Origin of the sequence: Eilatimonas milleporae (assembly GCF_003688555.1) — a bacterium.
GTDB classification, from domain to species: domain Bacteria; phylum Pseudomonadota; class Alphaproteobacteria; order Sphingomonadales; family Kordiimonadaceae; genus Eilatimonas; species Eilatimonas milleporae.
Window position 1 is genome coordinate 344560 of the sequence record NZ_REFR01000010.1, and the last position, 230686, is coordinate 575245.

At 61.4% G+C, this 230686-nt stretch carries 188 protein-coding genes, 7 tRNA genes and 1 riboswitch (2 of these 196 running past the window's edge); of the genes, 76 read left to right on the top strand and 119 right to left on the bottom strand.

Annotated elements, in window-relative coordinates; all coding sequences use genetic code 11:
- Nucleotides 1-205: the 3' end of a MarR family winged helix-turn-helix transcriptional regulator gene (locus BXY39_RS06380; protein ID WP_121938013.1), read on the top strand. Its footprint begins 242 nt before the window's first position; the window shows 205 of its 447 coding nt (coding positions 243-447); its start codon lies off the left edge, out of view; the stop codon is at nucleotides 203-205.
- A 126-nt stretch (nucleotides 206-331) separates the two neighbouring features.
- Entirely contained in the window at nucleotides 332-1129 is a 798-nt protein-coding gene (locus BXY39_RS06385) for a hypothetical protein (protein WP_121938014.1), read from the top strand.
- Nucleotides 1130-1156: 27 nt separating this feature from the next.
- Here the strand turns inward: BXY39_RS06385 and BXY39_RS06390 are convergent, their stop codons facing one another.
- The 4 genes from BXY39_RS06390 to BXY39_RS06405 all read right to left on the bottom strand — a co-directional run bounded on the left by BXY39_RS06390 (nucleotide 1157) and on the right by BXY39_RS06405 (nucleotide 4152).
- The gene (locus tag BXY39_RS06390; RefSeq protein ID WP_121938015.1) at nucleotides 1157-1438 is read right to left on the bottom strand and encodes an alpha/beta hydrolase family protein; all 282 of its coding nucleotides are present in this window, start codon (nucleotides 1436-1438) and stop codon (nucleotides 1157-1159) included.
- 145 nt (nucleotides 1439-1583) lie between these two features.
- Entirely contained in the window at nucleotides 1584-2030 is a 447-nt protein-coding gene (locus tag BXY39_RS06395) for a VOC family protein (RefSeq protein ID WP_121938384.1), read from the bottom strand.
- Between the two features lie 176 nt (nucleotides 2031-2206).
- Entirely contained in the window at nucleotides 2207-3475 is a 1269-nt protein-coding gene (locus BXY39_RS06400; RefSeq protein ID WP_121938016.1) for a sensor histidine kinase, read from the bottom strand.
- Nucleotides 3472-4152 carry a response regulator transcription factor gene (locus tag BXY39_RS06405; protein WP_121938017.1) on the bottom strand — a complete coding sequence of 227 codons (681 nt, stop codon included), beginning with the start codon at nucleotides 4150-4152 and terminating at the stop codon, nucleotides 3472-3474. Before BXY39_RS06405 ends, BXY39_RS06400 begins: the two co-directional genes overlap by 4 nt.
- 259 nt (nucleotides 4153-4411) lie before the next feature.
- On the opposite strand from BXY39_RS06405, the gene BXY39_RS06410 reads away from it, so the two are divergent.
- Both BXY39_RS06410 and BXY39_RS06415 read left to right on the top strand, forming a co-directional pair.
- Nucleotides 4412-5071: an ABC transporter ATP-binding protein gene (locus BXY39_RS06410; RefSeq protein WP_121938018.1), complete on the top strand. Its 660-nt coding sequence runs from the start codon at nucleotides 4412-4414 to the stop codon at nucleotides 5069-5071.
- Nucleotides 5068-7578 carry an ABC transporter permease gene (locus BXY39_RS06415; RefSeq protein ID WP_170163667.1) on the top strand — a complete coding sequence of 837 codons (2511 nt, stop codon included), beginning with the start codon at nucleotides 5068-5070 and terminating at the stop codon, nucleotides 7576-7578. The genes BXY39_RS06410 and BXY39_RS06415 overlap by 4 nt, the downstream gene beginning before the upstream one ends.
- On the opposite strand, the gene BXY39_RS06420 is transcribed toward BXY39_RS06415, so the two are convergent.
- Nucleotides 7544-8191: a MarR family transcriptional regulator gene (locus BXY39_RS06420; protein WP_170163668.1), complete on the bottom strand. Its 648-nt coding sequence runs from the start codon at nucleotides 8189-8191 to the stop codon at nucleotides 7544-7546. The two genes, BXY39_RS06415 and BXY39_RS06420, sit on opposite strands and share 35 nt — an antisense overlap.
- 621 nt (nucleotides 8192-8812) lie before the next feature.
- Between BXY39_RS06420 and BXY39_RS06425 the strand changes: the two genes are divergently transcribed.
- Nucleotides 8813-9868 carry a hypothetical protein gene (locus tag BXY39_RS06425; RefSeq protein WP_121938021.1) on the top strand — a complete coding sequence of 352 codons (1056 nt, stop codon included), beginning with the start codon at nucleotides 8813-8815 and terminating at the stop codon, nucleotides 9866-9868.
- A 149-nt stretch (nucleotides 9869-10017) separates the two neighbouring features.
- Here the strand turns inward: BXY39_RS06425 and BXY39_RS06430 are convergent, their stop codons facing one another.
- Together BXY39_RS06430 and BXY39_RS06435 are read right to left on the bottom strand one after the other, a co-directional pair.
- Nucleotides 10018-10350, bottom strand: coding sequence for an AzlD domain-containing protein (locus tag BXY39_RS06430; protein ID WP_147453490.1), 333 nt, complete (start codon nucleotides 10348-10350; stop codon nucleotides 10018-10020).
- Nucleotides 10340-11008: an AzlC family ABC transporter permease gene (locus BXY39_RS06435; protein ID WP_170163670.1), complete on the bottom strand. Its 669-nt coding sequence runs from the start codon at nucleotides 11006-11008 to the stop codon at nucleotides 10340-10342. The genes BXY39_RS06430 and BXY39_RS06435 overlap by 11 nt, the downstream gene beginning before the upstream one ends.
- Before the next feature lie 118 nt (nucleotides 11009-11126).
- Between BXY39_RS06435 and BXY39_RS06440 the strand changes: the two genes are divergently transcribed.
- The 5 genes from BXY39_RS06440 to BXY39_RS06460 all read left to right on the top strand — a co-directional run bounded on the left by BXY39_RS06440 (nucleotide 11127) and on the right by BXY39_RS06460 (nucleotide 16608).
- Entirely contained in the window at nucleotides 11127-11666 is a 540-nt protein-coding gene (locus BXY39_RS06440) for a CGNR zinc finger domain-containing protein (protein ID WP_121938024.1), read from the top strand.
- 19 nt (nucleotides 11667-11685) lie between these two features.
- Nucleotides 11686-11808 (top strand): VOC family protein, encoded by a 123-nt coding sequence (locus BXY39_RS19900; protein ID WP_281269998.1) that lies wholly within the window; start codon nucleotides 11686-11688, stop codon nucleotides 11806-11808.
- A gap of 138 nt (nucleotides 11809-11946) precedes the next feature.
- Nucleotides 11947-13104 carry an AraC family transcriptional regulator gene (locus BXY39_RS06450; RefSeq protein WP_121938025.1) on the top strand — a complete coding sequence of 386 codons (1158 nt, stop codon included), beginning with the start codon at nucleotides 11947-11949 and terminating at the stop codon, nucleotides 13102-13104.
- Nucleotides 13105-13346: 242 nt separating this feature from the next.
- Nucleotides 13347-16223, top strand: coding sequence for a beta strand repeat-containing protein (locus BXY39_RS06455; protein ID WP_121938026.1), 2877 nt, complete (start codon nucleotides 13347-13349; stop codon nucleotides 16221-16223).
- Between the two features lie 160 nt (nucleotides 16224-16383).
- Nucleotides 16384-16608, top strand: coding sequence for a hypothetical protein (locus BXY39_RS06460; RefSeq protein WP_121938027.1), 225 nt, complete (start codon nucleotides 16384-16386; stop codon nucleotides 16606-16608).
- Between the two features lie 126 nt (nucleotides 16609-16734).
- Here the strand turns inward: BXY39_RS06460 and BXY39_RS06465 are convergent, their stop codons facing one another.
- The gene (locus tag BXY39_RS06465) at nucleotides 16735-17397 is read right to left on the bottom strand and encodes a TetR/AcrR family transcriptional regulator (protein WP_170163671.1); all 663 of its coding nucleotides are present in this window, start codon (nucleotides 17395-17397) and stop codon (nucleotides 16735-16737) included.
- Between the two features lie 123 nt (nucleotides 17398-17520).
- Here BXY39_RS06465 and BXY39_RS06470 point away from each other — a divergent pair, with 123 nt between their 5' ends.
- The 3 genes from BXY39_RS06470 (at nucleotide 17521) to BXY39_RS06480 (ending at nucleotide 22390) form a co-directional block, all read left to right on the top strand.
- The gene (locus tag BXY39_RS06470) at nucleotides 17521-18624 is read left to right on the top strand and encodes an efflux RND transporter periplasmic adaptor subunit (protein WP_170163672.1); all 1104 of its coding nucleotides are present in this window, start codon (nucleotides 17521-17523) and stop codon (nucleotides 18622-18624) included.
- A gap of 4 nt (nucleotides 18625-18628) precedes the next feature.
- Nucleotides 18629-21649 carry an efflux RND transporter permease subunit gene (locus BXY39_RS06475; RefSeq protein WP_121938385.1) on the top strand — a complete coding sequence of 1007 codons (3021 nt, stop codon included), beginning with the start codon at nucleotides 18629-18631 and terminating at the stop codon, nucleotides 21647-21649.
- Nucleotides 21650-21919: 270 nt separating this feature from the next.
- On the top strand, nucleotides 21920-22390 hold the full coding sequence (locus tag BXY39_RS06480) for a GyrI-like domain-containing protein (RefSeq protein ID WP_121938030.1): 471 nt from the start codon (nucleotides 21920-21922) through the stop codon (nucleotides 22388-22390).
- On the opposite strand, the gene BXY39_RS19990 is transcribed toward BXY39_RS06480, so the two are convergent.
- On the bottom strand, nucleotides 22321-22797 hold the full coding sequence (locus BXY39_RS19990; protein ID WP_342779428.1) for a GIY-YIG nuclease family protein: 477 nt from the start codon (nucleotides 22795-22797) through the stop codon (nucleotides 22321-22323). The two genes, BXY39_RS06480 and BXY39_RS19990, sit on opposite strands and share 70 nt — an antisense overlap.
- 161 nt (nucleotides 22798-22958) lie before the next feature.
- Nucleotides 22959-23048 (bottom strand) — tRNA-Ser (locus BXY39_RS06490).
- A 334-nt stretch (nucleotides 23049-23382) separates the two neighbouring features.
- Here BXY39_RS06490 and gyrA point away from each other — a divergent pair.
- A complete protein-coding gene (gene gyrA / locus BXY39_RS06495; RefSeq protein ID WP_121938032.1) occupies nucleotides 23383-26148 on the top strand; it encodes a DNA gyrase subunit A in 2766 nt (921 codons plus the stop codon).
- Between the two features lie 48 nt (nucleotides 26149-26196).
- On the opposite strand, the gene BXY39_RS06500 is transcribed toward gyrA, so the two are convergent.
- Complete coding sequence (locus tag BXY39_RS06500) at nucleotides 26197-26832, bottom strand: LysE family translocator (protein WP_170163673.1); 636 nt, start codon at nucleotides 26830-26832, stop codon at nucleotides 26197-26199.
- 248 nt (nucleotides 26833-27080) lie between these two features.
- On the opposite strand from BXY39_RS06500, the gene coaD reads away from it, so the two are divergent.
- A complete protein-coding gene (coaD, locus tag BXY39_RS06505) occupies nucleotides 27081-27623 on the top strand; it encodes a pantetheine-phosphate adenylyltransferase (RefSeq protein WP_121938034.1) in 543 nt (180 codons plus the stop codon).
- A 69-nt stretch (nucleotides 27624-27692) separates the two neighbouring features.
- The gene (locus tag BXY39_RS06510) at nucleotides 27693-28253 is read left to right on the top strand and encodes a peptidylprolyl isomerase (RefSeq protein ID WP_245998986.1); all 561 of its coding nucleotides are present in this window, start codon (nucleotides 27693-27695) and stop codon (nucleotides 28251-28253) included.
- 155 nt (nucleotides 28254-28408) lie between these two features.
- Here BXY39_RS06510 and BXY39_RS06515 read toward each other — a convergent pair whose 3' ends face one another.
- Entirely contained in the window at nucleotides 28409-28795 is a 387-nt protein-coding gene (locus BXY39_RS06515) for a PaaI family thioesterase (protein WP_211332117.1), read from the bottom strand.
- Nucleotides 28796-28929: 134 nt separating this feature from the next.
- On the opposite strand from BXY39_RS06515, the gene BXY39_RS06520 reads away from it, so the two are divergent.
- The 3 genes from BXY39_RS06520 (at nucleotide 28930) to tgt (ending at nucleotide 32015) form a co-directional block, all read left to right on the top strand.
- Entirely contained in the window at nucleotides 28930-29691 is a 762-nt protein-coding gene (locus BXY39_RS06520) for a helix-turn-helix domain-containing protein (protein WP_170163675.1), read from the top strand.
- 93 nt (nucleotides 29692-29784) lie between these two features.
- Entirely contained in the window at nucleotides 29785-30873 is a 1089-nt protein-coding gene (gene queA, locus BXY39_RS06525; RefSeq protein ID WP_121938036.1) for a tRNA preQ1(34) S-adenosylmethionine ribosyltransferase-isomerase QueA, read from the top strand.
- Nucleotides 30870-32015, top strand: a complete 1146-nt coding sequence (gene tgt, locus BXY39_RS06530) for a tRNA guanosine(34) transglycosylase Tgt (protein ID WP_121938037.1) — start codon at nucleotides 30870-30872, stop codon at nucleotides 32013-32015. Before queA ends, tgt begins: the two co-directional genes overlap by 4 nt.
- Before the next feature lie 28 nt (nucleotides 32016-32043).
- Here the strand turns inward: tgt and BXY39_RS06535 are convergent, their stop codons facing one another.
- Nucleotides 32044-33624: an alpha/beta fold hydrolase gene (locus BXY39_RS06535; protein WP_121938038.1), complete on the bottom strand. Its 1581-nt coding sequence runs from the start codon at nucleotides 33622-33624 to the stop codon at nucleotides 32044-32046.
- 219 nt (nucleotides 33625-33843) lie between these two features.
- On the opposite strand from BXY39_RS06535, the gene BXY39_RS06540 reads away from it, so the two are divergent.
- From BXY39_RS06540 to BXY39_RS06640, 20 genes are all read left to right on the top strand, one after another.
- Nucleotides 33844-33919, top strand: a tRNA-Lys gene (locus BXY39_RS06540).
- 258 nt (nucleotides 33920-34177) lie between these two features.
- Nucleotides 34178-35269, top strand: coding sequence for a lytic murein transglycosylase (locus BXY39_RS06545; protein WP_245998987.1), 1092 nt, complete (start codon nucleotides 34178-34180; stop codon nucleotides 35267-35269).
- A 29-nt stretch (nucleotides 35270-35298) separates the two neighbouring features.
- Nucleotides 35299-36147, top strand: coding sequence for a septal ring lytic transglycosylase RlpA family protein (locus tag BXY39_RS06550; RefSeq protein WP_170163676.1), 849 nt, complete (start codon nucleotides 35299-35301; stop codon nucleotides 36145-36147).
- A 97-nt stretch (nucleotides 36148-36244) separates the two neighbouring features.
- Nucleotides 36245-37435 carry a D-alanyl-D-alanine carboxypeptidase family protein gene (locus tag BXY39_RS06555; protein WP_121938040.1) on the top strand — a complete coding sequence of 397 codons (1191 nt, stop codon included), beginning with the start codon at nucleotides 36245-36247 and terminating at the stop codon, nucleotides 37433-37435.
- A 59-nt stretch (nucleotides 37436-37494) separates the two neighbouring features.
- On the top strand, nucleotides 37495-38163 hold the full coding sequence (tmk, locus tag BXY39_RS06560) for a dTMP kinase (RefSeq protein WP_121938041.1): 669 nt from the start codon (nucleotides 37495-37497) through the stop codon (nucleotides 38161-38163).
- Complete coding sequence (locus BXY39_RS06565; protein WP_121938042.1) at nucleotides 38153-39247, top strand: DNA polymerase III subunit delta'; 1095 nt, start codon at nucleotides 38153-38155, stop codon at nucleotides 39245-39247. Before tmk ends, BXY39_RS06565 begins: the two co-directional genes overlap by 11 nt.
- 113 nt (nucleotides 39248-39360) lie before the next feature.
- Nucleotides 39361-40926 (top strand): methionine--tRNA ligase, encoded by a 1566-nt coding sequence (metG, locus tag BXY39_RS06570; RefSeq protein ID WP_121938043.1) that lies wholly within the window; start codon nucleotides 39361-39363, stop codon nucleotides 40924-40926.
- Nucleotides 40923-41777 (top strand): TatD family hydrolase, encoded by an 855-nt coding sequence (locus tag BXY39_RS06575; protein WP_121938044.1) that lies wholly within the window; start codon nucleotides 40923-40925, stop codon nucleotides 41775-41777. The genes metG and BXY39_RS06575 overlap by 4 nt, the downstream gene beginning before the upstream one ends.
- Nucleotides 41774-42526 carry an MBL fold metallo-hydrolase gene (locus tag BXY39_RS06580; protein WP_121938045.1) on the top strand — a complete coding sequence of 251 codons (753 nt, stop codon included), beginning with the start codon at nucleotides 41774-41776 and terminating at the stop codon, nucleotides 42524-42526. Before BXY39_RS06575 ends, BXY39_RS06580 begins: the two co-directional genes overlap by 4 nt.
- 98 nt (nucleotides 42527-42624) lie before the next feature.
- The gene (locus tag BXY39_RS06585) at nucleotides 42625-43398 is read left to right on the top strand and encodes a retropepsin-like aspartic protease family protein (RefSeq protein ID WP_121938046.1); all 774 of its coding nucleotides are present in this window, start codon (nucleotides 42625-42627) and stop codon (nucleotides 43396-43398) included.
- Nucleotides 43399-43960: 562 nt separating this feature from the next.
- On the top strand, nucleotides 43961-45946 hold the full coding sequence (locus BXY39_RS06595) for an alpha/beta hydrolase family protein (protein WP_121938048.1): 1986 nt from the start codon (nucleotides 43961-43963) through the stop codon (nucleotides 45944-45946).
- 10 nt (nucleotides 45947-45956) lie between these two features.
- Nucleotides 45957-47993 carry an alpha/beta hydrolase family protein gene (locus BXY39_RS06600; protein WP_170163677.1) on the top strand — a complete coding sequence of 679 codons (2037 nt, stop codon included), beginning with the start codon at nucleotides 45957-45959 and terminating at the stop codon, nucleotides 47991-47993.
- A 260-nt stretch (nucleotides 47994-48253) separates the two neighbouring features.
- Nucleotides 48254-48958: an ABC transporter ATP-binding protein gene (locus BXY39_RS06605; RefSeq protein WP_121938050.1), complete on the top strand. Its 705-nt coding sequence runs from the start codon at nucleotides 48254-48256 to the stop codon at nucleotides 48956-48958.
- 50 nt (nucleotides 48959-49008) lie between these two features.
- On the top strand, nucleotides 49009-51384 hold the full coding sequence (locus BXY39_RS06610; protein WP_121938051.1) for an ABC transporter permease: 2376 nt from the start codon (nucleotides 49009-49011) through the stop codon (nucleotides 51382-51384).
- Nucleotides 51385-51403: 19 nt separating this feature from the next.
- Nucleotides 51404-52597: an efflux RND transporter periplasmic adaptor subunit gene (locus BXY39_RS06615; RefSeq protein WP_170163678.1), complete on the top strand. Its 1194-nt coding sequence runs from the start codon at nucleotides 51404-51406 to the stop codon at nucleotides 52595-52597.
- Between the two features lie 118 nt (nucleotides 52598-52715).
- Nucleotides 52716-53504 (top strand): hypothetical protein, encoded by a 789-nt coding sequence (locus BXY39_RS06620; protein ID WP_121938053.1) that lies wholly within the window; start codon nucleotides 52716-52718, stop codon nucleotides 53502-53504.
- A gap of 302 nt (nucleotides 53505-53806) precedes the next feature.
- Nucleotides 53807-54277, top strand: a complete 471-nt coding sequence (locus tag BXY39_RS06625; protein WP_121938054.1) for a hypothetical protein — start codon at nucleotides 53807-53809, stop codon at nucleotides 54275-54277.
- 111 nt (nucleotides 54278-54388) lie between these two features.
- Nucleotides 54389-55522, top strand: a complete 1134-nt coding sequence (locus BXY39_RS06630) for a PepSY-associated TM helix domain-containing protein (protein WP_147453491.1) — start codon at nucleotides 54389-54391, stop codon at nucleotides 55520-55522.
- A complete protein-coding gene (locus BXY39_RS06635; RefSeq protein WP_147453492.1) occupies nucleotides 55519-55980 on the top strand; it encodes a hypothetical protein in 462 nt (153 codons plus the stop codon). The genes BXY39_RS06630 and BXY39_RS06635 overlap by 4 nt, the downstream gene beginning before the upstream one ends.
- Nucleotides 55981-56115: 135 nt before the next feature.
- The gene (locus BXY39_RS06640; protein ID WP_170163679.1) at nucleotides 56116-58368 is read left to right on the top strand and encodes a TonB-dependent siderophore receptor; all 2253 of its coding nucleotides are present in this window, start codon (nucleotides 56116-56118) and stop codon (nucleotides 58366-58368) included.
- 116 nt (nucleotides 58369-58484) lie between these two features.
- On the opposite strand, the gene BXY39_RS06645 is transcribed toward BXY39_RS06640, so the two are convergent.
- From BXY39_RS06645 to BXY39_RS06655, 3 genes are all read right to left on the bottom strand, one after another.
- A complete protein-coding gene (locus BXY39_RS06645) occupies nucleotides 58485-58856 on the bottom strand; it encodes a helix-turn-helix domain-containing protein (RefSeq protein ID WP_121938058.1) in 372 nt (123 codons plus the stop codon).
- Nucleotides 58857-58929: 73 nt separating this feature from the next.
- The gene (locus BXY39_RS06650) at nucleotides 58930-59898 is read right to left on the bottom strand and encodes a DUF2336 domain-containing protein (RefSeq protein WP_121938059.1); all 969 of its coding nucleotides are present in this window, start codon (nucleotides 59896-59898) and stop codon (nucleotides 58930-58932) included.
- 490 nt (nucleotides 59899-60388) lie between these two features.
- Complete coding sequence (locus BXY39_RS06655) at nucleotides 60389-61018, bottom strand: histidine phosphatase family protein (RefSeq protein ID WP_121938060.1); 630 nt, start codon at nucleotides 61016-61018, stop codon at nucleotides 60389-60391.
- 83 nt (nucleotides 61019-61101) lie between these two features.
- Between BXY39_RS06655 and cobU the strand changes: the two genes are divergently transcribed.
- The 3 genes from cobU to cobS are packed head-to-tail and all read left to right on the top strand — an operon-like array spanning nucleotide 61102 to nucleotide 63445.
- Nucleotides 61102-61617, top strand: a complete 516-nt coding sequence (cobU, locus tag BXY39_RS06660) for a bifunctional adenosylcobinamide kinase/adenosylcobinamide-phosphate guanylyltransferase (RefSeq protein WP_121938061.1) — start codon at nucleotides 61102-61104, stop codon at nucleotides 61615-61617.
- Nucleotides 61614-62669 (top strand): nicotinate-nucleotide--dimethylbenzimidazole phosphoribosyltransferase, encoded by a 1056-nt coding sequence (gene cobT / locus BXY39_RS06665; protein ID WP_121938062.1) that lies wholly within the window; start codon nucleotides 61614-61616, stop codon nucleotides 62667-62669. Before cobU ends, cobT begins: the two co-directional genes overlap by 4 nt.
- Nucleotides 62666-63445, top strand: a complete 780-nt coding sequence (cobS, locus tag BXY39_RS06670) for an adenosylcobinamide-GDP ribazoletransferase (RefSeq protein WP_211332118.1) — start codon at nucleotides 62666-62668, stop codon at nucleotides 63443-63445. Before cobT ends, cobS begins: the two co-directional genes overlap by 4 nt.
- On the opposite strand, the gene cbiB is transcribed toward cobS, so the two are convergent.
- The 8 genes from cbiB to cobD all read right to left on the bottom strand — a co-directional run bounded on the left by cbiB (nucleotide 63442) and on the right by cobD (nucleotide 72891).
- A complete protein-coding gene (gene cbiB, locus BXY39_RS06675) occupies nucleotides 63442-64413 on the bottom strand; it encodes an adenosylcobinamide-phosphate synthase CbiB (RefSeq protein ID WP_211332119.1) in 972 nt (323 codons plus the stop codon). The genes cobS and cbiB overlap by 4 nt on opposite strands.
- 4 nt (nucleotides 64414-64417) lie before the next feature.
- Nucleotides 64418-65968 carry a cobyric acid synthase gene (locus tag BXY39_RS06680; RefSeq protein WP_121938064.1) on the bottom strand — a complete coding sequence of 517 codons (1551 nt, stop codon included), beginning with the start codon at nucleotides 65966-65968 and terminating at the stop codon, nucleotides 64418-64420.
- The gene (locus BXY39_RS06685; protein ID WP_121938065.1) at nucleotides 65965-66828 is read right to left on the bottom strand and encodes an ABC transporter ATP-binding protein; all 864 of its coding nucleotides are present in this window, start codon (nucleotides 66826-66828) and stop codon (nucleotides 65965-65967) included. The genes BXY39_RS06680 and BXY39_RS06685 overlap by 4 nt, the downstream gene beginning before the upstream one ends.
- Nucleotides 66825-67832, bottom strand: a complete 1008-nt coding sequence (locus tag BXY39_RS06690; protein ID WP_121938066.1) for a FecCD family ABC transporter permease — start codon at nucleotides 67830-67832, stop codon at nucleotides 66825-66827. Before BXY39_RS06690 ends, BXY39_RS06685 begins: the two co-directional genes overlap by 4 nt.
- 102 nt (nucleotides 67833-67934) lie before the next feature.
- Entirely contained in the window at nucleotides 67935-68771 is an 837-nt protein-coding gene (locus tag BXY39_RS06695; protein ID WP_170163680.1) for an ABC transporter substrate-binding protein, read from the bottom strand.
- A gap of 117 nt (nucleotides 68772-68888) precedes the next feature.
- Complete coding sequence (locus BXY39_RS06700) at nucleotides 68889-70748, bottom strand: TonB-dependent receptor plug domain-containing protein (RefSeq protein ID WP_121938068.1); 1860 nt, start codon at nucleotides 70746-70748, stop codon at nucleotides 68889-68891.
- 148 nt (nucleotides 70749-70896) lie between these two features.
- Nucleotides 70897-71105: riboswitch (cobalamin riboswitch) on the bottom strand.
- 99 nt (nucleotides 71106-71204) lie between these two features.
- Nucleotides 71205-71816 carry a cob(I)yrinic acid a,c-diamide adenosyltransferase gene (gene cobO / locus BXY39_RS06705; RefSeq protein WP_121938069.1) on the bottom strand — a complete coding sequence of 204 codons (612 nt, stop codon included), beginning with the start codon at nucleotides 71814-71816 and terminating at the stop codon, nucleotides 71205-71207.
- Entirely contained in the window at nucleotides 71803-72891 is a 1089-nt protein-coding gene (gene cobD / locus BXY39_RS06710; RefSeq protein ID WP_121938070.1) for a threonine-phosphate decarboxylase CobD, read from the bottom strand. Before cobD ends, cobO begins: the two co-directional genes overlap by 14 nt.
- A 278-nt stretch (nucleotides 72892-73169) precedes the next feature.
- On the opposite strand from cobD, the gene BXY39_RS06715 reads away from it, so the two are divergent.
- Nucleotides 73170-74129 (top strand): GlxA family transcriptional regulator, encoded by a 960-nt coding sequence (locus BXY39_RS06715; RefSeq protein WP_121938071.1) that lies wholly within the window; start codon nucleotides 73170-73172, stop codon nucleotides 74127-74129.
- 17 nt (nucleotides 74130-74146) lie between these two features.
- On the top strand, nucleotides 74147-75118 hold the full coding sequence (locus BXY39_RS06720; protein WP_170163681.1) for an alpha/beta hydrolase family protein: 972 nt from the start codon (nucleotides 74147-74149) through the stop codon (nucleotides 75116-75118).
- Nucleotides 75119-75522: 404 nt separating this feature from the next.
- Here BXY39_RS06720 and BXY39_RS06725 read toward each other — a convergent pair whose 3' ends face one another.
- From BXY39_RS06725 to BXY39_RS06735, 3 genes are all read right to left on the bottom strand, one after another.
- A complete protein-coding gene (locus tag BXY39_RS06725) occupies nucleotides 75523-76290 on the bottom strand; it encodes a class I SAM-dependent methyltransferase (protein ID WP_121938073.1) in 768 nt (255 codons plus the stop codon).
- On the bottom strand, nucleotides 76271-76756 hold the full coding sequence (locus tag BXY39_RS06730) for a MarR family winged helix-turn-helix transcriptional regulator (protein WP_121938390.1): 486 nt from the start codon (nucleotides 76754-76756) through the stop codon (nucleotides 76271-76273). The genes BXY39_RS06725 and BXY39_RS06730 overlap by 20 nt, the downstream gene beginning before the upstream one ends.
- Nucleotides 76757-76965: 209 nt before the next feature.
- Entirely contained in the window at nucleotides 76966-77814 is an 849-nt protein-coding gene (locus BXY39_RS06735) for a helix-turn-helix domain-containing protein (protein WP_170163682.1), read from the bottom strand.
- A gap of 93 nt (nucleotides 77815-77907) precedes the next feature.
- Here BXY39_RS06735 and BXY39_RS06740 point away from each other — a divergent pair, with 93 nt between their 5' ends.
- Together BXY39_RS06740 and BXY39_RS06745 are read left to right on the top strand one after the other, a co-directional pair.
- Nucleotides 77908-79047 (top strand): alpha/beta hydrolase, encoded by a 1140-nt coding sequence (locus tag BXY39_RS06740; protein WP_121938075.1) that lies wholly within the window; start codon nucleotides 77908-77910, stop codon nucleotides 79045-79047.
- Nucleotides 79048-79122: 75 nt separating this feature from the next.
- On the top strand, nucleotides 79123-79494 hold the full coding sequence (locus BXY39_RS06745; protein ID WP_121938076.1) for a hypothetical protein: 372 nt from the start codon (nucleotides 79123-79125) through the stop codon (nucleotides 79492-79494).
- Nucleotides 79495-79752: 258 nt separating this feature from the next.
- Here the strand turns inward: BXY39_RS06745 and BXY39_RS06750 are convergent, their stop codons facing one another.
- Nucleotides 79753-81951: a S46 family peptidase gene (locus BXY39_RS06750; RefSeq protein WP_121938077.1), complete on the bottom strand. Its 2199-nt coding sequence runs from the start codon at nucleotides 81949-81951 to the stop codon at nucleotides 79753-79755.
- A gap of 327 nt (nucleotides 81952-82278) precedes the next feature.
- Between BXY39_RS06750 and BXY39_RS06760 the strand changes: the two genes are divergently transcribed.
- Together BXY39_RS06760 and BXY39_RS06765 are read left to right on the top strand one after the other, a co-directional pair.
- Nucleotides 82279-83643 (top strand): alkaline phosphatase PhoX, encoded by a 1365-nt coding sequence (locus tag BXY39_RS06760; RefSeq protein WP_121938079.1) that lies wholly within the window; start codon nucleotides 82279-82281, stop codon nucleotides 83641-83643.
- Nucleotides 83640-84113, top strand: coding sequence for a MerC domain-containing protein (locus tag BXY39_RS06765; protein WP_121938080.1), 474 nt, complete (start codon nucleotides 83640-83642; stop codon nucleotides 84111-84113). Before BXY39_RS06760 ends, BXY39_RS06765 begins: the two co-directional genes overlap by 4 nt.
- A 102-nt stretch (nucleotides 84114-84215) precedes the next feature.
- Here BXY39_RS06765 and BXY39_RS06770 read toward each other — a convergent pair whose 3' ends face one another.
- On the bottom strand, nucleotides 84216-85391 hold the full coding sequence (locus BXY39_RS06770) for an acyltransferase family protein (protein ID WP_121938081.1): 1176 nt from the start codon (nucleotides 85389-85391) through the stop codon (nucleotides 84216-84218).
- Between the two features lie 195 nt (nucleotides 85392-85586).
- Between BXY39_RS06770 and BXY39_RS06775 the strand changes: the two genes are divergently transcribed.
- Nucleotides 85587-86486 (top strand): LytR/AlgR family response regulator transcription factor, encoded by a 900-nt coding sequence (locus BXY39_RS06775; protein ID WP_121938082.1) that lies wholly within the window; start codon nucleotides 85587-85589, stop codon nucleotides 86484-86486.
- Between the two features lie 54 nt (nucleotides 86487-86540).
- Here BXY39_RS06775 and BXY39_RS06780 read toward each other — a convergent pair whose 3' ends face one another.
- The 11 genes from BXY39_RS06780 to BXY39_RS06830 form a co-directional block, all read right to left on the bottom strand.
- Nucleotides 86541-87503 (bottom strand): DMT family transporter, encoded by a 963-nt coding sequence (locus BXY39_RS06780; RefSeq protein ID WP_121938083.1) that lies wholly within the window; start codon nucleotides 87501-87503, stop codon nucleotides 86541-86543.
- A gap of 143 nt (nucleotides 87504-87646) precedes the next feature.
- A complete protein-coding gene (locus BXY39_RS06785; protein ID WP_121938084.1) occupies nucleotides 87647-87865 on the bottom strand; it encodes a hypothetical protein in 219 nt (72 codons plus the stop codon).
- Nucleotides 87862-88992 (bottom strand): PepSY-associated TM helix domain-containing protein, encoded by a 1131-nt coding sequence (locus tag BXY39_RS06790; RefSeq protein ID WP_121938085.1) that lies wholly within the window; start codon nucleotides 88990-88992, stop codon nucleotides 87862-87864. The genes BXY39_RS06785 and BXY39_RS06790 overlap by 4 nt, the downstream gene beginning before the upstream one ends.
- A gap of 11 nt (nucleotides 88993-89003) precedes the next feature.
- Nucleotides 89004-91208 (bottom strand): TonB-dependent receptor, encoded by a 2205-nt coding sequence (locus BXY39_RS06795; protein ID WP_121938086.1) that lies wholly within the window; start codon nucleotides 91206-91208, stop codon nucleotides 89004-89006.
- Nucleotides 91209-91371: 163 nt separating this feature from the next.
- Nucleotides 91372-92442: a tetratricopeptide repeat protein gene (locus tag BXY39_RS06800; RefSeq protein ID WP_121938087.1), complete on the bottom strand. Its 1071-nt coding sequence runs from the start codon at nucleotides 92440-92442 to the stop codon at nucleotides 91372-91374.
- Between the two features lie 160 nt (nucleotides 92443-92602).
- Nucleotides 92603-93664, bottom strand: coding sequence for a dipeptide epimerase (locus BXY39_RS06805; protein WP_245998988.1), 1062 nt, complete (start codon nucleotides 93662-93664; stop codon nucleotides 92603-92605).
- Complete coding sequence (locus tag BXY39_RS06810; protein ID WP_121938088.1) at nucleotides 93661-94710, bottom strand: N-acetyltransferase DgcN family protein; 1050 nt, start codon at nucleotides 94708-94710, stop codon at nucleotides 93661-93663. Before BXY39_RS06810 ends, BXY39_RS06805 begins: the two co-directional genes overlap by 4 nt.
- A 493-nt stretch (nucleotides 94711-95203) precedes the next feature.
- The gene (locus BXY39_RS06815) at nucleotides 95204-95893 is read right to left on the bottom strand and encodes a GntR family transcriptional regulator (RefSeq protein WP_121938392.1); all 690 of its coding nucleotides are present in this window, start codon (nucleotides 95891-95893) and stop codon (nucleotides 95204-95206) included.
- Between the two features lie 164 nt (nucleotides 95894-96057).
- Nucleotides 96058-97212 carry an exonuclease/endonuclease/phosphatase family protein gene (locus BXY39_RS06820; protein WP_147453493.1) on the bottom strand — a complete coding sequence of 385 codons (1155 nt, stop codon included), beginning with the start codon at nucleotides 97210-97212 and terminating at the stop codon, nucleotides 96058-96060.
- Nucleotides 97213-97225: 13 nt separating this feature from the next.
- Nucleotides 97226-100378 (bottom strand): efflux RND transporter permease subunit, encoded by a 3153-nt coding sequence (locus BXY39_RS06825; protein WP_121938090.1) that lies wholly within the window; start codon nucleotides 100376-100378, stop codon nucleotides 97226-97228.
- 52 nt (nucleotides 100379-100430) lie between these two features.
- The gene (locus BXY39_RS06830) at nucleotides 100431-101630 is read right to left on the bottom strand and encodes an efflux RND transporter periplasmic adaptor subunit (protein WP_121938091.1); all 1200 of its coding nucleotides are present in this window, start codon (nucleotides 101628-101630) and stop codon (nucleotides 100431-100433) included.
- Between the two features lie 243 nt (nucleotides 101631-101873).
- On the opposite strand from BXY39_RS06830, the gene yghU reads away from it, so the two are divergent.
- Nucleotides 101874-102731 (top strand): glutathione-dependent disulfide-bond oxidoreductase, encoded by an 858-nt coding sequence (gene yghU / locus BXY39_RS06835; RefSeq protein ID WP_121938092.1) that lies wholly within the window; start codon nucleotides 101874-101876, stop codon nucleotides 102729-102731.
- 65 nt (nucleotides 102732-102796) lie between these two features.
- Here yghU and BXY39_RS06840 read toward each other — a convergent pair whose 3' ends face one another.
- From BXY39_RS06840 to BXY39_RS06860, 5 genes are all read right to left on the bottom strand, one after another.
- A complete protein-coding gene (locus BXY39_RS06840) occupies nucleotides 102797-103912 on the bottom strand; it encodes an ROK family protein (RefSeq protein WP_121938093.1) in 1116 nt (371 codons plus the stop codon).
- Nucleotides 103913-104184: 272 nt separating this feature from the next.
- Nucleotides 104185-105243 carry a LacI family DNA-binding transcriptional regulator gene (locus tag BXY39_RS06845; RefSeq protein WP_121938094.1) on the bottom strand — a complete coding sequence of 353 codons (1059 nt, stop codon included), beginning with the start codon at nucleotides 105241-105243 and terminating at the stop codon, nucleotides 104185-104187.
- Between the two features lie 237 nt (nucleotides 105244-105480).
- Nucleotides 105481-114741: a two-partner secretion domain-containing protein gene (locus tag BXY39_RS06850; RefSeq protein WP_121938095.1), complete on the bottom strand. Its 9261-nt coding sequence runs from the start codon at nucleotides 114739-114741 to the stop codon at nucleotides 105481-105483.
- A gap of 138 nt (nucleotides 114742-114879) precedes the next feature.
- Nucleotides 114880-116526, bottom strand: coding sequence for a ShlB/FhaC/HecB family hemolysin secretion/activation protein (locus BXY39_RS06855; RefSeq protein ID WP_245999019.1), 1647 nt, complete (start codon nucleotides 116524-116526; stop codon nucleotides 114880-114882).
- Nucleotides 116527-117312: 786 nt separating this feature from the next.
- Entirely contained in the window at nucleotides 117313-118371 is a 1059-nt protein-coding gene (locus tag BXY39_RS06860; RefSeq protein ID WP_121938097.1) for a glycerophosphodiester phosphodiesterase family protein, read from the bottom strand.
- Nucleotides 118372-118546: 175 nt separating this feature from the next.
- Here BXY39_RS06860 and mazG point away from each other — a divergent pair, with 175 nt between their 5' ends.
- The gene (gene mazG, locus BXY39_RS06865) at nucleotides 118547-119380 is read left to right on the top strand and encodes a nucleoside triphosphate pyrophosphohydrolase (protein WP_121938098.1); all 834 of its coding nucleotides are present in this window, start codon (nucleotides 118547-118549) and stop codon (nucleotides 119378-119380) included.
- On the opposite strand, the gene hflX is transcribed toward mazG, so the two are convergent.
- The 9 genes from hflX to dusB form a co-directional block, all read right to left on the bottom strand.
- Entirely contained in the window at nucleotides 119377-120756 is a 1380-nt protein-coding gene (gene hflX, locus BXY39_RS06870) for a GTPase HflX (RefSeq protein ID WP_245998989.1), read from the bottom strand. The two genes, mazG and hflX, sit on opposite strands and share 4 nt — an antisense overlap.
- A gap of 294 nt (nucleotides 120757-121050) precedes the next feature.
- Nucleotides 121051-121299, bottom strand: coding sequence for an RNA chaperone Hfq (gene hfq, locus BXY39_RS06875; RefSeq protein WP_121938100.1), 249 nt, complete (start codon nucleotides 121297-121299; stop codon nucleotides 121051-121053).
- A gap of 179 nt (nucleotides 121300-121478) precedes the next feature.
- On the bottom strand, nucleotides 121479-122921 hold the full coding sequence (locus tag BXY39_RS06880; RefSeq protein WP_147453494.1) for a potassium transporter TrkG: 1443 nt from the start codon (nucleotides 122919-122921) through the stop codon (nucleotides 121479-121481).
- 85 nt (nucleotides 122922-123006) lie between these two features.
- Nucleotides 123007-124383: a Trk system potassium transporter TrkA gene (gene trkA, locus BXY39_RS06885; RefSeq protein WP_121938102.1), complete on the bottom strand. Its 1377-nt coding sequence runs from the start codon at nucleotides 124381-124383 to the stop codon at nucleotides 123007-123009.
- Between the two features lie 33 nt (nucleotides 124384-124416).
- Nucleotides 124417-125826, bottom strand: a complete 1410-nt coding sequence (gene ntrX, locus BXY39_RS06890; protein ID WP_121938103.1) for a nitrogen assimilation response regulator NtrX — start codon at nucleotides 125824-125826, stop codon at nucleotides 124417-124419.
- 629 nt (nucleotides 125827-126455) lie between these two features.
- The gene (locus BXY39_RS06900) at nucleotides 126456-128909 is read right to left on the bottom strand and encodes a sensor histidine kinase NtrY-like (RefSeq protein ID WP_121938105.1); all 2454 of its coding nucleotides are present in this window, start codon (nucleotides 128907-128909) and stop codon (nucleotides 126456-126458) included.
- Between the two features lie 254 nt (nucleotides 128910-129163).
- A complete protein-coding gene (locus BXY39_RS06905; protein ID WP_245998990.1) occupies nucleotides 129164-130765 on the bottom strand; it encodes a sigma 54-interacting transcriptional regulator in 1602 nt (533 codons plus the stop codon).
- Nucleotides 130762-131967 carry a two-component system sensor histidine kinase NtrB gene (locus tag BXY39_RS06910; protein ID WP_121938106.1) on the bottom strand — a complete coding sequence of 402 codons (1206 nt, stop codon included), beginning with the start codon at nucleotides 131965-131967 and terminating at the stop codon, nucleotides 130762-130764. The genes BXY39_RS06905 and BXY39_RS06910 overlap by 4 nt, the downstream gene beginning before the upstream one ends.
- A 22-nt stretch (nucleotides 131968-131989) precedes the next feature.
- Nucleotides 131990-132976, bottom strand: a complete 987-nt coding sequence (gene dusB, locus BXY39_RS06915; RefSeq protein ID WP_121938107.1) for a tRNA dihydrouridine synthase DusB — start codon at nucleotides 132974-132976, stop codon at nucleotides 131990-131992.
- A gap of 67 nt (nucleotides 132977-133043) precedes the next feature.
- Here dusB and BXY39_RS06920 point away from each other — a divergent pair, with 67 nt between their 5' ends.
- The 7 genes from BXY39_RS06920 (at nucleotide 133044) to BXY39_RS19905 (ending at nucleotide 139258) form a co-directional block, all read left to right on the top strand.
- Complete coding sequence (locus BXY39_RS06920) at nucleotides 133044-134321, top strand: bifunctional 2-C-methyl-D-erythritol 4-phosphate cytidylyltransferase/2-C-methyl-D-erythritol 2,4-cyclodiphosphate synthase (RefSeq protein ID WP_121938108.1); 1278 nt, start codon at nucleotides 133044-133046, stop codon at nucleotides 134319-134321.
- Nucleotides 134318-134842, top strand: coding sequence for a phosphatidylglycerophosphatase A family protein (locus BXY39_RS06925; RefSeq protein ID WP_121938109.1), 525 nt, complete (start codon nucleotides 134318-134320; stop codon nucleotides 134840-134842). Before BXY39_RS06920 ends, BXY39_RS06925 begins: the two co-directional genes overlap by 4 nt.
- Complete coding sequence (locus tag BXY39_RS06930) at nucleotides 134839-135345, top strand: CinA family protein (RefSeq protein ID WP_245998991.1); 507 nt, start codon at nucleotides 134839-134841, stop codon at nucleotides 135343-135345. Before BXY39_RS06925 ends, BXY39_RS06930 begins: the two co-directional genes overlap by 4 nt.
- 256 nt (nucleotides 135346-135601) lie before the next feature.
- Entirely contained in the window at nucleotides 135602-136432 is an 831-nt protein-coding gene (locus BXY39_RS06935; protein ID WP_121938111.1) for a helix-turn-helix transcriptional regulator, read from the top strand.
- 23 nt (nucleotides 136433-136455) lie between these two features.
- The gene (locus BXY39_RS06940) at nucleotides 136456-136767 is read left to right on the top strand and encodes a hypothetical protein (RefSeq protein ID WP_121938112.1); all 312 of its coding nucleotides are present in this window, start codon (nucleotides 136456-136458) and stop codon (nucleotides 136765-136767) included.
- Nucleotides 136764-136976, top strand: coding sequence for a cytochrome P450 (locus BXY39_RS06945; RefSeq protein ID WP_245998992.1), 213 nt, complete (start codon nucleotides 136764-136766; stop codon nucleotides 136974-136976). The genes BXY39_RS06940 and BXY39_RS06945 overlap by 4 nt, the downstream gene beginning before the upstream one ends.
- Before the next feature lie 56 nt (nucleotides 136977-137032).
- Nucleotides 137033-139258 (top strand): TonB-dependent receptor, encoded by a 2226-nt coding sequence (locus tag BXY39_RS19905; protein WP_170163683.1) that lies wholly within the window; start codon nucleotides 137033-137035, stop codon nucleotides 139256-139258.
- A 161-nt stretch (nucleotides 139259-139419) separates the two neighbouring features.
- Here BXY39_RS19905 and BXY39_RS06955 read toward each other — a convergent pair whose 3' ends face one another.
- From BXY39_RS06955 to eno, 9 genes are all read right to left on the bottom strand, one after another.
- The gene (locus tag BXY39_RS06955) at nucleotides 139420-139701 is read right to left on the bottom strand and encodes a hypothetical protein (protein ID WP_121938114.1); all 282 of its coding nucleotides are present in this window, start codon (nucleotides 139699-139701) and stop codon (nucleotides 139420-139422) included.
- A 135-nt stretch (nucleotides 139702-139836) separates the two neighbouring features.
- Nucleotides 139837-140280 (bottom strand): type II toxin-antitoxin system RatA family toxin, encoded by a 444-nt coding sequence (locus BXY39_RS06960; RefSeq protein ID WP_121938115.1) that lies wholly within the window; start codon nucleotides 140278-140280, stop codon nucleotides 139837-139839.
- Nucleotides 140281-140290: 10 nt separating this feature from the next.
- Nucleotides 140291-141244, bottom strand: a complete 954-nt coding sequence (gene lipA, locus BXY39_RS06965) for a lipoyl synthase (protein WP_121938116.1) — start codon at nucleotides 141242-141244, stop codon at nucleotides 140291-140293.
- A 225-nt stretch (nucleotides 141245-141469) separates the two neighbouring features.
- The gene (lpdA, locus tag BXY39_RS06970; protein ID WP_121938117.1) at nucleotides 141470-142867 is read right to left on the bottom strand and encodes a dihydrolipoyl dehydrogenase; all 1398 of its coding nucleotides are present in this window, start codon (nucleotides 142865-142867) and stop codon (nucleotides 141470-141472) included.
- A gap of 11 nt (nucleotides 142868-142878) precedes the next feature.
- Nucleotides 142879-144252, bottom strand: a complete 1374-nt coding sequence (locus tag BXY39_RS06975; protein WP_121938118.1) for a pyruvate dehydrogenase complex dihydrolipoamide acetyltransferase — start codon at nucleotides 144250-144252, stop codon at nucleotides 142879-142881.
- A 26-nt stretch (nucleotides 144253-144278) separates the two neighbouring features.
- Nucleotides 144279-145706 (bottom strand): pyruvate dehydrogenase complex E1 component subunit beta, encoded by a 1428-nt coding sequence (locus BXY39_RS06980; protein WP_121938119.1) that lies wholly within the window; start codon nucleotides 145704-145706, stop codon nucleotides 144279-144281.
- 35 nt (nucleotides 145707-145741) lie between these two features.
- Complete coding sequence (pdhA, locus tag BXY39_RS06985; protein ID WP_121938120.1) at nucleotides 145742-146803, bottom strand: pyruvate dehydrogenase (acetyl-transferring) E1 component subunit alpha; 1062 nt, start codon at nucleotides 146801-146803, stop codon at nucleotides 145742-145744.
- A 214-nt stretch (nucleotides 146804-147017) separates the two neighbouring features.
- Nucleotides 147018-147344 (bottom strand): FtsB family cell division protein, encoded by a 327-nt coding sequence (locus BXY39_RS06990; RefSeq protein ID WP_170163684.1) that lies wholly within the window; start codon nucleotides 147342-147344, stop codon nucleotides 147018-147020.
- Between the two features lie 117 nt (nucleotides 147345-147461).
- Nucleotides 147462-148736 carry a phosphopyruvate hydratase gene (gene eno, locus BXY39_RS06995; RefSeq protein ID WP_121938122.1) on the bottom strand — a complete coding sequence of 425 codons (1275 nt, stop codon included), beginning with the start codon at nucleotides 148734-148736 and terminating at the stop codon, nucleotides 147462-147464.
- A gap of 219 nt (nucleotides 148737-148955) precedes the next feature.
- Between eno and BXY39_RS07000 the strand changes: the two genes are divergently transcribed.
- The gene (locus BXY39_RS07000) at nucleotides 148956-150599 is read left to right on the top strand and encodes a M20/M25/M40 family metallo-hydrolase (RefSeq protein WP_121938394.1); all 1644 of its coding nucleotides are present in this window, start codon (nucleotides 148956-148958) and stop codon (nucleotides 150597-150599) included.
- A 21-nt stretch (nucleotides 150600-150620) separates the two neighbouring features.
- Here BXY39_RS07000 and BXY39_RS07005 read toward each other — a convergent pair whose 3' ends face one another.
- The 4 genes from BXY39_RS07005 to tpiA form a co-directional block, all read right to left on the bottom strand.
- Nucleotides 150621-151427 carry a hypothetical protein gene (locus BXY39_RS07005; RefSeq protein WP_147453495.1) on the bottom strand — a complete coding sequence of 269 codons (807 nt, stop codon included), beginning with the start codon at nucleotides 151425-151427 and terminating at the stop codon, nucleotides 150621-150623.
- 113 nt (nucleotides 151428-151540) lie between these two features.
- Entirely contained in the window at nucleotides 151541-153172 is a 1632-nt protein-coding gene (locus tag BXY39_RS07010) for a CTP synthase (protein WP_121938124.1), read from the bottom strand.
- A 210-nt stretch (nucleotides 153173-153382) separates the two neighbouring features.
- Nucleotides 153383-153709 (bottom strand): preprotein translocase subunit SecG, encoded by a 327-nt coding sequence (gene secG / locus BXY39_RS07015; RefSeq protein WP_121938125.1) that lies wholly within the window; start codon nucleotides 153707-153709, stop codon nucleotides 153383-153385.
- A gap of 140 nt (nucleotides 153710-153849) precedes the next feature.
- A complete protein-coding gene (tpiA, locus tag BXY39_RS07020) occupies nucleotides 153850-154602 on the bottom strand; it encodes a triose-phosphate isomerase (protein WP_121938126.1) in 753 nt (250 codons plus the stop codon).
- A gap of 268 nt (nucleotides 154603-154870) precedes the next feature.
- Between tpiA and BXY39_RS07025 the strand changes: the two genes are divergently transcribed.
- On the top strand, nucleotides 154871-156799 hold the full coding sequence (locus tag BXY39_RS07025) for a SurA N-terminal domain-containing protein (RefSeq protein WP_170163685.1): 1929 nt from the start codon (nucleotides 154871-154873) through the stop codon (nucleotides 156797-156799).
- Nucleotides 156789-158306 carry an anthranilate synthase component I gene (trpE, locus tag BXY39_RS07030; protein ID WP_121938128.1) on the top strand — a complete coding sequence of 506 codons (1518 nt, stop codon included), beginning with the start codon at nucleotides 156789-156791 and terminating at the stop codon, nucleotides 158304-158306. Before BXY39_RS07025 ends, trpE begins: the two co-directional genes overlap by 11 nt.
- Before the next feature lie 43 nt (nucleotides 158307-158349).
- Here trpE and BXY39_RS07035 read toward each other — a convergent pair whose 3' ends face one another.
- A complete protein-coding gene (locus BXY39_RS07035) occupies nucleotides 158350-159468 on the bottom strand; it encodes a divergent polysaccharide deacetylase family protein (protein ID WP_121938129.1) in 1119 nt (372 codons plus the stop codon).
- Nucleotides 159469-159705: 237 nt separating this feature from the next.
- Here BXY39_RS07035 and BXY39_RS07040 point away from each other — a divergent pair, with 237 nt between their 5' ends.
- From BXY39_RS07040 to lexA, 6 genes are all read left to right on the top strand, one after another.
- A complete protein-coding gene (locus BXY39_RS07040; protein ID WP_121938130.1) occupies nucleotides 159706-160293 on the top strand; it encodes an anthranilate synthase component II in 588 nt (195 codons plus the stop codon).
- The gene (gene trpD, locus BXY39_RS07045) at nucleotides 160290-161339 is read left to right on the top strand and encodes an anthranilate phosphoribosyltransferase (protein ID WP_121938131.1); all 1050 of its coding nucleotides are present in this window, start codon (nucleotides 160290-160292) and stop codon (nucleotides 161337-161339) included. The genes BXY39_RS07040 and trpD overlap by 4 nt, the downstream gene beginning before the upstream one ends.
- The gene (gene trpC, locus BXY39_RS07050) at nucleotides 161336-162145 is read left to right on the top strand and encodes an indole-3-glycerol phosphate synthase TrpC (protein WP_121938132.1); all 810 of its coding nucleotides are present in this window, start codon (nucleotides 161336-161338) and stop codon (nucleotides 162143-162145) included. The genes trpD and trpC overlap by 4 nt, the downstream gene beginning before the upstream one ends.
- Nucleotides 162142-162684, top strand: a complete 543-nt coding sequence (moaC, locus tag BXY39_RS07055; RefSeq protein ID WP_121938133.1) for a cyclic pyranopterin monophosphate synthase MoaC — start codon at nucleotides 162142-162144, stop codon at nucleotides 162682-162684. Before trpC ends, moaC begins: the two co-directional genes overlap by 4 nt.
- 25 nt (nucleotides 162685-162709) lie before the next feature.
- Entirely contained in the window at nucleotides 162710-163927 is a 1218-nt protein-coding gene (locus BXY39_RS07060) for a molybdopterin molybdotransferase MoeA (RefSeq protein ID WP_211332120.1), read from the top strand.
- A 74-nt stretch (nucleotides 163928-164001) separates the two neighbouring features.
- Nucleotides 164002-164766, top strand: a complete 765-nt coding sequence (lexA, locus tag BXY39_RS07065) for a transcriptional repressor LexA (protein ID WP_121938135.1) — start codon at nucleotides 164002-164004, stop codon at nucleotides 164764-164766.
- 58 nt (nucleotides 164767-164824) lie between these two features.
- On the opposite strand, the gene BXY39_RS07070 is transcribed toward lexA, so the two are convergent.
- Nucleotides 164825-167035 (bottom strand): ComEC/Rec2 family competence protein, encoded by a 2211-nt coding sequence (locus tag BXY39_RS07070; RefSeq protein ID WP_170163686.1) that lies wholly within the window; start codon nucleotides 167033-167035, stop codon nucleotides 164825-164827.
- A 327-nt stretch (nucleotides 167036-167362) separates the two neighbouring features.
- On the opposite strand from BXY39_RS07070, the gene gltX reads away from it, so the two are divergent.
- The 3 genes from gltX (at nucleotide 167363) to BXY39_RS07085 (ending at nucleotide 171182) form a co-directional block, all read left to right on the top strand.
- Nucleotides 167363-168769, top strand: a complete 1407-nt coding sequence (gene gltX / locus BXY39_RS07075) for a glutamate--tRNA ligase (protein ID WP_245998993.1) — start codon at nucleotides 167363-167365, stop codon at nucleotides 168767-168769.
- A gap of 45 nt (nucleotides 168770-168814) precedes the next feature.
- Nucleotides 168815-170104 carry a citrate synthase gene (locus BXY39_RS07080; protein WP_121938137.1) on the top strand — a complete coding sequence of 430 codons (1290 nt, stop codon included), beginning with the start codon at nucleotides 168815-168817 and terminating at the stop codon, nucleotides 170102-170104.
- 238 nt (nucleotides 170105-170342) lie between these two features.
- Nucleotides 170343-171182 carry a class I SAM-dependent methyltransferase gene (locus BXY39_RS07085; RefSeq protein WP_170163687.1) on the top strand — a complete coding sequence of 280 codons (840 nt, stop codon included), beginning with the start codon at nucleotides 170343-170345 and terminating at the stop codon, nucleotides 171180-171182.
- Between the two features lie 198 nt (nucleotides 171183-171380).
- Here BXY39_RS07085 and BXY39_RS07090 read toward each other — a convergent pair whose 3' ends face one another.
- The 12 genes from BXY39_RS07090 to rpsB all read right to left on the bottom strand — a co-directional run bounded on the left by BXY39_RS07090 (nucleotide 171381) and on the right by rpsB (nucleotide 183515).
- On the bottom strand, nucleotides 171381-171977 hold the full coding sequence (locus tag BXY39_RS07090; protein WP_121938139.1) for a calcium-binding protein: 597 nt from the start codon (nucleotides 171975-171977) through the stop codon (nucleotides 171381-171383).
- A 174-nt stretch (nucleotides 171978-172151) separates the two neighbouring features.
- A complete protein-coding gene (gene fabZ, locus BXY39_RS07095; protein ID WP_121938140.1) occupies nucleotides 172152-172592 on the bottom strand; it encodes a 3-hydroxyacyl-ACP dehydratase FabZ in 441 nt (146 codons plus the stop codon).
- A 42-nt stretch (nucleotides 172593-172634) separates the two neighbouring features.
- On the bottom strand, nucleotides 172635-173234 hold the full coding sequence (locus BXY39_RS07100; protein ID WP_121938141.1) for an OmpH/Skp family outer membrane protein: 600 nt from the start codon (nucleotides 173232-173234) through the stop codon (nucleotides 172635-172637).
- Between the two features lie 43 nt (nucleotides 173235-173277).
- Entirely contained in the window at nucleotides 173278-175830 is a 2553-nt protein-coding gene (gene bamA / locus BXY39_RS07105; RefSeq protein WP_170163688.1) for an outer membrane protein assembly factor BamA, read from the bottom strand.
- 122 nt (nucleotides 175831-175952) lie between these two features.
- Nucleotides 175953-177059, bottom strand: coding sequence for an RIP metalloprotease RseP (rseP, locus tag BXY39_RS07110; protein ID WP_211332122.1), 1107 nt, complete (start codon nucleotides 177057-177059; stop codon nucleotides 175953-175955).
- 79 nt (nucleotides 177060-177138) lie between these two features.
- Entirely contained in the window at nucleotides 177139-178320 is a 1182-nt protein-coding gene (locus BXY39_RS07115) for a 1-deoxy-D-xylulose-5-phosphate reductoisomerase (protein ID WP_121938143.1), read from the bottom strand.
- A 22-nt stretch (nucleotides 178321-178342) separates the two neighbouring features.
- On the bottom strand, nucleotides 178343-179194 hold the full coding sequence (locus BXY39_RS07120) for a phosphatidate cytidylyltransferase (protein ID WP_121938144.1): 852 nt from the start codon (nucleotides 179192-179194) through the stop codon (nucleotides 178343-178345).
- Between the two features lie 55 nt (nucleotides 179195-179249).
- Nucleotides 179250-180008, bottom strand: coding sequence for an isoprenyl transferase (locus tag BXY39_RS07125; protein WP_245998994.1), 759 nt, complete (start codon nucleotides 180006-180008; stop codon nucleotides 179250-179252).
- A gap of 23 nt (nucleotides 180009-180031) precedes the next feature.
- A complete protein-coding gene (frr, locus tag BXY39_RS07130; RefSeq protein WP_121938145.1) occupies nucleotides 180032-180595 on the bottom strand; it encodes a ribosome recycling factor in 564 nt (187 codons plus the stop codon).
- The gene (pyrH, locus tag BXY39_RS07135; protein ID WP_121938146.1) at nucleotides 180592-181323 is read right to left on the bottom strand and encodes a UMP kinase; all 732 of its coding nucleotides are present in this window, start codon (nucleotides 181321-181323) and stop codon (nucleotides 180592-180594) included. The genes frr and pyrH overlap by 4 nt, the downstream gene beginning before the upstream one ends.
- Before the next feature lie 218 nt (nucleotides 181324-181541).
- Nucleotides 181542-182468, bottom strand: coding sequence for a translation elongation factor Ts (tsf, locus tag BXY39_RS07140; RefSeq protein ID WP_121938147.1), 927 nt, complete (start codon nucleotides 182466-182468; stop codon nucleotides 181542-181544).
- Between the two features lie 132 nt (nucleotides 182469-182600).
- Nucleotides 182601-183515 (bottom strand): 30S ribosomal protein S2, encoded by a 915-nt coding sequence (gene rpsB, locus BXY39_RS07145; RefSeq protein ID WP_121938148.1) that lies wholly within the window; start codon nucleotides 183513-183515, stop codon nucleotides 182601-182603.
- 274 nt (nucleotides 183516-183789) lie between these two features.
- On the opposite strand from rpsB, the gene BXY39_RS07150 reads away from it, so the two are divergent.
- Nucleotides 183790-184299: a hypothetical protein gene (locus BXY39_RS07150; RefSeq protein WP_147453499.1), complete on the top strand. Its 510-nt coding sequence runs from the start codon at nucleotides 183790-183792 to the stop codon at nucleotides 184297-184299.
- A 47-nt stretch (nucleotides 184300-184346) separates the two neighbouring features.
- Here BXY39_RS07150 and BXY39_RS07155 read toward each other — a convergent pair whose 3' ends face one another.
- The 37 genes from BXY39_RS07155 to BXY39_RS07335 all read right to left on the bottom strand — a co-directional run bounded on the left by BXY39_RS07155 (nucleotide 184347) and on the right by BXY39_RS07335 (nucleotide 223918).
- Nucleotides 184347-185201 carry an NUDIX hydrolase gene (locus BXY39_RS07155; RefSeq protein WP_121938150.1) on the bottom strand — a complete coding sequence of 285 codons (855 nt, stop codon included), beginning with the start codon at nucleotides 185199-185201 and terminating at the stop codon, nucleotides 184347-184349.
- A gap of 3 nt (nucleotides 185202-185204) precedes the next feature.
- Nucleotides 185205-188762, bottom strand: coding sequence for a DNA polymerase III subunit alpha (gene dnaE / locus BXY39_RS07160; protein ID WP_121938151.1), 3558 nt, complete (start codon nucleotides 188760-188762; stop codon nucleotides 185205-185207).
- Between the two features lie 82 nt (nucleotides 188763-188844).
- Nucleotides 188845-189264, bottom strand: coding sequence for a DUF1761 domain-containing protein (locus BXY39_RS07165; RefSeq protein ID WP_121938152.1), 420 nt, complete (start codon nucleotides 189262-189264; stop codon nucleotides 188845-188847).
- A 43-nt stretch (nucleotides 189265-189307) separates the two neighbouring features.
- A complete protein-coding gene (locus BXY39_RS07170) occupies nucleotides 189308-190018 on the bottom strand; it encodes an ABC transporter ATP-binding protein (protein WP_121938153.1) in 711 nt (236 codons plus the stop codon).
- The gene (locus BXY39_RS07175) at nucleotides 190015-191268 is read right to left on the bottom strand and encodes a lipoprotein-releasing ABC transporter permease subunit (protein WP_170163689.1); all 1254 of its coding nucleotides are present in this window, start codon (nucleotides 191266-191268) and stop codon (nucleotides 190015-190017) included. Before BXY39_RS07175 ends, BXY39_RS07170 begins: the two co-directional genes overlap by 4 nt.
- Nucleotides 191269-191273: 5 nt before the next feature.
- Nucleotides 191274-192587 (bottom strand): proline--tRNA ligase, encoded by a 1314-nt coding sequence (gene proS, locus BXY39_RS07180; RefSeq protein WP_121938155.1) that lies wholly within the window; start codon nucleotides 192585-192587, stop codon nucleotides 191274-191276.
- 470 nt (nucleotides 192588-193057) lie between these two features.
- Nucleotides 193058-193891, bottom strand: a complete 834-nt coding sequence (locus BXY39_RS07185) for a hypothetical protein (protein ID WP_147453500.1) — start codon at nucleotides 193889-193891, stop codon at nucleotides 193058-193060.
- 377 nt (nucleotides 193892-194268) lie between these two features.
- Nucleotides 194269-194523 carry a DUF1467 family protein gene (locus tag BXY39_RS07190; protein WP_121938157.1) on the bottom strand — a complete coding sequence of 85 codons (255 nt, stop codon included), beginning with the start codon at nucleotides 194521-194523 and terminating at the stop codon, nucleotides 194269-194271.
- Nucleotides 194520-194930, bottom strand: a complete 411-nt coding sequence (gene mce, locus BXY39_RS07195; RefSeq protein ID WP_121938158.1) for a methylmalonyl-CoA epimerase — start codon at nucleotides 194928-194930, stop codon at nucleotides 194520-194522. Before mce ends, BXY39_RS07190 begins: the two co-directional genes overlap by 4 nt.
- A 69-nt stretch (nucleotides 194931-194999) precedes the next feature.
- Entirely contained in the window at nucleotides 195000-196679 is a 1680-nt protein-coding gene (locus tag BXY39_RS07200) for a ribonuclease J (protein ID WP_121938159.1), read from the bottom strand.
- A 114-nt stretch (nucleotides 196680-196793) separates the two neighbouring features.
- A complete protein-coding gene (locus BXY39_RS07205; protein WP_121938160.1) occupies nucleotides 196794-197564 on the bottom strand; it encodes a type III pantothenate kinase in 771 nt (256 codons plus the stop codon).
- Between the two features lie 51 nt (nucleotides 197565-197615).
- Nucleotides 197616-198434: a biotin--[acetyl-CoA-carboxylase] ligase gene (locus tag BXY39_RS07210; protein ID WP_147453501.1), complete on the bottom strand. Its 819-nt coding sequence runs from the start codon at nucleotides 198432-198434 to the stop codon at nucleotides 197616-197618.
- 10 nt (nucleotides 198435-198444) lie between these two features.
- Nucleotides 198445-199902, bottom strand: coding sequence for an NADH-quinone oxidoreductase subunit NuoN (gene nuoN / locus BXY39_RS07215; protein ID WP_425458906.1), 1458 nt, complete (start codon nucleotides 199900-199902; stop codon nucleotides 198445-198447).
- Between the two features lie 22 nt (nucleotides 199903-199924).
- Nucleotides 199925-201451: an NADH-quinone oxidoreductase subunit M gene (locus BXY39_RS07220; protein ID WP_121938163.1), complete on the bottom strand. Its 1527-nt coding sequence runs from the start codon at nucleotides 201449-201451 to the stop codon at nucleotides 199925-199927.
- Nucleotides 201452-201516: 65 nt separating this feature from the next.
- Nucleotides 201517-203448 (bottom strand): NADH-quinone oxidoreductase subunit L, encoded by a 1932-nt coding sequence (nuoL, locus tag BXY39_RS07225; RefSeq protein WP_121938164.1) that lies wholly within the window; start codon nucleotides 203446-203448, stop codon nucleotides 201517-201519.
- Between the two features lie 6 nt (nucleotides 203449-203454).
- Complete coding sequence (gene nuoK / locus BXY39_RS07230; RefSeq protein ID WP_121938165.1) at nucleotides 203455-203763, bottom strand: NADH-quinone oxidoreductase subunit NuoK; 309 nt, start codon at nucleotides 203761-203763, stop codon at nucleotides 203455-203457.
- 3 nt (nucleotides 203764-203766) lie between these two features.
- Nucleotides 203767-204432 carry an NADH-quinone oxidoreductase subunit J gene (locus BXY39_RS07235; protein ID WP_121938166.1) on the bottom strand — a complete coding sequence of 222 codons (666 nt, stop codon included), beginning with the start codon at nucleotides 204430-204432 and terminating at the stop codon, nucleotides 203767-203769.
- Between the two features lie 79 nt (nucleotides 204433-204511).
- Nucleotides 204512-205000: an NADH-quinone oxidoreductase subunit NuoI gene (nuoI, locus tag BXY39_RS07240; protein WP_121938167.1), complete on the bottom strand. Its 489-nt coding sequence runs from the start codon at nucleotides 204998-205000 to the stop codon at nucleotides 204512-204514.
- A 15-nt stretch (nucleotides 205001-205015) separates the two neighbouring features.
- The gene (gene nuoH, locus BXY39_RS07245; protein WP_121938168.1) at nucleotides 205016-206047 is read right to left on the bottom strand and encodes an NADH-quinone oxidoreductase subunit NuoH; all 1032 of its coding nucleotides are present in this window, start codon (nucleotides 206045-206047) and stop codon (nucleotides 205016-205018) included.
- Nucleotides 206040-208097 (bottom strand): NADH-quinone oxidoreductase subunit NuoG, encoded by a 2058-nt coding sequence (gene nuoG / locus BXY39_RS07250; RefSeq protein ID WP_121938169.1) that lies wholly within the window; start codon nucleotides 208095-208097, stop codon nucleotides 206040-206042. The genes nuoH and nuoG overlap by 8 nt, the downstream gene beginning before the upstream one ends.
- Before the next feature lie 28 nt (nucleotides 208098-208125).
- Entirely contained in the window at nucleotides 208126-209409 is a 1284-nt protein-coding gene (nuoF, locus tag BXY39_RS07255; protein WP_121938170.1) for an NADH-quinone oxidoreductase subunit NuoF, read from the bottom strand.
- A gap of 12 nt (nucleotides 209410-209421) precedes the next feature.
- On the bottom strand, nucleotides 209422-210045 hold the full coding sequence (gene nuoE / locus BXY39_RS07260; RefSeq protein WP_121938171.1) for an NADH-quinone oxidoreductase subunit NuoE: 624 nt from the start codon (nucleotides 210043-210045) through the stop codon (nucleotides 209422-209424).
- Nucleotides 210042-211220: an NADH-quinone oxidoreductase subunit D gene (locus BXY39_RS07265; RefSeq protein ID WP_121938172.1), complete on the bottom strand. Its 1179-nt coding sequence runs from the start codon at nucleotides 211218-211220 to the stop codon at nucleotides 210042-210044. Before BXY39_RS07265 ends, nuoE begins: the two co-directional genes overlap by 4 nt.
- Nucleotides 211220-211852 carry an NADH-quinone oxidoreductase subunit C gene (locus BXY39_RS07270; protein WP_121938173.1) on the bottom strand — a complete coding sequence of 211 codons (633 nt, stop codon included), beginning with the start codon at nucleotides 211850-211852 and terminating at the stop codon, nucleotides 211220-211222. The genes BXY39_RS07265 and BXY39_RS07270 overlap by 1 nt, the downstream gene beginning before the upstream one ends.
- A gap of 139 nt (nucleotides 211853-211991) precedes the next feature.
- On the bottom strand, nucleotides 211992-212546 hold the full coding sequence (locus BXY39_RS07275) for a NuoB/complex I 20 kDa subunit family protein (protein ID WP_121938174.1): 555 nt from the start codon (nucleotides 212544-212546) through the stop codon (nucleotides 211992-211994).
- Nucleotides 212537-212902, bottom strand: a complete 366-nt coding sequence (locus tag BXY39_RS07280; RefSeq protein WP_121938175.1) for an NADH-quinone oxidoreductase subunit A — start codon at nucleotides 212900-212902, stop codon at nucleotides 212537-212539. Before BXY39_RS07280 ends, BXY39_RS07275 begins: the two co-directional genes overlap by 10 nt.
- A 324-nt stretch (nucleotides 212903-213226) precedes the next feature.
- Nucleotides 213227-213303 (bottom strand) — tRNA-Asp (locus BXY39_RS07285).
- A 237-nt stretch (nucleotides 213304-213540) separates the two neighbouring features.
- A tRNA-Val gene (locus BXY39_RS07290) sits at nucleotides 213541-213616 on the bottom strand.
- 74 nt (nucleotides 213617-213690) lie between these two features.
- Nucleotides 213691-213766, bottom strand: a tRNA-Val gene (locus BXY39_RS07295).
- Nucleotides 213767-214077: 311 nt separating this feature from the next.
- Nucleotides 214078-214377 (bottom strand): HU family DNA-binding protein, encoded by a 300-nt coding sequence (locus BXY39_RS07300; RefSeq protein WP_281269999.1) that lies wholly within the window; start codon nucleotides 214375-214377, stop codon nucleotides 214078-214080.
- Nucleotides 214378-214519: 142 nt separating this feature from the next.
- A complete protein-coding gene (gene lon / locus BXY39_RS07305; protein WP_121938177.1) occupies nucleotides 214520-216934 on the bottom strand; it encodes an endopeptidase La in 2415 nt (804 codons plus the stop codon).
- Nucleotides 216935-217206: 272 nt separating this feature from the next.
- Nucleotides 217207-218475, bottom strand: coding sequence for an ATP-dependent Clp protease ATP-binding subunit ClpX (gene clpX, locus BXY39_RS07310; protein ID WP_121938398.1), 1269 nt, complete (start codon nucleotides 218473-218475; stop codon nucleotides 217207-217209).
- Nucleotides 218476-218660: 185 nt separating this feature from the next.
- On the bottom strand, nucleotides 218661-219290 hold the full coding sequence (gene clpP / locus BXY39_RS07315; protein ID WP_121938399.1) for an ATP-dependent Clp endopeptidase proteolytic subunit ClpP: 630 nt from the start codon (nucleotides 219288-219290) through the stop codon (nucleotides 218661-218663).
- Between the two features lie 396 nt (nucleotides 219291-219686).
- Complete coding sequence (gene tig, locus BXY39_RS07320; protein WP_121938400.1) at nucleotides 219687-221261, bottom strand: trigger factor; 1575 nt, start codon at nucleotides 221259-221261, stop codon at nucleotides 219687-219689.
- A gap of 69 nt (nucleotides 221262-221330) precedes the next feature.
- Nucleotides 221331-221415, bottom strand: a tRNA-Leu gene (locus tag BXY39_RS07325).
- Between the two features lie 658 nt (nucleotides 221416-222073).
- Complete coding sequence (locus tag BXY39_RS07330; protein ID WP_121938178.1) at nucleotides 222074-223573, bottom strand: NAD(P)H-hydrate dehydratase; 1500 nt, start codon at nucleotides 223571-223573, stop codon at nucleotides 222074-222076.
- A 268-nt stretch (nucleotides 223574-223841) separates the two neighbouring features.
- A tRNA-His gene (locus BXY39_RS07335) sits at nucleotides 223842-223918 on the bottom strand.
- Between the two features lie 465 nt (nucleotides 223919-224383).
- On the opposite strand from BXY39_RS07335, the gene BXY39_RS07340 reads away from it, so the two are divergent.
- From BXY39_RS07340 to BXY39_RS07350, 3 genes are all read left to right on the top strand, one after another.
- On the top strand, nucleotides 224384-224722 hold the full coding sequence (locus BXY39_RS07340; protein WP_121938401.1) for a P-II family nitrogen regulator: 339 nt from the start codon (nucleotides 224384-224386) through the stop codon (nucleotides 224720-224722).
- A gap of 153 nt (nucleotides 224723-224875) precedes the next feature.
- Nucleotides 224876-226300 (top strand): type I glutamate--ammonia ligase, encoded by a 1425-nt coding sequence (gene glnA, locus BXY39_RS07345; RefSeq protein ID WP_121938179.1) that lies wholly within the window; start codon nucleotides 224876-224878, stop codon nucleotides 226298-226300.
- Between the two features lie 250 nt (nucleotides 226301-226550).
- Entirely contained in the window at nucleotides 226551-227075 is a 525-nt protein-coding gene (locus BXY39_RS07350; protein ID WP_121938180.1) for a hypothetical protein, read from the top strand.
- A 77-nt stretch (nucleotides 227076-227152) separates the two neighbouring features.
- On the opposite strand, the gene BXY39_RS19140 is transcribed toward BXY39_RS07350, so the two are convergent.
- A complete protein-coding gene (locus BXY39_RS19140; RefSeq protein ID WP_147453502.1) occupies nucleotides 227153-227626 on the bottom strand; it encodes a hypothetical protein in 474 nt (157 codons plus the stop codon).
- Between BXY39_RS19140 and parE the strand changes: the two genes are divergently transcribed.
- Both parE and BXY39_RS07365 read left to right on the top strand, forming a co-directional pair.
- Nucleotides 227625-229643, top strand: coding sequence for a DNA topoisomerase IV subunit B (gene parE / locus BXY39_RS07360; protein WP_121938182.1), 2019 nt, complete (start codon nucleotides 227625-227627; stop codon nucleotides 229641-229643). The genes BXY39_RS19140 and parE overlap by 2 nt on opposite strands.
- A 265-nt stretch (nucleotides 229644-229908) precedes the next feature.
- A protein-coding gene (locus tag BXY39_RS07365; RefSeq protein WP_121938183.1) for a DEAD/DEAH box helicase crosses the window boundary here: on the top strand, nucleotides 229909-230686 show its 5' portion. 554 nt of this gene lie beyond the right edge of the window; 778 of the gene's 1332 nt are visible here — the first part of the coding sequence; its start codon is at nucleotides 229909-229911; the stop codon falls past the right edge of the window.

Genomic DNA, 230686 nt, shown 5'->3' on the forward strand with positions numbered 1-230686 from the left:
CAACCGTGCGGACCACGACAAGCGGCAGTGGCAGCTGACGCTGACGCCGGCCGGCGAAAGGGCGAAGGCAGAGGCGAGGGCCGCGTTCGCGGCCGTGAACGCGGCAATGGACGCTGTCATGGACGGGGATACGGCCGCCTGTCTGGCCACCACACTCGACGCCATTTTCCAAAAAGTGGAGACGCGCACGGCCGGCCCTGACTGACCGCGGTCATGGGGGCAGGGGACAGACTGCGCATCCCTTCGTCATCCACTTGCCGCCCGTACTCGTATCCCTTTCCATGTGTGTTAATACAATTAACATTTATCGCAATGGGGGGCGAGCACAGCCATGATCTCCGATTTTCTCTCGAGGGAGCCGGTGTTTGCGTGGTCGGCGGTGATCCTGGCCCTGGCCATCCTGCCGCTTGGTGCCCTGTATGGGATGGACGGCCGGCTGGTGGATGGCATCCCCGTCTGGTTGAAACCGCTGAAATTCGCCCTGTCCCTGTCGCTTTATTGTGCCACGCTGGCATGGTTTGCCGGCTGGCTGCCTGACGGGATACGCTCAAGCGGCTGGTATGGCCCTTATGTGACCGCTGTTGCCGCCGCCATTTTTATCGAAATGGCATGGCTGTGCGCCGCGTCCGCACTCGGCGTGCGCTCCCATTTCAATATGGATCATCCCGTGCTCGCAGCCCTGTATCCGGTCATGGGGCTTCTGGCCGTTTTTCTGACGTCCGCCGCGCTGGTCTACGGGCTGTCCATCTGGGCGGACGGGGCGAGTGTGCTGTCGCCTGCTTTCCGTCTGGCCGTGGCCCTGGGACTGATCCTGACCTTTGTCCTGACGGTGGCCGCCGCCGGGGCGCTGGCCACCACCGATGGACGGTTCGGCGGCACGCCGAACGGGCCGGGCGGGCCGCTGTTCGGCTGGCGTCTCGATGGCGGTGACCTGCGCGCGGCGCATTTTTTCGCCACCCACGCCCTGCATATCCTGCCGCTGGCCGGCTGGCTGATCGCCCGACTGTTCCCGGTCTCTGTCGCCGTGCCGCTCGTCTGGGCGGCAGCGGCGCTGTTTACCGCCGGTGTCGTCTCTCTGATGGTCCGGGCGTTCGCAGACAAGCCCTTTCCGCCGCCGCTCGGCTTCTGATCGGGCGTGCGCAGGTGAAACCGCGCTTTACCGGTCCACAAGATCAAGATCGGGCGTTTTCCTGTCACCAAACAGATGGGTGTCGAACCAGCGGATATTCTGCTGCATCGCCGCCCGCCGTTCCTTCGGCCGTGAGATCACATGGCCTGTATTTTCGATAACCACCAGTTCCGTCTGGACCCCGGCATCCTTCAGGCCCCGGTACAGTTCCATCCCGTTGGCGAACGGGACCGCGCAAGCCGCAAGGCGGATTTGTCCTGTGCCGCAGGAGGCCGTGTGCGGGTTCGCGAATATGTATGCATCATACATATTTTGCCGCCCTTGTCCGCGTGTCACGGGAACATGGCTTTCTTACACACGCGGACGCCCCTGATAGCGTGTACCTCAGGCGGCGTATGCCCCAGAAGGTGCGTATCTCGGCCGCCTATGATGTTGGGCAAGGCGGATATTTCCCTTATGCGCCGGTTTCCGCCTCGGCGGGCAATGTGATGCCGCCCTCGGGGGCCAGCGTCCAGAACGGGTTCATCGCCACTTCCCACACATGGCCGTCGGGGTCGGCATAATAGCCCGAATACCCGCCCCAGAACACGTCCTGCGGTTTTTTCAGCGGCGTCGCCCCCGCATCCACCGCTTGGGCAAAGGCGGCATCGACTGCCTGATTGGTGGGAAAATTCTGTGCCAGTGTCATGGCACCGGTGCCAAGCGTCGCGCCGGGCCGGCCCTGGTCGTCGGCCAGCGCCTCCAGTCCGAACAGGCCCAGCACCATGCCGCTCAGCTGGAAAAACACGATGCTGTCCATGGAACTGGGATGCGGCTGCCAGCCGAGCGCTTCGTAAAATGCGCGCGACCGGTTCAGGTCAGCCGTACCAAGGGTAATCACGTTAACGCGTTGTGGCGTCATCATTATCCTCCGGAATCCGAGTGAAAAGGGGCGGACCCGTTCCGCCGGCCGCCACTAAAGCGCATCCACCTGCTGACATGCAACCGACAGCGTGCGGCCTGCCATCACCGCCGCTGCGGATCGCTCATGTCGGTCTGGACAGTCCGTACCGAACCCTTCAAGTCAGACAGGCCAGATCAGACGACAGGCCAGGTCAGACAGGCCAGCGTGCCCTGCCGCGTGTCCGCTGTCACATCGAAGCCGATATCGAAATGTGTGCACAGACGGCGCACCAGCGACAGGCCGACGCCGAAGCCCTGGCGCCCTTTCTCCGCCTTGCCGAACCCGACGCCGGTGTCGCTGACGCTCACGCATCCGGGCCGGACCTGAATGCGGATATCCCCCCGGTCCGTATACGCCAGGGCATTGCGCAGGATATTGCCCACCAGCACATGGGCGACCGCCTCCGGGACCGGCATCGTCACGCTTTCCGGCCCGTCCAGATGCACGCTCACTTCGCGCCCGTCGGCAAGGTGGCCGTAGGCGGCCGTACAGTCCCGGCATACAGTGGCGACATCGCAGTCCGTTGCCCGTGCCGCTTCCCGTCCGAGCCACAGGATCCCCTCCGTCAACAGATGCATATCCCTCAGCGCCGTTTTCAATCTGGAAAACGCTTTGCCCTCAATGCCGGAAGCTTCCATGACCTCGGCCGCGCCGGTGGCAACGGCGAGCGGGGTGCGCAATTCATGGCTGGCATCCCTGTTGAACGCCCGTTCGCGGTCCAGAAAGGCGCCGATGCGCCTGTCCCGCTCTTCAATCGCGCGGGCCAGGGCCTGCAATTCCGCCGGGGCGCCGGGCGTCAGGTCGAACCGGGCGGACGCCGTATCGTCCGATCCCAGCGCGGCGGCCATATCCTCCAGCGGGCGGGAGACTTTTCGTGTCATCCGGTGGATGAAAAACAGTGAAATCAGCAAAAATATCCCGGCCATGACACCGACGATCACCAGATAGGATTTGATCTGCGGTGTCGACCGGATATAGGGCCGTGCGTTCAAAACCACATACAGCGTCCGCCCGTCGTCAAGCGGGCGCACCGCCACATGAAAATGTCCCTTTTCCTCGGCGAAAATCTCATCCGTGCCGTCGGGCTGGCTGTCGTCAAGGCTGGCGGCAAGCCAGTCGGGCATGGCCTGCCGGCCGATGAAATACTGCATGTCAAGGGACCGCACCGTGCCGGCGGCCGCAAGCGCCCCGATGTCCCCGCCGGCCAGCCGGTCAGCCGTCTGCCGCACCTGAAAATCGAAAATCTCGTCCTCAAGGTCGAAGCCGAAGATGACGATCATCATCGTGAACAGACCGAAACTGGCAAGCGCGGCGCCCATATAGTTTCGCAGCACAAGGCCGCGGACCCTGGCCGGCCTGTTCTTGGAAGCCAACCTGTTTCTCGTAACCGTCCGGTTTTTCATGGCCCGCTGTCCTGTTCGCGCAGGGCATACCCCTTGCCCCGCAGGGTTTTGAGCAGATGGGCGCGGCCAAGCGCCTTCAGCGATTGTCTCAGATTGTAGATATGCGTTCTCAGCACGCCGGATTCAGGCGGTTCGTCGCCCCACAGGGCGTAACTGATCGTATCCGTGGCAACGGTGTCGGGGGCCGCCTCCATCAACAGGGCAAGCAGGGTGCATTCCTTGTCATTCAGGGTGCGGGACCGTCCCTCCGCGCTGATCTCGGCCGTGCCCCGGTCCAGGCTCAGACCGCGATAGTGCAGGGCCTGTTTCATCCGCGCCTTCGGCCTGCGGGCCAGTGCCCGGATGCGGATTTTCAGCTCGCGCAGGGAAAAGGGTTTGACCAGATAGTCGTCCGCCCCGGCGGTAAAGCCGGTTTCCTTGTCGTCGATCGTGTCCCGTGCCGTCAGCATGATGATCGGCGCCTGCAAGCCGGCCTTGCGCTTGTAGGTATGGCAGACGTCGATCCCGTCCCGTCCCGGCAGGCTCAGGTCAAGAACGATGACGTCATAATCATGGGCCAGCGCCAGCTCCAGGCCTTGGTCGCCGCGATAGGCGAAATCCAGATCAAACTCACGCTCCAGATAGTCGGCGATGTTGGCCTGGATATCCAGATTGTCCTCGATGATCAGTACCCGCATGCTCCATCCTTTTCCGCCGCAAGCAAAGCAGCATGGCCGCTTTATTGTCAAACCGGCGTCAAACGCGCTGGAACGGCCGCCATCGCCCATCCTGCCACATCACGGCCCCACATCCTCTGACCCCATATCCTCTGACCCCATATCCTCTGACTCCCCGTCCGCCGGTTCGGCCCTTGTGCACCTGTTTCACCTTCATTTGACATGCGCTGCCATAGGGTGCGCCGGTGCAAAACCAGTCCGCTCCAGGAAGGGAAAACCCATGCAGGATCAAATTGAATTGAAACAGGTCGGCCATTATTTCGAGACCGCTTCCCAGCGGATCGATCTGTTCCGCGATCTGTCGCAAACCATTGTCCCCGGCGGCATACAGGCCATTGTCGGGCCGTCCGGTGCCGGCAAGTCCAGCCTGTTGTCCATTGCCGCCGGGCTGGAGGCGCCGCGCACCGGCGCAGTGTCGATCACCATCGGCGGCAGGCCCGTGGACGCCCGCGCGCTGCGCGCCCGGTCCGGTTTCATTTTCCAGCAATTCCATCTGATGCCGGAACTGGATGCCATCGGAAATCTGGCCCTGCCGCTGCGCCTGAAAGGGGACCGCCACGCCTTTGACGTCGCGGCCCGGTGGCTGGAAAAGATCGGGCTGGAAAAACGCGCCCGGCACCGCCCCGACCAGCTCAGCGGCGGTGAACAGCAGCGCATTGCCATTGCCCGCGCCTTTGTCGGCAACCCGCGCTTTGTTTTTGCCGATGAACCGACCGGCAATCTGGATGAACGCACGGCAGCGGCGGTGACGGACCTGATGGTCGGATTCGCCCGGGACAGCGGGTGCGCGATGGTGATCGTCACCCACAGCCGGCGCCTGGCGGCATGCGCCGACACCCGTCTGCGCCTGACCGCCGGCCGTCTGGAGGCACTGCAATGACAAAACTGCCCACTGTCTTGTCCATTGTCCGTGACAATACGCTCAATGACCTGAAAGGGCATGACGGGCGTCTGGTTTTTTTCACCCAGACTGTCCTGATCCTTTTTCTGCTGACGCTGACGCTGTCCGCTGCGTCGATCCAGGCATATCTGCAAACCAATCTGGACGGCCTGCTCGGCGCCGATCTGGTGCTGGAAAGTCATGAGCCCCTGCCGCGAACCGCTGAAGACGTCCTGTTCGCCGAGGCAGACGGGGTATCGAAAACCGAACTCATATCCATCACCATGACCCACGGCGAGACATGGCAGCGGGTCCAGTTGAAACTGGTCGACAATGCGTATCCGCTTCAGGGCGCCTTGACGGTCGGGGTGAGCCCGGCGTCCCAATCGCGGACGGTTGAGCGCGGGCCTGTAGCGGGCGAAATCTGGCTGGGGCCGCGTCTGGCGGTGAAACTGGGGGCCGGGGTCGGCGATATCCTCACACTCGGCACAGCGGACTTGCGGGTGTCCGCGATCCTGTTCCATGAACCCGACCGCCTGATGGAAGGTCACAGCGTGGCCCTGCGTGCCATGGTGCATGCCGGCAGTCTGGACACCGCCGGTGTTGACGGTGGAGACCGCCGGTTGCGCTACCTCATCACCGCCGACGAGGCGGCCGAAGGCAGGATGGAAAGCTGGGCCGGTGAAACGCTGCCGGCTGCCCGGCTGGTTAAAAAACGCGGCGGTTCCCACCCCCTTGCCCTGTTCTGGAAACGGACCGAGAATTTTCTGGGGATTGCCTCCATCATTCTGGTGTTCATGGCGGCGGTCGCCATCGACATGACCAATCGCAGATGGCTGGCCCGGATACGCTACCGCCTCGCGCTCTATGCCAGTTTTGGTGTCGGGTTGGCCACCGGGGTGCGCATGGCCGGGCTGCAATGGCTGATCGGCTTCGCGGTTGCCTTTTGTGTCGGTGCCGTGGGGGCGCTGGCAGCCCATGCCCTGATCGTTCAGGCGCTGCAGGTGCATTTTCCCGGTCTGGCCTTCGGCTGGCACATGGGCGCGGTCCTGAAAACGGCCGCGCTGGTCTTCTGCCTGTTGCTGCTGTTCCAGACGCCCGCCTTCGTGCAGTTGCGGCATGCCTCCATCCTGGCGCTTGTCCGGGCCGGCCAGATACCGCCTGATCAGATGTCATCCCGCCAGCGCCTGTGGTTCAGGCTGGTCTCGGGTCTGGCCGGCCTTGGGCTTGTCGCTGCCGTCTATTCCGACAACTGGTTGTTGACGGGGCTTGTTCTCGGCGCGTTCGCGGCGGCTATTGCGGTCATGATGGCCGTGACCTGGGGCGTCCTCAATCTCGGCGATGTGTGGGGACGGCGGCGGGCTGGGTTTTTGCCTTTTGCCTTTTTCATCATGAAACAGCGCATCTTCGGCAAATCGGCGCAAATTCTCGGCCTTGGCCTGTGTGTTCTGATGCTGCTGTTCACGCTGATGCTGATGCGGGATCTTGGCGCCACCATGCAGGCCTACAGCCGCACCCATGACGGCAATCTGCTGATCGCCGATGTGCGCGCCGATCAGATGGATGCCGTCAGGGACTGGGCGGCCCGGACCGGCAGCGCTGTCCGTCAGCTCCGCCCGTTTGTCGGTGCACAGCTCGTCGCGGTCAATGACACGGCGCTCGCGGACCATATGCGCAAGCCCAGCGACACCCTGTCCGCCTTGCAGGACCCTGTCCGGTTAAGCTGGACGGACACCATGCCCGACAACAATCAATTGGCCGGCGGCACCTGGTGGCCACAGGCAACGCCCCGCTGGCAACGGATTTCCGCCGAGGCCGAGGTCATGACCGACCTTGGCCTGTCTTACGGCGACAGGCTGACCTTCCGCATCGGGGGACAGTCCTATCGGTTCGAGCTGGCCGCTACGCACCGATACAGGCCCGGTCACGGGTCGATCACTTTCTGGTTTCAGGTGCCGGCATCCGCGCGGGCGCACATATCCGCCGACACCCGGTATATGGGCAGCATGGAACTTCCCGCGACCGCCTGGCCCGCCCTGGCGGGGCTTTGGCGGCGCTATCCCACCCTGTCCCTTGTGCCCCTGCGGGACCTGACCGAGCGTTTCGACCGGACGCTCGCCATGGTCACGCGGCTGACGACGGGCTTTGCCGGCATGGTTCTGGTTCTGGCCGTGATCGTGCTCGCCGCCTCCATCAGCGGGTTCGAGGCCGACGACCGCCGGAAAAACGGCCTTTTGATGAGCATGGGCCTCACCCCTGGACAGTGTTTGAAACTCAATCTGTATGATTGGGCCGTCACCGCGCTGATTGCCGCTCTCGGGGGCGTGGCCGGCACCTGGATCGCCGGTGTGCTGATCTACCGGTCCCAGTTCGGTCTTGTGTACAAACCGGATGTGGCCTGGACGCTGGGCATGGCGGCGGCAATGGTGATCATCGTGTGTGTCGTGGGACGATTGGCCGCCCGCCGCAGCCTCAGGGCGTCCGTCCGCGATCTGCTGGTGCCGTGATGCCCGCTGTGCCGGCCGGGCGCGGCGCCTGCGTCCCGTCTGTCCGGCCGCCTTTGGTGGTGGCGTGCCCGGCAGGGTGGATATGGACCCCCGTATTAATCCCCCTATCGGTCATGGGGCAGAGAGCGGGCAGGCAGACGGTCCTGTCGCACAGGCGGCAGATAGGCCCGCCCGCTGTCCGCTCCGTCGCCGGGATTTCCAACAGCGTCTCCAGCATGGTCTCCAGCAGGTCGGACAGCTCGCTCCGGCCCGCTGGGGGCAGGGCGTCCAGCACCTGTGCCAGCACCCTCCGCCGTCCGCCCAGAACCGCATCCCGCCGCGCCAGTCCGCGCGGGGTCAGATACAGGGCGGCGGTGCGCCTGTCCATGCCGGGCCGGCGGATGACCAGCCTGCGGCGGACCAGCCCGGCCACAACACGCACCGTCGCCGAATGGCTCAGCGCCAGCGTGTGTGCCAGCATGCCGATGGACAGGCCCGGTGCCGCGCCGATACTGACCAGGGCCGCCGGCACCGCCGCGCCGTCCTCGGCGCACAGCGCCGCATCCCGGGTCATGGCATCCGCCAGTCCCAGCGCCACCGCCCCCAACAGGTTTTCCGCGTATCTGTTCTTCATATGTTCCATTTTACGGTGAAGGCGCGTGCAGTGCAAGCGCGCCTTGCGGCAGTGTCCCGGCCGAATGCCGTCGGAAACGAGGCGGCCAGGACGAACATGATCGGGAAAGAACAAACACAATCGGGAAAGACAGGGACACCGCGCCGGGCGCCGGCCCGGTAAGACAGGGCCTGCGGGCGCTACGAACGGATGTATGCATCATACATATTTTGGCGTCATGCGCGGGCGGCGGGGTTTCCGCCGGCACCGCGCTCGCAGACGGTTGGTGTGGTGTTCCGTAATCCTGTCCGGCATCGTGTTACCGGCGCCCGTGCCGGTGTGAACGGCAATCGGGTCAGGCGTATACCCCTGATTGTACAAGACCCAAAAAAGGCTCCGCCATGGACGGGCAGGGTACTGTTCTGAGAGGCGCGCCGGGCCCTGTCGGCCCTTGCGGACTGTTGTTTTTTAGGGCGCCTGTCCGTCGGCAACGCCAAGGATAAACGTCCAATATAACAGTATGTTAATTTTGCATTCAGGTGGGCTGTCGCAATCAGGGCCTGCTCATCGTCCTGCGTAAAAACATAAAATCCAGGCGTACGGGCGGTGAGATTGCATTTATTTTTCAACGAGGATTGAAAAATGGTTTTCTTCGACGGAGGAACGAACCTCATCGATTCCGGCATGCTGCGTAAGCTGCTGTCGGAACTGGGGGTATTGAATGTGTTTGACAGTCAAGCTGGGCAGGGGAAGGCGCCGGCTGATGGGCAGTCACTACCAGGCGCCGATCAGCCCATTCCCGTAGAGCCGGACGGGGGTATCGGTGACGGTGCGGGACCGTTGCCGCCGCTGGATGGTGAACCCATCCCGGTGGAACCCGACGGTGGCATCGGCGACGGTGCCGGCCCGATCCCGTTTCCGGCTGAGCCGGAAGAGGGTGACGGTGATGTGCCTGTCACACTGCCGGTCGAACCCGGTGTCGAAATCGTCGATCTCGACGGTGATAGGCCGATGCCGGTGGAACCGGACGGCGGTATCGGCGACGGTGCCGGCCCGATCCCGTTTCCGGCTGAGCCGGAAGAGGGTGACGGTGATGTGCCTGTCATACTGCCGGTCGAACCCGGTGTCGAAATCGTCGATCTTGATGGCGACAGGCCCATGCCGGTGGAACCCGATGGCGGCATCGGCGACGGTGCCGGGCCGTTGCCGGCGGACGATAGCCCCATGCCGGTGGAGCCCGACGGCGGTATCGGCGACGGTGCCGGGCCGTTACCGGTGGACGATGGCCCCATGCCGGTGGAACCCGATGGCGGTATCGGCGACGGTGCCGGGCCGTTGCCGGCGGACGATAGCCCCATGCCTGTGGAACCGGACGGCGGTATCGGTGACGGTGCGGGGCCGATTCTTCTGGACGGAGGACTGGCTTTTGCCGGCGACGGTGCCGAAACCTTCTATTTCCCGGAAGGGGGCGAAAACGCGGCCGTTTTCGGCTTTGATGCCGACAGCGATATCCTCGACCTGTCCGCGACGGCCGGGGATTTTGCCGGTGTTGACGACCTGATGACGGCGGTCACGGAAGTGGTGAACCCCATGACATCCGATGTTCTCGGCATCTCCATCGATCTTGGCGACGGACAGATGGGCTTTGTCGGCGGTGTCAGCGCGGACGACTTGTCGGCGATGAACATCGTTTTCTGACATCATCGCAAATATGATACGGCAAAGGGGGGACCGTCTGACGGTCCCCCCTTGGCTTATGAGCGACCCCAAAGGGGTGTTGCATCAGCCTTGCACCCGAGGGTTTTGGAATGCACCCGCGTAACCCGTGCGTGTGATCCCGTGATCTTTCACATGGCTGGAAAATTTGCCCATGCCGCCGCCAGCGCCATACCGGCGATCATGGCCCGGGTGGCGGTCGCGGACCGCAGCATGACAAGGACGGTCACGGCGACGGCCACGCCTTCGCGAAGACCGTTTTGCGCCAGGCTCGACGCGACAAGCGCGGCAATCACGGCAACGGAAAGCCCGTCGAGAAAGCGTTCAACCCCTGGCGAGGCATCCGCCCGGCCCATCAGGAACGAACCAGCCAGGAACGAACCAGCAAGACGGCTTGCAAGCGTCACACCCGCGACGACGGTGATCGCGGCCCATGTGGACAGCGTGGACATCTCACCGGCCACGGAAAACCACCGCGGCAAGGCCGCCGGCAAGGGCCGCCAGGATCACATTCCAGCCGGTGGGCAGCCAGTCGACAGACAAAGCGGCTATGCCGGCGGCAACGATGAGCGGGGGAAGTGTGCTTCTTCGCCTCAAGTGTCCGGTGACCACGGTCGCAAAGAAGCAGACCATGACGACATCGATACCGAACCTGGCCGGATCGCCGATCAGCGATCCGGCGGCGGCTCCAATGCCTGTCCCAAGGACCCAGTTTGCCCACAGGACAAGGCCGCCGCCCAGAAGGATGCCGGCATCGCGCGCCCCCGCTTTGAACGCCGGTTGGCTATCCGCGAAATTGACGTCGCTCAGATAGTTCAGAACCAGAATCCGTCTGGGCAGGGGCAGTCTGTTGATCCATGGCGACAGGACGGCCCCCATGATGACATGCCGCGCGTTCAGGGCCAGGGCGACAAGGGCCAGCGAGCCGAAGGCGGTCGGTCGCGGCCAAAAGTCCAGGACGGCGAACTGGGCCGCGCCCGAAAAGGCGACAGCGCTCATGGCGATGGCCTGAAGGACACTCAGGCCGGACTCGACCGCCGCGGCGCCGAAGGCAATCCCGAACGGGACCACGAAAACGGCGACCGGAAAGGTGCGGCGCATGCCCTTTACGATCCCGTCCATGGTCAGAACCACGGGCGCACCGCACGCTTGGTCCGGTTTTCGTCTTATACTAACCATTATACAAGTTAGATAGGGAATGGCGTTGCTTGTCAACCGGTACAATGGTTAGAATGACATCATGACATATGCTGAAGGACATCCCGTCAGGCTGATCGCCGGGCGGTTGGCGCTGGACTTTCTCAACACGGCGGATTGGGCACCCGACGGCACTGTCTTGCATGAAAAGATCGCGGGGCTTGCGGATCTTGATGTCTGGGTGCGCGCGGTGGGCCTGTCGGCGGCGGCGCGTCCATCCTCCATCGATGTCGTGCACCGGTACCGCCGCGATTTGCGGCGGCTTTTCCGCACCGGGACGGGCCTCGGCTCGGCGACCCTTCAGGCGCGACTGCGTGACGTGGACATCGCCGGCGCCTGTTCTCTCGACGATCTTGCGCGCCAGCCGGTCCTCGGCCTCGTCGCGCTATCGGCCTTGTCGGTCCTGAGCGACCGGCGCGAGCGCGATCGGATCAAGACATGTCCGGGCGTCGATTGCGGCTGGATGTTCATCGATGAAACCCGGAACCGCCGCCGCAAATGGTGCCTGATGGAGACCTGCGGCAACCGGGCAAAGGCCGCTCGGCATTATCGCCGGATCAGCGCAAAAACCGAAACCGCATGACCGTCGGGGACCGAACGCAATGATCGCATACACCATGGTTGGAACCCGTGATCTGGACCGCTCCCTGCGGTTTTACGATCCGCTTTTCAGCGAAATGGGGTGGGACCGGTTTGCCGTAAGGCTATTGATGAAATCCGGATAAAACTTACGGTATCCGATCAAGTTTTCCTCACAAATATCCGGGAGAATCCTCAAGCAGACGTGCATAAAAGAAGCCTTGTGCTGTACGGGGTAAGAAGGATTGCGCCCGGATAGGAGATATGCAAGCTATGCAATTGGGGTGGCCGCCGTCTTCACTGAGTTTTCTTCACTGATCTTCGAACTCAACGGCAAGGCTTCAGAGGATTATGTCTTGGCGACATCTCTTACCATTCTGGAGTTTTTCGACAGTCTCTTTCGCTTCGGGGCGATCGCTAACCTGCTCTGGATCATTTTTCTGTCCGTGCGCCATCCTGCGGGAAGTCCGCAGTCCTTCTTTATGGTCGCAGCCCCGACCAGTACCATATGTTTTTTGATTGTTGCGGCTTTTGATGAAGACGCCTTATTCGGTCCCATAGGGAATATCTTACAGTTTTCTGCAAGGCTGACATTTATCCATATATGGTTTTTATGCGTCTCTATCCTCAAAGATGACTTTGATTTTGGATATCTATATAAAGTAATTTACTTCCTTTATATTGTCAGAGCTATCATATTTGTCGGACAATTTGTGTCTTATGAATTAATTAGTATGGTTTCAATTCCAGCAATGACAATATTAACGTCTTATCTGCTCTATATAAATATAAAAGGAATAAGGGGTGATTTAATATATAAAAGAATACAATTTCGGCTGTTTCTCGCCTTTATTATTTTGATTTTATATGTTGGAATTATGGTGGAAAGGTTATTTTTTAGCCGTACTCAATATATTGATAATATATCTATTCTTGAGTCTTTATCGGCTTTTCTGACAAGCAGTCTGTTTATCTACTATCTGGCAAGCGAGAAGATAAAAGCCCTTCTGAAAAGTCAGGCTGGCCCTGACCTTGCGAAGCCGGAAGCAGAAGATGCGCGCAGCAGGGAGCCGAGGCCTTTGGCCGCCGCCGACCAGCACAATCTGGCCGTGCTGAAAAAGAAGATGCAGGCAGGCCTGTACCGGGAGCAGGGCTTGACCGTCGCAAGACTTGCCGAAGAAGTCGGTGTCCCCGAACATCGACTGCGCAAGCTCATCAATACCTATATGGGGTATCGCAACATCGCGGAATTTTTGAATGAGTACCGCATTGCGGAGGCAAAGACCCGTCTGGCCGATATGCATCAGCGACACATACCGGTTTTAACCATCGCCATGGAAGCGGGCTATATTTCGCTGCGCCCTTTCAATCGTGCCTTCAAGGCGCTGACAGCACAGACACCCTCCGAATATAGAGAGCACCATCTATGTAACGATGGCTGATGTAACCCGCGCGCGGGCGATCTGGCCATGTCGCACGACCCGTCGATTTTGAACAAATCGCGTCAAAACCAGAAAATGTCCGACTTTTTCGAAATGGACGAGCCTTCTGCCTCTCTTGATCCCTACACACAGATTTCCGCACCGATAGCGGCCTGTATACGCCCGACAGCGCCAAGCCCGACAGCGCCGAGAACGTAACCACACTCCGTTTATCGGTACTCTGTTTTTGGGGAGACACCGCGATGGCCATCTTTACCGTCACCACCAACAGCGACAGCGGCGATGATCAAACCGTCACCGGCACTCTTGCCGCCGAGGCCGCCGATGGCGGCGGTCTGTCCCTGCGGGAAGCCATTCTGCTGGCCAACGCCAATGCGGGCGCGGATACCATCATCTTTGACGGCGCGGTGTTCACCGGCGACACCAGCAGCCTGATCCGCCTGACGGGCGGCGAGTTGAGTGTCACGGAAGCTCTGACCATCGACGGCAGCGACGCGACGGACCTGGTGATCACCGGCGATGCCAGTGGGGACGATACGCTGGTGGCGGGCACCAACATCACCGATGTGGCCAATTCGCTGTCCACCCAGCTGGACGACAACAGCCGGGTGATCGACAGCAGTGCCAGCCTGACGGTGAGCGACCTGACCATTACCGGCGGCCGCACCACGACCAGCTTTGAAGACGGCGGCGGCATTCGTGTCAGCGGCGGCAGCAACACGCTGTCACTCACAAACAGCACGATCAGCGGCAATTCGACGGCGGAAAATTTCTCCGGTGGTGGCGGGGTTTACAGCCCTGGTGCCGTCACGATCACGGGCAGCACGATCAGCGGCAATGCGACGGCGGGAAATTTCTCCGATGGCGGCGGAGTGGCCGGCTCTGGCACTGTCACCATCACCGGAAGCACGGTCAGCGGCAATACGACGGCGGGCTTTAGTGCCGCTGGCGGCGGTGTGTATGCCAACGGCGGTGTCACCATCACGGGCAGCACCATCAGCGGCAATGCGACAGCAGGGAACAATGCCGATGGCGGCGGGGTGGCCGGCTCTGGCACTGTCACCATCACCGGAAGTACCATCAGTGGCAATGCGACGGCAGGGGACAATGCCGCTGGCGGCGGGGTATACGGCGTCGTCGGTGTTAATCTGACCAACAGCATCGTCCTTGGCAATGTCACATCATACGTTGGCGTGCCCGGGGACGAGATCAGCGGCATTATGACATTCAACGGTCTGAACATCGTCGGTGCGGATACCGCCGCCTTTAACGCCAATGTCGATGCGGCGGTGATCAATGCCGATCCGACGACGGTGTTTGCGAACACGGCGGCCAATGCAGCGGACCCCGCCGTGATCGCCGGGGTCCTGGCCGACAATGGCGGCGCGGTTGAGACCATTGTCGTACTTGCCGGCAGCCAGGCGGACGGCAGTGGCAGCGGCGGGGCGAGCCTGGGCGCGGGGCCGGTGCTCGGCATGGAGCCGGCGATCACCCTGCCGGCCGCCCCGACAGTGGCGGAAGACGCCACCAATGTGGCCATTGCCGATACGGTCAACATTACTGACATCAACAGCGATGATCAGACTGTGACGCTGACGGTGACCGGCGGCACGGTGTCCACCGATGCCGGCCTGGCCGGGCTGTCTATCACCACCGGCGACGGCACCGACGATGCGACCATGGTGTTCAGCGGCACGCTGGCCATCGTCAACAGCGCACTGGATGCGCTGACCTTCACGCCGACCGCAAACCTGAACGGCACGGGCGCCGGCGCGATCCGTATCCAGACCGATGACGGCAATGGCGGCACCGACGACCAGACGCTGACCTTCGATATCACCGCCGTCAATGACGCGCCCACATCCACAGGGGCGAGCCTGTCGGCGACAGCGGGCGCCGGGCTGACGCTTCAGGTCTCGGACTTTACCTTTTCGGACGTGGACGGCGACAGCCTGGCCAGCGTGCGCATCGACACCAGCGTGTCGGGCCTGACCCTGAACGGCACGGCGGTGACGGACGGACAGGTGATTGCCCTTGCCGATATCACGGGTGGCAACCTGGTCTTTACCGGCGGCAGTGCGGGCAGCGCCGGTTTCACCTATTCGGTGGGCGACGGCACGACCTTTGCCGCCAGCCCGGCCAGTGCCAACATCACGGTCAGCAGTGCCACTCCGCCACCGCCACCCCCGCCCAACAGCGGACCGTCGACGGGCAACACAGCGGCGGCGGTGGACGCAGGCGCGGCCTACACCATCACCACCGGGGATTTCCCCTTCGACGATGCCGACGGCGACCCCCTGGATGCCGTCATCATCGACAGCCTGCCGGAGATCGGCGCCCTCACCCTGAACGGGGTGGCCGTCACCGTCGGCCAGACCGTCGAGGCAAACGATATCGCCGCCGGGCGGCTGGTCTACACATCCGACGCACGCGGGGCGGATGCGGATTTCATCTTCCGCGTCAGCGACGGCAGCCCGCAGATATCGGACGGCGCCCGCTTCACCCTCGCGGTCAGCGATCCGGACGACCTGCCGCCCCTTGTCGGAACGCCCGCGACCGATGCCATGATCGGCGGTGACGGGGATGAGAGGATCTGGGGCCGCGCGGGCGACGACATGAAGCACGGTGCCGGCGGGTCCGATACCATGGGCGGCGGCGCCGGCAACGACACCATCAATGGCGGCGGCGGGAATGACCTACTGTTCGGCGCAGACGGCGACGATGTGCTGGTCGGCGGCACTGGCAACGACACCCTGTTCAATAGTGCGGGCGCCGATACGGTAGGCGGCGGTGACGGCGACGACACGCTGTGGGCGGGTGCGGGCGACGACCTGCTGACCGGCGGCGCGGGCGGCGATACCTTCACCTTCGGGGCACTGACGGGCAACGACCGCATCACGGATTTTGCCCTGGGCGAGGACATCCTCGACCTGCGCTTTGCCGCCTCTGATTTTGCGACGCTGGACGATGTGGCGGCGGCCGCGCGCCTCAGCGTGGACAGCAATGGCAACCCCAGCCTGGTCATCGATCTGGGTGTAGGCGCGGACGGCGATCCCCAGTCCGTCACCCTGACCGGCCTCATCCGCGCCGACTTCGAAGACATGATGATTTTGATCTGATCGCGATGCCGGGCCGTTCCCGCGCTTTTAAGCGATCAGCCACTATCCACCTCCCGGAACGGGGCAGGGGGCTGCCGCCGACCAGCATACTTTGGCCGTATATAGGAAGGACACTCCATCCAATGATGGCTGATATGACCGCGCGCGGGCGATCCGGCAAATGCCGATCCGGCCCTTGTCTTTGCAGACACCTCTGGGGGAGATACTGCTCCTGCGCAATACCGTGACGGACTTTACAAGCTTTCAGTATGTTTTGAATGCAGCACGCTTTGTTGGCCAGCAGGCAGACACCCCCGGTGTGTTGATCGATCTTGGTGGTGGTCACAGTGTGCTGCCTGCGGAAATTACGCTCAGCGGGCTCGCCAAAGGCAATAAAATACTTTAAAAAAGTGGCCTAAAATATTAATATAAAATGCCTCTTTTCATGGTGCGGCGATGGCATGACTGTATGATGCGCCGCAACGGGCGCACTGCAATTCTCTCGCAGCAGCCGCACGCAGACCATCCAAGTTTATCGCGGCAGGTCGCGGTCCCTGATATATTTCTCGATACCGTCCAGCAGCATGTGCAGGGTGGTCTCGAACGTCCGCCCGCCGCTCTCGGCGGCATAGGACGGTAACAGGCGGTGCAGGGCGGGATAGTCGGCGACGGGCAGGGCGTCGATCGCTTCCAGCGCCGTTGCATCGGCCGGGCGAAGCAGGCCGCCGATTTCGGCCATCGCCAATCCAAGGACGCTCGCATAAAGACCGAAGCCGACGTCGACGATCATGGAATCCGGCACCCCCGCATCGCTCAGCGCCTGATAAATCACTTCCGTGTTTCTGAGATCTGCCGGCCCGGTCCCGCGAAAGCGCAACAGCAGCTTGAAGGTTTCGGGGTGGCGCTGGGCGAGCGTGTGGCACTGCTGCGCAAGCGAGACGATCCGGTCCCGCCAGGGCGCCTTTGGATCGGGAAGCTGTATCGTCTCGTTCAGCGCTTCCGCCATCGCCCGTTCAAGTTCGGCTTTCGATTTGACGTGATAGAGCACCGTCATGGGATCGCATCCCACTTTTGCGGCCAGCTTGCGCATGGTGAAGCCGGTCTCGCCTTCCGCCTCGATCAGTGTGATCGCTGTCTGGACGATCGCTGCACGCGACAATCCAAGACGGCCACGCTCTTTCAGTTTGTTGTTCACCGCTACAGATCTCTGTTGACTTCTACGGTGTAGGATATATTGACTCCTACGCCGTAGGACAAGCGTTTCCATGGGGTTGCGCGGTAGCTATCGATCGGACTCGCCAGGATGCTGGAGCGTACAATGGGAAACTTTGCAGGGCGGGGCCGGCCGGTCGGTTTGTTGGCCGCGATTTGTCTGGCCGCCTTCTCCGCCGTGGCTGGCGAAACGGCCTTCGCCCGGGACGACGGGGCCGTGTCCGCCGCCACACCGCCGCTGGTCAGGCTTATGACGGTGCCGGCGCCGACCGCTGTTCAGAAGCGCAGATTCTACGGTCGGGTCGCCGCAAGACAGACGGTGGATCTGGCGTTTCAGGTCGCCGGCAGAATTGAACGTCTGCCCCTGCTCGAAGGGGACCGGGTCAAGGCCGGCAGTCTGGTTGCCGAGCTGGACCTGCTGAATTTCCAGCTGGCGGTCGAACGCGCGGAACTCAATCTTGAGCAGGCCGAACGCGACTACAGACGCAATACCAAGCTGGCGTCCCGGCAGGCTGTTTCCGCGGTGCGTGCCGAGGATGCGGAGACGGTTCGGGATCTGGCGCGCGTGGCGCTCAGCCAGGCCCGCGACGACTTGGCCGAGGCAACGTTGACAGCCCCCTTCGACGGTCTTGTGGCCATAAGGGTTGTCGACAACTATACCACCGTGGCGGCCGGTCAGCCTGTTCTGCGTCTCCACGACATGTCCGAACTGCGGGTCGAGATCGACTTTCCCGAGCAGTTGCTGCGCCGTGTCCCGAGCCTGGGGGACGTCCGCTTCGAGACGGTGCTTGATGCCGGTATAGGGCCGGTGACGCTGGCCTTGCGCGAATATCGTGCCGAAACGGCCGCGATCGGGCAGAGTTATCTGGTCTCCCTTGCCGTTCCGCCGCGTCACGCGGGAAACCTGCTGCCGGGCGCTGTCACCACCGTCACGGCGTATCTGCGCCAGGACGATACCGACCTGATCCAGCTTCCCGTCACGGCGATCCAGTTGAACGCCGACCGCACGGCGAGCGTGATGCTGTTCGCGGGGGATGCGGATCGTGGCACGGTCCGCCGGCTGCGTGTCGCGGTCGTGGCGATCGACGGCACGGCGGTCGCGGTTCAGGGCGCCTTGATGCCCGGCCAGGAGATTGTCGCGACCGGTGGACATCTGCTCCGGGACGGTCAGGCGGTGCGCCGTTTCCAGGGCTTCGATTTGGTGCACTGACATGATCACCCTCTCCACCAGGGCGATCGAGCGCCCCTTGAACACATGGATCCTGATCCTCTTTTGTGTCTTCGGGGGGCTTTGGGGTTTCCTGAATGCCGGCCGGCTGGAAGACCCGGCCTTTACCATCAAGGAGGCGGTCGTCGTGACGCTTTACCCCGGCGCCACCGCTGCCGAGGTCGCGCGGGAGGTCAGCGAGCCTCTGGAAGCGGCCATCCAGAAGATGAGCCAGGTCCAGACGATCACATCACGCAACCGCCCCGGTGTTTCCGAGATCACGGTTGAGATCAAGCCCACCTATGACAGCGGCGAGCTTCCGCAAATCTGGGACGAACTGCGCAACGAGGTCGGCGACGCCGCCGTTGCTCTGCCGCAGGTTGCCGGCGCGCCAATGGTCAACGACACTTTCGGCGATGTGTACGGCATATTCTATGCCGTTACGACACCGGGCTTCAGCGACACTCAGATACATGCCATCGCGACGTTTCTGCGCCGTCAGCTTCTGACCGTCGACGGCGTTGCCGATGTCGAGATCCAGGGCTTGCCCGAAGAGGCCATCTTTGTCTCGCCCTGGAATGAGCAGATGGTCCAATTGGGTGTTCCGCCCGGTACCATCATTGATGCCATTGCCAACAGTGACCGGCTTGAGGATGCCGGCTCGGCGCGGAACGGTCAGGCGCGTGTCCAGATTGAAGCGCCTGCCCCTTACGACACGACGGAAGCCATTGCCGGTTTGACATTCGGTTTCAGGGGGCAAGTGCTCAACCTCTTCGATGTCTCCGACGTTTACAGGGCGCGTGTCGACGAACCGATGAACATCGTACGCTTCAACGGTGAAGAAGCGTTCACATTCGCTGTTTCCGGCATTCCCGGGGTCAACATCGTCGATGTCGGCTATGCCGTCGAACGGCACGTTGCCGCGCTGGCGCCGGAATTGCCGGTTGGCGTCGAGGTGCGGCCGATATACGAGCAGCACCGGGTTGTTGAAGAGGCGAACGACGACTTTCTCATCAGCCTTGCCCTCTCGGTCGGCATCGTCATCGGCATTCTTGCCATTTTAATGGGATGGCGCGCCGCCATTGTCGTCGGTGCAACCCTGGTCCTGACCGTCAATTCCACCTTCTTTTTCATGGCGCTCTTCGACATTCAGATGGAACGGATCTCGCTTGGCGCGCTGATCATCGCCATGGGCATGCTGGTCGATAACGCCATCGTCATTGCCGAGGGCATGCAGACCAGAATGCGGCAGGGCATGTCGGCACGGGATGCGGTGGACGGGATTGCCTCCCGGACGTCGCTGCCTCTGCTCGGCGCCACGGTGATCGGCATCATGGCCTTCGCCGGGATCGGGACGAGCCCCGACGCCACCGGCGAATTCCTGTTCTCGCTGTTCGCGGTGATTTCGCTGTCCCTGTCCATGAGCTGGATTCTCGCGGTGACCGCCACGCCCCTGATGGGACGCTGGCTGTTCCGCATCGGTGCGCCCGGCAAGGATGGCGATGCCTACAATGGCCTGCTTTTTCGCGCCTATGGCCGCCTTTTGGCTCTCGCCCTGCGGCTGCGCTGGCCCGTGACCGTATCCCTCGTTGCCCTGACCGTTCTCTGCATGGTCGGCTTTGGAAAGGTGCAGCAGCAGTTCTTTCCCTTTTCGACCACGCCTCTTTTCTATCTCAATTACAAGCTGTCGCAGGGCAGCAGCATCCGGGAAACCTCGGCGGATATGACGGTTCTGGAGGACTGGCTGCTGGCCCGCGATGATGTGGTCGCCGTGACAACGTCCGTGGGGTTCGGTGTTTCGCGCTTCATGCTGACCTATGACCCCGAGCGGCCGGACCCGTCATACGGACAATTGATTGTACGGACACAGTCGGCCGAAGCCATTCCGCGCCTGATGGCGGATCTGAAGCAAGTCGCGGCACAGGCCCTCCCTCATGCCGAGGCGCGGACGGAGCGGCTTGTCTACGGCCCGCCGGTCACGGCGGATCTGGAGCCGCGCTTCAGCGGCAAGGACCCGGATGTGCTGCGGGCATTGGCGGGGCAGGCCGCCGCGATCATGCATGACACACCGTCCATAATGGATGTGCGTCTGGATTGGCGGGAACGCGAAGTCGCGATGAGGCCGATCTATGTCGCGGAACGCGCCCAGGCGGTGGGCGTCGCGCGGGAAGAGGTCGCGCAGGCGCTCCTGTTGGCGTCCGACGGGGTGTTCGCCGGGCAGCTTCGCGAAGATGACCGGCTGGTCCCGATCTATGTCCGTCTTCCCGCGTATGTTCGCGCCCGCAGCGGTGCGTTGCTGGATCAGGTTGTCTATTCGGACGCCGCCGGGGAATATGTTCCGATCACCCAGTTCGTCGACGGCTTTGCTGTCGAGGTGCGCGACACGCTTGTGCATCGGCGGGACCGGGCGCCGACACTGACCGTTCAGGCCGATACCGTCGACGGGGTGACGCCGGCGACGGCGCTCGCCCAGGTCCGTGACCGCATCGAAGCCATCCCGTTGCCGGTTGGCTATCATCTTGAGTGGGGCGGCGAGTTCGAGGAATCGACCGACGCGCAAATGTCGCTCGCCCGCCAGTTGCCGATCGGGTTCCTGCTGATGATCCTGATCTCGATCCTGTTGTTCGGCCGTTTGCGCCAGCCTTTCGTCATCTGGATGCTTGTGCCGATGGCGGTCAACGGCGTCACCCTTGGCCTTCTCGCGACCGGCCTGCCATTCTCGTTCACGGCACTTCTGGGACTGTTGAGCCTGTCGGGCATGTTGATCAAGAATGGCATCGTCCTGGTCGAGGAAATCGATGCTCAGAGACGATCCGGCCTTGACCGTCTGGACGCCATCGTGTCCGCCAGCAAGTCACGCCTCTATCCCGTCACCCTTGCCGCCGGCACCACCATTCTCGGGATGGTCCCGCTTCTGAGCGATGCATTCTTTGCCTCCATGGCCGTGACGATCATGGGGGGCTTGGCCTTCGCGACGTTTTTGACACTCATCGCCGCCCCGGTGTTTTATCGCCTCGTCATTCGCTAGCGTCTGCCATTGCCGGGTCATTCAGCTTCGTATTCGCTTGGCACGCACAAAGAGGCCCCGAAAAAACGCACCGCTCCGACGGCGAAAGACGCTCGCATTCATGTTCCCGCGTGGCGGAGAGTGAGAGGGTTTACATGCTGTTTGGTCAGGATGTCCGGGCTTTGGCGGCAGAGCAGATAGTGGCTTTCGCAAAGGTCACGATCTATAAGAAATACCCAGCGTTCGCATTGAATTCACCATTCAGAATCTTGAACATCGAAGGAGTCTGGCATGCCTGAAGAAAACGACGTCCGCATTGAACGGGGACCCGGACGGCATCTGGTCGGTCTGCGCCGAACTGTAAAGATGGCCGAAGCGCCGTCAGTCTGCCCGCAAATGTGGGCTGAGCTCGTGCCGTCCGTGCCTCTGCCGGGGCAGGCGGAGCCGGTCATGTACGGTGTGAATGACGCCGTCGATATGGCGGGAGGGCAGTGGGATTATATGGTGGCGGTCGAAGTCACGACACCGGATATGTCTGACGGACATGATCACCTTGCATTACAGCCGTCTGCGTATGCGGTTCTCACCCATCGCGGTCCGGCCGGCGAGTTGGGGCAGAGCTATCAATGGTTCTTCAATGACTGGCTGCCCGCCTCCGGCAAGGAGCTGTCGGCGGCACCGTCCTATGAACGCTATGGCCCGGGATATGATCCGCAAACAATGTCAGGGGATACTGAAATCTGGTTTCCGCTCAAGACGTGACGCACCCGCTGACATTCGAGAACGGGCGCTTGGGCCTGCCATGTCGACACCTTGTACCGAAGCGAAATCCGCGAGCCGGCCGGGATGCCCGCGCTCTGTAAAGCCGGGGAAACACCGGTCAGGCCGGACCCGGATTTGAAATATCGTTCCAGCGACAGTGGGGTCTCGGCCATGCCGACAGAGACGTACGCTTTTAACTCAGCGGGCAGGAAAGCTTTGGTCGACGGCACCCGACCGGTGTCGTGCGTATGCTTGCGCTGTTTCAGGTCACTGGTGGACCCTACATAAATGTCGCCGTTTTTCAGTTCGAGAAAATAGACGGACCCGCATGGGATTTTCAGCCTTCCTACGCCCATATTGCAGTCGGGGCTTCGGAAGACACGCCTACGCCTATATCGCCTTCGCATGTCAGGCCCCAAGTGGCCTGCCACCCGAAGCCGAAGGCGCAGGGTGCTGGAAAATTGTTCGATATTTGGAAGCACCCCAGGGCGCGACTGCGCCCCGGCCGGTCAGGCCGCCCTCGCGGAGCAGGCCGCGGTTAGCGGCCCTGCGTGAGCGCAAAAAATTATGGCGGGCAGGGTGGGATTCGAACCCACGAAGGGCTTGCACCCTTGCCGGTTTTCAAGACCGGTGCATTCAACCGCTCTGCCACCTGCCCGGCGGGATACTGGCTGAAACCCTGCGGCTTATAGAAAAGTCGGCGCGGTGCGTCCAGCCCCCGCGTGTGATCCTTTGCACTTTTGCCATGTCCGTTGCGGTAGAGCCGATTTCCCGTGCTCGGCTGGGCCGTGCTGAGCGCAGCGTCCTACCGTCCGCCGCACCGTGCTTGCGCTGTGTGATGCGACTTGCTAGACACATCGGCAGGATACGAAGGGGCACAAGATATCGTGGGTCAGGGGCATCTCCCGCCATTCATCCTGTGGCCGTTTCGTCCGGCCCGTCAGGGCCGCATCCCTGAAAGACCGCATTGAAACAAAAAGAAGGGCCAGCCGTTGAGCGACACCCCGTCCATCAGCCCCGAAGATCGCGACATCAAGCCGATCACCATCGAAGAGGAAATGAAAGCGTCCTATCTGGATTACGCCATGAGCGTGATCGTCAGCCGGGCGCTGCCGGATGTCCGCGACGGGCTGAAGCCGGTGCACCGGCGCATCCTCTATTCGATGCATGAAAACGGCTATGAATGGAACAAGCCATACCGCAAGTCCGCGCGCATCGTCGGCGACGTCATGGGTAAATATCACCCCCACGGCGACAGCGCCATTTACGACGCGCTGGTACGCATGGCCCAGGATTTCTCCATGCGCGCGCCGCTCATCGACGGGCAGGGCAATTTCGGCTCCATGGACGGCGACGGCGCGGCGGCCATGCGCTACACCGAAGCCCGCATGGCCAAGATTTCCTCCACCATCCTGGCCGACATCGACAAGGACACGGTGGATTTCCAGCCCAACTATGATGAAAGCGAAAGCGAGCCGAAAGTGCTGCCGGCGCGCTTTCCCAACCTTTTGGTCAATGGCGGGGCCGGTATTGCCGTCGGCATGGCCACCAACATCCCGCCCCACAATCTGGGCGAGGTCATCGACGGTGTGCTGGCGCTGATCGACGATCCCGAAATCGACACCGCCGGCCTGATGGACCATATCAAGGGCCCGGATTTTCCGACTGGCGGCATCATTCTCGGCGGCGCCGGCATCCGTCAGGCGTTCGAGACCGGGCGCGGCTCCATCACCATCCGCAGCCGCAGCCATTTCGAGGAGATCCGCAAGGACCGTGAGGCCATCGTCATCACCGAAATTCCCTTCATGGTGAACAAGGCCTCGATGATCGAGAAAATCGCCGAAAATGTGCAGAGCAAGCGCATCGAGGGCATTTCCGACATCCGCGATGAATCCGACCGCGACGGTGTCCGCGTGGTGATCGAGCTGAAGCGCGATGCGGTCGCCGACGTGGTGCTGAACCAGCTCTACCGTTTCACCCCCGTGCAGACCAGTTTCGGCATCAACATGCTGGCGCTGAACGGCGGCCGGCCCGAACAGCTGCCCTTGCGTGCCATTTTGCAGGCATTCATCGATTTCCGCGAGGAGGTCATCACCCGCCGCACCAAGTTCGAACTGAACAAGGCGCGCGACCGGGCGCATATCATGGTCGGCCTGGTGACGGCGGTGGCCAATATCGACGAGGTGGTCGCCATCATCCGCGGTGCCTCCTCGCCGGCCGCCGCACGCGAGGCCCTGATGACGCGCGCCTGGAATGCCGGCGACATTCTGCCCTATCTGGAACTGATCAGCGAGACCGGCACCCTGTCCGACGACGGCTACCGCCTGTCGGAAATTCAGGTCAAGGCCATTCTCGACCTGCGCCTGCACCGGTTGACCGCGCTCGGCCGCGATGAAATCGGCGAGGAATTGAAGGAACTGGCCGACAGGATTCGCGGCTATCTGGAAATTCTCGGCTCGCGCGTGCGTTTGTTCGAGGTGCTGCGCGGCGAACTGGACGCCGTGCGCGCCGAATTCGCCAATGACCGCCGCACGGAAATCGACCTGGCCAGCGCCGAGGCGTTCGACGATGAGGACCTGATCGCCCGCGAGGACATGGTCGTTACCGTCACCCATTCCGGCTATATCAAGCGGGTGCCGCTGGCCACCTACCGGGCACAGCGGCGCGGCGGCAAGGGTCGCTCCGGCATGCAGACGAAGGAGGAGGATTTCCTGTCCACCGTCTTTGTCGCCGACACCCATACGCCGGTGCTGTTCTTCTCCACCTTCGGGCAGGTCTACAAGATGAAGGTGTGGCGCCTGCCGCTCGGCACGCCCCAGTCGCGCGGCAAGGCGATCATCAACCTGTTGCCGCTGAAACCGGGCGAAAGCATCGCCACCATTCTGCCCCTGCCGGAAGACGAGGACAGCTGGGCCGACCTGAACGTCATGTTCGCCACCGCGCACGGCAATGTCCGCCGCAACCGTCTGTCCGATTTTTCCAATGTCATGTCCAACGGCAAGATCGCCATCCGCTTCGCCGATGAGGACGACAGCCTGATCGGTGTCGCCGTCTGCACGGAAGACGACGACGTGCTGCTGGCGGCGGCCGGCGGGCGCGCCATCCGCTTCCCGGCGACCAAGGTGCGTCTGTTCGCCGGCCGGACATCGACCGGCGTGCGCGGCATGATGCTGGGCGCGGGCGACCATGTGGTCTCCATGTGTATCCTCAACGGTGCCGATGCCGACGCCGACGAACGTGACGCATATCTGCGCGCCGCCGCGTGGAAGGCCGAACCCGCCGAGGCAACGCTGAGCGCCGAGCGCATGGCCGACCTGGCCGGCAGGGAACAGTTTCTGCTGTCCGTGACCGCGAACGGTTTCGGCAAACGTTCCTCCAGTCATGAATACAGGCTGACCAACCGGGGCGGGCAGGGCATCTGGAACGGCCCGTCCGATGAGCGGATGCGCGGCCAGATCGGGCCGGTCGTCTCCGTCTTTCCCATCAATCCGGATGATCAGGTGATGATGGTCACCGATCAGGGCAAGCTGATCCGCATTCCCGTGCACGATGTGCGCATCGCCGCGCGCAACACCAAAGGGGTCACCATGTTCAAGGTCACGGACGATGAGCATATCGTCTCCGTCGCCTATCTGGGTGACGCCGGGGCCGAGGATGATGACGAGCATGACGAAGACGGCCCCGAAACCGGGACCGCCGATCCTGAAGCCGTCGACACTCAGACCAGCGCCAACAGCACTGGTGGGGAAGAGGAATAATCCTCTTTCCCGCCCGCCTGCCGTCCATATTCTCTATTAGGCCGCTTTTCAGGGATTGAGAAACAGCAGAACCAGCGCGCCGAGGCCGAGCACGCCGGCCGACAGGCGGCCTGCCGCCCGCATCGTCCTGCCGCGTGCGAAGACCCGGCGCAGACGGGCGGCGGCGGCCACCCACAGACAGTCGATGCTGACGGATATGACGAGGAAGCTCACCGTCAGCAGCGCCAGTTGCGGTTCCACCGGACGGCTGTTCGAGAGGAATTGCGGGAAAAAGGCGGCGAAAAAGATCACCACTTTCGGGTTCGTCAGCGCGATCCACAACGACCGCCCGTATGCGCTCAGGGCGCTCCGCTCTGTCGGCAGATCATCCTCGCCGATCCGCCCCTGTGGTGTGGACCGGAAGGCGCGCACCGCCAGATAGATCAGATACGCCGCCCCGGCATAGCGTATGGCATCCAGCGCCAGCGGGATTTGTTCCAGCAGAAAGGCGAATCCGGCAAGATAAAGCCCCAGATACAGCATCGCCATTGTCGTCGCCCCCAGCGCCACGGCAAGGCCGAAGCGGGCGCCGTGCTGCAGGGTTTCGGCGATGATCAGGCTGACGATCGGGCCCGGTGTGATGATCAGCAAGGCCGACGTCACCAGGAAAAGCCCGTACAGCGCCGGGTCGACGATAGCGGTCATGTGACAGGGTCCTTGTCGTTCATGTGCCGTGGGATGATCCGCCGGTCCTCGCAGGCGCCAGTATCCCCGGTGTGGCAGGCTTGTGGTTCGTTTGGGCCGTATTCTGCCGTATTCCGCTTGAGTTTTGCCTTTTCTTGACCGATGGTGCGCAAAATACAGCCTGTTGCAATCTCTTTGATGGGGGCGCGGCACGGAACCGGTCATGTCAGTTGTCATGTCGCTTGGGTTTTACAGTTCGGGGGAAACGCATGAAACCTGCTGAGGAACGCGTCGGGGTCTATCCCGGCACATTCGATCCCATCACCAAGGGACATATGGACATCATCCGGCGCGGTCTGCAACTGGTGGACCGGCTGGTGATCGGGGTTGCCACCAACCCCAGTAAAAACCCTCTCTTCACACTGGAAGAACGGGTCGCCATGGTCCGGCGCGAGGCCGGACCGCTGGCGCGCGAGGTCGGCGTCGGCTTCGATGTGGTGCAGTTTGACGAACTTCTGATGCATTTCGCCGAGCGGATGGGTGCCCGCATCATCATTCGCGGTTTGCGGGCCGTGGCCGATTTTGAATACGAATTCCAGATGACCGGCATGAATTATCAGATCAATCCATCGGTGGAGACGGTGTTTCTGATGGCCGACCCGCGCTATCAGACCATCGCCTCCAAACTGGTGAAGGAAGTGGCTCTCTATGGCGGCAATATCGCCCCCTTCGTCTCGGAGAGCGTGGCGCGGGCCGTCGGCGAAAGGGTGGGGGGGCGGACGCACCCGCAGGCGGCAGGCGCCGATGCCTGAAAAATGCCGAAAACGGGGGCTATGGGTACCGCATACCCTAAAAATGAAGAAAGTTGGGAAAAGTCGAAAATGCGTTTCTTGAACGGCAAACTGTTGGCATGGCTTGCAATGGCATTGGTGAATTTGATGAGCATTTCTTCCGAGGCGACCGAACTGGATCTGGAAAACACCCTCTATATGGACCTTGAGGGCGGGCGCGTGGTGATCGCCATGCGGCCCGACAAGGCGCCCAATCATGTGGCCCGCATCAAGGAACTGGCCCGCAGCGGTTTTTACGACGGTCTCATTTTTCACCGCGTGATCGAGGGGTTCATGGCCCAGGGCGGCGATCCGGAAGGCACCGGCACAGGGGGCAGCGGTCAGTATCTGAAGGCGGAATTCAACGATCTGCCCCATTTGCGCGGCACCCTGTCCATGGCCCGCGCCGACGATCCCGACAGTGCCGACAGCCAGTTTTTCATCTGTTTCGACCGGGTGCCTTTTCTGGATGACGAATACACCGCCTGGGGCCGCGTGGTCGCCGGTATGGACTATGTCGATATGATCGCGCGCGGCGAGCCGCCGATCAATCCAAGCAAGATCGTCCGCATGCGCGTCGCCGCGGATGTCGAAGCCGGGTCGGCGCAATAAAAGGCGTCGGCTTCTCTCACACCATGACGGTTTGAACCCTCAGGGCGTGTATGCGCCCTGAGGATAATGGCGCATGGCGCGCTTGTGGTCGTTATGCAGGGCTGCTCGCGGCAGCCTGATCCCGCGCCTGTTATGGTGCGGTGTCCCTGTCCCTTTCAAAGAAACATTTGTGTTTGCATGACGACGGCAATGGGCCGTTGATCCTGGTCCTCAATCCTGGTCTGCCAGACGGTCAGACGTTTGCCGATGGACACAGGGGTTGCGGTTCCGGTCAGGACCGTGCCGCTTTCAGCCTTGCCGAGGAAATTTGTTTTGCTTTCGACGGTTGTCGTACCGGTGTTCTTTTCCGGCAGGTTCAGATAGGCCCCGATCGCCGCAAGTGAATCCGCAAACGCCATCAGGGCCCCGCCGTGAACATGGTTCCCGGCGGTGCAAAGGTCCTCGCGGACGGTCATGGTGCCGGTGACTTTTTCGCGGTCGAATTGTGGAACCTCGACACCGAAAAGCCGGGCCAGAGGCATCGCATCGGCAGGGTTTTGCATCGGAAATCTCCTGTTTCTTGAAAACGTGGTGCCGCTACAGTCACAGGACCGCGCAACCGAAGACAATGACCTTGGACGTCATCGAAAGTCCGGTATGGCCGGGGTATGACATCGGGATACATGGGAGGACGGTCTTGGCAACCTTCGGCACCATTCTGAAAACCTGGCGGCAGCGCCGGCGCATGAGCCAGATGGCGCTCGCCCTTGAATCCAATGTGTCGACGCGTCATGTGTCCTTTCTCGAAACCGGGAAATCCGCACCCAGCCGCGACATGGTCCTGCGCCTTGCCGAGACCCTGTCCGTACCGGGACATGTGCGGAACGAATGGCTCCTCGCCGCCGGATTTGCACCGGCCTTCAGGCAGCGCGCGCTTGATGAAGAGGAATTGCGCCCCTTCCGGCGGGCCGTCACACGTCTTTTGGACGGGCATGATCCGTATCCGGGCTGGGCGCTTGATGGCGGTTGGCGGATCGTGCAGGCCAACGGCGCCGGGGAAAGTTTGCTCAGGCATTTGGGGATCGAACCGGGTGACAGTCTTGTCGCCGCCATCGTTGACGACCCCACTCTTGGCGGTGCACTGGTCAATTGGGAAGAAACGGTGTCACATCTCGCCGCCCGCCTCGGTGCCGAGGCACGCCGGCGGGGCGACCCCGACACGGCGGCCGCCGCCTCCCGACTGAAGCGGACAGCGGGGCATGCCGCCCATACAGCACCGGTTCCGGCGGCGTTTCCCACGCAGATTCTCTACCGTGAACAGGTCGTCTCGCTCGTGTCCGTGCAGGCCCTTTTCAACACCGCGGCTGATTTGACACTGGCGGACCTCCGTATCGAGCTTTTCTTCCCCCTCGACAAAGCGAGCGAAACGGTTTTCGAGGGCGGAGCGTTATCCCCCTGATCTGTCCGTGTCCTGCGCAGGCCACTATGGTGTGGGCCGGACGCGGCGCCCAGGGCTTGCGGGCGCGGCCCGGCTCGGCTACAAGCCCGGCCCATGGATGTGACCCTGTTTGATTTTGATCTGCCGGAAGACCGGATCGCCCTGCGTCCGGCCCGGCCCCGCGACAGCGCGCGCATGCTGGTCGTCCGTCCGGATTTGGACGGCGATGCGGCGCTCGCCCATGCCACCGCGCGCGATCTGCCGGATTTTCTCAACCCCGGCGATGTTCTTGTGTTCAACGACACACGGGTGATCCCCGCGCGCCTGCACGGTCGGCGCGGCGAGGCCGGCGTCGAGGTCACGCTGCACCAGCATGTCGGCGGCACCAGCTGGAAGGTTTTTGCCCGGCCCGCACGCAAATGCCGCGTCGGCGACCGCCTTGTCTTCGGTGAACTGGCGGCCAGCGTCACGGCGCAAGGCGACGGCGGCGAGCGAACCCTCGCCTTTGATGTGGCCGAGGAGGACTTCGCTGCCGCCCTGGAACAGGCCGGCATCATGCCGCTGCCGCCCTATATTGCCAGCAAGCGCGCCGTGGACGCCCTGGACGAAGAAGATTACCAGACCGCCTTTGCCGACCGCGACGGGTCCGTCGCGGCGCCCACGGCCGGTCTGCATTTCACCGACGGCCTTCTCGCGGCGCTGGATGCGCGCGGGGTGCGGCGTCAGGGGGTGACCCTGCATGTTGGCGCGGGCACCTTCCTGCCCGTCAAGGCGACGGACACCCGCGACCACAAAATGCACAGCGAATGGGGCGAGGTCAGCGCGGAGGCCGCCGCCTGGATCAATGCCGCGCGGGCGGCGGGCGGGCGTATTGTTGCCGTCGGCACCACATCCATGCGATTGCTGGAAAGCGCGGTGGACGAAAACGGCATCCTCCACCCCTTTGACGGCGAGACGGATATTTTCATCACGCCGGGCTTCCGGTTTCGGGCCGTCGATGTGCTGATGACCAATTTCCACCTGCCGAAATCGACGCTTTTCATGCTGGTCAGTGCGTTTTCCGGCCTTGATATGATGAAGCGCGCTTATGGCGCTGCTGTGGAAAAGGGCTATCGCTTTTACTCCTATGGTGATGCCAGCCTGCTGCACAGGCCGACGGCCGGCGTGACAGACGGGTCCGAGGACGGGGCTGACAAATCATGACACGTCCCCGTTTCGCCTTTGAGACCCACGCCGTGGACGGGCGCGCGCGCACTGGTGTTCTGGCCATGCGGCGCGGCGATATCCGTACGCCGGCCTTCATGCCGGTCGGCACCGCCGGCACGGTCAAGGCCATGCTGCCCGAACATGTTCGCGAAACCGGGGCCGACATCCTTCTTGGCAACACATACCACCTGATGCTGCGGCCGACGGCGGAACGGGTGCACCATCTGGGCGGTCTGCACACATTCATGAACTGGCCGCATCCAATCCTGACGGATTCCGGCGGATTTCAGGTGATGTCGCTGGCTGGTTTACGCAAACTGACGGAAGAGGGCGTCACCTTTCAGTCCCATCTGGACGGGCGGCGCATTCTGCTCACGCCGGAACGGTCGATGGAAATCCAGCGGCTGCTGGGATCCGATATCGTCATGGCGTTTGACGAATGCACACCGTATCCGGCCACGCGGGACGAAGCCGCCGCATCCATGGCCCTGTCCATGCGCTGGGCCCGGCGGTCGCGCGACGGGTTTGATGCCGGCGGCGATCACGCGGCAGGGTCTGCCCTGTTCGGTATCGTGCAGGGCGGCGTTTACGGTGATTTGCGTGCGCAATCGGCCGCCGACCTGCTGGACATCGGTTTTGACGGCTATGCCGTCGGCGGTCTCGCCGTGGGGGAGGGGCAGGAGCTGATGTTCAAGGTATTGGACGAGACCGTGCCGCATCTGCCTGCGGGGGCGCCGCGCTATCTGATGGGGGTCGGCAAACCGGACGATATCGTCGGCGCGGTGGAACGCGGCATCGACATGTTCGACTGTGTTCTGCCGACACGCTCCGGTCGGACGGGTCAGGCTTTTACCCGGCGCGGCCCGGTCAATATGAAAAATGCCCGGCACAAGGACGATCCAAGACCCATTGACGAGGCCTGCGGGTGTCCGGCGTGCCGGTCCTATTCCCGTGCCTATGTGCATCATTTGCTGAAGGCCGGCGAAATCCTCGGCGCCATGTTGCTGACATGGCACAATCTGTGTTTTTATCAGGATTTGATGCAGGGCCTGCGCGATGCCATTGCCGCCGGACGGTTGGCGGAGCATGCCGCCGACTTCCGGGCGACCTATGCCGCCGGCGATATTGATCCGGTTTAAACGGGGGCACCGGTAAACAGACCGTTGCCTAACGGACATGCACGCGTCTGTAATAGTCGATGGCCATATCCCGCCGGCTGCAGTGGGCGAGGGCGCGTGCGGCCCGCGCACCGTTCAGAAAAGCACCGATTTCCCTCAGGATACAGGCATGTTGGCGTGCCAGCACATGGCCGCCCGTCTCGAACAGGCGGATATGTGTCTCCGGCCAGTCGCGGAAGGCCTGTGTCACCGCCGCTGCCGGCGTGACCGGGTCCAAGCCCCCGGTCAGAACCAGTATGGGCACGCCGACGGGTGCTATGGGCATGGCCGCATCCGGCGGTGTGATGCCAAGGGCTTCGCATGCCTTGCGCTGCCATGCGGTCAGTGACGTGATCAGCGGTGCCAGATAGGACACGCGGGCCGGGCCGGTGCCGGCCTCGCCGTACCAGCGTTCCATCGGCAGTTCGCGGCAGCGGACCCAATGATAAAGGCCGGTGACCAGCGCCCTGTCCGGCTGTCTGTCCGGCTGTCTGTCCGGCTGTCTGTCCGGCCGCCCGTCCTGCGTTCCGGCCGTGGATGGACGAAAGCCGGGGGCATCTGCTTGCAGCCATTCCACGAGTGTATATGGCAATTGGGCGATACTGCTCCGGTGCCGTAACGCCAGGGCGATGTCGGCCAGAACCGATGCGGCATCCCCGGTTCCGGGCGGTATTGCGCCGGTGGGCTGTGCCGCATCTGCATTTTGGGCCCTTGGAGACCGGTCCAGACGCGACACGATGGTGTTGATCATCCCGGTGAAATCCCGGCGCCGGGCCGGGCAGGCCCGGTCCCGTCGGCATAGGGCGTTCAGGCGCGCAAGGGCGCCGTCGATATTGCCGGCGGTTTGCCAGTACAGGGGAACATGCGGTGTTTCAGGGGAGTCCAGCACCAGGCTGGCCGTGCCGCTCGTGTCCAGTGCCGCCAGCGCCAGCGCCGGCCGTGCCCCGTAGGACTCTCCCATCACGTGCCAGCGCTCGATATTCAGGGTTTGCCGCAGCCGTGCAAGGGTCTGTGCTATGGTCCGGGTATCCTGAAGCTGCCGGGTCAAGCCCTGCTGGCGGATCATCATCAGACAGCTTTCAACCATGGCACCGGATGGGGTTTCCGCAGGTCCGGCCGTCTCTTCCCGTGCCGGCCCGTCACCGGGGGGTGCGTCTTCCCTACAGGACAGGCGTTTTGCGAGTGGGCCCCATGTTCCGCTGGGAGCGGCCAAAAACACCGGCCGGTTCAGACGGACGGCCAGCCGTCTCAGATAGGCCAGGCTGGCTTCCGCTGCTGTTCCCGGTCCGCCCGTCAGCAGAACAAGCGGCATCTGTCGGCGTAAAAAGGCTGTGCCGTTGCCTGTTTTTTTGTTGTCCGGGCGCATTTCGGCATGGGCGAGGAACAGCGCCAGCCCCGTATCCCCGTCCCGGCACAAAAGGCCGTCTTCGTGTTCGTGCGCCGTCAGTGGGGTATCCGGCCAATCCGTGCCAAGGCTGCCGCAGTCGGCAGGAGCGGCGCCCACTGTGTCTGACGGCCATGCCTGTATCGTGCCGGCAAGGGACAGGATGAAGGCGGACAGGACGATGCGGGGCTTGCTACGAATACGCATGGCGGTATTTTAGCAGCCGCTGCCCGGATTGGCAGCCGATGTCCGTGACAGTGACGGAAATGTGTTGCAAACCACCCCGGTCCGCAGGGCCGCATCACCGCTGAAACAAAGGCAAAAGAACGGTTTGTCGGCATCGGGACATTTTTATGACGGTTTTGCTTGACCCGGGGCGGAGCCGCCCCTATTTTCCGCCCCCGTCGGCACCGAGCCGGCCAGTGTGGGCCCGTAGCTCAGTTGGTAGAGCAACTGACTTTTAATCAGTGGGTCACAGGTTCGAATCCTGTCGGGCTCACCACTTTTCCATGAAAAAGCCGGCCCTGATATCAGGCCGGTTTTTCTTTTGTCCGTCGGCTTCTTTGCATCTGTCGGTCTTCCGCCCAGAAATTGCCGCCTTTCAACGCTTGTTTCTTGTCGGCCTGCTCGGCTAAATAGGGAAAGGAGGCTGTTGATCATGCATATGTATTTGTTTAAAAAATTCTTTCAAAGCCTTTTTTTCAAAGAAAAAATAAGGATTTTTTCTGCTGTTCTGTGGTGCGTGGCCGGTTTTCCCGCAATGGCTCAGGATCAGCCGGATACCGCTCCGGCGTCCCAACCGGCCGCATCCTCCGGGACTGCGCCTGTATCGGACGGGCAGCCCGAAAGCAGTGACGCTGCATCGGATGAAGACGCGGCCTTTGCCGGATGGCTTGACGCATTCCGCAGCGAGGCTCTCGGCCGTGGCATCCGGTCCGAAACGCTGGACACCGCGTTTGCCGATATCAAACTGCTGAAACGGGTCATCACCCGCGACCGCAACCAGCCCGAGGTGGTGCAGACCTACGCCGCCTATCTGGAAAAGCGGGTCAGTCCCTGGCGCCGGGAAAAAGGAGCGGCCATGATGCAGGACCATATGGACGATCTGGCCGCCATTGGGCGTGACTATAATGTCCAGCCGCGATTCATTGCCGCCATCTGGGGGGTGGAAACCAATTACGGCACCATCCCGCTGACCATCTCGGTTTTTGACGCCGTTGCCACATTGGCCTATGACCCCCGTCGGGCAAAGCGTTTCCGCCGTGAATTGTTCGCGGCTGTCGAAATTCTGGACAAGGGCTATGCCGGCATCGACCTGATGAAGGGGTCATGGGCCGGTGCCATGGGGCAGCCCCAGTTCATGCCGGAAAACTACCTGAAATTTGCCGTCGACCGTGACGGTGACGGTATGCGCGATATCTGGTCGAACCGGCTTGATGTTTTCGCCTCCATCGCCAACTATCTGCGTCATTATGGCTGGCGCAATGACCTGACATGGGGGCGCCCCGTCATGTTGCCGGCGCCCGGTGCTGCGGATACGGCGGACGGCCGGTCCGGCGAAGAAGCCCTGAGCGCCCCGCAGGCTGACGGTGTGCGCCCGGCGGGCCATTGCCGTGCATACAAGAGCCTCGGCGCCTGGCGGCCGCTCGGTGACTGGCAGGCCATGGGCCTGCGCCGCATTGACGGCAGCGATCTGCCGATGCGCGATATTCCGGCGGCCCTCGTGCTCGGCGACGCGGATGATGGGCGGGGCTGGCTGGTGTATGATAATTTCTGTTCCATCATGCGGTACAATCCGTCCTTCAAATATGCCTTGTCCGTCGGTCTTCTGTCGGATGCGATCCGGCCATGACATGCCGGGCGGTATCGGGGCCGGCTGCGATGACGTATAAGGCGGTCATGTGTCTGACGGGCCGTTTACCCGGATATGTGCGTGCGTTCGTGACAGGCGGCATGACGCTGCGCTGGCTGTTTTTATCCGCGGCTCTTGTCGTCTCTGCCTGTGGCGGTGGGCCGGGACCGTCTGACCGGGCCCCCGCCGATGATACCTTGCCCACGGGCGACAATGGCGGAACCCGCAAGATCGGCAATCCGTACAAGGTGGCCGGTGTCTGGTATCATCCCGAGGAAGACCCGACATACGACCGGACCGGCTATGCTTCCTGGTATGGCAAACAGTTTCATGGCCGCAAAACCGCCAATGGCGAAGTCTTCAACATGAATGCCCTGACGGCGGCCCACAAAACCCTGCCGCTGCCCAGTTTCGTCAAGGTGACAAATCTGGAAAACGGCCGGTCCATCCTGTTGCGCGTAAACGATCGCGGGCCTTTTGTGAAAAACCGCATCCTTGACGTTTCGCGGCGTGGCGCACAATTGCTCGGCTTCGAAAAGCAGGGCGTGACCAAGGTGCGTGTTCAGGTGGTGGATGAAAACGGCCGCGCGCCGAAACGTCGCCGTGTCGCCAAAGCCGACAGTCCGGTGGCCGACGGTGATGCCGTGCACTTCGTTCAGGTCGGTGCCTTCGGCGAACGGGACAATGCCCGGGCCCAAGTGCGCAAACTGCGCGATGCCGGTGTCCGGGCCGATGTTGAAGATGTGCGCGCCGACGGCCGGCAGCTGTGGCGCGTACGCATCGGTCCCTTCCGGGAAAGGAATGAGGCCGAACGGACCCTTGACCGGGTCATGGCCGACGGTTTTTATGAGGCACGCATTTTCAGCGAACCGAAATAAAGGCTTGGTTTGTTTCTTACGGCGGCGGGACCATACGGGGTGCGATCCAGGGCGGATCGGTCTTGTGCGGCTGATCAAGGGTTGAGGAAAGACAGTTATGACGGATTTCAAGCGGTTTCATATCGTCACGGGCTTTGCCGTTTTGCTGGTGAGTGTTGGGATGATGGGCCTGTTACCTGTGCGGGCGCAGCGCATGTCCACACCGGCGGAAAGGGCCATTCTGCTTGATGCGTCCAGCGGCGATGTCCTGTTTGAAAAGGATGCTGACGATCCGTTCCCGCCCGCCTCGATGAGCAAACTGATGACCGTCTATCTCGCGTTCGAGGCCATCAAGTCCCAGGAAATGTCCCTCAGCGACGAGGTCGCCGTATCGGATGATGCCTGGCGCGACTGGAACAATCGCGGTTCCACGATGTTTTTGCGCGCCGGGGATGTGGTGACGGTCGCGGATCTCTTGCGCGGGATCATCGTTTTGTCCGGTAATGATGCCTGTGTGGTTCTGGCGGAACATATGGCCGGCAGTCACGGGCTCTTCGTCGAATGGATGAACGCCAAGGCCATTGAAATCGGTCTGACCGGCAGCCGCTTTGAAAACGCCAACGGCTGGCCGGCGGAGGGCCATGTGATGACGGCACGCGATCTTGCGGCCCTGTCATTGAAACTGGCCACCGATTTCCCCGACCTGTACCCCATGTTTGGTGAACGGGAATATCTGTATAAGGATTTCCGCTCCAACCGTTTTAATCGCAACCCGCTTCTGGGCCGCTTTCCAGGCGCCGACGGTCTGAAAACCGGTCACACGGAAGAATCCGGCTATGGCCTCGCCGCGTCGGCCGAGCGTGACGGGCGGCGCCTCGTCCTCGTGGTCGGGGGCCTGTCTTCCCAGAGTGAGCGCATGCGGGAAAGCCAGCGTCTGATGCAATACGGCTTCCGCAATTTCCAGCATTATCCGCTCTTCCGCGCCGGGGAAACCATTGACTATGCCGAGGTTTGGCTGGGCGGGGCCGCAACTGTTCCCCTCATTCTCGGTGAAGACCTCGGTTTGACCCTGTCCCGGCGCCAACGTGCCCAGATGGAGGTGACGCTCTCTTACCTGAACCCTTTGCCGGCCCCTATAGCTGAGGGTGATGTGATTGGCGAACTGACCGTCACGATGCCGGACCGCACGGCGCTGTCTTTACCTGTTCTGGCCGGCGGCGGTGTTGAAAAGGTAAGCGGCTTCGGCAGGATCGGTGCCGCGCTTGAATACCTGTTGTTCGGTTCGGCCGGCAAGGGACCCCAAAATTGACACTGTAGTAGAGCCCTGTTGGGCCGGCTTACCGCCACATATATGAGAGCAGGGGACATATGACCGGGCCAACAGCGCCGCGCGGCCGCTTCATTACGCTGGAAGGTGGCGAAGGGGCGGGCAAATCCACACAGATCCGTCTCTTGGCCGACCGTTTGGAGCAGGCGGGAATTGCCGTGCGCACAACGCGTGAGCCCGGCGGTGCCCCCGGTTCGGAATTGATCCGGGATCTGATCGTCAAGGGGGCGGTCGACCGCTGGACGCCCATGACCGAGGCTCTGCTTATCACGGCTGCCCGTGCGGAGCATGTGGCACGGCTCATCAGACCGGCTTTGGAGCAGGGGCAATGGGTGCTGTGCGATCGCTTTTTTGATTCCACTGTCGCCTATCAGGGGGCTGCGCGCGGCCTTGGCATGACGGAAATGACGAATTTGCAGCAGCTTGCCCTGGGCAATTTTGCCCCGGACCTGACATTGATTCTCGATCTTCCCGTGGATGTGGGGCTGGCGCGTGCTGTCCGGCGCGAAGCCGGCCGCACCGATGGCGAGGACCGGTTTGAACGCATGGGGCAGGATTTCCATAGCCGCTTGCGGCGTGCCTATCTTGAGATCGCCGGACAAGAGACCGCGCGCTGTCAGGTCATCGATGCGGACCGTGATATCGGGGCAATCCACGGGGATATCTGGAAATCTGTCGCGGACCGAATGGATGTGACCGATGGTGGATGACGGATCGCACGCCGTACCCGATCTGACAGTCCCTCTGATCGGCCACGACGAGGCGCTTCCCGCCTTTGTTACCGCCCGTTCTCAGGGTCGGCTGCACCATGCCTGGCTCATCACCGGGCCGAAAGGCATCGGCAAGGCCGGTCTGGCTTGGCGTCTGGCCGCCGCCCTGCAATCGGGGGCACTACCGGCGGACAGCGCCGGCACCGATCTTTTCGGCGAGGGGGCGCCAACAGCCGGGTTTGTACTCGACCCGGGGCACCCGGCGGTGCGGCTGATTGCTGCCGGCGCCCATCCGGGCGTTCTGTATCTGTCACGCAGCGTGGATGCCAAAACCGGCAGGATGAAACGGGATATCGGCGTTGATCAGGTCCGGCGCCTTGGCCCCTTTTTCGGCCAGACGGCAACGGACGCGCCCTGGCGCATCGTCATTGTCGATGCCGCCGATGAACTGAACCCCAGTTCTGCGAACGCACTTCTGAAGCTGTTGGAAGAACCGCCCAAGCGGGCTCTTTTGTTTCTTGTCAGCCATGTGCCGGGCAGGTTGTTGCCGACAATTCGCAGCCGGTGCCGCACCCTGGCCATCCGCCCCATAGCCGGGGACCGGTTGACACAGTGGCTGATCGCGGAAAGCGGTCATGCCGTCAGTGCCGATGATGCCGCGCTTCTGGCGCGGCTGTCCGCCGGGGCGCCGGGCAGGGCGCTGATGCTGGTGCGCGAGGACGGCGCCACATTATACAGGGCGTTGACCGGCCTCCTGTCGGCCGGGTCCGGGATCGATACGCTGATGATCCTCAGCGCCGGTTTGGCTGCCCCGAAAGAAGAGACGCGTTACCGGCTTTTTCTCACTCTCTTGACGGATTTTCTTGGCCGGTTTGTGCGCTTTCTCGCCACCGGTGAAACCGACGGTCTTGATGCCGACGATGTGGCGCTGTTTCAGACCATGCGACAACGCGGCGGGCTTGATCGCTGGCTGGAGCTATGGGAAAAGACCAACCATCTGGCCGAACGGGCCGACGTGGTCAATCTGGATCGCAAACAGCTTCTGATCGGTCTGTTGTCGGATTTTACCGGGCTCGCGGCCTGAATTCAGGGTGCCTGTCCGTTCAATACTCATGAAAATCTGCACCGGTTCCCTCGGACGGTGCGGACAGGCGGAAGTTTCAGGTCCGGAAAGCCTCACGGAAAGTAAGCGCAACTATGTCCACGCGACCCAGCTATTATGTCACGACCCCCATTTATTACGTGAATGACGTACCGCATATCGGTCACGCCTATACCACGCTTGCCTGCGATGTTCTGGCGCGGTTCAAGCGGCTGGACGGATATGACGTGATGTTTCTGACCGGGACGGACGAGCATGGCCAGAAGGTGGAAAAATCCGCGGCCGGTGCCGGCGTGGATCCGCAAAGTTTTTGCGACCGGGTATCCGCCCGCTTCCAGGCGCTCGCCACCGCGATGAATTTCAGCAATGATCAGTTCATCCGCACCACCGAAGACCGCCACAAACGCGCCGTACAGCACTTATGGCAGCGTATCGCCGATGCCGGCTACATATATGAAAGTGCCTATTCCGGCTGGTATTCCGTCTCGGATGAAGCGTTTTACAGCGAAAAGGAACTGACCGACCGTGCCGACGGTACAAAGGTCGCGCCGTCCGGCTCGACAGTGGAATGGGTCGAGGAACCAAGTTTCTTTTTCAAACTGTCCGCTTTTCAGGACCGCCTTCTGGAACTGTATGAAACACAGCCCGATTTCGTGATGCCGTCTTCCCGCCTGAACGAGGTGAAAAGCTTTGTACGCGGCGGACTTGAAGACCTGTCCGTTTCCCGGACCACATTCACATGGGGTGTCCCGGTACCGGGTGCGGACGGGCACATCATGTATGTGTGGATCGATGCGCTGACAAATTACCTGACCGCGACCGGCTACCCGGACGAAGGCAGCAAGGATTACCGCACATTCTGGCCGGCGGACGTCCACATGGTCGGTAAGGATATTCTGCGCTTTCATGCGGTTTACTGGCCCGCTTTTCTCATGGCCGCCGGGTTGCCGTTGCCGCGCCGTGTTTTTGCCCATGGCTGGTGGACCAACGAAGGCGAAAAAATCTCCAAGTCGAAAGGCAATGTCATCGATCCCTTTGCCCTGATCGATGACTTCGGTCTGGACCCGGTTCGTTACTTCCTGCTGCGCGAGGTCCCGTTCGGCAATGACGGCGATTTTTCACGCGCGGCATTCGTCAATCGCTGCAATGCGGACCTTGCCAATGACCTCGGCAATCTGGCGCAGCGCACCCTGTCCATGATCCATAAAAATTGCAATGGCGCGTTGCCGGCTCCCGGTGACCTGACGGATGCGGACAGGGAACTGCTGGACGGTGTGGACGGCCTTCTCGACATTGTCCGGCCGCATATGGACAGACAGGCGTTTCACAAGGCGCTTGGGGCGATCTGGGACCAGGTCGGTGCGGCGAATACCTATATTTCGGAGCAGGCCCCCTGGACCTTGAAGAAAACCGACGCGGAGCGCATGAGCACGGTACTCTATGTGGTGGCCGAAACAATCCGCCAGTTCGCCATTCTGGCCCAGCCGGTCACCCCGGATGCGGCAGCCGCGTTGCTGGACCTGTTGGACATTGATGCCGGTGCGCGCGGCTTCGACGCGCTTGGTGCAGGCGGACGCCTTGCCGCCGGGCGGCCCATCGTGAAACCCAGTGGTGTCTTTCCCCGGCTTGAACTGGAAACGGACGGGGAGAAAAACGCGTGAGCCGGTTCGGATATCTGGTCGATAGCCATTGCCATCTGAATTACGAGGGTCTGGCCGAACAGCAGGATGACGTCATCGCACGCGCCGGCACGGCCGGTGTCGGGTGCATGCTGGCCATCAATACCAAATTGCGCGAATTCGACGAAGTCCGAACCATCGCCGAGCGCAACCCCCATATCTATGCCAGTGTGGGCATTCACCCGCATGAGGCGGCGAATGAACCCGGCGTTGCCGTTGCCGCCCTGATCGAACGGTCAGTCCACCCCAAGGTCGTGGGCCTGGGGGAAACCGGTCTGGATTATTATTACGACAATGCCCCGCGCGAGGCACAGCAGGAGAATTTCCGCGCCCATATGGAGGCGGCGCGCCGGACCGGTCTGCCGGTCATCGTCCATACCCGGGATGCGGATGAAGACTGTGCCGCCATGCTGCGCGAGGAAATGGACAAAGGCCCGTTCACCGGGGTCATTCACTGTTTTACAGCCGGGCGCGCGCTGGCGGACGCGGTGCTGGAAATGGGGTTTTACATTTCCATATCCGGGATCGTCACTTTCAAGAACGCGGACGATCTGCGTGAGATCGTTGTCGACCTGCCGATGGACCGGTTGCTTGTTGAAACGGATTCCCCTTTTCTGGCGCCTGTGCCCCATCGTGGAAAACTGTGTGAACCCGCCTATGTCGCCGATACAGCGCGCTATATTGCCGATCTGAAAAATGTTTCTTTTGATGATCTTATGGAAACAACTTCACGTAATTTCTTCGATCTTTTCAAAAAGGCGGCCCCACCCGCAGGTAAGGGGAGGGAAGACACCGCGATCCCGGTCGGCACCGCGCAGGCGGGGGCGGCGTGAAGCTGACCATTCTTGGCTGCGGTACGTCCGGCGGTGTCCCGAAACTGCCGGAACATTGGGGGGCCTGTGACCCGGACAATCCGAAAAATCGCCGGCGCCGGGCCAGCGTTCTGATCGAGGATCGCGACACGCGTATTCTCATCGATACCTCGCCGGATTTGCGCATGCAGATGCTGGATGCCGGTGTGCGCTCTCTGGATGCTGTCTTTTATACCCATGACCATGCGGATCACACGCATGGCATCGACGATCTGCGCGGGTTTTTCCAGGCCGGCCGGCAACGGGTGCCGGTTTATGGTGATGCGGCGACAATATCTGTCCTGCGTCAGCGGTTCGGCTATATTTTTACACCGGTTGCGGGGTATCCGGCCATCTGTGACGCCCATGTGATGGATGGGGCGGTCACGATCGGGTCCATTACCATGCTGCCCTTTACCCAGGGCCATGGACAGGGCATCAGTTACGGTTTCCGTTTCGGTGATATGGCCTATTCCACCGATCTGAACCATCTGGATGAAAAAGCCTTTGAGGCACTGGCGGGGGTGCGGTTGTGGGTGGTGGATGCCCTGCGCTATGACCCGCACCCCACCCATGCCCATCTGGATCTGACGCTCGGCTGGATCGACCGTGTCGGGCCGGATCGTGCCGTCCTCACCCATATGACGTGGGATATGGACTATGACAGTTTGCGTGCCCGTCTGCCGGCGGGGGTTGAGCCCGCTTATGACGGCATGGTGCTGACACTTTAGAAATCACTTGCATTTCGACCGCCGGCTGTCTCGGCCTGTCGCTGCCGGCTTGGCGTGCGGTGCTGCATGGACTATATTTCACGGGTAAGGAGACAGGCATGACCAACGACCCTTGGCGGCCACCGTCAACCCCCATATCCGACCGTGACAGCCGGCAGCGCGCATACAACCGGCAGGACCGTGTCTCGCACATGCACCGGTCCCCGACCCGTATGGGACGTCTGATTGCCTTTCTGGTCGGCATTGCGTTGCTCATGGTCGGGCTGTCGCTGGCTTTTCCTGTCGGCAGCGCAGCCGATCCGCATTTTGTCCGTGCATTGATTATTCTGGTGATTTTCGGCGGCACCGCCGCTTTCTGGAGCCGGTCAAGCCTGTGGCGGCTGGCGCGGTTTGCGGGTGTGTGGATTCTCCTCATTCTCGGCGTTGCCAGCTTTTATCTGTACCGGTCCGATTTCAGCGGACGGTTCATGGCCGCATTGGACCCGTCCGCCGCGATGACGACGGATGAAGGGCTTTTGGTCCACAGATCCCGCGACGGTCATTTCTGGCTGCGGGCGGAACTGAACGGCGTGTCCGTGCGCATGATGGTCGATACCGGTGCTTCCAATGTGGTTCTCAGCCCCGATGATGCCGAGCGTGTCGGCATCAACAATGGCATTCTGAACTTTGACGGTCGGGCGGAAACGGCCAATGGCTCGGTCCGCTTCGCCAGGGCGCAGGTGGAAACTTTCGGGGTCGGCAGCGCGGTTCTCAACGATGTTCCGGTCACCATCAACAGTGCCGAGATGCGCGGCTCTCTGTTGGGTCTGTCCGTGCTGAACCGTTTTTCCAGTTTTGAATTCCGTGGCGATACCTTGATCCTGCGTCCCTGACGGCTGCGGCGTCTGCCGTTTTGGCCGGTCTGGTCGGATCTTTTTGTGCGGGCTGGCATTTATTCGGTAAAATACAACCTAGCAAACGGATGCTTCCGAGCTGAGGCTTTTGTAAACTGCCTTCGGATGAGATGTCTGGAGGATTAAATGGCTTCTCACACCGTCACGCAAAACACTATGACCTTTGTTTTCAGTGCGGAGCGTAAAACCCCTATCTTCATGGCGATAGAAGAAGGTCTCTCTTGCTTCCTATGTGATGGAAAATCCGTTCTCTATTCTCAGTCATGAATGGTCCTTTGTTGAACTCACCCCATAACCAATGGTCCTTCTGTTCTCCGTCGGCGGCCAATGGTCGGGCAGCCGCATTTCATGCAGGATGACGGGCATGGCATGGCTGGCGGCCTGCCATGCCGTATCCGATCCGGCCAATCCCGCTGCCGACGATATGTATGGTCGCTTGCAACATTGTGAAGACGGCGCAATTTTTGGATTGAAATGAGAATTTCGCTGAGCCAATAAGAACTCAATAAAAAGTAGAAATTGGCGCTCTTGGGGGATTTTTATGCGCTCTTTAATCGTTTTTATCAGCGTTTTGATCGTAATTATGAGCCGTCAGGTTGTGGCGGCGGGAAATGTGGACAAGCTTGCCGGATTGTTCGCGCAGACGCCGTCTATTTGGTCGATGACGCTCTCGCCAAATGGTGACGGCGTTTCTTTCATCATTAAGGAAAGCGGTGAAGAAGTACCGCGTCTTATCGTCGCCGATATTGTTGACGGTCAGCTTCATGTCCGCCTCAGCCTGCAAAGGGACGATCACCGTTTCAAATGGGTGCAGTGGGCCAACAATAACCGTCTGCTGGTGGGTATCAGCAGCGGTTTGAAATACGGGGGCCGCGTCTATAGAAATGCAGTCAGCCGCATGATCGCCATTGACCGCAACGGCGATAACACGAAGATGCTGGCCTCCCAAAAGCGCAAGATCAAGGCCCTGAAAAATGACGATGTTCTGCACCTTCTGCCAGCGGATCCGCAGCATATCTTGATCGGTCAGGCCTCCAGCATCTTTGATCCCGAGGCATCCGTCTACAAGGTCAATATATATACCGGCGACATGGAGCGTATTCTGACGGGGCCACGCAAGGCGCATGTCAGCGACTGGTACGCGGACCATAGCGGTGTCGTAAAGCTTGGTTTTGGCGAGGACAACCGTGGTCGTGGCAGGATGATCATCCGCGTCGGTGAAACGGACGACTGGATTGAACTCGAGAAAAACGAGCTTTTTGAAGACGGACGTTTCAAGATTTTCAATTTTACAGACGACCCGCGCCATCTTTATGTGATGTCGTCCTATGCCACGGGAAAGCTGGCGCTCTACAAATTCGATATTGAAGCGGGCGAACTGGCGGGCAAGGTGTTTGAGCATGAGCGGTACGACGTGCACGGTCTTATCCGTGCACGCTCGGACGGACGGCCGCTCGCGGTAACCTATATTGCCGACAAGCTTGAATACGAATATTTGGACCCGATTTTCGCGCGCACCCGCCGCAGCCTTGAAAAGGCTCTTGGCGGTCTGCCTTTCAGGATCCTGTCAACATCTATGGATGAACTGCGCTACCTTGTGGAGGTTCAGGGGCCGACCGATCCGGGTATGGTCTATTTCTTCGACCGGGCTGAAAAAACCCTCACGCCGCTGTTCAGCTATTATGCGGATATTGAGCCAGAACAATTGCACCCCATGCAGGCTGTCAGTTTTGAGGCTCGCGACGGCCTTGAAATTCCGGGTTACATCACCCTACCGAAAAACCATGACCCCGGTCGCCCCGGCGCCGCGGTGATCTTGCCGCATAATGGTCCGCAGGCTCAGCGCAATATGGTCGGCTGGGATTATGAAGGTCAGTTTCTGGCAAGCCTTGGGTATGTGGTGTTCCAACCCAACTATCGTGGCTCCACAGGGTATGGGGAGCGCTTTCGTCTGCTCGGTGCAGGCGAATGGGGACGCGCTATGCAAGACGACCTGGCTGATGCTGCTGCCTGGCTGTCACGGACAGGATATGCCCATGCCGACCGCATCTGTATCGTCGGGTTCTACAGTTACAGCGGGTATGCAAGCCTGACGGGCGCAACGCGCGATGCCGGTAGCTACCGCTGCTCAGCGGCATGGGCGCCGGTGAGCGATATCCGCCTGATGCTGAAGGATTCGGAAAGTTGGAACGATGATACCCTGTTCTATGATCGTGTAATGGGCGATTTGGAGAAAAAAGCTTACGCATCCATTTCGCCGCTTCATATGGTCGACAGGCTAAAAGCCCCTGTTTTGCTCATACATGGCAGCGAGGATGAAGAGGTCAGTGTCAAGCATGCGCGTGAGTTTGCCAAAGCTGCGCGTAAGGCCGGCAAGCAAGTGAAGTATATTGAACTGGAAGGCGTTGGACACAGTCGCGGACAAGAAGCGATAAGACATCGTTGGCTTCGGGAATTGGGACATTTTCTCTTGGAATACAACCCTGCGCATTTGTCGGAGGGCGATGCCGAGATGGCTAGCCGCTAGGGGTGCTCCGATGCGTTTTTCCGTAATTCGTTTGCCTGGGATCCTGACAGTTTTTTCGTTGGTGGCGGCTTTTTCGCTTGCTGCGGTTTTCGGAATGGCGGTTTCCGCCGACGAACCGGCGGCGCGCGGGTTGAGCGATGACCGGCTGGTGGATTTGGCTGAGCGTTTCGGTCATGTGCCGCGCGTTTTCTCGCCGTCACTCTCACCGGATGGCACTGCCGTCGCCTATATCGAAAGCGATAAAGACAAAGGATTTGCGCGTATCATGGTCGGCGTGCTGACTGCGGAAGATGTCCAGCATGTCTCAACCATTCAGGCCCCCGGTGGAGAGACATTCGCTTGGGTGGATTGGGCCAATGATGAGCGTTTGATCGTCGGTTTTGATACGCATTTTCGCATCGGTGGTGAGCTTTACCGCTCAGCCCCCTCCAAAATGATGGCCGTGAACAGGGACGGCTCGTTGCCTGTCATTCTCGATATCATGGCATTGAGAGCGCCGCGGCGCCAACGCTCCAACGACGTTATCCATATGCTGCCGGACGATCCGGAGCATATTCTGGTTGGGCATATGGCGGGTGATGGCCGGAGCACCGGCGTCTACACGCTCAACATTTACACAGGCGAAAAAACGCCCGTGTCTGAAGCCCCCGACGGGCTGCCTGTTTTTGACTGGTATGCGGATAATACCGGCCAGATTCGCTTGGGGTATGGCGAAAATAAAGACGGTGACGGTCATATGCTCATCCGTGACGGAGAAGGTGAATGGCTCCGTTTGGAGGATATTGAACTGTTGTCGCGCGACCGTTTTTCCATACATGGTTTTTCGGACGATCCTAATATCGTCTATGTCACCGCCTCGCACACCACGGGGCGGTCGACCATATTCCGCTTTGACCTGAAGCGTCGTGTCCTTGATGGCAAGGTATATGGCCACGATAGCGTGGATGTGCAGGGGTTGCTGACAAGCCGATCCGGTAAGGCGCTAGCGGCCAGTTATTTCACGTCGCGATACGGCTTGGAATATCTGGATGAAGGGTTTCGCATGCGGCACCTTGCCCTTAAGGAAAAACTCGGCGGCCGTGATTTTACCGTACTTTCTTCCACCAAGGGCGGCAGCCTCATGCTGGTGGAAACATTCGGGTTGGATGAGCCGGGGAGGTTGTTTTTTTATCAGGCTGAAAATGATGTTCTTCGCGAGTGGGTGAGAAACTACCCGGCACTGTCTACGTCCGATATCGGGCGTACTGTGCCCGTGACATATGGTGCGAGGGACGGCGTGGAGATACCGGGTTACATCACCCTGCCGCCAGGGATGAAGCTGGACGAGGCCAAAGGCGTCGGCTTGCCGGCTATTGTGCTGCCACATGGCGGCCCGCATGTCAGAACCTTACCCCTGTTTGATTATGAGGCGAAGTTTCTGGCCGCGTTGGGATATGTCGTTCTTCAGCCCAATTTTCGCGGATCTTCAGGATATGGTTTCCGTTATATGGCGCTTGGCTGGGGCGGGTGGGGCAAGCATATGCAGGATGACCTTGTCGACGGTGCCCGCTGGCTTGTGCATGAGGGCTATGCTGCGGCAAACCGTATCTGCATCGCCGGCGGGTCTTATGGCGGCTATGCTAGCCTGATGGCATCCGTGCGTGATACGGGCACATTCCGATGCGCCGCTGCGTGGGCGCCTGTGACCGATATCAGGATGATGCTGGAGGAGGAGGACAGTTGGGATGAAGACTCTTTTGTCTACAGTCAGTTGGCGGGATACACCAAGAAGGGCAAGATCAAGGCCTATTCGCCACTCCAGCGCATAAAAGAAGTCGCTATCCCGGTCTTCGTTGCCCACGGTACCCATGATCAGGTTGTCGGCGTCGGCCAGTCACGGGCGTTTGCGAAGGCTGCGGCCAGACGTAAAAAAGCCGTCGACTATGCCGAATTTGAAGGCGAAGGGCACCATTTGCGTTATTCCCGGTACCGAACACAATGGCTTTACCGGCTTGGTGCATTTATGTCTTTGCACAATCCGGCCGTTCCTCGGCCGGAAGGGCGATAAAGCCAGTAACCGCTCGAGCTTCGGTTGTCAGGCGGGTTGATTGCCTGCTTTTGGTTTGAGGCTCCATGGCAACATCGTCGATGTTGTTGATCTGCAATGGTTTTGTCACCCGCAGTTTCTGACAGCTAGTTTCGTGTATGCCACCATACCCGCATTTATTGGTCATATGTCCATTAAATCCTTGCCCATTCAATTCTTGACTGGCGAATTCTTGATCTGGATTAAAGCCTGGGACTGGCCTTGCCTCTAGTTTCCCTTGAATGGGGAACATCTTCGATATTGAGAACCTGACCAAGACATATGGTGAGGGCGCATCTGCGGTGCATGCCCTGCGCGGTGTGACACTGACCGTACCGCAAGGAGAACTGGCCGTCCTTTTGGGGGCATCCGGAAGCGGCAAGTCCACCTTTTTGAACATAGTCGGCGGGCTTGACAGACCGACGGAAGGGCACGTGCTGTTTCAGGGGCGGGATATTACCAGCCTGTCGGATCATGATTTGACGACATACCGGCGCGACCATGTCGGTTTCGTCTTCCAGTTCTACAATCTCATACCCAGCCTGACAGCCCGTGAGAATGTGGATCTGGTAACGGAAATTGCCCGTGACCCCATGGACGCGGCGGATGCCCTGGGACTTGTCGGTATGGCGGAACGGCTGGACCATTTTCCGGCCCAGCTTTCCGGGGGCGAACAACAGCGTGTCGCCATTGCACGGGCGATTGCCAAACGCCCGACCGTTCTGCTGTGTGACGAACCCACCGGCGCACTGGACAGCAAAACCGGTGTTCTGGTGCTGGAAGCGCTTGAGAACATCAATGCGCGCACGGGGACCACAATCATGGTCATCACACACAATGCGGGTATTGCCGCCATGTCGCACCGGGTTCTGCGGTTTGTCGATGGCCGCTTGGACCGGGAGGAAATCCGCGACAGCCGTGTCAAGGCCAGTGAAATCGTGTGGTGATGGGAAATCGTGTGGTGATGGGAAATCGTGTGGTGATGGGAAATTGACCGGTGCATCTGTTCGCCACGCCTTTGAACAAAAAACTGCTGCGTGATCTGTGGCGTCTGCGCGGCCCGTTGACGGCTGTCGGCCTCGTACTGGCCTGCGGGATTATGGTTTTTATCATGTTTGCCGGTATGCTCCGCTCGCTTGAGGTCACCGGCAGCGCCTATTATGAGCGCACGCGCTTTGCCGATATATTCGCCTATGCCAAACGGGCGCCGGCGGCGCTGGAGGACCGGCTTCGCCGCATTGCCGGCGTGGCCTCGGTGGAAAGCCGCATCACCGGTGCCCTTGTCATCGATGTGCCGGGTTTTCCCGAACCCGTAACCGGCACTCTGCACTCCGTACCCGACCTCGGCCGTCCCGGTATCAATGACCTTGTCCTGCGCAAGGGACGCTGGGTGGATCACCGGCGCGCGGATGAGGTGCTGGTGCTGGAATTCTTTGCCGATGCCCATGGGCTGGATCTGGATGACGAGATCACGGCCACGGTCAATGGTAAAAAACAACGCTTGAAGATTGTCGGTACGGTGTTGTCTCCGGAATATATCTACGCGATTGCTCCGGGCAGTATTGTGCCCGACAACAAACGTTACGGCGTCTTCTGGATGGCCCGCCGCCAGTTGGAAGCCGCCTATGACATGGACGGCGCGTTCAACTCCCTGATCATGACGCTCAGGCGTGATGCCAGGGCCCAGGATGTCGTGGATCAGGTTGATACGGTACTGGACCGTTATGGCGGCACCGGGGCTTATGTGCGGGCGGATCATATCTCCGATCGTTTTCTGACCAACGAAATGGACGAATTGCGTACCCAGATCACCATTCTGCCGTCGGTATTTTTGGGTGTGGCGGCTTTTCTGCTGAACATCGTGATCATGCGCCTTGTCGCCACGGAACGCGAGATCATCGGCCTTTTAAAGGCATTCGGTTATTCCAACAGGCAGGTGGCGGGGCATTATCTGGCACTGGTCATGACCGTGGTGGTCGCGGCGTTCGTGATCGGTTGCTCGGGTGGTGGCTATCTCGGGCGCGGGCTGGCCAACCTGTATGCCGATTATTTTCATTTCCCTTTCCTGTATTTTCGGGCCGGACTGTCGGGATATGTTCTGGCCGGCGGCGTTGCCGTATTGGCTGGTGGTCTGGGGGCCATGTCGGCTATCCGGGCGGCGGTACGGCTGGACCCGGCGGATGCCATGCGCCCGCCTGCGCCGGCGGATTATTCCGGCATTGCCGCCATGGCGCGTTCCGGGTCCCGTTTTCTTGACGGACCGGGGCGTATGGTCCTGCGGCACATTCTGCGTCATCCGCGCCGCATGGCCATGTCCGTCATCGGCGTTGCGCTTGCCATGGGGCTGCTGACGGGCGCCAGTGGCAATATGGATGCCATCAATAAGATGACCTTCGTCACGTTCGAACAATCCCAGTTGCAGGATATCACCGTGACGCTTGTTGACCCCAGAAGCCGTGGCGTCGTCTACGAACTGGCACGCCTGCCGGGCGTGCAGACGGTTGAACCCTTCCGGTCCGTTCCGGCAATCCTGAAGGCGGGCACTAGGGAAAAACGCCAGGGCCTGTCCGGTGTCGTTGTCAGCCCTGACTTGAACAGGCTTATCGACGATGACGGTATGTCCGTCAATCCGCCGGAGGAGGGACTGATGATTTCCCGTTCGCTGGCCCGCACGCTTGGTGTCGGTATCGGCGATATGGTCCGCGCGGATATCACCGAAGGCCGCCGTCCCACTCTTGACCTGCGTGTCACGGCTCTTGTCGATGCCTTTGTGGGGACCCCGGCATATATGTCGGTGGGCACGTTGAACCGCCTTATGGATGAGGGGGACGCGGTTTCCGGCGCCTATCTGGCGATAGACCCGAGCCGTGCGGATGATCTGTTCACCGAATTGCGTGCCATGCCCGGTGTCGCGGGGGTGGAACTGACGCAGGCCGCTTACCGGACCTTTCTGGATATCATGGACGAGAATATGGGGCGGGCGATCACGATCAATGCGGCTTTTTCCTGCCTTATTATCTTTGGCGTGGTCTATAATACGGCGCGTATCTCTCTCTCGGAACGCGCGCGTGAGTTGGCTTCCATGCGTGTGCTGGGCTTTCACCGGGCCGAGGTATCCTTCATCCTGCTTGCCGAACTGGCGCTGGTGGTCCTCGTGGCCTTGCCCCTTGGCGCCGGTTTCGGGGCGCTTTTGTCCTATGCCATCGTCAGCAGTTTCTCCAGTGACCTGTTTACGATCCCTTTCGATTTGCAGCCGGAGACGATTGCTTCATCGGCCCTGATCGTTGTTGCCGCCGCAGGCGTCAGCGGCCTGATCGTGCGTCGCAGGATTGACCGTCTCGACCTGATAAAAGTTCTCAAAACAAGGGAATAGCCTGATGAATCCTCGGATAATGAAGCGTCTCCTTATCGCGGCTGCGGGCATTGGCGTTGCAGGGCTTGTCGTTGTGGCGATGTTGCCTGCTGCCGTGCCGGTCGATGTGGGTACCGTCACCCGGGGCAGGTTGGTCGCAACCGTGAACGAAGAAGGTCAGACCCGCGTCCGCGACATCTACACGGTGTCCTCGCCCGTGGCGGGGCGCCTGCTCAGATTGGGCCATGATGTCGGTGACGACGTGGCCGCGGGCGAGACAATTCTCGCGCGTATTCTGCCAAGCGATCCCAGTTTTCTGGATGTGCGGACCGAGGCCGAATTGCAGGCTGAGCTGGAATCTTCAAGGGCGTCCTTGCGCCTGGCCGAGGCGGACGTGCAGCGCCGCAGTGCCGAGCGTGACTTTGCCGAGGCCGAGTTGATGCGCACACAGGCCCTAAAAGCACGTGGCAATGTGTCCGAGGCCGCATTGGACCGCCGGCGTATGGCCTATAATACCGCTATTGCCGCCATGCATGAAGCCGAAGCCGCCGTCGCGGTCGCCCAGTCGCAATTGCGCCGCAGCGAGGCCGCGCTGATGGAGCCCGGCGATGAGGTGTGCGGCGAGAGACGATGCCTGATCGAGATCGCATCGCCGGCCAACGGCCGCGTGTTGCGCTTGTTGCAGGAAAGTGAAGCCGTGGTGCAGGCGGGTCAGGGCATTATTGAGGTCGGCGATCCGCGCGATCTGGAAATTGTCGTCGATCTTCTGTCCAGCGAAGCCGTGCAGGTGACCGATGGCGCGCCCGTCACCATTGAAGGATGGGGAGGCGCCTCTCTGCGTGCCCGTGTGCGCAGGGTGGAACCTTTCGGGTTTACCAAGGTTTCAGCGCTGGGTGTGGATGAACAGCGTGTCAATGTGATCATCGACTTCGTCGACGACCGGCAGCAGTGGCAAAACCTCGGGCACGGTTTTCGTGTCGATGTACGGATTGAGGTCTGGCGCGGCGAGGATGTTCTGAAAGTACCGGCCAGCGCTTTGTTCAGGATGGCGGATGGATGGGGTGTTTTCGCTGTGGATAACGGACGGGCCCGTTTTCGCGGCGTTGAAGCCGGGCGGTTTACCCCCACCGCCGTCGAGATCCTGTCCGGTCTTTCCGCCGGCGAGCAGGTTGTCCTGCACCCCGGTGTTTCCGTCGAGGACGGCGTTAAACTTGAGATACGTGATATTTCTTAATATTAAGAAAATTCATTAATATTGGGCGGGCTTTTCATTCGCGAGACTCTGTTGTTTATTCATTCAATATTCATCTTCACTACCGGATTTTAAGACGCATTTGCTTAAGGAGGAGAAAATGCGCAATTATAAGTATTCTTCTTTCATGATCCTGGGGCTGACAGTCGGTATTTTCACGGGCGTTGGGGCACGCGCCGACAGTCCCAGTTTTCGGAATTGCGAAGCCGGCTACAATTATGAAACGGTCGACGCCGGAATACTTGTCGTTCCGCCCGCCGATGGCCGGTCCTACAGTATTGATGCAGACTCCGGCGATGGTATCCGGGCGGCCTGTCAGTTTGAGTTATTGTTCGGTTTTTATCTGCACGGTGAATACCGTGAGGCCAGTGTGGATCTCGATGTCGATGTGACATCCGCTTTTGGCGAGACCGCCAGTGCCAGTTTCGATCTGGATACCCAGGTCTGGCGATTGGGTGCGGGATATGCGCTGGACCTACCGATGAACCTGTCCATATATGGCCAGGCGGCCTACACCGAGACGGATTTCGACGCCAATCGTATTGTCGTTCCTTTTCCGGACGATACCGAGGAACTGATCTCGGAAAATCTGTTCGCCGGCAGCTCCGGTTTCGATGCCGAGGTGGGCGCCCGTTGGATGGCAACCGACCGGTTGGAGGTCGGCGGTTTTGTCCGTTACACCGATGTGGGCTCTCCTGATTTCGTTCCCGTCGGTGTGCAAAATCCGATCAATGAAACCGGCGGTGAGGACGGTTTGCGCACCACTGAGGACTGGCGCGGCGGGGCCAACGCTGCTTTCAACATATTCGGCCCGGCATGGGTTTCGGCCCGGTATGAATTCGCAGGCGATGTGGATGCGCTGTTCGCCGGCCTGCGTGTGGCGTTTTAATCGCCTGGCACCATACGCCTAGTCTATATCCTGTTGGCCCATATCCTGTTTGCAAGGGGGAATGCTGCGGCATTCCCCCTTTGCGTCGCCGCAATCCCGCCGGGACAGTCATGCTTGCGGATCCGGTTTCCCTTATGGACGGCTTTGTTCTGAACAGTGTTTGGACCTGTAATTCAGAAAATATTCAGCTGCGTTTCCTCAATATGACAACAGTGTTCGGTGTCCGATTTCTTTGGGCGAAACAAGTCCGGTTCTCTTCTTTTTGAAAGTGAGAATGCCGGACCATATTCGGGGGTAAAATCATGAACCGTCTGTTGCTTTTTTTACTTGGGCTCGCTCCGGCTTTATCGGCTTGCGAATATGTCACCACGGGGCAGGCGGCGGTTCAGACCGACAGTGGATATGCGCAGGGTATTGCCGATGTCCGCATCACGGAAAACTGGTTTCGTGACAATGTCTCCATCCAGGTCGCCCTGCGGAACGGTGAATTCTTTGCAGGCAGTGCGGTCATTGAAAAATCGACGCGGAATTTCACCAGGGACATCGTGGTTGAGGTCGAAGATCCCGAAACAGGCATTTTGGAGCCTGAAGTCCGTCGGCTTGACGCGTCCGAGGATATCTATGCGTCCACCGCGCAGGCGGTTCTGATCGGTACGGACGGCAGAACGATGGAATGTGATTTCACCTTGAACCGGCCGGCGGACGGCTTCAATGCAGGCGGTATTGGCGAATGTCTCCTGTCCACCGGCGAGAAAATGCCGATACTGTTTTAACAGCGGTTATATTTACGGAGGTTCCGCCGGTAGAAAACGCGCGCAACTGTCTTGACAGGATGCATGGTAAGCCGATAGTGAAAATCATTCTCATGTCATGGGCAGGACACAGTGAAACGCGTTTGGTTGGATCTTCATCGCTGGATGGGGCTGAAGCTTTCCATCCTGATCAGCTTTGTGCTGATTACGGGGACATTGGCCACGGTCTCCCACGAAATTGACTGGCTGATCGATCCAGCACGCCGTGTATTGCCCGTCCATGAGGCCGAGACATATGACTGGCAGGGCATGGCCGACGCCGCCCGGACCGCGCGCCCGGACTGGTCGGTGGAATGGATCGCGGCTCCGCTCGATCCCTGGTTCGCCGCCGAAGCGGTCGCGCTGACGGATGAGGGCGAGCGGCGGCGCCTGTTCATTCATCCGGGAACGCTGGCGGTTCAGGGAGAGGGCGGTTGGTTCAACGCCCAGCGTTTGTTTCGGGATTCCCACCGCAGACTGATGATTTTCAATGCCTATGGCATCATTCTTGTCTCCAGCCTGTCCATACTGCTTATTGTGTCCCTGATCTCCGGACTGTTTGTGTACAAGAAATTCTGGCGCGGTTTCTTCAAGAAACCCCGCACGCGCGACCCCCGCACCCTGTGGGGGGACCTGCACCGGCTGGGCGGTGTATGGAGCATCTGGTTCATCATTGTCATTGCCCTGACAGGCTTGTGGTATCTGGCTGAGGCAACCGGTCGTCTGGCAGGGCTGACCGTCGGTCCCTTTCCCGAGCAGGTGCCATACCATGACGCGGCCACGGTTCAGCCCGTGATACCGGACTTTGTTTCATTGAACGATATGGCCGCAAGCGCGCGCGGTGCTTTGCCCGGCTACCGCATAGATCAGGTGTTCCTGCCCCGGTATGCCGACGAGCCGGTACGTTTTCACGGCCATACGGATGCCATTCTGGTGCGGGGCAGGGGCAATGCCGTGTCGCTCGATGCCCGCACGGGCCGTATCGTCGGTATTGTGGACGGACACACGCTTACGGTTATGCAGCGGGTCAGTGAAATGGCCGATCCCCTCCATTTCGGCACCTTCGGCGGTTGGCCGACCAAGCTGCTGTATTTCCTCTTCGGGATTATTCTGTCGGCCATGTCACTCAGCGGTGTCTATATCTTTTCCGCCCGCATGCGGAAGGCACATCAGCGCCGCGAGGCATCCGCCTCCAGGGGCGCCCCCATGCCGGAGGCAGCGGAATGAAAACGAGAGCATATCGTCCCGCGTGGCGTGGCATGGGGATATGGAAATGGCTCTCGCTGGCCGGGGTTCTGTTTTCCCTTGCCATCATTGCGCCTTATGTACGCTTGGCTGGCGGGTCTTTTCACATTCGCGGAGACCGGATCGAAGGGATACTGGCCGGCTGTACCCTTCATCTGGGTTTGCTGCGCGAAGACAACGGGGTTCGCATCACCGCACAAATGGATCCTGTATGCGCCCGCGGGGTGGACACGCCCACGGTACGCCTGCGCGCCAGGGGTGGCGCGACGCTTAGCGAGGCCAGTTTAAAGGGGGGACCGAACAGTCTACGCGCGGTTCTGTCCCTGGCACAGGACGGCCCGGATGAAAACAAAAAACCCCTGATATTTGAGGTGGAAACGCTGGACTGGCAGGGCAGACCGGCAGTGGTGACATGGCCTTATCCCGTGGCCGCGTCCTGACGGACCTCTCTGACAAACACACTCACGAAAAGCCAACCTTCACATGATGAAACGCCTCCGACAGGAGGCATATCGGGCGGACAGGATTAAGAAATGCAAATAAAACGCATAAGCAATTCAGGAAGGAGACAGACGGTGCAAAAAGATGCATCCGGGCTGGCGACAGTGTCGCTGGCCGCGATCATGCTGGCCGCTTTTGGCGGAACGGCGGCAGCGGGAGCAGGGGCGGAGACATCTGTGCGGGACGATAGCGGTATGTCGCGGGCTGCGGACCAGACGGAAACCGCTCAGACCGACGGCCTTGAAGAGGTGGATGTGGCAGAAGAAATCCTTGTCACCGGACGGGCACAGCAATTTTATCTGCAAACAACGCCAAGCCTTGGCAACAAGTTCCCGGATGACTTAAAGAATATTCCACAATCCATTCAAATACTGACAAAACAATTGATTGAGGATCAGGGCGCCGTTGAGATCACCGACCTGTATCGCAACATTTCCTCAGTCTCCATCTTCAGCTATTCCGGTGTCACTTTCCGCGGGTTTCGCCAGGATGAAATCCGCTATGACGGCCTGCTCGGCGACCCGTTTTCAGGCTTTTCCGTACCGCTGCTGTTCGATATCGAGCAGGTGGAAGTCATCAAGGGGCCGTCCGGGGCCCTGTTCGGCGGCGGTGAGCCCGGCGGCCTGATCAACTATGCCACCCGGGGGCCGGACGATGAGTTCGGCGGGTACGTCCGTTTGGTCGGCGGCAATTTTGACCTGCGCGGCGCGCGGGCCGAGGTGACCGGACCGCTCGACGAGGCCGGAACCCTGCTGTTCCGTCTGGGCGCGGCCTATGAGGATGTGGAACCGTTCCGTTTCAACACGGACAAGGAAGATCTGGTTCTGGCGGCGGATATTGAATGGAGACCCGGCCCCGATACACAGGCCTGGTTGAAATTCGACTATGTCGAACAGGATTTTCAGGGCGCGCGTCTGCGGGGCGTGCCGGTGGATGATGAAGGCGAATTTCTGACCACGCGGCGTTTCAACACCAATGAAGAGACGGACTTTCAGCGTCTGGAGGCAACGGCCTTCACCGGGTCTTTCAATCAGCGACTGACGGATGCTCTGTCCTTCACCCTCTCTGGCCGTGCGGTTCTGAGCCAGGAGCGTCAGAATTATCATGAAAACCGCGGTCTTTTCATCAATGATGAGGGCGTTGCCCGTGTACGCCGGGAATTTCGCGATCAGGACCGCGATATCCAACAATATTCAGCACTGGCTGAATTCGTCTATGATTTCGATATCGGCGATACCGAGCATACTTTCCTGTTCGGCGGGGAGTTCTTTCGCAGGGACGGGGAGGATTTTTTTCTGATATCGTCGGACTCCCGTCGTGCAGGGCAATTCCCGCCGAATTTTATCGTGCCGGATTTGAATCTGATCGACCCTGATTACGGAAATTCCAACCCCGACCTGTTCGACCCGTTTTTCCAGACCGAGCGGACAACCCAGTTCGACCAGTGGGCCATTTACGCCCAGGATCAGATTGCCGTGACGGATCGGTTGAAACTGTCCCTCGGCGCCCGGTTTGAAGGCTTTTCCGAAGATCTGGACTCTGTGCAGACCATTCTTGTGACCGGCCAGGCAACCGAGGCCGTCGCGTCAGCCAGCGATGAAACGGTGACGGTGCGGACCGGTCTTGTCTATGACTGGACCGACAGCTTCACCACCTATTTCAATTTTTCCACCGGCTTCACGCCGCAAGGGGTTGCCAGTCAGGAACCGGAAGCGGGCGGTCCCTTCAATCCCGAACGGGGCCGGTTGTTCGAAGTGGGTGCGAAATGGGATCTGATGCAGGACAAGGTCTATCTGCAGACGGCGCTGTATCAGATCAACAAGACCAATATTCTTGTGGCGGACCCCGCGCCCGACGCCCCGACCGGGGCGCTGGCCACTATCGGTGAAGCCAGGTCCCGTGGGGTCGAGGTCGATCTTGTCGGCGATATCACCACGGAATGGTCCGTTGCCCTGAATTACGCCTACAATGACACGGTCATTCTGGAGGGTTCGGACGAAATCATCAATGCCGTCGGGGACGAATTCGCCAATGCGCCCGACCATCAGCTCGGCTTCTGGACGCGGTATGACATCCCGGTCATTGCCTCGGCCATTACCTTCGGCGGTGAATATGTCTCGGAGCGTATCAGCCTGAGCGGCCAGGAGGTGGACCCTTACGCCATCTTCGACGCCGGCTGGATCACCAACTGGCGCAACCTTCAGTTTCAGGTCAATGTGCGGAACCTGTTCGACAAGGTCTATGCCGAAAGCGGCTTTATCTCGCGTACCGGCCATTTCCCCGGCGAACCCCGCACGGTCAGGGTGGAGGTCACGGCCCGCTTTTGACCGGGGTCAGGGGCTGCCGCCGTGCCGGCAGGCGGGACGGAACACGTCCGCGTTTCAGGTTTGCCGGCACGGCACAGACACAGGCGGCATCCGGTATACAGCCCCCATATCCGGAGTTAACCGCCGAGAACCCTGATCAACTGCATCAGTTTATCCCTATCGGCGGGATCGGCTATGCGCTGGTGCGCACTGACAATGTCGCGGGTTTCCTGACGCTGGTAGGCATCGAATTTTTTACCGTTTGCACAGCCGCAGGGTTTCCCGCCGATGTCTTCGAAGAAATAACCGATGGCCACATCCAGCAGTCTGGCCAGTTTGTACAGGCTGCTTGAACTGACGCGGTTTTTGCCCTGTTCATATTTTTGTATCTGCTGAAAGGTAACGCCGAGTTCCTCGCCCAGGCTGCGCTGGGTCAGTCTGAGATATTTTCGCCGGTCCCGTATTCTTTTCCCGACATAAATGTCGATGGGATGTGCAGTGTCTGTCATGAAGTGCCCCTTTTTTGTCAGGTAATCAGGTCTGGACAGGGAGAAAATGCCGTATTCGATAGTCTGAACTCTTTTAGTGGCGGGCTTCGTTGTGCAGTTTCACCACACGCAAAAAACGCGCACCGAGATTTCTGTTCACGCCCGCGCGTTGCAGCAGTTTCACAAAGGCCTTGCCGTCCTTCAGGCTCAGCACGTCCCGCACATAGCCCAGGGTTTCCCCCGATTGCAGTGCCAGTGTGCTGACCAGAAACGAGAAGCAACCTTCCTCGGCAACCTCCAGCGCCTGATAGTGATACAACTCGCCCCTTTGGCGCATATTGATGACAATGGAATGCACCTGGCCCGGGTCGGCGTTTTTGACCTGCTGCATGATCCAGTCGGTACCGCGCACATTCATCTTGACGGCCGTCACCGACCCCTTGATGGCATAGTTGGTGGTCAGCTTCTCACGGGCGAAAGAGGACACAGCCTCTATGATGTCCTTCACCACGTCGATCGGCAGGTCCAGCCTCAGGGCCAGCATATCCATCAGATACCGGTTGTCGTGAAAGCGTTCGGCGATTTTCCGTGCGGCCTTGTCGGTCAGGATGATGAATTTGTTGACGACCAGCAGTGTAACGCTTTGGGCACCGCCGGAAACCGCGATGGCATAAACCGTTTGGTCCTTGAGATCTGGCCGTTTCGCCAACACCGATACGGCGTATTCCTTTAAAAAAGGAACCAGATTGGCCATCTGTTTGTCGGTAAAGGCGTCTGTGTGGATAAGAAAGGGTGTGGCCACACACTCGATATCGCTGGCGATTTCTTCCGCCAAGTCCAGCGGCAGATTTTCGCATGTCGCCAGTTTTTCCGATAAGTCTTTTCTGACGGTAACGTCCGTGTCCCTTGCCAGGGCCCAGGTTATGCCCTCCACAAAACTCTTATTCTCGTCCGTCTCTTCGCCCGGGTCCCATTCGCTTGAAAAATACTGTTGGGCGCAGAGTGTCAGATCCAGCTTGGTTTCCGTGGAAATATTGGCAAGGTTGCTTGCTGTCTGGTTCATTGGTTGGGCCCGTTCTTCTCGCAAACGTTGCCCGACCCCCTAATGAATGCAATTATTTCTACTGCAATCATTAACAAATTCTTAAAAATAAATCGGATTTGTTGAAAATTCTACCAGTTATAAAACCCCTGGGTCGGGAATTGTGTAATTTCACATAACCACCACAGGTTTCCTTGGCTATATAAGTCCTACATAAAAACTGTCATCTTCCTGAAAAAAACCTGAACTTCGCGCGGTTGATCAATTAAAGATATGATGTTGTATTTAGACTATTTTTTGTTGAGTTCTTCAAACAACCCTCTTGGTTTTCCGTATCGGTTGCACTGACAACCGGCCACAATTTTTGGTTCTTCACATGTTGGGGGCACCGCATTCCGAAAAGACTGTCATGGCAGTGGTTGTTCAGGGTGTGCCGCATGGTTTTTTTGTGCCGAAATGACAGGGTTATCAGTGCGACTCGGCTAAAGTTTGCCCGTTTTGTGAAAGATTATTAGGAAATCCCGGACACGGTTAGTCCCTGTGCCCCCACCTGCGCCGCCGCCCACAGATCGTCTTCAAAATGGGTCAGGACGGTCAGGGACAGCGGTGCGATCTGAAATTTCAGGGCCTGCCCGCCCGACAGGCCGAGTGCGACGGCGAGCGCCGCGCGGATGGAGCCGGCATGGGCGCAGACGAACAGGGTTTGGCCGCCATGCCCGGCCACCATCCCGGCCAGGGCCGGCCGCACCCGGGCGCAGACATCCATGAAACTTTCGCCGTTCGGCGGGGCGTGCCGCGCCAGTGTATCGCCCGGCATCGGCCCCAGATCGGGCAAGGCGGTGTGGGGGCGGCCCTCCCAGTCGCCGAAATCCTGTTCCCAAAGGCGCGGGTCCGTACTGATGCCGAGTTTGGCCGCATCTGACTGTAGGCCCTCCGGCCACAGGGCGTGGACCGTCTGGACACAGCGCCGCGCCGGACTGGTGACGATATGGTCGATCCCCTGTCCGGCGAGGGTGAAACCGGATTGCGGCGTGACGGTCGTGCAATCCGCGTCCGCGTCGCTGCGGCCGTGCAGCCGGCCGGCATCGCGGATGGGCGCATGCCGCAGGAACAGGATTTTTGTCGCAACGGTCTTTTTCACGGCCCACCCTGTGGTCTAAAAGATGAATCATTCATTGGCTTTACCCGCCATCCGTTCCGTCATTCTCAGAAGGGGCCGCGCCCTTGGCAAGAATTCTTCTCATCACCGGCGGCGCCCGCTCCGGCAAAAGCACCTTTGCCGAGGACCGCGCCGCCGCATATGCACCCCCCTGGGCCTATCTGGCAACGGCCGAGGCCCGCGACACGGAAATGACCGCGCGGATCCGCCTGCACCAAACGCGCCGGGGTCCGGACTGGCACACCCATGAAGACGGGACCGCGCTCGTCGAGACCCTGCGCCGGACCGAGGACGGCTTTGGCGTGCGTCTGGTGGACTGTCTGACCCTGTGGCTGAGCCGCCTGATGGAGGAGGACGCCGATATCGCGGCAGAGACCGGCGTGCTCTGCGACTATCTGCGGGGTACGAAAACCCCCGTGATCCTGGTCGGCAATGAGGTCGGTCTCGGCATCGTGCCGGCAAACGCGCTGGCGCGGGCCTTTCGCGATGAGGCCGGGCGCCTGAACCAGGCGGTGGCGGCCGTGGCGGATGAAGTGGTTTTCATGGTCGCCGGTCTGCCGATGACGGTGAAACCGGCATGAGGGCGGACGGGCGCATAGCGTTTGCCGGTATATCCGAAATATCGGATCTGGCCGCCGGCCTGACGGACCGGGACGCGGACAGTGCCGCCGTGGCCATGGTCCGGACGCGCCAAAGCCGGCTGACCAAGCCGCAAGGATCGCTCGGCCGGCTTGAGGATATGGCCGCTTTCCTCGCCGGCTGGCAGCGGCGGGCCATGCCGCGCCTCGATACGGTTCAGGCCCTGGTCTTTGCCGGCAATCACGGTGTCTGTGAACAGGGGATCAGCCCCTATCCGCAAAGCGTCACGGCCCAGATGGTCGACAATTTCCGGCGGGGCGGGGCGGCGATCAACCAGCTCTGCCGCATATACGGCGCCGATTTGTCCGTCACCGCGCTGGATCTGGACCGGCCGACGGCGGATTTCACACAAGGTCCGGCTTTGGACGAGGCGGCTTTGCTCGCCGCCGTCAATGCCGGGGTGGGGGCGGTGGACCCAGGGGCGGACCTCGTCCTGCTCGGGGAAATGGGCATCGGCAACAGCACGGTCGCGGCAGGCCTGGCCTGTGCGCTGTTCGGCGGCGACCCCGCCGACTGGGTCGGCCCCGGCACTGGCCTGGACGGTGCCGGTATCGCCCGCAAGACCGCCGTGGTCGCCGCCGCTCTCGCCCGTCACACCCGCTGTGTCGACACGCCCGCCGATCCGCTGGCCATCCTGGCGTCCCTGGGCGGGCGGGAACAGGCCGCGCTGTTCGGCGCCGTTCTGGCGGCGCGGCTTTTGTCCGTGCCGGTTCTCCTGGACGGGTTCATCTGCTGTGCGGCGGCGGCGGTGCTGCACGCGCTCAACCCGCAAGGGCTGGACCACGCGCTGGCCGGCCACTGTTCGGCGGAACCGGGGCATGCCCGGCTGCTGGCGTGTCTGGACAAGGAGCCCCTGCTTGATCTGGGCATGCGCCTTGGCGAGGGCACGGGCGCGGCGGTCGCCCTGGGGCTTCTGCGGGGGGCGCTGGCCTGCCACACCGGCATGGCGACCTTTGCCGACGCCGGTGTGGATGAGGCGGGCGTGCAGACATGACGGACCGTCCGCTGAACGATCTTCTGGCCGATCTTCTGGCCGATCTGCGCGCGGCGCTGATGCTGTTGACGCGTCTGCCCGTCTGGCGGCTTGCGGATGACGGCCCGCCGGACCTGTCGCGCAGTGTCTGGGCCTATCCGCCGGTGGGCGCTCTTGTCGGCGGCCTCGGCGCCGCCGTCTGGGCTGCCGGTGCGGGCCTCGGTGTGCCGGCCCTTGTGGCGGCGGTTCTGGCCTTTGCGGCGACCATTCTTGCCACCGGCGCCTTTCATGAGGACGGCCTGGCGGATACCGCCGACGGCCTTGGCGGCGGCCTGACAGTGGACCGGAAGCTGGAAATCATGCGCGACAGCCGCATCGGCACTTATGGCACCGTGGCCGTCGTGCTCAGCCTTGGCCTGCGGATCGCGGCGCTGTCGGCGTTGCCGCTGCCCCTGGGTGCGGCCGCCCTTGTCACGCTGGCCTGCGCCAGTCGGGGGGCGATTGTCCTGATGCTGGCCGGTCTCGCCCCGGCGCGGACGGGCGGCATGGGCGCCGTGGCCGGCAACCCGCCACGGGCCGTGGTGGTCGCGGGGCTCATACTGGCCGCTTTGCCGCTGGTGTTCTGGCCCTTTGGCATGGGCGCGGGCATGGGCGTGGCCGTCATTGCCGCCACCGCCTGTGTCGCATGGACCGCGCGGCGGCAGGTCGGCGGATATACCGGCGATCTGCTCGGCGCGGGCCAGCAGCTGTCCGAATGTGCCGGCTGGGTTGTCCTTGCCGCCCTGCTGCCGTCTTAAGCGGCCAGCAGCACACCGGCCACCATGGCGGCGAAAAGCAGCATGGCACGCCTGTACAGACCAAGGGCCCGGTCGATATCGTCGGGCGTTGCCGCCGCCCGTCCGTCGCCGAGCCAGGCGCCCGCCACCGCCATGTCGCCGTAAGCGCGCGGCCCGCCCAGACGCAGGTCCAGCGCGCCAGCGATCGCCGCTTCCGGCCAGCCGGCATTGGGCGAGCGGTGCGCCCCGGCATACCGCCAGGCGGCGGCGAGGGCCTGGGGGCAGCGCCGTCCGGCCGCCACGGCGATAAGCAGGGCGGTCAGGCGTGCCGGCAGCAGGTTGAGCCCGTCGTCCAGCCGTGCCGCCGCCCATCCGAAATGCCGGTAGCGGTCGTCCCTGTGCCCGATCATGCTGTCCGCCGTGTTGACGGCCTTATAGACCACGATGCCGGGCAGCCCGAAGGCGAGATAGGCGAGCGCCGGGGCGATCACCCCGTCCGAGAAATTTTCCGCAAGGCTTTCGATGGCCGCGCGGCAGATGCCGGTTTCGTCCAGCGTCCGCACATCGCGCCCGACGATGCGCGCCACTGCCGCCCGCCCGCCGTCCGGCCCCTCCTGGTGCAGGGCGCGGGCGACCGCCCGCACATGGTCATACAGGCTGCGCCCGGCCAGCAGCGAGGCCGCGATCAGCATATCGCCGATCCAGCCGAACGGCAGGCCCTTGAGGCCGGCGGCAAGCACGCCGGCCTCACCGCCGCACAGACCGACAAGCCCGGCAATGAAAAGGATGCCGAGAACCCGCCGCAGGGCAGGCCGGGCCCCGTCCCGGTTCAGCACCCTGTCGCCGCGTGTGATCAGCGCGCCGATCCACGTCACCGGGTGGCCGATGCGCCGGTACAATGCGTCGGGATAGCCGATGGCCGCATCCCATATGAGGGCGGCCAGCAGCAGGGCGGCGGGCGGGGCCGCCCACAGGGCCGCGTCCCACACGGGCTTACAGCCCCGCGACAGCCAGCAGGCCGTCAATGTCCAGATGCTTTTCCAGCCCGGCGGCGGCGGTGTCGAGGGCGCTGTCCACATGCGCCCGAAAATCGCCGATGCCGGCCTCCGCGTTCAGGCGTTTCAGGAAAGCGGCGCGGAAACGGTCCCCGGTGAACAGGCCGTGCAGATAACAGCCCATGATCCGCCCGTCGGCCGAGACCGCCCCGTGGGCCGCGCCGTCCAGGCTCAGCATCGGCCGCGCCAGACCGGGCCCTTCCGTCCGGCCCATGTGGATTTCATAGCCCGTGACCTGGGCCCCGGACCCGCCCCCATCATGCCCATGCCCGTGCCATATGCCGCCGCTTGTGCGCACCGTCTTGGCGGGCGCCATGACGGTTTCCACGTCCAGAAGCCCGAGGCCCTCGGCCCCGCCGGCGCTGCCGTCCACCCCGTCCGGGTCGTGGACATGCCGGCCCAGCATCTGATAGCCGCCGCACACACCGAGCACATGGCCGCCCCGGCGCACATGGGCGTGGATGTCGATGTCCCAGCCCTGGGCGCGCAGAAAGGCCAGGTCGGCAACCGTCGACTTCGTGCCCGGCAGCAGGATCAGGTCCGCCCGCGGCAGTGGCCGGCCCGGCGGCACGAAGACGACGTCGGCGTGCGGTTCCGCCCTCAAAGGGTCGAGATCGTCGAAATTGGCGATACGCGACAGCATCGGCACCGCGATGACGCATCCGGCGTCGCGGTCCGTTTTGCCGCCGCGCTCCAGAATGACGGCGTCCTCCGCCGGCAGGTCCGCCGCCGCGTCCAGCCACGGCACCACCCCGAAACAGGGCCAGCCCGTATGCTCGCGGATCGTCGTGATGCCGTCGTCAAACAGCGACACGTCACCGCGAAACCGGTTGATGATGAAGCCCCGGATCATGGCGGCGTCCGCCCGGTCCAGCACGGTCCGCGTCCCGGCGATGGCGGCGATGACGCCGCCCCGGTCGATATCGCCGACCAGGATGACGGGCGTGTCGGTGGCGCGGGCAAAGCCCATATTGGCAATGTCGCGCGCCCGCAGATTGACCTCCGCCGGGCTGCCGGCGCCTTCCACCAGCACGATGTCCATGTCCTTGCCGACGGTCGCGAAACTGTCCAGTACGAACGGCATCAGGGTTTCCTTGCGCTGCTGATACCCTTTGGCCGTGGCGGCGTCGAAACGCCGGCCCTGGACGATGATCTGGCTGGTGCGGTCGCTTTGCGGTTTCAGCAGCACCGGGTTCATGTGCACGGTCGGTTCCATGCGTGCCGCCACGGCCTGTAGCCACTGCGCCCGCCCGATTTCCCCCTGAAACGTCTCGCTATCCCCTTGGGCGCTATCCCCAGGGGCGCCGCCTGTCTCCGGCCCGCCTTCAGTCGAACCCATGGCGACGACGGCGGCATTGTTGGACATGTTTTGCGGTTTGAACGGCGCCACCGCCAGGCCCCGGCGCACCAGCGCCCGGCACAGACCCGCAGTCAGAAAGGATTTCCCGACGTCGGAGCCGGTGCCCTGCAGCATCAGGGCCCTGGTCACGGCGCCCCGTCCGGCTGCCCGTCCGGCGTCCCGTCCAGCCGCGCGACCGGCTGTACCGCGCCCGACGCGGCGAAATCCAGCCGCACCCGGTATACGGGCTCCAGATGTTCCGGCGTGATGATGTCCTGTGCCGGGCCGCTGGCCGCCACCGTGCCCCGGTGCAACAGGATCACATCGTCGCAGAACCGGCGGGCCAGGCCCAGATCGTGCAGAACGATGACGACGGACCGTCCCCCATTGTTTTCCCCGTCATTGTCTCCGCCGTCATTGTCTCCGCCGTCATGCGCCAGGCCGTGCAGCAATTCCATGATCGCCAGCTGGTGATAAGGGTCCAGGGCGGCCACCGGCTCGTCCGCCAGGATGACGCCGGCCTCGCTGGCCAGCACCCGCGCCAGCAAGGCCCGGGCTTTCTCGCCGCCGGACAGGCTGGTCACCGGCCGGGCTTTCAACGCCTCGAGGCCGGTGGCGCTCAGCGCATGGGCGACCGCCGCCTGGTCCTCGTCGTCCATGCGGGCAAACGGCGTGTGATAGGCATCGCGGCCCAGCGCCGCCACCGCCTCCACGCTCAGGGGCCAGTGTATGGTCTGCCCCTGCGCCAGATAGGCAAAGTCCCGCCCCAGCCGGTGCGGCGGCACCGTGGTGATATCCCGGTCCCCGAACAGGATTTGGCCGCTGTCCACCGCCTGCAGGCGCAAAAAGCTGCGCAGCAGCGTCGATTTGCCCGCGCCGTTCGGACCGATCAGCCCGGTCACCCGCCCCCGGGCGGCGGCACAGGTCACACCGTCCAGCAACCGCGTGCCGTCGACGCTGACGATGATGTCCCGGGCGGCCAAGGCGCCCATCGCATGTGGGGCGTTCATCGCATGGCCCTGCGGGTTTTCAGCACCAGAAACAGGAAAAACGGCGCGCCGATCAGCGCCGTCAGGACGCCGATTTTCAATTCCCGGTCCGTCGGGGCCAGCCGCACGCCCATATCCGCCAGCAGGATCAGGAGGGCGCCGCCCAGCGCGCTCGGCACCAGCAGCCGCGCCGGATCATGGCCGACAAGGGGGCGCAATATGTGCGGCACGATCAGGCCGATAAAGCCGATGGTGCCGGACACCGCCACCGCCGCCCCGACGCTGAGCGCCGTGCCCACGACGACCAGTCCGCGCACCCGGATCAGGTTGACCCCCATGGTTGCCGCCGTTTCCTCGCCCAGCGACAGCGCGCGCAGAAACGGCGCGCCGGCCATCAGGCACACCCATCCCAGCCCCATGAAGGGCAGGGCGATCCACAGGTCGGTGAAGGAGCGGTTGGCCAGCGACCCCAGCAACCACAACACCATATCACTTAACGAAAAAGGGTTTGGTGACAGGTTCATGGCCAGCGATGTTAAAGCACCGGATAAGGAACTGATGCCGATCCCCACCAGGATCAGGGTCAGCACGCTGGTGTCGCGCCGCACCAACCCGTACAGCAGCAGGGTCGAGATCAGCGCGCCCCCCATGGCAAAGGCCGGCACCGCATAGCTGGAAGCGGCGGCGGCCCCGTAATAAATGGCGATGACGGCGCCCAGGCCCGCGCTGGCGCTGACACCAATCACGCCGGGGTCGGCCAGGGGGTTGCGCAGCAGCCCCTGCAGCGCCGCGCCCGCCATGCCCAGTGTCGCGCCGACAGCCATGCCGACCAGCAGGCGGGGCAGGCGGATGTCCTGGACGATCAGGGCCACCCGGTCCGTGCCCGCGTCCCCGAAAAGGCCGGCCATCACCTGGGCCAGCGACAGCGGCGCCGAGCCGATGGTCAGACTGACGGCGGCTGTTGCCAGAACCGCAAGGCCAAGCCATGCGGCCGGCCAGCGTGAAAAAAGACCGCGCCTGTTCATGCGTTGCCGATATTCCTTTTGGGGCCCGTAATCCTTTTTGGACCCGTATTTCCTTTTCGGTCCATCATTGCCTGTTGGACCGGTGTTCCCTTTTAGGTCCGCTCATTCCCGGCTGGCCAGGGTCGGGTGTTGCATCGTCTGTATCGTCCGTGCCGTCCGGTGAATGTTTTCCACCGCATCGGCGAAAAACCAGCCGGAACAGGCCACCTGCGCACCGGGAATGAAAACGGTCGGCGTTGTTTCCATCATATCCTTTAAAAAGCTGTGGCGCGCGATGGACCAGTGGTTCACATGGTTGGATTTCAGGTCGAAAAACGCACCGATGATCAGGTCCGGCGGCCTCAAGGCCAGGGTCTCCAGATTGATGCCGCGCCAGCCGGTCTTGCCGTCCACGGCCATGATGTTGCGCACACCGGCGGCCTCCATCATGGTGTGGACGAAGGTGCCGGCCCCGCTGGTCACGCCGCCCGGTGTCACATACAGACCATAAGGCCGCGCCGCGCGCGGGGCGTGCCCGGCCCGGACACGGGCGAGCCGCCGGTCCATGTCCGCGATCAGGGCCTCGGCGCGCGGCCGGGCGTTCAGTGCGTCCGCGATGCGGCGCAGGTTTTCGCGCACGCTGTCCACCGTGGTGCCGAAGGACACCTGGACCACCGGTATGCCGAACCGGTCCAGATAGGCGGCCGCATTGTACCCGCCGCCCCATTGCCGGATCACCAGATCCGGATCGGCCAGCAGCACCTGTTCACCGGTGGGACGCAAGGCGGCCAGGCCCTGTGCCCGGTCCGCCAGATAGGAATATTCGCTGGCCGCCGCCGGGGATACGGCCAGGATATTCCCGCCGTCCGCCAGGGCCATCACATACTGGTCGGCGCAGTAATCCAGCGACAGCACCCGCTCCTGCGCCGTGGCGGGCAGGGGGGCCGTCCCCCCTGCCATCAGAAGGCCCGACACCGCCGCCAAGGATATGGCCAGTGACCTCGCGGCAAACCGCCTGACTCGCCCGGCCCCTGCCGGGACCGCCCGAAGGCGGCGGTATGGACCGCGTGTGCCCATCTAGAAACGCGCCCTCAAACCGCCAAAGGCCGACAGCGGCGCGGTGCCGTAGCCGAAATTGTCCTGATAGTTCTCATCCGTCAGGTTTTCCACCCGCAGGGTCACGTCGAACCGGTCGGTCAGGGCGTATTCCCCGCGCAGATTGACCACGATGAAATCGTCCAGCCTGTTGACGCCGTCGATTTCCGTGCCGTTATATTGGACATTGGTCGACAGGGTCAGCCGGTCCGTCGGCGCCCAGGCGATTTCGGCGTTGAACCGGTCGTCCGGCTGGTTCACGGCGGCGTTGGTGGTGGTGACATTGGTGGCGTCCAGATGGGTGTAGGCCAGATTCACCGTCAGCGTCTCGTTCACCTGCACATCGGCATAGATTTCCACCCCCTCGCTGTCGAATTCCTCAATATTGCGGAAGGTGAAATCGGCCAGGTCAAAGGCGATCAGATCGTCGATATGCTGATCGAAATAGGTCACGCCCACACGGATCCGGTCATCGAGAAAACTGCGTTCCAGCCCGATGTCCCAGCCGTCGCTGAATTCCGCGAACAGATCGGGGTTGAAGCCCAGCTCGCCCGCCGTCGGCGCCCGGAACCCTTCGGAATAGCTGCCGCGCAGCGTCACCTCGACCCCCGGAATACGCGCCGATCCCGCCGCGTTGAAGGTGGTCTCGGACCCGAACACGTCAACCGAGTCATAGCGCACGCCCGCCGACAGGGTGACCCGCTCATGCGGGCGCACCTGCAACAGGCCGTACAGGCTTTCGGTATCGATTTCCTGATCGCCGCCGAAACCGACGCGGGTCTCGGCCTCCTGCTCGTCATACTCCCCGCCGAAGGTCAGCGTCGCCCAGTCCACCGGCCGCGCCGTGCCCTGATATTCATATGAAATCCGCGTGCCCAGGGAATCAAAGGTCGCCTCGTCCTCGCGGGTGTTGAACTGGTCGACCCGGGTATAGGTGACCGATGCCCGGTGCGACAGCGCGCCTGACAGCATGTCCAGCGTGGCGAAGGCCCCGGCGGTCCATTCCTCGCTGTCGCTGATCTCGTCGCCGTCAATCGGCACGCCCTCGAAACTGTCGAACTCATTCTCGCTGGTCTGATAGCGCACCAGCGTCTCCACGCGGAACGCCGGCACCGGCTGCCAGCGCCCCTTGGCCGAAACGGTCAGGTTTTCAAAGCCGTCATTCTCCGTATTGCCGGCGGCCTCGTCGGCGCTGGAAAAGCCGTCGGTCGTCACACCGGCGACCGTCAGCCGACCGGACAGTTTTTCCGACCCGCCGCGCACCGTGGCCGCGCCCCTCAGGGTCGCGAACGAGCCCCCTTCGATAAAGCCGGACCCGCCGAACCCGTCGCCGCCGTCCTTGGTGACGATGTTGATCACACCGCCGATGGCGTCCGAGCCGTACAGGGTGGACTGGGCGCCCCGGATCACTTCGATCCGTTCAATGTCGCTGGTGTCGAAATTGGCGAAATTGAACCCGTTGCCGAACGAGGCCGGGTTGTTCAGGACCACGCCGTCCTGCACCACCAGCGTCTGGTCGCTGTCCAGGCCCCGGATGGACACCGTCGCCAGCGAGCCGAAACTGCCCGTCCGCGTGACCTGCACGCCGGGCGCCGCCTGCAGCACGTCATAGAGAAAGCGTTGCTGGCGAACCTCGATCTCGGCGGCGGAAATGACCGACACGCTGCGCCCGATCTGGTCCAGCGGGGTGGGAATGCGTGTTCCGGTCACGACCACGGTGTCGATATCCTCTTCGTCCCAGGCCCCTCCGTCTGACTGACTAGTCAGTCCCGGGCGTGTCAGGAGCGCCGTCGGCAACAGCGCGGTCATGGTAAAGGACAACAGGGTGAAATGCGTCTTCATGGCGATATCCCAAGCATGCGGGACCGCGCCACCTGAACGGTATGATGTCGTGCTGATATTCCGCCATCGGTGACAGGCCCCTTGTGGTTAAAGGTCACTCTGTCGCCACGAACGGTGCTCCCGCGCTCCTCAGCAAATCCCGGCTGACGGGCAGGGCGACGCGATGGCAGGTTTCCTGGCTTGCGGGTCGATGCCTGATCGTTCCGGCCTTCCCAGGGCGCGTGAAAACGCCCCAGTGGTCAATGGAACGACGGCTCTCCGCCTACAGTTGCGGGAACAGCGCCGGACTTGAAAAACGCACCGGCTTCCCTTTTACCCCATTGCACAACAATGGGCACCATCTGCCCCATGTGTTACTGCCTGCCATGCCCCGGCGCAAGGGGGAAGGGGCAGGGGGTGGAAAGACAGGATGCCCGGCGGACCCCGGAAATCCGTCGGACACCCAACAGGAATCCCTCAGAAATCAATCCCGCGCATGGCCTTGATGCCGTTGTCGAACGGGTGGCGCACGGCCTTGACCTCGGAAATCAGGTCGGCCGCCGCCAGCAGGTCCGGCTTGGCGTCCCGTCCCGTCACGATGACGCTGGTGCGCGGCGAGCGCGCCTGCAAACCCGCGACCACGTCCGCCACATCCAGATAGTCGTAGCGCAGCACGATATTCAGCTCATCCAGCAGGATCAGGTCATACGCGCCGCTTTTCAGCATGGTCAGGCTGGTGTCCCACGCGGCCCGTGCGGCGGCGATGTCGCGGTCCCGGTCCTGCGTGTCCCAGGTAAAGCCTTCGCCCATGGTGTGCCATGTCACCAGATCGTCGAACCGTTTGAAAAACTCGCGCTCGCCCACCTTCCAGTTGCCCTTGATATATTGCACCACGCCGACACTGTGCCCCCAGCCCAGGGCGCGGATCAGGGTGCCGAAGGCCGCCGTCGACTTGCCCTTGCCATCGCCGGTGTTGACCAGCAGCAGTCCGCGCTCGGCGGCTTTTTTCGCCTTGATCTTTTCGCGGTGCTCGGCCTGCATCTTGCGCATGTCGGCCTTGTGGTTTTCATTAATGTCAGGTGTCGACATTGGCCATGATCTCCTTGAATGCATGGGATAATCTTTGTGTAGAGTTGTCATCGGCGGGCAGGCCGAAACGCAATCTGTCCGGCCTGTCCGCGAACCCCCGCACCAGGATGCCGCGTGCGCCCAGACGCTCGCGGAGGGCGGCGGCCCGGTCATGCCGGGCATAGCGGAACAGGCTGGTGCCGCCGGTCACCTCCATGCCGTGGCGCTTTAGCAGGGTGTCCAGGTTTTTCGCCGCCCGCACCAGATGGCGGCGTGTGGCGGCGATCCACGCGGCGTCTGCATATGCCCGGGCCGCGATCTCCAGCGCCGGGCCGGACACGCACCAGGGGCCGAGCCGCCGCGCCATATGCGCCGCTGCGACGGGTGCCGCCGCCAGCACGCCCAGACGCACGCCGGCGAGGCCGAAAAACTTGCCGAACGACCGCAGCACGACAACCGGCAGCTCCCGCACCGTGCCGGCCATGCCGATATCGGGCAGGGTGTCCGCGAACGCTTCGTCCATGACCAGCACGCCGTTGCGCCCCCGCATCCGCGCCGCGATCCGGGCGAGCGTTTCCCGCTCCACGATGCGGCCGTCCGGATTGTTGGGATTGGTGATCACAAGAATGCTGTCGAAGTCGTTGAAATCATGAAGGGATGTCACAGTGACCACATCATGCCCGGCCTGCCTCCAGGCCGGCGCATGTTCGCCGTAAGTGGGGCTCAACACGCTGACGCGGCGCGGGCGGAACAGATAGGGCACCTGGTTGATCAATATCTGCGAACCCGGCGCCAATACGAGTGTATCGGCGCTGTCCGCCGGTATATCCAGATACCGGACCAGCGCCTGTTTCAAACGGATTTCCGCATCCCTTTGCGGCAGCCGCCGCCATGCGTCATCGCACGGCATGGCATCGGACAGGTCCGGCAGCGGATATCCGAAAGGATTGATGCCGGTGCTCAGATCCAGAAGCGGACGCGGCGCGTCCGGCCACGCCGCCGCCGCCGCATCGTCGCCGCCGTGCGCCGGGCCATCATCATCGGCGGTGAGGGGGATAAGACCGGGTAAAGCCACGCTGTTTTTAGACCTGTTCATTCGGTATGAAAAATTTCACGGGCACGGAATGCCGCGACACGACGAGGCTAACATGAAAGCCATCGCGCCACGCCGCAAGCGCCTTTTTCGTCGCAAATTCCTTGTTTTCGATGAGGACGGCGGCAGCGCTGCCACGGAAATACTATTGGGCAAGCGGACCGCAGGACCCGCCGGGGGTGTCGGTGATGCACGGCGAGAGCAGGGGTGTGGAATATATGTCCGATTTGGTCGTATCTTTGACATATGAGACATTCGATATCTGAGGTACGGATAAGACAATGTCCCGTAAGCGAACGATAGCCATACTATTCTTTGATGACGTCAATGGGATTGATGTCGCCGGCCCCCTCGAAGCGTTTGCCAGCGTCATGCTGGATGACGGCAGCGCCGCCTATGATGTCGTTTTCTGGGCTGTTGATGAACTGCATGTTCGCGCGGAGTCAGGCTTGGCGTTCGTTGCCGACTGCACCATGCCCGGGCGCCCCAAGGCGGATCTGCTGATTGTGCCGGGCGGTCGGGGTATCCGCCAGGAAAGGACACTGGCTGCATTGGCCGCCTGGCTCTGGGAAAACAGCCACGCCTTTGGATGCATCGCTTCCATATGCACCGGTGCCTACGCACTGGCCGAGGCCGGCCTGCTGGATGGCCGTGCTGTGACCACGCATTGGGCATTCGCCGCCGATCTGCAAAAACGCTATCCGGCCATTCATGTAAAGCCGGACAGACTGTTTATGAGTGACGGGAAAATCTATTCCTCCGGCGGTGTTTCGGCGGGCATGGATTTGGCCCTCGACCTGATAGAGCGGGATTTCGGCGCGCAAGCGGCGATGAAAGTTGCGCGGGAACTTGTCGTTTTTCTGCGCCGCACGGGAACGCAGGCCCAGTTTTCGATGCCGCTTCAGATGCAATCGATGGCCTCCGGAAAATTGGCGGATATCGGCAAATGGGCGGCGCATAACCTTCACCGTGACCTGTCGGTCGAGGCGCTGGCCGCCCGTGCGGGTCTGAGTTCAAGGCAGTTTTCCCGCCGCTTTCGCGAGGAATTCGGATGCCCGCCGGCAACCTATATAAAGCGGCTTCGACTGGATGGCGCCCGCTCGATGCTTGATCAGGGTATCAGCGTCTTCAACGCGGCGCGCGTTTCCGGTTTTCAAAGCCAGGACGGTTTTCGGCGCGCCTTCGAAGCGGAATTCGGGATTTCCCCGTCCGAGTATCAAAAAAGATTTCACCCATCATGACAGCGGGAACAACAGCTATGACGGATGTCACGGTCGGCCGTATAATGGCTATCATTGCAGTGGTTTCCGTTGTTTTCATCGGCACGTCCAGTGCGCACGCCCAAAAGGATGCCCCTAAAGATCCTCCTGAGGATTTCCCTAGCGATTTCACAGAGGAGCGCGTGGTCATCGATGCCGGCGATATCAGCCTTGGCGCGTCCCTCTATCGGCCACGGTCGGTATCCGGCGATGTGCCTCTCATGGTCATCGGACACGGATCGGCGCCCACGGACCGCACGGGCGTGGGATTTTATACCCACAATGCCCTGAACATGGGTGTCGCGGTCCTGTCCTTCGACAAGCGCGGCATAGGCGTATCAACGGGTGAATATGTCCGGTTTTCCGTCGATGGAAGCATCGATCTCTTTGATGCTCTCGCAAACGATATGGTGGCCGCCGTTGAATGGGCGGCAACCCGGCCCGGAATCGATGCCGCGCGGATTGGCTTGTTTGGGGGCAGCCAGGCGGGCTGGATTATGCCGCTGGCCGCCAGCAGGACCGATCTCGTGAAATTCATCGTGATCGGCGAGGGGACGCCCGTTTCCGCTGGTGAAGAAGCGGTGCACGGTGAAACAATCCGCCGATACCGGGGCTCGGAATTCGACAACAGCGTAACGCCTGCTGAAATTGCGCAAGCCGATGCGGCGTTGGAGGCCTTCACAGGTGAAAACGGTTTTGATCCGCTTCCGGTCCTGAAGTCACTCGACATTCCAATTCTGTGGCTTTTCGGCCTGCGGGATGCCGTCATCCCGGTGACGCCGTCTCTCAGCCGTCTCGAACGGCTCACGGCCGCTGGACGGGGTAACCATACGGTTTTCGTATTTCCTTTCGGCGATCATAATTTCAGGAATGTTGCCACCGGCAGGCGTTACGATATTCAACGGCCAATCATGACCTGGATGATCGAAAACGGCTTTGCGCCATCGGGCGACGGGCACGCGGTTGAATAACGACGGCGTCGCGTGTCGTTGAACGTCACGCGCACGGATACGATACGGATACGATCAAGAGACCACACCAAGTGGCTGCGAACACTGAAGAAACCAAGGGTGCCGGGAAATGCCAGGAGCTGTTTCGTGTTTCGCAAGGCAGACAAAATATTTCCCATAATATATATTATGCGCCTTTTGTTTCCGCGCGCGTGGGCGCCGGAATCCGAATTGCCCTTTGCGCTATCCCTTTCCGCTATCCCTTGTGTGATGTCTCTTATGTGCTGTCCGTGGCGTATCACACGTGACCTCGGGACCGGTGTGCCGAGCCCACGATGATCATTGCCCCGCTATACTCCGGCCCTGAAGGCTTTCTGAGGCTCTCTGAGGCTCTCTGGGTCTCAATCAGTGTATCAAAAGAGCGCTCACAGACGCCCTAACCTCAAATTCAGCGGCCAGGTGATGCGCTGGCGGGCATCCTCATCGGGCCACATCTCATGGGCGGCGGCATGAAAATCCGCGACCGGCTTTGACCGGTCGGCACGGTATGCCGCCTTCACCGCCGACCATGTATCGAGATAGCCGAGAAATGTGCGCAGATCCCAGTCACGCTCAATGTGCAGGGATGGCGGCGCAATGGGTTCGAACGGAAAATACAGGTCCGCATACCCTGTCTCGACATGGCGCCTTTCGGGCGGCCAGAAATCTTTCAGATCGCGCCAGTAAAAATCCTGAAACCGCTGTTGCAAAGGACCGTCGATAGTCAACACACCGTATGAGATGAGCGCCATGACCGCGCCGGGCCTGGCGACCCGCTTTGCCTCGCCGTAAAAAGCGTCAAGATCGAGCCAGTGCGCCGCCTGCGCAACCGTGATGAGGTCGACGTCCTGAGCGCCCGCCGGAATCTGCTCGGCGGGCGCGACATGGTATGTAACGCCCTTTGCCGCGGTGGCGTTGGCGATCTGATCGCCACTGATATCCGTGGCGATCACCCGGTCGAAACGCCCGGCAAGAAGGGTTGAAAGCTGGCCGGTTCCGCATCCGGCATCGACGGCCAGCCCGGTTTCCGGTGCCAGTGCGGCCAGTGCATCGGCAAGTGCCGCGGGATATGTCGGCCTGTATGCCGAATAGTCCTGCCCGCCGTCCGTCCAGTGGTCGCCCTGCCCCTTGCGGCTAGGGGTTTTCACGGTCATGACGACGCTCCATCACTCTGGTCAGTCGCTGCGAAAACCCGTCGGCCTCCAATGCGGATATCGCACTGGTGAGCGTATCGCGAAGCGGGTGGTTGATCTCGGTTTCCAGGTCCTCGATCGCTGTGAACGTATCTTCCCAATGCCGCTCAAGGCGATCCAGCAGCATCAAACCCTTTTCAGTCAGTCGCAGCACACTTGAACGGCTGTCTTCGCCGGTTTCGCGGTGGATAATGCCATCGGCCTCCATCAGCTTGGCCGTCCGGCTGACCGCGCCTTGCGTGATCTGAACGGCGGCCGTGATATCGGTGACAGTCGACTGCCCGCGCCCGATACCGCGCATCAACGGCGTATATCGCGGGCGATAGTCCAGACCCATTTTACCGTAAACGCTTTGCGTGCCCCCATCGACCAAGTCTATGAGATGCCGCAACAATTCGCCCAGTCCGGGTTGGTGATCATAAGCCATGTCCCGATTTACATGACCGGTAATGTATATGCAATGGAAGAGTTTGAAAAACAAACCCGGATCAGGCAGCGGCTGCCGGCTGTATCATGGGCACCCTGCTCTTAGGCGATGCGCCTGGGTGTTCAACCTGCCTGCCCGCGTCTCTCATGCCGTTCCGTCTCGACCGGCAGTCTTGTCACCTTGGGCAGCCGGAATTCAGGGAGCCCGCCTTAAAAGCGTTCTCCAAGCAGGCGATAACACCAGAAGGCTTCATCCCGCTTGACCAGTTCATTGAGCTGAACCGGGGAAAACCCCGTCGCTTTGCGGACCATCCTGCCCATATGCGACTGGTCCGAGTAGCCCGCTTCCAGCGCGAGGTCAGCGGGATTGGTTTCATCCTGGCGGACGGCGAGTTCATGCATTCTTTCAATCCGTGAAAAAAAGTCCAGCGCGCGGCGCGACTGACCGGACCACCGCTTCAGGCGCCGTTGTACGGCGCGAACGGTTCGCCCCGGTCCGGACATCAGGCTCCGCACGACCAGGGCACGGCTCCAGTCCGACAGCCGGCTTCGATAACGGCTTTGGGCACCCTCTCCGCGCGCTTCCGACCAATGGGGCAACAGAGCGCTTTGAAACCCGTCCCACATATGGGCGGCGGTCATTGATCCGTCAGGGTGCAGCAGACCGGTAATTGCGCTCGGAACATCGGCCACCGTCCTGTCTACGATGCTCTCGGGTTCCGTTCCCGTCAGGCGCACCCAGGCGTCCGGGTAAAAACCGATGGAGATTGCAAAGACCGGCCCCGGATTCCAGCTGACAAACGGGCCTGTACGGGGCCCGGCAAGCGTCACGGGTGGCAGGGCCTTGGCTTGCCTTGCATGTGTTGCATCGCAGCCCTCGTCCGCCATCCTGGTCTCGCCTTCGATGACCCAGGTCACCGTGACGAGCGGCGAAGCCGGAAAATAGTTGGTGCGCTCCCTGTCGGTGAGGCTGGCCCCACGCGTATCGCGCACAATAGCGCCGAACAGACACTCTGATAAAGCGATGTCGGGCAGGAGAAGTGCGGCGCGGCCAGGCAAGGGGTCTGTCTCCGTATTCAGGTGTCGCAACCGTTCTATCGTCATGTCGGCGGGATGATGGATACTCGACGCGCAATTTGAGGAGTATGCATCATGGCCCGCGTTAAAATGGCCCGTATCAAAATGCACGGTCCACTTGGATTGAAAGTATCAAGTGCTTTGGCATTAAACTCTATCGCTGTTTCAACATATCTGCGCCGTATTTTCGGCAGCAGGATGGAGCCGACCTGGGACGCTTATCTGGAGATCGGGGTCCGCTTCTGGCGCCACCAGTTTACCAGGGCGCTCAACGGCGGCGATATCGCAAAGGGCCGCATGATCCTGGACAGCCTGCAGACGGAAACAACGGATGTCTATGACGTCGATGTGCGCGAGACAACCGGCGCCGGGGGCCGGTGGTATCATCCACGTCAAGGAACCACTGACGCGACCATTCTCTATTTCCACGGTGGGGGGTACGCCTTCCACGGTGCGATGAGCCACCGCTTCGCCGCGATGCTCGCCCACCATATCGGGGCCCCTGTGTTTGCACCGGACTATCGCCTGACGCCGGAGCACCCGCATCCGGCGCAATCGGAGGACGCCCTCGCCGCGTGGGAATATCTGACGGAAGAGATCTCACCCGAAAAGAGTGTCCTCATTGGCGACAGCGCGGGGGCTCATATGGTGTTGATGCTGCTCCACGAATTGAAAAGGATTGGGCGCCGTCAGCCCGCAGGCGCGATCGCGCTCAGCCCCTGGACCGATATAGGCGACAGCGTTCCTCATCTGCATGCCAATGATCGCTATGATCTGGTTCAGGGCTGGATGGCGGTGAAGTTCGGTGAATGGCTCAATGGCGGTGGCCGTTTTGTGCGGGACGCCCTTTCCCCGGTCGCGCACGACTACAGGGATTGCGCGCCGATTTATCTCCAGGCCGGCGGCCGCGAGATCTTTCACCAAACGTCGATTGCGTTTGCCGAGGCACAAAAAAACAATGGCGCGCGTTTGATGCTCGATATCTGGCCGACCATGCCGCATGACTTCCAACTCTTTGACAGCAGTCAGACCGCCTCGACCGAGGCGCTGAAGCGGATCTCTGAAGCCGTGCGTTTCTTTGTCGGAGAAGCAGCTTCGTTCACGCCCAACGGTCGAACCGTTGTTGAAAACGCATTCGGCAAACGCCCACCGTGCGGGGTATCCGCACCAGTAAACAACATTTCCGGGTTGCTGACGGCAGACGAAAAGTCGTGACCGCATCTCATTGGTTTCGCCGATCGACCGTGCATAGGTCTGATCTGCGCATCCCGGATTGGAGGACCGACCCTGATGAATACATATTTTGCCATCGCTGCCGCATTCGCCACATTTAATGCCGGGCTGCATTTTTTCCTCGGCGGAAAAACAATTGCACGGCCATTGCTTGAAGCAACCGGCCTTCCGGACAAGGTGCGGTGCGTACAATATTTCTGTTGGCATATTGCGACTTTGACGCTGATCCTCCAGGCCGTTCTCCTTGGCGTGGCGGCGGTCGCCCCGGCAGAGACCGGCCTTGCTATTGTCGGCACCGCCGTGGCGGCGTCCGTCGGCCTGCTTGGGATCGGGATGCCGCCCTTTTTGCAGATCGGATATGGGACGATGCCCCAGGGCTGGTTGTTCGTGCCCGTAACCGGTTTGGGACTGGCGGGGCTGTTTCTATGAACCACGCACGCATCACCGCCCGGAAACACCGTGACCCTTATGCCCTGGACCATGTGTCTTGATACGGTCAAATGGTGATGGACGCCGCTGTTGTCGCAGATGTTTTACCCAAGGCAGTGCCGTTAGCGGCCGCCCTGCCCTTCGGACCCTCTCGGCGGACCGCCTGCCCGATCAGAGTGTGGCGGCCGGTTTGTGTGATCCGGAAGCCGGCTCGCCCGCCGACAGACGTGCCCGCTTCCGGAAATGACGCTGCCGCGTCTAGTCGACGATGTCCATTTCCTCAATGAGGGTCCGGGCACCGTCCACCTTGTCCATGACCCAAAGCATGTAGCGCGTATCCACATGGATCGTTCGCGTGGTGCGCGGGTCGAAGTCCCAGTCTGAATTCACGCTTTCGAATGTCCCGTCAAACAGCAGGCCCACCAGCTCACCGCGTGCGTTGAGCGTTGCCGAACCACTGTTGCCGCCCGTGGAGTCAAGGTCCGAGAGGAAGTTCACCGGCACGGAACCGATGCTCTTCAAGGCATAGGGTCCATAATCCCTGGCCGCAACCCGGTCGAGCAAGGACTGGGGCGCATTGAATGGAGCCTCGCCCGTATTTTTGTCCGTGATGCCCTCAAGGGTCGTGAACGGCAGATAGGCCATGCCGTCCCTCGGGCTGCCGCCAAGCACGCTGCCAAAGGTCACGCGCAGCGTGCTGTTGGCATCCGGATAGGTCAGCTGCCCCTGTTCACGTTGCCAACCGGTGATGGCATCCATGTATGTGGGGCGAAGCGCCAGTGCGCGACCGGCGCGCTCCTTGCTCTGCTGTTCAAGGGTGAAGCCATACGCATACATGGCGACCGCAAGCTGGATAAAGGGGTCGTCGCTTGCCTCCAGCGCCTCCGGCGTCGCGTCCATCAGACCAAGGCGTGTCTCCGTATCGCCAAGCGTGGTATTCTCGTAGAAGCGGTCCAGGAGAGCCGGCAGCTCTTCCGCCGTGGTCTCGGCCGTCAGGCCGAGGGCCGCATCGAAGTCCGCGACGCGCTCAGCCATCGGCTGCCCGATATAGCCTTTCAGGAACAGGATCCATTGCGCTTTGTCGACCGCCGGGTCAAAGCGGCGGTCGATCGCTTGCAGGCCTTGCCGGATAAACGCCATATCGCGTTCCTGATAGCCCTGCTCCCGCTCGGCATCCGGTTTCAGGCGCTCCTTGGACAGACGGTAGAGCCGTCTCGCCGCCGAGAAAAGCTGCGGGCGAGAGACATTGCCGTACCAGAACTGTGTCCGGGCCGCCGCGGCACTCTCTTCCGAAAGGGCGGACAGGGCGGTGATGGCCTCGCCATAATCCGCGCGTGCACTGTCGGCGGCAATCCACTCCGCCAGTGCGGCCTCGCGGGCACGGCGGCGGTCGACAAGCCCCACACGCCGCGCGCCTTCTATCTGGCCGCGCAGGTTCTTCTCAAAATTATTGAGACCGGCGAGAAGCGCTTCATACTTCACCCGTGCATCGGACCCTTCAGGGGCCGTCGCCTCGATCGTATCAATCCAGTCGTTCAGAAGAACGGTCCATGTCGGATAGGTCCAATCGAAGGTGTTTTCCACCTCCGCCAGCAAAGTGTAGCGACTGGTCGAACCGGGATAGCCCGCCGCCATCACAAAGTCGCCGTCTTCCAAGCCTGCCGCGCTCACCTTCAAATGATGCTCCGGCTCATAGGGTACATTGTCTTCGCTATAGTCGGCCGCCGTGCCGTCCGGCCCGACATAGGCACGGTAGAAGGCGAAATCGCCCGTATGGCGGGGCCACTGCCAATTGTCGATGTCGCCGCCATATTTGCCGATCGAATCTGCGGGCGCATAGACAAGGCGCACATCGCGCACTTCAAGCCGCTTGATGAGCTTGTATTCAGCCCCGCCGTAGAAACCGGCGACCTGACAGCGATAGCCCGCGTCCACCTCGCATTCGGCGGTGATGTCCTTGCGGCGCTGTTGGACCGTTTCGTAACGCTCAAGAGGGTCCAGGGTCGCGGTGCCCGTGCGCACACGCTCCGTCACATCGGTGACTTCCGTGGTCACATAGATACGCGACCCCGGCGCCGCCGGAAGCTCGTCCCCCCGGGTCGCGGCCAGAAAACCATTCTCAAGATAATTGTTTTCCGCCGTCGAATTATACTGGACGGACCCGCGCGCGCAGTGATGGTTGGTCACGGCCAGGCCCTGGTTTGAGACGAAACTCGCCGAGCAGCCGCCGAGGGACACGACAGCCCCCATGGGAAAGCCGGTCAGGTCAGCCAGTTTGGCGGCTGAAATCCTCAATCCCGCTTTGCGCAGGTCGCCGCTGATATCCTGCAGTTGATCGGGCGTGTACATACCCTCCCCTGCCAGAACAGGCCCGCTCAGAACATGCCCGGTCAGAACAGGCCCTGTCAGGGATGCGGCAAGCCACAGGCTGATGACGGATCGTCTACTGGTTTTCATGATGTCTCCCGAAATGAATGCCGCGTTGCGTGCGGGCAAATTGTGTCTCTGTCGTATCGAATTCTCGCGGTTGGACCTGTTCAAAGACTTTCAGAAACCGCGCATCAAACGCTGTGTCATACGGTGGAAGGATATGGCGACGCAAGGATGTGATCGCCCCCCTCATCTTTCACCCTTGCGAGAAATGCGATATTATAACATAACGCATGTGAAAACCGTTGACCGGATTTGCCGGTGCGGACGGACAGGACATGTGATCGGGGCTGTGCTATGGCCTTGCTGCCAGTGCATCCACGTTCAAAACACAGTCCAAACGGGAATTTCTTGATGACGCTTTCCAGACGGCAATTCACATCCATCGCGGTGTCCGCCGCTTTTGCCGGTTTAGCACGAAACCTCCTGTCCACGCCGGCAACCGCCATGGCGACAGCCTCCGGGTATGGCCCTCTGCAATCCGACCCGAACGCGCTTCTCGACTTGCCGGAAGGCTTTTCATATCGGGTCATTTCCAGGCTTGGGGCGACCATGAGCGATGGGCTGATGGTCCCTGATCGGGCCGACGGCATGGGGTGTTTCGGCATTTCCGACGACAAAGTGGCGCTTGTGCGCAATCACGAACTGGCGCACTGGCACAAGACCGGCGGCGCTTTCCGGGAAAACGGCCCCCGCGACATTGACGCCTTCGACCGGCTTGACGATGGCACCCCCCTGCCCGGCGGAACAACCACGCTTGTTTACAATATGAAGACCGGCCGTGTTGAGCGGGAATATCTCAGCCTGATCGGAACACTGCGCAACTGTGCCGGGGGCGCCACCCCCTGGGGCAGTTGGCTCACATGCGAGGAAAATGTCACACGCGCGGGCGATAAGGTCCAGAAGGACCATGGCTGGATCTTTGAAGTCCCGGCACAGGCGGATGGCATTGTCAGCCCCGAGCCGATCAAGGCCATGGGGCGCTTCAACCATGAAGCCGCCGCGGTCGACCCGCGCACCGGCATCGTCTATCTGACCGAAGACCGGAACGACAGCCTCTTTTATCGCTTCATACCAAAGACACCGGGCAAACTGCAGGATGGAGGCCGACTGCAGGCCCTGTCCTTCAGGAACGGGGCGCCGCATCAGGACAGCCGCAATTGGGAACGCCGTGACCTCGACGTCGGGGAATGGCGCGACGCCGAATGGGTGGATCTCACCGGCACGGACAGCCCGGAGGATGACCTGCGCCTTCGCGGTCATGAGGACGGCGCCACCGTCTTTGCCCGGGGTGAGGGTGTGCACTGGGGTGACGGTGAACTCTACTTCTGTTGTACCTCCGGCGGGGCGGCCCGACTGGGACAGATTATGCGTTACCGTCCGGGCCCGGATGAAGGCACGCCGGGCGAGGCAAGCGCGCCGGGGCGTCTCCAGCTTTTCCTGGAGTCAGACGATCCCGACCGGTTCAATTTTGGCGACAACCTGACCGTCGCCCCGAACGGGCACCTGTTCGTGTGTGAAGACCAGTATACGGACACTGTCAGCAATCATATTCGCGGTGTCACACCGGCGGGCGCGCTTTATGATTTCGCGCATGTGCGCCTGCAAACGGAAGTCGCCGGGGCCTGTTTCTCGCCGGACGGATCGGTCTTGTTCGTCAACCTGTATCAGCCGACCAGGACCCTTGCCATTACCGGGCCGTGGGGCTTCATGTCATGAACGGTGCCCGTACGGCTTTTGCCCAGACGGCTTTTGCCCAGACGGCTTTTGTCAAGACGGCTTTTGTCAAGACAGCTTTTGTCAAGACAGCTTTTGTCCAGACAGGCCTGGATGCGACCGGGGCTATCGTCAGCCTCGGCTGCCTGGTCCACTGTCTTGCCCTGCCCCTTGCATCGTCCCTGTTGCCTGCCTTGATGAGACCCTTCGAAGCCCGGGAATGGGTGCATATGGCTCTGGCTCTTGTCGCGGTTCCGGTCGCGCTTGTCGCCATGAAGAAAGGATTTCGGGTCCATGGGCGCGGTCTGCCCTCTGTCACTGTCATACCCGGGCTCATATGTTTGAACGGATCGCTTTTGATCGGTGATCCGCACTGGCTCGCTGACGGTGTTGCCGCCTTCGGTGCGGGCCTGACCGTGCTCGGACACTTGCTGAACCATCGCCTGACCCGGCTGGCCAACACCCCCACCTGATGTGTCCCATAGTGTGCCCATGTCCTCTCCTGTTCTCAGAGTTTCAGCGCTACGCCACGGATATGGTGACCGGGATATCCTGCATATCAACGATTGGACCCTTTATGGGGCCTGTTCCACGGCCTTTCCGCCTGCCGTTACATCATCTTTCACTTTGGATCTCATGCCGAACAGGAAGCGCAGCGTATCGGACGGATAGATCAAAACCCGGCAGGCGAGCGCGGTGACCGAAAATGACAGGATCAGCAGACACGCCCACTTCGCCGCGATCCCCATCGGCCACTGCACGATGTGGTAGGCAAAGATGACGATCACGGTCTGATGCAGGATGTAAAACGGGTAAATCAGGCTGTTTGCCTGTGTCAGCCACGGCGGCGTTGTCCAAAGGAACCTCTGCGCCATGCTCAGGGACGCAACGACGCCGCTCCACGCCAGCGCCGCCCCGAGCGCCCACCAGATCGCCCAAAGCGTCCCCAGATCGAAATACGGGCTGAAATCGATAAAATAATAGGCGTAAAAGACGACCGACACCGCCAGAAACCCACAGGCATGAAGACGCCACCGGGACTGTATCCGTGTCCATGTGCCCCTGTGTGCGATCAGGATCAGGCCCGCGCAGAAAAAACTGAAATAAAACAGGGATGAAGACAGGTTTTCGATGCTTTTGCTGTCGGACGGGAAACTGTCCTTCAGCCCCACGCGCAGGGCCGCGATCAGAAGGCCCGCCAGCAAAAGCCCCCACCCGCTGCGTGCGCAGGCCTGCGCCATGGTGTGCAGGGCCTGGGCCCGGTCGCCGGCCAGCAGGCGCTGCACCGGAATGGCGATCAGCGAGAACACCAGCAGATATTCGATAAACCACAGATGCTTGGCCTCGAACGCAAGCGCCAGCGCGGGGTATGCCGACCACAGCGATGCGTACCGCGCGGGGTCTTCCAGATACAGCTGCGGCGGCACGATCAGTGTCATGCCCACCAGAAGGGGCAGAAAAAGCCGGCGGATCTTGTCCCACGCGAACGCCGGCGCGGTGCGTTTGGCCAGCAGCAATCCCGCCCCCGCGCCGGATACGAAAAACAGGATCGGCAGACGAAACTGCTCGAAATACACCATGATATCGTCAAGCAGTTTGCTGGACTGGGCGTTCATGATGCCCCAGTCGTCGCCGTTGAAGGGCATGCCCGCATGGTGCACGAAAACGGCGACGACGGCGGCGACCCGCAACCAGTCAAGTTCGCTTAATCGGCTGTGCGTGTTGGCGGATTTGGACTGACGTGTGGACATGGATAGTATACTCGGTGTGGTCGGTGAACGGATGGCCCAAGACTTAAGCCCCCCCGGCCCGGCGTCGAGCGTGAATCCGCCGCCCACGGGGCCGCTGGGGGCCAACGTCAGCTATCCGGGACGAACGTCATCTGCCTGTCTGTCGCCATGGGCTTTCCGCCATCGCATGGCGCCGCCTTGCGTTAAGGATCGTGCATGCCGGATTTTTCATTGGCACGGACTCTTTCGGACCGGACTCTCTCGGACCGGTGGGCCGCCCTTGTCATCGTCACGGTCACCCTGTTGTCGTTTTTTGTCCTCGCCAGTTCCGAGGCCCAGGACGCGCGGGCGGCATCCGCCGGGACCAACCCGATAGAGCCCTGGCTGGCGCAGGCGGCCTCGCACATCGCCATCCTCGCCGTCGTTCCCATCATACCCGCCCTGCTCTCACGCATCCGCTTTGACAGGGGCCGGCGCGTCCATGCGCTTTGCGGTCTGGCCCTGGGCTGTGTCCTCTTCAGTGTCGGCCATGTCCTGCTGATGGTGGGGATCCGCAAGCTGCTGTGGCCCTGGTTCATGGGCGGCGCATATGTCTTCGGCCTGTTCGATCCGTTTGTCTGGCTTTATGAATTCAGAAAGGACGCCTACACATTTGTCCTCCAGGTGGGCGTGTTCTGGTCCTTCCGGCACTTCGAAACGCTGCGCGCGGATGGTGAAGCCTTGCGGGCCCAGATCGTACGGCAGACCGTACGGCAGGCCGTGCAGCCGGCCGCGCCGGCCTTGCCCCTGTCCCTGAAATCCGGCGGACGCACCGTCCATCTGGACCCGGATGAGATATTGTGGGCCAAATCGGCGTCGAATTATGTGGAAATTCATACCGGCAGCGCCATGCACCTCGTCCGCCTGACCCTGACGGAACTGCACGACATGCTCGGTGCGCCGGACCCGTGCCATATCCGGATTCACCGCTCCTACCTGGTCTCGCGCCGTGAAATCGTCGAGACCGTGCCCACGCGCGACGGCCGGGCCACGGTCAAACTCCGCTCAGGCGTGACGCTGCCCGTCGGCAGGGCCTTCCGGCCCCACCTGGCGGCGGCTTTGACGCCCGATCCGTGAATGTGATACATACGTATAATCTTATAAACTGCTGATTAAAATAACGAATTTGTTTCAGTTTCTAGGGCTGGCCGGACGCCGCACGATCAGGGATACGGCGATACCGCCCAGCACCAGCGCCCCGGCGATCAGCAAACGCGCCGTCAGCGCTTCATCCAGCAGGACCGTCCCGGCCGCGACGGCGATGACCGGCACGCTCAACTGGGCAATGCCCGCGACCGTTGCCGGCAGGGCCGGCAGTATCCGGTACCACAGCGCATAGCCCAGGCCGGATGTCACCGCCCCGGCGGTCGCGGCCGTCAAAACGCCGGGCCCGGACAGTGCGCTGTCACCGTCAGGGGCCATGGGCAGTCCCGCCAGGCCCGCCACACTTGCAAGACCAGTCAGGGGCACACACAGCAGAAAGTTCCCCGCCGTTGCCCCCAGGGCGTCCGTCTCGGTCCGTCCCAGGAGGGTATAGACCGCCCAGCCCGCACCGGCCGCCACCATGGCCAGGACTTCGGCGAACGGTACGCTTGCCCGCCCGGTGGGCCACAGCAGGATGATCAGTCCCAGAAACGCGATCAGGGCGCCGATCCAGCGCATGCGCGGAATGGCCTGCCCTTCCCGCACCGTCCATCCGAAAATGACGACCTGCAACACGCCGAACAGGATCAGCGCGCCCAGGCCCGCGCCCAGGCCGGTATAGGCCCATGAAAATCCGATCATGTAAACGGCCAGCATCGCCGCGCCGGCCAACCGTCTGGGTGCCCACAGCGGCGGCCGCCTCGTTTGACGCCCGACCGCCAGCCCCCACAGGACCAGGGCCCCGCTGGCAACCCGGATCGCCGCGAAATCCATCGGCGCCATCCCCAGGTCGGCGACACCGATGCGGTTTAAAATGGAATTGGCGGCAAAGGCCGTCATGGTCAGCGCGACAGCGGCAAAAAGCCATATCGGACTGTGATCATGGCCCGCTGCGTCCGCGTGCACCGTGCGGTTCCGGTCTGTGCGTGTCTTGTCCGAATGTGTCGGCATTTCACCTGTCCCGAGCTTCAAAGCCATGGCAGCTTAAAGGCATACACTCGGGCGGCGCATGTCACAATGCGATCGCCTGGCGGTCGCATATGTCCCCTGTCGTGTGTGATGGGCGGCGGCGTTCCGCCCTCAGGCTGTCCGGCCTATCGCTCCCCTGCCCGGCGCGGCGCGGTATCGTCCTCATGCGCCGGCCGCGAAACGGCCCGGATGACCACGGCGATCGGGGCGCCTGCGGCCAGCGCGGCGGCGATATCCGCCGGTCCCTCGATCACCAGGGCCAGGATCAGCCCGCCAAGGCTGACGGCCAGCAGAAGGGCCGGTATTTTGAAAATCCGCAAAAGGGTTCCGGGGGGTGAGGTCACGCGCGTTCCAGGGCTCCGGCCCTTTTCTCTCTGATGAAATCCGGGCTCTGTTTGCCGATCCACAGATACAGACCGGTGACCAGAATGACGATCGCCATGATATCGAGCACCGCCCAGATCAGTTTCAGCGGCAAACCGCCATAGTCGCCGAAATGCAGCGGCCGCGACAGGGACAGGGCCTGCACGAACCAGGGCATGTCCCGCAGGCCCGACGAGGTGCCGTCAGTGACACTCACCAGCACGGGGGTGATGATGCGTTCCGTGGCCGGTGTGCGGCCGTGAAAAAAGATCGCATAATGCTGACCGGTTGAAAAATCACTCCCCGGAAAGGCGACGAATTGCAGCTCCATATCGCCGGCCGCGCGGCGGGCGCTGTCCACGGACGCGTCCAGCGATGCCGTGGCGACAGGCGGCGTCCCTGCCCCGAGACCGTCGATCAGATCGGCCAGGGCCGTCTCCCGCCACGCATCGATGATCGGTGCCTCCAGCGTATTGATGACACCCGTCAGCCCCACCAGGACAAACCAGCCCGTTGTCGCGATGCCGAGAAGATTGTGCATATCCAGCCATTTGATCCGCGCCGATTTCCCTGTGCGCACCGTCCCGAAATCGAGCCGCCGCATGAAAGGGGCATACAGTACCGCACCGGAAACGATGGCGGCGACCAGAAACGCCCCCATCAGACCGAGAAACAGCATGCCCGGCAGGCCCAGAAACATATCCGTATGCAGGCGGAGGATGAATTCCATCACCGTCTCCCCCCTGTCCGCCGGCGGAACCAGCGCACCGCTCGTCGCGTCGAAGGAGGCGAAATGCATGTCCGGGACCGGCGCATCGGCGCGCGGCCCCGTCGTCACATTGACCACCGGCCGGTCGATGTCGAAACTCATATAGATCGGCACGTCACCGGGTCGGGCGGACAGCGCCGCCGCCAGAATATCGTCCAGCGGCAAACGCCTGCCTTCCGGATGTGCCGGGCGCCATGTGTCGGGATTTAACGCGGCGTCGATCTCATCGTGGAAGATCAGCGGCAACCCGGTGATGCAAAGCATCAACAGAAACACGGTGGAGACAAGGCTTGTCCATTTGTGCACGAACGCCCACGCCCGGATGGTCCCGCTCCGCACTCCGCCGCTCCCTAAAAGTCTGCCGAAACCCTCAGGGAAACCGTTCGCGGCGCACCCTGAATCAGGTAATTGGCGCCCGGAAACCCGCCCGACGTTGCCCAGAATGCAGTATCCGTGACATTGTCGAGGCGCGCGCGCAACACGATCGGCACATCGGCAACCACCGCCCTGTACCTCAGGCCGATGTCCAGCCGGGCCCAGTCATCGATTTCCAGCGTGTTGGCTTCATTGATGAATTGCTCCCCCGTATAGATAACACGCCCGTCAACGGTCAGTCCGGGCAGGAACGGCACATCCCATTCCGCATTCAGGTTGGTCTGAATTTCGGGAACGCCGATCGGTGTATTGCCTTCATTGACGTCATCCTGCGTTGCGCGGAATTCGGCGTCAATATAGCTCACGCCCCCGATCAGCCTGAAACCGTCCACCGGTTCCCCGAAAAAGCTGAACTCCACACCCTGATTGCGCTGTTCCCCGGACGCCTGAAAAACCCGGTCGACCACGATGGCATTCTGACGGGTCACCGAAAACAGGCTCAGCGTTGCGCCGAGTGTGCCGAAATCAGCCTTGACGCCGACTTCGAACTGCTCGCCGCGAAACGGGTCGAGCACTTCGCCCGCGTTCAGGATGGCAACGCCGCCGCTGGTCGCCGGCGCGATGGCGCCGGGCTGTAGACCCTCGGCGTAATTGGCGTAGAGCGAAACCCGGTCCGTGGCCCGGATGACAAGGCCGGCGACAGGGGTCACCGCATCCTCGTCATACCCGGAAAGATCGTCGCCCGTGTTGAAATCGAACGCGCGCGTCTCGATCACCTGATAGCGCAGCCCCCCGGTCAGCAGCACGCGCTTGTCGAACAGCGATACGGTATCGGCAATGGCAACGCTCCGATTGGTGACCTCCTCCGTCGTCAGCGGATCGTCAAGCAGGCCGCCGGTAAAGAAATCCGCCGGCGGCAGGTCCGCAAGCGGTGTCGGATTGAAAAGGTCGCTGGCAAAGGGGTTTAAAAAATCCGACAGGGCAAAGGCATTCCTGGACTCCGTATCGATGATCGAGGCCGACACCACGACATTGTGGCCGATCGATCCGGTTGTGAATTCGGCGCGGGCGCCGATATCGGCGGAAAGGATGCGGTCCTCCCGCGTGTTGTCGAAACGGAACGCCGTCGTCGCCCCGTCCGGCGACGCATTCGGGTTGGCAAGGACATTGGCCTCCTCGCCGCTGCGTCCGCCGGCGGCGGCCCACAGGGTGACGGCATCGCTGACGTCAAACTCCGCGCGGATCACGCCGAAAAGCTGCTCTTCATCGGTAAAGGTGCCCGGCTGTGCGTAATTCAGGTCGGCGTCCGGCGCCTCGGGCGCTTCGCCAAGCGGCGTCACCTGCGGGCGTGGATTGTTGATCCGGTTGTCCTGATAGCCCAGGTCGGCGCTGAAGCGAAAGCGCTCGCCGGCATAATCCGTCCCCACTGAAAATGCCGTCAGTTCCCTGCCCTGGTCGTCGACCGCTGTCTCCCCGTCCCGGTAGACGGCATTGAGCCGTACGCCCCATTCCTTGAACGCGCCGAAGCGCTGGGCCAGATCGGCGGCGGCATAAAACTGACCCGCATTTTCATAGCCCGCGCTCAGGCGGCGCAAACCCTCTTCCGGCGCCCGTTTCGATACCAGGTTGACCGTGCCGCCGGACCCGGACCCGCCGGGCGCGGCCCCGTTGATGAACGCATTGGCACCGCGAAACACCTCAACACGCTCCATCAGTTCCGCCGCGACGAACTGGCGCGGCAGAATGCCGTATACACCGTTCAGCGTGATATCGTCGGAAAAGACCGGAAATCCGCGAATGATGTAAACTTCCTGAAAATTGCCGAACCCGTTTGTCACACGCACCACCGGATCGTTCAGCAGAACGTCGCCGATGCTTTCCGCATGCTGCGCCTGGACGATGTCCTGGGTGAAGGCCGTGCCGCTGAACGGCGCGTCAAGAAAATCAAGATTGCCCAGAAGACCGGCGCGCCCGCCCCGCGCAACCTGACCGCCCGCATAGTCCTCGGTCAGGTCCACCTGCGACGCCTGCCCGTAAACGACGATCTCTTCGACATCCGTATCGGCGGCTTGCGTGTTGTCCTGCGCCAGCGACACCGCAGGCACCACCCCGGTCAGGACACAAAATGACAGAACGGTGTAGCCGCCCAATGCCGTACCGTTCTTGAAAAATGTTTTCATGACAAGCCCCTGCGTCGGTTTCTTGATTTTCAACAGGCCGCGATCAAATCCTAAAAGATTTGATATTGCAAGTCATTTTCAAAATATTTCAAGGGGCATGGTCTACTTTAGGGTGTCGAAAGCAAAGAAATACCGTTCAAGGCGGTATCCCCCGTGGAACAGTTCAGGGAAGACCCACCAGTTCCTTCAAATCAGAGATCACCCACGCGTAGGCCGGGTCCAGAATGCCCTTGGCCTGCATCGACTGTGCTATCCTCAGGGCTTCGGCATAGTAGCTGCTGTCTTCCAGGGCAGTCGCCAACTTAATATTCGAAGTGATCAGGCTCCGTTGTAACTCGGCATCGCTCGCATCAAGGGGTAGCAGTGTCTCTCTGATGGACAAGGCCTTTCGATAGGCGTTGACGGCGCCGTCAACGTTGCCCCGGCGCAGCAGCACATCGCCCATACTATCATAAGACATCGCAAGGTCTTTCTGCCACTCGCTGTTACTGGCATCGAGGGCTGTCAGCCTCTCCATGATGGTCAGTCTGCGCTGATAGGTCTGAAAAGCGCCATCAAAGTCTTCCTGGCGCAACAGGATATCGCCCAAATCGTCGTAGGCAACCGAGAGGCTCCGCTGCCACAGAGCATTGGTCGCGTCAAGGGCCACCAGTTTTTCAAGAATGGCCAAGCTCTTTTGGTGGACCTTAAGGGCGCCTTCAAGATCGCCTTGACGCCGCAGAACAGTGGCAACATGACCATAGGAGGCCGCGAGGTCGTTCTGCCACAGGCTGTTACTGGCATCGATGGCCGCCAGCTTTTCCCGGATGACAAGTCCGTCCCGATAGACTGACAGAGCGTTATCGAGGTCGCCTTGGCGCAACAGGATATCGCCGATCGTACTGTAGAAGATCGCCAGATTATGCTGATGGCCTGCGTTGCCTGCATTACGGGCCACAAGTTTTGCGGCGACGATCAAGCCCTCCTTGTAGGTTTCCAGGGCGCCGTTCAGATCGCCCTGGCGTTTCAGAACACTTCCCAGTTTTATATAGGCGGTTAACAGACCGCCGGTGTCCAGGCGGGCGCGCTTTTTTGCCTGGGCGAGACCTTCCCGCGCGGCTTCGACCTCGGCCTGCGCATCCACCTGGGACGTATAAAGAAAAAAGGCGTTGGCGGCCTGGCTGCCGGATATGGCGTCCGGCAGCCACAAAAGAGAGGCCAATGCAGCAATGTAAAGATGTTTGATGGAAAGCATATATCCCCCTGTCCGGTAACTCTGAGCCGAAAGCAACCCCTCAAGGTATACCGCATTCCCGGTTTCAATGATCTGACGAAGCTGTTCAACACCTGTTTATACGCTCCATTACTGTCGGTCGTTTTTGGGTGTTGCCATATATGCGGTGAAGCGTCCGTGTCTATCCCCACAGGGCTGCCTGCGGCGGGTCCACACGGCCGTCGTTGCCGTAGGCCAGGCCGTGCGCCACATCGCGGCGCAGCAAGAGCGGTCCGTCAATGTCCACATGGCGGCACATCTGGGCGATGACGTGGGCCGGCGCCATGGCCAGGGACGAGCCGACCATGTTGCCGACCATCAGGTCCAGGCCGGCGCGCCGGGCCGCCGCCGCCAGTCTCAGCCCTTCCGTCAGGCCGCCGGTCTTGTCCAGCTTGATGTTGATAACGCTGTACCGCTTTGATGCGAGCGCGAAATCGCCCATGTGCAGGCAGGATTCATCGGCGCCTAGCGGCACCGGCGGCCGGTAGGTTTCCAGCGCCGCGTCCGCGCCGCGCGGCAGGGGCTGTTCGATCATCGCCACGCCCAGCCGCGCCAGCGCCGGCGCATACGCGCGCAGCTGGTCGACGGTCCAGCCCTGATTGACATCGACGATCAGCGCGGCGTCCGGCCGCGCTTCGCGCACCGCCGTCAGCCGCTCCACCGGATTGTCCGCGTCCAACTTGATTTTCAGGGTGGGAAAGGCCGCCGCCGCGCGCGCCCCGGCGGCCATGGCGCCGGGCGGGGCGAGGCCCAGGGTGAACACGGTGGTCACCGGTCGCGGTGTCATCCGCAACAGGCGCCAGATCCCCTTGGCCGACGCCTTGGCCAGATAGTCCCACAGGGCGCAGTCCAGCGCGTTGCGTGCCCCGCCCGGCGGCAGCAGGGTCTGGATATCGGCCAGGGACACGCCCCGTTCCACATCCGCCGCGACCGCCGCCAGCGCGGCCGTCATGCCCTCACAGGTCTCGCCCGCGCCCAGATAATAGACCCCGTCGCCCTCGCCCCGGCCGGCAACGCCGTCCTTGCCCAGCGTCACGCGCACCGCCCGCGTTTCCTCGAAAACATGCCCGGTGATGGCAAAGGGCGCCTTCAGATCGAACCGGGTTTCCGCCACCTGCATGGACAGGCCGTGGACACGGGTGCGCAAAAGATCGTCCGGAATGGTGGGGATCGTGCCGTCCGGCATGTTTTCGGAACCGCTCACGGCCCGAACTCCCGGCGGAGACGCTCCAGGATCGGCCCGGTGCCGGTGGCCAGCGGGTCGACGCATGGCAGGCCGTGCGCATCGCCCAGTGCCGCCAGATAGCCGGCGCGCTCCGCCGCCGGCAGGCCGGATGTGTTCACGCTGATGCCGACACAGCGTATGTCCGGATTGGTCAGCCGGCCGATATCGACGGTGCGGGCGATGGCCTCGGCCACGCCGGGCAGCGGAAAATCCGGCCAGCCGCTGATATGGCTCCGCCCCGCCGCGTGGCACAGGACAATGGCGTCCGGCTGCGAGCCCACAAGCAGGCCGTGACTGACGGCACCGTATCCGGGATGGAAAAGGGCGCCCTGCCCCTCGATCACGTCCCAGTGGTCCGGGCTGTTGTCGGGCGACAGGCATTCCGCCGCGCCCGAGACGAAATCCGCCACCACGGCGTCGATGGGAATGCCCTCGCCGGCGATCATGATCCCGGTCTGCCCGGTGGCGCGGAAGTCGGCGTTCATCCCCGCCGCCGTCATGTCCCGTGCCAATTGCAGGGCGGTGTATTTCTTGCCGAGGGCGCAGTCGGTGCCCACGGTCAGCAGCCGGCGGCCGCTGCGTTTGCGCCCCGTGCCCACGGGCAGAGCGTCCGGCGGCACCCGTATATCCACCAGCCGGGCGCCGGAGGTCCGCGCCGCATCGCCCAGTCCGGCCATGTCGGCAAGCCGGGTGTGCAGCCCGGCCACGATGTCCAGGCCGGCCCGCGCCGCCGCGATCAGCGTGCCGGTCCAGGCGTCCGGCACCCGGCCGCCCACCGCCGCCGTGCCGACGACCAGCGACCGGATACCGGCCGCGCGGGCCTGCGCCACCGTCATGTCGGGCAGGCCCAGATCGACGGCCCCGGGCTTCAGGCGCAACTGGCCCCGGCAGTGCCCGCGTCGCCAGTGGACAAGGCCCAGCCCGGTTTTCGCATAGGACGGGTCGGTCTCGTCCCCGACGAAAATCAGATATGGCGGCGTGATGTCGATCTTTTTCACCGGCGCGGCCCGGTTCTGGCTGTCCATCGTATCAAACTCCTGCGGCAGGCCCGGCCGGTCTTCGGGACGATGACGGAAAACCGGCCTTACCCTTTAAAAACATCAATGGTCGTATAGCGTTGCTGCCTCTCGCCCCCATGCTCTTAACACTGGCTCTTAACCCTGGCTCTTAACCCGGTGATCTGAACGATCCGAGTTGAAATCCCTGCCGGTCTCCCACGGCCCGGCTGTCCAATTCCTCATTATTGCGGTCTTATTATAAATTATCGCAGCCAAAATGGATAGGGGCTGATGTGCGCCGGGATGACGCCTGACCGCGACACCGATGGGCCGCGCGCTCCGCGCATGGTCCCCACCCGCCCCGTCCGGCAGCCCCGTCCGGCAGCCCCGTCCGGCAGCCCCGTCCGGCAGCCCCGTCCGGCAGCCCCGTCCGGCCCGTCCGGCAAGATGGAAGGATTTTGACCGGCCTGTCCGGGTCCGCGCATGCCCGACCAGGCCCGATCAGGCCCGTCCGCACGGCCTAGACGCGCAGGTCCTGGGTATGGAAGCGTTCGCTGGAAAAAACCGCGTTCAGCACCCGTTCCTCGCAGACGGACAGGATTTCGACGATCTGCCGGCGGATCCGGTCCGCCTGGGCATTCTGCATCACGCGCAGGATTTCGCCGTGATCGCCGGGGGTGAACGGCAGGCTGCCGCGTGTCTTGATATACACCCAGTATATGCGCATGGTCGTGTCTTCCAGCTGGCGCACCCAGTGGACAAGCAGCGGGTAACTGACCTTTTCGCAGACTTTCAGATTGAAATCCTTGTTCGTTTTCAACACACGCAGCGCCGTGTCGTCATCGGTCATGTCGCCGGTCTCGCACAGGGCCGCGTTCAGCGCGAACAGGTCCCCATACTCCACATGCGGCGCCGCCATCACGAACAGCTCCGGGTCCAGCATCTTGCGCATGGCGAAATTCTGTTTGACCTCCAGCAGGGTCAGCGGCGCGACACGGGTCACCCGCGGCGACAGGGACACCAGAAACTGCTGCGCGGTCAGCCGCTCCATCAGGTTGCGCGCGGCCGTGCGGCTGATGTCGAACATGTCGGTCAGGACATTTTCCGACACCTTCTGGCTCGGCGCCAGTTTCTGCGTGACGATGGCATCCATCACGGCCTCATAGGCCGTGTCGGCGTCGGTGGGGCTGTGCGTATGGCTTGGGGGCATGACCATGGCTGTCCGGCTGGTTCGGGCCGTCAATAGTGGCAAACCCGCCGGGCGCTGTCCATGCCCGGCTGAAAAACAGGAGCCTGCCGCCCCTGCTCCCGCCGTCTGCCGTATGCGTGACAGGTACCGGCTTGTCATACAGATTGGAAATCCGGCCGGAGGCGTCACTCCACGGTGCGGGCGCGGCTCTCCTTTTTCGCGGCAGGCGCCTGCGGGGTCCAGCTCAGCCGATAGCGGACAAACAGCCCGTCATGATCGGACAATGTGGTGCGGCCCCTGATTTTCGGGGCGCCCGGATACGGCGTGTCGAACCAGGCATCCACCTCGACCGCGCGCACATGGACATACCGCCCGGGAACCCACCCCTGCAGATCGTTGGTGTCCAGCCAGGGTTCGTCGCTGTCATACGACATGCGGACATCGCAGTCCCGCACGAGAACCGTACAATAATGCTGGACGATAAAAACCGGCGTGTCCGTCAGGACCGAGTGCCGGCCGACCGCGTAATCCAGGCGATCCCGCGCGGATTTCATATTGAAATCGCCGCCGAAAATCACCGGCTGTTCACGGTCCCAGCGGGCGTCGAAATATTCGTCCAGATGATCGATCTGAAGAGTGTGCGCGATCAGCGACCGCGCTTCCGGCACACCGGTGGAGCCGCGCGAATTCAGATGGGTGGTATACAGCTGCAGGGTGCCCGGCATGCCCGGTACGGCGATATCGGCGCTCAGAATGCCTTTATTGGCGCCGCAGTCGAAGCCGGCGCACTCATGCCGGTAAAAGGCCTGCGTGCCCTTGGCGACAATCGGCCAGTTGCTGAGGATATAAAGCCCTGAATCCATAATCTTGCCAAGGCGTTCCCCCTTCCAGAAATAGCTTTCGCTGCGGAAGGCTTCCGGCGCGCGCTCGGAATATTTCGGCATGGTGTCGCCGGTCTTCGGGCCCCGCACCCAGTTGGGATAGCCGCTGGCCCGGATCAGTTCCTTGATCGAGCGGCGAAAGCCTTCCTGTATCATGACGATGTCCGGTTCCTCGCCGCGCGTACGCATGGCGGCCAGCTCGGCGCCGATCAGGCGGATGGCCCTGGTGCGGTTGGCTTTGATCGGCCATGGCAACGCCGCAATATTATAGATCAGGACACTGAGGTAGAGGCTGTGTTCTCCGGTGTCCGGGTCGACCGTGATCTCGGGCGGCTGGACGATGGTCTGTTGCGGCAATGGCGGCTCGGCCATGCGTGTCGTGCAGGCGCCGAGCGCGCCGACCAGCATGGCCAGACGGGCAAGCCGGCCATATGGTTTCCATGATGGTGGGGATGCCACACCCTGCCCTGCCTTACCCGTCAAGAGGTTTGGGCGCCAGATGCACCGCCTCGCGCGCCGCGCCGGTTGAGATGCCGAACAGCAGCGTATACAGGGCCGGCACGAAGCCCAGCGTGAAGACGGTCGCCACGACGAGGCCGAAGGCGATCACGCTGGCCATGCCGTAGAACAGCGCGCCCCCGAACAGGATCAGCGGCACCAGGCCGAGCACGGTCGTCAGTGTCGTCATCAGGATCGGCCGCAGCCGCGCCAGACAGGCGGTGGCCACCGCGTCCAGCCGGTCGCGCCCGGCCGCCTCCTCGATCTGGATGCGGTCGACCAGCACGATGCCGTTGTTGATCAGAATGCCCGCCAGGCTGAAAAAGCCCAGCAGCACCATGAAGCCGTAGGCCGCGTTCATCACCAGCAGGCCGAGCGCCCCGCCGATCAGGATCAGCGGTATGGTCGCCAGGATAATCCCCCCCTTGCGGAAGGAATTGAACTGCCCCACCAGCAGGATGACAATGCCGGTCAGCGACATCGGCAGCAGCCCGAACAGTTTTTCGTTGGCCTCCGCCTGATCCTCGATCTCGCCGCCGATTTCCATGCGGTGGCCCGGCGGCAGGTCCAGACCGTCCAGTACCGGCTGGATCATGTCCAGAAGGTCGGGCGCCGGAATGCCGGGGTTGCGCGCCTCGACCGTCAGGGTGCGCTGCTGGTCCCGCCGCTTGATGCGGCCGAAACGCCACTCGCCCTCCACATCGGCCACCTGGCCGAGGGCGACGAAACTGTTCGTTGCCGGGGCATAGACCTGCACCCGTTGCAGGCTGGACAGGGAAAAGCGCATGCTGTCGTCGCCGCGCAGCACGATGGGGATGGTCTTGTCCCCCTCGCGGTACTCGCTGATGGCATAGCCGGTGAAGGTGGTGTTCAGGGCGCCCGCCACATCCTGCGAGGTCACGCCGGCCCGGCGCGCCCGTGTCTGGTCGACCCGGACCACCAGTTTCAGGATCTTGTTTTCCCAGTCCTGCTTGATGCCGACCGTGCCGGGGATGGTGTGGAAGCGGTCCATGATGCGGTCCGCGCGGTCGGCCAGCATTTCGCCGTCCGGACCGATCAGGCGGATCTGCAACATGCCCGGCTCGCTCGCGCCGAACCACATGCGCTTGGCATCGGCCCGCGCACCGGGCAGTTCCGCGTCGAGAAAGGCGTTGACCCGGTCGATCATCGGGCCCACATCGTCGGTCGTGCGGGTGTTGATCAGGGCGAAGGCGCGGTGCGGGTCCGGGTCCACCGGCGACAGCGCCAGGAAAAAGCGCGGGCCGCCATAGCCCACATAGGCCACATGGCTGGTGATTTCCGGGTTGATCTCGGTGTTTGCCAGCCACGCCGTCAGCTTGCGCAGTTCGCTCTCGGTTTCGCGCACGTCCGTCCCGGCCTCGAAATCCAGATAGACCAGAAACTGGTTGCGGTCGCCAAGGGGGAAGAATTCCGTCCGGATCGTGCCGAGCAACTGCACCGAGCCGACAAACACCGCCGCCAGCACCCCGATCATGGCCAGCCGGTGCCCCAGGAACAGCGACAGCGCCCGCCGGTAAATGCGGTAAATCACGCTGTCATAGGCCGGCCCGTCCTTCGTGCCGCCCCCCGCTTCGCCGTCCGCCTCACCGTCCGCCTGGCTCTTCGTGTCTCCTTTCGCGTCCCCCTTCACGTCAACGGTCATGAACCAGGCGCACATGGACGGCGTCACCGTCATCGACAGCAGCCACGAGCCCAGCAGCAGGATCGAGACCACCTGCGCCAGCGAGCGTATGTATTCCCCGGCATTGCCCTCGATCAGCAGCATCGGCAGAAAGGCGAAAATGGTCGTCAGCGACGATGTCAAAAGCGGTATGGCCAGCATGCGCCCGGATTCCGCCGCCGCGCGCAGGCGCTCGGTGCCGCGTTCCAGCCGCACGCGGATGTCTTCGGCCACCACGATGCCGTTGTCGACCAGAAGACCCAGCGCGATGATCGTCGCCGCGATCGACATGCGCTGCAATTCGACCCCGTAAAAGCGCATGACGATGATGCCGAGCAGCATGGTCATCGGCACGAAGGACCCGACGATCAGCCCGGTGCGCATGCCGAGGAAGATCATCACCACCGCCAGCACGATGGCCAGCGTCTGATACACGTTCGACACCGCGTCCGACACCGATGTGGCGATCAGCTCCGGCTGGAAGGTGGCATAGTCGATGACATAGCCGATGGGCAGGTCCTGCTCGATCTCGTCCAGAAGCGCCGTCAGGGCCGCGCCGAAGGCCACATTGCTCGTCCCCTCGACCGTCGACACCGACAGGATGATGGCCGGACGGTCGTTGTAAAAGGACGGAAAGGACGGCGGATCGACGAAATCGCGCCGCACCGTGACGATGTCGTCCAGCCGCATCACCCGGTCCGTGCCGGGAATGCGGAAGACCACGCCGCGGATTTCGTCCACCGAATCCACATTGCCCGACGGCTCCAGCAGGACGGCGCGGCCGTCGGCGACGATCTGTCCGCCGGGCTCGATGATATTCTGCTGCGCCAGCGCGCCGAAGATTTCCTGCGGCGACACGCCAAGCTGCGACAGGACCATCGGCGTCGTCTCCAGATAGACCCGCTCTTCCTGTATGCCGAGGATTTCCACCTTGCGGATGCCGTCCAGCGTGTAAAGCATATCGCGCATGTCGCGCGCCACATCGCGCATTTCCGCCAGCGAAAACCCGTCCGACCACAGCGCCACGGTGGCGACCGCCGTCAGCCCCTCCTCGTCATTGACGAAGGGGCCTTCGGTGCCGTCCGGCAGGTCGGGCCGCACATCGTCGACCTTGTTGCGGATATCCTGAAACACCGCGTCCAGGTCGCGCACCCGGTCATGGATCGTCAGGTCCAGCTTGGTCGAGCCGGTCTTCGAGGTGGATTCGATCTCGTCGATATCGGCGATTTCCCGCATGGCCGCTTCCAGCGGCTTGGTGATCAGCTCCTCGACCCGCTGCGGCGACATGCCGGGATAGGACGCCGTGACGCTGGCGTTGCGGACGGTGATCGACGGGTCCTCGGCGCTTGGATAGGACAGATAGGTGGACACGCCCGCCAGCGCGATGACCAGAATGGCGATCACGGTGATGCGGGAATGCTCCAGGGCGAACTTGGCGAGCGACATGGCCTTGTCTCCGGCGGGTGTGGAATTGGTGAGGGCGGCGGCGCGGCGGTCTCTAGTCGCCGCGCCGGTCGCCCAGCAGCGTGACGCGCTGGCCGTCCCGCAGGAAGCTCACACCGGCGGCGGCGATGATGTCCCCGGCGGCAATGCCGTTCGTGATGCTGATCAGGTTGCCGCTGACAATTTCATCGCTGCTGACCGGCACCTTGCGCACGACGCCCGTCTCCGGGTCGTATTTGAACACATAGCCGTGCACGACATCGTCCCCGGCGGCAATGGCGACAATCGGGGCCATGTAGCCGCGTGTGCCGTTTGTATCCGACAGCACGATCCCGGCCTCCACCGCCATGCCCGGCAGCAGACCGTCGGGCACGTCGAGGATCGCGGCCTTGACCAGAACCGCGTTGGCGGCCCCCGCCTGCACGCCGATTTCCGTGATCCGTCCGGTGCAGCCGCAGCCCGGAATGGTGGCCGCGTCCACCGTCACCGGGGTGCCCACCGACAGGCGCGTGACAAGGCCGTCGGGAATGGCCAGGTCCACCTCAAGCGCGTCGGCGGAATCGATCTGGAAAATCGTCTGCCCCTTCGTCACCTCGACAAAGGGGTCCACATCGCGCACCGCGATCAGCCCGTCAAAGGGCGCGGTCAGGCTGGTCTGCGACAGGTCCCGTTCCGCCAGGCCCAGACGGGACCGGGCCAGGTTCAATTGTCCCTCGGCCGCCTCGAAGGCGGCGACGGCCTGATCATAGGCCGCCTTGGCGACCCAGCCGCGCTCGAACAGCTGGCGCTGGCGGTCCAGTTCGACGCGCTTGTTCTCGAAATCGGCCCGCGCGGCGGACAGTTCCGAACTGGCCGCCTGGACGTCCAGCTCAAAAGGTTCCGTGTCCAGGGTGGCCAGCGTCTGGCCCTGTGTCACATGGTCGCCCTGATTGACGCCGACGGTCTGCACCGTGCCGGACACCGCGAAACTCAGCGCCGATGTGGTCGCCGCCGCCACCGTGCCTGAATAGCGCCGCACATCCCCGCCCGACGGTTCGACCACATAATAGGGTTTGATCGCGCGAATGCGCTCCGCCTCCGGCGGGGCGACCTCGCCGCAGCCGGCGAGCAGTCCGGCCAGCGCGGCCAGGACAGCCAGGCTGGTCGCCTTCGGCGCCTTTGTCGCCTTTGTCGCCTTCGTCGTCAGTATGGAAAAGCGCGTGTTCCGGTTGCCGTTGTGTGTCCGGTGTCCGCGGGGTGGGATGGGGGCGGTCATATGCGACAGGTCTCCGGTTCATGGTCTGCGCGGGCTTTATGGCCCGCACGGGTTCTATGGTCTGCGTGCCGGGCATGTCTTCACAAGCGCGTGTCCGGCGGGACCGAAAGGCCCCTGCACCATTGCCGGTCGTGGGCGAAGCTGCCAATACAGACTTGAAACTGCCATTACAAGGCTAAGACCCTGCCAATACGCACAGCCAAAGGCAAGCACTGCCCACCATGACACAAAAGGATCATCTTCATGTCGGATACCGAAGGCTATCAGCCGCCGCGCGTTTGGGAATGGAAACGGGAAAGCGGCGGCACCTGGGCCGCCATCAACCGGCCCGTCGCCGGCGCCACCCATGAGAAAGACCTGCCCGTGGGCCGCCATCCCATGCAGCTCTATTCGCTGGCCACGCCGAACGGCCAGAAAGTCACCATCCTGCTGGAGGAACTGCTGGCGCTCGGCGAAACCGGCGCCGAATACGACGCCCATCTGATCCGCATCGCCGAGGGCGATCAGTTTTCCAGCGGTTTTGTCGCCGCCAATCCCAATTCGAAAATCCCGGCGCTCATCGATCGCTCTGGCGCTGAGGCCGGGGCCGAGCCGGTGCGCGTGTTCGAATCAGGCGCCATCCTTCTCTATCTCGCGGAAAAATTCGGCCACTTTCTGCCCGCATCCCACACCGCGCGGACCGAATGCCTGAACTGGCTGTTCTGGCAGATGGGCTCGGCCCCCTATCTCGGCGGCGGTTTCGGCCATTTCTACAGCTATGCCCCGGTCAAGATCGAATATTGCATCGACCGCTTCGCCATGGAGGTCAAGCGCCAGCTCGACGTTCTCGACCGCCATCTGTCCGGCCATGCCTATATGGCGGGCGATGCCTATTCCATCGCCGACATGGCCATCTGGCCCTGGTATGGCGGCCTGGCCCGCGGCCTTCTCTATGACGCCGGGGAATTTCTCGATGTGGACAGCTACACCCATGTCCGGCGCTGGGCCGACGGCATTGCCGGGCGCCCTGCCGTGCGGCGCGGCCGCCGGGTCAACCGCACCTGGGGCCCCGAGGACGAACAGCTGCCCGAACGTCACGACGCCGCCGATCTGGACCCCTGATCCGGACCACTGGCCTGGACCACCGATCCGGGCGGCCCGCCGCCTGAACCGGTTTTGCCCGGTCTTCAGGCGGCCCCCAAAGCAAAGGCCCCCAAAGCAAAAGCCCCGAGCGCGAAGGCCCCGATCAGCCCGGCGTCATCGCCCAGTGCCGGCGCGACGATATAGCCGGCCAGATTATTGGCCCCTGGCCCGGTCCAATCGGCCCCTGGTCCGGCCCAATTGGCGTCTGGCCCGGCCCAATTGGCGTCTGGCCCGATCAGGGGGCCGCCGGCCGGGTATCCGCCCAGTCTGGCTGCGGTCTCGCCGCGCACGCGCGCGATCAGGCCCGGCGTTTTCATCACCCCGCCGCCGAACACAAGTCTGTCCGGCGCATGGACATAAACCAGCGTGACCGCCAGTTGCCCCAGATAATGGGCGATCAGGTCCGCGCCGTCATGGCCTGCCGGCAGGTCGGACAGCGGCATGCCCCAGCGGTCCAGGATGGCCGGGCCGCAGGCCATGCCCTCCAGGCAGTCGCGGTGAAAGGGGCACAGGCCCGGATACGGGTCCCGGCGGCCGTCCCGCCGGTCGCGCGTGACCGGGATATGGCCCATCTCATAATGCCCCGCGCCCTTGAGAGGGCCGGCGTCCCCGGCGACACCGGCGCCGATCCCCGTGCCCACCGTCACATAGGCGGTCAGGCCGCCCCTCCCCTCATTTCCCGAACCCGTGATACCCGAACCCGTCATCCCCGAACCCGTCATGGCTGAACTGGCACCCCAAAAATGTTCGGCCAGCGCCGCGCCCGCCACATCGGTGTCGAGGGCGGTGGCCTCCGGCGCCAGCATGCTGAAGGCGCCATATATGTCGGTGCCCTGCCAGTGCGGTTTTGGCGTGCGGCCGATACGGCCGAAATCGGCCCGCGTCCTGTCCAGGATGACGGGGCCGAAACTGGCGATGCCCACGGCGGCGATGGCCGCCGGCCCGCCGTAACGCGCCGTCAGGGCGGTCAGCGCCTCGCGGGCCGCCGGCAGGCTTGTCCCCGGCGTGCCTGTCGGCACCACGGCCCGCTCCAGCGGGACAGGCACCTCCCCGGCTCTGTCCATGCGGGCCAGGCCGACGACGATCTTGGTGCCGCCGGCCTCGACCCCGGCGATCAATGGGCCCGCCCCCTGCTTTTCCATCCCGTCTGTTTCTGTCATCGGTTTCCGTTCAGCCCCATCCCGTTTCCATCAAGGGCCATCCGATGGCACCGGCAAAAACCGCAATCGATTGCAATCTAATAAAATCCTTTATTATCAATATATAAGGCATATTTATTCTCGTTTTTGCAATCGATTGCATTTTTGCCTCTCACCCACTGACAGAGCCATTCGCCCCCACCTGTCCCGTCCACCCGACTGGCGGAAGATGCTGTGGTGTTCTCATAAATACAATTCTTAAAAATGATCTATAATGCATTGTGAAATAACGTCTATGTCGATTGTCTGACGATCAGATCTGGCGGCAGGATATGGTGCGTGGCGGACGGGGTTATCCCCGCCGCCATGTCCAGCACCGTTTGTACCAGCCGCCGGCCCCCCTCGCGGATATGCTGGTCGATTGTCGTCAGTGGCGGCTGGGCCGTCCGCGCTGCCGCCACATCCCCGTAACCGGTGACGGCCACATCGTCCGGCACCGACAGCCCGGCGGTGCCGAGGGCCGCCAGCACCGCCAGTGCGGCCATATCGCTGGCCGCCACGACCCCGTCGAAGTCCGGTCCGGACCGTGCCGCCCGACCCCGTGTCAGATGGCCCCGTGTCAGACAGCCCCGTGCCAGCTGGTCCGCCGCCGCGTGCAGTTGCCCGCCGGTATCCTCGGATGGCGGCCCGTCGCTGGCCGTACGGATCACATGCGTCTCCGGCAGGGACAGGCCCGCCTCGCCAAGCGCCTGGCGGCAGCCGGCCAGGCGCAGGCCCTCTTCCGGATGGTCCGGATCGCCGAAAAAAACGATCCGCCGGCGCCCCCGTGCGATCAGATGGGCGGTGGCTAGGCGCCCGCCCTCCACATTGTCGCTGCCCACGACGGTATAGTCGTCTTCCGGAAAATGGCCGCCCCACACCGCGACGGCGTTGTGTTGGCGGGCGAAATCACGGATGTCTCGCCGCCAGGGGCCCTGCCCGATCAGGATAATGCCGTCCGCGCGCCCGCTGATGATGGAATTGTACGGAATCTCCGTCGACCAGGGCGGGGTTTTCGACAGCAGCAGGTCATGGTGCCGCTTGCTCAAGGCATCGGCGATACTGTCAAGCATGTCGGCGATGACGGGGTCGTGCAGCACCCGCCGTGTCTCCGGTTCCGCCGGGATGATCACCTCGACCGCGCTTGTCCGCCGGTGGCGCAGGTTGCGCGCGCTTTCATTGACATTATACCCCGTTGCTTCCGCGACTTGCAGGATGCGTATGCGGGTGATCGCCGCCACGCTCGCCCCGCCCGACAGCGCACGTGACACGGTGGATACGGACACCCCCGCCATGCGGGCGATATCGGCCATTGTCAGGCTGGTGTCGGGCTTTACGGCGATATCCCTGTGTCCTCCCTTCCGGCTCTCTGCCCGCGCGGAATACGGCGGGTCCTTCTTCCATACAGGACAGCGTGGTGCCGTGTCACCACAAGCCACCGTATGGCCGCTGCTGGCGGCGTTGGCCGGACCGGCAAAAAAAGGGGCGATGCGCGTTAAAGCGCATCGCCCCCCTCCGGTCTGTCACCGGTCTGCCCCGTGGACGCGGGGTCACTCCTCCCCGCTATTCTCCTCGTCCTCGTCTTCACTGTTCCCCGCACTGTCTGTGGCGGATGCCGTCTGCTGCCTGTTTTTATAATAGGTCCAGAAATCCTCCAGGAAATCCGACAGCGACGTGGTGTCCTCTTCGCCGTCCTGCCCGTCGTCACCATCTTCTTCCTGCCCGGCGGCGGTCAGGATTTCGCTCGGGGCAATACCCAGCGCGAAGGACAGGCCGAAAACCTCACCCAGCGGTGCGTCCGTCTGTGCCAGATCGCCCGGTGTATCCGCATCCTGGCCGCCGTCCTGTGCCCCGGCGAACTCCGGTTCCAGAACGCTGTTGCCGTCGGTGATGACTTCCGGTTCGGGCTCCGGCTCGGGTTCGGGCTCCGGCTCGGGTTCAGGCTCGGGTTCGGGCTCCGGCTCGGGTTCAGGCTCGGGTTCAGGCTCGGGCTCCGGCTCGGGTTCGGGCTCAGGTTCGGGCTCCGGTTCTGGCTCGGGTTCCGGTTCCGGCTCGGGTTCTGGCTCAGGTTCCGGCTCTGGTTCGGGTTCTGGCTCGGGTTCTGGCTCGGGTTCTGGCTCAGGTTCCGGCTCCGGTTCGGGTTCCGGCTCAGGTTCAGCGGTGGTGCCGGGATCGACGGTCTCGTCATTCACCGTCACCGGCTGGCTGTTTTCGTCCACCGTGATGCTGTCGACCGATCCTGTGATCTCCGCCGTGCCTTGCGACGATACGGTGATCTCCTCCACATCCGCTTCCACATCGATGGACTCTGTCGCCGTCACCTCGGCGGTTTCCGCCGTCACCGTGCCCTGGATGCTTGCGCCGTCGATCTCGGCGGTTTGCGTTGCCGTGACGCTGGCGATGACCTCATTCTCCGCATCGATGGACACATCCGCGCCGCTGAAACTGCCTTCGACGTCTTCGCCCTCGACCGTGACGGCGTCGGACGCGGTCACGTCGATTTCCACGGCGCTGACGGCGGTGACCGTCACCGCATTGCTGCTGTTGACGGTGGAATTGACCACCCTGTCGGCACTGATGGTGGTGTCATTGGCGGATGTGACATTGGTTTCGACCGTACCGGTGGCCGCGATACCCACATTGGCGCCGCTGACGGTGCCGCTGATATCGCTGCCGGACAGGTCGGCGTCACCGGTGGCGGTGACATTGGTTTGCACCGTACCGGTGGCGGCGATACCCACATTGGCGCCGCTGACGGTACCGCTGATATTGGTCCCGGACAGGTCGGCGTCACCGGTGGCGGTGACCGTGGTGCTGACGCTTTCGGTCGCCGCGACCTCCACATTGTTGCCGCTGACGGTGCCGCTGACATCCTCGGCGCTCAGGTCCACGTCACCGTTCGTTGTCACCGTGACCACGATGTCTTCCTCGGCCGCGATGGTGACGGCCTGGGTGGCTGTGACCTCGGTGGTCACGCTTTCGCTGGCGTCCAGGTCCACGCTGCCTTGCGAATTGATCCGCCCCTGGATGTTGCGGCCGTTCAGCGACACGATGCCGTCGGAATTCAGCGTGTTTTCGCCCACATTGATGTCGCCGCTGGCATTGACCGTCATGCTGGCCACATCCGTTGTGCCGGTGGACGCGTCATAATCGCCCGCCGTCACGGTGACGGCGCCAAGGCGGACGCTTTGGCCCATATTGTTGACCGTCACGGTGCCGCTGCCGGCGTCAACGGTCAGGGCCTGTGCCCCCGCCGTCGTGCCGTCCACCTCGCCGGCGAAGGTCACGGCGCCGTTGCCGGCGCTGGTATCGATCACCGTGTCACCGGACAGGACCGCGTCGCCGCTGACCGTGACCGTCCCCTCGGATGTCAGACGGCCGGACAGGCCGACGGTGGTGCCGCCTGCCGCCGTCAGGCCGTCGATGCCGACCCCGGCGTCGGCGAAGATCAGGGTCACATTGGCGGCGATATCAAGGGTCTCGCTGTACGTCCCGGCGCCGACGGTGACGATGCCGCCGATGACCGCCGCGTCCAGTCCGTCATTGATCCGGTCAAGCGGCTGGCGCGCATTGCCCAGACCGTTGCCCAGATCGAAATCGTCCGAGGCGGTAAAGCCGGACCCCTGCGCCACATCCACATGCGACCGGTTGCCGAATTCCGGCGTGCTGCCGAGGAACCCGTTGGATCCATACCGCCGGTCCAGGATGCGCATGCCGCCATTGTCCGATGACAGCGCCATGATGGCGGCGCCGTATGCGGCCTCGTCCACATTGGGCGATGTCGCATACGCCCCGTCCGTCACCCCGTCCAGGAAGACGATGTCCCATTCGCTGCCGGTGCCGCCGATGCTGTTGCCGCTGATGGTGAACCCGTCGGTCCGCAACAGGATGGACCCCTTGGTGTTGTCGATCACGGTGTTGGTGATCGTGCCGCCGGTGCCGTTCACGGCCGAGATGCCGGTGCGCAGATTTGTGATGGTGGCGCCGGTGACGGTCACGCCCGTGGCCCCGCCGCCGATGCTGATGCCGAAGGAATTGCCGGTGCTGTCCCAGTCCGTCTGGGTAAAGGGCGTGCCGTTGAACGGCCCGTCGATCGTCAGGTCCCGCACCGTCACGTCGCTGGCGGTCACAGCCACGCCCGTGGCCCCTTGCGCCACCTCGATCGTCGCGCCCTCGGCGCCCGACAGGATCACGCCCGCCGTGCTCATCGTCACCGCCTCATTGTAGGTCGCGGCGGCCAGATGGACGGTATCGCCGCTTGCGGCGAAGGCAAGCCCGCTGTTGATACTGTTGTCCGCCGCGACGAAGACGCTGTTTTCCCGCAATGTCGCAAAGCCGTCGAAGCCGCTGCCGTCAACACCGTGGTTGATTTTCGTCTCCGTATTCAGCAGTTGGGCGATGGTCATGTCGCCGGCGGCCACCCCGCCGAAGCTGTTGGCCGTCAGGTCCACCGCCAGCGCGGCGTCATACAGGCTCACATGCGTGGTGTTGCTGTCCTCGAAACTGTTGCCGGTGATCGTGGCCGTCAGCGCCCCACCCGTGGGCGCACCGAAGCCGATACCCTCGAAGGAATTGTTGGCAAAGCGGTTGCCGGTCACCGTGATGCCGTCCGGCTGTTCAAAGGCCAGGCCGACAAAATTGCCGTCAAAATCATTGTCGGTGATGATGACGCCCGGCGTGCCCTCCTCCACATAGAAACCGGTGCGCCAGCCGCTGAAGCTGTTGCGCGTCACCGTCAGGTCCGTATTGCCGCCCTTGTCGGCGGTCACTATGCCGCGTCCGCTGACAAATGCGTCGTTGCCGTCAAAGACGGTGTTGCGGATGGTGACGCCGGTCGCCCCGGTTCCGACAAGAATGCCGTTAGTGTTGGTCCCGGCCGCCTGTTGCACCGTCAGACCGTCGATCACCGCATTGTCGGCACCGTCGTCCAGCGTCATTGTGCCCAGCAGAACGGATTCTGACCCGCCGCTGCGTCCCCGCGCATCCACACCGGCTTGTACGCCCGTGACGGTCACGCCGTCCGTGCCCAGCGTCACATCCTCAACATAGGTGCCGGCCAGGACGGTGACGCTGTCGCCGTTCACGGTCCGGTCCAGCGCGGCCTGGATCGACATGGCGTCGGTCTCGTTACTGCCGACGAAATAACCGCCGTCGGCGTCCAGGTTCACGTCGCCGTCCGTATCGGTGTAAACCGTGCCGGACGCATTCTGCCGCACAATGGAATCCCGCGGTGTCGCCAGTGCCAGGGCAAAGGTAACGGCGTCATCCAGGCTGGACTGGAAATAGGTGAATTCCGCGCCGTCGCCGCGGTGGGTGCTGTTCTGCACCGTATACTCATACCCTTCCAGCGTCAGGTCCGTGATGGTGAAGAAGCTGCCGTCGCCCGCCACATCGTTTTCGGCGTAGATCGGGTTGCTTTCCCCCAGCGAATTGGTCCCCGTCAGGGTGATGTTGCTGGTGCCCCCGGTGGCGAAGCGTCCGGCGGTGAAGATGCCGATACCGCCCCATTGATTGCCGCTGGTGGTGATGGTCTGCAATGTGATGTTATGGGAATCCGTGATGGCAATGCCGACGCCGCCGGTGTCCTGACCAAGCGCCGTCACATTATCCAGAAGCGCGCCGGTCACACCCAAAATGTCGATTTCCGTCCGCCCGCTGCCCTGCACCGTGATATTGCGCAGCGTATAGCTCAGGCTCGGGTCGTCCGCCAGCGGGCGCAGTTTCAGGCCGAACGTGTTGGCCGTTGGCCCCTGAATGGTCATATTTTCCAGCGTCACGCCATCGGAGAAGACGATCACCCCGGCCTCGGACGGTACGGCGCTGGCGTCGATCACGACCCCGGCCTCGCTTTCGCCCACAAGCGCGATATTGTCCGTATTGATGCTGAGCTGATCGCCCGCCAGATCATAGGTGCCGTTCATGATGGTCACGGTATCGCCGGACACCGCCATATCGGTCACGGTCTCGATATCGCCGTACAGCGTGCTGCTCCCGCCCGCCGCGACCGCGCCGCTGGTGCCGATATAGACGGCGGTGGCGAAGCTGTTGGCGGCGATCACCGCATCGATGCTGCCGTATGTCTGGTCGCCGGTGCCGGCATTGGCCGAACGGCGCACATGCGCCGTATTGCCGGTGTTGAAGCTGTTGCCGGTAAAGGCGGTCGGCGCTGACCACAATTCAACCGTGGCATAGCTGTTGGTCCCGGTGAAGCTGTTGCCGGTGATGTCGCTGCCGGACGCCTCATGGCCGAGGGCCAGTTGCGCCGTGCCGGTGAAAGTGTTGCCCGTCACGTCCACATTGCTGGACGCACGCCCCGCGCCCAGGCTGGCCGCCCCGTTGATATAGACAAGCTGCCGGTTGGTGCCGCTGCCGGCGACGGAAAACGCATTGCCGGTGATGACGATGTCCTGAAGCGACCCCTGGCTATCCAGGCCGATGCCGTTTTCCGCCGCGACGACGCTGTTGCCCGCGACCGTCACATTCGTCACACCCTCGCCCAAATGCACCGCGCGCACGCCGGCCCCTTCAATGGTGAAGCCCGCGCCGCTGCCGCCCAGCGTCACACCGCTGGCGCCCACATGCACCGCCGCCGTCTCGCCGCCGGTCTGGCCCTGAATGGTCGTCACGTCCGCGCCCGCGCCGATCAGGCTGATGTCCGTGGTGATCGCTACATCCTCGGCGTAGGTGCCGGCCAGGACGGTGACGCTGTCGCCGTCCACGGTCTGGTCCAGCGCCGCCTGGATCGACATGGCGGTGGCCCCATTGCTGCCGACGAAATAGCCGCCGTCGGCGTCCAGGTTCACATCGCCGTCCGTGTCGGTATAGACCGTGCCCGACGCATTCTGCCGCACAATGGAATCCTGCGGTGTCGCCAGCGCCAGGGCAAAGTTGATCGCGTCTTCAACACTGGACTGGAAATAGGTGAATTCCGCGCCGTCGCCGCGGTGGGTGCTGTTCTGCACCGTATACTCATACCCTTCCAGCGTCAGGTTCGTGATGGTCAGGAAACTGCCGTCGCCCGCTACATCGTTTTCCGCATAGATCGGGTTGCTTTCCCCCAGCGAATTGGTCCCCGTCAGGGTGATGTCGGTGGTGCCGACACCGGGTGCGGGATGGGGCGCCAGCGCGAAGCGGTCGGCGGTGAAGATGCCGATGCCGCCCCATTGATTGCCGCTGGTGGTGATGTTCCGCAGGGTGATGGTGTCGGAATCGGTGATGGCGATGCCGACACCGCCGGTGTCCTGACCAAGCGCCGTCACATTTTCAAGCAGCGCGCCGCTGACATCGAGGATATCGATTTCCGTCCGCCCGCTGCCCTGCACCGTGATGTTGCGCAGGGTAAAGCTCAAGCTCGGATCGTCCGCCAGCGGCCGCAGTTTCAGGCCGAACGTGTTGGCCGTCGGCCCCTGAATGGTCATGTTCTCGAACGTCACCCCGTCGGAATGAACCAGGACCCCAGCCTCGGACGGCACGGCGCTGGCGTCGATCACGACCCCGGCCTCGCTCTCGCCCACAAGCGCGATATTGTCCGTGGTGATGTGAAGCTGATCGCCCGCCAGGTCATAGGTGCCGTTCATGATGGTCACGGTATCGCCGGACACCGCCATATCGGTCACGGTCTCGATATCGCCGTGAAGAACGCTGCTCTCGCCGGCCGCGACCGCGCCGCCGGTGCCGATATAGACGGCGGTGGCGAATGTGTTGGCGGCGATCACCGCATCGATGCTGCCATAGGTCTGGTCGCCGGTGCCGGCATTGGCCGAACGGCGCACATGGGCCACGTTGCCGGTGTTGAAGCTGTTGCCGCTGAACGCCGTCGGCGCCGACCACAATTCAACCGTGGCATAGCTGTTGGTGCCGGTGAAGCTGTTGCCGGTGATGTCGCTGCCGGACGCCTCATGGCCGAGGGCCAGTTGCGCCGTGCCGGTGAAAGTGTTGCCCGTCACGTCCACATTGCTGGACGCACGCCCCGCGCCCAGGCTGGCCGCCCCGTTGATATAGACAAGCTGCCGGTTGGTGCCGCTGCCGGCGGCCGAGAAGGTATTGCCCGTGATGGTGATGTCCCGTAGGGACCCTTGCGTGTCGAGGCCGACATTGTTTTCCGCCGCGACAATGGTGTTGCCCTCGACCGTCACATTCGTCACACCCTCGTCCAGATGCACCGCGCGCACGCCGGCGCCCTCGATGGTGAAGCCCGCGCCGCTGCCGCCCAGCGTCACACCGCTGGTGCCCACATGCACCGCCGCCGTCTGGCCGCCCGCCTGGCCCTGAATGGTCGTCACACCGGAGCCGGAGCCAACCAGGGTGACAGCGGTGGAAATCGCCACATCCTCGGCGTAAGTGCCTGCCCCCACGGCGACGGTGTCGCCGCTGTTGGCAAAGGTCAGACCGGTGTTGATGCTGTTGCCGTTGGTGACGAACACATGACCGTCACGCAGCGTGGCAAAACCCGCATAGCCGCCGCTGGCATCCACGCCGTGACCGATCTTGGTCTCGGCATCCAGCAGTTCGGCAAGGGTCATGTCGGCGGCGTTGACACCGCCGAAGCTGTTCGCCGTCAGGTCCAGATCCAGGCTGCTGTCATACAGTCCCACATAGGCGGTGTTGCTGCCGTCGAAACTGTTGTTTTGAAGCGTTATACCCGTCAGGCCCGGCCCGGGGCCGATGCCCAGACCTTCGAACCCATTGCCGGTAAAGGTGTTGCCGGTCACGATCGTGCCGTCCGGACCGTCCACCGACATACCGACGAAATTGGTGTCGAACACATTGCCGGTCACCTGTGCCCCGGTGGCGCCGGGGTTGAGGAAGACGCCGGTGTGCCACCCGCTGAAGCTGTTGTTGCGGACGGTCAGCCCCGTGTTGCCGCCGTTGAAGACGGTGACGATACCGCGCGACAGATCGCCGTCCACCGCGCCGCTGCGGGCGAAGATGGTATTTTCCACCGTGATCCCGGTCGCGCCGCTGTTGATGTAAACGCCGGCCAGCGCGCCGAGAAGGGTGTTGCCCTCATTCACTGTCAGGCCGTCGATGGTCGTGCCGTCCGCCGTGCCGGTGACATGGATGACCCCTGTCACGGCGGTCTCGGCGCCGCCGCGCCCGTTTGCCGCCACGCCGGCCTGCGCACCCGCAAGCGTCAGGCCCGCTGTCGTCACCGTCACATCCTCGGTGTAGGTCCCGGCGGCGATATTCACCGTGGCGTTCGCCGCCGCCACGTCCACACCGTTCTGGATCGTCGCGGCACTGGACACATTGACCACGCTGCCGTCACCGGTCAGGGACTGGCTGGCGCCCAGTGTGATGGCGGCGTTCAGATTGATGGTCAGGGTGTTGTCGGCGTTTTCATCCCTCAAGGTCAGGCTGTGGCTGTTGCCCTGGGCGCTGGTGTCGATGGCGGCATTGACATTGATGGTCTCCTGCGCCTCCAGCACCACATTGCCTGTGTCCATATTGGTCTCGATGGCGCTGACAAGCACCTCATCCCCACCGGACGCGGTTTCCACCACATTCAGTGTCACCGGGTCCAGCAGCCAGGTACCGGCCTCGCCGTTCGGTGCCGATGTGTCGATCACGGTGCCCGCCAGCACCGACAGGTTCGTGCCCGATGTCTCGACAAAGCCGCCGTCGCCGCCGTGCGCGCCGCCGCGTGCCTCCACCCGGCCGTTGAAGCGCAGGCTGTTGTCGGCAAAGACGATCACCTCGCCGCCGTCGCCCGTGTCCGCCGCATTGGCCGTGATCACGCTGTTGGCGGTCACCTCGATCGTCTCGCCCAGTATGTCGACGCTGCCGCCGCCCAACGCGCCGCCCTCTGACGACACATCGATGGAACCGTCCACCAGCATGGTGCCCGTCTCACCGCCGTTCAGGATGACGACACCGCCCTCCATGCCGACGGACCGTGCCTGCACGATGCCGGTCATGTTGATCACCTGGTCGACGACGCCGCGCGCGACGTCCGTCGTCATGGCGATGGTACCGCCGTCGGCGATGATGGCGCCGCTGTTCTCAAGCGCGCTGTCCAGCGCCGCGCCGTCCGCGCCGAAGGCCCGCTCGGCCACCGTGTCGTCCACCGCAAGCTGGACAAGACGGTCGCCGTACAGATCCAATGAAAACCGGTTGCCCGCCGCCAGGCTGACACGGCCAAGACGCGCGCTGATAACGCCCCGGTTGACCACGCCCGGCGCGACAAAGGCGACCAGCCCGTTATCGGCCGCCGAGACATGCCCTTCATTGATGATCGCCGCGCCCGCATTGCCCGGGGTGTTGAACACATAATTGCCGGCCATGAAATCGGTATTGGCAATGTCCGCCGTCGACGCCACCAGACCGGCCACGTCGATGCGCGCGCTCTGCCCGAAGAAAACGCCGTTCGGGTTGATCAGCATCACTTGGCCCGTCGCGGTCAGGTCGCCGAAAATCTCCGATGTGACATCACCGGTGACCCGGTTCAGGATGACGGCATCCGGCCCGTTCTGCTCAAAATGGACGTGCTCGCCGCGCGCGATGGAAAATGTGCGCCAGTCCACAATGGCCCGGTTCGTCGACTGGATCACATCCATGCGTCTGTTCGTGGTCTCGACAATGTCCACCGTGCCGGCCACCACGGTCCCGCCCGTGGGATTGGCGAGTGCGGCCTGAAGCGGCAGCGTCCCCAGAACGCAGGCGGTAAACCACGTCCGGGCGATGGCCGTGGTGCTCAACAGGGTCTTCAGACACCGGCCCCCGTGCAGTGCCGATTGGCCGGATACCGTCTGTTCGTCGGATACCGTCTGCTGGGATTGGGCTGCGCCTTGCATCTGATTTGAACCGGACATGGCTGTTTTCCCGTTTTCACTCTGAAAGTTGCTCTTGCAGTGTTTCTGGCGTTGTTCTGCTTGTCTTTTGGGTTGTGGTTGCCTTTTGGCTGTCGCTCAGCCGGTGCTTGCCTCACCGGCCTCCGCCCTGACAGGGCCTCAAAAGGCCACCGACACCCCGAACAGCGCCCGTACATTGTCGCCGTCATCGCCGCGCGATGCCGCGTCGCCGATAACCGGCACCACCATTTCAATATTGGCTGTCACCGCCTCGCCCAGATACAGGCGCGCGCCCGCGCCGGTGGACGACAGCTCGTCCCGCGACGAGGCCAGCCCGCCGGCGGACCGGCGCCACACCGAGCCGTAATCGTAAAAGGCGTAAAACTGGATGCCCTCCAGAATGTCGCTGGTGACGGCGCGGTCGTTGCGCAGTTCCACCCGCCCGGCAACGCCGCGGTCGCCCGAGACCTGCGACGGGTCGAAGGCCCGCCCGAAACGGCTGCCGCCGATGGCAAACTCTTCCGAGGCCACCAGACGGTCGTCTGAATACTGGCCGATGGCGTTCAGCAGCAGGCTGAAGCCGCCGCCAAGGCGTTGCAGCCGGAACAGCGACAGATTGACCTTGGTAAAGGTGGTGTCGGCGCCCGCGCGCGACAGTTCCGGCGCGCCCGGCTCGCTGGCATCCAGAATGCCCAGGCCCCGGCTGACCTCCACATCGACCAGGTTGATCCCTTCCCAGGCATCGACAAAATCATAGGACAGCCCGGCCCGCGCCGCCCGGATACGGTCGTCGGTGAACGGCGTGTCCAAAATCGCGGTCTCCGTATCGCGGAAACTGAAACCGGCCCGCACGTTCAGATTTTTCGCCCGTGTCCGGATAATGGGATAATTCACAAGCAGTTCGGCGCTGATGGATTCACTTTCAATCTCGCTGTCTTCCAGCGCGCCGCCCGGCTCTGATTCCGTATACCGGCCCAGAACCGCCACCGTCAGACCCTCGCTGCCGATCTGGCGCACATGCTCGGCCTCATAGGATCGCAATTCCGAAAGCTGCGCCGCCCCGATGAAACGGAACCGGGTGCGCTCATGCGTGCCGAACAGGGAATTCAGGCTGACGCCCAACTGTCCCTGTACCGGGCCGCTGAACCGGGACCCCCGGTTGTCGACCGAGGCAAAGCCCTCCAAACGCTTCTCCCGCACCACGATATCCAGATCGCTGGCGCCCGGCGTCGTCGGCGATGCGCTCAGAACCGCCTGCGCCGTCATGCCCGGCAGGTCGCCGGCCAGCAGGATGTAACGCTCCAGAACATCCGCCTTCAACGGGCGGGAATTGCGGATTTTTTCGCCGTATCGCCGCAACAGCCTGCCGCCGCCGGCGACATCGCCGTTGACCGTGACCTTGTCGATAAAGCCCTCAACGGCGCGCAGGCGCAGCACACCGCCCTCGATCCGCTGCGGCGGAACAATCACCTGCGACAGGATATAGCCGTCATTCCTGTATTTCGTCGTCAGCGCGCGGGCGATGGTATAGGCCTGCGTCAGGGTGATCTCCGTGCCAAGCCGCTTTTGATAAAACGGCAGGAAATCGGCCTCCCCGTAAACCGTCGATCCCTCGACCACAAGACCCGTCAGGGTAAAGCGGATGGCGTCGCTGTCCTCCGGCGCCATATCCTCCTGTTTGGGAATGACGATATCCAGCTGCGATTCCGGCAGACGCTCCCGCTCGAACTGACGCTCAAGCTGGGACGGGTCCACCGTCGGCGGCACTTCCTGCTGCTGCGCGTGCGCCGCAAGCGCCCACAGCACACTCAGCAAAAGTGCACTCAGGAAAAGGACCCCCCGCCTGAAAGCGATAGTCTGGACAGCAACAGTCTGGACAGCAACAGTCTGGCGAACCGGCGGAAAGGCCGCTTCAGTCCCGTTTGCAATGACCCCGTTTACAGGCGCGAAGACCCGTTCCGTCCCACACGACACGGCATCACGCCGCTGCGTTTGCTTTTTCTGGTACACGTTCTCGACCCCAAGACCCGAAACAATCTCAGATTGTTTCCCAACACCCTTTATTCATGACCTCGTATCTGCGGGGCACGACACGGCATCCCATTTGGGTGCCTGCTTGCTTCTGTTGTCGCTTTTGTCTGCCCCACACCCAGCCAACTCGTATTGTTGTTCTCGTGGCTGATATTTTTCGTTTTAAAAAAGCCCTCTGTCCCGGCACGAGAGATTGGGCCTCATCAATAAAAATCGCTCTGATGTTGTAAAATTAACAAAATTTTAACTAAATTTGTCAAGACATAAGTGACGATAAAATAGAAATTTGATATAATTTTATGCAAATTTTTGGCCTGAAAGATGCATAATTTCATGACATTCAGGTTATCCGGCCTTCAGGAAAAAGCGCCTGTCGCGATATAAAAGACAGGCGTTGCAAAGAAATTAAAAAATATTTTAAAACAATGTATTAAAATTCGTATTTAATGTGATTTGTCGCTTTTATGTTCACTCTCGGCGTGCACCGGACGGGGTGACGGCCACGGGAAAACGACCCGTGGCTGCCTTTTTTCCGGACAAAAGTTGTCCTCTTTTGCTGTGTCAGTCCCGAGAGCGATCGCCCCGGCCCGCCGCCGGCCGCTGGACGGAGAAAAAGTAAATGCTTCGATTATGCAGGGCCCACTGTGCCGCCCAGTGACGGTCGGTGGCGATGATGTCGGCGCCCTGGGCGGCAATCTCCACATAGGCCCTGTCGTCGCCCGATGCGGCAATCCGCCGGTCCGTTGCCTGATCGTTAAAGCCCAGCGTCCCGACCGTGACGCGCCAGCCCTCGCGGTGAATGGCGTCGTACAGACTGCGTTCAAGCGGCCGCGTGCCCGTCCAGGCGATGATGCGGTCGCGGGCGATCCCGCTGTTTTTCACCGCCGCGATCTCCTCCAGGCTGCGCATGGATACGGTCATCATCAGCTCCGGCGCCTTGGCATGCACGGCTTTTGCCTGATCCAGCCCGTATGTGATGATGACGGCGTTGTCCTGCGTCCCGGTGCGGCGCACCGCATCGATGACCCGGTCGGTCTCCGTTCCCCGTTTGATATCCAGGTTGACGATGGCCCTGCCCTTCGCCCAGGCCAGCACGGTCTCCAGCCGGGGCACGCCGAACGATGTCACCGTACCGCCCGCATCCTTCAGCCGCAGGGGCGCGATATCCTCCCAGACGGCCTCCGCGACGGCGCCGGCGCCCGTCGTCGTCCGTTCCAGCCGGCGGTCATGCATCAGGATCAGGGTGCCGTCCCGCAACTGCCGGACATCCACCTCCAGGATCGCCGGCCCGTAGCGCAGGGCGTTTTGCAGTGTTTCCAGCGCATTCTCGGGATAGCCGGGCATGGGGCCGCCCCGGTGCGGGCTGACAAGGGGAATGGCGCCCGGCCGCCAGGCCATCAGGCGGGACAAGCCCCCTTCCGGCAGGGTGATGTGATGGGACACCGCCGGGTCCGGCGGGGTCATGGGCGCCGTATTTTCCGCTGTGGCCTGATTGTCCCTTGCGATCAGGCTTTCCGGTGCGATCAGGCCGTGGCCGAAAAAAGCCAGAAAGGCAATCGCGGCGGCCCTCAGGACCGGGACGGCCCTTAAGACTGGGACGGACTGGCGGGGAAACGACATGCGTGCTTACTCCTATCGCGGGCGGACGGGACGCGGGTGTTCCGACCGTCCCTCGGCCCTTTTCAGGGACCCGGCCGGCAAGAACGCGCTTGCATTTTTGCGGGCCGACCGTTTCTCTATGTCGCACCGGACATACGGTGACAAGATGATGCTTTTTTGACGGTGTTGGACACTCATGGATGATCCCCTCTCCCGACGCTACGCCATCGGCGATCTGATCGATATCATGGCCCGACTGCGCGACCCGCGCACCGGCTGCCCGTGGGACGTGGAACAAAGTTTCGAGACCATCGCCCCCTACACCATCGAAGAGGCCTATGAGGTCGATCAGGCCATCCGCGACGGCGACATGGCCGAACTGGCCGCTGAATTGGGCGACCTGCTGTTGCAGGTGATTTTTCACAGCCGCATGGCCGAGGAAGCCGGCCATTTCACCTTCGCCGACGTGGTGCACGGCATTTCCGACAAAATGGTCCGGCGCCACCCCCATGTCTTCGCCGGCGCCACGGTCGAGGATGCCGACGCCCAGACCCACGCGTGGGAAACGCAAAAAGCCCGCGAGCGTCACGCCAAAGCCGCCGCCGAAGGCCGCGTTCCCTCGGCGCTGGACGGCGTGATACCGGCCCTGCCCGCGCTTCTGCGTGCGCTCAAACTGCAAAAACGTGCCGCCCGTGTCGGGTTCGACTGGCCCTCCAGCGACGGCGTCATCGACAAGATCGCGGAAGAGGCCGAGGAATTGCGTCAGGCAAAGGATGACGGGTCCGACCCCGATCACATTGCCGAGGAAATGGGCGATCTCCTGTTCGCCGCCGCCAATCTGGCCCGGCATCTGTCCCTGGACCCGGAAGAAACCCTGCGCGCCGCCAATGCCAAATTCGAACGCCGTTTCCGCCGCATCGAAGCGTTTCTGGCCGAAAGTGGCCGCACCCCCGAACAATCCGACCTTGGCGAAATGGACACCCTGTGGAACCGCGCCAAGGCGGAGGAAAAAGCGGGCACCGCCGATTAGGACCGGCGGGCCGTCTCCCCGATGCCGGCGGCGTCCATGGTGTCCCCATCCATATCCTGGTCGCTCATATCCTCGCGCATACCGTCGCCGCCGTCCTTGGCGAATTTGGCCCAGGCCACCGGGTCGACCCTGACCGTGTAGCGCATGCCGTCCTCGCCGTGGCCGATATCCAGCACGTTGCTGTGCGCCTTCAGCCAGGCCTGCGTGGCGCCGTCCGCGAACGGCACGGTGACGGTCATCTCCACATCCTGTGCGCTCAACAGTCCGTCCAGCGTCTGTACCAGATCGTCGCAGCCCTCGCCCGTCAGCGCCGACAGGGCCACCATATGGCCGTGGCGCCGCGCCGTCGCGGCCAGCGCCGCCTGGGTCTCGTCGTCGGCCAGGTCGATCTTGTTCAGGGTCTCGATCAGGGGCAGCCGGCCCCGCTCGGGATGCGCCAGGCTCTGGCCGTCCTGTGCCGGTTCCAGGCCCAGGTCCGCCAGCACCGCCAGCACGTCATCGCGCTGGATGTCGCTGTCGCCGTGCGCGGCGTCGCGGACATGGACGACGATATCCGCCTCCAGCACCTCCTCCAGCGTGGCGCGGAAGGCGGCCACCAGCGTCGTCGGCAGCTCCGAGACAAAGCCAACCGTGTCGGACAGCATGACGCGCCGCCCGCTCGGCAGGTCAATCGCTCTCAGCGTCGGGTCCAGGGTGGCGAACAGCATATCCTTGGCCATCACGTCCGCACGGGTCATCCGGTTGAACAGCGTGGATTTGCCGGCATTGGTATAGCCCACCAGGGCGATGACCGGATACGGCGCCTTTTGCCGCCGCGCGCGGTGCAGGCCGCGTGTCCGCGTGACCGATTTCAACTGCCGGCGGATCTGGGCGATGCGTTCGTCGATCAGCCTGCGGTCGGCCTCGATCTGGGTTTCGCCGGGACCGCCCATGAACCCCATGCCGCCGCGTTGCCGTTCCAGGTGGGTCCAGGATCGCACCAGCCGGCTTTTCTGATAGGTCAGATGCGCCAGTTCCACCTGCAACTCACCCTCGCGGGTGCTGGCCCTGTCGCCGAAAATTTCCAGGATCAGGGCGGTGCGGTCGATCACCTTGGCGCCGAGTGCCCGTTCCAGATTCCGCTGCTGGATCGGGCTCAGACCGCAATCGAAAATCACCAGATCGATCTCGTCGATCCGGATACGGTCGGCCAGTTCCGCGATTTTGCCCGGCCCCAGATACTGTCCGGGGCGCACCTGCCGGACCGGCACGATCAGGCTGTCCACCAGATCGATGCGGATGGCCGACGCCAGGCCCGATGCTTCCTCCAGCGCCGCTTCGGCGCTGCGTTTCAGGGGCGACCGCTCACCGCTCACGTCCGGATGCAACAACAGCACCCGCTGACGGGCCTGTTTCTTCTTCAGATAGCCCAGGCCGTCCGTCGACCATCCCCCGCCACCGGCGGGGGACTGGCCGCCGGAACCGTCCCTGACGTCACCGCCCTTGGTCTCACCACCGCTGACGTCACCGCCCCTAATGGAACCGCCAGGACCGGTCTTGCGGTCACTGCTGGCGGTCCGGCGGTGTTTCGGGGGGCTTTTGGGCTCTTTGCGGTCTGACAGGATCGGCCTCCGGGCGGTCGGCCATGGTCCTCTGTCAGACCATGGCGGCCCGCGCTTGGCGGGCGGGTGTTATTGGCTGTCGCCGTCCTTGTCCGGCTCGAAAAGCTGAACATGATCGGCCGGCATGACGGTGGAAATGGCATGCTTGTACACCAGCTGCGAATGGCCGTCACGGCGCAGCAGCACGCAGAAATTATCAAACCAGGTGATCACACCCTGTAATTTCACACCATTGACCAGAAAGACCGTCACCGGTGTTTTTGATTTTCTGACTGCATTGAGGAAGACGTCTTGAAGATTTTGGTTTTTATCAGACATGGACCGTCCGCTTGTTTTATGTGTTGTCTATACGTGTTCTGTCTGCCGGCTGTTAAACGATTGCTTCCTGAACCCTTGGGTGGCTTTCAGGCCGGACTGCCGCGTCGTCCGTGTGGGTCATGCATTTTGCATGACCGCCAGTTGTTTATGGCGGGGTGTACGCGCAATTTCAACGCTTTTCAGTACCGGTACCGTCCAAGGCTCCGTAGCAAAAACGCAAAAAAAACAGCCGTTTCCACCCTCCCGGCGATCATCAGTAGGATCAGAATGCCATATTCCGCGTCGCGCAGACCGGCGAAGCCGGCAAACAACGGATCCAGGAGCGCCACCAGCGGTCCCGAAAGGGACAGCATGGCAAATGACATGGCGAGTGCATCGCGAAAATGCAAGCCCATGATCGCCAAAAGAAGACTGCCCGCCGCCAGCATCAGGATAAAACTGGCGATCAGTTGCCACACCGCGTGCATGTCCTTCGTCTCGGCCCGGGCACTGCCGTAACGCAGGGCGGTCACGCCGTGCGGGTGTCCCAGCCGTTCCAGTTCCCTCCGGCCCTGAAGCCACAGCATGATCAGCCGCAAATGGCGCACACCGCCCGTCGTGCTGGCGACGGCGCCGCCGAAACTGGCCAGCACCAGGATGACGATCGCCAGCGGCAGGTTCTCCCGGATGGTCATGTCGGCGGGGATGAAACCCGTCGTGGTCATGGCGCTGACCGTCAGGATCACAATGTCGCCGATATCCGACAGTGTGCCCGGCGGCAGTGACACCGCGACCGCGGTCAGGCCAAGGGCGAAGACGATCACCAGCGACCGGGCCTCGGGGTCGCGCCCGATCAGCCAGCGGCCCGATTGCAGCCGCGTCATCAGAAAGTCCCAGTTGCCGGCGGATATCAGAACCGTGACCATGACGACAAAGGCGGCCGCGCCGCCCGGCAGCACATGGCCGCCGTCGGCCGCCATGCCGGTGGTGCTGACACTGGCCAACGCCAGGATCAGCGCGTCGAAAAACGGTAGGCCGGTGATCAGCAGCGCCAGCCAGGCCACCACCGTGACAAGACAGTACAGCGGAAACAGCGTCATCGACGTGGACCGCAGCCGGTCATACCCTTCCCGGCTGTCCCCGAACGGCAGCGGCGACCGGTGCAGTTGCAGGCCGCCGCTGTTCATGGCCGTCAGCAGGGACAGGCTCAGCACAATGGCGGCCAGGCCCCCGGACCAGGCGACCAGCGCCCGCCACAGCATTTCCGGCGCGCTGAAAATCTCCATCCCCTCATAGGCCGTGACCCCGTTTGTGGTCAGCATGGAAAACCCGTCGAACAGCGCCGGCATCAGGCCCAGTGTCGGCCGCATGAAAAAAAACGGCGCCGCCGCCTGCAACGACAGGACGGTCACGCCCACCACCGGCATCACCAGGGTCAGAACCGGCAGGCGTACGGGCCGTGCCCCGCGAAACCCCAGGAAAAGGGCGCCGCCCGTCAGCACCGACAGCGAAACGCCGGCCAGAAACGCCCCTTGCGCCTGCTCCTCGCCCAGATACAGCGCCAGCAGCAGCGGCGCGGCCTCCAGCGCCGCCATGCCCAAAATCCAGATGCCGAGCAGATAGAATAACCGGGCCTGCCACATCAGTCCGGCCTTCCGCGCCGGATGGACGGACACCTTGCGGACCGCCACCGGGCGCCGTGTGTCGCCCTATGTGTCCCTGTACGGCTCAAAAAACGTCCGCCCGCGCGGAAAACAGTTGCTCGATCCGCCGGACGGCATCCTGTAGAGCCAGCACAACCACATGATCGCCGGGGTGCAGGCGCTCCTCCGGTGTCGGCACGACCACGGCCTCGTCGCGCAGCAAAAGACCGATCCGCACATCGCCCTTCAGCTTCAGGTCGCGGATCGACTGACCGGCCGCTTCCGAGCCCTCCAGCACCTCGGCCTCGATGATTTCCGCCTGGCCGTCGCGGATGCTGTACAGGTCGCGGATACGGCCCTTGCGGATATGCCGCACGATGGACGACACGGTCACCTCGCGCGGGTCCAGGGCCACATCCACCCCCAGACTGCCGACAAGCGACCCGTAGACCGGGTTGATCATCAGCGCCATGGCGCGCGGGCACCCTTCCCGCTTGGCCAGCAGGGTCGACAGGATGTTGACCTCGTCGTCGTCGGCGACCGCCACCACCGCGTCCGCCTGGGCGACATTGGCCTCGGTCAGGATATCCCGGTCCAGCGCGTCGCCGTTGATGACGATGCTGCTTTGCAGATGCTCGGCGATGAACTCGGCCCGTTCCGCCTTGCGCTCGATCACCTTGACATGGACGGCGCGGCTGCGCTCCTCCAGCTTGCGTGCCAGGAACAGCCCCACATTGCCGCCGCCGACGATGACGATCCGCTGGGCGGTCGTCTCCTCATGGCCGAAAACCGCCATGGCCCGGTCCGTTGTCTTGGAATCCACCGCGATATAGATGGAATCGCCCACCTGTAGGGAATCGTCACTGCGGGGCACGAAAATCCGCTCCCCGCGCAGGACCGCCAGCACCACCGTCCGCAGGTTCGGAAACAGCTCGCTCAACTGGCGCAGCGGTGTGTTCACCACCGGGCAGTTTTCCCCCAGCGGCAGGCCGAGAACCCGGATCTTGCCCTCGGCAAAGGGCAGCATGTTGAAGGCGCCCGGCACCAGAAGGCGCCTGTACAGCGCCTCGGCCACCTCGATTTCCGGCGAAATGATCACATCGATGGGCAGGCTGTCGCGGGCGAACAGGTCGGCCCAGGTGCCCTCCAGATAGGCCTGGTTGCGGATGCGCGCCACCCGGGTGGTGACGCTGAACAGCGTGTGCGCCACCTGACAGGCGATCATGTTGACCTCGTCGGACATGGTGACGGCCACCAGCAGGTCCGCGTCCGCCGCGCCGGCCCGCTCCAGCATGCCGGGGTCCGAGGCATGGCCCTGGACGGCCTTGACGTCCAGCAGCTCTCCGATCCGCCGCGTCAGTGTCGCGGACCGGTCGATCACCGTCACGTCATTCTGCTGGCTGGCCAGATGCTTGGCGATGTTGAAGCCGACCTGGCCCGCCCCGCACACAATCACTTTCATGGCGTGTGTCCCGTCTTGCCCGCAAGGCCCGGCTTATTCCGCCGCGTCCTTGTCGTCGGGTGATTTGCTGTTCGATCCCCCGGCAAGGCCCAGGGATTTCAGCTTGCGGTGCAGGGCCGAGCGTTCCATGCCGATGAAGGAGGCCGTGCGGGAAATATTGCCGCTGAAGCGGTTGATCTGGATACGCAGATATTCCCGCTCGAAGGATTCGCGGGCCTCTCGCAGCGGCGTCGTCATGATGGCGACCGAGGTGCCGCTGTTCAGCAGATCGCCCGAGCCGGACTTGATCTCGCTCGGCAGGTCGCGGGTGCGGATCATCCGCCCGGCCTCGTCGCCGGACATGATGACGACGCGCTCGATGATGTTTTTCAGCTGCCGCACATTGCCGGGCCAGTCATAGGCCTGAAGCGCGGCGGTGGCCCCGTCGCTCAGCTGCGCGCGCGGCCGGCCGGCGGCTTCCGACAGGGTGTCCAGGAAATGCTGCGCCAGAACCGGGATGTCCTCGCGCCGCTCGGCCAGCGACGGCATGCGCAGCGGCACCACATTCAGCCGGTGATACAGGTCCTCGCGGAAGCGGCCGTCGTTGATCTCCTGCCGCAGGTCGCGCGACGTGGCGGAAATGACCCGCACATCCACCTTGACCTGGGTGTTGCCGCCGACCCGCTCGAACGACTGGTCGGTCAGGATGCGCAGGATTTTCGCCTGGGTCGGCAGCGGCATGTCGGCCACTTCGTCGATGAACAGCGAGCCGCCGTGGGCGCGCTCGAACAAGCCGGTCTTGACCACGCCGCCATTCTGTTCGACGCCGAACAGCTCACGCTCGACCCGCTGCGGTTCCATGGACGCGGCGCTGATGACGACGAACGGCGCCTCCGATCGGTGCGAGCGCTGGTGCAGCAGGCGCGCGGCCACCTCCTTGCCGGTGCCGGACGCGCCCTCGATCAGGACCCGGCTGTTGGTGGCGGCGACCTTCTCGATGCTGTGGCGGGTGGCGTTGATGGCCGCCGATTTGCCCGTCAGGTCGACGGCCACGGCCGCGCGGCGGCGCAGGTCCTCGTTTTCCCGTTTCAGGGCGTCGGCCTCGATGGCGCGCTGAATGGTCAGGATCAGCTGGTCGGCCTCGAACGGCTTCTCGATGAAGTCGTACGCCCCCTTCTTGATCGCCGCGACGGCGGTCTCGATGTTGCCGTGGCCGCTGATGACGATCACCGGCAGGTCGCGGTGGCGGGATTTCACCAGCTCCAGCATTTCCAGCCCGTCCAGCTTGCTGCCCTGTAGCCAGATGTCCAGCACCAAGAGCGACGGCAGCCGCGCCTCGATCTCGGCGATGCCCTCCTCGCTGTTGGCCGCCGTGCGGGCACCGTACCCCTCGTCCTCGAGGATGCCGGCGATCAGCTCGCGGATGTCCTCCTCGTCATCGACGATCAGAATGTCATGCGCCACGTCTCAACTTCTCCTCCGGGCCTCCCGACCCGCTTGTCTTAGCATCGCTCTCTCATACCGTTCATTCGGGCCTTATCCTCCGGCCCGTGCCGCCAAACCGGCCTTTCCGCCCGGTCTTTTCTTTTGGCCCGGTCTTTTGGCCCGATCTTCCGGGCAGGCCTTTTCGGGCCGCTCTCCCGCATCGCTCATCCAGGGCCCTATCTCGGACCGGCCTTTCTGCCCGTTCTTTCGGGCCAGTCTTTCGGGCCAGTCTTTTGGGCCGGTCTCCCGCATCGCCTTTCCCGGCTCGCCCGTCCTGACCGTTCGCCCTCACTGACCGCCCCGACAGGCTGTCCCGGCCGGCTTCTCCGATTGGCCGCCCTATATATTCATCCGAACTTTTACCCCGGACCGGCCCGCCGGGCCGCTCTCTTGCATCATTCTTCCCGGACCGCCCGTCCCGGCCGTTCGCCCTGACCATTCACCCCGACCATTCACCCCGGCCATTCACCCCGGCCATTCACCCCGGCCGCCGACCTGGTCCGGCCTCACGGGACTTGTTCTTCCGGGGCCGCCGCCCAACGGCGTCGGGCACACCCGGCATGAGTCAGGATCGCTCAGCATTCAGCATCACTCAGAATTACTCTGCATCACTCTGCGGCGGATGTCTGCCGCGGAGTATCCCCTTGGTCGCACACTTCCTCCTTGGGTTGTTTTTCCGCTCTCACATCATGAGCGGACGCCCTCTCCCGCGTGTCGCTTCCCGTCGCTTCCACCTGACCGCCCAACGCCGCCATGGCTTGCGCCCGGCGGGCCAGCACCTTGTGCGAAAAGGCGACAATCGCCCGTGCGCCGCCGGATGCCCGGTCCGCCAGCCGGACGGATCCGGAATGCTCCTCCAGGATCCGCTTGACGATGGCAAGACCCAGTCCCGTCCCCTTGTCCCGCGTGGTCACATAGGGTTCCATCAACCGGTCTTTCTGGTCTTTCGGCAGGCCGGTGCCGTTGTCCTCGACGATGATGCGGGTGATGGCGCCTTCCTGCTGCAACGTGATCCGGATATGCCCCGCCGGGGTATCTGTCTCCGTGCCGCTGTCGCGGGTGCAGCGGGTTTCAACCGATTCCGCCGCGTTCTTCAGCAGATTGGTCAGGGCCTGGCCGATCAGCCGCCCGTCGCAATAGACAAAGGTCGGCTCTTCCGGCAGGTCGGTTTCAAAGCGGATATCGCCGAGCGCCACATCCTGAAGGAACACCGCCTGGCGCACCACGTCGACGATGTCCGTTTCCTTCAGAAGCGGCGCGGGCATGCGGGCAAAGGCAGAGAACTCGTTGACCAGGCGTCTCAGATCGCCGACCTGGCGGATGATGGTGTCGGTGCACTGGCTGAACACGCGGGGGTCGCTGGTGACTTCCTTAAGATATTTGCGGCGCAGCCGTTCGGCCGACAGCTGGATCGGGGTGAGCGGATTTTTAATCTCATGGGCGATGCGCCGCGCCACATCGGCCCAGGCAGCCGTGCGCTGGTCGGCCAGCTGGTCGGTCAGATCGTCGAAGGTGACGACATAGCCCTCGATGATGCCGCTGTCCTTGCGGTCGGCGGCGGTGCGGACGAGCAGCGTCCGGTTTTCGCCGGCCACCTCCACATGGATCTGAGCCTGGGCGCTGCCGTCCTCGGCCTCGCGGGCGCGGTCGAGCAGGTCGGCGAACTCGGGCACTTTTTCACCGAGGCGCACATTCATCAGTTCCCGGTGGGTGCGTCCGAGCAGCCGGCAGGCCGACGGATTGGGCAGGAAGACGCGCCCGTCCTCGTGCAGGCCAATGATGCCCGCCGATACATTTTCGAGAACCTCCTCGAGGAAGCGCCGGCGCTCGTCCAGTTCCATATTGGCGTCCATCAGGGCGTCCTGATGGCGGGCCAGCTGATCGGTCATGCGGTTGAAGGCCCGGCTGAGCGTGCCGACCTCGTCCGATGAGGGGACGCTGGGCACCCGCACATCGAGATCGCCGCGGCCCACCCGCTCCGCCGCGTCCACCAGATTGGACAGCGGGGTCACCAAACGGCCGGAAAACCACAGACCGATCCAGATCGCCGCCAGCAGGATCAGAAGGGCGACAATGATGAACACCACATTGAACTGAAGTTGGAGGCCGACGCGCCGGTCCTCGAGCGAGTTATAGTCGCGCACCGCTGTCCGCGTCGCGTCCAGATAGCCCAGCACCTGCGGGTTCAGGTCCCGCGTGATGTAGAGATAGGTGGGCGTGAAAAAGGATTGCAGCCGCACGATCGCGAGAACCGTATTGTCGGCGATGTTCGATGTGACCACCGTTTCGCCCTGGTGCGCGCGGGTGATCAGATTGCTGGGAAAGCGCGAGGTGCGCAGTCCCAGACTGTCATTGGCCCGGGCGAGCACCCTGCCCTCGCCGTCGCGTTCCTCCACCACCAGGATTTCCGTCAGCAGGCGGGTGCCGAGCGCGGTGTCGGCCACACGCTGCAATGTGGCCGGGTCGTTCTGTTGCAGGGCGTCCAGATTGTTGAAGGCAATGGAGATGGCGACAACATCCTTGCCGATGGTGGCGCGGTGCTCGGCAATATAGGCCTCCGCCACCTCCAGCGAGTTGTTCAGGGTGGTGCGGACCTTCTCCGAAAACCAGGTCTGAATGCCAAATTCGAGAAACAGGGCGGAAAAAACCGCCATGATGATCGGCGGCACCATGGCGATGACGATGAAGGCACCGGTCACACGGGTGTGCAGGCGGCTGCCGGGCGCCCCGGTCCTGCGCGCCATCCAGAAGCGCACGAACCAGCGGGCGATGAGCGCCGCCAGACCGATCAGCAGGATGCCGTTCAGGGTCAGCAGATAGCGGATGGTCTTGCCCTCGGTGACCTCGAACGGGGCGGATTCGCGGGACATGGCCACATAGGTGGCAATGGCGGAGGCCAGCGCCAGAAGGGCGATCAGAACCTCGGCCCGGCCGCCGGGCCAGAGCCGCCGGGCCGTCAGCAGGACCTTCGCCCAGCGCCGGCCGGGCAGACGCGGCGCCGCATTGGCAAGGTGCCGCGGTGCCGTGGCAGTCTGCGGAGATTTCTGGACTGCATCATTCATACGACAGGTATGATGCATAAGTGTCACACAGCGTCCAGCCTTAATTCCATAAAGAGTCAATTTGAAAGGGACGGCGGTGGCCTGCGTCCAGACCGTTCGGCGCAAGATCCCTTGCAAGACCGCGTCATTGGTTTCTTATCCAAGAGACTGAAACCGCTGCTTTTTGTCCGGGCGCACAGGTCAAGTGGATTTTCTGATCCGCCATCTGGCGGCATGGAAAGGGGGAGCCGGACTGTCTGACGGCATCTGTTTTTTTACGGTCCCTGACGGCGCCCCAGTGCGGGATCGATGTCCAGCTCACGCAGTTTTTTGCGTAGTGTGTTGCGATTCAGCCCCAGAAGCATGGCGGCCTTGACCTGATTGCCGCTGCAGGCCTGCAGTGTCTTGATGAAAAGCGGACGTTCGATTTCGCGCAGGATACGCTGATACAGGCCCGGCGGCGGCAGGCCATCGTCATGCTGGGTAAAATAGGCATCGAAATAGGAGGTCAGCGTCTGGCTGAGACCCTGCGGCTGCGGAGCCTCACTGTCGGGCGCCGGTGGTCCGCCGGCGATGCCCTGGCGGCCGTTCAGCAGCGGTTTCAGTGCCGCCGCGTCCAGCCGGTCCGCCGGGCACAGGGCGCACGCCCGCAGCATCAGATTTTCCAACTCGCGCACATTGCCGGGCCAGATTTGCTGCCGGAGGAGCCGGGCGGCGTCCTCGTCCAGTTGCTTGGCTGGCAGGCCGCGTTTGCCCGCCTGTGCCAGAAAATGCCGGGCCAGACCGGCGATGTCGTCTGGCCGGTCCCGCAGAGGCGGGACCTCCAGCCGCACCACGTCCAGGCGGAAATACAGGTCTTCGCGAAACTGGCCCCGGGCCACATTGTCTTCGAGCACGCTGTTGGTGGCGGCAACGATGCGCACGTCTGATTTCAGAGCCTCGCTGCCGCCGACCCTGCGGTATTCCCCTTCCTGCAGCACGCGCAACAGGCGGGTCTGCGCATCCAGCGGCATGTCGCCGATCTCGTCCAGAAACAGGGTGCCGCCGCGTGCCTCGGAAAACCGTCCCTGGCGGCGGCTGTCGGCGCCGGTGAAGGCGCCGCGTTCATGGCCGAACAGTTCGCTTTCGATCAGTTCGCGCGGGATCGCCGCCATATTGACCGCGACGAACGGACCCTCCGGGCGCCGCCCGTGACTGTGCAGGGCACGGGCCACCAGTTCCTTGCCGGTGCCGCTTTCGCCCCGGATCAACACCGTCAGGTCCGTCGCCGCCACGCGGGCCATGTTGCGGTACAGGGACTGCATGGCACCGGAACGGCCGACCAGCATGTCGTCCGATACCATCATGGAGGCCGTTGCGGTGTCTTTGCCGTTCCGGTCTGCACCATACGGTGCCCCGTCATCCGATGTCTTACCGTCGGCGGCAGAGGAATCCGGTGGCAGAGAGGCCTGTGAATATGCCCCGTCCGCCGGTTCCCGGTCGCGCTTCTGCCCCTCTGCTGCCTGGGACAGGGCCCGGCGGACCGTTTCGACCAGAGTGTCGATGTCGAACGGTTTGGCGATATAGTCGAACGCGCCTTTTTGCGCCGCTTTCATGGCGGTGCCGAGAGTGCTGTGCGCGCTCATGACGATCACGGGCAGGCCGGGGCGCGCGGCCACCGTTTCGGGCAGAATGTCCAGCCCGCTGCCGCCGGGCATGAGCACATCGGTGATCAGGGCATCCCCGCTGCCGGTGTCCAGCAATCGGCGCAACGCCGGCAGGTCATCCGCCAGTTCCACGCCCCAGCCCTGGGCGCGCAAGGCTTCCCCGACAACCAAGCGGATGCTGGCGTCATCATCGGCGACGATGACACATGGCTGTGCCGGCGCGGCTTTCACGAGCCCGCGCTTTCAGAGAGCGTGCCGCCCTCGTCCGCGACAGCGAAATACAGCAGGAATTCCGCGCCCCCGTCCGGGTGGTTCTGAACACGGACGGTGCCGTTCATGGCGCTGATATAGCGCGCGACCAGCGCCAGCCCCAGCCCGGTGCCCGCCGGGCGGCCACTGACGAACGGGTCGAAAATATGGGGCAGCAGATCCGCCGTCACACCGGGGCCGAGATCGCGTACGCTGATCTCCACCGGCAGCTTGATGCGCCTGTCGGGCGCCACGGGACGCCACATGCCGTGGCGGTACCCGCTGGCCACATGCACCGTTGCCGCACCCTCGCCCACGTCGAGCGCATTTTGAAACAGGTTCAGAAACACCTGAACCAGTTTGTCAAAGTCGCCGGTGACAGGTGGCAGGGACGGATCGAAATCGGTTTTGAAGGTGATGGCCGCGTCTTCCCGCGCGCGGCTGACGGTCATGACATGATCCAGCACCCGGTGAATGTTGACTGGCCCCCGCGCGACACCGGCCTCCGCGTCCGCCAGCCCGCTGAAATCCTCGACCAGTGCGCCGATCCGGTCCACTTCCCGCACGATCACGTCGCACAGGCGAGCCTTGGCATCGCTGTCGGCCCCCGTTTGCGGCCGGGCGAGCAGTTGCGCAGCCCCGCGAATTCCCGCGAGCGGATTTTTCAGCTCATGCGCCAGCATGTCACCAAGACCGGTGACGGATTTCACCGCCGCCGTCACCGTATCGTCCCGGTCATGCAGCGTGGCGGCCCCGCGCGGGCTGAGCACAAAGAGGACATCGCCGCCGTCCCCCATCGGGCGAATATGCAGGTCCGCCAGCCAGGGCCGGTTTTGCCGGTCGGTATCGCGGATGTCATAGGCGCTGACGGGGCTCATATCCCAGCGGCACCGATCAGCAAGCGGCAGGGCGAAGGCGCCGAAGGGCATCAGGTCCCCAAGCGGCACGCCTTGCAGGCTGGCGGCGCTGCGCCCGAAAATCCCTTCCGCATTGCCGGCGACGGCGGTGACATGGCCGCTGCGGCTGACCAGCAGCATGGCGTGCGGCGCATGGTCCATCAGGCTGAGCAAGGAGAACGGATCGGCATTTGCCGCGCCTGTGTCCTTGCCGTGTTCGCGCCGGTATCCCGAAGACGGCGTGTCCGCGCCGGCTTTAGGATCGTCGTTTATAAGGCCGTCTTTCATCGGTGTGCCAGTTGCGGGCCTTTTATGCGGCCATCTGATCGGCGAGCGGGCGGTAGAAGTCCCTCAGCGATGCCTTCACCTGTTCCGGGTCGTCCAGATGGTTGATACGGTTGCGGAATTCCGCCGAATCGCGCAGTCCCTTGGTGTACCAGCCCAGATGCTTGCGCGCGATACGCAGGCCCCCGTCGATGCCGTAATGGTGCAGCATGTCGTCATAATGGCCGAGGACCACATCAAGCTGGGTTTCCAGATCCGGGTCGGGGACGCGGCTGCCATCCCGCAGATAGGCAATCACCTGCGAGATAAACCACGGTTTGCCGTAAGTGCCGCGCCCGATCATCACGCCGTCCGCGCCGGACTGTTCCAGCGCCGACGTGACGTCGTCAAACGTGGTGATATCCCCGTTGACGATAACGGGCACATCGACCGCCTGTTTGACGATGCCCACCTTGCGCCAGTCGGCATGGCCGCGATACATCTGACACCGGGTGCGGCCATGCACCACGATCATCTTCACGCCCGCCTGCTGGGCAATTTTGGCCAGTTCCGGCGCATTGAAGCTGTTGTCGTCCCAGCCGAGACGCATTTTCAGCGTGACCGGCAGGGAAACGGCGTTGACCGTCGCGTGGATGAGTGACCCGGCGTGGTCCAGATCGCGCATGAGGGCGGAGCCCGCGTGGCCATTCACCACCTTTTTCACCGGGCAGCCCATGTTGATGTCGATAATGGCGGCGCCGCGATCCTCGTTCAGCCGCGCGGCTTCGGCCATCTTGGCGGCCTCGCAGCCGGCAAGCTGGACGGACATGGGCCATTCCTCGGCGCTGTTCGTGGCCATTTTCAGGCTTTTGCGGCTGGCCCGGATCATCGCCTCGGAGGCGATCATTTCAGACACCACAAGTCCGGCGCCGAACCGTTTGACAAGACGACGGAACGGCATGTCCGTCACGCCCGACATGGGGGCGAGGATGACGGGGTCTTTGATTTCAACCGGTCCAATGGTAAGAGCCATGGAAACACTCCACGAAACACGCACAAAAGGTCACGCACCGTGACTGCCTAAAATTTGAGCACACCTTATGCCAGAAAGCTTGCGCAAACACCAGCCTTCTCCTGACGCCGGGGAGCAGAAGGGGAATGCGGGATCCGTAACCGGCGGGCAAGGCGCAAAAATCGCCTTTCTGGTGGTTGCGGGCGGCCTAGGCGCACGTGCCGGTGACGGCCCGGCGAAACAGTATCGCCCCATGATGGGCCGCAGCCTTCTGGAGCATACGCTTGCCGCGCTGTGGGCCGGGTGGCCGGACGCGCCGGTACAGCTTGTCCTGCCGGAAAACGACCTGGAGCATGAAACCGTATTGCACCGCGCCTTTCCAAGCAGACCTCTGCTGCCGGTGGCGGCGGGCGGCGCGACCCGGCAGGACAGCGTACGGATGGGACTGGAAGCATTGGCCGCGCAAACGCCGCCGGATTTCGTGCTGGTGCATGACGCGGCACGCCCCTTTGTCAGCGGCGGCCTTATCCAGCGTGTTGTCACGGCGCTGCAAGGCGGCGATTTCGGGGCGATCCCGGCGCTGGCGGTCAGTGACACGCTGAAACGGGGGGAAGACGGCCTTGTCGGCGCGACCGTGCCGCGCGACGGTCTGTACCGGGCGCAAACACCGCAGGGTTTTGCCTTTGCCGCCCTGCTCGCCGCCCACCGCGCGCAGGAAGGCCATGCCCTCACCGACGACGCGGCAGTGATGGAGGCCGCCGGCCACAGTGTGCGGCTGGTCGAGGGGGACGCGGATAATTTCAAGATCACCTATCCGCAGGATTTCGCACGGGGCGAGGCCTTGCTCGCCGCCCGCACGGGCGATGTGCGCACCGGCACCGGGTTTGACGTGCACCGGTTCGGTCCCGGCGATCATGTGACACTGTGCGGCATCAAAATCCCCTACAGCCACGCCTTGATGGGGCACTCGGACGCGGATGTGGCCCTGCATGCGTTGACGGATGCTATCCTCGCCGCGTTGGCGGACGGCGACATCGGCAGTCACTTTCCACCGGGTGAGGCGGACTGGGCGGGTATGGACTCCGCCCATTTCCTGCGCTTTGCCGCAGGCCGGGTGGCGGCGCGCGGCGGCCTCATCGCCCATCTGGCGCTGACGCTGATCTGCGAGAGGCCGAAAATCGGCCCGCATCGCGCCAGCATGGCCGCCCGTATTGCCGAGATTGCCGGTATCGGCCCGGCGCGGGTCAGCGTGCAGGCGACCACGACGGAAAAGCTGGGCTTTACCGGCCGGGGCGAAGGCATCGCGGCGCAGGCGGCCGCCACTGTCCGCCTGCCCTTCGCGGTGGAGGAAGGCGGATTTTCATGACGGATGCGCCGGGCACCGTGCGGGCCTGGCCTGGCCGCAGGGGCTTTCCCCTCAGTGTCGCTTTCGCCACCGGGCTGTACAGCGGCTATCTGCGCCCGGCTCCGGGGACATGGGGCAGCGCGGCGGCATGTCTGCCGGCGGCCCTGTGGTTGACGGCGGAGACGGAGCTATCGTCGTTGGAGAAGGCGGTGGCGCTGGGAGTTGCGGCACTTATCATCACCCTTGTCTCCATTCCCGTCCTGAACCGGCTGGAAGCGGCGGGTGGGCCGCATGATGCGTCTGATGTGGTGATTGACGAGTTCGCGGGCCAGTGGATCGCCCTTATGCCTGTCATGGCTTATACGAATACTGTCTGGCCCGTCATTGCGGGCTTTCTGCTTTTCCGCCTGCTTGATATTGTAAAACCCGGCCCCATCGGTTGGCTGGACCGTCATGTGGGTGGCGGTCTCGGCGTGATGGCGGATGATGTGGTGGCGGGGATCGGTGCCGCGCTTCTCTTGTGGGCAGGGAGTTTTTTATGAGTGGAATGCCGGGCTGGGACAGTCTTGTGGACAAGGCGGCGACCGTTCTGGAGGCCGCGCGCGCCCAGGGCTTTCTGCTGACCACGGTGGAATCCTGCACCGGCGGACTGATCGCGGGCGCGCTGACGTCGGTGGCCGGATCGTCCGATGTGGTCGACCGGGGCTTCGTCACCTATTCCAACGCCGCCAAGCAACAGATGGTCAGCGTGACGGCTGACAGCCTGGCGCGTTTCGGCGCGGTTTCATCCGCCGTGGCGAAGGAAATGGCCTTTGGCGGGCTCAGCCATTCCATGGCCGATCTGGCGGTCAGCGTCACCGGCGTTGCCGGACCCGGCGGCGGCACGGCGGACAAACCGGTCGGTCTTGTCTGGTTCGGCCTGGCATTGGCGGGCGAAGCGCCGGAGGCGTTCGAGCATCGCTTCGGCGATATCGGTCGCGAGGCCGTGCGGTTGAAGACGGTCGACGTGGCGCTGGACGCCCTACTCTCCCGCCTTGAGGGGTGAGATATTTGTTTAGAAGGGCCTAGCCAAGCGTGGGAGCGGGACGGTGATACCGTTCTAAATTAAGGGCCATATTGCCGATGAAATGGCAGAATTGACATAAAATGAAAGTGGCCAGCCCCATAGGGTTGATGGTCTTCAGCAAGGAAATTTCACATATTTTTTCTTGAAAAATAATTTTACCTCACACCACCAGGAGGATACAGTATAAGGTAGTATTTGCACATCTAAAAGCAGGGGCTTGAGAGAGTTTCTCATCATGACGAACATCACTTCAGGCCGGCAGCAGGATATTCGTCACAATGTCGCAGAATTTCAAATTTACCGTTCCCTGAACAGCAGCCGGGACTTTGCTGAATTCAACAAGTTGATCGGGCAGTATCTTAGGAGTTTCGGGTTCGATGAACACGCCTTCGGTCGGGTTCATACCGAGGGAAAAATCAACACTCCGTCACGAACAACCTCAACCGAAATGCGTGAAATCTATTATGAGGAAGGGCTGTTTGAACATAGTCTTATTGACCAGTTTGTGCGGAATAATAGCAAACCCATATTTCAATCCGAAATAGAAAACAATTTTAACACTATCAGCTTTTCAACAGATTTCACGAAAACCAATGTACGTGTTTTCGAACTGTTCAAACAGTTTGGGTATAATGATTTTTATATCATGCCGGGCAAAGCGTCGAACGGGCATGGCAATATTGTCCTTTCTGTCACGCACCGCGATATGGAGCGCCCAGAGTTCAGAAAGAAAGTGGAACAGGCAAAGCATGGTTTGCACAGCTTGTTAGCCGCCATTGATTATGTAGGGACAAAAAAATTTCCGAACTTCTTCCTCAGTGAGGAAGAAAGTCCCGATATCATCATTTCCCCCCGCCCGCTTGAGATTCTAACGCTTATGGCACAGGAGGATATGAGTCTGCAGGAAACGGCCGACCATCTGGGCCGCAGTGTACACACCCTGAACCAGCAGGTCGCAGCTGCGCGGAGAGCCTTCGGCGTCGACACCACGATCGGTGCTGTCTACCAGGCTATCCGCGAGGGGCTGATCGTATGTGACAAGAAAACATCGGCATCCCGTTCCTGAAAATTCTAGGACAGGAGAGCAGCATGACCCTGAAAAGCCCGTTCAGACCGGATATCGGCCTTGAGGATCTGGGTGCAAACAATCCTCTGCCACTGTATGCGGCCATGCGTGAAGACCGCCCGGTCTGTTCTCTCAACACACCGGGCATGTGTGCTTTAAGCCGTTATGACGATGTCAAATTTGCCATGGAGCGGACGGACCTGTTTTCCGCATCGGGCCAAAAGGCCCTGATACAGCCGGACTGGCTGCCGGATGATCTGAAAAGAGACCTGTTTATTGCTGTTCGGCCAGTCATGACCCTGCCCGCTTCCATGATCCGGACCGGTTTGACATGACACGGCCCAATATCAAACAGCATCTGGCCTTTGGGCAGGGTCCGCACATCTGTATCGGTGCTGCCTTGGCCCGACAACAGGCGAGAGTCATTCTGGAAAGACTGCTGGCACCCTTCGACGGTTTCAGTATCCCACCGGAAACAGACATCAGGATGACGCCGTCCTGGGTGATGAATGCGGTGGAAGAGCTGCCCGTTACCTTTCACTGACCCGAAATTTCATGAACATCAAGAACAAGCCGGTAACGGCCGACAGGGGGAGAAACATGTCTGAACATATAGCCGCCGGGGTCCTGCCCGGTCTGGGACTGGTCACTTTGCTTGCCGCTGCACCCCTGACCGGTGCGAGTGCGGCCGCTGAAGAGGGCGCCAACGTGAACGAGACCGTGAACGAGATCATCGTCACGGCGGAAATCCGTGAAAAGTCCTTACTGGAAACGCCGGTCGCCGTGTCCGTCATTGGTGCGGAGCAAATGGAGCGGCAGGGCATCACCAGTCTTGACGGTCTGGACAGCGGCATTATCCCGTCGCTGCGCATACAGCCGCTCGGCATCGCCCCTTCAACGCTCAGCATCGCCATTCGCGGACGCGGACCGACCGACCCCGGCCAGGTCACGCGCGACGGGTCCGTCGCCATTTATCAGGACGGCTTTTATCTGGGCCGCGCCCAGGGCCTGAGCCTGGAGCTGGCGGATCCGGAACGCATCGAGGTGCTGCGCGGGCCGCAGGGCACGCTGTACGGCCGCAACGCGGTATCCGGTGCCGTCAATGTCATCTCCCGCAAACCGACCGGCGAGCTGGGGCTGCGCCAGACCGTGACCTATGGCAATTTCGATGCCTTGCGCACCATCACCACGCTGAACTTGCCGGAAGTTTCCGGTATCAGCCTGAAGTTCGATTACATCCATTCCGAACGGGACGGCTGGGTGGACAATACCGCCCCGGGCGAGGAAGACTTTTTCGCCTTCAACAAGGACGGCGGACGGGCCAGCCTGAGGTGGCGGGCTAGCGATGAGTTTACATTGGATTATGTCTATGAACGCGGACAGGTCGAGGCCGCGCAGATCTACCATCAACTGGCTGTCGACAACATCGGCATCATCGGCGTGGAACCGCGCAGGGTCCGCGCCACCCGGTTTCCCATAGCCCCCCTGGACCCGACGGTGACGGATTATGACATGCACGGCCTGACGCTGTCCTGGCAGGCCTCGGAAGCCCTGACCGTGCGGTCTTTGACGTCGCTGCGGGGTACGGAGGAAATCACCGGCAACAATTTCGGGGGTGTGTTGTACTTCAACGGTGTGATCTTTGAAGAAGAGGTGGATCAGGAGCAATTCTCGCAGGAAATCCAAGTCCTCGGCAGCCATGACCGTCTGGAATGGGTCGCCGGCGCCTATTATTTCGAGGAGGATGCGACGCAGACGGCCCAGAACCTGTTTTCGCTGGATATTTTCGGGCTTTTGACCGGCACGCCGCTCACCCCGATTGTCCCACCGACGATATTCGATGTGTTCACCGGAGCAGACGCCCCCTTCCGCGAGATTGAAAACAGGGCTGAATCCCTTGCGGTTTACGGTCAGGCCACGTGGACGCCCCCGGTGCTGGACGATCGTCTGCAGTTGACGCTGGGCCTGCGCTACACCAGGGACGATCGCAGCGGAACCCGCATTGAGGGCGGGCAGCAATCCTTTGCGCTGGAGACCGACCGGCTGGATCCGCTGATCACGGTCAATTATTTCTGGACCGACACCCTGTCGACATATGCAAAATTTTCCACGGCATACCGCGCCGGCGGGGCCAATGTCCGCGCTGCCAGCTTTTCCGATTTTGGCACCGAGGTTGCCGAAACTTTCGAATTCGGTCTGAAGTCATCCTTCTGGGACAATCGGGCGACCCTGAATGTCGCCCTGTTCGCCACGGACATCAAGGACGCGCAGCTGGACTTTGTAAACCCGGACAATCTGGTGGTGCTGGAAACCGTGAACATTGAGTCAACCGTCGAAGTCGATGGTACTGAAATTGAGTTGACACTGGCGCCAGTGCCCGGCCTGGTGATCGGACTGAATTACACCTATCTGGACGGAAACATCCCGCCGCAACCCAATCCGCTGACCGGCGGAGCGGCCGTGGAATTCTTCCGCCTGTCGCAGACGCCGGAACATGCCGGGTCCGCCACGGTGGATTATACCTTTCCGGAATTCTCATTCGGCACACTGATCGCCCATGTCGATATGACCGCGACGGACGAGTTCGACTATGTCGCCGGCAATGGGACCCAGGACCTGGATTCCTTTGCCCTGTTCAACGCCCGCCTGACACTGTCGGAGATCGACCTTGGCGGCAGTGCGGGTGCCTTGCGGGTCTCTGTCTGGTGCGAGAATCTGTTCGACGCCATCTATGTGCCGTACGGCTTTCCGGTCCCCGGTGTGGGCGAGGCCGTATCCTTCGGTACCCCGCGCACCTATGGGTTTGACCTGACCTATCAGTTCTGATCATGCAAAGGCAGCACGTAAAATGACCATTTGCCAATAATGTGGGTAGTTCCATCCAAACGGCTTGGAGGCATGATCCTAGGGTCGATATGTGGGGCTTCTACAAAGTTATCAACACGCTTTGCGCAGAGCCCGGCCAGCCCGCTCTCAATAAACCCCTTTTATTCGTCCTTCAGTCCGCTTGACCATGCCTCGATCTCGACGGTCAGGGTTCTTTCCGCGTCGTGCAGGGTTTCGCGCAGGGATTCGTCATAGGGCTCGCCCTTGGAGCGGGCTGTTTCGACGCGCCCGGCAAGGGCTTTGACGCGGTCGAGCAGATCTTCATAGTCCGCGCGCAAGGTGCTGCCCTCGGTGCTGTCGAACACCGGGTGGTCGTTGTGGTCTTCCAGAAATTTCTCGCGGGCGCGCAGGTCTCCGGCCAGGCGGTGCAGAAAATCGCTCATCACTCTCTCCCCAATGAATGCCCAATGGCTTCTGAACGGGAGAGTAGCAACGGCAACGCGAGGGAGAAAGTCCAGTGTTTGCAAAAGCCCGGTATTTGCAAATGTGTTTACACCCGGGGGTTCAACAGCGGCCGCCTAGGCGGCGGGCGGGCCGTAGAGGATGGCGGCGCGGTCCTCGAAGGCGGAGACCATTTTCTGTGTCGCGCGGGTGAACACGCCGCCGATCAGCGCTTCCAGCGTGCGGCTTTTGAATTCCAGATCCACCTCGAACGAGATGGCGCAGCAGCCGTCCGCCGTTTCCTCGAAATCCCAGTGGTTATAGAGCCGTTTCAGCGGCCCGCGCAGATAGTCCACATAGACCCGTGTCGGATGGGTCAGCGTCACGCGGGAGGTGAAGCGTTCGCGAAACGCCTTGAAGCCGATCAGCAGATCGGCGTCAAACCCGTCCGCCTTGCGGTTATAGACCCGCGCGCCCACACACCAGGGCAGAAACTCCGGGTAGCGCGTCACGTCCGATACCATGTCGAAAAGCTGCTCCGGGCTGTAGGGCAGCGTCTTTTTCTCGGTAAAATGCGGCATGGAGGGCCGTTTACTGTACCGCCTGTGATGCTTCTTGCGCCTGAAGCTGTTTCTCCCGCGTGGCGCGCAGCTTCGCGAAGTCGTCGCCCGCGTGATAGGAGGAACGCGTCAGCGGCGTGGCCGACACCATCAGGAAGCCCTTGCCCCGCGCCATGCGGGCATAGGCCTTGAATTCGTCCGGCGTGACGAAACGGTCCACCCGTGCGTGGCGGGGGGTGGGCTGGAGATACTGGCCCATGGTGATGAAGTCGATATCGGCCATGCGCATGTCATCCATCACCTGCGAGACTTCAAGCCGTTCCTCGCCGAGGCCGACCATCATGCCGGACTTGGTGAAGATCGTCGGGTCCACCTTTTTCACCGTATCGAGCAGGCGCAGCGAATGGAAATAGCGCGCACCGGGACGAATGGTGGGATAAAGGCGGGGCACCGTCTCCAGATTATGGTTGAAGACATCCGGCCTGGCTTCGGCCACTTTTTCGATGGCGCCGGGCTTGTTGCGGAAATCGGGCGTCAGAATTTCAATCGTGGTCTCGGGGCTCATCTCGCGGATGGCCTTGATCACCTTGACGAATTGATCCGCCCCGCCGTCCGGCAAATCGTCACGGTCCACCGAGGTGATGACAATATGGTTCAGTCCCATGGAGGCGCAGGCTTCCGCCGTGTGCAGAGGCTCCAGCGGGTCCACCTTCATCGGGCGCCCGGTCTTGACGTTGCAGAAGGCACAGGCCCGCGTGCAGGTATCGCCCAGAATCATCACCGTGGCGTGGCGCTTGGACCAGCATTCACCGATATTGGGGCATGCGGCCTCTTCGCAGACCGTGTGCAGTTTTTTCGACCGCATCAGCTTTTTCGTCTCGGCAAACTCGCGGGACGTCGGGGCCTTTACCCGGATCCAGTCGGGCTTGCGGCGCACCGCTGTTTTTGCGGCGGGGTCGGCTTTGATCGGCGTTTCAGCAGTCATGGTCTACTCACTTCACACTGGTCGCATTCAGGCAGAATTCGGATTGGTCCTGCCTTATATAGTGCCTTGTTCGCGAAACGGCAGCCTCTTTTACCCCCGTTTCATGCATGGACGCCATGCCCCACCGGACTGGGTGGGCCTGGCCGGCGGCTGGGTGGCCTGGCCGGCGGGCCGGGTGGCGCGGCCGGCGGACCGGGTAACTTTCGCGTTCAGCCGGGCCCGCGTTTAGAAATGGATGGCGCGGCCGTAGGCGTCCAGAACGCTTTCATGCATCATTTCGCTGAGCGTCGGGTGCGGGAAGATGCTGTGCATCAGTTCCGCCTCGGTGCTTTCCAGCGTGCGGGCCACCGTATAGCCCTGAATGAGCTCCGTCACTTCCGCGCCGATCATGTGCGCGCCGAGCAGCTCACCGGTTTTTTTGTCAAATACGGTTTTGACGAAGCCTTCCGGATCGCCGAGCGCGATGGCCTTGCCGTTGCCGATGAAGGGGAACTTGCCGACGCGCACGTCATAGCCCGCTTCTTTCGCCTTTTCTTCCGTCAGGCCGACGCTGGCGACCTGTGGGCGGCAGTAGGTACAGCCGGGGATGTTGCCTTTGTCCATGGGGTGCAGGCCGTCCAGCCCGGCGATCTTTTCCACCGCGATCACGCCTTCATGGCTGGCTTTGTGGGCAAGCCACGGTGCACCCGCCACATCGCCGATGGCCCATAGGCCGTCCACGCCCGTGCGGCCCCACTCGTCCGTGACGATATGGCCGCGGTCCACCTGGACGCCCACGGTTTCAAGGCCCAGATTTTCCACATTGCCGGTAATACCGATGGCCAGGATCACCCGGTCCACCGTGATCTCTTCTTTTTTGCCGTCCTGTTCCACGATGCAGGTCACGTTGTCCCTGCCCTTTTTCAGTTCGGTGACGGCAGCCTTGGTGCGCAGGTCCATACCCTGCTTTTTGAAGGCATTTTCGGCAAAGGCGGAGACCTCATGGTCCTCGACCGGCAGGATGCGGTCCATCATTTCCACCACCGTGACATCCGCGCCCATATCACTGTAAAAACTGGCGAATTCGATACCGATCGCACCGGACCCGATGACCAGCAGGCTTTTCGGCATGACATCCGGTGTCATGGCGTGCTTGTAGGTCCACACCAGCTTGCCGTCCGCCTGCAGATGCGGCAGTTCACGCGCCCGCGCACCGGTGGCGAGAATGATGTTTTTCGCCGTGTAAGCGGCTGTTTTGCCGTCCTTGCCTGTCACCGACAGGGTGTTTTTGGCCGTCAGCGTGCCGTCGCCTTCGATATGGGTGACCTTGTTCTTCTTCAACAGGTGTTTGACGCCCGTGTTCAGCTGGCCGGCCACTTGGCGGCTGCGTTTGACCACGGCGGCAAGGTCAAAGCCGATATTGTCGGCCTTCAAGCCGAACGCGGCGGCGTTTTGCATCAGATGCATGACCTCGGACGAGCGCAGCAGCGCCTTGGTGGGGATACAGCCCCAGTTCAGGCAGATGCCGCCCAGATGTTCCCGCTCGACACAGGCGGTTTTCATGCCGAGCTGCGCGGCACGGATCGCCGCCACATAGCCGCCGGGGCCGCCGCCCACCACAATCAGGTCAAAACTGTCGGACATGGCTTTTCCCCTTAGAGAAGCATGGTGATCGGGTCGTCGATATAGCTTTTGAACGCGGCGAGGAATTCGGCCCCCACGGCGCCGTCGACCGCCCGGTGGTCACAGGACAGCACACAGGTCATCATGGTGGCGGTCGTCACCGCACCGTCGCGTACGACCGGGCGCTGTTCGCCGGCGCCGATGGCCAGGATGCAGGCCTGCGGCGGGTTGATGACGGCGGAAAATTCCTTGATGCCGAACATGCCGAGGTTGGAGATGGAGAAGGTGCCGCCGGTGTAATCCTCGGGCATCAGCTTGCCGTCGCGGGCACGGGTGGCGAGATCCTTCATCGCCGCCGAAATCTCGGTCAGCCCCTTCTGGTCCGCACCGCGCACGACGGGGGTGATGAGACCGCCCTCGATGGCGACGGCGACGGAAATATCGGCCCGCTCATACCAGTACATCTTGTCGCCGGCGAACTGCACATTGGCCGCCGGCACTTTTTTCAGCGCCAGCGCCACGGCGCGAATGATGAAATCATTGACGGACAGTTTCACGCCGCTGTCGGCGAGTTTGCCGTTCAGGTCCTTGCGCTGGGCCAGCAGTGTGTCGATCTCGCAGTCGATGGTCAGATAGAAATGCGGGACCGTCTGCTTGGATTCGCTGAGCCGCCGGGCAATGGTCTTGCGCATGTTGGACAGGCGTTCCTCGCGGAACGGAATGTCCTCGTGCGGGCCGTAAGCGGGTGTGGTGGCCGCTGCGGCGGCAGGCGCCGGGGCGGCGGCTCCGGCACCGGGCGCGGCCTCGGCCGGTTGGGCAACCGGCTGCGGCGCGGCCCTGGCGGATTCCACATCGCGTTTGACGATGCGGCCATACGGTCCGGTGCCGCTGATGGCGGCAAGATCCAACCCGGCATCGGCGGCGATACGGCGGGCGAGCGGCGAGGCCTTGATACGCTCGCCTTCCGCTGTCGCGGCCGGGGTTTGCACCGGTGCTGCCGCATTCGCGGTTTGCGCAGCCGGCTGAGAGGCCAGCGCCGCTGCGGCAGCGGGCGTGGCGGGGGCCTGCGGTGCCGGGTCCGGTGACGGCGCGGCGGCGGGTGTCTCCGCTTTGGGAGCCGGTGCGGCGGAACCGGCGCCGGCCGCGGCCTCGGACGCGTCCTCGCCCTCTTCCGCCAGGACGGCGATCAACTGGCCCACCGGCACGCCGTCCGTGCCTTCGGCGACCAGAATTTTGGCGACCGTGCCGTCGTCGATGGATTCCACCTCCATCGTCGCCTTGTCGGTTTCGATTTCGGCGATGACATCGCCGCTCGTCACGTCGTCACCCTCCTTGACCAGCCATTTGGCCAGCGTGCCTTCCTCCATGGTCGGCGACAGGGCGGGCATGGTGATTTCAATGGCCATCGGTGCGCTCCCTCAAATCCGCATCATCAGTCTGCATAGCAGACGGCCTTGGCCGCCTTGACGATATCGTCCGCGTTCACCAGTGCGGCCTTTTCCAGATTGTTGGCGTAAGGCAGCGGCGTGTCGGCGTCGGTCACACGGGTCACCGGTGCGTCCAGCCAGTCGAAGGCGTCCTCCATCAAGCGCGCGGAGACTTCGGACGCGACCGAGCATTGCGGCCAGCCCTCTTCCGCGACGACACAGCGGTTGGTCTTCTTCACGCTGTCGATCACGGTCGCCATGTCCAGCGGACGGATGGTGCGCAGGTCGATCACCTCGGCGGAAATACCTTCTTGCGCCAATATATCCGCAGCCTTCAGCGCCTCGCCCACGGCGATGGAATAGGCCACGATGGTCACATCGCCGCCCGCGCGGTAGATACGGGCCTTACCGATGGGCAGGACGAAATCGTCCAGCTTCGGCACCTCGAAGCTTTCGCCGTAGAGCAATTCGTTTTCGAGGAAGACGACCGGATTCGGGTCCCGGATCGCCGCCTTCAGCAGGCCCTTGGCATCCGCCGCGTCATAGGGGCAGATCACTTTCAGGCCCGGAACATGGCTGTACCATGCCGCGTAATTCTGGCTGTGCTGGGCGGCCACACGCGCGGCCGCGCCGTTCGGCCCGCGAAAGACGATGGGACATTCCACCAGGCCGCCGGACATGTAGCGTGTCTTTGCCGCCGAATTGATGATCTGGTCGATTGCCTGCATGGCGAAATTGAAGGTCATGAATTCGACAACCGGCCTCAGGCCCGTGAACGCCGCACCGACGCCGAGCCCGGCAAAACCATGCTCGGTGATCGGTGTGTCGATCACCCGTTTGTCGCCAAACTCGTCCAACAGCCCTTGCGTTACCTTGTAGGCGCCCTGATATTCGGCCACTTCCTCGCCCATGACGAAAACGTCGCCGTCCTTGCGCATTTCCTCGGCCATGGCGTCGCGCAGGGCCTCGCGCACTGTCAGCGTGACCATTTCGGTGCCCGCCGGGATTTCCGGGTCGCTCAGAGCCTCTGATGTCACAGGCGCGACCGGCTTTGCGGGCGCTGAAGGTTCAGATGCCGCACGCTCAGGCGCGGCGGCGGGCTGTGCCGCCGGTTCCGCTGTGGCGGGTGCCGTCGGCGCGTCAGTTTGCGGGGCTGCCTGCCGCGGCGCACTGACGCCCGCCGGGTCTTCGTCCTCTTCGGCCAGCATGGCGATGACGGTACCGACCTTGACGTTGTCGGTGCCTTCGGCGATGAGGATTTTCGCCATCGTGCCTTCGTCGACCGCTTCCACTTCCATGGTGGCCTTGTCGGTTTCGATTTCGGCGATGACATCGCCGCTTGCGACCGTTTCGCCTTCCTGTTTCAGCCATTTGGCCAGCGTGCCTTCCTCCATGGTGGGCGACAGCGCGGGCATGGTGATTTCAATAGCCATTTCTTCGGTGCCTCTTAAAAACGCGTGAAGGGGCCTTAGGCCACAATATCGGTGTAAAGCTCGGACAGGTCAGGCTCGGGGCTTTCCTGGGCGAAGGCGGCGGCGCCCGCCACTTGCGCCTTGAGTTCCTTGTCCATCTCTTTCAGTGCGGCTTCATCGGCCACGCCGGCATCGAGGATGCGCTGCTTCATCTGTTCGATCGGATCCTGTTCGGCGCGCATTTTCTGCACTTCGTCCTTGGTGCGGTACTTCGCCGGGTCGGACATGGAGTGGCCGCGATACCGGTATGTCTTCATCTCCAGCAGGATCGGCCCCTTGCCGCTGCGGCAGTGCGCCAGCGCCTCGTCGGTTGCCGCGCGCACGGCCAGCACATTCATGCCGTCCACCGCCTTGCCGGGGATGCCGAAGCTTTCGCCCCTGCGATACAGTTCTGTCTGGCCGCTGGCCCGCGCCACGCTGGTGCCCATGGCGTACTGGTTGTTTTCGATGACGTAAATCACCGGCAGCTTCCACAGCGCCGCCATGTTGAAGCTTTCATACACCTGGCCCTGATTGGCCGCGCCGTCGCCGAAATAGGTGACGGAGACACCCTTGGTGCCGCGATACTGCGCCGCGAAGCCGAGGCCGGTGCCAAGGGAGACCTGCGCGCCGACAATGCCGTGTCCGCCGTAAAAGCCTTTCGCAGGGTCGAACATGTGCATGGAGCCGCCCTTGCCGCGTGAGCAGCCGCCGCTGCGCCCGGTCAGTTCCGCCATGACCGCCTTGGGATCGCTGCCGGCAGCGATGATATGGCCGTGGTCACGGTAGGCGGTGATGACCATGTCGTCCTCGCTGAGTGCCGATTGCACACCGACGACGACGGCTTCCTGACCGATATAGAGATGGCAGAAACCGCCGATGAGGCCCATGCCGTACATTTGCCCGGCCTTTTCCTCGAAACGACGGACCAGCAGCATCTCACGATAGAACGCCAGCAATTCCTCATTGCTGGCGTCATAAACAGCGGGCCTGGCCGTTTTGCGGCGGCCTGTGGCGGTTTTGGCCGCCGGTTTCGCGGCGGCCTTCTTGGAGGCGGCGCTGGTCTTGGATTGCGTCATAGGCTGGGACATCCCTTGGCTGACCGCCCCGTCAGACACCGGCCTGCGGGGTGGAAATCGCAAATACAGGAAATGCGGCGCCTGCGTCCCTCACGGCACACGCGCCGGTTCTGTCCATATCAGTAGCGATCTTGAGGCAACTTTGCAAGTATAAGCAAGTCTATGAAATAATGACGCTTTTATGAATTAACTTTATTTCAGTTAACTGGATTGTTCAGTCAAGATGAACATCGTCGAGAAACATCACCACCTCATCGGCATGGGCAAACCCCAGCTGACGGCGGACCTGTTCTTCCAGCATGTCGGGATCCGTGACTGACGGCCCCATCAGGGCGATGCGGGCCTCGATCCGGGCTTTTTCCGCCGCGACCGTATTGGCCACGGGAACCAGGCGGCTTTCTTCCGCGCGCAACTGGTTATAGCGCGCAAGGCTGTATTCGCCGCTAAAGGCGTGATTGGCGAAATATATGATGAGCAGGATCCAGACGCCGGTCAGTCCCGCACCGCTTGCCTTGCGACATATTTTGTTGATCTGCTTCATATGCCGAATCATAACGAATCGGCACGAGAATCGCAATAAAGAATCGGAGAAAATTGATGAAAACCCCACTTTTTATGGGGTTTTCAGATGTTTGTTGCCGAGACTCGACTGGCGGTTCTAACCGCGCAGGATTCCCCGTCCGGCATAGCTGGCGCTGGGGCCCAATTGTTCCTCGATGCGGATGAGCTGATTGTATTTCGCCAGCCGGTCCGACCGGGCGAGCGATCCGGTCTTGATCTGCCCGCAATTGGTGGCGACAGCGAGATCGGCGATGGTGCTGTCCTCGGTTTCGCCCGAGCGATGGGACATCACCGCCGTATAGCGTGCCCGGTGCGCCATTTCGACCGCGTCGAAGGTTTCCGTCAGCGTGCCGATCTGGTTCACCTTCACCAGAATGGAATTGGCCACATGATCGGTAATCCCCTGTGACAGGCGGCTGGGGTTGGTCACGAACAGATCGTCGCCGACAAGCTGGACTTTTTCACCGATGGCTTCCGTCAGGATGCGCCAGCCATCCCAGTCATCCTCGGCCATACCGTCCTCGATCGACAGGATCGGATAGCGCCCGGTCAGATCGGCCCAATAGTCGGCCATTTCGGCACTGGACAGCGTCTTGCCCTCGCCCGCCAGATGATAGGCGCCGTCGCGGTAAAATTCGGTCGATGCGGCGTCCAGCGCCAGATAAATATCCTCGCCCGGTTTGTAGCCCGCGCTTTCGACGGACTTCATAATGAAATCCAGCGCGTCCACCGTACCGTTCAGGTTGGGGGCGAAACCGCCTTCATCGCCCACGGCGGTGTTGTGGCCGGCGGCCTTCAACTGCGCCTTCAGCTCATGGAAGATTTCGGCCCCGATACGGATGGCGTCGCGGCAGCTTTCCGCCGCGACCGGCATGATCATGAATTCCTGAATATCGATGGGATTGTCGGCATGTTCACCGCCATTGATGATGTTCATCATCGGCACGGGCAGGACATGCGCGTTCGGCCCGCCCAGATACCGGTAAAGCGGCAGGCCGGTGCTGTCGGCACTGGCCCGCGCCAGCGCCAGCGACACACCGAGTATGGCGTTCGCACCGAGGCGCGACTTGTTGGCCGTGCCGTCCAGTGCCATCATTGCATGATCAACGGCGCGCTGATCTTCACTGTCCAGTCCGACAAGCGCGTCGAAGAGATCACCGTTCACGGCCTCGACCGCGCCGAGCACGCCCTTGCCGCGATAGCGGTCGCCGCCGTCACGTTTTTCCACCGCCTCATGCGCACCGGTGGAGGCACCCGAGGGGACCGCCGCCCGGCCAAAGCCGCCATCTTCCAGCACCACGTCCACCTCAACCGTGGGGTTGCCCCGGCTGTCCAGAATTTCCCGGCCGATAATGTCGATAATGGCGCTCATAGGTCCGTCCCCAATCTGTGTGTTGCCAATCCGGTGTGTTGAAAAAGGCCCGCCATCGGTCTCCGGCCGGTGCCTGCCTGCAATCGCCCGCCATGATTAGCGCCGTGGCGGCGCCCCCGCAAGGGAGCGTTGCCGACTTTCGCCTACCCCGTCCGCGTCGGCCGGTTTATGCTGCCTGTCGATTTGGGGGATCATCACGCAAAACGGGGGGACCGTTCCATGACATTGCCCACGAAACCGCCCAGGAAACCGTTCAGGAAATCGTCCAGGAAAACGACTTGGCCCGCGCGCGTCGTCAGGGGGCTGAAATACACAGTCGCAGGCGGCGTTTTGCTGGGGGCCACGGTATCGTCCGCCACGACCGCCACACCCGTCGGGGACGCCAGGGTACCGCAGGCCGAGGCGGCGGCCGAACACTATATTGCGCAGCATGGATGGGATATTCTGAACGATTTCAAGACGTTCCTGTCCCTGCCCAATGTGGCCAGCAATCATGCCGACATGGTGGAAAATGCTGCATGGATTACCGGCTATCTGGGCGTGCGCGGCTTCGTCAGTGAAACGGTGACGGCGGGCGGCGCGCCCTATGTCATTGCCCGGCGGGATGTGCCCGGTGCGACGCGTACGGTTCTGATCTACGCCCATTTCGACGGTCAGCCGGTCGCGCCGGAAAACTGGGCGTCGCCCCCGTTCACGCCGACCTTGCGCGACGGCATGGTCGAAGACGGCGGCACGGTCGTTGACTGGCAGGCGGCCCTTGGCGGCCCCATTGATCCGGAGTGGCGTCTCTTCGCCCGTTCGGCCGGGGACGACAAGGCCCCGGTCATCGCCCTGATGGCGGCCCTTGACGCGCTGGAAGGGGCCGGGATCGCCCCGGTGGTGAATATCAAGCTGATTCTCGACGGGGAGGAGGAAGCGGGCAGCCCGACACTGGCGCAGATTCTTGCCAGGCACGGCGACAAGCTGGACGCCGATCTGATGCTGTTCTGCGATGGCCCGATGCACCAGAGCCGCCAGCGTCAGCTTGTCTTCGGCGTGCGCGGCAGCATGACGGTGGACCTGACCACATATGGCCCCGGCAGGCCGCTGCACTCCGGCCATTACGGCAACTGGGCCCCGCATCCGACGGACCGGCTGATGCGTCTGCTGACCAGTCTGAAGGACGATGAGGGCCGCATCACCGTGCCCGGCTATCTGGACACGGTGCGTCCCGTCAGCGATGCCGAGCGGGCGGCCATCGCCGCCATGCCGGATGTGGATGCACATCTGCGCCGCGAACTGGCCATGGCAAAAAGCGAAGGCGGCGGTGTGCGTCTGGAGGAAGCCATCATGGCCCCGGCGATTGTGGTCAAGGGCTTTCAGGCGGGCGGCGTGGGCACACAGTCCCGCAACACTATTCTGCCGACAGCCACGGCGTCCCTTAATCTGCGATTGGTGCCGGACCAGACGCCCGAGGACGTGCGCACGGCGCTGGAGGCCCATTTCCGGGCCCAGGGCTTTCACATCGTTTACGAGGACGCCGACCGGGAGACCCGTCTGGCCCATGACAAGATCCTGAAGGTGGACTGGCGGCCCGGCCCCTACCCCGCTTACCGTGCCGCGCTGGACGGGGCGGAGGCGGACGCCATTGCCGTCATCCTCGACCAGCTGAAAGGCGGCGAGACGCTGCGCACCCCTACGCTTGGCGGCAGCCTGCCGATTTATCTGTTCGAGCAGGCGCTCGATATGCCCATCGTCCTCCTGCCGATTGCCAACCATGACAACAATCAACATGGACGGAACGAAAATCTGCGTTTGAAAAACCTGTTCGATGCCATTGCCATCTATGCCGCCGTGATCGCGGCTTACGGCGGGGACGGCTAGACCGGGGGCACGCGAAGACGGCTAAAGGTCGTATTCGTCTTCAAGCAGGCGGAAAAGTGCGCGGATATCATCCCGCAGGTCATCCGGCACGGGTTTGTCGCGGGATTTCATCGCCAGCAGGATTTCCGCCTTGACGGCCGATATGGCGTCACGTTTCCCGCGCTCGCGAGGCTGATATGTATGACGCACGCATGCTTCCGAGACCAGGGCCCTTAGCCGCAGGTCGCTCCACAATGGCAGCCGCTTCATGAAGGCGCGGATGTCCCCGATGTCCGCTTCATGTACACGCCAGTCCCCTTCACCCGCCATCGACATGAGCGAGGCAAAGCGCATTGCCGTCCAGCCCTCAAGGTCGGTGGGCCGCGTGGGGGAGAGCCCGGCTTCGGCCTTGGAGAAATAGTGTTTCGCGGCAGCCATGCTGCCGACGTTTGCAAGGGCTTCGCCCGCTTCGCGCAGGAGACTGCGGTATTCCCCGACAGGCAGTTGGTCGGCCCAGAGGGAAATGGCCGTTTCCCAGGCTGTCTGCAATCCGTCCTGTTGCCGGACCGCGCTTAACGTGCGGGCCCTGACCAGCGCGAGACGCGGCCCCGGCGCGGTGATCGGGGGATAAAAGGCGGTAAAATCCTTCCAGACTTTTTCAACATCCCGGTAAAAAGGGACAAGCGCCCGCGGATTGCCAATGCCGCCGACGGCATTGACCAGAGCTTCCGCCCGCGCCATCGCCTGATCGTCGGGGCCGGGTTCGTCCCCGTCCATATCCTGCGCATCCAGCGCAAGGGACAAAACCGTCAACAGGAAAACCAGAAATGCCGGCCATACACGCATCATCGTCACACCCCATTTACCGATGCACTACAGTCATTGCTGACCGAAGCAAGAAACGGGCCGAATAATCGGCGGGACATGCCGCCCGCCTATGACAGGCAAGGCTTTGCGCGGTGTCAGACCATACGGCTCTGCCGTAGCGCGGCGCCGATAAAACCATCGAAAAGCGGATGCGGATCAAAGGGTTTCGACTTCAATTCCGGATGGAACTGTACCCCGACGAACCATGGATGATCCGGCAGTTCGATAATTTCCGGTAACTGCCCGTCCGGTGACATGCCGGAAAAACGCACACCGGCCTGTTCCAGCTGTTCGACATAGGCGATGTTCACTTCATAGCGGTGCCGGTGGCGTTCCTCGATCCGTGTGGTGCCGTAGAGTTCCGCCACCCGCGACCCTTCGGCCAGCACAGCCGGATAGGCACCGAGGCGCATTGTGCCGCCAAGATCGTCTTCGTCATTGCGGGTTTCGCGCTTGCCATCCTCGCGCATCCATTCGGTGATCAGCCCGACGATCGGTTCGCTTTGCGGACCGAATTCGCTGGATCCGGCGCCGGGTATGCCGGCCAGGTTCCGCGCGGCTTCAATCGTGGCCATCTGCATCCCGAGGCATATGCCGAAATAGGGAATATCCTTTTCCCGAGCGAAACGGGCGGCGGCGATTTTGCCTTCGGTGCCGCGTTTGCCGAAACCGCCGGGCACGAGAATGCCGTGCACACCTTCAAGGCGGTCGACGGCATCGTCCTGTTCGAACACCTCGGCCTCGATCCAGTCGATGTTCACCTTGACCCTGTTGGCGATCCCGCCATGGACAATGGCTTCGTGCAGCGATTTATAGGCATCCTTCAGACCGGTATATTTGCCGACAACCGCAATGGTGACCTCGCCCTCGGGGTTTTTGACCCGGTCGACGATATCGGCCCAGCGTTGCAGGTTCGGAGGCTCGGAATGGGCCAGGCCGAATGCTTTCAGCACTTCGACGTCCAGACCGCTTTTGTGATAGGAAATCGGGACCTCATAAATGTTTCCGGCGTCGAGCGCCGGAATCACCGCTGTTTCCGGCACATTACAGAAAAGCGACATTTTGCGCCGCTCGCTGTCCGGTATGGGATGTTCCGCCCGGCAGACGAGGATATCCGGCTGGATGCCGATGGAGCGCAATTCCTTGACACTGTGCTGGGTCGGTTTGGTCTTCAGTTCGCCGGCCGCCGCCAGATAGGGCACCAGCGTCAAATGCACGAAAATCGACCGGCCGCGCCCCAGTTCCACATAAAGCTGGCGGATCGCTTCCATGAAGGGCATGGCCTCGATGTCGCCGGCGGTACCGCCGATTTCGCAGAGAATGAAATCGATACCGTCCTGTTCCGCCTGGACGAATTCCTTGATCGCGTCTGTTACATGGGGGATGACCTGGACCGTTCCCCCCAGATAGTCGCCGCGCCGTTCCTTCTGAATGATTTTCTGATAGATCCGCCCGGATGTCACATTGTCGCTTTGCCGTGAGGCGACACCGGTGAAACGCTCATAATGGCCCAAGTCGAGGTCGGTCTCGGCGCCGTCATCGGTGACGAAAACCTCGCCGTGCTGATAAGGGCTCATGGTGCCGGGGTCCACATTCAGATAGGGGTCCAGCTTGCGCAGACGCACGGTGAAGCCCCGGGCCTGCAGGAGAGCGCCGAGCGAGGCGGACAAAAGTCCCTTGCCCAGTGAACTGACCACCCCGCCGGTCACGAAAATAAAGCGTGTCATACGCTGTTCCCCAAACTTGCCCACAGGACTTAACTTTGGGCCTACCCTGTATTTTGAGCGCTGCTGAGCGCCCTTATGCCCACACAAACGGCCTGTCAGCCTGCCGCCTGTCCGGTCTGAATACATTGTCTGAAACCGGTCTTGTGCAGTGACCGGTTTTAAAGCGAAACGGGCGCAACGTCATTTGTGCGGCGCCCGTTTAACAATGCCCTAGCGGCCGTCTCCATCCGGGATGGTCGGCAGTTCGGGCAGTTTGGGGCCATCGCCCTCGTCATTCTGTTCCTGCGCCTGTTCGACGATGGTCTCGTCGCCTTCGCGGTTGGCGGCCAGCCAGCCAAGCGCCAGTGAATTGACGAGGAAAATCACCGCCAGCCACCGCGTGGTCTTTGTCAGCAGGTCGGCTGCCGACCGGGCCGTCATCATACCGGCAGGGCCGCCGCCGATCCCGAGCGCGCCGCCTTCGGAGCGCTGCATCAGGATGACGCCGACAAGCGCAATCGCGACAATCAGATGGATACTCAACAGCACGGCTTCCATGGGACGCTTCCAAATCCTGGTTCTTGAAATCACAGCCGGCGGGTCCGCCGGCATCACGGGCACGAGAAAGCCGTTGCCGGATCCAGACACCCGTCACCAAAGCGGGCTTTCTAGACCAGATCGCGGCTGCTTGCCAAGTCTTAATCAGCCTGGTCGTAAGCCCTTATAATTCCAAGAAAATCCTCCGCGCGGAGACTGGCGCCACCAACCAGTGCGCCGTCCACGTCGGTGATGGGCAGAATTTCAGCCGCATTCGCCGGTTTGACGGAGCCGCCGTAGAGAAGGCGCATATCCGCCGCCGCCGGGCCGAAACGATCGGTCAGGGCGCGGCGCAGCGTGCCATGCATGGCGGCAATATCATCCTGTGTCGGGGTCAGGCCCGTGCCAATGGCCCACACGGGCTCATACGCGATGACGGTATTGCCGGGGACCGCGCTTTCCGGCACCGATGCCGCCAACTGCCCGAGCACGACGGCCTCGGCCTGTCCGGCTTCACGTTCGGCCCTGGTTTCACCGACGCAGATTATAGCGCACAGCCCGGCACGGTGCGCGGCCAGGGCCTTCAGGCGGACGTCGGAGTCGCGCTCGCCGTGGTCCTGCCGCCGTTCCGAATGGCCGACTATGACCCCTTGAAGCCCCATATCGGCCAGCATGGCGGCGGATATGTCGCCGGTGTGGGCACCGCTTTCCTTCGTGTGGCAGTCCTGCGCGCCGATCCAAAGCAGGCCGCCGGCCTTTTCACGGGCGGCGGCAGCCAGCGTCAACGGCGGGAAGACCGCGACATCACAGCCGGCGCCATCCTTCAACGCCTGTGCCAGAGTGCCGATTTCCCGCACATCGGCTGTCAGGCCGTTCATTTTCCAGTTTCCGGCAATCAGCGGTTTCGGCGGCATTGTCCCCACTCCCTTATAAATATGATGGTCTTTCAAGACACAGCGGCATTGTATTTTATCCGTGCCGGCTCATAGCAAAGCATCGGCTGATTGACCAGCCACACGGTGCCGACCGTGGCGTATCACTGCCGTGTCCGCCCTTGACCCCGGACGTTCATGGCGGCATACCGCGCTGGGAGATGCCGTTCAAGGACCGGGGCGAGATTGAAAGACCGCCCGGAATGCCCTGACCGGCCAACATATGCGAAGGCTTAGGAGACGCATAACAATGCTGACAAAATTGCGCGGCGGGCTTGATTCCATTTTTGTGACGGTTCTCCTGGGTATATTGATCGCGGCCTTTGCCATATGGGGGATCGGCCCCGGCTTTCTGAGCGGGACAAACACCGCTGTCGCGGTCGTCGGGGATGAGGAAATCCCGCCGCAAAGATTTGCCAGTATGGTTCAGACGCGCGCGCGTACACTGCAACAGCAGTTCGGCAACGAGATGCCCGCGGACCAACTGATCCGCATGCTGAACCTGGACTATCAGGTCCTGAATGAAATGATCGCCGAGGCCGCGTTGATGGAATATGCCGGACGTCTTGGCCTCAGGGCCACGGATGACCAGGTGGCCGAACAGTTGCGCAGCATTGACGCCTTTCTGTTGCCGGACGGCAGTTTCTCGGCGGAAATGATGCGCCAGACATTACAGAGCGCGGGCCTGAGCCAGCAGGACCTGTTCGCGGACCTGCGCAATGCCGTGCGCCGCGAACAGCTTCTTGGCAGTATGACGGCCTCCACCCCCCTGCCCCGCACGCTGGCACGGCGGCTGTATGTCTGGCAGGAAGAGCGCCGCCGGGCGACGCTGATCAATATCGGCAACGATGCCGTAGAGACCGTGGACGCGCCGGACGAGGACACGCTGACGGCCTATTACGATGCGAACAAAAGCGCGTATCTCAGCCCGGAACGCCGCAGCTATACCTATATCCTGCTGACACCGGACGTCTTCATGGATGAGGTCACCGTCGATGAGGAAGACCTGGACGCGGCGTATACCGACCGCCTTGAGACCTATGTACAGCCCGAATTGCGGAGTGTCGAACAGGTCACGCTTGCCTCTATGGCCGAAGCCGACGCCCTGCTGGCCAGTGTGGCCGCCGGTACCGATTTTCTCGATGCGGCGGAAGCGGCAAGCGATTTCACCCGTGCCGAGCTGGACCTGGGCGACCTGACACGGGACGATATCGACACCGATTTCGGCGCGGAAGCCGCCGATACGGTTTTCGCCCTGGCGGAGGGAGCCGTCAGCGAACCGGTCGAAGGGCCGGCGGGCTGGAACCTGTTTCGCGTGACCAGCATCACGCCGGGGGCGACGCGCACCCTTGATGACGTGCGCGATGAGCTGGAGCCAGTCGCCCGCCGCAACAAGGCGATCGACCTGATGTTCGATTACATGCCCGAGGTGGAAGACGCCATCGCCGGCGAGGCCACCCTGGCCGAAGCGGCGGCGCGGCTGGAAAGGGTTACGCTGGCCAGTGCGACGCTGGTGGACAGGCGGGGCCGCAATGCAGCCGAAGAGCGCGTGATTGCCCAATCGGATGAGTTTCGCATCCTCGCGGCCGCGTTTCAGGCGGAAGTGGGCGACATACCCGACCTGATGGATCTGGATGCCTCCAACGCCAATCGCGGTGCCTTCTGGGTCGAACTGAGTGAGATCGCCGAGCCGGCCGAACAGCCGCTGGATACGGTGCGCACGCGGGTCGTCACCGCGTGGACCGATGCCGAGAAACTGAAAAAAGCGGGTGCGCTGGCCGAACAGGCGCTTGACCGTTTGCGCGGCGGCGAAGCGGCGGAAGAGATCGCCGTGGATATCGGCGGAACCTCGTTCGAGGCCAAGAATGTCAACCGGACCGGTGGCGACAGCGCCAGCTTGGCCAGCAATATCCGCAGCCTGATCTTCGATCTGGCCCAGGGACAGGCGGACCTGGAGCAGGCGTCGGACGCCAGCGGATATGTGATTGTGCGCGTGGACGATATCCAGCCCGGTGACCCGGACAGGGATACGGATGCCGTCGAGCGCCTGTATGGCCAACTGAGCGATCAGGTCGGTCAGGAAATGCTGATTCAGTATCAGGGACAGCTTTTGAAGACTTATCCGCCGTCCATCAATGAGGCGCTGGTCCGTCAGCTGTTCCGGAACGATGACGAATAACGCATTTCAGGGCGCGGACCCGGCGGCTGTTCTCGCCGCCTATGACGCGGGGCGGCCCAGTGTCCTGGCACAGACGCTGGTGGGTGACCTGCAAACGTCCGTGTCCGCCTATATGAAGCTGGCGCGGGGCGAACGATACAGCTGCCTGCTTGAATCCGTCGAGGGCGGCGAGACGCGCGGGCGCTATTCCATCATCGGTCTGGCGCCGGACCTGCTGTGGCGGGTGCGTGACGGCAAGGCGGCGGTCTGCCGCAACCCGGGGGATGAAGACCCTGTTTTCACCCCGCTGGACGACGCCCCGCTGGATGCCCTGCGCGACCTGCTGGCTGAAAGCGCGATCGACCTACCCGGTGCACTGCCCCCCATGGCCGCCGGGATCGTCGGCTATATGGGCTATGACATGGTGCGGCAGATGGAACCGGTCGGCCCCGGCAGGCCCGATCCGCTGGACATGCCGACAGCCCTGTTCATCCGCCCGACCGTCATGGCGATTTTTGACGGTGTGACCGACCTGATCACCCTGGTCACACCGGTGCGCCCGGCAGCGGGTGTGGACGGGAAAACGGCCCTGTCCGCAGCCGAACGGCGCCTGGCCGCGATGCTGGACCGGTTGAATGATCCCCTGCCCCTGCTTGAAGGCGGTGCGCCCGTGACCCTGCCCGAACCGGTGTCCAATACACCGCCTGAGCGCTATATGGATATGGTGTGCCGGGCACAGGACTATATCCTGGCCGGGGATATTTTTCAGGTGGTGCTGGCCCAGCGGTTCAGCCTGCCGTTCAGCCTGCCGCCTTTTTCGCTGTACCGGGCGTTGCGGCGGACCAATCCGTCGCCTTTTCTGTTTCATCTGGCCTTTGACGATGCCGCTATTGTGGGCTCAAGCCCGGAAATCCTGGTGCGCCTGCGCGACGGCAAGGTGACGATCCGCCCCATTGCCGGCACCCGGCCGCGCGGCGCCACACCACAAGAGGACGAAAAACTTGCCGACGACCTGCTTGCCGACGGCAAGGAACTGTCGGAACACCTGATGCTGCTGGATCTGGGACGGAACGATGTGGGCCGCGTGGCGGCGCGTGACAGTGTGCGGGTGACCGCGCGCAATGTGATTGAGCGGTATTCCCATGTCATGCACATTGTCTCCAATGTGGAAGGGGCCCTGGCCGACGGCAAGGATGCCATCGACGCCCTTGCCGCGGGGTTTCCCGCCGGGACCGTTTCCGGGGCGCCCAAGGTCCGGGCCATGGAAATCATTGACGAACTGGAAGTGGACGGTCGCGGTGTCTATGCCGGCAGTGTCGGCTATTTTAGCGCCAATGGCAGCATGGACACCTGCATCGTGCTGCGGACAGCGGTGATCAAGGACGGTGTCATGCATGTGGAAGCGGGGGCCGGCGTCGTTGCCGACAGCGATCCCGCGTCCGAACATACCGAATGCGTGAACAAATCCAAGGCATTGATGAGTGCGGCGGCCGAGGCCGTAAGGTACGCCCGGTCCAATGCGGGATGACGGATTTCTGGCCTGAATGGACCTCTCGCGGCTTTCGTGTTGGCTAACGGCTGGCGGCGACGCCGGCCTGGTCCTGTTTGCCGGCGCGCAGTTCCGCCTCGTTCACCAGCTGGCTGAGGGGCACGAGCAGAATACCGTCGGGTTTGCGTGCACGCGTCCAGCGTTCCAGCACATCCAGTGTTTCGGGGTACGGGTGGCCAATGGCAATGGCCCAGCCGCGCTGCTTCGCCAGACGCACCGCCTTTTTCAACTGGGTGCGGATGGCGCGCCTGTCGCGGTCATTATCCAGAAAAACATCCCGGGTGATCGAGGGCACGCCCACGGCGCGGGCCGCTCTCGGTCCGACGGTGCGCGGCGATGTCAGACTGTCCAGATAGAGAAGCCCGTCCCGCCGCAGGCGTGACATGACAAGAACCATTTTGGCCGGATTTTCCGTCATCCGGCTGCCCATGTGATTGTTGACCCCGACGAAACCGTCAAAACGATTGAGATTCCAGTCAAGGCGGCGCAGAAACTCGCCCTCGTCCAGACCGACAAGCAGCGCGTTCGGTCCCGGATCGGCATCGGGATTGTGCGGTTCCATGGGCAGATGGACCAGCAATTCATGGCCGGCGCGGCGCAGCGGCAGGGTCTGTCTGGATAAATCGTCGGCATAAGGTAGAAAGGCCAGTGTCAAGGGGCCGTTCATCGCGGCGATGCGGTGGCTGGCGTCCCGGTCCAGTCCCAGGTCATCCATCACGATCGCCAGACGCGGGCCGTCATCCTGCCGCCATGTCACGGCATGCCGGCGCCAGGCCGGCGGCCGGTCTATGGGCAGGATGCTCGGCAATGTGTCCAGATCAATGGCCAGTTCCCCGTCCAGCGTATCGATAATGGCGGCAATTTCATCGTCGGTGCCGGGGGACGCGCCGCCCGCCCCGTCATCGTGGCGGCCATCTATGGACGGGATGGCCGTGCGCCAGCCGTTCAGGCCGCCGGGCATGGTCGCGATCAATGCCGCCAGGAGCACCGTGACCACCACGGCATAACCGACCAGAAGGCGCTGCATCAGCCAGGGCCTGCCGACGGTTTTGCGGCGGGTGCCGGAGGTCGTCGCTGCGGACGGTCCGGCCCGTTTTTTCGCCGGTGCGGGGGCGCGCTTTCTGGTCCGTTTCTGTGCCATACTGTCTACATCATGTCCGGCGGTATCCGGTTCCCCAATACGGTGCGCTGCGCTGCTTCGGCCCCTGGCCCTGCCTCTGGTCCGGCCACGGCGCCCATGCGGGCGTTCACGGCGGCTTGCCCATTGACTTTACCCGGAATACCGGCAATCACCGTGCCATGTGGCATGATGCCGGAGACGGCATGCCGGCCGTCAGGGCATATCATGGCCGCACAGGACTGCTGTTAAGGGACGCATATGTATATCCTTGTCGATAACTACGACAGCTTCACCTACAATTTGTACCACTATCTTCTTGATCTTGGCGCGAATGTGGCGGTGTACCGGAATGATGAGGTCAGCGTCGAGGATATTCTCGCCATGCGCCCGGATGGTATTGTCCTGAGCCCCGGCCCCTGCACCCCGAATGAGGCCGGCATCTGCCTGGAGACGGTGACGGCGGCGGCGACGCACGCAATTCCCTTGCTGGGAGTCTGCCTCGGGCATCAGGCCATCGGCCAGACCTTCGGCGGCACCGTGGGGCGGGCTCCCTATGTGATGCATGGCAAGGTCAGCGAGGTTTATCATGACGGGCGCGGGGTGTTTGCCGGCCTTGGCCAGCCGTTCACGGCAACGCGCTACCACTCGCTGATCGTGCAGAAGGACAGCGTGCCGGATGTGCTGCATGTGACCGCCTGGACCGACGACGACCTCGTCATGGGTCTGGAACACAGGGAACTGCCGCTCTACGGCGTTCAGTTTCACCCTGAGAGCATCGCATCCGAGCATGGTCATGACCTGCTTGGCAATTTCCTGTCCCTGGCCTCTGGAAAGCGTGCGGCATGAGCGCCCTGCAACCCATTCTCATCCGTCTGGCGGAAGGCGAACGGCTGGACCGGGCCACCGCCGGCAAGGCCTTTGACATCATCATGTCCGGCAAGGCGGACGGGGTGGAAATCGCCGCCTTTCTCATGGCGTTGAGGGTGCGGGGCGAAACCGTCGGCGAGATTGCCGGCGGGGTCGATGCGATGCGCGACCATGCCAGCCGGATCGATGCCCCCGACGGTGTGGTGGATACCTGCGGCACCGGCGGGGACGGGATGGATACGGTGAATATTTCCACCACGGCCGCCCTGGTAGCGGCGGCCGCCGGTGTGCCGGTGGCCAAGCATGGCAACCGCTCGGTCTCGTCAAAGTCCGGATCCTCCGATGTGCTAATGGCGCTCGGCGCCCGGCTGGAACAGCCCATAGAGCGGGTCAGCGATGCCCTGCGTAAGTTTGGTTTCACCTTTCTCTATGCCCCGGCGCACCACAGTGCCATGCGTCATGCGGCCCCGGTGCGCAAGGCCCTCGGTGTGCGCACGATTTTCAACCTGCTGGGCCCGCTCGCCAATCCCGCGGGCGCGACACGGCAGGTGATCGGTGTCTACAGCGCGCACCTGCTGCAGCCCATGGCCGAAGTGCTGCGGGAATTGGGTGCGGACCATGTCTGGGTTGTCCACGGGCGCGACGGTATGGACGAACTGTCGGTGTCGGAGGCCAGCGATGTGGTGGTTCTGAAGGATGACGATATCAGCGACCTGGTGGTCACACCGGAACAGGTGGGACTGATGCGGCACGGCCCGGATGCACTGGCCGGTGGAAGCGCCGAGGACAATGCCCGGGACCTTAGGGATGTTCTGGACGGCGAGGCGGGCGCCTACCGCGATGCGGTTCTGATGAATGCGGGCGCGGCCCTTGTCGTCGGCGGACGGGCGGAGGAACTGTCAGACGGGGTGCAACTGGCCGCGCATGCCATTGACAGCGGCAAGGCGCGCGACCTTTTGGACCGGTGGATCGCCTTTACACAGGACGGGACACAGGCTGGAACACAGGGCGGAGCCCCGGCATGACCAACATACTGGATGAGATCTGTGCGCGGAAGCGTGACCATATTGCCGATCGCAAAGCCATCCTGCCCCTTGCCGAGGTGCGGGCAAGAGCGGCCGATGCATCGCCGCCGCGCGGGTTTCTGACAGCACTCAGCCGCCGCAGGCAGGACGGTGCCTACGGTTTTATCTGCGAGATCAAAAAGGCAAGCCCGTCAAAGGGGCTGATCCGCGCCGATTTTGACCCGCCGGCGCTGGCCGCCGCCTATGAGGCCGGCGGCGCGGCCTGTCTGTCGGTCCTGACCGATGAACCCTATTTTCAGGGTCGTGACGCCTATCTGACGGCAGCACGGGCGGCCACGTCCCTGCCCTGCCTGCGCAAGGATTTCATGCTGGACGCCTATCAGATTCACGAAGCGCGGATGCTGGGCGCGGACTGTATCCTGTTGATCCTGTCGGCGCTGGATGACGGGCCGGCACGGAATCTGGAAGCGCTGGCGCTGTCCCTCGGCATGGATGTGCTGATCGAGGTACATGACAAGGCGGAGATGGAGCGGGCGCTCACCATGGAAAGCCCGCTTGTCGGCATCAACAACCGCAACCTCAAAACCATGTCGGTCAGCCTGGACACCACGCTTTCGCTGGCGGCCATGGCAGCCGGGGATACGGTTCTCGTGGCGGAATCCGGCCTGGCCAGCACGGATGACCTGGCGCGGTGCGCGTCTGCGGGCGCCGGCTGTTTCCTGATCGGCGAAACCTTCATGCGCCAGCCCGATGTCGCGGCGGCGGTGCGTGCCCTGCAAAAGCCTTCCGGCGCCGGTGCCGCATGAGCAAGCTGACCCATATCAGCGAGGCCGGCACCGCCCATATGGTCGATGTCGGCGCGAAGGACGTGACCGAGCGCCGCGCCCTTGCGGAAGGTTTTGTCCGCATGGACGCACAGACGCGGGCGCTGATCCTGGAAAACGGATTGAAAAAGGGCGATGTGCTGGCAACGGCACGGATTGCCGGCATCATGGCGGCCAAGCGGACCAGTGACCTGATCCCCCTGTGCCACCCCCTGCCCCTGACCCATGTCCGGCTTGACATCGCCCCGGCCACAGCCCCCGTCACCGCGCCTTCCGACGACAATGGCGACGATCCCGCCCTGCGGATCGTGGCGGAGGTGCGCACACGCGGCAGAACCGGTGTCGAGATGGAGGCCCTGACCGCCGTATCCGTCGCCGCACTGACGATTTATGACATGGCCAAGGCGGTGGACCGAGTCATGGTGATAGATGCCGTGCGGCTGCTGGAAAAGGACGGCGGCAAATCCGGCCCCTTCCGCCACCCCGGCAGCGGCACGGATGTGTCCGGACAGGCCCCGTAACCGCCATGCTGAAAACACCCTTCTGATGATCGCCGTCGAGGAAGCCTTCACCCGGCTGATGCGGCAGGTCGTACCGCTCGACAGTGAACCCTGCCCTTTGGAAAAGGCCGGGGGGCGCGTTCTGGCGGCCGATATCGCGGCGCGAAAATCCCAGCCGGCGGCAGCCCTGTCCGCCATGGACGGCTACGCGGTCCGTGCCACGGACCTGAGCGGCGCGGAGACCGGCAGCCGCACCTTCACCGTGATCGGCGAAAGCGCCGCCGGAAGCCCCTTCGCCGGTGAGGTCCGCACGGGACAGGCTGTGCGCATTTTTACCGGGGCCTTGGTGCCGGACGGTGCCGACCAGATTGTCATACAGGAAAATGCCGTGCGGGACGGTGACGCTGTCAGGCTGACGGCCGGGCCGGCACCGTTGGATAATATCCGTCCCGCCGGCGGGGATTTCACATCAGGGGACACGGTTCTGCATGCCGGGGCTCGTGTGACGCCAGCCATGATCGGGCTGGCCGCGGCCTGCGGTCACGGCGAACTGCCCGTTGTCAGGCGGGCACGCGTGGCTCTGATCAGCACCGGTGACGAACTGGTACCGCCGGGTCAATCGATTGACAGCCCGGCACAAATTTATGACAGCGCCGGCCCCATGGTTGCCGCACTGCTTGGCGATGCCGGTGCCGATATCGTCATGCAACGCCATGTGGGCGACGATGCAGCGGCCCTGGAACGGTGCCTCGGCGAGGCGGGGATGCAGGCGGACGTGGTGCTGACGATCGGCGGGGCGTCGGTGGGCGACAAGGATTTCGTGCATCCCGTATTGCAGCGGATGGGTGTGGCGCTGGATGTCTGGAAAATCGCCATGCGACCGGGCAAGCCGATGATGTTCGGCCGACGGGACGGCACCGTCTTTGTCGGTCTTCCGGGCAATCCGGCCTCGGCCTTTGTCAGTGCCCTGCTGTTCGTTCGGCCCCTGACAGCCACCCTGATGGGACAGACTGCCACACTGCCGACGGGAAGACCGGTGCCGCTCGGCACGGATCTGCCGGCCAATGGCCCCCGACAGCATTATATGCGTGCCCGTTTGGTCCATGATCCGCTGGGTGGTGACGGTGAACACGCGGTCATACCGGCGGAAACCCAGGATTCAAGCCTGCTGAGCGTCCTGGCGGACAGCGACGGGCTGATCGTTCGTCCTGCCATGGCACCGCCCGTCACACGCGGATGCCATGTTTTCTTTATTGCCTACTGACATGGTGGCTTGACGACAAATCAAAACGGAACTAAAAGAGAACATAGGTAAAACAAAGTGTGAGGAACACCGTCATGCTGACCGCAAAACAGCACCAGTTGCTTTTGTTTATCCATGACCGTCTGAGCGAGACGGGGGTGTCTCCCTCCTTCGATGAAATGAAGGACGCTCTTGGCCTGAAATCGAAATCCGGTGTGCACCGGCTGATCGGTGCGCTGGAAGAGCGCGGGTTCATCCGCCGCCTGGCCAACCGTGCCCGCGCGCTTGAGATTTTGCGATTGCCGGACGGCTTTGACGGTGTCGCAGACAATGCTGGCCGGGATGCCACGGTCGTGCGAGGCCGCTTTCCCGCCATGCCGAAAGCAGTGCCGACGGCCGGGCCAACCGTATCGCCGGCCGCCCCCATTGCCCATTCCGGCAGGGACGTTTCCACCAGACCGCAAGGGCCGTCGGTGGTTGACATTCCCCTGCATGGGCGTATCGCCGCCGGTACCCCGATTGAAGCCATCGAGCAGCCGGACAGCTATATTCAGGTACCGGAAGGACTGACGGGTGGCGGTGATGCCTGTTACGCTCTGGAAGTGGATGGCGATTCAATGGTCGACCTGGGTATTCTGGACGGCGATACCGTTCTGATTGAAAGCTGTGAGACCGCACGGGACGGCGAGGTTGTCGTTGCCCTTGTCGACCGGGAAGAAGCCACGCTCAAGACCGTGCGCCGGCAAGGACGGCATGTGGCGCTGATACCGGCCAACCGGACACATGATACCCAGATTTATGAAGCCGAGCGGGTACAGATTCAGGGCCGGCTTGTGGGGCTGTACCGCAGATATCACTAAGGCCCGTGCCAAAGGGCTGCCCTGACCCACAAGGCAATGGGCCTTGTGCGGGATGTCCTTACTTTTGAATGGACATTTCGGACACAGCCCAGCCGGCATGCCATGGGCGGCGGGGGTGTTTCGGCCGGCTGTAAGCAATCCGGAGCGGTAGACCGGGTGGCGCGGCCGCAAATGTGACGGCGACGGGACCGTACCGGTCGATATCCTCGCGGGTGATCCATATGGCCGGGCCGTGGCAATAATGCCGCCAAAGACGCGGCAGAACCACCAACACGGGCTGACGGCAATCTTCCCGGACGGCTGCCAGGGTTTTTGGCAGGCTGACCCTGCCCTTGCCCCTGTGGACGGTGATCATGCAGCCGTCCGGGCCGCAGTCTTCCGGCACAGGCATAAGCGTAGCTGCACCGTCCAGCCCCCAATACCGACGCCAGACATCCTGCCGGAAACCGTCCGTCAGGCGGCCCGTCATCATTAAACGATTTTCCGCCAAACCGGGCATGGCAATTCTGGGATTGCGGCCGGACAGGATCAGATCGGCCTTGCTGTCAAAAGCCACGGTGATGAACCCAGCCAGGAGCAGCGGGATGGCGCCGGCCAGACCTGTGCGGGTGCAGTGCCACATCGCGGCCCACGCCAAAGCGGCCATACTGAAGCACAGAAACGATACGGAAATCGCGCCGCTGAAAAACACACTGCCGGGTTTGCCCGCCCAGAATTCCGCCAGGCTGAGAATCTGTTCAAGCCCCGGCTTGAACAGAGGGGCAACCAGGCCTGCCAAGCCGAACAGGTCGCAGGCCAGTGTCATGAGCGTCATCGGCATCACCCAGAAAACCATCAGTGGCATGACGGTCAGGTTGGCGGCCAGGGCAATCAGTGACACACTTTGAAAATGGTAGAGCGCGACCGGGGTAATGGCGACCTGGGCAATCAGCGTGGTCAACAGGCTGAGCAGGAAAAACCGCGCGCCCTTGCGCAGCCAGCCTGTGGCCCAGTTTTCAGTGTGAGGAGATGCCCCATCCGCGCCACCAAGCCGGTGGCGTGCGCGTTCATACACCAGCACCAGTGCGGCGGTGGCGGCAAAGGACATCTGAAAGCTGACACTGACAATACTGGATGGGGATAGAAGCAAAATAGTCAAGGCGGCCAAGGCAACGCTACGCATGGACAGAACCCGCCGCTCCAGGAGCACAGCCAGCAACGCGATACTAACCATGAGAAACGCACGCACCGTCGCCACGGAAAAACCGGACAGCAACAGGTAGGCGAACCCAACGCCCCAAGCGGCAATGGCGGCGGTACGGCGGGGGATCACACGATCCCGTATGACCGGCATGACAGCGATCAGCCATTCGGCCAGGAAAAACGCCAACCCTACAATCAATCCCATATGCAGGCCAGAGATCGCCAGCAGATGTGCCAGTCCGGCGCTGCGCATGGCCGCGACACTGTCGGTCGACAGGCCATCACGCCGCCCGACCATGAAAGCGGCCGCGAGGGCGCCGGCCTGCCCCGGCATAACCGCTCGTATACGGGCGGCAATCCGGTCGCGCACGTCGCTCAAAACAGTATCCTGTGGGTGGGACACGTTATCGACACCGTCGTCCGTATTCAGATGCGCAAGAACGAAACCGACGGCTGACAAGCCGTCGAAATAGGCTTTTCGGGCATAGTTAAAGCCACCTGGCACGGCCGGTCCTGGTGGGGGCATCAGGCGGGCCCGCAGGGTGAGCTGCATGCCGATGGCAAGTTCGTCCCTGCCAGCGGTCCGGTCGTTGAGCCTGACGGCACGCCCCGTCAGACCGGGCCGATCAGCGGTCCCGATCCGCACTGTCAGGCGCCAGGGCCTGTCCGGAAAGCGTTCGATATCAAGAAGGCGCCCTGTGAGCTGAACGGTTTGCGGACTTATCACAGAAGCGGGAACGCCGAAAAGGCGGCTTTCCAGGCTGGCGCCGAGGCATCCGAGGATGAGGATTAGCGTGCCAATGGCCACTGTCCGGATTTTTGTTCCGGACAGAATGGCGATGGCTGTGGTCATGCCTGCACTCAGGAACAGTATTGTCAAAGGCGGTTCAAATTCCAGGGCGAAGTAGACTGCCGCGCCACAACCGAAAAAACAGGCCGTGGCGATGACGGCCCAGTCAGGATGCAATCGTGCCGACGGCAGGCCCAAGACGGACAACAGATATGCCCTGAGGTATGCACCGCCGGTTTCCGCTCCGACTTTCAGATCATGCTTCAGGTCACGTTTCAGATCGCTTTTTCGGGCCAAGCTTCTACATCTCTTGGTTTTGTCGGAAATTATGAATGGTTGATGCCACCTTAAGATACAAAGGAAGAAGCCGGTAGCCCGTGTCAGGGTTTTCGGCTTTTTGTATGGCAAGGCTTACTTTCTGCACTGCAAGAAACAATTTATTGCACTGCGGTATCAGTGACGGTACCGGCCGGTCCAGTTGAATTTGTCAGGCACGGAAAGCTGTGCTAGAAGCACCGCACGATCGCTGATCCGCAATCGCCGGATCGGCTTCCGGGGGTGCCTGAGTACGCCAACGCATCTGCGCCGCCCCTTCTGCATCAATGACCAAGTCAGGGAATGAGCATGCCGAACGACATGCCCCAGGTTGTGACACGTTTTGCCCCGTCGCCGACGGGATTTCTGCACATAGGCGGCGCACGCACGGCATTGTTCAACTGGCTGTATGCGCGGCGGCACGGCGGAACCTTTTTGTTGCGAATCGAGGATACCGACCGTGAACGGTCCACGGATGTCGCCGTTGCCGCCATTCTGGCAGGACTGAAATGGCTTGGTCTCGACTGGGACGGCGAGGCTGTCAGCCAGTATGAACGGTCCGAGCGGCACCGCCAGGTCGCCGAACGCCTGCTGGCCGAGGGCAAGGCCTACCCTTGTTATGCCACGCCGGAGGAATTACAGGCCGCGCGCGAGGCGGCCCGGGCAGCGGGACAGACATTCCGCGGCGACCTGTGGCGCGACCGCGAACCCCCGGCAGACCCGGACAGGCCGCATGCCGTACGCCTGAAAATGCCGCGTGAAGGCAGCACCATTATCGAGGACCGTGTCCAGGGACGGGTGGAAGTTTCCAATGATACGCTGGACGACATGATCCTTCTGCGGTCCGATGGAACGCCGACCTATATGCTGGCCGTGGTGGTGGACGACCACGATATGGGTGTGACCCATGTTGTTCGTGGTGACGATCATCTGAACAATGCTTTCCGGCAGCATCAGCTTTATAACGCCCTGGGCTGGACGACACCGGCGATGGCACATATTCCGCTTATCCACGGACCTGACGGCAAAAAGCTGTCCAAACGCCACGGCGCCCTCGGGGTCGAGGCCTACCGCGACATGGGCTACCTGCCGGAGGCCATGCGCAATTATCTGCTGCGTCTCGGATGGAGCCGGGGCGATGCCGAGATCATATCGACCGCAGAGGCGAAAGAGTGGTTTGATCTGGAGGGCATTGGCCGCGGCGCATCCCGTTTCGATTTCGACAAGCTGGGTCATCTGAACCATCACTATATGCAGGGCCTGTCTTCCGGCGATCTTCTGCACATTCTGGACCCGTATCTTGTGAAACATCTGGAGCGTCGCCCGATTGAGGCTGAGCGCGCCCGCGTCATCGCGGCCCTGCCCGATCTGGTGGAACGCGCACAGACCCTTGACGCCCTTGCCGGCATTGCGACCCCGTTCTGTAACAGTCGCCCGTTAGTTCTGGACGACAAGACAGCCGGCCTGCTGGCCAAGTCGCGCGAGGCGCTGACCGTGGCGCACAGCGCGCTCGCCGCCACGGATATATGGTCGGAAGACGCCATACGCGATGCCCTGAAGGCGGCAGCGTCGAGCAAGGGATTGAAAATGGGGCAGATCATGCAGCCGGTGCGTGCCGCGATGACGGGCGGCAAACCGGCAGGCGATCTGGCCGGAATTCTTGTCATTCTGGGCCGGGATGAGGTTCTTGCCCGGCTGAGTGACCAATTGGCCTGAGACGGCACCCCGCCGTCAATGGCATGCCATGGAAGGAGTGAGACCATGACAAAAGAGTCCCTCACATTGGCGGGCGGCAGCCTGTCCGTCGATTTGCCCATTCTTGAAGGGTCGGTCGGACCGAAAGTGATCGATGTGCGCAAACTGTATGCGCAGTCCGACATGTTCACCTTCGATCCCGGCTTCACATCGACCGCAAGCTGTGAATCCAAAATCACCTATATCGATGGGGATAAAGGAGAGCTGCTGTATCGTGGGTATCCCATCGAACAGCTGGCTGAACACAGTGATTACATGGAAGTCTGTTATCTGCTGCTGTTCGGTGAACTGCCGACACCGGACGAAAAGGCGAAATTCGTCCATGACATCACCTATCACACCATGCTGCATGAACAGCTGCGCAACTTTTTCGGTGGTTTCCGCCGTGATGCGCACCCGATGGCGATCATGGTGGGCGTGGTTGGCGCCATGGCAGCCTTCTACCATGACAGCACGGATATCGCCGATCCGCACCAGCGCATGGTGGCATCCTATCGCCTGATCGCAAAAATGCCGACGATCGCTGCCATGGCCTACAAATATTCCGTCGGTCAGCCGTTTGTCTATCCGCGCAATGACCTGAGCTACAGCGGCAACTTCCTCAACATGATGTTCTCGGTGCCTGCCGAGGAGTATAAGCTGAGCCCGACACTGGAGCGGGCCATGGACCTGATCTTCATCCTGCATGCCGATCATGAACAGAATGCTTCCACATCCACGGTGCGGCTGGCCGGCTCGTCCGGAGCCAATCCGTTTGCCTGTATTGCCGCCGGCATTGCCTGCCTGTGGGGTCCCGCCCATGGCGGCGCCAATGAGGCCTGCCTGAACATGTTGCAGGAAATCGGCACGGTCGACCGTATCCCGGAATTCATCGCCCGCGCCAAGGACAAGGATGACCCGTTCCGCCTGATGGGCTTTGGCCACCGTGTTTATAAGAATTTCGACCCCCGCGCGACGGTCATGCGCAAAACCGCCCATGAGGTTCTGGGCGAACTCGGCGTGGAAGACCCGCTGTTCGATGTGGCGATGGAGTTGGAGAAGATTGCCCTCGAAGATGAGTATTTCATCTCGAAAAAGCTGTACCCGAACGTGGATTTCTATTCCGGCATCATTCTGAAGGCGATGGGTTTCCCGACGGAAATGTTTACCGTGCTGTTCGCGCTTGCGCGGACCAGCGGCTGGATTGCCCAGTGGAAGGAAATGATCGAGGATCCGGCACAGAAAATCGGTCGTCCGCGCCAATTGTATACCGGTGCCGCCACGCGGGATTACGTTCCGCTGGAAAAACGCGGATAAGTCCTGCCGCAAGGCATACTGCAAAACAGGAAAGCCGGCCCTGTCCTGGGCCGGCTTTTTCATGACGGCTATTTATCCCCGATACGAGGACAAACCGGTTCTGCCCGGCCGGTCGCGATGGTATGAAGGCGGTATCATGCGGTATCAGTGCCCGAAATGTCATGCCGGTCGCTTAAGTCCCGATAACGGCAAAAGACAGTTGTCCTGCCGCAATCCTGCCTGCCGGCAGACATATCCCATGGTGCGGGACACCCCGATCCTGATCTGTGAAGACCGCAGTCTTTTTTCCTTTGACGATTATCTGGATCAGGACGACGCGACCAAGATGCACCTGCGCGCCAACCGCAAGGGTTTTCCCATGGGTATCCGTAACTTGCTTAAAAATATGGCGCCCGGCTTGTCCTCGCACGCGAGCGACTATACGAGCGACCATCTGATCGAGGATATCTGTCGTGTCGTTCAGAGACCGAACGTTCTGGTGATCGGTGCCGGTGAAGCCGTGTTCCTGATGCCGAAAACGGTCGAAGTGACATATACGGACGTTGCCCTTTGGCCGCTGACCGACGTCGTTGCCGACGCGCATGATCTGCCGTTTGGCGACGGGGCCTTCGACATTGTCATCGCCGCCGCCGTTCTTGAGCATGTCGTCAATCCGACACGGGTTGTCGAAGAGATCACCCGGGTTCTGAAAACCGGTGGCGCGGTCTATGCCAACACGCCCTTCATGCAGCAGGTTCATATGGGGCGCTATGATTTCACCCGGTTTACCCATTTGGGGCACCGGCTGCTGTGGCGGCAGTATGACGAAATCAGATCGGGCGTATCGAACGGACCGGGTATGGCTGTGGCCTGGGCGGTTGAATATTTTTTCAGCACCCTGTTTACCACACCCTGGTTGGCGTCGGTTGTTCGTCATGTGGCACGCTTCGCCACTTATCCTTTTCGCCTGACAGATCGCTTCACCCGTGACAGGGCCGGTGCCTTTGACGCGGCCTCGGCATATTATTTTGCCGGCATCAAACGCGAGACGCCTTTGAGTGACAAAGAGTTGCTGAAATCCTACAAGGGAAAGCAGTAGTGAAGTGATCACCGTCCAGTGAAAAGCCCCCGGAAAGACTTTCCGAGGGCTTGAATTGGAGTATAAACTGGCTCCAAAAACCAGTATACTCAATCACACTTGGAATTTCTTATCTATGTCAAAGATAATTTACCATGACTAGACAGATTTTCGATATTATTTGCACACTCTATTTTTAGACATTCTACATAGTGGTTTTCAGAGAAAAATAGGGGAACCAAAATTTACATTAGCATCAAGAATAGAGTTAGCAAGATCTACACTTGAATATGTAGGGTTAAACTCTAGAATTCTTACTCCATCTCCGCCACCAGCTTCTATGAGAAAACCTGTTGGAATGTTGAACTGCACAACCTCTCTTATTGTTACACTGTTATTGTCAGGAAAACTAAGGACGTCTTGATCTGGATTATAGTCTGATATTGTGTCGCTATCATCGCCATCGAAGAAAACAAACGTGTCAAAGCCATCGCCACCGATTAGATCATCATTTCTATTACCCCCAGTGATCCTATCGTTGCCAGTTCCTCCCACAATCGTGTCATCACCACGCCCACCAAAAAGGCGATCATTACCAGCACCACCTTCAATAGTATCTTCTTCATCATTCCCGAAAATTGTATCGTTGCCTGTACCTCCTATCAGTAGGTCGCGGCCATCGGCCCCGCCGATTTCATCATTGCCGCCAGCACCGTCAACGGTATCACGACCGTTTCTCGCAAAAATAGCATCAGCGCCATCTGTTCCCAGTAGGCTATCATCGCCATCTGTTCCCGTAATGAAATTGAAAGACATATAGACCTCCTAATGATGCACGTTAAAAATGTACTTGACCTCAACGGTCAACTTAAAATTAACGCTTAAGATGCATTAAAACTATCTCAGTATAAAAATTTCATAAAAAAGCCTCCAAAACTCTCGCTGGAGGCCTAATTAATTTAATACCACTGATTGAGTGACTGAGTGGCGTCAACCGTCGCTGAGCATGGCCATCAGTTGTGCTTCACAGACTTTTGCATCATCGACGAACGCTTCCGCGCTGAAGCGCCAGACGGTACCGCGGCTGCGTTCCTTGGTCAGATGCATGTGCAACGTATCGCCCGGCACCACGGGCTTGCGGAACTTGGCGCCGTCAATCCCCATGAAATAGACGACCTTTCCATGACTGCCCTCGCCCAGATAATCCAGTGCCAGAACGGCAGCCGTCTGGGCCATGGCTTCCAGAATCAGCACGCCGGGCATAACCGGTTCCTGCGGGAAGTGCCCCTGGAAGAAGGGCTCGTTCATTGTGACATTCTTGATGCCCGTGGCCCGTTCGCCGGGGTCCACATCCACCACCTTGTCCACCAGCAGGAAGGGGTAGCGGTGCGGAATGAGCCGCATGATGTCCTTGATGTTGAACGCCGTCATTGTTGAAACGTCCCGTTGTCCGTCACCCAAGGCTGGCTGCGGTCAATTGCCGCCACTGTTACCAGTGCCTTCACCACCGCCGCCAGCCGCGCGTTCCGGCAGGTTCAGTGTCACGGACGGCAGTTCACTGTCGAGGCGCTCGATAAATTCGGTGGTGACGTCCATTCCGGAGGCATGGCCGAGGACAAGGCGCTTCAGCATGATGACCTGACCCTGGCGTTCGTCGAGAAGAGCGCGGATGACCGGCTGGCGGGCGCGTTCCACCTGCACCATGGCTTCCTGGCGCAGCTTGTCGAACTGATATTCGAGAACGGCGAGGGATTGCTGGGCCTGTGCCATCTGGTTGGCCAGATTGTTCCGCTCTTCCTCGTACTTGTCCGCGCCGATGATGGATTTACGCTTTTCCAGATCGGCCAGCTGCTGTTCCAGCACACCGCCGCGCGAGATATACTGGCGCAGTTGCAGGATATTCTGCCGAAACTCGACTGTTTGCAGATTGAAATCCTTGTATGCGGCCGCTTCTTTCTCCACCCGGTCATCATCGACGATCAGGATCTGGGCATGGGCCACCGCCCCGAGACCAAGGCTGAGGAAAAGGCCTGCCACACTTATACGCAGGATACGGGTCAGTTTCGTCATCATGTTCTGCCTTACGTTTCGTTTTATCCGGCCGCTTCACGGCGCCTTAGAATGCGGTCCCCACATTGAACTGTAGCGACTGCGTATCATCCCCGACCTGTCGGCGCAATGCGCGTGTCAGGTCAATCCGGAACGGACCGAAGGGCGATTGCCAGGAAAACCCGATACCGACGGCCACGCGCGGCGCCTGCGAGTCCCCTGCAAGACAATTGAAATTGGCCCCGCCGGTTTCGCCTGTCTGAACCCAGAGGTCAAACTGGTCAAGCGACAGATCACACTGTGGTATCTCGTCTTGACCGATTTGCGAACGCCAGAGAGACCCGACATCGGCAAAGATAGAGGCGTTGATCCCGAGTTCGAGCGCCGCTTCGCCCAACGGGAAGAACAGTTCCGTCCGGCCGATATAAAAGGCCGTCCCGCCAAGGGCGCCGCCCTGACGGCCCTGGGAAAGGTCGCGCGGACCGATGCCGGCATTGTCGAAACCGCGTATGCGCGGCCCACCGATAAAAAATTTATCATTTGTCAGAACATTCTGTCCGATGCCTTCGATAAAGCCGGCCTCACCGCCCAGACGCAATGTCCAGCCGGCAAACGGTGTCCAGTAATGGTCGAAATTGACCCGGTTGCGCAAATAGGTGACATCGCCGCCCAGGCCTGCAAAATCCTGGCTGAAGAAGAAGGACGTACCGCGTGTCGGGCGGAACAGATTGTTTCTGGTGTCAAAGCCAACCGTATAGCCCAGAATGGACTGAAGGCGGTTCCCGATGGTCTCTGCGGTGATCCGGTTTATGAACGGGGAAATTTCATCAAAATCGACCGCCCCGCTGTCATTGGTGTCAAGATCGCCCCTGTCCACATCGCCGTCACCGTCCACATCCACACCAGCGATGCGTTCCAGAAAATCCTCATCACTTTCGCCCTGAAACTGTTGGAAGCGGGCCAATGTATTAACGATGAAGCTTTCCAGTCCGCGATTGGTCAACTGTATATCATCCTGGCGCACTGTGTAGCGCGTCGACAGGGTCCAGTATTCGCTGATGGCCATGCCCGCCCTGAGGGAAAAACCGATCCGGTCCTGACTGAAACCAGTATTGAACAGGCTGTCATCAAGTCGCGTACGGAATACATCAATACCACCAGCCACCGCGCGGCCGCCCAGATAGGGTTCGGTAAAGCCCAAGGTGATATCCTGCCGCGCGCCGGACAGGCGTAGACCCAGGTTCAGGCGCTGCCCCTTGCCGAGCAGGTTCTGTTCCTGAATGTTCACATCGAAGATGAAATTCTCAAGGCTTGAGAAGCCGGCGCCGACATTCAACTGACCGGTGGCCTGTTCCTCGACGCGCACATCCAGAACCATTCGGTCGGGCAGCGAGCCGCGCTGCTGCTCCACCTGAACCTCACGGAAAAAGTTCAGGCGATTGAGACGGTTTTCCGAGCGTGTCACCAGGGCCGAATTGAACGCGTCCCCTTCCTGAAGCCGGAATTCGCGGCGGATCACCCGGTCCAGTGTACGCACATTGCCGTGGATGTTGATGCGTTCCACATAGACGCGCGGGGCGTCGAGAATATTGAAAGTGATATCAATGGTGCGGGTTTCACGGTCGCGGTTGAGCCGTGGACGCACATCGACGAAGGCATACCCCAGAAGGCCCGCAGCATTGGTCAGGGCTTCGATGGTTCTCTCAATGGCCTCTGCATTGTAGGTCATGCCTTCACGCATCAGCAGAAAAGCGCGGAACAGGTCCTCATTGACATCGCGGATTTCGGATTCCACGTCGACCTTGCCGAAAGAATAGATTTCCCCCTCTTCCACGGTGAAGGTGATGAAAAAATCCTCGCGGTCCGGTGTCAGTTCCGATACGGCGGAGACGACGCGGAAGTCCGCATAGCCTTCGTTCAGATAATACTGGCGCAGGACCTGCTGGTCGTAGGCCAGGCGGTCAGGATCGAACGTGTCGTTGGAGGTAAACAGTTTCCACCAGCGCGATTCCTTTGTCGCGAGAACATCGCGCAGATCGCCGTCGCTGTATCGCTTGTTGCCGATGAAATTGATACGGCTGACCTTCGTCTTGGGGCCTTCCTGCACTTCGAAAACCAGATCGACACGGTTCTGTGCCTGTTCCACCACTTTCGGTTCGATGATGGCGGCGAAACGGCCGGACCGGCGATACAGTTCCAGCATGCGCTGGACATCGGCGCGCACCTTGGCACGGGTAAAGACCATGCGTGGACGCAGGCGGACCTCTTCCAGCAGTTCGTCCCGGTCAAGGCGTTTGTTCCCCTCGAAGACGATGCGGTTGATGATGGGGTTTTCCACCACCCGAATGATCAGGACACCACCCCGCTCGGACAATTCCACATCGGAAAACAGGCCAGTCGCGAACAGGTTCTTCAGGCTGCGGTCAAGCAGGGCCGGATCAAACGGATCGCCTGCCCGCACGGCCAGATAAGAGGCGATGGTCTCCGGTTCGACCCGTTCATTGCCGACAACGGTAATCTGCCGGATCGGCGGATAAACGGGTGCCGCGGGCTGTTCAGCCTGCGTGTCCTGAGCGGCGGCACGGCCAAAACCGGCCGACAGCCACGCCGCATCCGCCACCAGTGCCCCGCCCCAAATTATAAAATTGACAAGGAAAAGACGCTTGAACCAACCCATGCTCACTACATGCACCCGCTCTGCCCGGTTTGTTTTTTATCGGCACATTCGGCCGCGACACTGGCCTAGAGAGCCATTGATTGCAAGTCATTCAGGGTGACGACGACCATGAAAAGCAGCATAAGCGCCAAGCCGGCCATATATCCCAGTTCCTGTGCCCTTTGGCTAAGAGGCGACCCCTTGAGCGCCTCGATGGCGTAGAACATTAAATGACCGCCGTCTAGTACAGGAATGGGCAGCAGATTGACAACACCAAGATTGATGGAAATGAGCGCAAGGAACCAAATCCAGTTTTCAAGGCCCTGAGCGGCGGCATCGCCCGTCATGGTGACAATGCGCAAGGGGCCGCCCACTTCCTCGATCGAGCGGATTCCCATCACCATTTGCCCCAGAGTGATGAAAATGGACTGTATCATGGAGACGGTCTGACGCCCGCCTTCGGCCAGCGCCTCTATGGGGCCCAGAGTGACACGCGTGGCGGGGCCGGAGGCAACCCCGAGAATGCCGTAAGGGTACCGGTTCCCGAAACGGTCCTCCAGATAGCGTGTGCCAAAAGTGACCGTCAGGGCAATCGGGGTCCTGTCACGTTCAACCAGCACAGTGGTTTCACGGCCCGGATAAAGACGGACCAAAGAGCCGATATCCGTGAAACGTTCCACCGTTTCACCGCTGACGGCGAGAATTCTGTCGCCCGGCAGCATGCCGGCCTGTTCAGCGGCCGAGTCCGGCTGAACGGTTGCGACCACGGGTTCGGCCACAGTGATCCCGTATGTCAGGTAGAAACCGGCGAACACCACAGCGGCCGCGATCAGATTGATGGCGGGGCCGGCAAAAACGATCAGCGCCCTTTGCCACAAAGGTTTAAAATGGAAACAGTCCTTGCGCTCTTCCTCGCTCAGCCCTTCGACGGCGCCGGGGTTTGAGGCGGCACTCTGATCACCGTGGAATTTTACATAGCCGCCCAGCGGCAGCATGCAGAATTTCCAGCGTACGCCGCGTTTGTCCGTCCAGCCGAAAAGCTCGCGTCCGAAACCGATGGCAAAAGAGTCTATGCGTACGCCGAACAGTCTGGCGACGCTGTAATGGCCCCATTCATGAATGAAAACCAGCAGGCTGAACCCCACAACGAAAGACAGTAAGGTGAGCATCAGCCCGGCCCCTTCAGTATCCATTCTTTTCTCCGCTTATCTGCCCCACTGGCGGTTTCGGTATTTTCGTTTCTGTCTGTTTGCCGCGAATGCGGTTCCGCTTTTATGCGGAGCGTGCTGCCCGGCGCAAGGCCGCCGCCTCGGCCAATCGGCGGGCGGCGGAATCGGCCTCCATGACACTTGCCAGACATTGTGGCGCTTTCATGTCTGCCGTCTCCAAGGTTTCGCTTACGATCGCGGAAATGTCCAGAAAACCGATGTCGCCACCGAGAAAGGCGGCAACGGCCACTTCATTGGCGGCATTCAGGACAAGACTGGCAGCACCGCCGGCCTCAAGCGCGGCGCGGGCCAGAAACAGACACGGAAAGCGCGCTGCCTCGGGGGCCTGAAACGTCATTTCACCCAATCCGGCCAGATCAAGCCGCTTACAGGGGGTTTCCAACCGTTCAGGCCAGCCCAGGCAGTAGGCAATGGGTATACGCATGTCCGCCGTACCCAGCTGCGCCAGTACGCTGCCGTCCACATAATGCACCAGCGAGTGTATGACCGACTGCGGATGGATGACCACATCGATTGTCTTACTGGGCATATTGAAAAGATGATGGGCCTCGATCACTTCGAGGCCCTTGTTCATCATTGTCGCACTGTCCACCGAAATCTTGCGACCCATGTCCCAATTGGGGTGGGCGACCGCCTCGTCCGGGGACACGGTCGCAAAACGGTCCATCGGCAACATACGGAACGGCCCACCGGATGCCGTCAGGGTCAGTCGTTCGACACTGTCCGGGGCCGTGCGGTCCAGAACCTGGAAAATGGCATTATGTTCCGAGTCCGCGGGCAACAGGGTCGTACCGGCCTCCCGCGCCTGTGCGATCATCAGATCGCCGGCGCAAACCAGACATTCCTTATTGGCAAGAATGAGGACAGTGCCGCGGGCAACCGCATGCATGGTGGGTTTGAGCCCCGCCGCGCCGACAATGGCGGCCATGACCATGTCGCTAGGCATATCGGCTGCCTCCGCAAGGGCGTCCAACCCGGCGCCAACCTTCACATCCGGACAATCGGCCAGGGCGTCTTTCAGGTCATGATACCGGGACGGGTCCGCCACCACGGCCAGTTGCGGGCGGAACTCCCGCGCCAGTGCGGCCAGTTCGTTCACACGGCGATTGGCCGTCAGGGCGACAATACGGAAACGGCCCCGATTGCGGCGGACAAGATCAAGTGTGCTGGCCCCGACAGACCCCGTCGCCCCCAAAACCGTCAAGGATCGCTGTTGGTCATTCATCCTGCAAACCCCCCGCGCATATTCATATTTGGGCCCAAGACTGCATACCAATGGCAATAGCCGTTGCCGGAGCGGCGAAAACCAGCCCGTCCACCCGGTCCAATACGCCGCCATGGCCGGGGATCAGATCCCCGGAGTCCTTGGCACCAAAACGGCGTTTTATCAGGCTTTCAAACAAATCGCCGATCTGTGCCATAACGGAAACACAAACCCCTGCGCCGGACAGAAACAGCAGGGAGCGATCCCAGCCGAAAAGAGTGGAAAACAGCAGGGCCGCGACCACGGCCAGAAAAACCCCGCCGAAAAATCCCGCCCAGGTTTTCTTGGGGCTGATCGTAGGGGCCAGTTTCGGTCCGCCGATCCCCTTGCCGAAGAAATATCCCCCGACATCGGTTGCCCAAACGCAGAAGAACAGCCAGACAATCAATTCGCCGTTGCTGTCAAGTGTGCGCAGCCAGGCAATGGCGAGAACGGCCATCCCCACGTATAGACCGCCCGCCACAAGCCAGCGCAGGGACGGCCTGCTGACAGGATTGCCATTTTCCCGGGGGCCAGGCGGCACCAGCCAGACAAGCATACAAAGCCCCGCCATGGCCATCGCCAGGAAAAGGGCGACCGCATCAGGGCGTCCGGCCGCACCGCCCGCTCCGATCCACCAGCTTCCTGCCGTCAACAGAAAGACAAACAGAATGGCTGCCACCGTCCCCGTCCGGCCGGCCTGCTCCGTGACCCTGTTCCATTCCGTCAACATGAAAAAGGCGGCAACGGCCAAGAGACCGGTAAACACTATACCACCAGCATAGATCAGTGCGAGAACCGGCGGCAGCAGCAGAAGCGCTGCCGCTATCCTCTGGCTTAAATTTCGGGATATCATCACATATCACGTCCCTGCCGGCTCCACCGGCAGTCCGGGCACGGCGGTGCCGGCATCACGGACGTGTCCCGAAGCGGCGTTCGCGTCCTGCAAACCATTGCAGAGCGTGGGTAAAATGGTCCTCACCAAAATCAGGCCACAAGACGTCCAGAAACAGCAGTTCGGCATAGGCGGTCTGCCACAGCAGGAAGTTGGAAATGCGCTGCTCGCCGCTGGTGCGTATGATCAGATCCGGGTCCGGAATATCGTGTGTTGACAGGAAGGAGGCAAAACGCTCCTCGGTAATATTTTCCAGGGACTCCCTGCCCTCGACCACGGCGGTAGCAATGGCGCGGGCGGCATCGACAATCTCGCCCCGCCCGCCATAGCTGAGCGCGATGACAAGTGTCATGCGCGTGTTGTCATGGGTGAGTGCTTCGGCCTCGTCAATCATGCGATTGATATCGTCCGCGAGATTGTCACGCCGTCCGATTACACGCAGCCGGATATCCTCCTTGTCCAGGGCCTTGATTTCGGATTTGAGATACATCCGCAGGAGGCCCATCAGGTCCCGCACTTCCGACGGATGGCGGTTCCAGTTTTCGGAGGAGAACGCGAACAGTGTCAAATAGCCGATGCCGTTTTCAGCCGCTGCTTCCACCGCTTCGCGGACCGCATCGACGCCTTTGCGATGCCCCATGGAGCGCGGCAGCCCCCTGGCTGCCGCCCAACGGCCATTGCCATCCATGATGATGGCGACATGGCCGGGTATGGCGCCTGAAGCGCCGCCGGCCATATCAGCGGAAGGACCGGCATTTATGGCGGATGATGTCATGAGGCGGTCGGTTTGCCGGTCATTCAGACCTGCATGATCTCTTTGTCTTTTGTCTCAAGCGCTTTGTCGATCTCGCTGACATGGCGATCGGTCAGCGATTGCACTTCGTCAGCATAGATCTTATGATCGTCTTCGCTGATTGCCTTGTCCTTTTCCATCTTTTTAAGCTGGTCAAGGCCATCGCGGCGCACATTGCGAACGGCGATCCTTGCCTGTTCGGCATATTTGGCGGCGACTTTCGCCAGTTCGCGGCGGCGTTCCTCGTTCAGTTCCGGGATGGGGATGCGGACAAGCTGGCCGTCCAGCATCGGGTTGAGCCCGAGACCGGCGTTGCGAATGGCCTTTTCAACCGCGGATACATTTGCCTTGTCCCAAACCTGCACGGAGAGCATGCGCGGTTCCGGAACCCCCACGGTTCCGACCTGATTGATCGGCATGTTGGCCCCATAGACATCCACGGTCACAGGGTCCAGCAGGCTGGTTGAGGCACGTCCGGTACGCAAACCGGCAAACTCTGATTTCAATGCCTCGAGAGCGCCCTTCATTCGGCGCTCGATATCGTCAAGATCAAGTTCTTCGTCACTCATTGACCGTCCTCCCCACCGACAATAGTGCATGTGCCCCGGCCTTGCAGGACGTGCACAAGTTCATTTTGCGTGTGAATGGAAAATACCACAATCGGGATATTGTTTTCCCTCGACAGTGAAATGGCCGATGCATCCATGACCTTCAGGTCTTTTTGCAGAACGTCCATATAACTCAGTGTTTCAAAGCGCGTGGCCTCGGGGTCCAGTTTCGGATCGGCGCTGTAGACACCGTCCACCTGTGTGCCCTTGAGGAGAGCGTCGCAGTTCATTTCCGCCGCGCGCAGGGCTGCCGCCGTATCGGTGGTGAAATAGGGATTGCCGGTTCCGGCGGCAAAAATCACGACACGCCCCTTTTCCAGGTGGCGTATGGCACGGCGACGGATATAGGGCTCGCTGACACTGGCCATGGGAATGGCGCTGAGTACACGCGTGTAGACGCCGGCATATTCCAGCGCATTTTGAAGGGCCAGCGCATTCATGACCGTTGCCAGCATGCCCATATAGTCGGCGGTGGAACGATCAATGCCCTGTGCGGCCCCTTTCAGGCCGCGAAAGATGTTGCCCCCGCCCACAACCACACAGATATCGGTGCCGATATCGCGGGCCTCCTTGATCTCGAGGGCGACCCGTTTCAGCATGTCGGGATTGATGCCGTATGGGTCATCCCCCATCAGGGCTTCACCGGACAATTTCAACAGTATTCGCTTAAATCGGGGGCCGGTTGACATGGCTCGGTCAGCTCCATTGATTCTGGATTATTCTTTATTGGGGACGGCCCCTGGTTGCGCGGCAGCTTATCGGCATGCGCCCGTATATGCCACCAGCATTTTCACAGGTGCAAGCCTGAAACCAAAAAAGCCGCCGACATCTTCACAAGTTCTCAAAAAACCCCGGAGAATGATGTCTCCGGGGTTTGCATTTTTTTCAAAGTCCGTGAAAAGAAGATCTAGACACCGGCCGCCGCGGCTACTTCAGCAGCGAAATCGTCTTCTTTCTTTTCGAGACCTTCGCCCATTTCCATACGGACAAAATCGGTCAGGGTGATGTCCGTACCCGCCTCTTTCGCGGCATTTTCAATCACCTTGGCGATCCGGGTCTCGTTATCGATGACGAAGGTCTGTTCCAAAAGGACCACTTCCTGATAGAATTTGCGCATGCGGCCTTCGATCATCTTTTCGATGATGTTGTCGGGCTTGCCGGATTCCCGTGCCTTTTCGATCTGAACCTGTTTTTCGCGGTCGATCAGTTCGGGGTCGAGCTGTTCGACATTCAGCGAGGCCGGGTTGGCGGCAGCCACATGCATGGCGATCTGTTTGCCGAGGGGCTCGAGAACACTGGCGTCCGCCTTTGATGTCAGGCCGACCAGAACGGCGATTTTGCCCATCCCGTCGGCAACGGTGCCGTGGATATATGTGGAGACAAGCCCCTCATCCACAGCCACGCCGGCGGCGCGGCGGATGTTCATGTTTTCGCCGATGGTGGCGATATTGTCGGTCAGAACCTCGGACACGATTTTGCTGCTGCCCGGATAGGGTGCAGCCTTGATGGCCTCGACATCATTGCCCGCAGCCTGGGCAACATCGGCCAGGGTGCGTACAAATTCCTGAAACTGTTCATTGCGGGCAACGAAATCGGTTTCGGAATTGATTTCAATCGCGGTTGCCCTGGTGCCTTCGGCCTTAACGCCGACGAGGCCTTCCGCAGCCACACGGCCGGATTTCTTGGCCGCAGCCGCAAGACCTTTGGTGCGCAGCCAGTCAACAGCGGCTTCGAGATCACCGTCGTTTTCAGCCAGTGCCTTTTTACAGTCCATCATGCCAGCGCCGGATTTCTCGCGCAGTTCCTTGACGAGTGCGGCGGTAATCTGTGCCATGGGAATTTCCTTTGTCCTTGGGTCAAAAGAGTGGGGGTCAAAAGAGGGACAGCGGGCCCAGGGGTGCATATGCGACCTCCCCCTTGCCCGGTGCCCCGATTTTCAGCCTGCCTTCCGCATAGCGGAGAATTGTTACTCCGCTTTTGCAGTTTCAGCCGGCGCCTCCTGAGTGCCGGCGTCAGCCGCAACAACGTCAGCGGCGACAACCTCGGCAGGGGCCGTGTCGGCAGAGACGGCTTCTTCCGCAGATGCCGTTTCAGGGGCCGATGTTTCCTCAACCGTTTCCGCCGGCGTATCGGTCAGAGCGGTTTCGGCATCCGGTGTTTCGGCTGCACCAAGGTCGACGCCGCGCGACGCCAGTTCGGCCTGGATGCCGGACAGAACCGCCTCGGCGATCAGGTCGCAGTAAAGACGGATGGCGCGCGTGGCATCGTCATTGCCGGGAATGGGATAGGCGATACCTTCCGGGTCGGAATTGGTGTCGAGAACACCGATGACCGGAATGTTCAGCCGGTTGGCTTCCTTGATCGCGATTTCGTCGCGGTTCACGTCGCTGACGAAAATCATGTCCGGCAGGCCACCCATATCCTGAATACCGCCAAGCGACAGCTCAAGTTTGTCGCGCTGACGGGTCAGTTCCAGAAGTTCCTTCTTGGTCAGTCCGGTCTCTTCCTGGGAGAGCTGTTCGGTCAGGGCTTTCAGACGCTTGATGGACTGCGAAATGGTCTGCCAGTTGGTCATCATGCCGCCAAGCCAGCGGTGATTGACATAATACTGACCGCATCGTTTGGCCGCATCGGCGATATGGCTGGATGCCTGGCGCTTGGTCCCGACGAACAGAACCCGGCCGCCGCCCGAGACGACATCGATAATCGCCTTGAGTGCGCGGGTCATGGCCGGGACCGTCTTGGACAGATCGATAATATGGACCCCGTTGCGGTCACCATATATGAAGGGTGCCATTTTGGGGTTCCAACGGTGGGTCTGGTGTCCGAAATGCACGCCTGCTTCCAGCAGAGCGCGCATGTCAACCTTTGGCAGGGACATGCCTTTTCTCCTTTACCGGTTCATCCTCCGCGGGCGTGGTTTCCCCATACCGGTTCTGGCAAGGTGAAACACCGGATGGCAAACCGGTTATTTGGCCGGATCTGCCGCGCCCGCGTGCGAAGTTGGTGCGTCCTTATTGCGCCTGGAAAGAAATTACAAGAAAAATCTTTGTCTCGGACACCCAAGCCTGCGCTACGATCAGATGGTACGGCGTCAGCGGTCGATCATCCGTTCAACCGCCGGCGCCATTATTCCGGAAAGGAAAGGCCCGGATATGAGGCTTCTTTTTTGCGTACTGATACTGATCTGTATTCCCGGCCCCTTTACGAAAGCCGATGACTCCGTGTCACTGATCCGCAGTTTCATGGGGACGTGGCACTCGGACGGCGATGCCTTCGGCGGTCCCGCCACCAGCACAATGACGTGGGCGCAGGCCCTTGACGGTCTGTTCGCCCGCCTTGACTACCGTATCGATATGCAGCGGGACGGCGATGTATCGGTTTTCCGGGGCACTGCCTATTACCGTCTTGGACCGGCGACATCCTTTCCCGCTTTCTGGGCGGATACATCCGGCGATCTCCACCCCATAACCATGGTCAGGGATGGTACGGCGCTTGTGTCGACATGGGGCCTGGACAGCGGCAAACAGGGGCGCACGCGCTACGACCTGATCGCACCGGACACGATCGAGGTGACGGACTGGATCAAAACCCGGTCCGATGGCACGGAGGGCTGGAAACAGTTCAACCGCAACATATTTGTGCGCGAACATCCCAAGGGGTGACGGCACAGACGATCATGGTCGACGATTTTCACGGGCGCGGCGAGTTTTCACGCGCGCCGTGGGGGAACATGCACGCGTTCAACCGCAAGATCGCGCGGATCGGCGGCTGTGACACCATAACCCGCATCTTCCGGAATTGTGACCTCAACACGGTCCCTGCCCCGGTTGATCACGGGTTCCGTACGGACCACGGGGTCCTGCCGTGCCATTGACAGGGCCTGGTTAACGTCATGCGCCCGCGCCAGTTTCATCAGGGTCAGGCGGGTCGGAAACATCAGGCGCGCCCGGTCCAGTTCCCAATCCGCCAGCAACGCGGCGGGGGACGACCAGTCCGCACTGACGGCTTCACCCAACAGGTGCGACGGACGCACCTGCATGTAACGCGTTGCCGGCGCCAGATAGAAATGCGTATCGAACCGCCGGGGCACACCTTTCGGCGTGACCCAATGGGCAAAGGGTATCAATGCCCGCGTGTGCAAGCGGTCCATACCGGCATGGGGCGGCCAGCCACTGCCATGGCTCCTGCCTTGCACAGCCGCCTGCATGCGGGCGGCGGCCCTGCCCCTTTGCCGGCTTTCCAGATAGGCGATGCCCGTTTCTTCCCACAATTCGCGCAGCGCCGCGATGCGCAGATGCATGTCAGCGCGCCACACAGTATCGGTGATGCGGCTGCGCCAGTGGCTTTTCCGTGCATCGGCCACGTCAACCTTACCGCCGGGAAAGACCAGCGCGCCCGGTGCGAAGCGCAGATGTTCAGCCCGTCGGATCATCAGCACTTCGAGACCGGCGGCACCATCGCGGACCAACAGGATGGAGGCCGCAGGCAGCGGAACCGGAGCCTGTGTCTCCTCTACCGCGTCGATATCATTCCGCTCGCGACCGGATACCATGGGTTTTTTCATCGCCTACACCTCTTCCACCATCAGAACCCCGCGTTCCGCCCCGATCGCCTGCCGCAGTTCCGGTGTCACACGATAGCGACCGGGCAGCCGGAATTCAGCAATCCGGCGGGGTACGGTGTCCGAGACCGGCAGGCGCAGCGTGACCAGACCCTTACCCCCCGTCCGGCGGTCAAGGGCGGCATGGACAGGGCCAAGGCAGTCACCGGTTTCCAGGGTCACCAGCAATCCGGTGCCGGATGTGGAGGCCACATCCTCGAGCGAACGCAGTCCCCGGTTGGACAGGCGGACGGTATCATCGTCATCGCGTTTGCGAATCTGGGCCAGCACCACCACCGGGGCGCCGTCATCCACCAATGCCCTTGCCTGATCAAGGTCATCCTCGAAGATCATCACCTCAAACTCGCCGGCGGTATCGGACAGGACCAGAGCACCGAACTTACGGTCGGTTCGCTTGGATTTGCTTTCCCGATAGCTTGAAATGGCACCGGCCATGTAGACCGTCTGGCCGATAAGACCGCCATCGGTCATGACCTCACTGGAGGGAACGATCCTTTCCCGTTCCAGAATCTGGATATAGGCGTCCAGCGGATGGGCGGATATGTAAAAGCCCACCGCCTTGCGTTCGGCATCCAGTTTCTCGGCATCGGTCCATGGCCTGGGGGCCGGTAACACCGGACGGTTCATGACTTCCGCCTCACCGCCGAAAAGATTGGTTTGCTGACTGTCCCTTTCCTCGGCCATCATTTGCGCTGTGCGCAGGACAATATCGGCCGATGCATGGGCCTGTGCCCGGTCCGGCAGAAGGCTGTCAAGCGCGCCGGCGGCGGCAAGGTTCTCCATCTGCCTTTTGTTCATGAGTTTTGGGTCGATCCGGGCGGCAAAATCATGAATGTCGCTGTAGGGGCCGTTTTCATCCCGTTCTTCCACAATGGCTTCAATCGCCTTTTCCCCAACCCCCTTGATGGCAGCCAGGGCATAGCGCACACCCAGATTGGCGCGTGGATCGCCGTCATCCTCGCAATAGTCCTCGGACACGCGTTCGACCGTGAAATAGACACCGGACCGATTGACATCCGGCAACAGAAGCGGGATGTCCATACGGTTCAATTCCTGTTTAAAACCAGACAGTTTGTCGGTGTTGCTCATATCAAGCGTCATGATGGCGGCCATGAATTCCGCCGGGTGGTTCGCCTTCATATACGCCGTGTGGTAGGCAACGAGCGCATAGGCCGCAGCATGGCTTTTGTTGAAACCGTATGATGCGAACTTGGCCACAAGGTCGAAAATTTCGCTGGCCTTGGCCGCGTCGATCCCGCGTTCGACAGCACCGTCGCAGAAGCGGCCGCGCTGCTTGTCCATTTCCTCCTTGATCTTTTTGCCCATGGCGCGGCGCAAAAGATCGGCCTCGCCCAGGCTGTAGCCGCTCAATACCTGAGCGATCTGCATGACCTGTTCCTGGTAAATGATGACCCCATAGGTCTCTTCCAGAATGTCCTGCAACAGCGGGTGAGGATAGTGGACCTTTTCCCGGCCGTGCTTGCGGTCCACATATACGGGGATATTGTCCATGGGCCCGGGACGGTACAGGGCGACGATGGCGATGATATCCTCGAACGTATCGGGTTTCAGCCCTTTCAGGGCGCTGCGCATGCCGGTACTCTCAAGCTGGAAGACACCGGCTGCATCGCCGCGGGCAAGCAGTTCATAACTGGGCCCGTCATCCAGAGGCAACGCTGCCAGATCCAGATCAATGCCCCGGTCCTTGAGAAGGCTGACGGCACGGTCCAGAACCGTCAGCGTTTTCAGTCCCAGAAAATCGAATTTGACCAGACCGGCCTGCTCCACCCATTTCATGTTGAACTGGGTGACGGGCATGTCCGACTTCGGGTCCCGGTACAGCGGCACCAACTGGTCAAGGGGACGGTCGCCGATGACCACACCGGCGGCGTGCGTTGACGAATGGGCATAAAGCCCTTCCAGTTTCAGCGCCCTATCCATGACCGTGGCGGTCAATTCGTCGGTGTTGATTTCCTGTTGAAGGCGCGGCTCGCCGTCAATCGCTTCCTTAAGCGTCATCGGGTTGCCGGGATCGTTGGGGATCAGTTTGGACAGCCGGTCGCTGACGGGATAAGGCTGCTGCAAAACGCGTCCGCAGGCCTTGACCACGGCGCGGGCCTGCAATTTACCGAATGTGATGATCTGCGCGACCCTGTCGGTGCCGTATTTGTCCTGAACGTAGCGTATGACCCGCTCGCGCTTGTCCTGGCAGAAATCGATATCGAAATCCGGCATCGAAACCCGTTCGGGGTTCAGAAAGCGTTCAAACAGCAGGGAAAAGCGCAAAGGGTCCAGATCGGTGATTTTCAGGGCCCAGGCCACCACGCTACCGGCGCCGGACCCCCTGCCCGGACCCACCGGAATGTTCTCGTCCTTTGCCCACTGGATGAAATCGGCAACAATCAGGAAATACCCGGGAAAGCCCATCTGATTGATGATCTTCAATTCATAGGCAAGCCGGTCGCGGTACGGGACGACCCACTCGGCGTCCATATCAAGCGGTGTGTCCGATTCCCTCAACCCCTCGGCATCGGCCTTGAAGACCAGTCTCTCGATCAGACCCTCTTCGGCCTGCTGCGCCAGAAGGTCACTTTCACTGACATCAAGCCCTTTGGTGAAATTGGGCAGTAGGGGCGGAATCCGCTCCACCTTGAAAACACAACGACGTGCAATATTGATTGTATTTTCAATAGCTTCCGGAAGGTCTTTGAACAATTCCACCATTTCATCGGCGCTGCGGAAGCGGAATGTGTCATTCAGCTGCCGCCGTTCAGTCTCGCTGACATAGGTGCCATCGGCAATGCACAGCAATGTGTCATGGGCCTCGAACATGTCCCGGCTGACGAAATAAGGGCGATTGGTGGCGACAAGCGGCAGATCGTGTTTATAGGCCAGTTCAATGAAAGGGGTTTCGCAAATATCCTCGTCGCGCTCACCGTGGCGCATCAGTTCCACATAAAGACGGTCCGCAAATATGGTTTTCAGGCGGAGCAATACCTCCTCCGCCAAAGGCATGCGGCCGTCCAGAATATGATGGCCGACCGGTCCGTCGGGTCCACCCGTGAGACAGATGATACCGTCCGCCTGTCGTTCCAGATCGTCCAGCGACACGCTGGGCCCCGCACCGGGGCCCGCATGGGGGTCGCTTTCCAGATGCGCTTTGGAGACAAGGCGCATGAGATTGCGGTACCCGCTTTCCGTCTGGGCCAGCAGCACCAGATCGCCCATTCCGGCAGGTGTCGCGGGTTGGGTGGCGGCGGACGGGCCCGCATCGGACTTTTCCGCCGCAATGCCCAGTGTCACGCCGACGATGGGCTGGACACCGGCGGCAGAGGCACTGACGGAAAACTCCAGCGCCGCGAACATGTTGTTGGTATCGGTTACGGCAACGGCGGGCATGCCGTGACCGACGGCCTGATTGATCAGGTCTTTCAGACGGATGGCCCCTTCCGCCAGGGAATAGGCGGTATGTACGCGCAGGTGAACAAAATCGGCATGGGCCATCGTGCGTTTCCGTTTCCCGGTCTTGAGATTTCATACCGGCTGTTGGGTTTTTACCGGATGTCAGGTGTCTTGCGGCCGAATGTCACCGCCATTCGGCGATCAGGGCCCCGATCGCCATCATGGAGACCGTCAGATTGCCACTGTGGATCAGGAAATGACGGACCGTGCGGCTTTCATAAACATAATTCGGGACGGTACCGGCCCCGGCGATGAAAACCGACAGGAAAGCCCCCAGAATCAACCCGTCCTGCCAACCGGCCAGTTGCAGGGACCCGATATTCAGGGTCAGTGCCAGACCGGCACTCAACACAATGGCCGCCAAAAAAGACTTCAGCATCAATGGCTTCGGGTCGGTGCCTTCCAGGTCCTCGGGCGTCAGATTCATTTCCGCCATCCATGCCTTGCCGGCAATCAGCGGCGAATACCACAGAGCCCCGACAAAGAAATAGATGAAGCCTCCGGCCAGGACGGCCAACCAGTTGATCCCCTCCAAAGTCAGCATGAAAACCCCCTCTTGTCTTTTGCGGACTGCGGACAGTTCAGTTCTATCCGCCTGCCGGCATCTGGTGCAGCCGGCCTTCCCTCAAGCTGACGATGCGGTCCGTTTTCCGGGCGAGCGCCTGATCATGGGTGGCAATGATGACCGCCACATCCTGCGCCCGCACCAAGTCAAGAAAGGCATCGAGAACACGGGCCGCCGTCGCCTCGTCCAGATTGCCCGTCGGTTCATCGGCAAGCAAGACTTTTGGATGGCGCACAAGGGCACGGGCAATGGCGACACGCTGTTGTTCGCCACCGGAGAGCGCCGCCGGGCGGTGGTGCAGACGTTCCGACAGACCAAGGGCTGTCAGGATGTCTTCAGCCGCTTTGCGGCTGGCCGGCACGTCCCCGCCCGCGATCATGGGCGCCAGTGCGACATTTTCCAGGGCGGTGAAATCCGGCAACAGATGATGAAACTGATAGACAAATCCCAGATGGCGGCGTCTGGCAACCGTCCGGGCCGCTTCGCTGGCCGTATCGATGCGATGCCCGTCCAGAAGAATTTCCCCGGCACTCGGATGGTCCAGCAGCCCGGCGATTTGCAGCAGGGTCGATTTTCCCGCACCGGAGACGCCTGTCAGGGCGACAATCTCGCCGCCGGTCAGGGTCAGGTCGATATGGCGCAGGACCTCGACGGTTCTGGACCCTTGCGTGAAGCGGCGTTCAACCCCTTTCAACTGCATCGCCGGCACTTTCGTGGTCTCACCCGCCATCATTCGTACCTCAGCACTTCGACGGGATCCAGGCGCGCCGCGCGCCGGGCCGGGATCAAGGTGGCGAAGAAAGACAGAATGACGGCGACCGCGACCGTGAGGCCGGCCTCCCACCAATTGACGAGCGCCCGCATTTCCGTGATGAAGCGGACGCTGGGGTCCCAAAGGTTCAATCCCAACAGTCCTTCAATCGCCGATTTTATGGCATCGATGTTGGCAATGAACACCCAGGCCAGAAAACAGCCGAAAAGAATGCCCAGCAAACCGACACACAGGCCCAGCGTGACAAAGATACGCTCAATCGCACCGCGGCTGGCGCCCATGGTCCTGAGGATGGCGATATCCGCCGCCTTGTCCTTGACCAGCATGAACAGGCTTGAGGCGATGTTGAAGACAGCAACAAGAATAATCAGGGTCAGAACAATGAACATGGCGACCCGTTCCGTCTGCAACGCGCCAACCAGTGCCTGATTGAAGCTTTTCCAGCTGCGGACGAAAGCTCTGCGGCCAACGATTGACGTCAAGTCCGGCAAAGCGGCGTCGACACGTGCCGGATCGTCCAGAAACACTTCAATATTGCTGACACTGTCACCCAGACGGAAGAAACGCTGTGCCTCGGTGAGCGGCATACCGATGAAACTTTCGTCAAACTGATAGACGCCGATTTCAACCACGGCGGCAATCGGATAGGCGACAAAACGCAGTGTCGAGCCGAACGGCGTACTGACGGTTTTCGGGCTGACGATGGTGATTTCGTCCCCCGCCGTCACCCCCAGGCGCCGGGCGATCTGATACCCAAGGACAATGCCGCCCATCTCCGGCGCGGCTTCGAGGGAGCCGTCCAGCACGCGTTTGACCGCGACGCCGCCCTGTTTGAACATGTCTTCGGGAAAACCGCGGACGATGGCGCCCCAGGCCTCGCCATTGTGGGTGACCATGACCTGGGATTCGCTGAAGGGCGTGACCCTGGCCACACCGGGCATTTGGCGCAGGTCGTCCGCCACCTCGCGGTAAGTGTCCAGCTTGCCGCCATAGCCCTGAACCAGAACATGACCGTGATAACCGAGAATCTTGTCGAACAGTTCGGCCCGGAAACCGTTCATCACCGACATGACGACGATCAGGGCAGCAACACCCAGGGCAATGGCAACAACCGACAAAATCGCCGTCAGGGAAATGAAGCCGTCGCGGCGGCGGCTGGTCAGATAGCGCCGGACCACCAGTGTTTCAAAGCCCTGCCCGCCGAGCGCCACGACCGTTATCCTTTCAGCCGGGCGACCAAGCCGTCACGGGGGATCTCCTCGCGCGTGCCGCTGCGGCGATTTTTCAGTTCAACCACGCCCTTTTCCAGACCTCTCGGTCCGATCGCCATCTGCCACGGCAGACCGATCAGGTCCATATCGGCGAATTTTGTTCCCGCACGTTCATCCCGGTCATCATAGAGCACATCGAAACCGGCCTGCCGCAAATCCGCGTACAGGTCCTCGGCCGCCCCAGTACAGGCGGCGTCGCCCGCGCGCAGATTGATCAGGCCCACATCAAAGGGAGCCACGGCCACCGGCCAGATAATGCCGTTGTCGTCGTGGTTCGCCTCGATAATGGCGCCGGCGAGGCGTGACACTCCAACACCGTAGGACCCCATCTGCATCGGGATCTGACTGCCGTCCGGCCCCTGCACCACCGCGCCCATGGGCGCGGAATATTTGGTACCGAAGAAGAAAATATGACCGACCTCGATCCCGCGGCCGGTGATCAGGTCATCGCCCGCCACCGGACAGGCGGCGGCATCATGGATTTCATCCGTGGCCGCGTACAGGCCGGTCCAGCAGTCAACAACGGGCTGGAGGTCACCGTCATAGTCGGGCATGGCCGCCAGGGGATCGAAAGCATCGAACCCTTTTTCATAAAAGACCTCACTCTCGCCGGTTTCCGCCAGAATGATGAATTCATGACTGAGGTCGCCGCCAATGGGGCCGGTATCGGCACGCATGGGGATCGCTTTCAGGCCCATGCGGGCGAAGGTCCGCAGATAGGCGACGAACATGGCGTTATAGGAATGCCGCGCGCTCTCTTCCGTCAGGTCGAAACTGTAGGCGTCCTTCATCAGAAACTCGCGGCCGCGCATGACACCGAACCGGGGGCGCCGCTCATCGCGGAACTTCCACTGGATGTGGTAGAGGTTTTTCGGCAGATCCTTGTAGGATCGCAATTCCCGGCGGACAATGTCGGTGATCAGTTCCTCATTGGTGGGACCATACAGCATGTCCCGACCGTGGCGGTCCGTCAGGCGCAACATTTCATCGCCATAATCGTCATAGCGCCCGCTTTCCCGCCACAGATCCGCCGACTGGATCGTCGGCATCAGCACTTCATGGGCACCCGCCAGATCCTGCTCTTCGCGGACAATCCGTTCAATCTTGCGCAGGACTTTCAGGCCCAGGGGCAGCCAGCTGTATATGCCGGCGGCGCTTTGGCGGATCATGCCGGCGCGCAGCATCAGCCGGTGCGAGGCAATGGCGGCCTCGCCGGGGGTGTCTTTCATGGTGGGCAGAAAATAGCGGCTCAGTCGCATCGGTCACACATAACCTGTTCTGGAAAGCGGGGATCGGATTATGATCGTTCGATCCTTTTGCAGGGGACGGACCGGAATGGCAACGGATTTGTGACGACAACCTTTTTCAGGCTTTGAATCATGCCGGATAAACCGGTCTCCGCGCAGGTATGTTTCAAGAATGTTGCGTGCCGGCAACAGATTGATGAAAGCGTACCGGCGGATACGGTCCTACAGGGCCGGAAGCGGATGACAGGCCGGCACGGAAAGCATAGGGTCCACCCACGTAAGCGATGCGACCCATCTGTGGCCCTCGCTTAGGGAGGAACGAAAAAAACGGCGCTGTTTCAAAATCGCCGGGTTAGAGCCGTCAGGGCATAATATACAAGGGGTATACCCCCGCCATATTATAAAATTCTCAGGGCCGGCCCCACGCCATCAGCGGGGCCGGCTTTTTCATTGATGGCTGTTCAAGGTACCCTGACAGGCCCCTATTGATTGACGCAGGGGTTCGGCAAACCGGCATTGTTGCCGCATTCATACAAGTCGGTGCCGGCGTAGCGGAGATTGATCAGTGCAAGATAATCGGTACCGTATTTGGTGATGGTCTGATTGAGAAAATTCTGAAGATTGGCCGCAGGGTCGGTCATGACCTCATCAATGCAGTAATTTTTGAACGTCTTCGCCGATCCGGGGAAAAGATCGGTGGTCCAGCCGGTCACGAGAGCGGCGACCGCGGCATCAAATCCGGCGGCTTTGCTGGCGCCGGTCTTGTAAGTGGCGTCCTCTATCTTGGTGATGTCAGGATCGCCGGCGGCAGCCTTTCCGGTCAGCGAGCAATTGAGCCCCCCGGCCGCCAGGCGGCCAACCGCCGTTTCGCCCGCGCTCGCACCCGGATATTTCAAGGACAGCGCTTTTTGCACGCTGTTGCCACCGCCCGCAGCGCCCTGCGCCGCCTTGCAGGCATAAAATTCGACCGTATCGGGCGTACTGGCGTGAAGGTTCTGGAAAATATCGGCAAACGTATCCGCTGCGATCCCGGCGATCACACCCGCATTGCCGTGGGCGGAGACTTTGACGTCATCGAACCCGTCGAAGGCATCGGCATGTCCAATGGGTGTGATCACCGCGTCGGCAACGGACGTGCCGCTCAGATAAAACAGCTTCAGATCCGCAGTGTTTTTCATATTCCAGTCATAGGTGAAGGTGTTTTCCTGATTGTCGCAGACCGTCTTGGTCATCAGGATGGCGTTATCGGCGTGTGACGGCAGAGTGACAAGGCCGACGACCAGCCCAAACAGTGCCCCGATCCATGGTTTCATCATTCTATTCCCTTGTGTTGCATGACCCCTGAAAACACCCCTTCACGCCCAAATCCGAACGCCCAGGCCTTGAGACAGCCGGCAAAATTCCGGCGCCCGATCGGGCGAGGCAACATATGCATGATGCATACATATGATGGTCCCTACGACACATGTGCGCCGGTGCCGGAACGGGCGGGCGATGCAGCGTTACTCAGAGCGGTGGTGAAACGGTTTCCATGGTCACTGTGGGGACCACGGGCAAACCATGGGGGCGTTACCTGGATGCCAAGGCCGGAACGCAAAGGGTGTTTTCAGGTGCCGTGTTCATTAAGACGCACGGCACCGTCATTTGTGACGAAATTTCTATAATTTTTTGCGCGAGGAATTTCGGAGTGCACTCAGCGGGACGGGACGGTGATACGGATCAGTTCGAAATCGACAATCAGATAATAGCCGGTGGTCAGAACAAGCGCGATCACACTGGTGATCAGGGCCTTCTTCTTCAGATTGGGATTGACCGGGGCGCTGGGCACGGTGCCCTGCACCACGCCGTCCTCGCTTTCATGCTGGGCCTTCACGCCGACGGGCAGCATGGCGAAAAACACCATCCACCAGCAGATGACATAGACAAGAATGATGGTGGCGATATTCACGATGCCGCCTGTTCCAGCTCGATCAGGGTCCCGGAAAAATCCTTGGGATGCAGGAACAGAACCGGCAGACCGTGGGCACCGGTTTTCGGCTCGCCGTCGCCGAGAACGCGGGCGCCTTCGGTGACCAGCCGGTCACGGGCGGCGATGATGTCGTCCACCTCATAACAGACATGATGCATGCCGCCGGACGGATTTTTCGCCAGAAATCCGGCGATGGGCGAATCTTCACCAAAAGGGTGAAGAAGCTCGATTTTCGTATTGGGAAGATTGACAAAAATCGTTGTCACACCATGGTCGGGCAAATCCTGTGGATCAGAAACGTCAGCCCCGAGAGCGCCGCGATACTGAGAGGCGGCAACCGCCAGGTCCGGTACGACGATCGCCACATGGTTCAGGCGTCCGATCATCTGTCACTTCCTTTCGTCATACGTCTTTGTGCGGATGCGGCCACGCGTGAGCCCGCACCCCTTTTCCGTCTAGAATTCTATGTCTTCCTGCCGGCAGATCAAGACATCCACCACCGGATTTTTCCCCAGGTCGCGCCGACAGAAGCGGCGGATGGCGATCCGCGCGGCTTCTTCCACACGACCATCGGACAGACGCCCGCTCGGGTCCATACGGTCCAGGGCCTGTTCGGTTTCGTCGATCAGGCTGTCAATCAGGGGGGCCGCGCCGTGCGGCGTCGGCAGACCGTGCAGGGACAGGCCGGGCTCCGCCGCCAGGGCGCCGTCATCGCCAATCACAAGGGAGACAATGACAAGGCCCTGCACCATCAGGCGTCGGCGTTCCACCAGGCTGTCATGATCCAGGGGCACGATCCGCCGTCCATCCAGCGCCAGACGGCCATGCGGGGCTTCGTCGACCACCTCCAGCCCGTCCGGCCGGATATCGATGATCTGACCGTTGCGCGGCGCGAGCGCATGCGCCACGCCCAGCTCTGATGCGAACTGGGCATGACGACGCAGATGCCGTGCCTCGCCGTGAACGGGAATGGCGGTTTTCGGACGGATCCAGGCAAACATGCGTTCCAGATCCTCGCGGCCCGGATGGCCGGAGACATGGATCGGTGCGTCCTTTTCCGTGATGACATCGATCTCGCGCAGGGCCAGCATGTTGAACAGACTGCCGAGCGTCGTCTCGTTGCCGGGAATGATTTTGGAGGAAAAGATCACCGTATCGCCGGGGGACAGATGGACGTGGCGGTGTTCGTCGCGGGCGATGCGGGCAAGGGCCGCACGCGGCTCGCCCTGACAGCCCGTGCAGGCAATCAACAATTTTTCCGGCGGCAGACTGGCCGCGTCCTCCTCGTCCACCAGCGGCGGAAAATCGGCGAGATAGCCGGTTTCGCGGGCGGCTTTCAGAACACGGTGCATGGACCGGCCCATCAGGACCAGATGGCGGTCATGGGCCTTCGCCACGGCACCGATAGTCGCCAGCCGGGCGACATTGGAGGCAAAAGTGGTGATGACCACACGCCCGGTCAGCCCGCCGACAAGCCTGTCGAGAGCGTCTCGGACACCGGCCTCAGAGCCCGATGTCTTGGCATTGAAGACATTGGTGGAATCAATGACAAGGCTGAGCACGCCCTTGTCCCCGAGCGCCTTCAAGGGCACGGACGGACAGGCCGGGCCGATCAGCGGGGTTTCGTCAAGTTTCCAGTCCCCGGTGTGGAACAGCGTGCCCTGCCCGGTTTCGATGGCCAGGCCGTGCCCTTCGGCGATGGAATGGGCCAGCGGGATATAAGTGACGCCGAACGGGCCGATATCCAGCCGCTGGCCGGGCGTGACCTCGTGCAATGTCACCTGGTCAGCCAGTCCGGCCTCGGCCAGTTTTTCCCGCACGAGCGCGGCGGTGAACGGCGTGGCATAAACGGGACAGCGCAGGCGGGGCCACAAATGGGCCACGGCCCCGATATGGTCCTCATGACCGTGTGTCAGCACCATGGCCGCCAGAGTGTCCCGTTCCTCATCGATAAAACCGACATCGGGGAAAATCAGATCGATACCGGGGGTACCGGGGTCCGCAAAGCTCATACCGCAATCAACCATCAACCAACGGCCCCTGTGGCCGTAGAGGTTGAGGTTCATGCCAATTTCACCCGATCCGCCAAGCGGCAAAAACAGAAGGCGATTGTCGTCCGGTTTCAAATAACTCATCACATTTCCAATCGGACGGCCCTGAAGTGTCCGCCATCGGGGCCGGTTTCACGGTGCGGGCCGCACAGGGCGCGGCGACCGCTTGCGGCGAACCGGTCCTATTGTTCTACGACGTCAATGGCCATTGCGTTCATAGAGAAGGCGCAGGCCCTGTAATGTCAAGTCAGGCACGACGGCATCGATGGCCTCGGTCCGTGCCTTGAAAATCGGGGCAAGACCACCTGTGGCCAGGACGCGCATGGCATTGCCGTGTTCCCGGCGCAGGCGTCCGGCCAGCCCTTCGATCATACCGACATAGCCCCAGAAAACGCCTGACTGCATGGCCTCCAGCGTCGACTTGCCGGTGACCCGGTCATGCGCCGGTGGTTCGACGGCGATGCGCGGCAGCTTGGCGGCCGCCTGATGCAGGGCGGTCAGGGACAGATTGATCCCAGGACAGATGACCCCGCCAAGATACGCCTTGTCCTTGACGATATCGAAGGTGGTGGCGGTACCGAAATCGACAACGGCGAGCGGACCGTCATAGAGGGTATCGGCGGCCACGGCATTGACCAGCCGATCCGCGCCGACTTCGGCCGGGTTGGGAATGCGGATGTCCACGCCAAGGTCCATGGCCTTGTCCACGATCAGGGGGCGGCAATTGAAAAAGTCCTCGCACAGACGGGTCAGCGGCCACACGATCTGCGGCACCACGCTGGCGATGATGGCGCCAGAAACGTCGCGCGGACTGCGGCCGTGCAGGTTCATCAGATGGCTGATCCACACCGTGTATTCATCCACGGTACGGTTATCCATGGTGGACAGGCGCCATTCCTCGATAATTTCACGTCCCTCGAACAGGGCGAAGACCGTATTGGTGTTTCCGGCGTCGATGGTCAACAGCATGGCCCCAGGCTCCACAATGATACCGTTTTTCCGGGTTTTCGCCGGCAACCGTTACGGTGCGGCGGCCGCGAAAACATCCCCCGCGTATAGGCGTTTTTCACGCCCATCGTCCAGCATGACGACAAGGGCGCCGTCCTCGGCCAAGTCTTTCAGCCGGGCTTCGAAACTGCCCGCATTGTTCCCCGCACCGCTGCCCATGGTGATACGCTGGCGTCGCCCCAAGCCCCAGGCACGTGCCAGCCAGGCCTGACGCACCGGCTCGAACGGGGCGGACTGCCAGCTTTCCAGATGGACCGCAAGGGTACGGGCCAGGTCTTGCAACAGGGCCTCGGGCGCGATGGACACACCTGTCGCATCGGTGACGCTGGTGGCGGGAAAACGGGCGTCATCAGGCGCATGGGCCAGATTGATGCCGATACCGATGACGATATGGTCGATATCCTGGCCGGCCTGCATGGCGCTTTCAATCAGGATGCCGGCGACCTTGCGGTCATGGATCAATATGTCATTGGGCCATTTGCAGGTGACCGATTCCGGGTTCACGCCTTCTGCGACAAGGGCCTCGACGATGGCCAGCGCCACGCTGAAGGGCAAGCGGCGCAAAGCGTCGCGCGGAGCCGTTGGGTAGAACAGATGGGACGCATAAAGATTACCGGGCCTGGATACCCAGGGCCGGCCGCGACGGCCCCGGCCCGCGCTCTGGCTGACGGCCTGAACCCATGCGGACGAGCGGACGGCATTCTGCCCGGCCTCGCCTGCCAGGAGCTGAGCGCGGATATTGGTGCTGTCGCAGATGCTGTACCGTAAGCCTCTGACCCCGGATGGCATCAGATGGCTTATATCCTCGGCAGCATCGGTTTCTCCGCTCAAGCCCGATCCCTTAATAGAGCAGGCCACCGGCCGCCCAGGCCGCCCAGGCGGTCAAGGCGCCGATAAGACCGAAATAGCTGACGGGTGAGTTGATGACAGCCGTAAGACCGACAACCCAGCCGATGGCACGGCCGTGCCCGCCTTCGAAAGCCGGGGCCGGATCGTCGAAAAACATGACCTTGACGATCCGCAGATAATAGAAGGCCCCAACCACACTGGTCAGCACACCGATGACGGCAAGCGGAATGAGACCGGCCTCCACCGCCGCGGCAAAAATCACCCATTTGCCCCAGAAACCGAGCAGCAGCGGGATTCCGGCGAGCGAGAACATGAAAATGGCCAGCGCCGAGGCCAGCGGCAGATTGGTGCGTGCCAGGCCGGCCAGATCGGCGACCTCCTCCACCATGCCCTCGCGGCGGCGCATGGTGAGAATGACGCTGAAAGCGCCGAGCGTCATGGTCACATAAATCGCCATATAGACCAGAACCGCCTCAATCCCATCCTGGGTCCCGGCAGCCACACCAACGAGGGCATAGCCGATATGACCGATGGAGGAATACGCCATCAGACGTTTCAGGTTGGTCTGCACCAGGGCGATGAACGCCCCGACCAGCATGGAGGCGATGGACAGGAAGATGATGATCTGCTGCCACTGATCCGTCAGATCGGGGAAAGCGCCGACGAGAACACGGATCAGCAGGGCCATGGCCGCCACTTTCGGCGCGGCGGCGAAAAAGGCGGTCACCGGGGTGGGAGAGCCCTCATACACGTCCGGCGTCCACATATGGAAGGGCACGGCGGAAATCTTGAAGGCCAGACCCGCCAGCAGAAAAACCAGACCGATGATCACGCCAATGGCCGGGGTGGCACCACCGCGGAAACTGTCGGCCAGCAGGTCGAAGTCCATGGTGCCGGCAAAGCCGTAAATCAGGGACACCCCGTACAGCAGCATGCCGGAACTGAGCGCGCCGAGGACGAAATATTTCAGGCCGGCCTCGGTCGAACGTGCCTTGTCACGGTTGATGGCGGCCAGCACATAAAGTGACAGGCTTTGCAATTCGAGCCCGACATAAAGGCTGATCAGATTGTTGGCCGAAACCATGATCATCATGCCCAGTGTCGCCAGCAGGACGAGGACGGGATATTCGAACCGATCGATCCCGTGATCCTTGAGAAACTGCGGGGCCAGAAGCAGCGCAACGGCGGACCCGCCGAGGATGAGGGTCTTGGCGAAAACGGCGAAGGAATCGCTGACAAACATGGCGCCGAAGGTCAATTGACGTTCGCCACCGACCGACAGCACCGCCAGCAGGCCCGCAGCCACCAGCAGCAAAACGGACAGGGTGTTGACAAGGGTAAAGCCGCGCTCGCCGCGGAACACACCGATCATCAGTAGCGCCATGGCGCCGAGGGCCATCACCAGTTCAGGCAGAACGGGGGACAGATTGGGCAACTCGGATGTCATCAAACTCTCCTTGGTCCGGCCCGTCTCAGCCGGCTTTGTCCGGTGAGACCACGGCTGCAACGGACGGCCCGTCCGTGAAGCGGCTTTCGATCAAATGCTGAACGGATGTGCGGATCGGATCGATGAAGCTGTTGGGATAAATCCCCATCCACAGCACGACCGCGACAAGTGGGGCGAAAATGATCTTTTCCCGCCAGTTCAGGTCCGGCATCGCCTTGACGTCATTGTGGACCAGTGCGCCGAAGATCAGACGCATGACCAGATACAGCATATAGGCGGCACCAAGCACCACACCGGTGGCGGCGAAAAAGGCGATCCAGCTGTCGTATTGGAAGGCCCCGTTCAGAACCAGGAATTCGCCGACAAAACCGCTGGTTCCCGGCAGCCCCACGGAGGCCATTGAAAACAGGACGAAGATGGTGGCGTAAATCTTCATATTGTTGGCAAGGCCGCCATAGCGCGAGATTTCGCGGGTGTGCAGACGGTCATAAATGACGCCGACACACAGGAACAGCGCACCCGAGACGATGCCGTGGCTCAACATCTGGAATATGGCGCCCTCGATACCGTTGGCATTGAGAACGAAGATACCGATGGTGACAAAGCCCATATGCGCCACCGATGAATAGGCGATCAGTTTCTTGATATCCTCCTGCACCAGCGCCACCAGCGAGGTGTAGATGACCGCGACGATGGACAGGCCGAAGACCAGCCAGGCGAAATGTTCGGTTGCTTCCGGGAACATGGGCAGGCTGAACCGCAGGAAGCCGTATCCGCCCATTTTCAGCAGAACACCGGCCAGAATGACGGACCCGGCGGTCGGCGCCTGCACGTGGGCGTCCGGCAGCCAGGTGTGGACGGGCCACATCGGCATCTTGACGGCAAAGGAGGCAAAGAAAGCGAGCCACAGCCAGCGCTGTACCTCGAACGCGAAGTCCTGCGTCATCAGTGTCGGGATATCGGTCGTGCCGGTGACGAAATACATATACAGGATGGCCACCAGCATCAGCACCGAGCCAAGCAGTGTATAGAGGAAGAATTTAAAGCTGGCATAGATCCGGTTCTTGCCGCCCCAGACACCGATGATGAGATACATCGGGATCAGGCCGCCCTCGAAGAAGACGTAGAACAGGAAAATGTCCAGTGCGGTGAAAACACCGATCATCAGGGTTTCCAGCACCATGAAGGCAATCATGTATTCCTTCACCCGGGTCTGGATGCTGTCCCAGCTGGACAGGATGACGAAGGGCATCAAAAAGCCCGTCAGCACCACGAACAGGACGGAAATGCCATCCACGCCCACATGGTAGGTGATGGTGTCACCGATCCATTTTTCCTTCTCGACGAACTGGAAGTCGGCGGTCGCGGGATCGAAGCCCCCCCACAGCACCAGCGTCAGCACAAAGGTGACAAGCGTGGTCAGAAGCGCCACGGAGCGGATATTGCGCTTTTCAATCTCGGCATCCGGGTGACGGATCAGCAGAATGAACAGCGCACCGATCAACGGCACGGCCATGGTCAGCGACAATAAATAATCGTCAATAATCGTCATATTTGCTTATCCCAAGCGCAGCCGGGCGATCAGGCATCCCTGCCCCTGCCCGCCGCTGTCCGCCTTTAGCCGCCTGCCCGCACCATGAACCAAGTCACCACAAGGGCGAGCCCGACAATCATGGCAAAGGCATAATGATAGAGATATCCGCTTTGCAGTTTGCGGGCCCGCGCGGCAATGGCCGCAACCGCCCCGGAAACGCCGTTCGGCCCCAGTCCGTCGATGGTCTGCTGGTCGCCGCGCTTCCAGAACTGCCGTCCGATCCAGAAGGCCGGACGCACGAAGATCAGATTATACAGTTCGTCCACATACCATTTGTTGAGGAGGAAGGCGTAAAGACCGTCCCAGGTCTTGGCCAGCCTGCCCGGTATATCGGTCGAGCGGATGTACATGATCCACGCCATCAGGAAGCCCAGTGCCATGGCCACCATCGGGGCCAGTTTCACGCCGAAGGGCACATGATGCGCCTCGTCGATCACATCGCCCGCGGCTGTCACCAGCGACCCGTTCCAGAAGGCGATGCGGTCATGACCGATGAACATTTCGTGGAAACCGAAACCGGCGAACAGCGCCCCGAGAGACAGCAGGACCAGCGGGATCAGCATGATCCAGGGGCTTTCATGGGCATGAAGGCGGGTGTGTTCGTCCGCGCGGCATTCGCCCGTGAACGTCATGAAAATCAGCCGCCAGCTGTAAAAACTGGTCATCAGTGCGGCGGCGACCCCCATGACGAAGGCAAACTGCGCACCAGCCGAATGGCTGGCATAGGCGGCCTCGATGATCATGTCCTTGGAATAATAGCCGGCGGTGAACGGGAACCCGGTCAAAGCCAGGGTGCCGATAATCATCATGCCGTAGGTCAGCGGTGCATACTGCCGGACACCACCCATTTTGCGCATATCCTGTTCATGGTGCATGGCATGGATGACCGAGCCGGCGCCGAGGAACAAAAGCGCTTTGAAAAAGGCGTGGGTGAACAGGTGGAAAATGGCCGCGCCATAGGCCGATACGCCGAGCGCGAAGAACATGTAGCCCAGCTGCGAACAGGTGGAATAGGCGATGACCCGTTTGATGTCGTTCTGCACCAAGCCGATGGTGGCGGCGAAAAAGGCGGTGGCCGCACCGATAACGGTGACAACCGCCAGGGCGTCAGGAGCAAGATCGAACACCGGGCTGAACCGTGCGACGAGGAAAACACCGGCGGTCACCATGGTGGCCGCATGGATCAGCGCGGAGACGGGCGTCGGCCCTTCCATGGCGTCCGGCAGCCAGGTGTGCAGGCCCAACTGGGCCGACTTGCCCATGGCGCCCACGAACAGCAACAGCGAGATCACCGTCAGGGCGTGATATTCCTGCCCCAGGAAGACCATGGTGGCGTCCTTATAGGTTTCGACTTGCGTGAAAATACCGTCGAACTGGACCGTATTGAACAGGACGAACACCGCGAAGATGCCGAGCGAAAAGCCGAAGTCGCCGATCCGGTTGACCACGAAAGCCTTGATGGCGGCGGCATTGGCGCTGGGCTTGGTGTACCAGAAACCGATGAGAAGATAGGAGGCGAGACCGACCCCTTCCCAGCCGAAGAACATCTGTACCAGATTGTCCGCGGTCACCAACATCAGCATGGCAAAGGTAAACAGGGACAGATAGGCGAAGAAGCGCGGCTTGTCCGGATCTTCGTGCATGTATCCCATGGAATACCAGTGGACGAGCGCGGACACCGAATTGACCACCACCAGCATCACCGCCGTCAGCGTGTCGATCTTGAAGGCCCAGTTGAATTCAAGAGACCCGGATGTGACCCAGTCCAGCACGTGGATGCTGTATTTGTTGTGCAGCAGGGCCACATCGACAAAAGCCGTCCAGGACAGAATGGCCGATATGGTGACCAGACCCGAGGTCAGCAGCTGGCTGCCCCGGTCACCGATGCGGCGTCCGAAAAGACCCGCGACGAGAAACCCAATCAGCGGCAGAAAGACGATCAGTTTGTAAAGCATACGGCCTCAGCCCTTCATCTGATTGATGTCTTCGACCGCGATGGAACCGCGGGTCCGGAAATAGATCACCAGGATTGCCAGCCCGATCGCGGCCTCGGCGGCGGCGACGGTCAGAACGAACATGGCCAGCACCTGGCCGACCATGTCGCCGAGATGGGTGGAAAACGCAATCAGGTTGATATTGACGGACAACAGGATCAGTTCCACCGACATGAGAATGATGATCACATTCTTACGGTTGATGAAAATCCCGAAAATGCCCAGCACGAACAGAAGTGCCGCCACCGTCAGATAGTGTCCAAGCCCGATGGCCATGGCTTATGTCCTCCCCCGCTTGCTGCCCGGCGTCTTCATCAGCGTGGCGGCCGGATCGACGCCCTCGCCCACACCGGCCTCGACCATGGTGTAAGCCTCGGTCGACCGCCGGGCCACCTGAGCCGCGATCGATTGCCGTTTCACGCCGGGACGGTGACGCAGGGTCAGCACAATGGCCCCGACCATGGCGACAAGAAGGGTCAAACCCGCCGTCTGGAAGATGAAGATGTAATCCGTATAAAGAAGCTGTCCGAGGGCCACGGTGTTCTCCACATCGGACACATCCGGCGTCGGCGCCGCCGCATTCTGTGTGACCAGATCGCCGAACTGCCAGGCCGCGCCCAATGTCAGCAGTTCTCCCAGCAAGATCAGGCCGATCAGCGCACCGACGGGCAGATATTGCAGAAAGCCCTGACGGAGCTCGACGAAATTGATGTCCAGCATCATCACCACGAAGAGGAACAGCACGGCGACCGCGCCGACATAGACAATGACCAGCAGCATGGCGAGGAATTCGGCCCCCATCAGGACGAACAGGCCGGCGGCGGAGAAAAAGGCGAGGATCAGCCACAACACGCTATGCACCGGGTTTCGGGCCGAAATGACCAGAAAACCGGACGCCACGGTGAAAAAGGCAAACAGATAAAAGGCAAAACCTGTCAGTGACATATGGTCGTCCTTGTCAGACAGCGCCGGACGCGAAGGCAAGCCTTACGCCCGGACGCGGGATAGTACCGGCGGGAGTGGATCAGCGGTAGGGCGCGTCCGCAGCCAGATTGGCGGCGATTTCACGTTCCCAGCGTTCCCCGTTGGCCAGCAGTTTTTCTTTGTCGTACATCAGTTCTTCGCGTGTTTCGGTGGCGAATTCGAAATTCGGTCCCTCAACGATGGCATCCACCGGACAGGCCTCTTCGCAGAAACCGCAATAGATGCATTTTGTCATGTCGATATCATAGCGGGTGGTGCGGCGCGAGCCGTCCTCGCGCGGTTCCGCCTCGATGGTGATGGCCTGCGCCGGGCAGATGGCTTCGCACAGTTTGCAGGCGATACAGCGTTCCTCGCCGTTGGGATAGCGGCGCAGAGCGTGTTCGCCCCGGAAGCGCGGGCTTAGCCTGCCCTTTTCATAAGGATAGTTGACGGTCGCCTTGGGCCGGAAGAAATACTTCATCGACAGTTTAAAGGCGGACCAGAACTCCAGCAGCAGCAGGCCTTTGGCAGCTTGGGCAAGGGTGCTCATCGGTCTTTCCTCCGTTTATGCCGGCAACCAGCCGAAGGCGATCATGATGCCTGAATAGGCGACCACCAGAAACAGCGAGATCGGCAGAAACACTTTCCATCCCAGCCGCATGAGCTGGTCATAGCGGTAACGCGGCACGAATGCCTTGACCATGGCGAAGATGAAGAAGCCGAAACAGATTTTCAGGATCAGCCACAGCCACCCGGGCAGAATGTCCAGCCCCGGAAGCGGCGCATACCAGCCGCCGAAGAACAGGATGGCCATAACGGCGGACATCATCAGGATGTTGGCATATTCCCCGAGGAAGAACAGAGCGAACGCCATGGAGCTGTATTCCACCTGGTAACCGGCGACCAGTTCCGCCTCGGCCTCCGGCAGGTCAAAGGGCGGACGGTTGGTTTCCGCCAGCGCGGAAATCAGAAAGATCACGAAAACCGGGAAGAACGGCAGGAAATGCCAGTTCCAGATATAGCCGGACTGTGCCTCGACGATGTCGGTCATGTTGAGCGAGCCGACCTTGACCAGCACGGTCACCAGAACAAAGCCGATCGACACCTCGTAGGAGACCATCTGCGCGGCGGAGCGCAAACCGCCCAGAAAAGCATAGCGGCTGTTCGAGGCCCAGCCGGACATGATGATGCCGTACACACCCAGCGACGAAATAGCCAAAAGGTAAAGAATACCAACATTCAGATCCGCGATGGCCATATGCGGACCGAACGGCACAATGGCCCACGCGATCAGCGCCAACACGAAAGTCACGATCGGAGCCAACAGGAAAATACCCTTGTTGGCGCCGGCGGGAATGATGGTTTCCTTCAGAAAAAGCTTCAGGCCATCGGCAAAGGATTGCAGCAGGCCGAAAGGTCCGACCACGTTGGGGCCGCGCCGCATCTGAACGGCGGCCCAGATTTTCCGGTCAAAATAGACGGAAAACGCGACCGCGATCAGCAGGGGCAGAACCACCGCAAGGATCGCCAGCATGATGGCGGCGAAATAGAGAGCAGCGCCCTCCCCGCCCAGCAATTGATACAGCGCCTCAACCATGGGTGCCCGTGGCCTCCTCAATGTCGCCCTCGCCGCCGCGCTCGGCGACGATGTCCGCCATGATCTGGCTTGCGCGGGCAATCGGGTTGGTGAAATAGAAGTTTTCGACCGCGGGCGCAATGCCTCCCGGCAGAATTTCGCCGGATGTGCCGAAATCACCCCAGCTTTCATCAGGCAGTGTGTCCAGAGTGACGGTGTGAGGCGCCAGTTTGACAAGGCGTTTGCGCAGGTCGGCGACAGTGTCATAGGGCAGACGATGCCCCAGAACATCGGACAGGGCCCGCAGGATCGTCCAGTCCTCGCGGGCCTCGCCTGGGGCAAAGTGTGCCTTGGCCGTGCGCTGAACGCGGCCTTCCGTATTGATGTATGTACCGGGTTTTTCCGTATAGGCGGCCGCGGGCAGAATGACATCGGCGTTGCGCACGCCTTCATCGCCGTGGGTGCCGATATAGACGGTGAAGGTGTTTTCCAGCGCGGCAGAATCAAATTCATCCGCCCCCAGATTGAAGACGGCCTTGAGTTTTCCGGCCTCGGCGTCGTCCAGAAGGGCATCGATCCCGCCCTTGGCGGTCAGCCCCAGGTCGAGGGCACCGACACGGGCGGCCGCCGTATGCAGCACGCCGAAACCGGTCCAGCCGTCCTTGACGGCGTGGGTGTCGGCAAGATCGCGCGCAGCCTTCAGGATGGCGGCGCCGTCATCGCGGGCCAAAGCCCCCTGGCCTACCAGAATCAGCGGCCGTTCCGCCTTTTTCAGGTCCTCGGCGGCGGGATGGGTGCCGTTTGCAAGGGCCGACAGAATGGAGGCGTCATCGCCCAGTTCACCGACGCTGTATGTCAGGTCCTCGGCATTGCCGATATTGGCCACCTTCAGGCCCAGATGGATCACGGCCTTGCGGATACGCACGTTCAGGATCGGTGCTTCCGCGCGCGGATTGCAGCCGATCATCAAAAGAAAATCTGCGTCCTCGACACCGGCAAGACCGGGGTTCAGAAGATAGCCGCTGCGCGCACCGGCTTCCAGCTTCGACCCGTCCTGACGGCCTTCGATCCGCTTGGAGCCGAGAGCGCCGAGCAGATCTTTCAGCGCAACCATGGCTTCCATGTCGGTAAGGTCGCCGACAAGGCCGGCAATCTGATTGCCTTTCAGGTCTTTCAGCTGTTTCCTGATGACATCGAAGGCTTCCGGCCAGCTGGCTTCTTCAAGCTTGCCGCGCTTGCGCACATAGGGACGGTCCAGCCGGCGTTTGCGCAGCCCGTCATAGACAAAGCGCGTCTTGTCGGAAATCCATTCCTCGTTCACATCCTCGTTCAAACGGGGAAGAATCCGCATGACCGCCGCGCCGCGCGCATCCACACGGATATTGGAGCCAACCGCGTCCATGACATCGATGGATTCGGTCTTGCGCAGTTCCCAACTGCGCGCGGTATAGGCGTACGGCTTGCTGGTCAGCGCACCAACCGGGCACAGATCGACCACATTTCCGGACATTTCACTGTCCAGCATCTTGTCCAGATAGGTGGTGATCTCGGTGTTTTCCCCGCGACCGAGCGAGCCCATATCGTCAACGCCGGCGACTTCCTCGGCGAAACGGACACACCGCATGCAGTGGATACACCGGGTCATGATGGTGCCGATCAGCGGCCCCATGTGTTTTTCGGCGACGGCGCGCTTGTTTTCCTCATAGCGGTTCCCGGCACGGCCAAAGGCCATGGCCTGATCCTGCAGGTCGCATTCACCGCCCTGGTCGCAGATCGGGCAGTCCAGGGGGTGATTGATGAGGAGAAATTCCATCACGCCCTCGCGGGCCTTTTTCACCTTTTCCGTATTGGTGTGGATCACCATGCCATCCCCTGCCGGCATGGCACAGCTGGCGATCGGCTTGGGAGACCGTTCCATCTCAACCAGGCACATACGGCAGTTGCCGGCAATCGACAGGCGTTCGTGATAGCAGAAGCGCGGAATTTCAACGCCGATTTCTTCGCAGGCCTGAAGAACCGTCGTTCCCGGATCGACCGTTACTTCCTTACCGTCAATGGTCAGTGTGGGCATGTGTTACTCCCTTGCCGTGTCGGCCGTTCTATTCGGCAGCCTGGGCATGATAGTGATCGATACGGCGCTCAATCTCATGGCGGAAATGACGGATCAGCCCCTGGATCGGCCAGGCCGCGGCATCACCCAGTGCACAGATGGTATGCCCCTCGATCTGATAGGAGACGTCAAGCAGCATATCGATTTCGGCACGCTCGGCCTCGCCCTTCACCAACCGTTCCATGACACGCCACATCCAGCCGGTGCCTTCACGGCAGGGTGTGCACTGGCCGCAGCTTTCGTGTTTGTAAAACTCGCTGAGGCGGGCGATGGCTTTCACGATATCGGTGGATTTGTCCATGACGATGACCGCTGCCGTTCCCAGACCGGACTGAACGTCCTTGAGACTGTCAAAATCCATCAGTACGTCGTCACAGATGGATTTGGGGATGAGCGGAACGGACGACCCGCCCGGAATAACGGCAAGCAGGTTGTCCCAGCCGCCACGCACACCGCCCGCATGTTTTTCAATGAGTTCCTTGAGCGGGATGCCCATTTCCTCTTCCACATTGCAGGGCGTGTTCACATGGCCGGAAATGCAGAAGACCTTGGTGCCCGTGTTGTTGGGCCGCCCCAGACCGGCAAACCAGTCGGCGCCACGGCGCAGGATGGTGGGGGCAACGGCAATGGATTCCACGTTGTTTACGGTTGTCGGACAGCCCCATACGCCCACATTCGCGGGAAATGGCGGCTTCAGACGCGGTTGGCCCTTTTTGCCCTCAAGGCTTTCGATCAGGGCGGTTTCCTCGCCGCAGATATAGGCACCGGCGCCCCGGTGTACATAAACGTCAAAATCGAAACCGGAGCCACAGGCATTGTTGCCGATCAGGCCTGCCTCATATGCTTCATCAATCGCGGCTTCCAAAACATTGCCTTCGTTGTGGAATTCGCCGCGGATGTAGATGTAAGCCGCACGCGCGCGCATGGCGAAGCCGGCGATCAGGCAGCCTTCAATCAGCTTGTGCGGATCATGCCGCATCATGTCCCGGTCCTTACAGGTGCCGGGCTCGCCCTCGTCCGCGTTGACAACCAGATAGGATGGCCGCCCATCCGGACTTTCCTTGGGCATGAAGGACCATTTCAGCCCGGTGGGAAAGCCCGCGCCGCCGCGGCCGCGCAGACCGGATTCCTTCATCTGGTCGATGATCCAGTCCTGCCCCTTGGCCAGAAGGTCACGGGTGCCGTCCCAGTCGCCGCGCTTGCGCGCCGCGTCCAGACCCCAGTGCTGTGTGCCATAGAGGTTGGTAAAGATGCGGTCCTTATCCTGTAACATAGGCCTTTCTCCTTACTGACCCCCATCGGCGCCGGTGTCCGCGGCGACATCTTTCAAAGTCGTCGGGCCACCCAATGGCGCGCTGGTCTGCCGACCGTTCTGCGGACCCGGTGTCACCGTCTCGCCCCTGGCCAACCTGTCCAGAATATCCGTCAGGCTTTCCGGTGTCAGGTCTTCGAAATAATCGTCATTGATGGCAACCGCCGGCGCGTTGACACAGGCGCCCGCGCATTCCACCTCGGACAGGGTGAACAGGCCGTCGTCGGTGGTTTCACCGAAACCGATGCCCAACCTGTCCCGGCAGGCTTTGATCAGATCGTCGCTGCCGCGCAGCCAGCAGGGCGTGGTGCCGCACACCTGAACATGGAATTTGCCCACAGGTTTATGATTGTACATCGTGTAGAACGTGGCGACTTCATGCGCCTTGATGGGCGGCATGTCGAGATAATCGGCCACATATTCGATGATGTCCTGAGTCAGATGCCCGCCATTTTGACGCTGAGCCAGATCCAGAAGCGGCATGACCGCGCTTTTCTGGCGGCCTTCCGGGTATTTGGCGATGTGTTTCTGGGCCAGCGCCTCGTTTTCCGGGGTCCAGGCAAACGCGGCCACCGTGCTCTTTTCCGCCTCGCTCATCGGTCCACTTCTCCAAACACTATGTCCATGGCGCCCAGTACGGCAGGCGCATCCGCCAGCATGTGCCCCTTGCACAGATGGTCCATGGCCGCCAGATGGGCAAATCCGGGCGCCCTGATCTTACAACGGTACGGCCGATTGGACCCATCGGACACGAGATAGACACCGAATTCCCCTTTCGGGGCCTCGACCGCGGCATAGACTTCGCCCTCGGGCACCTTGAAGCCCTCGGTATAAAGTTTGAAGTGATGGATAAGGGCTTCCATCGAACGCTTCATTTCGCCGCGGCGCGGCGGCGCCACCTTTGACTTGACGCTCAGCACGGGCCCACCGGGCATCTCGGCAATGCACTGCTTGACGATTTTCAGGGATTCGCGGATTTCGGCAAGACGCAGCATAAAGCGGTCGTAACAGTCACCATGCTTGCCGACAGCCACCTGGAAATCCATACGGTCATAGACATCATAGGGCTGGGATTTGCGCAGATCCCATGGAATGCCGCTGCCACGCAGCATGGGGCCGGAAAAACCCCAGCTCATCGCATCCTCGACACTGACGAGGCCGATATCAACATTGCGCTGTTTAAAGATGCGATTCTCGATCAGAAGCGCTTCCATGTCTTCGAGAACCTTGGGGAACGTATCGGTCCAGGCGGCGATTTCATCAATCAGTTTGGGAGTCAGGTCCTGATGGACGCCACCGGGGCGGAAATACGCCGCATGGAGACGCGCGCCCGAGGCCGCCTCGTAGAATTCCATCAGTTTTTCCCGTTCCTCAAAACCCCAGAGGATCGGCGTCAGCGCACCGACGTCCAACGCATGCGTCGTCAGATTGAGCAGATGGTTGAGAATACGGCCGATTTCACAGAACAGAACACGGATATACTGACCGCGCTCGGGCACTTCCAGATCCAGCAGCTTTTCAATCGCCAGAACGAAAGCATGCTCCTGGTTCATCGGCGCCACATAGTCGAGCCGGTCAAAATACGGCATGGCCTGAAGATACTGCTTGTGCTCGATCAGTTTCTCGGTCCCCCGGTGCAGAAGGCCGATATGCGGATCGACACGCTCGATCATCTCGCCGTCCAGCTCCATCACCATGCGCAGAACGCCGTGAGCCGCCGGGTGCTGCGGACCGAAATTCAGGCAGTAATTTTTGATATCGACGTCGGCCATCAGTTGCCCTCCGGCTTGCCTGCCGCACCGTTGGCGGATTTTTCATCACCAGGCAGAATGTATTCGGCACTTTCCCACGGGCTCATGAAATCGAAGTCACGAAATTCCTGGGTCAGTTTCACAGGTTCATAGACCACCCGCTTCTCTTCCTCGGAATAACGGACCTCGACAAAACCGGTGAGCGGGAAATCCTTGCGCAGGGGATGCCCCTGGAAACCATAATCGGTGAGAATACGCCGCAGATCGGGATGGCCGGCGAAGAATATACCGTACAGGTCCCAGGCTTCGCGCTCGAACCAGTTCGCGGACTGGAAAATCTCGGTCGCGCTGGGCACCGGTGTGTCGGCGTCCGTTTCAACCTTGACACGGACACGGCGATTTAATTGCAGGCTGAGCAGATGATACACCACGTCAAACCGGCGCGGACGGTCCGGATAGTCGGCGCCGCAGACATCAACAAGCTGCTTGAACAGACATTCCGGGTCGTCGCGCAGAAATGTCAGCACCTTTATAATCTGGTCGGCACGGGCCTTGACGGTCAGCTCTCCAAAAGCGACATCAAAAGCTTGGACCTCGTTTTCCAGGCTGTTGGCGATATGCGTACCGAGTTCGGTCAAGGCGTCGTCCGCCATGGGAGCACCCTCTTCCTCGTTGTTGAAGACGGCGGCCCCTTTATATTCAAAGGGTGTCCGCCAGCGGTTCGGTTATCAGACCCGACCGGGTCCCGGCATTGCCGCCCTTAAACTTCAGGGTCATGCATGCCACAAGCGATTACCGGTTTATCGTCCCGGTACGACGGATTTTACGCTGAAGCTGCAAGATGCCGTACAGCAGGGCTTCCGCAGTGGGCGGGCAGCCGGGCACGTAAATATCCACCGGTACAATCCGGTCACAGCCGCGCACGACGGAATAGGAATAGTGGTAATATCCACCGCCATTGGCGCAACTGCCCATGGATATGACATAGCGGGGTTCCGCCATCTGGTCATAGACCTTGCGCAGGGCCGGTGCCATCTTGTTGGTCAGGGTGCCGGCAACGATCATGACATCGCTTTGACGGGGGCTGGCACGCGGCGCAACGCCGAACCGTTCCAGATCATAGCGCGGCATACTGGTGTGCATCATTTCGACAGCACAACAGGCCAGCCCGAAGGTCATCCACCAGAGCGAGCCCGTGCGCGCCCAATTGATCAGGTCTTCGGCCGTGGTAACGACAAATCCCTTATCCGTCAGTTCTTCATTGATACCACGGAAAAAAGCGTCTTCGGAGGGCGGCACAACGGCTGTTGCGTCCGTACCGGGCACCTTTGGATCCGTTACTCCCATTCCAGCGCTCCCTTTTTCCACTCGTAAACAAAGCCAACAGTCAGAACACCGAGAAAGATCACCATCGACCAGAAACCATATAGCCCGATTTCACCGAGCGTCACGGCCCAGGGAAAGAGAAAAGCAATTTCCAGATCGAAAATGATGAACAGGATCGCGACCAGATAAAAACGAACGTCAAACTGATTGCGGGCGTCTTCGAACGCTTCGAAACCGCATTCATATGCCGACAGTTTTTCCGTATCCGGACGCTGACGGGCCACCAGCATCGCCGCACCGACGAAAACCATGGCAAAGACCAGTGCCACGCCTATGAAAATCAGGATCGGCAGGTATTCGATCAGGAGATCATCCATGACAAAGCCTTATCCTTATGTATCTGTACATCGTGGCGTCGAAGTGTCATGGCCAACCTGAAAGCGAGCCAAACAGACGCCTGAACGTGCAGGTGTTTTATCGGGCACACCCGCCCCCGTAAAGAGCCAATTTCGCCGCACTCGTGGCAAAATGTCCTTAAAAACCGACATGTTAAGAACCGGTCGCAACAAGGAGGAAGGCGATACCGGAAACAACCTGCTTGCACGGGGAGCAGAGCCGTCGACACCTCCGCATCACGTCAGACACGGAAGAATTTGCATTATGGAAAAAGGAAGAAAGAAAGGTTCAGCGAAACGCGAAGCTGGCGCGAGTGACGGGGCTCGAACCCGCGACCTCCGGCGTGACAGGCCGGCGCTCTAACCAACTGAGCTACACCCGCCCGCGTTCCGTGGGAGGCTGTTTAGGCTTCCCCGACAGGCTTGTCAATCATCCGTTTGAACTTTTTTTGAAAATCCCGCAAAGGCACAGAAACGTCAGGGAAATTACGTGCTTATCCCTCGCCGGGACAGCGACCGGGAGCCGAAAGGGCAATGGGAAAAAGGTGAACACCGTACCGGGTCAAGGCGCTACCGACACGTGGAGCCCAGCCTAGCGATCATATCTATCCGAGGAAGAATGGTGGGCAGTGACGGGTTCGAACCGCCGACCCCCGCGATGTGAACACGGTGCTCTACCAACTGAGCTAACTGCCCCTGCCCGGCCCTGAGCCGGCAGACATAGCGTACAAACAGACAAGGCCGTCTGTGCGGACATGATGAGACGCAAATGGTGGGCGGTGACGGGCTCGAACCGCCGGCCCTCTCGGTGTAAACGAGATGCTCTACCAACTGAGCTAACCGCCCGGCTTTTGCGTGGAGGCGCTTTTACCGCTCCAGCCCCGTATCTGTCCAGAGACTTTTGACGATTTTTTTACGCCCAGCCCCAGTCGTAGGTGAAAAGACGGAATCCCCGACCACGGCGGTTCGCTTTCCAGAAAATTTTATGCAAATGCCTTCCATCAGAATCAGTATAGGATCCCTTGCGCGGGCAAGGAACCGGGGAAGAACGCGCTGGGGAAGAACGGACTGAAGGACCGCATAGAAAAACCGGCCGTGAGATCAGATGCCTCACGACCGGTTCAATTATTGTACCGTTCTAGTCCGTAACCGAATTATCAGCTGTTCACAGCGTCTTTCAGACCCTTGCCGGCCTTGAACTTCGGTTGCTTGGAAGCCGGAATGTCGATTTCGGCGCCGGTGCGAGGATTACGGCCCTTGCTGGCGGCACGCTCGGCCACCAGGAAAGTACCGAAACCAACGAGACGCACATCATCACCACCGGACAGGGCCGAAGTGATGGCATCAAAAACAGCATCAACAGCTTTGACGGCGTCCGCTTTCGACAGATCGGCAGATTCAGAAACTTTTGCAACCAGATCGTTTTTATTCAAGGTATCCCCCTCTGAGTTAACCACCGCACAAATAATCGCGGTTTGCTCCGTATTGCGGGTCGCAGTTTAGAACCGGTTTTTTCCTTGTGTCAAAGCAAAAAACCGCAGAAAACTGCGGTTTTTCCGATTTTTTTATCGAATAGCACCCAGAAAGCGACCAATACGACTAATGTGGCCGTACTTCTGTGCCGTCTCCGTCGCCCTCCTTGGGCACATCGGGCAGTGCTTCATCGTCCGGCCAGTCGATCGGCTCGAGCTCTGCCACAAGGGCGTGGGAGAGAACTTCATCAACACGGCTGACCGGTACAATCTCCAGTCCCTTTTTGACATTGGCCGGGATTTCCGCCAGATCCTTCTCATTTTCCTTTGGAATCAGGACCTTTTTGATCCCACCACGCAGCGCGGCCAGCAGTTTTTCCTTCAGGCCGCCAATGGGCAGAACACGCCCGCGCAATGTCACCTCGCCCGTCATGGCGATATCCCGGCGCACCGCAATCCCTGTCAGGGCGGAAACGATGGATGTGCTCATGGCAACGCCGGCGGACGGACCGTCTTTCGGCGTCGCCCCTTCGGGTACGTGGATATGAATGTCGCGTTTTTCGAAATATTTCGGGCTGATACCGAAATCGACACAGCGCGAATGCACGAAGGACCGCGCGGCCTGGATCGATTCTTTCATGACATCGCCCAGTTTGCCGGTTTCCTTGATCAATCCCTTGCCGGGCACGGTGACCGCCTCGACCGCGAGCAATTCGCCGCCAACCTCGGTCCATGCCAGACCGGTGGTTACACCGACATTGTCCTCTTCTTCCGCCTCGCCGTACCGGAAACGGCGCACTCCGGCATATTTGCCCACATTGCGGGTGCTGACATGCACTTCCTTTTTGGAGCCTTCGACGATTTCCTTGACCGCCTTGCGGATCAGTTTGGCAAGGGCCCGTTCCAGATTCCGCACCCCGGCTTCGCGGGTGTAATAGCGGATCACATCCAGAATGGCGCCATCGGAAATGGTCCATTCCTTTTTCTTGAGGCCGTGATCCTTCATCAGTTTCGGAATCAGGTGACGCTTGGCGATTTCCAGCTTTTCCTCTTCCGTGTACCCGGAGAGCTGGATGATTTCCATCCGGTCCAGAAGCGGCTGCGGCATGCGCAGGGAATTGGCCGTGGTCACGAACATGACATCGGACAGATCGTAATCGATCTCCAGATAGTGGTCGTTGAACTTGTTGTTCTGCTCCGGATCCAGCACTTCCAGAAGGGCGGAAGCGGGATCACCGCGGAAGTCCTGACCCATTTTGTCAATTTCATCGAGCAGGAAAAGCGGATTGGTGGTGCCGGCCTTCTTCATGGACTGCATCACCTTGCCCGGCATGGACCCGATATAGGTCCGCCGGTGGCCACGGATTTCCGCCTCATCCCGGACGCCGCCAAGTGAAAAGCGGACAAATTCACGGCCAGTCGACTTGGCGATCGATTTGCCAAGCGAGGTTTTCCCGACACCCGGAGGGCCGACCAGACACAGGATCGGGCCTTTCAGTTTGCCGGCACGCTGCTGGACCGCGAGATATTCGACGATCCGTTCCTTGACCTTCTCCAGACCGTAGTGATCCGTATCGAGAATAGCCTCGGCCTTGACGATATCCTTCTTCACGCGGCTGCGCTTGCCCCAGGGAACGCTCAACATCCAGTCCAGAAAATTGCGCACCACCGTGGCCTCGGCCGACATGGGGCTCATGGCCTTCAGCTTTTTCAGCTCGGCCATGCACTTTTCACGCGCTTCCTTCGACAGTTTGGTTTGCTGGATTTTTTCTTCCAGCTCCTGGGTTTCCTCGCGGCCCTCGTCGCCCTCGCCCAGTTCCTTCTGGATCGCCTTGAGCTGTTCGTTGAGGTAATATTCGCGCTGGGTCTTCTCCATCTGGCGTTTGACACGGCCGCGGATTTTTTTCTCGACCTGGAGAACGCCGATTTCGCCCTCCATGAAACTGTAAATCTGTTCCAGACGCTGCGCCACGGAGACCGTTGCCAACAGGTCCTGTTTGTCGCCAATCTTCAGTGCCAGATGCGAGGCGACGGTATCGGCCAGTTTGCCGGGGTCCTCGATTTCGGCGACGGTGGCGGTGACCTCGCTCGGAATTTTCTTGTTCAGCTTGACATATTGCTCGAACTGGGCGGCGACGGAGCGGCGCAGTGCGTCCACATCCGGATTGTCGTGATCCGTTTCAGGCAGAGGGGTGGCGTGCGCCTCGAAAAACGGGTCCGTCTTTTCAAATTTGTCGATCTGGGCGCGCTCGACGCCTTCGACAAGAACCTTGACCGTTCCATCCGGCAGTTTCAAAAGCTGCAACACCGAAGCCATGGTACCGATTTCAAAAACATCGCCGGCACCGGGGTCATCCTCGGAGGCGTCCTTTTGCGCGACCAGCAGGATCTGCTTGTCATTGGCCATGACTTCTTCAAGTGCCCTGACCGATTTTTCACGGCCGACAAAGAGCGGCACGATCATATGCGGAAATACCACAATGTCTCTGAGCGGCAGAACCGGCAGCGACAGAAGGTCTTGGTTTTCGGTTGTTTCAGTCATGGCTTACTCCAGCGAAGCGCTGTTTTCTTTTGGATAAACGCCTTGATCGGTAAAGGTGGAAGAGTACACCGGACAGGGTATCCTGATCTTACTTCTACCCGCCAATTGGGAGCAGAAAAAGGCGATTTCAAGACTTGACACGGATCACCGGCACATCTTCGTACATGGTGATCCGGGCACGGGATAGTTTGACCCAGAACATATCAGGGAAACCCTGGCGGCACACTTCGGCGTCAAACGTCGGGGGCGGTCGGGGGTATCAGATCCCGGCGTCAGGCCGGTTGCTGGCCCACACCGTCCCGCCTGTCCGCGTAAATCTGCAACGGCTTGGAATCGCCCACGACAACATCATCATTGATGACGATTTCCTCCACCCCTTCCATGCTGGGCAGATCGAACATGGTATCCAGCAGCGTGTCTTCCATGATGGAGCGCAGACCCCGCGCACCGGTTTTACGCTCGATCGCCTTTTTGGCAACGGCGTAAAGGGCGTCCTCGGTGAAGGTGAGCTGGGCATCTTCCATCTCGAACAGGGTCTGATACTGTTTGAGCAGAGCGTTCTTCGGTTCGGTCAGGATTTTGACCAGCGCATCCTCGTCCAAGTCTTCCAAGGTGGCGATCACGGGCAGGCGCCCGACAAATTCGGGAATCAGTCCGAATTTCAGCAAATCCTCAGGCTCGGTTTCCTTGAAGATTTCGCCGGTACTGCGGTCGTCCGGTGCGGACACCTTGGCGCCGAAACCAATGGATTTACCCTGCAGCCGGTTCCCGATGACCTTGTCCAGACCGGCAAAAGCGCCGCCGCAGATGAACAGGATATTGGTGGTGTCCACCTGCAGGAATTCCTGCTGCGGATGCTTGCGGCCGCCTTGCGGAGGGACGCTGGCCACCGTGCCCTCCATGATTTTCAGCAGGGCCTGCTGAACCCCCTCGCCCGAGACATCACGGGTGATGGACGGGTTGTCGGCCTTGCGGCTGATCTTGTCCACCTCGTCGATATAGACGATCCCGCGCTGGGCCCGCTCAACATTATAGTCGGCTGCCTGCAGGAGCTTGAGGATAATGTTTTCCACATCCTCGCCCACATAGCCGGCCTCGGTCAGGGTGGTGGCATCGGCCATGGTGAAGGGCACGTCGAGAATGCGCGCGAGCGTCTGCGCAAGCAGCGTCTTGCCGCAGCCTGTCGGTCCGACGAGGAGAATGTTGGATTTTGCCAGCTCCACCTCCGAGCCGCTGCTGGAGTGATTCAATCTTTTGTAGTGGTTGTGAACGGCAACGGACAGGACCTTCTTGGCATCGCCCTGACCGATGACATAGTCGTCCAGCACCTCGAGAATCTGTTTGGGCGACGGCACGCCGTCACCGCTTTTGGACAGGGCGCTCTTGCTTTCTTCCTTGATGATGTCGTTGCACAACTCAACGCATTCGTCGCAAATGAAGACCGTCGGACCCGCGATCAGCTTGCGGACCTCATGCTGGCTCTTGCCACAGAATGAGCAATAGAGCGTGTTTTTCGAATCACCGTTACTCAAAGTCGTCACCAATCCTGTCTTAGTGCCTGAAGGCTTGTCCCGGTTCGGAACCGTAGATTTATCGTAGCTTGGTTAAAAAAGCCCATACAACAAAAAACGCATCGCGGCAGGGTGGAAATCTCATCCGGCGAAACAGGGCTTGCGAGACCGCTGCGACGCCCGCCACGACCGGACCTTACATCCGTTGATTGTTTCTAGGCGTCATCCTCGCTTTCATGGCGTTTGACATAAACTTCGTCAATCAGACCGAAATCCTTTGCCTCTTCCGGAGACATGAAATAGTCGCGGTCCATGGCTTTTTCAATCTCAGACAGTTTTTTGCCGGTGTGTTGCGCATAGATCTTGTTCAGCCGCTCGCGCATTTTGAGGATTTCACGGGCATGGATTTCAATATCCGCTGCCTGTCCCTGGGCGCCACCGGACGGCTGATGGATCATGATGCGGGAGTTGGCCAGGGCAAAGCGCTGACCCGGCTCGCCGGCCGCCAGCAGGAACGAGCCCATGGAGCAGGCCTGTCCGATACAGATGGTGGAGACCTTGGGGCGGATATATTGCATGGTGTCGTAGATCGACAGGCCGCTTGTCACCACACCGCCGGGTGAATTGATATAGAAATTGATGTCCTTTTTCGGATTGTCCGCCTCCATGTAGAGGAGCTGCGCGACAATCAGGCTGGCCACATGGTCGTTCACCTGGCCGGTCAGAAAGACGATGCGTTCCCTGAGAAGACGGGAATAAATATCGAAAGACCGTTCACCGCGGTTGGTTTGCTCCACGACCATGGGAACAAGTGTGTTGGCGTAAATATCGAGCGGATCAGACATCAAATTATATCCCTTTGGATAGCCGGAAACAGGCCGGACATATGCGACACCCGCCCGACTCAGGGCCATGCAAGGTGTCTGATGGATAACAACGGCGACTGCCGAAAGACGGATACATGGTAATATACGAAGGTTCGTACAATCCGGACGCTTGCGGGCCCTGACGAAGCCCGCGTGACTTCATTTCACAGGTAGCAATCCCTGTTACCGACGACAAGGGGTTTCGCTGCGTTCTTCGATCGACATATCCGCCGGCATACCCACCCGGCCAAAAACAGACCAGCCCCGCCCTGACGGGCGAGGCTGGGGACACTGCGTATGACTATGTCACCGGTCCCTGCCCAGGGATTGATGCCGGGCACGGGGGCTGCAGTCAAAAGCTCAGGCGTCAAACGTTCAGGCGTCGCCGTCCGTATCGGTCTTGGCGGTTTTTGCTTTTGAGGCTGCCGTCTTTTTCGCGGCCGGCTTCTTGGCAGCAGCGGTTTTTGCCGGAGCTTTCCTGGCCGGCGCCTTTTTCGCGGCCGGTTTCTTGTCGTCCGTATCGTCAGCCTTCCTGGCGGCCGGCTTTTTGGCCGCGGCCTTTTTCGCCGGTGCGGACTTTTCGCTTTTGCCCGGATTGGCTTCTTCCTCGTCCAGGGCGCGGACGGCGGCTTCAAGGTCTTCGCGGGTGACCGTCTTGTCGGTCAGGTCGGCCATTTCAAGAATGAAGTCGACGACCTTTTCCTCGAAGATGGGTGCGCGCAACTGGGCGCGGGCGTCTTCATTTTCCTGAAAATACTGGAAAATCTGCGCCTCCTGCCCAGGGAAGCGGCGGGCTTCTTCGACCATGCGCCGGTTGATTTCATCCTGGCTGACCTGAACGTCATTGGCCACGCCGATTTCCGACAACAGCAGGCCCAGGCGAACCCGGCGTTCCGCAATGGCGCGGAATTCGGCGGCCTCATCAGCGTCGTCGGGGGCATCCTTGCCTTCGAAATCCTCGGCTTTGGCGTCTCCCGACATGATGGCGTCACGCTTGATCTGCTCCCAGATCTGAGCGAATTCCAGGTCGACCATTTTTCCGGGCACGCCAAAATCATAGGCCTCGGCCAGGCTGTCGAGCAGACGGCGTTTCAGAAGGCCGCGTGTCAGCGACTGGTTATCGTTTGCCAGTTGTTCCTTCAGGGCCTCCTTCAGGGCCGCCAGATCATCGAAGCCAAGCCCCTTGGCCAGATCGTCGTCCAAAGCAGCTTCGGCCTGACGGCGCACTTCCTTGACCTTGACGGCAAACTCGGCCTCTTTTCCGGCGAGGGCTTCGGCATGATACTGCTCGGGGAAGGTGACCGTTACCGTGCGGTCCTCGTCCGCCTTGGCGCCGGTCAGCTGGTCTTCAAATCCGGGGATGAAGGTGCCGCTGCCGAGTTCAAGCTGATAATCCTCAGCCGAACCGCCTTCAAAGGCTTCCCCGTCCACGGTGCCGACATAATCGATCAGAAGGGCGTCGCCCTCTTTTGCCTTGGCGGTCTTGGCGGCTTTCTTGAACGTCTTCTGCTGGCTGGCGACACGCTCGGCGGCTGTGTCGATGTCGGCGTCGGCCACATCGGCGACCCAGCGTTCCAGGGCGGGCGCCTTGAAATCGCTGATGTCGATATCCGGCAGAACTTCCAGCCGGATGGTATACGCCAGATCCTGGCCGTCTTCATAATTGTCCACGTCCACTTCGGGACGGACGGCCGGCTTCAGGCCCTTGTCTTCCATCAGCCGGCTGCTGGTTTCCTGCATGGTCTCCGACAGGACCTGGCTCATCGCCCGTTCGCCGTGCATGCGTTTCAGCAACGACAGCGGCGCCTTGCCGGGGCGAAACCCCTTGATTTGCGCGGTTGCGCGAAACTCACTCAGGATCGTGTCCAGTTTCGCGTCCAGTTCCCCTGCCTCGACCACGACCTTGAATTCGCGCTTGAGACCTTCATTCACCAGTTCTTCGACCTGCATCGTCCTGCCTGTCCTGCTTACAAAATCCATCCAAAAGGCTTTTCCGGGACACGGCCCGCATGCGGCGCATGGTGCGGGCGGAGGGACTTGAACCCCCACGTCCGAAGACACCAGAACCTAAATCTGGCGCGTCTACCAGTTCCGCCACGCCCGCGCATGCCATGGCTCCGTCTTCCGGAAAGCCCGGAAGCGGCGCCCAGTCATGCCCAAACAACAGCCGCTATCATTACCACGGCCCAGCCCCGTCGCCGAACCGCGCCAATCAGTCGGCTCACGGTACGGCCCTGCCATAAGGACCGCGCTTATAACAGGCGTGCGCCCAAGCACAAGCCTTTTTGCGGTTACGCCCGGCGGCCGTTGCCGCGTCACATGACCGGACAAATGGGCCATATCCCACAAAAAACGGGGTACCGACGGGTACAGCGTCCATTAGCGCACGACCGGCAAGACCACTGCCGGCCTCTGACCGCCATACCCGTCAGCCGTGACACCCCCGGCACCAGACCGAGACAAGGATGACAGAACACATCCCTGAAAACAGGCTCCCTATATGAGCGGAATGACTGACTGATCAGTCAACTTCCTTTTATATCAATAGTTTATCTGTTTTGCTTTGCCATACTGCAGGCTCTGGACGCGGCCCTGACATAACGTCAGGCCGCAGCATTCACCATCCAGACGACCGAATATCTGCCACCATGTGGCCAAACCTGGATATGCCCATCAGGAAAACATGCCCCTTTCCCCTTCGTGACATGCAATATCCGGTATAATAAGGCGGCAAAAAGCCCCATTCCCCTAAAATCCAGGGATCACGGCAGCACTTTCGGCAGTATGTCCAAAAGATCGGAGGCGATCATGCCACGCCCGGCCTTGACTGCCGCCTGTCCGTGCAGCCACACGGCAGCCGATGCCGCTTCGAACGCGGGCATGCCCTGTGCCAGCAAACCGGCGATGATACCGGACAGCACATCGCCGGTGCCGCCGACCGACAACCAGGCCGGCGCGTTGTGGGCCACGCTTGCCCGCCCGTCCGGCGCGGCGACGATGGTGGACACCCCTTTCAGGACCAGATAGGCGCCGGTCTGCGCCGCTGCTTCGCGGGCCGCCGCCAAACGGTCCCGGTCAAGCGGCAGGCCGGGAAACAGACGCCTGAATTCGCCGTCATGGGGCGTCATGACGATCAGACCCTTGTTCGTTGTCCGCACCCGGTCCAGCCGGTCGACCAGACTGGTCAGCGCGTCGGCGTCGACAACGGCCTTGCGGCCCTTGGAAATCACACCTTCGACCAGCTTGGCGGTCCGCTCGCCGACACCGGCGCCGGGCCCCAGGACCACCGTGCTCAAACGGGGGTCCGACAGCATGCCCAGGAAGCCGAAAGCGGCCTCGAACTTGCGGACCATGACATCGATGAGGGCCGTTGCCTGCACGGCATAGGTCTCGGCCGGCGCGGCCAGGGTGACAAGTCCGGCACCGCTGCGCAGGGCCGCGAGGCTGGACAAGCGGCTGGCGCCAAGCGCGGGCTCACGCCCGCCTAGGACCAGAACATGGCCCCGGTCATATTTATGGCTGAACGGTCCGGCATGGGGGAAAAGCCCGCTCCATAAGGCCGGTTCATTGGCGAATGCGACTGGCTTGATCGCCTCGAGCGCGCTGGCGGGGGTGCCGATGTCCGCCACATGAATATTGGATGTACCACCACACAAAAATCGGCCGGGTGCAATAAGATGCCCAGGTTTTTTAAGAAAAAAGGTGACGGTGGCATCGGCGTGAAAACATGGTCCCGTCGGCTGGCCGGTGGCGCCGTCCAGCCCGCTTGGCAGGTCAATGGCCAGACGGAAAGCATCGGACTGGTTGGCGGCCTGCACGATATCCGCCGCCTGCCCTTCCAACGGACGGGACAGCCCGGCACCGAACAGGCCGTCAATGATCATTCCGGCCGCACTCAGAACGGCCAGATCGGCGGGCAGAACCGGCCCGTCCCACTGACGGGCCATGGCGGCGGCATCGCCCTGCAAAGAGGACACATCCACCAGGGACATGATCCGGACCGGATACCCCCAGGTGGCCAGATAGCGGGCCGCGACATAGCCGTCGCCGCCATTGTTGCCTGGGCCGGTCAGGATCACCACATCGTCCAGATCGGATGACGGGTCCCCCAGATAGTCGGACGCGATCCGTGCGACGCCGCGCCCGGCGCGCTCCATCAGCTCCAGACCGCCCACACCGTGTTCAATGGCATAAGCATCGGCCGCCGCCATTTCAGAGGGCGACAGCAGAATATGGTCTATCCGTGCGGTGGCGACAGCCATCTGTTCTCCCCAATGACCCCCTGCACTTATTGTGTGTGCAGTGTAGCAAAAGATCACCGCCCCGCCAGACCGCAATTGCGAAAGTATGACAAATGCAAAGTGCCGGCAGGGTCAAGGGCCATGGATATCGGCACGGATTGTCCATATCCGACACTGCGAAAAGAGGATAGGCAGCCTGATCAATATCCCGCCATTGCCCGGAGAGATGCGGAAAGCCTATCCGGGAAACCGGTCAAAGACACTTAAGAGATAAAGGTTTTTGAAGAAATGGGGCGAGTGACCGGAATTGAACCGGCGACCTCCAGAGCCACAATCTGGCGCTCTAACCGACTGAGCTACACCCGCCGCACTGTGCCGCGTCGCAGAGGCAGCGCCCTGCGAAGGTGCGCCTGTTTACGTCGAACGCCGGGCGGGCGTCAAGGGCTTCCTGCATACGGACACGGTGAAGCGCGAAAAAGGTTCTGTCAAAGCTTTGCCGGCACCCCGTTCCCGGCTTGGAAAAGCGCTTTTGCCGGACGCAGGCCCTGCCCAAAAAAGAGGCAGCTGCCCCACAAATCATCAACCAATCGTCTGACAGCGTTCAGCCGCCATACAGCCCCCGCGCTGGCAAACAGGCGCATGGCCTGTGTTTGTGCCCTTCCCGCCCAAGGGTATGGACCGCTTGGCACAGGCCCTGCTTAAGACCCGGTCGATTGATGACAAACACTCGGGGTTGAGACACGCACGGCAAAAACCGGGCCCGTCAGGACAGCGACCGGCCTGTGTCTATTGCCGGCCCGGTCCCACCCCGCCCACGCGGATCGGTATTTCATGAAAAAAATCGAAGCCATCATCAAACCGTTCAAACTGGATGAAGTGAAGGACGCCCTGCACGAACTGGGCATTTCCGGCATTACGGTGACCGAGGCCAAAGGTTTCGGACGGCAGAAGGGCCATACGGAACTGTACCGCGGGGCCGAATATGTGGTCGATTTCGTGCCCAAGGTGAAGCTGGAAGTGGTGCTGGAAGCCGCCCAGGCTGAGCGCGCGGTCGAAGCGATCCGGCAGGCCGCGCATACGGGGCGCATCGGTGACGGCAAGATCTTCGTCTACAGTGTTGAAGAGGCCGTCCGCATCCGCACCGGCGAGACCGGCCAGGATGCAATATAAAATATGCCCTACAGGGCAGGAACGCAGGGGTGACAGGGAGATATCAGACACACAGGACACGCGGTGCCTTGCAACAGGCAGGAAACAGGCCCGACACCGAAGGCCAGAGACATAAAAGAGACAAGGTTTTTCAAGGATCAAGGATAGTAGACAATGCCCAAGTATGAAAATCTCAGCAATGACGACTTTCTCAAACTGATCGAGGAAGTCGAGGCCGACTGGGTCGACCTGCGCTTTACCGATCCGCGCGGCAAATGGCAGCATCTGACCATGGCGGCGGATGTGATCGACGACGATATGCTGAATGACGGCATCATGTTCGACGGGTCGTCCATCGCCGGCTGGAAGGCCATCAACGAATCCGATATGATCCTGATGCCCGATTTGACGAGTGTGACCATCGACCCATTCACCGCCGACGTCACGCTGATCGTTTTCTGCGATATTCTCGAGCCCTCAACGGGCCAGGCATACAGCCGCGACCCCCGCAGCACGGCCAAACGGGCGGAGGAATATCTGCGCTATACGGGCATTGGAGACACCGCCTTTTTCGGGCCAGAACCGGAATTCTTCGTCTTTGACGATGTGCGCTTTTCCGTCGGCTATCACGGTGCCTCCTATCGCATCGACGATGTGGAAGGCCCCTACAACAGCGACCGCCCCTATGATGAGGGCAACTATGCCCACCGTCCCCGCGCCAAGGGCGGCTATTTTCCGGTGGCCCCGGTTGACAGCGCCATGGATCTGCGCGGCGAAATGGTCAAGGTAATGAAGGAAATGGGCCTGTCGATGGACAAGCACCACCACGAGGTGGCCGCATCGCAGCACGAGCTGGGCATCACCTTTTCCACCCTGCTCGGAACGGCGGACAATGTGCAGGTTTACAAATACGCCGTCCATCAGGTTGCCCATACCTATGGGAAAACCGCGACCTTCATGCCCAAACCGGTGGCCGAGGACAACGGGTCCGGCATGCACACGCACCAGTCCATCTGGAAGGACGGCAAGCCCGCCTTTGCCGGCAGCGGGTATGCCGATCTGTCGGAAACGGCCCTGTATTATATCGGCGGTATCATCAAGCATGCGAAAGCGCTGAATGCCTTCACCAACCCGTCGACCAACAGCTACAAGCGCCTGACGCCCGGCTTCGAGGCGCCCGTGCTGCTGGCCTATTCGAGCCGCAACCGCTCGGCGTCATGCCGGATTCCCTACACCTCCAGCCCGAAAGCAAAGCGGGTCGAGGTCCGTTTCCCGGATGCAACGGCCAATCCCTATTATGCCTTTGCCGCCATGCTGATGGCCGGCCTTGACGGGATTGAGAACAAAATCCATCCGGGCGACGCCATGGACAAGGACCTGTACAATCTGCCGCCGGAGGAATTGAAGGATATCCCCACCGTCGCACCGTCCCTGCGCGACGCGCTGGAGGCGCTGGACAATGACCGGGCCTTCCTGAAAAAGGGCGACGTGTTCACCGACGACCAGATCAACGGCTATCTGGAGTTGAAATGGGAGGAAGTGACCCGGCTTGAACTTGCCCCCCACCCCGTTGAATTCGACATGTATTACAGCGCCTAAGTGAAAAGCCGTAAAAAGACCGGCAAACATACTTTGCGATAAGGGGCGGACGCCCCTGTCCGGAAGGTAAAAGAGAGAGGGGCCCGCACGGGCCCCTTTTTCCATCTTGGGAGGAGAAACGTCACATGGAAGATTTATCTTTTACAAGCTCTTCCACCTGTCCTATGTCGAAGAGATGCACGCGGTAAAACAAGATACAATCGGATCGCTTTCTACGATGCACATTGACTACACAGCAGAGCAGACAGCGATGAAACCGCGACTTGAGGCGGCCAATATCAATCCGACCAGTTTTCTCGCGACGGATTATCTCAATCATTTCAATGAAATCGTCATGTTGCTGGAAATGGTTCCCGATATGCCGGAAATGATCGAGGAAACCTATGAGTGGGCGCCCAAGCCCTACAGCCAACATTTTCTCGACAGTGGATTTCAGGCCAAGGAACTGGCGGTCGAGGCTTATGAGAAAGCCCCGGCGCCGATCAGAAGCACTTTTGAGTCCGTTTGCGGCAAGCTGGACGGACTTGTCACCGGGACGATCGAATCCCTGAAAAAGGTCAATGCCGCCGAACGCGGCCTCAGCGAACCGGCGCGTCTTTTCATCGGCAAGCGGATTGAAGAGATTCAGGGTCTGCTGATGAAGCTAAATCAGGTCATCCACGGACATCTGGACGAGCAGCTGGCGGATATGGTGCCGGATACGCCCGACAGCGTCGCCACGGACGACGAAAGCGCCCATACACAGGCCGAAATCGACGCCCTGTTCGACGAATAACAACCAATGCGATAGATTAAACCGCCTTGCGGAAGCGTCCTGGTTTGCAGAAGCGTCTTGAGGTGGTGCCCCCGCCGTTACAGTGTGCGCCGGAAATGGGTACCCTTGCCCAGTTCGGCAAGGGAAATGGTTTTCTTGAGGTCCGGCCGTCCCTCCCGGTGCATGATCACCAGCGGATACCGGCTCCATGACAAAGTTGCGATCCGTTCAACCATCCAGATCGCCGGCTGCTTTTCGATAGACTGAAAGCGGTCGCCGACGGCGACTTCGCCCATCTCTTCCGAAGTCGCATCGGTATCTACCAGCCGCCTGACGGCTTTGAACGGGTTAAGGCTTTGCATATTCTGCTCCGCGAGGGGAAACCGCATATCTTCTAGGATATGTGGTGTTGATGACGCTTTCATGCCAGATTGCGCGCCACCGGTCCATAGGGATTTAATACACCATATATAGCGCTTTGCGCCAAGGTACAGCACGATATCCAAGCCGGCTTGACGCAAACCGGCAGCTTCTGTAGCGCTTGGGATACAGTTTCCGGAGATCCCGTTCATGAGCGACCTGTTCGACACGGCCAAAACAAAAAGCGACTATTCGGCAAAGGATATCGAGGTCCTTGAAGGCCTTGAACCGGTCCGGCAAAGGCCCGGCATGTATATCGGCGGCACGGATGAACGCGCCCTGCACCATCTTGTGGCCGAGGTTCTCGACAATGCGATGGATGAAGCCGTCGCGGGTCATGCCACGCGAATCAGTCTTGAACTGCTTGCCGACGGGTCCGTCGCCATTACGGACAACGGCCGCGGCATCCCGACGGACCCCCATCCCAAATTTCCCGATAAATCCGCCCTTGAGGTCATTTTCACCACCCTGCATTCGGGAGGGAAATTCAACTCTGACGCGTATTCAACATCGGGCGGACTGCACGGGGTCGGCATTTCCGTTGTCAACGCGCTGAGCGACTGGCTCAGCGTCGACGTGGCACGCGACCGGGCGGCCTGGCGTCAGCGGTTTGAGCGCGGCGTCCCGAAGACCGAGCTTGAGAATCAAGGCGCGGTACAGAACAGGCGCGGCACACGGGTTCATTTTCTGCCGGACAAGACGATTTTCGGTGCCAAGGCGGCCTTCAAGCCGGCACGCCTGTATCGCATGGCGCGCTCGAAAGCCTATCTGTTCCGGGGTGTCGAAATCCGCTTTCAGTGCGACCCGTCCCTGATCGGCAAGGGAGACGAGACACCGTCGGAAGCGACCCTGCACTTTCCGGGCGGTCTGGCCGATTTCCTCGGCGAGTCCCTGGACAAGCGTACATGCGTCAGTGACGATTCCTTCAATGGCGTGGCAGGGTTTCCCGACAGTCAGGGGCGTGTGGAATGGGCGGTGCAATGGCCGGAATTCGGAGATGGTTTTTGCAACAGTTACTGCAACACCATCCCGACACCGGACGGCGGCACCCATGAGAACGGCCTGAAAAGCGCGCTTCTCAAGGGTCTGAAAACATATGGCGAACTGGTCGGCAACAAAAAGGCCGCGCAGCTGATCACCGACGACGTCAGCGGCAGTGCGGCCATGATGCTGTCGGTTTTCATCCGCGATCCCCAGTTTCAGGGACAGACCAAGGATAAACTGTCCACGCTGGACGCCTTCCGGCTGACGGAAAATGCCGTCCGCGATGCGTTTGATCACTGGCTTGCCGACCACCCCGACAGGGCGACCGCCCTTTTGACCTGGGCGCTGGAACGTCAGGAGGAGCGGTTGCGGCGGCGCCAGGAACGGGAAATCCAGCGCAAGACGGCCGTGGGCAAACGCAAGCTGCGCCTGCCGGGCAAATTGACCGATTGCGCCAGCGAGGCGTCAGAGGGTACGGAACTCTACATCGTGGAGGGGGATTCGGCCGGCGGTTCGGCCAAACAGGCGCGTGACCGGAAAACCCAGGCCATCCTTCCCATTCGCGGCAAGATCCTCAATGTCGCGGCCGCCAGTCGTGATAAAATTGCCGCCAATCAGGAAATCAGGGATCTTATACAGGCGCTTGGCTGCGGTACCTGTGATTCATACGACGGGGATGCGTTGCGCTATGAAAAGATCATTATCATGACCGACGCCGATGTGGATGGTGCCCATATCGCCACCCTGCTGATGACCTTTTTCTTCCGCGAAATGCCCGGCCTGATCCGCGAGGGACGGCTTTATCTGGCACAGCCCCCTCTCTACCGGCTAGCCAAGGGTGGCAAAGTGGCCTATGCCCGGGACGATGCCCACAAGGACGAACTGATGGACACCGAATTCGCCGGCAGGGGCAAGGTGGATGTCAGCCGGTTTAAGGGGCTTGGGGAAATGCCGCCGGCCCAATTGAAAGAAACCACCATGGCACGGGATAAACGGTCCCTGTTGCGGGTGGTGGTTGCCGGCGCGAATGGGTCCGCCGGCCCGACGGACGGAACCGGCCCCGGCGCCCCGGATGCCCGGACCTATACCATACGTCTGGTCGAGGACCTGATGGGCAAGAAACCTGAAAAACGCTTCGCCTTCATACGGGACCATGCCGGCGATATTTCCGAGCTGGACATCTGACCCTGAGTGCTGTCGCCTCCCCGCCCCCTTGCTGAACCGGTCATACCGACCGCCGGTCCCGGACGTGGATATGGGTCTGCAATGGAGGCAATCCGGTCCTGAATATCATGAAATGGCGCGCATGAATTGACATGAGGCGCTATTTTCATATGCTGCGCGCACTGTCGGTCCCCTGTTACCGGGCCGGAAACATGTATTGGTACGGGCCGATCCGGCCGGTTACGCCGCATGCAGGATGGTTCCCGCGGCGACAGGAAGGGTATTCATGGGGTTTGAACGTCTTGGTCTGAGTGAAGGCACTCTCGCTGCCGTATCGGAGTCGGGGTATGATGAACCGACCCCCATTCAGGCACAGGCGATCCCGCAGGTTCTGATGGGCCGCGACGTTCTCGGCATTGCCCAGACGGGCACGGGCAAGACCGCATCCTTCACCCTGCCCATGATCGATATTCTGGCCGAGGGGCGCGCCCGGGCGCGCATGCCACGGTCGCTCATCCTGGAACCGACACGGGAACTGGCCGCCCAGGTCGCCGATGCCTTCGAGAAATACGGCAAGAACCACAAGCTGACCATGGCTCTGCTCATCGGCGGTGTGAATTTCGGCGAACAGGAAAAGCTTCTGGACCGGGGCGTGGACGTTCTGATCGCGACACCGGGCCGCCTGCTGGACCATTTCGAGCGCGGCAAGCTGCTGCTGACCGGTATCGACATTCTGGTGGTGGACGAAGCCGACCGGATGCTGGACATGGGTTTTATCCCGGATGTGGAAAAAATCTGCGAGCGCATTCCCAGGAAGCATCAGACGCTGTTCTTCTCCGCCACCATGCCGCCACCGATCGAACGACTGACCAAACAGTTTCTGAACGACCCGAAACAGATCGAGGTGGCGCGCCCAGCCTCCACAGCGCAAACCATCGATCAGGCGGTGGTGACGGTTGGACCGCGCGACAAACGCCGGGCCCTGCGCGCCCTTCTGACCCGCGAGAACATCAAGAACGGCATTATCTTCTGTAACCGCAAACGCGATGTGAAAGAGGTGTATG

What these genes read in the sequence shown, in the direction of transcription:
- BXY39_RS06385 (WP_121938014.1), top strand. Translation starts at nt 332, where the DNA reads ATGATCTCCGATTTTCTCTCGAGGGAGCCGGTGTTTGCGTGGTCGGCG.
- BXY39_RS06390 (WP_121938015.1), bottom strand. Translation starts at nt 1,438, where the DNA reads ATGTATGATGCATACATATTCGCGAACCCGCACACGGCCTCCTGCGGC.
- BXY39_RS06395 (WP_121938384.1), bottom strand. Translation starts at nt 2,030, where the DNA reads ATGACGCCACAACGCGTTAACGTGATTACCCTTGGTACGGCTGACCTG.
- BXY39_RS06400 (WP_121938016.1), bottom strand. Translation starts at nt 3,475, where the DNA reads ATGAAAAACCGGACGGTTACGAGAAACAGGTTGGCTTCCAAGAACAGG.
- BXY39_RS06405 (WP_121938017.1), bottom strand. Translation starts at nt 4,152, where the DNA reads ATGCGGGTACTGATCATCGAGGACAATCTGGATATCCAGGCCAACATC.
- BXY39_RS06410 (WP_121938018.1), top strand. Translation starts at nt 4,412, where the DNA reads ATGCAGGATCAAATTGAATTGAAACAGGTCGGCCATTATTTCGAGACC.
- BXY39_RS06415 (WP_170163667.1), top strand. Translation starts at nt 5,068, where the DNA reads ATGACAAAACTGCCCACTGTCTTGTCCATTGTCCGTGACAATACGCTC.
- BXY39_RS06420 (WP_170163668.1), bottom strand. Translation starts at nt 8,191, where the DNA reads ATGAAGAACAGATACGCGGAAAACCTGTTGGGGGCGGTGGCGCTGGGA.
- BXY39_RS06425 (WP_121938021.1), top strand. Translation starts at nt 8,813, where the DNA reads ATGGTTTTCTTCGACGGAGGAACGAACCTCATCGATTCCGGCATGCTG.
- BXY39_RS06435 (WP_170163670.1), bottom strand. Translation starts at nt 11,008, where the DNA reads ATGGACGGGATCGTAAAGGGCATGCGCCGCACCTTTCCGGTCGCCGTT.
- BXY39_RS06440 (WP_121938024.1), top strand. Translation starts at nt 11,127, where the DNA reads ATGACATATGCTGAAGGACATCCCGTCAGGCTGATCGCCGGGCGGTTG.
- BXY39_RS19900 (WP_281269998.1), top strand. Translation starts at nt 11,686, where the DNA reads ATGATCGCATACACCATGGTTGGAACCCGTGATCTGGACCGCTCCCTG.
- BXY39_RS06455 (WP_121938026.1), top strand. Translation starts at nt 13,347, where the DNA reads ATGGCCATCTTTACCGTCACCACCAACAGCGACAGCGGCGATGATCAA.
- BXY39_RS06460 (WP_121938027.1), top strand. Translation starts at nt 16,384, where the DNA reads ATGCCGATCCGGCCCTTGTCTTTGCAGACACCTCTGGGGGAGATACTG.
- BXY39_RS06470 (WP_170163672.1), top strand. Translation starts at nt 17,521, where the DNA reads ATGGGAAACTTTGCAGGGCGGGGCCGGCCGGTCGGTTTGTTGGCCGCG.
- BXY39_RS06480 (WP_121938030.1), top strand. Translation starts at nt 21,920, where the DNA reads ATGCCTGAAGAAAACGACGTCCGCATTGAACGGGGACCCGGACGGCAT.
- BXY39_RS19990 (WP_342779428.1), bottom strand. Translation starts at nt 22,797, where the DNA reads ATGCGAAGGCGATATAGGCGTAGGCGTGTCTTCCGAAGCCCCGACTGC.
- BXY39_RS06500 (WP_170163673.1), bottom strand. Translation starts at nt 26,832, where the DNA reads ATGACCGCTATCGTCGACCCGGCGCTGTACGGGCTTTTCCTGGTGACG.
- coaD (WP_121938034.1), top strand. Translation starts at nt 27,081, where the DNA reads ATGAAACCTGCTGAGGAACGCGTCGGGGTCTATCCCGGCACATTCGAT.
- BXY39_RS06510 (WP_245998986.1), top strand. Translation starts at nt 27,693, where the DNA reads ATGCGTTTCTTGAACGGCAAACTGTTGGCATGGCTTGCAATGGCATTG.
- BXY39_RS06515 (WP_211332117.1), bottom strand. Translation starts at nt 28,795, where the DNA reads ATGCAAAACCCTGCCGATGCGATGCCTCTGGCCCGGCTTTTCGGTGTC.
- queA (WP_121938036.1), top strand. Translation starts at nt 29,785, where the DNA reads ATGGATGTGACCCTGTTTGATTTTGATCTGCCGGAAGACCGGATCGCC.
- tgt (WP_121938037.1), top strand. Translation starts at nt 30,870, where the DNA reads ATGACACGTCCCCGTTTCGCCTTTGAGACCCACGCCGTGGACGGGCGC.
- BXY39_RS06535 (WP_121938038.1), bottom strand. Translation starts at nt 33,624, where the DNA reads ATGCGTATTCGTAGCAAGCCCCGCATCGTCCTGTCCGCCTTCATCCTG.
- BXY39_RS06545 (WP_245998987.1), top strand. Translation starts at nt 34,178, where the DNA reads ATGGCTCAGGATCAGCCGGATACCGCTCCGGCGTCCCAACCGGCCGCA.
- BXY39_RS06550 (WP_170163676.1), top strand. Translation starts at nt 35,299, where the DNA reads ATGACGTATAAGGCGGTCATGTGTCTGACGGGCCGTTTACCCGGATAT.
- BXY39_RS06555 (WP_121938040.1), top strand. Translation starts at nt 36,245, where the DNA reads ATGACGGATTTCAAGCGGTTTCATATCGTCACGGGCTTTGCCGTTTTG.
- tmk (WP_121938041.1), top strand. Translation starts at nt 37,495, where the DNA reads ATGACCGGGCCAACAGCGCCGCGCGGCCGCTTCATTACGCTGGAAGGT.
- BXY39_RS06565 (WP_121938042.1), top strand. Translation starts at nt 38,153, where the DNA reads ATGGTGGATGACGGATCGCACGCCGTACCCGATCTGACAGTCCCTCTG.
- metG (WP_121938043.1), top strand. Translation starts at nt 39,361, where the DNA reads ATGTCCACGCGACCCAGCTATTATGTCACGACCCCCATTTATTACGTG.
- BXY39_RS06585 (WP_121938046.1), top strand. Translation starts at nt 42,625, where the DNA reads ATGACCAACGACCCTTGGCGGCCACCGTCAACCCCCATATCCGACCGT.
- BXY39_RS06595 (WP_121938048.1), top strand. Translation starts at nt 43,961, where the DNA reads ATGCGCTCTTTAATCGTTTTTATCAGCGTTTTGATCGTAATTATGAGC.
- BXY39_RS06600 (WP_170163677.1), top strand. Translation starts at nt 45,957, where the DNA reads ATGCGTTTTTCCGTAATTCGTTTGCCTGGGATCCTGACAGTTTTTTCG.
- BXY39_RS06605 (WP_121938050.1), top strand. Translation starts at nt 48,254, where the DNA reads ATGGGGAACATCTTCGATATTGAGAACCTGACCAAGACATATGGTGAG.
- BXY39_RS06615 (WP_170163678.1), top strand. Translation starts at nt 51,404, where the DNA reads ATGAAGCGTCTCCTTATCGCGGCTGCGGGCATTGGCGTTGCAGGGCTT.
- BXY39_RS06620 (WP_121938053.1), top strand. Translation starts at nt 52,716, where the DNA reads ATGCGCAATTATAAGTATTCTTCTTTCATGATCCTGGGGCTGACAGTC.
- BXY39_RS06625 (WP_121938054.1), top strand. Translation starts at nt 53,807, where the DNA reads ATGAACCGTCTGTTGCTTTTTTTACTTGGGCTCGCTCCGGCTTTATCG.
- BXY39_RS06635 (WP_147453492.1), top strand. Translation starts at nt 55,519, where the DNA reads ATGAAAACGAGAGCATATCGTCCCGCGTGGCGTGGCATGGGGATATGG.
- BXY39_RS06645 (WP_121938058.1), bottom strand. Translation starts at nt 58,856, where the DNA reads ATGACAGACACTGCACATCCCATCGACATTTATGTCGGGAAAAGAATA.
- BXY39_RS06650 (WP_121938059.1), bottom strand. Translation starts at nt 59,898, where the DNA reads ATGAACCAGACAGCAAGCAACCTTGCCAATATTTCCACGGAAACCAAG.
- cobT (WP_121938062.1), top strand. Translation starts at nt 61,614, where the DNA reads ATGAGGGCGGACGGGCGCATAGCGTTTGCCGGTATATCCGAAATATCG.
- cobS (WP_211332118.1), top strand. Translation starts at nt 62,666, where the DNA reads ATGACGGACCGTCCGCTGAACGATCTTCTGGCCGATCTTCTGGCCGAT.
- BXY39_RS06685 (WP_121938065.1), bottom strand. Translation starts at nt 66,828, where the DNA reads ATGAACGCCCCACATGCGATGGGCGCCTTGGCCGCCCGGGACATCATC.
- BXY39_RS06690 (WP_121938066.1), bottom strand. Translation starts at nt 67,832, where the DNA reads ATGAACAGGCGCGGTCTTTTTTCACGCTGGCCGGCCGCATGGCTTGGC.
- BXY39_RS06695 (WP_170163680.1), bottom strand. Translation starts at nt 68,771, where the DNA reads ATGGCAGGGGGGACGGCCCCCCTGCCCGCCACGGCGCAGGAGCGGGTG.
- BXY39_RS06700 (WP_121938068.1), bottom strand. Translation starts at nt 70,748, where the DNA reads ATGAAGACGCATTTCACCCTGTTGTCCTTTACCATGACCGCGCTGTTG.
- cobO (WP_121938069.1), bottom strand. Translation starts at nt 71,816, where the DNA reads ATGTCGACACCTGACATTAATGAAAACCACAAGGCCGACATGCGCAAG.
- cobD (WP_121938070.1), bottom strand. Translation starts at nt 72,891, where the DNA reads ATGAACAGGTCTAAAAACAGCGTGGCTTTACCCGGTCTTATCCCCCTC.
- BXY39_RS06715 (WP_121938071.1), top strand. Translation starts at nt 73,170, where the DNA reads ATGTCCCGTAAGCGAACGATAGCCATACTATTCTTTGATGACGTCAAT.
- BXY39_RS06720 (WP_170163681.1), top strand. Translation starts at nt 74,147, where the DNA reads ATGACGGATGTCACGGTCGGCCGTATAATGGCTATCATTGCAGTGGTT.
- BXY39_RS06725 (WP_121938073.1), bottom strand. Translation starts at nt 76,290, where the DNA reads ATGACCGTGAAAACCCCTAGCCGCAAGGGGCAGGGCGACCACTGGACG.
- BXY39_RS06730 (WP_121938390.1), bottom strand. Translation starts at nt 76,756, where the DNA reads ATGGCTTATGATCACCAACCCGGACTGGGCGAATTGTTGCGGCATCTC.
- BXY39_RS06740 (WP_121938075.1), top strand. Translation starts at nt 77,908, where the DNA reads ATGGCCCGCGTTAAAATGGCCCGTATCAAAATGCACGGTCCACTTGGA.
- BXY39_RS06745 (WP_121938076.1), top strand. Translation starts at nt 79,123, where the DNA reads ATGAATACATATTTTGCCATCGCTGCCGCATTCGCCACATTTAATGCC.
- BXY39_RS06750 (WP_121938077.1), bottom strand. Translation starts at nt 81,951, where the DNA reads ATGAAAACCAGTAGACGATCCGTCATCAGCCTGTGGCTTGCCGCATCC.
- BXY39_RS06760 (WP_121938079.1), top strand. Translation starts at nt 82,279, where the DNA reads ATGACGCTTTCCAGACGGCAATTCACATCCATCGCGGTGTCCGCCGCT.
- BXY39_RS06765 (WP_121938080.1), top strand. Translation starts at nt 83,640, where the DNA reads ATGAACGGTGCCCGTACGGCTTTTGCCCAGACGGCTTTTGCCCAGACG.
- BXY39_RS06770 (WP_121938081.1), bottom strand. Translation starts at nt 85,391, where the DNA reads ATGTCCACACGTCAGTCCAAATCCGCCAACACGCACAGCCGATTAAGC.
- BXY39_RS06775 (WP_121938082.1), top strand. Translation starts at nt 85,587, where the DNA reads ATGCCGGATTTTTCATTGGCACGGACTCTTTCGGACCGGACTCTCTCG.
- BXY39_RS06780 (WP_121938083.1), bottom strand. Translation starts at nt 87,503, where the DNA reads ATGCCGACACATTCGGACAAGACACGCACAGACCGGAACCGCACGGTG.
- BXY39_RS06795 (WP_121938086.1), bottom strand. Translation starts at nt 91,208, where the DNA reads ATGAAAACATTTTTCAAGAACGGTACGGCATTGGGCGGCTACACCGTT.
- BXY39_RS06800 (WP_121938087.1), bottom strand. Translation starts at nt 92,442, where the DNA reads ATGCTTTCCATCAAACATCTTTACATTGCTGCATTGGCCTCTCTTTTG.
- BXY39_RS06810 (WP_121938088.1), bottom strand. Translation starts at nt 94,710, where the DNA reads ATGGACAGCCAGAACCGGGCCGCGCCGGTGAAAAAGATCGACATCACG.
- BXY39_RS06815 (WP_121938392.1), bottom strand. Translation starts at nt 95,893, where the DNA reads ATGCCCCCAAGCCATACGCACAGCCCCACCGACGCCGACACGGCCTAT.
- BXY39_RS06825 (WP_121938090.1), bottom strand. Translation starts at nt 100,378, where the DNA reads ATGTCGCTCGCCAAGTTCGCCCTGGAGCATTCCCGCATCACCGTGATC.
- BXY39_RS06830 (WP_121938091.1), bottom strand. Translation starts at nt 101,630, where the DNA reads ATGACCGCCCCCATCCCACCCCGCGGACACCGGACACACAACGGCAAC.
- yghU (WP_121938092.1), top strand. Translation starts at nt 101,874, where the DNA reads ATGTCGGATACCGAAGGCTATCAGCCGCCGCGCGTTTGGGAATGGAAA.
- BXY39_RS06840 (WP_121938093.1), bottom strand. Translation starts at nt 103,912, where the DNA reads ATGACAGAAACAGACGGGATGGAAAAGCAGGGGGCGGGCCCATTGATC.
- BXY39_RS06845 (WP_121938094.1), bottom strand. Translation starts at nt 105,243, where the DNA reads ATGGCCGATATCGCCCGCATGGCGGGGGTGTCCGTATCCACCGTGTCA.
- BXY39_RS06850 (WP_121938095.1), bottom strand. Translation starts at nt 114,741, where the DNA reads ATGTCCGGTTCAAATCAGATGCAAGGCGCAGCCCAATCCCAGCAGACG.
- BXY39_RS06860 (WP_121938097.1), bottom strand. Translation starts at nt 118,371, where the DNA reads ATGTCGTTTCCCCGCCAGTCCGTCCCAGTCTTAAGGGCCGTCCCGGTC.
- mazG (WP_121938098.1), top strand. Translation starts at nt 118,547, where the DNA reads ATGGATGATCCCCTCTCCCGACGCTACGCCATCGGCGATCTGATCGAT.
- hfq (WP_121938100.1), bottom strand. Translation starts at nt 121,299, where the DNA reads ATGTCTGATAAAAACCAAAATCTTCAAGACGTCTTCCTCAATGCAGTC.
- BXY39_RS06880 (WP_147453494.1), bottom strand. Translation starts at nt 122,921, where the DNA reads ATGTGGCAGGCCCGGTTATTCTATCTGCTCGGCATCTGGATTTTGGGC.
- trkA (WP_121938102.1), bottom strand. Translation starts at nt 124,383, where the DNA reads ATGAAAGTGATTGTGTGCGGGGCGGGCCAGGTCGGCTTCAACATCGCC.
- BXY39_RS06900 (WP_121938105.1), bottom strand. Translation starts at nt 128,909, where the DNA reads ATGAATGATGCAGTCCAGAAATCTCCGCAGACTGCCACGGCACCGCGG.
- BXY39_RS06910 (WP_121938106.1), bottom strand. Translation starts at nt 131,967, where the DNA reads ATGAAAGACGGCCTTATAAACGACGATCCTAAAGCCGGCGCGGACACG.
- dusB (WP_121938107.1), bottom strand. Translation starts at nt 132,976, where the DNA reads ATGGCTCTTACCATTGGACCGGTTGAAATCAAAGACCCCGTCATCCTC.
- BXY39_RS06920 (WP_121938108.1), top strand. Translation starts at nt 133,044, where the DNA reads ATGCCAGAAAGCTTGCGCAAACACCAGCCTTCTCCTGACGCCGGGGAG.
- BXY39_RS06925 (WP_121938109.1), top strand. Translation starts at nt 134,318, where the DNA reads ATGACGGATGCGCCGGGCACCGTGCGGGCCTGGCCTGGCCGCAGGGGC.
- BXY39_RS06930 (WP_245998991.1), top strand. Translation starts at nt 134,839, where the DNA reads ATGAGTGGAATGCCGGGCTGGGACAGTCTTGTGGACAAGGCGGCGACC.
- BXY39_RS06935 (WP_121938111.1), top strand. Translation starts at nt 135,602, where the DNA reads ATGACGAACATCACTTCAGGCCGGCAGCAGGATATTCGTCACAATGTC.
- BXY39_RS06940 (WP_121938112.1), top strand. Translation starts at nt 136,456, where the DNA reads ATGACCCTGAAAAGCCCGTTCAGACCGGATATCGGCCTTGAGGATCTG.
- BXY39_RS06945 (WP_245998992.1), top strand. Translation starts at nt 136,764, where the DNA reads ATGACACGGCCCAATATCAAACAGCATCTGGCCTTTGGGCAGGGTCCG.
- BXY39_RS19905 (WP_170163683.1), top strand. Translation starts at nt 137,033, where the DNA reads ATGTCTGAACATATAGCCGCCGGGGTCCTGCCCGGTCTGGGACTGGTC.
- BXY39_RS06955 (WP_121938114.1), bottom strand. Translation starts at nt 139,701, where the DNA reads ATGAGCGATTTTCTGCACCGCCTGGCCGGAGACCTGCGCGCCCGCGAG.
- BXY39_RS06960 (WP_121938115.1), bottom strand. Translation starts at nt 140,280, where the DNA reads ATGCCGCATTTTACCGAGAAAAAGACGCTGCCCTACAGCCCGGAGCAG.
- lipA (WP_121938116.1), bottom strand. Translation starts at nt 141,244, where the DNA reads ATGACTGCTGAAACGCCGATCAAAGCCGACCCCGCCGCAAAAACAGCG.
- lpdA (WP_121938117.1), bottom strand. Translation starts at nt 142,867, where the DNA reads ATGTCCGACAGTTTTGACCTGATTGTGGTGGGCGGCGGCCCCGGCGGC.
- BXY39_RS06975 (WP_121938118.1), bottom strand. Translation starts at nt 144,252, where the DNA reads ATGGCCATTGAAATCACCATGCCCGCCCTGTCGCCGACCATGGAGGAA.
- BXY39_RS06980 (WP_121938119.1), bottom strand. Translation starts at nt 145,706, where the DNA reads ATGGCTATTGAAATCACCATGCCCGCGCTGTCGCCCACCATGGAGGAA.
- pdhA (WP_121938120.1), bottom strand. Translation starts at nt 146,803, where the DNA reads ATGACGCAATCCAAGACCAGCGCCGCCTCCAAGAAGGCCGCCGCGAAA.
- BXY39_RS06990 (WP_170163684.1), bottom strand. Translation starts at nt 147,344, where the DNA reads ATGAAGCAGATCAACAAAATATGTCGCAAGGCAAGCGGTGCGGGACTG.
- eno (WP_121938122.1), bottom strand. Translation starts at nt 148,736, where the DNA reads ATGAGCGCCATTATCGACATTATCGGCCGGGAAATTCTGGACAGCCGG.
- BXY39_RS07000 (WP_121938394.1), top strand. Translation starts at nt 148,956, where the DNA reads ATGACATTGCCCACGAAACCGCCCAGGAAACCGTTCAGGAAATCGTCC.
- BXY39_RS07005 (WP_147453495.1), bottom strand. Translation starts at nt 151,427, where the DNA reads ATGATGCGTGTATGGCCGGCATTTCTGGTTTTCCTGTTGACGGTTTTG.
- BXY39_RS07010 (WP_121938124.1), bottom strand. Translation starts at nt 153,172, where the DNA reads ATGACACGCTTTATTTTCGTGACCGGCGGGGTGGTCAGTTCACTGGGC.
- secG (WP_121938125.1), bottom strand. Translation starts at nt 153,709, where the DNA reads ATGGAAGCCGTGCTGTTGAGTATCCATCTGATTGTCGCGATTGCGCTT.
- tpiA (WP_121938126.1), bottom strand. Translation starts at nt 154,602, where the DNA reads ATGCCGCCGAAACCGCTGATTGCCGGAAACTGGAAAATGAACGGCCTG.
- BXY39_RS07025 (WP_170163685.1), top strand. Translation starts at nt 154,871, where the DNA reads ATGCTGACAAAATTGCGCGGCGGGCTTGATTCCATTTTTGTGACGGTT.
- trpE (WP_121938128.1), top strand. Translation starts at nt 156,789, where the DNA reads ATGACGAATAACGCATTTCAGGGCGCGGACCCGGCGGCTGTTCTCGCC.
- BXY39_RS07035 (WP_121938129.1), bottom strand. Translation starts at nt 159,468, where the DNA reads ATGGCACAGAAACGGACCAGAAAGCGCGCCCCCGCACCGGCGAAAAAA.
- BXY39_RS07040 (WP_121938130.1), top strand. Translation starts at nt 159,706, where the DNA reads ATGTATATCCTTGTCGATAACTACGACAGCTTCACCTACAATTTGTAC.
- trpD (WP_121938131.1), top strand. Translation starts at nt 160,290, where the DNA reads ATGAGCGCCCTGCAACCCATTCTCATCCGTCTGGCGGAAGGCGAACGG.
- trpC (WP_121938132.1), top strand. Translation starts at nt 161,336, where the DNA reads ATGACCAACATACTGGATGAGATCTGTGCGCGGAAGCGTGACCATATT.
- moaC (WP_121938133.1), top strand. Translation starts at nt 162,142, where the DNA reads ATGAGCAAGCTGACCCATATCAGCGAGGCCGGCACCGCCCATATGGTC.
- BXY39_RS07060 (WP_211332120.1), top strand. Translation starts at nt 162,710, where the DNA reads ATGATCGCCGTCGAGGAAGCCTTCACCCGGCTGATGCGGCAGGTCGTA.
- lexA (WP_121938135.1), top strand. Translation starts at nt 164,002, where the DNA reads ATGCTGACCGCAAAACAGCACCAGTTGCTTTTGTTTATCCATGACCGT.
- gltX (WP_245998993.1), top strand. Translation starts at nt 167,363, where the DNA reads ATGCCGAACGACATGCCCCAGGTTGTGACACGTTTTGCCCCGTCGCCG.
- BXY39_RS07080 (WP_121938137.1), top strand. Translation starts at nt 168,815, where the DNA reads ATGACAAAAGAGTCCCTCACATTGGCGGGCGGCAGCCTGTCCGTCGAT.
- BXY39_RS07085 (WP_170163687.1), top strand. Translation starts at nt 170,343, where the DNA reads ATGGTGCGGGACACCCCGATCCTGATCTGTGAAGACCGCAGTCTTTTT.
- BXY39_RS07090 (WP_121938139.1), bottom strand. Translation starts at nt 171,977, where the DNA reads ATGTCTTTCAATTTCATTACGGGAACAGATGGCGATGATAGCCTACTG.
- fabZ (WP_121938140.1), bottom strand. Translation starts at nt 172,592, where the DNA reads ATGACGGCGTTCAACATCAAGGACATCATGCGGCTCATTCCGCACCGC.
- BXY39_RS07100 (WP_121938141.1), bottom strand. Translation starts at nt 173,234, where the DNA reads ATGATGACGAAACTGACCCGTATCCTGCGTATAAGTGTGGCAGGCCTT.
- rseP (WP_211332122.1), bottom strand. Translation starts at nt 177,059, where the DNA reads ATGGATACTGAAGGGGCCGGGCTGATGCTCACCTTACTGTCTTTCGTT.
- BXY39_RS07115 (WP_121938143.1), bottom strand. Translation starts at nt 178,320, where the DNA reads ATGAATGACCAACAGCGATCCTTGACGGTTTTGGGGGCGACGGGGTCT.
- BXY39_RS07120 (WP_121938144.1), bottom strand. Translation starts at nt 179,194, where the DNA reads ATGATATCCCGAAATTTAAGCCAGAGGATAGCGGCAGCGCTTCTGCTG.
- BXY39_RS07125 (WP_245998994.1), bottom strand. Translation starts at nt 180,008, where the DNA reads ATGACATCATCCGCCATAAATGCCGGTCCTTCCGCTGATATGGCCGGC.
- frr (WP_121938145.1), bottom strand. Translation starts at nt 180,595, where the DNA reads ATGAGTGACGAAGAACTTGATCTTGACGATATCGAGCGCCGAATGAAG.
- pyrH (WP_121938146.1), bottom strand. Translation starts at nt 181,323, where the DNA reads ATGTCAACCGGCCCCCGATTTAAGCGAATACTGTTGAAATTGTCCGGT.
- tsf (WP_121938147.1), bottom strand. Translation starts at nt 182,468, where the DNA reads ATGGCACAGATTACCGCCGCACTCGTCAAGGAACTGCGCGAGAAATCC.
- rpsB (WP_121938148.1), bottom strand. Translation starts at nt 183,515, where the DNA reads ATGTCCCTGCCAAAGGTTGACATGCGCGCTCTGCTGGAAGCAGGCGTG.
- BXY39_RS07150 (WP_147453499.1), top strand. Translation starts at nt 183,790, where the DNA reads ATGAGGCTTCTTTTTTGCGTACTGATACTGATCTGTATTCCCGGCCCC.
- BXY39_RS07155 (WP_121938150.1), bottom strand. Translation starts at nt 185,201, where the DNA reads ATGAAAAAACCCATGGTATCCGGTCGCGAGCGGAATGATATCGACGCG.
- dnaE (WP_121938151.1), bottom strand. Translation starts at nt 188,762, where the DNA reads ATGGCCCATGCCGATTTTGTTCACCTGCGCGTACATACCGCCTATTCC.
- BXY39_RS07165 (WP_121938152.1), bottom strand. Translation starts at nt 189,264, where the DNA reads ATGCTGACTTTGGAGGGGATCAACTGGTTGGCCGTCCTGGCCGGAGGC.
- BXY39_RS07170 (WP_121938153.1), bottom strand. Translation starts at nt 190,018, where the DNA reads ATGATGGCGGGTGAGACCACGAAAGTGCCGGCGATGCAGTTGAAAGGG.
- proS (WP_121938155.1), bottom strand. Translation starts at nt 192,587, where the DNA reads ATGCGACTGAGCCGCTATTTTCTGCCCACCATGAAAGACACCCCCGGC.
- BXY39_RS07185 (WP_147453500.1), bottom strand. Translation starts at nt 193,891, where the DNA reads ATGATGAAACCATGGATCGGGGCACTGTTTGGGCTGGTCGTCGGCCTT.
- mce (WP_121938158.1), bottom strand. Translation starts at nt 194,930, where the DNA reads ATGATCGGACGCCTGAACCATGTGGCGATCGTCGTACCGGACCTGGCG.
- BXY39_RS07200 (WP_121938159.1), bottom strand. Translation starts at nt 196,679, where the DNA reads ATGAGTTATTTGAAACCGGACGACAATCGCCTTCTGTTTTTGCCGCTT.
- BXY39_RS07205 (WP_121938160.1), bottom strand. Translation starts at nt 197,564, where the DNA reads ATGCTGTTGACCATCGACGCCGGAAACACCAATACGGTCTTCGCCCTG.
- BXY39_RS07220 (WP_121938163.1), bottom strand. Translation starts at nt 201,451, where the DNA reads ATGACGATTATTGACGATTATTTATTGTCGCTGACCATGGCCGTGCCG.
- nuoL (WP_121938164.1), bottom strand. Translation starts at nt 203,448, where the DNA reads ATGCTTTACAAACTGATCGTCTTTCTGCCGCTGATTGGGTTTCTCGTC.
- nuoK (WP_121938165.1), bottom strand. Translation starts at nt 203,763, where the DNA reads ATGGCCATCGGGCTTGGACACTATCTGACGGTGGCGGCACTTCTGTTC.
- BXY39_RS07235 (WP_121938166.1), bottom strand. Translation starts at nt 204,432, where the DNA reads ATGTCACTGACAGGTTTTGCCTTTTATCTGTTTGCCTTTTTCACCGTG.
- nuoI (WP_121938167.1), bottom strand. Translation starts at nt 205,000, where the DNA reads ATGAGCACCCTTGCCCAAGCTGCCAAAGGCCTGCTGCTGCTGGAGTTC.
- nuoH (WP_121938168.1), bottom strand. Translation starts at nt 206,047, where the DNA reads ATGGTTGAGGCGCTGTATCAATTGCTGGGCGGGGAGGGCGCTGCTCTC.
- nuoG (WP_121938169.1), bottom strand. Translation starts at nt 208,097, where the DNA reads ATGCCCACACTGACCATTGACGGTAAGGAAGTAACGGTCGATCCGGGA.
- nuoF (WP_121938170.1), bottom strand. Translation starts at nt 209,409, where the DNA reads ATGTTACAGGATAAGGACCGCATCTTTACCAACCTCTATGGCACACAG.
- nuoE (WP_121938171.1), bottom strand. Translation starts at nt 210,045, where the DNA reads ATGAGCGAGGCGGAAAAGAGCACGGTGGCCGCGTTTGCCTGGACCCCG.
- BXY39_RS07265 (WP_121938172.1), bottom strand. Translation starts at nt 211,220, where the DNA reads ATGGCCGACGTCGATATCAAAAATTACTGCCTGAATTTCGGTCCGCAG.
- BXY39_RS07270 (WP_121938173.1), bottom strand. Translation starts at nt 211,852, where the DNA reads ATGGCGGACGACGCCTTGACCGAACTCGGTACGCATATCGCCAACAGC.
- BXY39_RS07275 (WP_121938174.1), bottom strand. Translation starts at nt 212,546, where the DNA reads ATGGGAGTAACGGATCCAAAGGTGCCCGGTACGGACGCAACAGCCGTT.
- BXY39_RS07280 (WP_121938175.1), bottom strand. Translation starts at nt 212,902, where the DNA reads ATGGATGATCTCCTGATCGAATACCTGCCGATCCTGATTTTCATAGGC.
- lon (WP_121938177.1), bottom strand. Translation starts at nt 216,934, where the DNA reads ATGACTGAAACAACCGAAAACCAAGACCTTCTGTCGCTGCCGGTTCTG.
- clpP (WP_121938399.1), bottom strand. Translation starts at nt 219,290, where the DNA reads ATGTCTGATCCGCTCGATATTTACGCCAACACACTTGTTCCCATGGTC.
- tig (WP_121938400.1), bottom strand. Translation starts at nt 221,261, where the DNA reads ATGCAGGTCGAAGAACTGGTGAATGAAGGTCTCAAGCGCGAATTCAAG.
- BXY39_RS07330 (WP_121938178.1), bottom strand. Translation starts at nt 223,573, where the DNA reads ATGGCTGTCGCCACCGCACGGATAGACCATATTCTGCTGTCGCCCTCT.
- BXY39_RS07340 (WP_121938401.1), top strand. Translation starts at nt 224,384, where the DNA reads ATGAAAAAAATCGAAGCCATCATCAAACCGTTCAAACTGGATGAAGTG.
- glnA (WP_121938179.1), top strand. Translation starts at nt 224,876, where the DNA reads ATGCCCAAGTATGAAAATCTCAGCAATGACGACTTTCTCAAACTGATC.
- BXY39_RS07350 (WP_121938180.1), top strand. Translation starts at nt 226,551, where the DNA reads ATGAAACCGCGACTTGAGGCGGCCAATATCAATCCGACCAGTTTTCTC.
- parE (WP_121938182.1), top strand. Translation starts at nt 227,625, where the DNA reads ATGAGCGACCTGTTCGACACGGCCAAAACAAAAAGCGACTATTCGGCA.
- BXY39_RS19140 (WP_147453502.1), bottom strand. Translation starts at nt 227,626, where the DNA reads ATGAACGGGATCTCCGGAAACTGTATCCCAAGCGCTACAGAAGCTGCC.